The organism is Streptomyces sp. NPDC017979, assembly GCF_044328175.1.
GTDB lineage: Bacteria > Actinomycetota > Actinomycetes > Streptomycetales > Streptomycetaceae > Streptomyces.
Map to the genome: position 1 here is coordinate 56,803 of NZ_JBIRGU010000007.1, position 230,686 is coordinate 287,488.

Consider the following 230,686-nt stretch of genomic DNA (forward strand, 5'->3'; position numbering starts at 1 on the left):
GGTCCCGTGCTCACGTCGCCTAGCATGTGCCGCATGCCCATTGACCGTTGCCGTCGTGTCATGACCCTCGCGGCGGTCGCCGTGATACCCACCCTGCTGTTGGCACCGCCCGCCCGTGCCGACGGCAGCGGGCCCGAGAGCCTGCCCCCGCTGCGCCTGCGGATGGCGGCCGAGGACTCCTGCGCGACCGCCTCGACCAAGACCGCGGGGCGGAGCCCCTGGACCCATCGGGCGCTCCAACTCTCCCGGTCCTGGCAGCTCACCCGGGGTGCCGGGGTCACCGTAGCCGTCGTGGACACCGGGGTCGGGACCAAGGTGCCCGCGCTGGCCGACCGGGTGACCTCGGTGGGCGGGGCGGGTGAGGACTGCGTGGGGCACGGCAGCTTCGCCGCCGGGCTGATCGCTGCCGCGCCCACCGGGCCGGGCACGGTCACCGGCGTTGCTCCCGGGGCCCGCATCCTCGCGGTGCGGGGCACCGACCGTCAGGGCGTCCCGGAAGCCGGGCTGATCGCGCGTGGCATCCGCACCGCCGTGGACGAGGGCGCCCAGGTCGTGTACGTGGGGCAGGTACTCGACGCGGCGGACCGGGAGTTGGCCGCGGCGGTGGCGCACGCGACCGAGAAGGACGTACTCGTCGTGGCGCCCGCCGCTCCGGACGTCGCGCCCAAGGGGGCCGACGGCCGGCCCGACACCCGGGCCCGCGCCTATTGGCCGGCCCGGCTGCCCGAGGTGCTGTCGGTGGTCGACCACGGGCCGGACGGCGGCCGGCCCAAGGACGCGCCCGCCGCGCTCTCGCCCGACCTGTCCGCTCCCGGGGGCGCCGTGGTCGGCATCGGTGCGCGCGGCTCGGGCCACTTCATCGGTTCCGGGTCCTCGCTGGCCGCGGCGCACGTCGCCGGGGCCGCGGCGCTGCTGCGCGCGTACCACCCGGACCTCAGCGCCGCCGCGACGGCGCGCCGGCTGACCGAGGCCGCCTACCCCGACCACACGCCCCGGTTGGACGTGTACGCCGGACTGACCGCGCTGCTCGCGAAGGACCGGGCGCCGGCCGAGAAGAGTCCCGAGCCGGCGGTGCTGCCCGCGTCCGCCGCCGAGGGTCCCAAGAGCCGGGCCCTGTGGATCGGCGGCGGCGCCCTGGCGCTGGTGCTGGTGGTGGGTGCGGCCATGGTCATCGTGCCGCTCGGCAAGGCGCGCGGCTGGCGCCCGGCGCGCTAGCGCGCGCACCGCCACGGTCCTGCCGGGCCGTGGCGCTGGCGTCGCCACGGCCACGTCGCGGGGGACGGAGACCGTCACGAGGTCCCCTCGTCGACGAGCGCCGTCTGGATGTCGACGCTCTTGCGGCGGGTGATCCGCGTACCGCGGCCGGGGATCAGGTTGCGCCCCTTGACGTTGCCGAACACATAGCCTTCCGTGGGCGGGCAGGACAGCAGGATGCCGGGGGTGTTGACCTCCAGCATCCGGCGCAGCAGCGGATCGTTCAATCCGCGTCCCGCGCCCGCCGCCGAGCGGGCCACCACCAGGTGCATCCCCACCTCGTACCCCAGTGCCAGATGCTCCATCAGCGGGCCGAAGGGCTGGTTCAGGGGTCCACCGCCGCCGACCATGTCGTAGTCGTCGACCAGCACGAACAGCCGCGGCCCCGTCCACCAGTCGCACGTGCGCATCCGGGACGGTGCGATGTCCGCGCCCGGCACCCGGGTCTTCACCGCACGTGCCGCGCCGTCCACCAACTCCTTGAGGGCGTCCAGCGACACCGCGTGTCCCAGACGGTGGGAGTCGGGTACGGCCTCGACCAGTTCGCGCCGGTAGTCGACCACCATGATCCGCGCTTCGGCGGGGCTGTAGCGGTCGGTGATCGCCTTCGCGGCCAGTCGCAGCAGATTCGTCTTGCCGCTCTCGGCGTCGCCGACGACGATCAGGTGCGGGGTCGCCGAGAAGTCGTGCCACAGCGTGCCCATGCCCTCTTCCTCGACGCCGAGCGCGATCCGTAGCCCGTCGGCCTCGGCCGGGGGCAACTCGGCGGCGGGCAGCACCGTGGGCAGCATCCGCACCTGCGGCGCCGGCGGGCCCGACCAGCCCTCGTTCACCCGGGCCACCAGGTCGGCCACGCCCTCGGAGAGGTCCGAGGACTCCGTGCGGCCGTCCATGCGGGGCAGCGCCGCCAGGTAGTGCAGTTTGGAATCGCGGGTCAGGCCCCGGCCCGGCACCCGCGGCACCGAGGCCGACTTGCGGACGTCGATCGTGGAGTCCATCGGATCGCCCATCCGCAGCTCCAGCCGGGTCCCGGTCTGGTCGCGCACCGCGGCGGTCAGCTCCACCCAGCGGGAGGTGGTGACCAGCAGGTGGATGCCGTAGTTCAGGCCGCGCGCCGCCAGTGCGTTGAAGGTGCTGATGTGCTGGTCGTAGTCCTGGCGGACGGTGGACCAGCCGTCGACCGCGAGGAACACGTCACCGTGCGCCTCCTCGGGGAACTCCCCCGCCGCCCGGCGCCGCCGGTAGGACGCCATGGAGTCGATGCCCTGCTCCAGGAAGAACCGCTCGCGGTATGCCAGCACCGCGGTGACCTCGGAGATCACCCGGCCCACCCGCTCCTTGTCCATCCGCGCCGCAACTCCACCCACGTGCGGCAACCCCGCCAGACCGGCCAAACTGCCGCCGCCGAAGTCCAGGCAGTAGAACTGGACCTCGCGCGGCGTGTGGGTGAGGGCCAGCGCGGTGATCAGGGTGCGCAGCAGCGTCGACTTGCCGCTCTGCGGGCCGCCCGCGATGCCCGCATGGCCGCCGGCGGCCGACAGGTCCACGATCAGGGGGTCACGGCGCTGGTCGAAGGGCCGGTCCACGATGCCCACCGGTGCGCTGAGCTTGCCGCGCAGCGAGGTGTTGGTCAGTCCGTACTCCGGGTGCGGGACGAGCGGGGCGAGCAGTTCGTCCAGGGAGGAAGGCTCGTTCAGCGGCGGCAGCCACACCTGGTGGGCGGGCGGCCCGGCGTCCCGCATCCGTTCCACGGCCACCGCCAGCAGCGACTGGCTCTCCTCCTCCGGCCGTTCGGTCCTGCTCTCCTCGGGCGGTGCTTCGGGCAGTTGCCGGGGCACCACCCAGCCGGCGGTCCACGGCACCACCTGACTCGCCACCCGCGCCTGGTGCGCCGATCCGCTGCGCCGCCGGTAGGGCCCGGAGACGTACGCGGCACGGAACCGGGTCAGCGCCTCCACGCCCGTCTTGATGAATCCGCTGCCCGGCGTGGGCGGCAGCTCGTAGGCGTCCGGGACGCCCAACACGCCCCGGCTCTCCATCGCCGAGAAGGTCCGCAGCCCGATCCGGTACGACAGGTGCGACTCCAACTGGTGCATCCGGCCCTCGTCCAGCCGTTGCGAGGCGAGCAGCAGATGCACCCCGAGGCTGCGCCCGAGCCGTCCGATCATCACGAACAGCTCCATGAACTCGCGGTGCGCGGCCAGCAGCTCGCTGAACTCGTCGACGACGACGAACAGGCTGGGCAGCGGGTTCAGCGGCGCTCCGTCCGCCCGTGCCTTCTCGTACTCCAGCGCCGAGGTGTAGTTGCCCGCGGACCTCAGCAGTTCCTGTCGGCGGATCAGCTCGCCGTGCAGGGCGTCCTGCATGCGGGCGACCAGTTCCACCTCGTCCGCGAGGTTGGTGATCACCGCGGAGGTGTGGGGGAGTTCGTCGAGGCCGAGGAAGGTCGCGCCGCCCTTGAAGTCGACCAGGACGAAGTTCAACGTCTCCGACGAGTTGGTGAGCGCCAGGGCCAGCACCAGGGTGCGCAGCAGTTCGCTCTTGCCGGAGCCGGTGGCGCCGATGAGCATGCCGTGCGGCCCGGTGCCGCCCTGCGCCGACTCCTTGATGTCGAGCTCGACCGGGGTGCCCCCGGGGCCGACCGCGATCGGCACCCGAAGCCGCTCGGAGCGGGTGCGCCGCTGCCACAGGGCCCCCGGTTCGTGGCGGTGCAGGTCGGCGATGCCCAGCAGGGCGGTCAGTTCGGTGTCGGCGGCCATCGGCTCGCTGGCTTCCCGGCCGACGCCCATCCGGTACGGGGCCAGTCGCTTGGCGAGGGACACCGCGGTCGCCGTGCCCATCGCGTCCGGCCGCCCCAGTGGTACCAGTTGTTCCTTGCGCTCCCGGTCGGTGCGCACCAACTGCAGCGCCCGGTCGGCCAGGTCGAAGCGGAGCGTCACCCGGCCGGGCCGCCAGGTCAGTGCGGAGTCCAGGTCCAGGAGGACCGCGTTGCGGAAGCCGGGGCCGTCCATCCGGTGCCCGTTGGGGACCGTGACCCCGTCGAGCACGACCACCACGTACGGCTCCTCCCGGCCGACCCGGGCCTCCGGGTCGAACGGGGGCCGCTCGGCGAACTCCGGGCCGAGCAGTTCGTCCAGCTCGTTCACCGACGTGACCACCATGCGCACCGCGCCCGCGCCGTCCGACTCGGTCCAGTGCAGGTTGTGCGGGAGCCACTTCACCCACTCCCAGTCGGCGCGCCGGTCGTCGGCGGCGCAGACCGCGATCCACACGTCCTCGGGCGAGTGCACCACGGCGAGTTGCGACACCACGGCGCGCGCCAGTGCGCGGATCTCCGCCCGGTCGCCGCGGAACAGCACGCGGGCCCAGGTCCGCAGGTACACCGCGATCGGCTGCTGGGGCACCGTGGAGTAGGCGCGGGTGAAGCTGCGCAGCGCGTGGGCGCTCAGCGGCTCCAGGTCCTCCACCGGCTTGGTGGAGAGGGGGTTCAGCTTCAAGCCCAGCTTCTGGTCGCCGACCGCGACCCGCACTTCGCCGAAGTCCTCGTCCGTCGGGCGCCGTTCCCACAGCCGGCTGGTGCCCACCAGGGACCACAGGGTTTCCGGTGCCGGGTGTCGCCAGGCGAGCGCCTTCTGCTGCTCGGCGACCGCGGTGCGCGCCTTGCGCCGCACCTGGCGCAGATAGCGCAGGTAGTCCCGCCGTTCGCCGTTCAGCCGCTGTTTGCGTTCGCTGCTGCGGCGCACGTACTGACCCAGCACCATCGCGGCGGCGGAGACCACCATCATGCCCAGCGCCAAGTAGATGAACACTCCGCTGCGGGAGCCGCCCGGGCGCATGTACATCAGCACCATGGAGACCGACATCAGCGCCATCGGGAGGTAGTTCCACACCGCGGAGCTGTCCGGGGTGACCTCCGGCAGCTCGGGGGGCTCCTGGAGGCTCAACTCCCCGTCCGGCATGTCGGGTCCGCGTCTGCGAGCTGGCCGACGGAAAAGGACGGTACTCAACGAGCGCTCTCCTTCCCGGCGCCGCGGGGCGGCACGGCGGGACTCGGGGGGCGGGGCGACGCCGACTGGGCCCCGCGAAACGGTGGACAGGCGGACGGAACAGGCGAGTTGGACAGACCACCACGATGTGTGTGGATGGCCGCGGCCGACCCCGTGGGCGCAAACCCACCGGCCACGGGCAGTCTACGATCCACCTGACGGTTCACTCGTGCGGACGTTCGCGAGGACTGAGGAACCGGTTCCACCAGTAGTGTGCAGCCCGACCACGCACACGTCCAACGATCGACCGACCCTCTGGAGACCTGACGGGGTCTCCCGACGAAGCGTGAGTTCTCCCCATGACCGACAGCACCACGTCCGAATTGTGCCGCGTCACCGTACGCGCTCCGGCCAAAGCCATCGATCTGGCGGTCCCCGCTGACGTCCCGGTCGCCGACCTGCTGCCGACCCTGGTCCGGTACGCCGGCGACGACCTGGCCGAGCGAGGTCTGGAGCACGGCGGTTGGGTGCTCCAGCGGCTGGGCGAAGCCCCGCTCGACGAGGACGCCAGTTTGGAGTCGCTCGGCGTGCTCAACGGCGAGACGCTCCACCTCAGGCCGCACACCGATGCCCTGCCCGAGGTCCTGCTGGACGACCTCGTCGAAGGCGTCGCCCAAACCATGGAGACGCAGCCGTTCGCCTGGACCGCCCCGGCCTCGCGTCGCACCCTGCTGAGCCTGCTGGTGCTCGCCCTGGCCGCCGGGCTCGCCGTCCTCGCCTGGCCGGGGCCCTCCGGCGGGCTGCGCGCGGTGGCCGCGGCGGCCACCGGGCTGTTGCTGCTGGGCGGTGCGGCGTCCGCCAGCCGTGCGGTCGGTGACGCGGAGGCGGGCGCGGCGCTCGGTCTGGCCGCCGTCCCGTACTTCACGCTGGCCGGCTGGCTGCTGCCGGGCGGCGCCCTCGGCGGGCCCGACCAGTGGGAGGTGCTCGGGGCCCGGCTGTTGGCGGCGGGGGCCGCGGCGGCCGGCGGGGCGATGCTCGCCGTGGCCGCCGTCGCCGCGTTCGCCGCGCTGTTCCTGGCCCTGGTGGTGGTGGCCGCCGCAGGCGTCTTCGCGGGGGCCCTGATGATGACCACGGACCTCGGGCCCGGCCATGCGGCCGGGCTGGTCGCCCTGGCCGCGGTGGTGTTCGGGGCGTTCGTGCCGTCGATGTCGTTCCGGCTGTCGGGGCTGCGGATGCCGCCGCTGCCTTCCAATGCCGAGCAGCTCCAGGAGGGCATCGAGCCGCACTCCCCGTCCGCGGTGGCCGCCCGCACGGTGGTCGCCGACGGTTGGATGACCGGCCTGTACACCGCCACCGCCGCCGTCTGCGCGGCCTGCCTCTACGGTCTGGCGCACCGGTTCACCCTGCCCACCGTGTTGCTGTCGCTCGCGCTGTCGCTGCTGCTGTTCCTGCACAGCCGGGCCCTCGGCAACGTCCTGCAGCGGCTGTCGCTGATCGCGGCCGGTGTCTGGGGCGGGGCGCTGCTGGTCCACGGCACGGCCGTGCACGCCGACGCCACGGGGCGGCTGCTGCTGGTCGCCGGGCTCGCCGCGGTCGCCGCCGCCCTCGCCATCGCCTCCTGGACCGTTCCGGGCCGGCGCCTGGTGCCGTACTGGGGGCGGGCGGCCGAGATCCTGCATTCCGCGATGGCCATCAGCATGCTCCCGCTGGCCCTGTGGGTGCTCGGGGTCTACGGCTGGCTGCGGGCCATGAACGGCTGACCGAACGCCCGAGGCCGACCGAGGCCGACCGAACGCCCCTGGCCGACTGCCGGACCGCCGACTCGAAGGACCGACCCACCCATGCAGAACAAGCGCGACCAGGTCCAGGCCCACATGTTCCTGATGGGCCGCTTGACCTCGGGCATGCTCCGCTCCGACCCGGACGCCCCGGAGAGCCCGCAAGGGCGCACCAACCGCGGGATAGCCATCGGCATCATCGTCGCCGTCCTGGTGGCGGTCGGGGCGTTCGTCGTGGGCCTGGTCAGCCCCGGCAAGCAGAACTCCTGGAAGACCTCGGGCGACCTGATCGTCGACAAGGCCACCGGCGCCCGCTACCTCCACCTTGACGGCCGGCTGCGCCCGGTGCGCAACTACGCATCCGCCAAGCTGCTGGGGGGCGCCAAGCTCTCCACCACCACCGTGAGCACCGGCTCGCTCAAGGGCACCCCGCGCGGCACCCCCGTCGGCATCGAGGGCGCTCCCGACGAACTGCCGTCCGCGGGCGACCTGTCCCGGGCGCCCTGGCAGGTGTGCGTCACCGAGGCCCCGCGACAGGGCGCCACCAAGGCGGTGACCACGCTCGCCATCGGCTTGGACGGCGGGGGCGAGCGGCTGGGCCGCGCGCAGGGGCTGCTGGTCGCCGGGCCCGACGGCAGCGACTACCTGATCTGGCAGGGCAGCCGGCTGCGCATCGACCGCGACTCCACCGCCGGTGAGGCGCTGGGTTACGCCTCGGTGCGGCCCGTGCCGGTCTCCGCGGCCTTCCTGAACGCCCTGCCCGCCGGGCCCGACCTCGCGGCCCCCGCCATCGAGGGTGCCGGCAAGGCGGGACCGGAGCTGGGGGGCCGTCCCACCACGGTCGGGCAGCTCTTCACGCTCGCCGTGCCGGGTGCCGACGAGCGCCACTACGTGCTGCGCGCCGACGGACTCGCCCCGGTAACGGCCACCGAACTCGCCCTGCTGTTGGCCGATCCGCGCACCCGCGCCAAGGCGTACGACGGCGCGACGCCGACCCCCGCGGCCCTGACCTCGGACGCCTTGCAGGGCAACCTGGCGCCGGACGCCGGCCGGACCGCGCGGCCCGGCCAGGTGCCGGAGACCCCGCCGACGGCGGTGAGCGTCCCCCGGGACCGCACTCCCTGCGCGCTGGTCACCCCCGACGGCGAGGGCACCCGGTTCGGCGTGGCGCTGGCCCCCACCGCCGATCTCGGTCCGCTCGCCCAGCACTCCGCGGGGGTCGCGGCTGCGGCCTGTCTGCCCGTCGACCGGGTGGCCGTGCGACCGGGACGCGGCTCGCTGGTGCGGCTGGTGGGCGCGGGCGGCGGCGAACTCGGCGGCACGCTCTACCTGGTCACCGAGACCGGGGTGAAGTACCGGCTGGCCTCTTCGGCGGCGGTGCAGGCCCTCGGGTACCAGGACGTCACCCCCGGTGAGATGCCCGCGCTGATGCTGGCGATGCTGCCCTCCGGGCCCGATCTGTCCCCCGAGGCCGCCGAGGCGGGCCGGTCCTCGGTCACCGCCCCGCGGTGCACCGCGCAGCCCGCCGGCGCCGGTCCCGAAGTCGCGGGCCGCGACAGGTCGACGGCGGGCGACAACGGAAAAACAACGTGACGGCAAGAAAGCAAGGCCGCAGTGCAAGCCGGGGTTCCTAGCATCGGGTTCCCGGACCGAACGATGGAGAGGGCGAGGCATGGCCGCCAACGGAATGCAGCAGTCTGAGGAGTCGGCGACCCGGAACGGCGTCCAGGCGCTGGAGATGGCCTTCACCGGCATCACCAAGTGCCGCCAGGACGTGGAGAACACCAAGAACAACCTGATGTCCCACTACAAGGGCAGCGACGGCAAGGCGTTCATGGACCTGGTCACCGCCTGGGAGGAGAAGGCCGACGTCATCCTGGTCAACGTCCAGGACATGATCGAGACGCTGAACCAGACCCTCGTCGAGCACGGCAAGCAGCAGGGTTCCGCGGTCGACTCGATCAACCAGGAGTACGCGCAGTCCGACGCCGTCTTCGACGCGCTGCGCGGCTGACTGACGCCCCGCGGGGCCGCCCGTACTCCCCCATCCCCAGCACGCACGCGAGACGAGGACACGACATGACGGACTTCTCCGACGGCTACATCTACGTCGACTACTCGCACATGAGCAACGCCGCGGACGACATGATCAGCCAGACCAAGGCGATCGACAGCATCCTCACCAACTTGGACGCCGAGCTCAACGAGTTGAAGAACTCCTGGATCGGTGACGACAAGGACGTGTACAGCCAGAAGCAGCAGGTCTGGAACAGCGCGGTCCAGGCGATGGAGGAGCTGCTCACCAAGCACTCCATGCTGCTGACCAGCGTCTCGGAGAACTACCAGTACAGCGAGCGGTCCCTGACCCAGATGTGGGACTCGGTGAAGATCGGCCGCTGACCCGGCCCGCGGGCCGCGGCCCGGCGGCCCGCCGTGCACCACCCCGACCCTCAGGAGACGCGCCATGGCGAAGGAAGACCCGAACAAGGACCCGAACAAGGACACGGGCAAGCTCAGCATGGACAAGGCGGGCCTACATGCCTTCCAGCGCGACCGGGTCGAGCCGTTCGAGGAGGAGCTGCGCAAGATCGCCCTGGACGACCCGACGTTCGGCCCCTCCATGGGCAAGCTCATCGGTGACGCGGACTACTCCGGCAAGCGCGACTTCGCCACCTACGGCGCCTCCCGTCCACTGATGCTCGGGCCGATGCTCAAGGAGGAGTTCCTGCACGGCAAGGGCCTCGCCCTCAACCAGGCGATCGGCAAGTCGGCCGAACGGCTCACCAAGATCTACGACGAGCAGACCGGACTCTTCAAGGACCTCCGCGAGAACCTCGAATCGAGCATCGAGACGCTGTTCAGCGCCCAGTCGGGCAACCTGGTCGGCATCGACGGCCAGGACTTCCTGGACGTCTTCGAGGACGTGGAGTCCCGTCTGAACGGTGGCCAGAGCGGCGGGGGCGGGGGCAAGGACAAGGACGACGACAAGTGACGGGCGACCGCGCCACGCCCTAACCGCTCGTCACCCCGTCACCGCCCTCGACGCCGGCGCGGCTCGCCGCGTCGCACCCGCCCGCCCGCCCCGTTCCGCCCCAACGCCCGGAGAGTCCCCTCGTGGCCGAGAACGTCGTCTACCCCGCAGACTCCGTCGATGACTACTGGCACACCGCCGTGCAGGTGCTCACCGGGTACGTCATGCCCAAGCGAGAGCTCCTGTTCGGTTCCCTGGTGGGCAACGACAAGATCCCGCTGATGCGGGTGGAGTTCTCCGACCACGACGGGGAGCCCTCCAACGCGGTGCTCGACGCCGTGAACGACCTGAGCTGGCGCAGCGAGAACTCCGGCTGGCGGGTGGAGAACACCGACTTCGTGGTCCCGTTCTACTCGGGCAAGAGCGGGCCGATCGCGGAGGCCCCGACGGGCACCAAGGTCAAGATGAAGAAGGCCCGCATCACCCTCCTCGGCACCGCTGGCACCGACGACGCGCCCGCCGGCGGCGTGGTGCTCGGGGGCGAGTTCAAGAGCGGGCTCGGCAAGGACTTCCAGGGGCAGAGCAAGGACACGACCTGGAGCAACAAGGCGCTGGCCCAGTACAGCTACGGCGGCGGCAAGGCCCTGGAGCAGTTGCTGAACTACGGCAGCACCCTGCACTTCAGTTGGAACGACCTCCCGGTGAAGGACGCGGACGCGGTGGACCTGGAGTCCTTCGCCCGCAACGCCCAGGCGTTCGACCGGGTGGCGCAGTTCTTCGCCGCCCGCACCAGGGAGCTGAAGGACTGGGAGTTCGACCTCGGCAAGCAGGAGGCGGCCTGGAAGGGGCAGGCAGCCGGGGTCTTCAAGGACCTCATCCACGCCCTGGTGCGCACCTACGAGTCCTACAGCGAGCAGTTCCCCGTCTCCGGGACCGTCAACTCCACCTACGGCAACGACCTGCGCCGCTTCCAGCGGGACGTCAAGAACGCCGCCGACAAGCTCCACGGCAAGTGGGACACCTGGCAGCTCCTGACCGGCAACCCGCTGCGCTGGCTCCATGACGTGCTGTTGGACGTCACCGACCACATCTGGCACAACAACATCAAGAAGGTCCGCTTCAAGGCGACCTACGGCGCCCGCGGCATGAGCACCGGCGGTTACCACTACGTCAAGTACGACGGCTTCTCCGGTGCGGTCAGCCCGTACGGGATGTTGGAGGAGAAGGAGACCTGGAAGAAGATCGGCGAGGAGGCGATCCGGCGCTGGCAGAAGTCCGTGCAGGACGTCCTGTCCGCCGCCGGCAAGCAGGCCCTGATCGACGTCGAGAACTCCCTCAACGACCAGAAGTTCCCCGAGAAGATCACCACCGAGACGATCAGCCTGAGCAACCAGCTCGCCAAGGACCAGGCCGCCCGGGACCGGGCCGATGCGGCGAAGGCGAAGGCCGATGCGGCGGCGGCCGCCGCGGCGGCGAAGGCCGAGGCCGAGCGCAAGCAGCGCGAGTTGGAAGAGAAGATGCGGCTGGCTCAGGAGGAGGCCGAACGCAAGCAGCGGGAGGCGGAGGAGAGGGCGCGCCGGGCTCAGGAGGAGGCCGAGCGCAGGCAGCGGGAGGCCGAGGCCCGTGCCGAGCAGAGGCAGCGGGAGGCCGAGGAGCGCGCTGCCAAGAGGCAGGCGGAGCTGGACGCCAAGCAGGAGGAGAAGGAGCGGGAAGCCGAGGCGAAGCAAGCCGAAGTCGAACGCAAGCAGGAAGAGAAGGAGCGCGAGGCCGAGGCAAAGCAAGCCGAGGCGGAGCGCAAGCAGGCCGAGAAGGAAGCCGAACAAGAAGCCAAGCAGGAAGAGGCCGAGCAACGCGCCGAGCAGAAGCAGGCCGAGCAGGAGGCGAAGCAGGAGCAGAAGGAGAAGGAGGCCGAGGCCAAACAGGCGGAGCAGGAGGCCAAGCAGGAGAGGTTGCAGCAGGAGGCCCAGGACCGGCAGGTCCTGTTGATGAATCAGACCCGTGCGGAGCAGGAGCGGCAGCGCAAGGAGCAGGAGGCGAAGCAGGAGGAGGCCGAAGCCCGGCAGGAGCAGAAGGAGGCCGAGCAGGAGGCCAAGCAGGAAGAGAAGGAGCGCGAGGCCGAAGCCAAACAAGCCGAGGCGGAGCGCAAGCAGGCCGAGAAGGAAGCCGAACAAGAAGCCAAGCAGGAAGAGAAGGAGCGGGAAGCCGAAGCCAAACAAGCCGAAGCCGAACGCAAGCAGGCCGAGAAGGAAGCCGAACAAGAAGCCAAGCAGGAAGAGGCCGAGCAACGGCGGATCCAGACGGAGTCCGAGTACCAGGCCAAGCAGGAGGAGAAGGAGCGCGAGGCCGAAGCCAAGCAGGCCGAAGCCGAGCAGCGGGCCGAGGAACGGCAGGCAGAGGCCGAGGCGAAGCAGGAGGAGCAGGAGCGCAAGGCCGAGGAGCGGCGGGCCGAGCAGGAGGCGAAGCAGGAGCAGAAGGAGAAGGAGGCCGAGGAGCGGGCCGAGCGGCAGATGCGGGACCTCGGGCTCGACGGGCTGGACTCCGGTTCCGGCTCCCCCGGTTCGCAGGACGCTCCGATCCCCGACGGTCTGCGCCACCCCGACGGCTCCCGGATCGGCGGCGAGTCCGGCACCACCACGCTCAACCCGGACGGCACGGTCACCTTGGACCACCCCGACGGGTCGTCCCGCACCATCGACCCGTCCGGCGGCGAAGTGGTCACCACCCTGCCCGACGGCTCCACCGTCTCCGACCACCTGCGTCCGGGCGACTCGATCACCAACGCCGACGGCAGCGTCACCCGGCTCGGCGAGGACGGCAGCCTCACCACCACCCTGCCCGACGGCTCGCGCAGCGTCCTCGACCCCGACCGGGGGACGCTCACCACCAGCCAGCCCGACGGGACCACGATCAGCTCCCCCATCGATCCGGGCGAGACCCTTCCCACCGGACTCGGCGGCGGGACGTCCGGCGGCGCGGGCGCATCGGGCGGCGGTTCCCTGTACTCGCCCGACTACTCCGGCGCCGGTTACGAGGAGGAGTTGTACGACCGGTCCCTGGACTCCCCCGGCGGCGGGTCGGACCGCGGTCTGGGCGCCGGCAACGGCGCCGGTGCGGGGATGCCGATGCTCCCCATGGGCACGCGCATCAACGGCTCGTCCACCGGTGGCGCCGAGGGCGAGCGGGTGCGCGGCACGGTCGACGACGGCCAGGCCGTCACCACCCGCCGCTCCGCGGGCGGCCGGGGCCAGGACGAGGTCTCGGTCGCCAACCGGGGCTCCCTCGCCACGGCGTCCGGGGGCATGCCGTACATGCCGCCGATGGGCGGTGGCGGCGGTCAGCAGACCGAGAGCCAGGACCGCGAGCGGGCGTCCTGGGTGGAGGAGGACGAGGACGTGTGGGGCACGGACGAGGGTGGCGCCCCCGCGGTCATCGGACGCTGACCGCCTCGAAGACCAGTACCAGGGGAGACCAGGGATGAACGAACCGATCCAGGAGCGGCTGGCCAAGGCGGTGGCCCGGTTGGAGCAGACCCGACAGGCCGTCGCCGTCGCCGAGCAGCAACTGCGCAGCTCCAGCGTCACCGTGCGGTCCCGGGACCGCAGCGTGGAGGTCACCGTCAACTCCCAAGGCCATCTGACCGACCTGCGCTTCCTCGACGGCAAGTACCGCACCATGGGGTCCGCCCAGCTCGCCGCGGCGGTCATCGAGGCCGCCCGGCAGGGGCAGGCGGAGATGGCCCGTACGGTGCTGGACGTCTTCCAGCCGCTCTCCGAGACGGTCGGCGACCGGCCGCACATCGAGGGCTCCGGCGTCGACTGGGGCAACGTCTTCGGGCCGCTGCTGGAGACCGTGGAGCGGGGCGGAGCGGGCCGCGGCGCCAGCGACCGACTGCGTGACGAGATCACCGAGGACGGCGATGAGGGCGGGCCCGCGGCCCGTCCCGAGGACCGGAGGAAGGGGCAGCGATGAGCTACGGATACGGTTCGCACTTCGAGGGGGACCCCGCCAAGCTGTCGGCGTTCATCGCCGAAACCCGCGCGCTGGCCAGGCGGTTCAAGCAGGTCGCCAACGAGTTCCCGGGCGAGGTGGCGTCGACCTCGATGTGGCCCGGAATCGACGACGAGTACGCGCAGGAGATGCGTCCGCAGGCGGAGCGCGAGTTCGAGTACGTCCAAGACGGTCTGAACCTGGTCGCCGACGGCTTCGACGCCTCCACCGAGGGCCACTTCCTGGCGCTGCGGAAGATCAAGTCCACCCAGTCCGAGAACCTGGACGGCATCGGTGAGCTCAAGGGACAGCTGGGCTCGGTGGGCGAGGGCGGCGGCTCGGGCGGCGGAAAGCACTGACCGTTGATCCCCGACAGCATCGAGTTCCCGGAAGAGGCCCGCTGGATCCTCTTCGTCCTGCTCGGCGAGTTGCCGTTGCAGGCGTCGTCGGACATGGCGTTCTCCAGCGCCACCCCGTACGACGACAAGGCGGGGCAGGTCCTCGCGCTGCGCGGTGAGCTCATCGACCTGTTGGGCAAGGTGGACGGTGCGCTGCCGCCGCAGGTGGCGGCGAGCTTCAAGGAGGCGCTGGCTCCCCTGACGGGCATGGGCGGCTCGGACGTCCTCGGCGACCTGGCGGACCAGATCCGTCAGGTCTCCGGCAACCGGGTGAAGCAGTCCCAGAAGATCATGGAGTCCAAGTACGAGATCATCGCCGAGGCCCTGATCCTGCTGGCCGAACTGGCGATCATCGCGGCGCTCTCGGTCTTCACCGGCGGTCTGTCGTTCACCCAGACCGCCACCGCCAAGGCGCGCACCACGGTGGCCGTCCTCACCATCATGCAGCGCCTGCTCAACCAGTCCCATCTGCTGCCCGCGTTGAGCGAGGCGGTGCAGGAGGCGCTGACCACCCTCGCGGTGCGGCTGGCGATGATCGCCCTCAACGACGGCAAGCGCCGCCCGGACGGCATCGACGGCCGCGACATCCTCAAGGCGTTCGTGGTGGGCGGTCTCGCCGGGTTCTTCGGCGACGTCATCTCCAAGTACATCGGCGACATCTTCAAGAACCAGTTCAAGAACTTCGGCGACAACAAGTGGGCCGTTTTCGGCGGGAACGTCTTCCGCAACGCGGCCAGCGAGGGCCCGAGCGAAGGCTTCGCCGAGTTCCTGGTCAACGGCCTCTTCGACGGGCGCTGGAAGTTCGACCTGCTGTCGATGGCGGGCGGCAGCGTCAGCGCCGTCACGGAGATGATCCTCAGCGGCGCCCTGGACCACATCACGAAGGACCTGAACAAGAAGTTCTTCGACGGCCGGAACGTGTTCGCCACGTACAACCCGCCGCCCGGCCCGCACACCGTCCTCGGTGGCGGGGGCGGCGACGTCGTCGTCGACCCCCCGAGGACTTCGCCGCCCACGCCGAACACCGTCACCACCACGTCGTCCGACGGTCCCGCGTCGTCCCCCACGCCCGACCGCGTCCTGCCACCGCCTCCGCCGCCGTACGTCCCGGTGCACACCGCGCCGCCGGTGGTCGACCCGACGCTGGTCTCCAACCCTCCGGCGCCGGTCGACGTCCCGCCGTACAACCTGCCGACCGGCGGGGTCGACCCGCTGCCCGGCAGCACGTCCCCGCACGTCCCCACCGGCGGGAACGGCGTCCGTGACACGACGCTCGTCATCAACTCCCCCAGCCCACTCCCCCCGCCGCTCCTCGACACCTCCTCCCCCTCACCGTCACTGGCCACCCCCGTCCCCGGCACCACCACGACGCCCGTCACGGCCCCGGTCTCCCCTTCCGTGATCGATCGCACCGCCAACCCGCCGTCCTCCGTCACGCCTTCGCCGTCGTCGTCGTCGCGGACGCCAGAGGACTCCTCTCAGGAGAGCCCCGCGCAGGACGACGTCACGCCTGCGGTCACCGCGCCCCCCGGCGTCCCGTCGCAGACCCCCGATCCGATCCGGTCCGAGCAGTGGCGGCCCCGCCAGGACGCGGCGCCGGTCACCGTCGTACGTACCGAAGTGCCGGTCGCGCCGGAAGACGACGGGACGGACGCGACGGACAGGACAGGCGGAACGGAAGGGGCCGACGCGCCGGTACGGAGCGGCGAGTCCAGCACCGTCGACACCGAAGTGCGACGCGTCCAGGCCGACGACGGCCGTTGGGTGCGCTCCTTCACCCTGGACGTCCCCGTCCGCCCGGGCCCCGGGCTCGACGGAGTCGACCTCGACGACCTACGGGAGCGGGTGCGCGTCCTGCTCGACACCGAGGTCAACCAGGGCCTGCTGCTGCCGAACTCCGGTGACCAACTCCACGTCGACCTCTCCGTGGTGATCGATCCGGGCGCCGCCGAAGCGGTCGAGTTCTCCGCGACGGCGCAGCCCGCGCCCTCCGACGGGCAGCACATCCGGCTGTACGGCGACGACCCCGCGCTCGCACCCGCCGATCGCGAACGCCGTCGGGCCGACAACGCCGTCACCGTCCTGCGCCAACTGCTGACCAGGGCGGGCCTCACCCCCACCGCCGACCCGGCGACCGGTCCGCTGGTCACTCCGGAGGCGCTGCGGACCGCGGAGTCCGTCACCGACGTCGTGCGCACCGACACCACGCTGACCGATGATGCGCAGACCGACGTCACTCAGGCCGATACCGACTCCGCCACCGTGCCTGCCGTCGTCCGTCCGTCCTTGGAGTCCAAGGGCCCCGATCTCGGTCCGGTTCAGCCGCTCTCGACCGACTCCGAGCCGCCCGTCCGTCCAGTCACGACGGGCCTGGACGTTCCACGTCCGCTCGTCACCGCCCTGGGGCTGCCGTCCGAGGCCGATTCCGACAGCGAGGAGACGTCATCGGACGACGACAGCGACGTCGAGTCCGATGACGAGCACCCCTCCGTCGCCGCGACCGCCCCGCGCACTGGACAGCCGCAGCCGCAGGGACTGATCCACCGGCACCCTCCCGACTACATGCTTCAGGTCGGATCCGGCGTCGGCAGGCTGCTGTACGGGCTCGGACTACCGGTGGTGCTGGCCGGCGACGCGCGCAGCCGGGTGCAGTTCGCCAACCCCCGCCCGCTGCTGCACGTGGACTTCGAACTGCTCGGGGCCGAGTTGCCGACGGCCGAGGAGATCCACCGGAAGCTGGCACCGCTGTCCGGGCCGGCGGTCGTCACCGTGCCCGCGCAGGACCGTGCGGGGACCGTCGTCCTGACGGTGAACGACGTCGAGATCCGGATCACCGTCGGCACTCCGTCCGCCGGCTACACCACGGCCCCCGGCTTCACCCTGCCCGCACCCGACGACTCCCTCGCCGACATGGCCCTCGCTCTGGCCACCGCACCGGACCGGACCCGGCGCGAAGAAGCCCTCTTCGACCTGTTGTGGGCACTCAGCCGCTCCCCCGCCGACGGGCCCCGCGCCGCCGCGCTCGTCCGGGCCCGGCAGGACGCCTACCGTGCCGCCGCACCTCCCGGGGCCGCCCCCGTCCTCTCCGTACGGCTCAGCGAAGTCCTCGACACCGCCCTGAACCCCGACGCCCTGCACCAGCACGAGGGGCTCTGGGCCGACAACGAAGCGTCCGAGGACGACGAGCCGCGGCTGACGCACGAGTTGGTGACGCTCGCCGACGAGCTGCGCGCCCTGCCCGAGGTCGGCGCCGATCCGATCCGCTCCCTCGCCGCCCGGCTGCCCGGCATGTCGCACGACCGGATCACCCGCAAGCTCGCCGGGCTCACCCCGGACGAACGCGAACGGTTGGCCGGCGACCCGACCTTGGTGAACGCGCTGCGCGCTGCGCTGCCAGCGGCCGACTTCGCCTCGGTCGCGGCCGACCTGATCATCCAGGTGCCGGCGGGAGTCCACCAGCCGGTCTCCGCCCGCGAGAGTGCGCGCAAGCAGGTCAGTCGACTGTTCCAGGACCCCGACGTCACGGCCCGGCTGGTGAAGCTCGGCTCGCGCGCCGTGGTGGTGCCCCGGGACCAGGCCGTGACCTCCCTGGACGCCTTCCACGACCTGAAGGACCAGGTCAGTTCCGACGGCCGGTGCTTCCACACGATGCGCGGCGTGGCCACCCTCCACGCGGCCATCAGCGAGGAGAACCTGCTCGGCGAGCTCACGTCGATCGGCACCGTGCAGAGCCTGCCCGACGGCTACTCGGCCACGCTCCACGAGGTGTCCCACATCGTCCACCGGGTGGGCCTGGGCTACGGCGACCTCGAACGGATCAACCGGGTCTTCGACGCCACGAAGAAGTTGGGCGAGAAGGGCGCCTGGCCCGACGGCGTGCTGTACGCGTACGACAAGGAGACGGGCAAGCGGCTGGGTCCCAACTACAGCAGCTTGAACCAGTTCGAGTTCTTCGCGCAGCTCACCAACGTCTACTTCCGGGCCAACACGGGCAACGACCCGGTCACCAAGGCCCCCCGCAACAACGGCGGCCCGCAGTGGGTGAAGGAGCAGCACCCCACGCTGTACCCGCTGATGGAGCGGTTGTACGGCCCCGGTCCCGAGCGTTCCCTGAGGCTCAACCCGGTCGACACCACCCAGGCCCTCAACGATGGGCTGGCCCAAGCCCGCGCCCTGCTGGGCGACGGAAGCGTCAGCGACCCGGACCTCGACGCCGAAATCCCCGCCGCCCCGGCTCCCGACGGCGACCGCCGCACCCGTGCCTCGGCCGCGCGCACCGGAATGTACCCCCCTCTCGCCGCACCCACGCAGTCGTCGGGCCCGGACTTCGAGCCCCACCCCGACCCCGTGCTGGAGGTCGGGCAGCACGTCGCCCTCGCCCTGCACGGCCTCGGCCGTCCGGCGGTGCTGGCCGGTGCCGCGCGCGCCGTTGTCCAGTTCGACAGTCCCCGTCCGCTGAACGCCGTGGACTTCCAGCTCGACTCGACCGATCTGCCCACGGTCGACAGCATCCGCCGGGCACTGGAGCGGACCCTGCCCGATGCGCGGGTCATCGCCCTGCCGAGCCCTGACGGCAGCAAGGCCGTCTCCCTCGCGGTGGACGGCGTCACGGTCCGGATCGCCACCGGAAGTACGCCCGCCGAGACCGTCAGGATCGACGGGTTCACCCTGCCCGCACCGGCCGGATCCGTCGTCGACGCCGCCCTCGCCGTGGCCACCGGGTCCGACCGTGCCCTGCGCGGGCAGGAGCTCCTGGACCTGCTGTGGGCGCTCGGTGGCACCCACGCCGACGGGCCCCGGGCCGCCGCACTCGTCCGGGCCGGGGCGGACGCCTACCTCGCCACCGCGCTCCCCGGTGCCGCCCCCGCCTTCTCCGTACAGCTCAGCGAAGTGCTGGACGCGGCCCTGGACCCCGACGCCCTGGCCGGACACGAGCAGGTCTGGACGGAGCTCGGGGTCGACGAGGCCGATCTGCCCCGGCTGCGGGCCGAGTTGGTCGCGCTCGCCGACGAACTGCGCACCAGGCCGGACGTCGTCGCCGACCCGGTGCGCGCGCTCGCCACCCGGCTGCCGGGCATGTCCACGGCCGAAATCATCCACGCAGTCGACGACCTGACGCCGGACCTGCGTGAACGGCTGGCAGGCGGGCCCGCCCTGGTGAACGCGGTACGGGACGCGCTCACCCCCGCCGACTTCGCCTCGGTCGCGGCCCATCTGATGGTCCAGGTGCCGCCCGGCTCCCAACAGCCGGTCTCCGCCCGCGAGACCGCCCGGACCGAGGTCGCCCGACTGCTGCACGACCCCGAGGTGACGGCCCGGCTGGTCAAGGGCGGCTCACGGGTCGTGGTGGTGCCCCGGGACGAGTCCATGACGTCCCTGGACGCCTTCAAGCACCTGAAGGGCGAGCGGACCGAGGACGGCCGGCTCTGGGACGACGTGCGGGGCGCGGGCCTGCACAGCGCCGCGGTCACCGAGGAGAACCTGCTCGGCGAGGACACCACGGTCGGCGACGAGGAGCCCTACGACGACGGCTACTCCACCACCCTCCACGAGGTCGCCCACACTGTCCACCAGCACGGCCTGGACGCCGCCGACCGTCAGCTGATCCTCGACGCCTTCGACGCCACCGACCGGTTGGGCGAGGACGGGGCCTGGCCGGACGGCGCGCTGTACTCGTACGACGAGGACGGCGAACGCAGCAGGCCCAACTACAGCAGTCTCAACGAGTTCGAGTTCTTCGCCCAGCTCACCAACGTGTACCTGCGGGCCAACGGCGGCACCGACGTGTACACCGGACTGCCCCGCAACAACGGCGGCCCTCAGTGGGTGAAGGAGAACCAGCCCGACCTCTACCCCCTGATGCGCCGGTTGTACGGCCCCGGCCCGGGGCGCCCCTCTCCGGTCAACCCGGTCCACGCCACGCGGACCGAGAAGGAGTCGCTGGCGCACGCCCGCACCCTGTGGGGCGAGCCCGCCGACAGCCACGCTCCGCAGGAGCGTCCGAGCGATTCGACGCCCGTCCCGGGCGACCGCAAGCACAAGAAGTACGACGGGGTGCGGGCCCTGTGGCACGCCGCCACCGGCAGCCACCGCCCGCAGCCCCACCCGGACGTGCCGGCGCCGGCGACGGGCGGCAAGAAGAGGTACGAGAAGGCGCGCGCCCTGTGGCGCACCGCCACCGGCACCCGCCCCCCGGCCGCTCCGCCCTCCCCCGTCCGGCGCGGCACGTCCGCCGCCCCGGCGCCGACCGAACTCCCCGAACTGTCCGCCTACGCCCGCTCCTACGGCGCCCGGCACGACGGCCACGTCGGGCTCGTGCTCTTCGAGCCCACGCAGCAGACCGTCCTCGACGGCCTGTACCGGCAGATCGCCGACGCCCTCGGCGTGCGCGACGGCACTGCGGACGCAGCGGCCGTGCGCGACCAACTCGCCGACCAACTGTCCGCCGAGGCCGTCGAAAGGCACCGTCCCGAGCTGCGCGGGACCCTGGGCCACCGGATCACCGTGCGGTACGGGGGCCGGACGCGCACGGTCGACGTCCGGCTCGCCCACCGCGACGTCCGCCACTCGCCGCGCTACTACGGCTCGGGGGCGCAGATCCCGCCGGACACCCAGGTGGAGCGGCGCGGCGAAGGCGCCCAGGGGTTCACCGCCGTCGAGAGCTCCGGTACCTACCGGACGATCGCGCTGCCCTGGTCGATGACCCGGTCGATCGCCGCCGGTCCCGTGCGCTCGGGCGATGTCACCGTCACCCCCAGCCTCACCCACAATCAGCTCACGCAGAGCGTCACCGTCGGCGAGACCTTCCACGTCACCACCAAGCACAACGCGAAGGAACCGGCGCGCCCGCTCGACCTCGACGGGCTGTGGCAGGTGCGGGTGGACGCACCGAACGACGGCTCCGGCCGCTGGCAGCGCCCCCGGTCGCACGGGACGCTCACCGGCTGGTTCCCCGAGCACCGGGCCGTCGGCGACGACACCGACCCGGCCGACCTGCCCGCGCCGGGCCCGCTGGACGACCTGCCGCTGTGGGGCGCGGAGAGCGTGGGCGAACCGCGCCGCCTGCACGTCGAAGCCCTCGCCCACCGGGACCTCCCCTCGCTGCGCACCCTGGGCCCGTACTCCCTCCAAGCCCTGACGGACTTCCTCTCGGAACGGAACCTGCGCGGCAGCGCGCTCCAGCAGACCGAGGGCGACGTCTACTCCCCGGTCCTCGGCGACGCCGACGACAACGCCGTCGGCGTGCTCCAACTCATCGCGCACATCGATCCGCAACAGCCCCTGCTGCGCAGCCCCGACAACAAGCTGGCCCTGGAGAACTACCTGGCCCGCGGCACCAGCGTGGAGCAGTCGGCCCACGTCAGCAGCGGCCTCGGGCTGGACGTCGTGGGGGGTCCCACCTTCACCGGTGACGACTCCAGCGAGCGCACCGCCGGCACCGGCGTCGGCATCGGCCCTCAGTTCCGCGGCGGCGGCGCCTGGAAGGTCGACGAGAGCTTCATCGGCACCGCGACGTCGACCCAGCAACACGGTGGCTTCACCACCGGCGGCCAACTGCTCACCCCCGCGACCGTCACCTACGAACTCGTCCTGCACCTGGCGGACGGCGGACGGGAACGCGCCGTCTTCGGCCCCTGGACCGACGGCCTGCGCCTGCTGGTGCCTCCCCGCGACGCCCTGACGGGGCACCGCCCGCAGGGGGCCGAGGTGCGGACCCTGATCGACCGCCTGGAGCACCTGGCGAGCATCGGCTACGCGGACCTGCCGTTCCGCGTCGCCAGCCCCGGCCTCGACGCCATGCTGGACGACGCCGAGAGGTGGCTGCGCTCCGAGGGCTTCCTGCCGCCCGCGCAGCGGCCCACCGGCGGCCGTCTGCCGGTGCCCCGGAACGAGCGGCTGCGCCGCGCCCAATTGGCCAACCTGCGAAGGCTCGGGGACCTGCGGACCCGACTCGGCCGCGCCATGGCGATGCAGAACGCGGTCGACGGCGGGCACCCGCTCTTCTTCGAGCAGCCGGCCGCCGTCGGGCCCACCCGCCGGGTGCAACTGCGGCTCTCCGCGCGACGGGACACCCGCCGCCCCACCGAGCACACCCGCCGACTGCCCGACGCCCACCCGCTCGGCTTCAGCGGCTTCGAGGCCGGTGGCAAGCGGCAGCGCGGCACCGCGCTGACCGGCTCCCTCGGATTCGGCTTCAACGTCAGCGTCCCCGTCGCCGGCGGCAAGGGCACGGTGACCTTCGGGCCGGAGTGGACCGGCAGCGTGCAGGACTCCAACGCGGTCTCCGTCGGCGACGTCACGGGCGAGGAGCACCTCCTGTTGGAGACCCAGGAGGGCGGCGACGCCTTCGATGTGCCCGCCCTCTTCGAACTCGACCTGTACGAGGGCTCCGGTGACACCCCCCTGATCCGGTTCGCCGACGGCCTCGCCGACGACGGCACCGGGACCACGGACGACGACAGGGCCGACTCGCCCCCGCCCCCGCCCGCGCCCGACGGGGCCGGCGAAGCGATCGCCATGGTGTCGCTCGGGCCGCCCGCCCCGCGCGGTGCCCCCGGCACCGTCTCGCTCTTCGTACGGCACTTCCTCACCCGGCCCGCCACCGAGACGCCGGCGGCCAGCGCCGGGCACGTCGTGCGCCGACCGGTCACCGACGGTTCGGACGACGACGACTTCAGGCGGCTCGGCATCGTCGACGCGACCGGGCGCCCGCTGCCCGACGTGGTCCCGCTGGCCGACGGCATGGTGGTGGACAGCGTCCGCGCCACCGCCGCCATCATGGACGCCCTCACCCAGGTCTTCGCCAAGACCCATCCCGGCCACGCCCTGCCCGGGCCCCTGACCCGCGCCGTACGGTCCGCCGGCACCGCCCTGTCCAGCACCGGCGAGACGCTCGGCCAGGGCGCGCGCCGCACCCGCGAACTGGCCCGCCAGGCCGTCCCCACCGGGGTGTTGGGCCCCGTCAACCGGGCCACCGCCCTGGCCACCGAAGTGCTGGGCCCCCCGCTGTCCCGGGTCACCGAGACCTCCCACCACTGGGGCAGCGCCGCCTACAAACGGCTCTCCGTCGCCGCGCTCGGCGCCGACCGCCAGGACGCCGGCACCCTCGCCACCGAGACCCAGCACATCGGCATCCGGCCCGGCCAACTGACCACCCGGGCCCACCAGATCTTCGCCGGACACTACGTCCTGGACGCGCTCACCCTGCCCGGGATGGCGGCCGACGACGTCCTCCAGGTGAGGATCGAGGGCTATCTCCACCACCCCCGGCACCTGGGGAGCCCCGTCTTCTACAGCGAGCAGTCCGAGCTCTCCACCGTCTTGGCCGTCGACCAGCACGGCGTGGCGAAGACCCACCAGTTCACGGGCGCCGTCACCGGCCTGCAGAACGCGCCGGCCAAACCGGCGAAGCCGGCCGCCCAGTTCAACCCGAGCCTGCGCCACGCCTACAGCCACCGCAACGACTCGATCGACGCCCACACCGCGAGCACCAAGGTCTCCCGGGTCCACATCCACACCGGCGTCCACCACCTGATCGCCACCGACATCACCCTGCTGCTCACCGTTCGCCGCGGCGTGCGCAACGTCTTCGGCAACACCGTGGGCCTCGGCGCGTCGGCGCCGGTCGTGGTCGCCGTCGACGTGCCCCGCGCGATGGCCATCCTCGCGCCGGAGCCGGTCCTCCTGCGGTACACCCGGTTCTACGCCTTCCCCGGGGTGACGCTCCCGGCGCTGCCCGCGCCGAGCCTCCCGCCGCCGGACGCCTTCGCCCGCACCCGCACCCTCACCTTCGGCAGCGTGCTGTCGCTCACCCAACTCGACGACGTACGGCACCGCAGGGAGCAGCGCGACCGGCTGGGCGCCGAGTTGTCGCGGCTGGTGGAGCACGAGGCGTACGGCATCACCGGCCCGGGGCACTCCTCGTACCGGGACGGCGTCGCCGCCGAGATCGCCCGCTTGACCGAGCCGTCGGCGCTGCGGACCCTGCCCGGCCGCGGACGGGCCGGGCAGGACGCCCAGTTCTTGCACTTCGGGTACGGCGGTGCCCGCCTGGTCGAGATCGTGCTGGTCGCGGAGCCCGTGCAGCAGACGCCGGGGTTGCGCGAACTGCGCGGCCGGCCCGTCGGGACCGCCGGGCTGGAACAGGTGCAGAGCCACGCGCCGCTCAATCAGTCGGCCACCCACACCGTCACCCGTACCCACCAGACCACGGTGGCCCCCGTCGCCCGCTACCCACGGCCCTCGGCCAACGGGCAGACCGACCGCGAAGGGGCCGTCGTCGCCCTCACCCGCCAACGGGTGGGCACCGTGCGCAACGACCGCACCGGCGAGGACCGGCTGTGGACCCGCACCGACACCGTCGGCGACTTCGACGTGGACTACGTCATCACCGCCACGGTGCGGTCCCAGTTGATCGTCGAGTGGCCCGCCAACGTGCCGGGCGGGGTGTTCCAGGCCGGGCTGCTGTCGTTGCGCGGCCTGGAGGGCGGGGTGGCCGAAAGGGTCACCACGTGGATGCGGCGACTGCTGGCGGGCCGCCCCGGCACCAGCGTCTCGGTGCCCGCAGCCGCCGTCGTCCGGTTCGCCGGGGCGCAGTCGGTGCCGCCGCGACCGGGGCGCGCCCCGCTGCCGCCCGCACTGCACACCGCCGATCCCCTGGTGCCGCGTCCGAACGCCGGCCCCGTCCCGCCGGCGTCGGCGTTCGACTCGCCCCCGCTGGCGCCCACGGGCCCCACCCCGGTCTTCCACTTCGACGGCTCCGATGAGTTGGTGCGAGCGCTCCTCGCGGTCGCGCCGCAATCCGCTGCCTCCTGGGGGCTGTCCGCCGCGGCCTCCGCCGAGGCCAACGCCGCCCGGATCGGCGAGCTGGTGCAGACCGGGCAGCTCGGCATCGACGCGCCCCGTACCGCCGCCGGTCTCACCCCGCGCGTTCCGGGCCGGGCGCCACTGGCCTCCCCGACGCAACCACCCACCCTCTCCGTCGCGTTGTACGATCCGCGCCCGGTCACCGGCAGCGCCGACATCGCCATGGACCGGGTCCGTCGCGAGGGCGCGGGGAGCACGACCACCGGGTCCGCGGCCGAATCCGCCGCTCTGACCTACCAGAGCACCCACGCCCTGGACTCCGGCAACCGGTACTTCCTCGCGTTCGTGGTGCCGCTCGTCGCCCAGCAGGCGCACGCCTCCGGGTCCGGCGGCAGCGCCACCGGCACCCGGCTGAACCGGCATCGCACCGCCCGCTCCACGGCCCCCGTCGACCGGATCGGCACGCGCACCCACACGACGTCGGTGGACGCCGTCTTCACCGTCCACGGGCCGAAGGGGACCCGCTGGGTCACCGGCACCGCCGACGTCCACCTGTGGGAGTACGACCTGATCGGCTTCGGCGTGCTGCCCGCCCGCCCCGTCGACCGGGCCTACGACGTGCCCGCGCTGCTCGCCGGGCAGGCCGCGGACGACCTGCGCGACTGGGCCCGACACCCGCTCACCGACCTACCGGCCGCGCTGGCCGCCGGGCTCGACCCCGAGGACCCGTCCGCCCGGCTGTGGCTCAACCTCGGCGACGACGTCGACGGCGGGCGGCTGGCGCACGCCGTGTACGCCGCCTCCCGCACCGCCGTGCTCGCGGGCCGCCCGGTGGAGTTCGCGGTGCGTACGGCCGACGGCCCCCGGCTCTGGCCGTTCGCCGCGGACGGCGCCCCGGTCGACGCCACGCCGGGCACCCGTGCCGCCTGGCGCGCCTGGCAGGAGGCCGCCACGGCCTTTGACGCCGCGGTGGACGCCCAGGAGCAGTCCGCAGCCCTGGCGCAGGAGTACGCCGCGGAGTCGGCGGTCGCCACGGATGCGCTGCGCGACGCGGAGGCCGAACTCGCCGCCGCCCGCACCGCGCACGAGGGCGCGCAAGGATCCCACCGCGACGCGGTCCTGGCCGCCGACACCGCACGGCGGACCACCGCCCGGGCCGTACGCGAGGCGGCAGCGGCGCACGCCCGGGCCGAGGCCGCCGTGCGCACCGCGGAGGCGATGCCGACGCAGGAGCAGATCGACCGGGCCCGGGCGGTGTGGCAGCAGGCGGAGGCCGAGGCGCGCAGCGCCGGACCTGAGGGCCCCGACGTCGGCCCGACCGCCGAACTGCACGCACGAGTCGGCAGCACCCACCGTGCCTGGCAGGAGTTGGCCGCCCGAGGCCGGGGCCGCGAGACCGCCGTGTCCGCCGCGCACACCGCCCGTGCGGAGGCCGTACGCGCCCTCGGCGTGGCCCGTGCGGAGCAGGAGCGCCAGCGGCACGAGGGCGAAGCCACGGTGGCCGAGGCCGCCCGAGTGCAGAAGGCCGCCGCAGAAGCCGTCGCCGAACGCACCCGCGCCCGCGACGCCCACCGCGTCCGGCTGAACGACGTGGACCTGACCCTGCGCGCCCTGCGCGCCGACCAGCCCGCCCGGGCAGCGCAGCAGACCGACGCCCTGCACGCCCTGGCCCGGCGCACCGGTGCCCTGGACGGGCTGCGCCGCGCGGAAGGCACCGGCGCCTCGGGGTCGTTGCTCGGCTCGCTGTCCGCCGCGCCGCCTGCCGTGCCGGGCGCCCGCAGCGCTCCCGCCCGCCCGCAGCGCCCCGGCCCGGTGCCGCTCGCCGACGTCACCGTCGATCCAGAGCCGCAGCCGGCCGCACCGCGCCTCCGTCCCCACGACCGCGCCGCGCTGCTGCGCATCGCCCGACGGACCACCGCCCGGTACACCGCGGGGGACCTGTCCCTGGAGGACTGCCTGCGGCTCCTCGACGCACTGGGCGCCGACCTGCGCCCGGGCGGGGCCCACCCGGCGATCACCCTGGACGACGACCCCGACGGGAGCATCGCGCCGGGCCCGGGCTGGCGCCGCGTGCCCTCCTGGCGGTCGTTGGCCGAAGCGGTCACCACCGCCGGGCCCGGTACCGTCGCGTTCGTCGTCACCCGCAGCCCGGACGGTGCGACGGGGCGCATCTGGGCGGCCTACCACCTCGGCGACGAGGGCGTGGGGTGGCTCGACCTGTCGGCGCCCGCGCGCCGGATGCTGTCCTCGCAGCCGCCTTCGGTCGCAGCCGCCGCGGCGCGGGCGGTGGTGGTCGACCCGTCGGGCCAGGTGCTCGAAGGCCCGCCGTCGCCGGCCCTGTCGCCCTCCCCCGGCCCGAGCACTGCGCCCACCACCGCGGCCGCGGTCACCGAAGTCCACTCCGCTGCCGTGCCCGCCCCGGTGATCGTCGCAGCCGACGGCACCGAGGTCCCCTTCGAGACCTTCGCCCTGCTCCGGCACCAGGGCTCCCAGGGCGGTCTGATCGGCCTCTCGTCCCGGCCGCAGACCGAGCGGCAGGAGTCCCACCGCCAGACGTACGGGCTGCTGCCGGGCACCGACAGCTTCACCCGGGTGCGCCCCGGCCCGACTCCGGTCGAAAGCACCCCGGAGCCGCTGCCGTTCACCGAGCCCTTCCTGGTGGGGCTGCGCGGCGACGCCTCCGGCTTCGCGCCCGCCGTCGACCGCGAGGCACCCGTGCTGCTCGACCCGTACGGCCTCGTCGACCTGCTGCTCGCCGCCGCCCCCGAACTCGCCGACCTTCCGCCCGGGCGCCCGGTGCTCTTCCCCTCCACCGACCTCGCCGGCCCAGCGCCGTACGACCCGTTGCTCCAACCGTTGCCCGGCCAGGCGGTCGCCAACGGCCTGGGCCGTTGGGCGTGGGCGACGGCGGGCGGCTACGAGCCCGTGCTCGTCGGTCCCGACGCGGACGCGCCGGCGCGCTTCCAACTCGCCGAGGACGACGACTGGGCCGGCTTCCGGCCCGAGCCGACCGCATCCGCGCTGGCCCGGCTCGCGGCCGAGGTGGCGGGCGATGCCGCCCGTGCCCCGCAGGTGCTGGGCCATCTGCGGGCGGTGCGGCTGATCTACGGACCGCACGTGGAGGACGACCGAAGCGTCCTGTTCACGCTGCTGCGCGGCTTCCAGGCGCTGGAGCAGGACCGTGCGAACCGGGGCGTCACCGGTCTGCTGACGTGGCGGGAGCTACGGCAGTCGATCGCGGCCGAGTCCACCGGCGGCGGGCCGGTCGAGCCGGCGCCACCGGTGGGTCTGCCGGTGCTGCTGGCCGCGGCGGCCGGTCGGACCGGAATCGAGTTGCCGGAGCTCTCCGGGTCGTCGCCGACTCCCCGTCATCACGCCCCGAGCACCTGGCTGTCGACGCCGCCCGACGCTCGGGTCCAGCACACCGAGCCGGGCGGGGACACCGAGCGGGCCGTGGACCTCTTCGCGCCACCCGCGTCCGCTCCGACGGCGGCACCCCCGGCAATACCCCTCGCCCTGGCCGCCCGGCCGCTGACAGGCGGCTTCACCGGTGCCAAGGACCCGTTGCTCGCGCCCGAGACGGTGATCCGCAACGCCGCGGGCGAGGCGCGGGGCCGCAACCTCACGGGCAGGCCCGTCAAGGACCCGGACCTCACCTCGATCCGCACCGTACGGATCCATCCGGGCGAGCCGTCCGAGGTCTCCACCCGACCCGCGCCCTGGCCCGAGAACGCCTACGTCGTCGCCGCGCCCGGCGGCGCCGGACAGGCGTGGCTGCCCGACGGCCGCGTCTTCGGCCCCGACGCCCTCGCCGACCTGCTCGCCGCCGACCCCGAACTGGCCGGACTCCCGGCCGATGTGCCCGTGCTGCTGGTACTGCCCTACGGCGGCGACGGCGACCAGAGGCTGCTGCGGACCCTCGCGCACCGGCTGGGCCGGGTGGTGTGGGGCACCAGCGGCGACACCAGGATGGTGCCCGACGGCGACCGCCACGTGCCGGCCCTGGCCGACCGCGTCCCGGGCGCGGCCGTCGGCTCCTGGCTACCCGCCGACCCCGCGCTGCCGGCGCCGTCCGACGAGGACCGGGAGTTCACCTCCGTCGACGGCGCTCTGCTGCGGGAGAGCGAGATCGACGCCCGGCCGTTCACGGACGACCGGGACCGACAGCTCGGCCGCACCTCCGTGCCCCGCACCCCGCAGGCCCGCCGCAACGAGGAACGCTTCCGCCGCTTCCGCCATCTGCGCAAGCTGGTCCATCTCACGCCCGCCGCCGGTCGCGTCCAAGACGGCAGCGAGGAGCCGATCAGCCCGCCGCCGTCGGCCGTCTTCGTCTACGCGGGCCACGGCGAACCCGGCCGCCTTCATGTGGCGCTGAAGGACGGCCGCACGTACTGGCTCGGCAAGTTGGAGGCCGTCCGCTACCTCAGCGGACTGCACGAGGTGCGCAACCTGTCCCGCGGTGGCCGCATCCACCTGGAGGTCTGCTGGAGCGCCACGGACGGCGACTCGGACCAGTCCTATCCGTTCCTGCACGCGGAGGCGCCGCACCTGGACGACCCGCTGGACGACGTGCCGCTGGGCCAGCTCCTGGCCAACGTCACCCGCCGGGAGGTGGACGCCGCCACCCGCCCGACCGGCCTCAACGGCCAAGAACGCCTCCTGCTCGCCTCGGCCGGCGGCGTCCTCGGTGCTCGGGTGCTGTTCCTCCCCGAGCCGAACTTCCTCGAACTCGACGCGCTGGCCCGCTCGGGCGGGCTGCACACCGGCCCGGAGCCGGTGTCGGAGGAGACCCGGCGCACCACCCTGCGCCTGGTGCGGGCGCTGCGCCGGGAGTACGGCGGCGGCACGGAGGACCCCGTCCACGACTCCGAGTTGTGGCAGGGCATCACCGCGCTGGAACGGTTGCGCGCCAACGACGAGAGGCTCAAGGCGACCACCCCGTTCCGCCTGGACCTGTGGGACTTCTACGCCGAGCAGCGCTCCGGGCGCCCCGCCGACCGGGCGGGGCGGACCGCGCTGCTCGACCACGCCCGTGCCGTCCTCGCCGCCGACCCGAAGGCCGAACTCGGCACCGCGGTGCCCTCCCGCGTCCTCGACGCCACCTTCGAGATGTTGGCCGAACAGGGCGACGCCATGCTGCGTTACGTCCAGAACGTGCGGCCCGGCGCGACGCCCACCCCGCAACAGTGGGCGTCGACCCTGTGGGCCTGTGCCCGCGCCGCCGACCGGCTGTTCGTCGCCCCGCCCAAGGACCACCGAGAGGCCCTGGGCCGTCGGATCCTGCGCCTTGCGCCTCACGTCCCGTGGGACCGCGACCGTCGCCAGGAGCTCTGGGCGCTGACCGCTCGCGCCGCGGCACGGGGGCTGGACATCGCCGACCCGGAGGTGCTGACGGCCTACCGCCTGCTGGACGGCGGAGCGTTCGGCGCCGCGGCCCAGTGGGCCACCGGGCCGCAGTCCCCCGCGGGCGGCATCAACTGGAGTGGCGCCCGGGCCCCGCACGGCGTCCTCTGGCACGCGCCGCGGCAGATCGTGCCGGGTCCGGCCGGCACCTCCCTCCAACCGTCGCAGGCCCCTTGGTCCGGCCCCGGGCTGCCCTACCCCCGCGTCTACCTGGTCCACGTCGACCAGCCCGGACAGATCGACCTCCAGCTACCGGACGGGACGCAGGCGTCCCTCACCGAGGGCGAGTTCCTGGCCCTGCTCGTCCTCGACCCGATGCTGCGCGACCTGCCGCTGCGCGTCCCCGCGGTGTTCTTCACCACCGGCCCGGGCGCGCTGCCCGCCGGGTTCGCGCAGCGGTTCGCCGAGCGCACCGGTCGCACCGCGCACGCCGCCGCCGGGCCGATGATGCTGGCCGGCGCGGAGGACGCACCGCGTACGGTCCTGCTGATGCTGGACCCGACGACCAAGGGTCCAGGCCGCTGGACCACCGGCGAACGCGGCCGGTCCGGCGCGACACAACGCGAAGTCGCCCTGTTCGCGTCCGACCTCCCGGCGTCCGACCTCCCGGCGTCCGACCTCCCGGCGTCCGACCTCCCGGTCCACGACGACACCGACGCCTTCGTTGCACGGATGCCGTACGGCCCCGTCTTCGCTGCCCCAGACCTCACCGCGTCCAAGGAGCAGGCACCTGACGGCGGACCCGTCGCACCTGACACCGCTCCAGGGACGTTGCAGCGCACCGGCGACGGCGGCGCCGTCCTGGACGGCGTCCCGCACGCCCTGCTCCCGGTGTCTTCGGGCCCCGGCGGCGCCAACGAAGCCATCGTGCTCGCCGCCTTCGGCGACCACCCGTCGCTGGCCGATCTGCTGCCGACGGCGGAGCCCGAGCGGAGCGCCGCCTTCCGCAGCTGGCTCGCAGGCGCACTCGACGACGACCGACTCACCGATCTCACCGATGCCCAAGTCCCGTCGCTGGACCGGTCGGCGACGGTGTCCCTGTCGCTTTTGGAGGACGCGGGTCACGTCCTCACCGACGTCCAGCGCACCCAGGGCACCCTGCTCGGCAACCTGCTCCCGGCCACCGACGTCACCGTAGCTCCCGCCGTACGGCTGCGGCTGCTGCTGGCCGACCCCGCCCTCGGCGGACCCGGCGCCGAGTTGCCGCTGCTGCCGTTGCTGGCCGCCGCCGCGCGCACCCTCGACGTGACGGCCGCGGTGGCGGAGGCCGGAGCCGTCGACACCGTCGTCTTCGTCGGGGTGCCCGGAGGGGGTGGGACCCCTGTCTCCGCACCGCCGTCCGTGCTCCTGCTCCACGACGGTGACCGCTGGCTCCTCGGGCGGCCCGAACTGCCCGGCGCGGAGCGGACACTGGACCATCGACCCCGCACCCTCCCGAGGAACCCATGAACGACACCCCCTCAGCCGCCGGGGCCGGGCCCGTCGATGGCCCAGCGTCCCCGGCCCCCCTGGATCCCGCCCGGACGGCGAACGGCACGGCGGGGCCGACCGGGCCCGTTCCGCGCGGTCACCCGGCCTTCCACGAGCCCCCGGAGGAGTACGTTTCCGCCGCCCGGCTCGCCCCCGGGCACTGGCTGTCGCTGATCGACCGGCACTGGGAGGGCGACGTCGGCGAGCCGCCGCCGCGGTGGGCCGTACCGGGCCGTTGGCGCAGCGACGCCCGCGGCGAGATCGTCGAGTGGGAGGAGAACCCCGGCTACCGTCCCTCGCCCGACGCCTACGGTTGGGCCCCGCCGGTCGACCCGGCCGACGCCGCGGTGCGCCTGGTGGCCACCGGCTACGCGTCCGAGGACCTGCTCGCCCTGGCGATCGCCGACGGCGAGGTCGCGGTCTGCGTGGACGCCGCGGGCGCCCCGGCGGTGACCGAGGCACCCGGTGGCACACCCGCCGTGCCGGTCTTCTCGCCCGTGCCCGGGCCGGACGCGGACCGGCTGCCGCCGCACCGGGTGATGCCGGTGCCGGCCCTGCTCGACCGACTGCCCGAGGAGCGAGGGGTGTTGTTCCTCAGTTCCTCCGCCCCGGTGGCCCGACTGCTCTCCGCGGACGAACTGCGCGCCGCCCTGGTCGAGTTGCTCGACACGGGGGGCGAGATCGAGCGGGACCTCTGACGCTGCAGCGGGCCCGGTCCTTCGGCGTGCTGCGCCGACCCGGGCCCGCCCCGCACCGCGGTCCGCTCAGGAACGGGTGAAGATCCACTCGTGGTTGTTCTGGCCCTCGGGCGCGCAGGGCCAGACGATGAGTTGGCGCTCCTTGTCGCTGCGGCTGTAGGAGTCCAGGCACATGTTGTTGCTGGCGGCGTTGCGGATCCAGAACTTTCCGTCCGCCTGCTTGTCCAGCCACCAGAGCTGGTTGTCCTTGGTGGTGCCGTTGCAGGGGTACTCGGTGACCTTGGTGGCCGGCCCGACGCCCCCGTTGCCGGGGAGGTCCAGGCACATGCTGTCCATCACGTTGCGGATCTGGAACAGCGGCGTCCCGCCGGGCCCGGCCGATGCGTAGCGCTGCTCCACGTTCCAGAGCTGGTTGTCACCGGTGCTGCTGTTGTTGCAGGTGAAGTGGTGGACCTCGGTGTCCGGGCGCCCGCTGGAGTAGCCGGGGATGTCCACGCAGGTGCCGTTGGTGTTGTTCTTGATGAGCACCCGGGTCAGCACCGCCGGCAGATTGCTCGGCGGCACCTTCTTCTTCGGCTCCGCCGCCTTCTGCTCCACCGCACGGGTCGACGGGCTGGGCGGGGCGGCCGCGCCGACGGGCGGGTCCGCCTTCTTCTGGTCGGCCTTCGCCCCGCTCGCGTCCTTGCCCTTGTCCTTCGCCGGTGCGGACTTCGTCGGCGAGGGCGGGGGCGACTCGGCCACGAAGTCACCGGCCGGGTCGTCCTCGTCCTTCAGGACGTTCTCGGCCGCCCCGGCTTTGACGGTCTGCTTCTCCTCGTCCTTGCCCGTCGCCATGATGAGCAGCGGAACGGCGACCAGGATGGCGCCGACCATGGCTGCGCCGGCCAGCACCGGCTTGCCGGGGCGGCCGGGCGCGCCGGCGTCGGGGGCGGCCGCGTCGCCGCCGGACCCGGCAGCGGCGGCGAGGCCCCGGCGTCCCTCGCGGGTCCGGGACGCACCGGCCGCCTGCCGCGCCCCGCCGGCGCTGGCGGTGGCGGTGGTGCTGTTCGCCGCTCCGGCCGCGGCGCCCTGGGGGGCGCCCTCGACCTCGGCCCGTACGGCGGCGTCGGGCTCCGCCGTGTTCTCGGGCTCATCGGGCTTCGCAGCCGCTTCGGAGGTCTCGGCGGTCGCGGTCTGCTGAGCGGCCCCGGCCTTGCCGGCGTCGTCGCCTTCCGCCCGATCGGCCCCCGGGGCACCGGACTCGGTGCTCCGGGACTCCGGTCCGCGCGGGCTCCCGGCGGAGCGGGCCGGCTCCCCGGCACCGGGTTCCGGGGCGTTCGCGGCTCGCCTCTCCTCTGCGGCTTCGGGGGCGGCGGATTCCGCCGACTGGTTGGAGGGCTCGCCCGATGCCTTCTGCTGGTCGGACATGTACTTCTCCTCTGGTCCCGGAGGCGCTGCCCCGGGGTGATGCGGATACGAGGGTGGGAGGGTTCGGATCGGTGCTCGGGTCAGGGTCCGTCCCGGCCCGTGCTCCGAGGAGAACCCCGCTGAGCGGCCGGGGCGGTCGACGGCACCGGCGCCAGGGGGCCCGCCGCCCGGAGGTGCCCTGCGAGCCGGGTCGGGTCGGTGTCGTCGCGTTCGGTCAGGGCGCGGGCCAGCGCGGCGTGCAGGAGTTGCCGCCCGGAGGGCGTGAGGGCGTCGAGCAGCACCTCCCGGACGAGTTCGGGGAGGCGGTAGTGCCCGGCGAACGGATCTCCGTCGTCCGGGTGCCAGACGAGCAGTCCGGCGGTGACGGCGTCGTCGACCAGGGCCGGCAGCCGATCGGGGGTCATGCCCGGGACCCCGGCGAGGAGCCCGAGGTCCAGCCGTCCGCCGTCGACGGCGGTGTGGGTGAGGACGGAACGGGCTGGTGCGGTCAGTCCGGCCAGCCGGGCGTGGACGATGGCGCCCACCGCGGTCGGCACCCGGGCACCGGGCCCGGTGCGCCGACCGGGCGCCAGCCGTAGCAACTCCGTCAGGACGAACGGATTGCCCGCGGAGCGCCGGTGCAGGGCGGTGGCCTCCGCCGGGTCCTCCCCGCGCGCGGTGAGCAACTCGGCCACGTCGTCGCCGGTCAGCGGCTCCAGGTGCAGCCAGGCCGTGCCGTGCCGGGCCAAGTCCGCGAGCAAGCCGCTGACCTGCGGCGTCCCGGTGTCCCGCAGGGTGCACATCACGGCCGTCGGAGTGTCCCGCAGCAGCGCGGCGAGCCGTCGCAGCCGTACGTAGCTCTCCGGGGCGGCCCCGTCCAGGTCGTCCAGTTGGCACAGCACGGGCGCCCGGCCCAACTCGCGGGCGAGCGCCTCCACGGGATCCGGATGCGTTGCCGCCGCCTCGCCGTGACCGCTCTCCTTGGGTGCCCGCCGCACCAGTGCGTCCAGGAGCCGCACCACCGGGCACGACGGCGCGGCTCCTTGGCCGGCGTCGCCCGTACGGCCGCCCCGAACGCGGACCACGGGCAGCCCCATGTCGGCGGCGCGGTCCGCCGCTTCGTCCAGCAGCCGGGTCTTGCCGGAGCCCGCCTCGCCGGAGATCACCGCCCACTGGGTGCCGCCTGCGGCCACGGCTTGCAGCAGCCCGTCGAGTTGGGCCAGTTCCTCGGCCCGCCCCACCAAGCGCGGCCTGGGGGACGACAGGGCCGACGGGACGGTGGTCAGCCGCTGCGGCCCGGGGACGCCGAGCGCCGGGCCCAGGACGTCGGTGTCGTGCCTCAGCACGGCCATGTGCAGGTCGCGCAGTCCCGGGCTGGGGTCCAGTCCCAACTCGCACGCGAGCAGGGAGCGGAACCGCTCGTACTGGCGCAGCGCTTCCACCGGGCGCCCGGCTGCGTACAGCGCGCGCATCAGCAGCGCCCAGGACGTCTCGCGCAGAGGGGCGTCGGCGGTGAGTCGCACGGCAGCGGGCACCGCTCGGTCCACGTCGGCCTGTTTGATCAAGATGGTGACCTGGAGCTCCAGGGCGTCCTGGCGGGCAGCGTTGAGCCGGGCCTTCTCCCGTAGCGCGAAGGAGTGGTCGGCCGCCTCGCCGAGGGCCGGGCCGCGCCACAGCCCGAGCGCCCGGTCGAGCCGCTGTCCGGCCTGGTCCAGGTGCCCTGCGTGCACCGCGGTGCGGGCGGCTAAGACGGACTCTTCGAAGACGGTGGTGTCCCGCGCCTCACGGGGAATCCGCAGGGCGTAGCCGTCCCGGCTGCTGACGAGGACGTCGGAGCGGCCACGACGCCCCGGGTCGAGCGCCGAACGCAGTCGGCTGACGTGCGCGCGCACCGAGGACGCGGCGGCCGTCGGCTGCTCCCCCTCCCACAAGTCGCGACAGATCCGGGTGAGCGAGACCGGGTGCCCGTCCTCGATCAGCAGACGGGTCAGCAGCACCCGGCGCTGCCGGGGCCCCAAATCGAGTGCGGTGGCACCGCGCTGCACCTCCACGGGGCCGAGCAGGCTGTACCGCAGGGGGGAACCGTCACGGATGTCCACGAGAACCGGCCACCTCCTGATGCGCCGTTCAGTGCGAGACGCACGGCATGTACGGGGGCTCGCGCACCGGAACTCCTCTTCCGCCGGCCGCGCTTCGGCAGCTTACGCCATCCGGGTGACGCCCACGGATCGGGAAACGTGCTGGTGCAGCCCAGTTGAGACGGCGCCAGGACAGTTCCGTGACAAGGCCGTTCTCGTCGTGCCCGAACGGTCATCCCTCGCGTACTCGGTGCTCGTACTCCCGGGTAGCAGTCGCGCTTGGAAGCTCGCCTTTCGCGAAATGCCACGGAGCCATGGCCGCCTGTCGCGGTGTCGGGACCGGCGTGGCAGCGCGGGTTCGCGACGCACGGCGCGACCGGCCGGACGGATTGCGCCGGCCGGCCGGACCGCGAGGGCGTGCGGTCACCGCAACTCCGGAGACCGGACACGTACGAGGAAGAAGCGCTGGTGCGGGAGGTGACCCGGCGTCGACGTCGAGGCCGTGGCCGTCGCGGTCCGGGCGGCGACCGGGTCACCCCGCCATTTCACGGGCCGACGGCCCGGTGGCGCACTCAGAATCCCGGCGGACGGCGGAACCCGCCGATGACCTCCGCCAGGCACCGCACGAACTGGACCGCGGTGCGGTCGTGCAGGTAGGGCGCGATCACCTGGATGCCGACCGGAAGCCCGTCCCGGGTCGTCCCGACGGGGGCCACCGCCGCGGGCAGGTGGTTGAGCGCCGACGTCGCCATCCACGTGAACATCTCGCTGTACGGCCGGTCGGCGCCGTTGACCCGCAGTGTTCGAACCGACGAGTCGGGATCGGGTCGCTGATCGTGGGCGAAGGCAGCCGTGGGACTCACCGGGCAGAGGAGCACGTCGACGTCGCGGAAGAACTCGGCCCAGCGTCGGCGGGAGTGTTGCCGACGTTCGTCGAGCGCGTGCCAGTCGCGGAAGCTGACCGTCTGCTCCGACGCGGACCCGCCCGCGGCCCCTTCCGCCGCGGCGAGCTCCACCAGCCCGGCATACGACTCGTCCGACTCGACCAGCCCGCTCTGCGCCATCAGCAACGGCTGGTAGAGCGCCGTGGTCTCTTCGAGCCCGACCGGTCCCCCGGCCTCCACCACGGCGGCGCCCTCGGCCCGTACCGCCTCCAACGCCGCCTGCATGATCGCGACCAACTCGCCGTCGACGGGGCAGAACGGGTCGTCGAGCCACGCCGCGACCCGGAACTCCCGCAGAGTGCCCGCCCTGGCGGCGGGCAGCTCCAGCCGCCACGCGGGAGCGCGGTCGTGGTCTGCTCCTGCGAGGACGTCGAGACCCAGGTCGAGGTCGTCGGCGTGCCTGCCGAGCGGGCCGAGGACCGCCATGTCGAAGTCGGCCAGCGTCCCGGGGGCGTGTCCCGAGACGCTGCCGTACCTCGGCACGATTCCGAACGACGGGCGCAGCCCGTACACGCCGCAGAAGTGGGCAGGCACCCGAATCGAGCCCGCCGTGTCGCCGCCGAGCTCCAGGCCGGTCAGCCCCGCGGCGACTGCCGCGGCGGACCCGCCGGACGACCCGCCGGGTCCGCGGGTCGGGTCCCACGGATTGTTCGTGGTTCCGTAGATTTCGTTGTAGGTCTGCCAGTCGCGGGCGTCGGCCGGCAGGTTGGACTTGCCGAACACGATCGCTCCGGCGTTCTTCAGCCGTGCGACCGACTCGGCGTCGCTCGTCGAGACGTGCGCCCCCCAGCGGGCCGAACCTCCGGTGGTCCGCATGCCCGCAACCTCAAGACTGTCTTTGATCGTCACGGGGACGCCGTGCAGGCGGCCGAGTGACTCGCCGCGGGAGACCGCGCGGTCGGCCGCCAGTGCCGCGGCTCTCGCACCCTCCTCGTCCCGGGCGACGATGGCGTTCACCTTCGGATCGAGCCGCTCCATTCGGGCGAGGTAGTGGTCGAGCAACTCGACGCTCGACACCTCCTTCGCCGCGACGGCGGCAGCGAGCCGACCGGCAGAGCGAAAAGCTAGATCGGTCATGCAATCTCCAGGAAAGGCCAGACCCGCGGCGATCACATCGCTGCGACCGACGCAAAATCCCAGTTCAGGGCGGATCTAAGTCGACCCTAGCGGACGTGGGTGACCACGTCGGGGGGTGATTTCGCTCACTCTTGCGTGGCCTCAAGGACGTCGGCTGAGCCGTCCGGAGTCCGGGGGAAGCGCAGGGTGACGGCGAGTCCGCCCTCGGGGCCCGGTCGTGCCGTCAGTGCGGCGTGGTGGGCCCCGGCGATGGAGGCGGCGATGGACAGTCCCAGGCCGTGGCCGGTGGCGGCGGTGCGATCCGCGTGGAGGCGGCGGAAGGGCTCGAACAGGTCGGGGATCCGTTCAGCGGGCACGCGCGCACCGGAGTTGGTCACCGTCACGGTGGCGGCGTCGAAGCGCAGGTGTACGTGGCCGCCGGGGCGGTTGTACTGGACGGCGTTGCGGACCACGTTCGTCAAGAGGTGGCGCAGCAGAACGGCGTCGCCGCGGACGACCAGCGGGGTGTCGGCGCGCAGGTCGATGCGTACGCCGTGGGCGGATGCCTGCGGGGCGAGTTCGGTCGTCACCAGTCGGGCGGTGGTGGTGAGGTCCACGCTTTCGGTCTCGTCGAGTCCGCGGTCGCTGCGCGCGAGGAGCAGGAGCGCGTTGATGAGTTGCTCGGCTTCGTGGTTGGTGGTGAGGAGGTCCTCGCGGACGTCGACGAGGCCGGCCGGGAGGGGGTCGGCGAGGCCGACCTGAAGGGTGGTGCGCTGGGCGGCGAGGGGGGTCTTGAGCTCGTGGGAAGCGTTGGCGACGAATCGACGTTGGCTCTCGAAGGCGCGCTCCAGCCGGTCGAGCATGGTGTCGAAGGTGTCGGCGAGCCGGTGGAGTTCGTCGTCGGAGCCGGTCAGTGACAGGCGCTGGTGGAGGTTCTGTTCGCTGATGCGTCGGGCGGCTTCGGTCATGGAGGCGACGGGGCGAAGTGCCCGTCCTGCGAGCCACCAGCCGATCAACCCTGCCACCTGGGCCATCACCACGAGCCCCACCGCGGACCACAGCACCATCTGCCGCAGTGCGGTGTCCTGGACGGCCTGCACGCTCTGTTCGAGCTTCTCGATCATCGCGACGTCGTGGGCCGCCGGGGTGGAGCGATCCGGCCGGACGGGGTGTACGGGTTCGAAGGGCGTCGCAGGGCTGGACGACGTGTCGCCGTACGTCACCGATATCCCCTCGGCCTGCTGGGCCGTCCCGTAACGCGCGAGGAGGACCACGAAGGTGAGCAGCGCGATGCCGGCGAGGAGGAAGAGTCCGGCGATGGCAGCGGCCAGGCGGGCTCGGAAGGGCAGCCGGCTCAGGAACGCCCGCGGCGTCACTCGCACAGCCGGTACCCCTCTCCCCTGTCGGCGGCGATCAGACAGGAGTCGCCGAGTTTGCCGCGCAGCCTGCTGACGGTGGCGCGGACCGCGCTGGTGCGTACGTCGAGGTGCTCGTCCCAGATGGTGCGGACGAGTTCGCGGTGCGGCACCGGTGCACCGTCGGCCGCGAGCAGGAGGTGCAGTACGGCGAACTCCTTCGGGGTCAGCTCCAGCGGTCGGCCGCCGGCGCAAGCTTCGTGCCGTGTCTCGTCCAGGGTGATGTTGCCGAAGCTCAGCTCGGCGGGCGGCGGCTTGGGCGCGCGGCGGCTCAGAGCCCTCACCCGGGCGACGAGTTCGGTGAAGTCGAAGGGCTTGGTCAGGTAGTCGTCCGCGCCGAGCGAGGTGAGTCCGTAGACCTTGTCCGTGAGCTCGCCGGCCGCGGTAAGCATCAGGATCCGCGGCGGGTCGGTGAGTTCGCCCAGCCGCCGGCACACCTCGTCGCCGCTCATGACCGGCAGGTCACGGTCGAGGATCAACACGTCGTAGGCGGTGAGCAGGCACATCCGCTCGGCATCAGCACCGTTGACGGCGATGTCGACGGCCATCGCCTGGCGGCGCAGGCCGGTGGCGACGGTGCGGGCGAGAACGGGGTGGTCCTCGGCTACCAAGACTCTCATGCACCCATGGAACCAAGGCGGCGATTGCAACCGGATAAGAGGGAGCGGCAGGGTCCCACGAGCCTGCTGCCGAGAAGGTGGGCCGGTTCGTGCAGCACGTGCAAGCGGCCCGGGTGAAGTCGACGCACACCGGCATCAGGGCGGGTCCTTACGCTGCTGTAACGCGCTTATCCCGCTGCAAACAGCGGGCTGCTTTCGTCTTCGCCATGAACTTCGTCAAGCGCGCCGGGATGAGTCTGGGTGCCAGGAAGTCCAAGACCGCCGCCCTGCTGGCGATCTTCGTCGTCATCTGCACCCTGCTGCTCGGCGGCTTCCTGCTCCAGACCGCCGCCGCTCGCCAGGAAGCCGATGCGCAACGGACCATCGGCGTCGACGTCACCGTCAAACAAAAGGGACTCACTCCGGCGCTCGCCGATCGACTCGGAGCCTTCCGCCTGGTGAACCGCTACAACCCGGAGCTCGCGGTGCGTGCCGGGGCGCATGGCTTCGCGCCGCTGACGTCCGACGTGCCGAAGCCGGGCGGCACCGAAGCCGGGAAGAGGGGGCACGAGGCGGCGTCGGACCCGTTGGCCGTGAACGGCGTACGCGACTCGGGCATGCTGCTGCCCTTCTCGTACGGCTCGACGAAGGTCACGGCGGGTCGCGGCATCACCCCGGAGGACGCGGAACGCCACGTCGCGCTGATCGAGCAGCGCCTCGCCGACGAGAACCGCATCTCGGTCGGCGGCCGCATCCGGGTGCGGTCGACGGACGGCAAGCACACTGCGGTCCTGACCGTCGTCGGCGTCTTCAGGGACCCGACGCGGGATCCGTCGGTGTGGGCACCGCCGCACGAACTGCCCGGCAACGCGCTGTACGTACCGGTGGGCGCGGCGCAGCGGCTCGCTGCCACCGGTGGCCCGACGGTCCGCGAGGTGGTGTACCGGATCGGCGCTCCGGACCAGGCCGAGCACCTGCACGCGGAGGCCGAGCGGCTGCTCGGCGCGGGCGGCTTCGACTTCCGCGTCAACGACAAGGCGTACAAGGACCAGGTGCGCCCGATCCAGCAGGTGGGCGTCTTCGCCGGACTGATCGTCTGGGTGATCGCACTGGCCGGTGCGTTGATCCTCGGCCTCATCGTGACGCTGCAGATCCGTGAGCGGCGTGCGGAACTCGGGGTGTTGCTGGCGATGGGCGAGAAGAAGTGGAAGCTGATCGGCCAGCACACGGTGGAAGTGGCGGCCGTGGCCCTGCCCGCCGTCGCGCTCGCCGCGCTCGGCGGGCAGCTCGCCGCGCAGCCCGTGGGCGCCGCCGTCCTCGGCGGCCACGACGGCCGGTCCGCGACGGCTGGCGGTGCGCAGAGCACAACGATCGCCGCGGCGGCCGTCGCGGTCGAGCCGGCCGCCGTCGGCAAGGTCGCCGGCGTCGGACTCGGGATCTCCTTGGTCTCCACCGTCTTCCCCGGCATCGGGATCCTCCGCCTGCACCCGAGGTCCATCCTCACCGACACCGAGTAGCCGGCCCCGACACCGCACGCCCTGCGCCACCGGCACCGCACGTCCACCAACCGGCACGGACCGAGAAGGTCGTACTCCATGAACTTCGTCAAACGCGCCGGGCTCAGCCTCTGGGCCCGCAAAGGCCGCACCCTGATCACCTTCGCCACCTTCCTCGTCATCTCCGTGATGGTGCTGGCCGGCATCCTCATCGACGACGCGACGGCCCGGGCCGAACTGGACGCCAAGCGCGCCGTCGGCGCCGAGGTCAACCTCTCGATGGACATGAACGTGGAGGGTGGTGGAGGGCAGCTCCAAGCACCGCGCGTCGACGCAGCGACCGTCGACGAGCTCGGCGCCCTGCCCCAGGTGCAGAAGTACACGTACTCGGTGTGGGACCGCGCCATCCTCAAGGGCGCGTTCCGCCTCGTCGACGGCGGGCAGCCCGATCCCATGGGCCCCGGCGGCACCGTGGGCATGGGCGTCCTCGACACCTCCTTGTTGCCCGACTTCCGCAACGGCACCTTCACCCTGCTGTCCGGTAGGCACCTCACCGCGGCCGACAAGGACACGAAGCAGCTCCTGGTCGAGGAGCGGCTGGCCCGGAAGAACGGCCTCGCGATCGGCGCCAAGATCACCCTGACCGGCAACGACGAGAAGACGACGGCCGACTTCACCGTGGCCGGCGTCTACCGCGACCCGCGCCCCAGCACCGAGTCCGACCCCGAGTACGGGATCAACCCGGCCAACATGCTGTACGGAGCGGTGGGCGGCCTGGCCGCGCTCGGCACCGGCGGGAACGGGCCGCTCCAGGTCGGCGAGGCGACCTTCCTGCTCCAGGACGCCGATGTGCAGGACGCGTTCAAGTCCGCGGCGCAGCGGGTCGCGGGCGCGGCGCTCGACGGCTTCACACTCGACGCCAACGACAAGGCGATCCAGCAGATGACCGGCCCGCTCAGGAGCATCCGGTCCACGGCCACCGTCGCCATGTGGCTCATGGGCCTGGCTGGTGCGGCGGTCCTCGCCCTGCTGACGAACCTCGCCGTCAAGCAACGCCGGAAGGAGTACGGCGTCCTGCTGGCGATGGGCGAGAAGAAGAGCAAGCTGATCGCTCAACAGGCCCTGGAAATCGTCCTCGTGGCAGCCGTGGCCATCGGCGTCAGCTCACTGTTCGCGCCGGCCTTGACGCAGCGGGCCGGCCAGTCGCTCCTCGGCAGGGAGGCGACCGCCGCCGAACAGAAGATCAGCTCCTGGCAGCCCCCGGCACCCGGCAGCACCGGCCTGGACCAAGGCATCGACTGGAACGACGAGCCCATCGACAACGCCGACCCCGTCGACGAGATCACGGTCGCGCTCTCCCCCACCGACCTCGCCGCCGTCGGCGGTGTGGGCCTCGCCATCGGCCTCCTCGCCACGGCCGTCCCGGCCGGCGCCGTGCTACGCCTCACGCCCCGCTCCATCCTCACGAAAGGCGCATGACCACCGTGAACACCGTCCTTGGTGCCGTCCCGCCCGTCCTGCGTCTCACCGACGTCAGCCACACCTACGTGGGCCAACGCCGCAGGACCGCCGTCCTCAAGAACGTCAACTACGCCTTCGAGCGCGCGACATTCTACACCATCCTCGGCCCGTCAGGCAGTGGCAAGACCACCCTGCTCAGCCTCGCCAGCGGTCTCGACACCCCCACCAAAGGCACCATCAGCTTCCGTGGACGAGACCTCACCGCCCTGGGCCTCAACCGCTACCGCAACAAGCACGCCGCCACGATCTTCCAGCAGTACAACCTCCTCACGTACATGACCGCCCTCCAGAACGTCATCTGCGCCATGGAGATCACCGGCGCCACACCGGCGACCGGAAGCCGCAAGGACCGCGCCCTGCACCTGCTGGCACAGATCGGCCTCGACAAGTCGATGGCCACCCGCAACGTGCTTCAGCTCTCCGGCGGCCAACAGCAACGCGTCGCCATCGCCCGCGCCATCGCCTGCGACGTCGACATCCTCTTCGCCGACGAACCCACCGGCAACCTCGACGAGAACACCGCGCAAGGCATCACGGACACCTTCCGCGAACTCGCCCACGACCAGGGCAAATGCGTGGTCGTCGTCACTCACTCCCAGCACCTGGCCGCCCAGTCCGACCGCGTCCTCGACCTGCGCAAGGGCGCACTCACGGAGCGGGCGAAAACCCGATAGGGGCAGTGGGACGGTGGCTGCTCTGTGCCTCGGCTCACCGGTGTCCGGATCAGCACCATCGCCGTGCCGCCTGCCCCATGCTGTTGAGCCAGGCGTACCAACCCCCATCCCCTGGCCCGGGAGCCCCGCTCCCCCCTTCTCTCGGAGGATTCGTGACGGGCAACAACCCGCGGCGACGCATTGACACATCCGTCGCCCACTCCGCTCGCGTCTGGAACTACTGGCTCGGCGGGAAGGACAACTACCCCGCCGACCAGATAGCCGGAGAAGCCTACGAGCGGACGTTCCCGCCCTCCCGCGTCTTCGCGCAGGAATCCCGGCACTTCCTCCGGCGCATGATCACTTACCTCGCGGGAGAGGCGGGAATTCGTCAATTCCTCGACTTGGGGGCCGGGCTACCGACGGTCGACAACACTCACGAGGTGGCCCAGCGCATCGCGCCCGACGCCCGCATCGTCTACGTCGACCACGACCCCATCGTCATCCGCCATGTCGACGCCCTCCTCACCAGCACGCCCCAAGGGGCCACCCACTACGTCGAATCCGACATGCAGGACACGGCGAAGGTCCTCGCGGGGGCGGCCGCGACGCTGGATCTGAACCGGCCCGTCGCCCTGGTGTGTTGCGACGTCCTCGGGCACATCGTGGACTTCGACGAGGCCCTCGGGCTCATCGACCGGCTCATGCGGCAGTTGCCGTCCGGAAGCCACCTGGCCCTGAGTCACTGCACGGGGGACGGGCCCGAGCACGTCGCGGCCCAGGACGCCTACAACGCGACCGGTGCGATTCCCTACATCCTCCGCCCGCCCGAGCAGATCGCCCGCTTCTTCGAGGGCCTGGACCTGATCGAGCCGGGGCTCGTGTCGTGGCCGAACTGGCGGCCGGACGCGACCACCGGGACCGCCACCGTACGAGCCGGTTGGGGAGCCGTCGGCCGCAAGCCGTAGGTGGCCGGACCGGAGCCGTGAAGGCATCCGACCGCACTGTCAGTGGCGGGTTCTACGATCCGCCCATGAGCATGATCGGAGAACACGCCCGCCTCGCCCCCGCCGAACTCAGCCGGGCGATCCAGGACCCGGACTGGGGCTGGGACTTCGTCGAGGAGCACCTCGCCGCGGACCCGGGCGACGGCACGCCCGTCCCCGGAGGGCGTCTGCACAGCACCGGGAAGATGTGGCACGCGTTGGAGTACCTGCTGAAGCGTCGTGGGGTCGAGGTGAACGTGGTGCACGGCGAGGAGGAAATGCCCGGCGCCGATGACTGGGGTTACGGACCTCCTCGGACCATCACCCCGGAGCGGGTGCAGCTCGCCGCCGAGGCCATGGCAGCGATCACCCCGGAAGGTCTCGTCGAGGGAGTCACCCCCGCGGAGCTCGCGAGCGCGGGAATCTACCCCTACGCCGACTCCGCCCCTGAGGGCCGGCTCGATGACGCAGCGGTCGCGTACCAGGACCTCAACGCCTTCATCCAGACGACGGCCCGCCTCCGCCACGGACTCATCGCCTGGATCGCCTGACCACCACGGCAACGCCGGCCGACAAGCGGGGCACCACCCGGTGCGCGGTGCCTCATGGGCGCCTCGGCGGTGGGTCGTGACGCGCATCTGGTGGGCCGGAGCCGGGCAACCGTGTCCGTTACCTGGGGAGGAACCTGCATGAGCGACGGAATCGCCTGGATCGGCGAACACAGCACCACGGGCACTTCCACGCCTATGCCTGGCATGCTCGGGCGGATATCGCTGACCTGTGCCCGCGGCGTCGACGCGGACGAGTTCCTCATCGCGCTCGGCGCCGACCTCGACGAACTCGCCGCACGCACGCCCTGCAAGGACCTCGTCCTGCCTTCGGGGCGTCCCGGCGACCCGTCGCTCGATGTGAACCGCGCGATGTACGGGACGTGCCGCGAGTGGGTGTACGTGCTGGAGGACTGGGGAATGTCCACGTGGTCCACCGGCTTCCAATCGGTGCCGTCGATGTGGCCCGCACCCGGCGAAGAGATCGTCTGCCTGACCATGAACCCGTGGAGTCCGCCGCGACGGATCATCCATGTGCCGGGCGACGAGCGCCCCCGGCAGGCCGAGTTCGGGACGGACACCGAGGAGGGCTCGGCCCTCGACGCAGCCCTCCACGCCGCTGGCGCGGTGTTTCCTTCCGTCGGCGAGGCGGAGGAAGCCGCCGTGGTGGCGTACTACGAGGAGCACGGGCCCAGGCTGCCCGTGGCGGTGTTCACAGCCGTCGGCCATTACTGCGGCCTGTCCATCGACCAGGAAGCCGTTCGGGCCGGGGAGTTGCCCGCAGTCCTCATTCCCATGGTCTGATCACCGGGAGTGGTGCTGGCCCCACTCAGCACGGAGCCGAATCCGCCGGCTCGCAGGTGCCGACGCCCCGCATCGGAACACCGTCTCAGCGCTGGGAGCGCCGGTCACGACGGAGGTCGAAGGCACGGAAGAGCAGGCTCTTCGGATTCCAGGCGGGGCCCCGGTTCCGGGTGAGGGGGTAGCAGGCCAGGCCGATGAGGAGCGAGGTGAAGTGGCCGAGGTCCGTGAAGGTGCGGCCGGCCACGAGGGGGATGCCGTAGACGGTGAGGACCACCACCAGGTATCCGTATCGCCAGGGTGCCGCGATGCGGTAGGTGAGTACGGCGACGACACCGGCGAGGGCATAACTCACCCCCACGTCGAGGGTGTTGACGGCCGATTGCGGTGCGAGGTCGTGGCGGATCGCCCACAGCAGGGCGCCCTCGCTGACGAAGGTGGCCAGCACATGGGCGGCGGCGGCGACCAGCAGCCAGCGGAGGGAGCCGAGCCAGCGCTCGGCCTGGGCGTGGAAGACGGAGTACAGGACGGCGTAGGACAGCCAACCCCCGCCGGCGATCCAGAAGGCGCTGGAGATCAGGACCCGTACCGGATGCGTCGACAACTCGTGGATGCTGGTCGAGCGCTGCCGGAGGAACTCGTCTTCGAACCCCGGCGACATCTGGCGCATGACCACGGTGGTGACGAGCAGGGCGACCAACCAGATGTACGTGCCCGGTGCGCTGCGCACATAGGCCCAGGCCCGGACGGCAGCTCGACGGACGGCCGGGGCCAGCCACCTCCCCCGGGCCGGCCGGGTCGGGCGGGAAGGAACGTGCATGGAACAATTTCCGCATGCATCGGTGACGGACGCCGTGATTGGGACGGCATGTCATCGACCTGGGCGGGCATCTCGGTTCGACCGCTGCCGGCGCCCCGACGGCTGCGGCCGGTGGGGCTCGGTCGGCGCCGCTCCGAACCGCGTCAGGGCCAGTGCTCCCGCCACCGCCGCCACGAAGCCCACGCCCGCCAGCCACTGGAGACCTTCCCGGGGCCGGTCGCCGAGCCAGGCGATGCCGGCCAGTGCCGGGACGATCGATTCGCCCAACACCATGCCCGCCGTCGCCACCGTGACGGAGCCGCGCTGGAACGCGGAGGTCAGCAGGAGGAACCCGGCCACCCCACCGAGCGCCAGACCGTACAGCGCCGGATTGCCGAGGACCCGGGGGCTCGCCAGGGAGTCGATCAGACGGACCGCGACTTCGACCACGGCGAAGCCGACACCCGCACCGAGGCCCAGCACCAGGGCGCGCGGTCCCTGCGGCAGCCGGCCGGCGAGTGCGCCGACGAGGAGTACGCCCGCGGCCACGACGACCAGGGACCAGCGCAGGGCCGGAGGTCCGGGGCGGTTGCCCTCGGGTCCGGATGCCAGGGCGATCATCGCCAAACCGGCGCAGACCGTGGCGACCGCGGACCACTCGGCAGCGGACAGCCGGACCCCGAGGTACCGGACCGCGACGATGGCGGTGACCGCCAGACTGGCGGCGAGCGACGCGCAGGTACCAGAGCACGAACGCGTACGAGCGCCGTGACCACTGGCCGCGGCCCGGGTCCGACCGCGGTCCCACTCGGACGCACCCCATGCGGCTCACCCTAAAATGCGCCGCCCCAAGGGACGCGCCCAGCGGGTGCGGTGAACGAGTGAAGGGGACTGCCAGGTCGTCAGGGAGCGTCGGGCGTCCGATGGACCTGAGCTGGGGTGGGCCGAGCGCCGCCTTGGAGAGTGCGCAGTGGTGCGACGCGCCCCTGTGGTGCGACGTGCGCCCCGCCGGCGGGCGGTTCCCAGGGGCGGCGCGAGGACCTACGCTGCGGGCCGTGCGCGTTCGTACGACACGCCGCTGGTGAAGGCGTCGAACGAGCGAGGTAACGCGAGGAGGGAGAGGGCGTGAAGCGTGGCGTCAGGGGGTTCGTCGTCCGGGGTGACGATCGGCAGTCGGGGGACGGTCAGGTGGGAGGTCCGTACTCCAGTCCAGGGGATCCGGGGAACCCTCTGCCTGAGCCCGACGACAGCAGCGACAGCGACGAGTAGGCAACTGACGATGCCCGTGTCCGCGGCGGCGCTCCGTGGGCTGTGTGCCGACGAGATGGCGCGGAATCCGCGCGGGTTCGGCTCGGCGGCGTGGCTGCACGAGGCGTATCTCGCCGTGCCGCGGGAGCACTTCGTCCCGGACCGGGTGTGGTGGCCGGCTCCCGGCGAGGACGGCCGGTACAACCTGATCGATCGAACCGTCCGGCCCCGGGCGTGGCTGAAGGCCGTCTACAAACCGGGGGCGCCCCTGATCACGCAGCTCGACGACGGACGCGTACCACCGGCCGGGCCTGCGACGGGCGCCTTCACCTCCAGCATCTCCTCCAGTGGCGTGGTCGTGGAACTCTTGCGCCACCTCGCTCCCCGCCCTGGTGACCGGGTGCTGGAGATCGGGACCGGCACGGGGTACACCACGGCGCTCCTCGCCGCCCGAGTGGGGGCCGAGAACGTGGTGACGGTCGAGATCGACCCGACGCTCGCCGCCCGCGCCACGGAACGCCTGGCCGAGCTCGGTGTCCACCCTCTCGTCATCACCGGCGACGGAGAGGTCGGCCATGCCGAAGGCGGCCCGTACGACCGGATCGTGGCCACGGCCTCGGTCCGACGCATCCCCCCTGCGTGGCTGGACCAACTCGCCGCCGGCGGTGTCCTGGTCGTCCCCGTGGACAGCCCCTTCGCGTACGACCTCCTGGCGCGGCTGGAAGGCGACGGCGCGGGGTCGGCCGCTGGGAGCTTCGTCGCCCAGGTGACGTTCATGCGCGTCCGGGGCCAGCGGGAGCCGGTCCCCCACACGGACCTCGGTTGGCCTGCGGCTCTGGACCCCACGGCGTGGGCCGAGTTGACGGTCGTTGCCGGCCCGATGGGACAACGCGTCCACCCGCCGACGCCCGTCGTGCCGTAGCACCGCCTCCCGAGAACGGACTTCAAGGGGTGAGGTCTCGCCTGCCCACTCGCGTCTGGCAGGCTGTGGCGAGCGGCGCCCACCGCCGCGGGGACGGAGGCCGGGGTGGCAGGGGACGAGCGTGAGCCGATGGAGGTGCGGATACCGCGCGCGGCCTTGGACGCCATGGCCGCGGCGTTGAGCGTGCGAACGGTGGCGATGCGCACCTGGCCCGACGGCATCGAGTGGATGTATCCGCTGGGGACGTGGGACGAGCCGCACTTGGAGGTGGCGCTCATGCCCGGCGGTGAGGAAGTGTGGCTGCGGATGTCAACCGACCGCTCCAGGGTCGTCGTGTGGACGATCGAACAGTGGTGGGACTTCACCAGACACCTGCCCGGGGCCACGTCGCCCGAGTGAGCCCCGCCCCTCGCGGCGCGAGCGGACGACCCCCTACGCCGCGGAGGGGCCGCTGATGTTCGGTCTCCGCGGGAGGAACGGTGCCTCGGTTGCACCTGCCGTTTGCTGGCCCCCGGCGCTCCGAACGGACCTCACCGTCCGTGAATCCGAGTGACGGCAGGTGCGTTGCTGACTTAGCGTCTCGCAATGACCTCCCCGGACGACGCCGCCGACGACCCGCCCGGTGTGACCATCCGCTGCCAGGACCACGTGTCCGTCAGCGTGATGCTGTACGACCGGTTCGAAGACGATGCGGGCTTCGTGCACTACGACGTCGAGCTACGAGCCCCGGGGCTGACTGCTCGCGCCGACGCGGTCGTCGCCTGGATCCGGGGGCCACGGCATGCTGAGCGCATGAGCACTAGCAACGAATCCATCCGCCATCAGCTCGGTCTGACGTGGGTGCGATCCACGGGCGGGCCGCTGATCGTCGTTCCGGCATCCGTGTTGCACGAGTGGGGCGGCTGCACCGAGGACGGCGTGATCCTCGGCGGCTCCGAGCGGCCGGACGACTACGACCGGGCCTGCGCGGTCGAGGAGTTCGCCGGCGTGATCGGTCTGAGGGGCCCCCGTGCGGTAAACGCGCTGGTGCTGGCCGACGATCCGGCCACCACCTGCTATCTACCCGAGCGAGGCGTCTTCCTTCGTTGGCTCGCCGGCAATTCCGACGTCGAGTTGGTCGCCGCCGCCGAGGCCGTACTGAGCGATCCGGAGACACCGTGGGAATCGTGCGGGATCTGGGAGACCGATGGTCCCGCCGTTCTCATGGACTCGGCCGAGGCCGGTGAAGATCTAGGCGTGCCCTACCCAGGTGGGTACGGACAACCGGATGAAGCCCCGGTCGCCGTGCCAGCAGGACGATGGGCGGTCCGCGCTTACCACAAGATCGGCGAACTCCCCTGGGTTGGCATAGTTCAGCTCCACCGGTGCTGAAGGCTCATGGCATTGGACTCGTTCGTCACCCGGGCGAACGGCTCGGAGTGCGAGGATCGGTCCCGCGTCAGGGGCCGGGGCAGAGCGGATCACGGTGGCGTACTCAGCCGACTCCGGGGCAAGCCCAATTCCCATCCACGACTCCGATCCGTCGCGCGCCGTGACCGACGTCGTGCAGAGCTCGCACGGTGGTGTCAGAGGCAGCCAGTAGCCTCAAGCGCCATGGGCATTGAGATCAATGTAAAAGTCGGTCACCCGATCAACGATGAGGTGGAGAGAGTCCTCGGGTTAGCCGAGGCCATCGGTGAACCCATCACGGTCACGTTCATGTGGGAGTGGCGGGCAGAGGCGGAACGTGCGGTGCTGGTGCCCGCGGCCACGCTGGCGCTTTGGGAACATTGGTCCTCTACCGCGTACCCGGCGGTGCAGGGCGGTCGAGATACGAGCCGAGACGAGGCGGAGGATCCGGAACTGGCCAACCCGATGGAATTCGGCGCGTTCACCCTTTTTCGTCGTCGAGTTGGAGGGCGCACGGCGGTTGCCCGCGGCAACGTGGTGGTCGCCGAGCTCTTGGATCCCGCCGAGGCGCACTGGCTTCAGGAGAGGGCTCGGTTAGTCCGCGAGGGTTTCATGGATCCGAAGCAGAGGGCAGCGTTCGAGGAGTTCCTTGCGCGGCAGGCCCCCTTCGATGATCAATGAGCCACTTGACCGCTCGTTCTGATCCCCGGCGACGGCGTGCCCCTGCACGACGGACCGACCATCCTGTTCGAGCCGTGCTCACACCTCACCTTGCGGCGGGCAAGGAGGCCCGCTTTCACGGTTGCGCGGAGACATGAATGAGCCGAGGGTGCCGTCGGTCTTCTAGGATCATGGCCGATCCTGGGTCCAGGGGGATATGGATGGCTTTCGAGATAGATCTGCAGCTCGCTGAAGACGCAGAGGCCACACGCCTCGCCTCCGAGGTCACCGAACTCGGCAATGAGCGCTTCCTGCGGGCCGTACTCCGCGACCAGGCGCGCTTCCACCACTGCAGCACCGATGGTCTCGTTGGCTGGTCCGGCGACGGGCCGGAGGTCGCCGAGCCCGCCTCCAGCCTCCTGTTGCGGGCACTTCACCTTTGCTTTACGGCGCACCTGCCCCTGAGCCTCTCGCCCGACCTGCTCTGGTACGCCGTGGTGCATGAGGTGGCCGTCCACGTGCGGCTGAACTCCGATACGTACGCAGGTCTGTTCACCGAAACACCGGGGTACCAGCAGACCATCGCCGTCCGCGACGACCAGGCACCGTTGGACTGGGAGCGCTCGATCAACCTGGTCCAACAGCCCCTGCGGAACCGTGTGGGCGACGAGGCGGCCGATCTGTTCCAGCCCGCGTTCTCGACCACGACCCGCGCCGATGCCACGGCTGCGCTGGTCGCGCTCATGGACGTGGTCAGCCCCTACTACCGTTTCCGATGGATCTCGCTCTGCGGCATTCCCCGGATCCGGCTGGAGGGCACCGACCGGGACTGGCGGCTACTGGCAGCCCGGGTACGGGAGTTGGAAGAGTGGTTCGAGGGGCTGCGACCGTGGTTCGCCGCCTTACGCCCGGTGCTGGACTCGATCAGTGCGACGGCCTCGGGGTGGGGCGTCGACCGGGAGTTCTGGCGTTCGCTCTACAAGTGGGAGTCGGGGTCCGGCGGCGACAAGGTGACCGGTTGGATCACCGCCTTCTTCGCCCATCGGTACACCGACGACGGCCCCGCTCCGAAGCAGTCGTTCGGCCTGGGAACCACCGACGAGGAAGACTTCCCGTCGCACGTCTCGCGTGTCCCGTTCCGCTGGGACACCATCGCCGGCACGTTCGACATGGCGTTCCTCGGCGGTGTGCTCGGCATCGAGCGCGATGGCGAGTGGATCCGGCCGCGCCTCGGCTTCGCCGTGGCGGAACTGCTGCCCGCCGCCGAGCCCTGCGACGGGCATCTGCCCGAACCGTGGACCGTTGCTGACATCCAGCGCGTCACCGGCTGCCCCGAGGCCCGACTCCTCCCCGTCATCGGCACGGTCACCCTGGACGGCGAACCCCTCCGGGCCGACATCGCCATCGATCTCAATGGACTGTGCGTGGTGCGGTCCGACGACGGAAACTGGTACCTGGGCGACCTTCAGTCGCAGGCCGGTGACATCCGATGCTGGGACAACTACGGCCCGGACCTGGGCCACGCCCTTCGATCGTGCTAAGGGTGGTGTTCCGTGATCCCTGGTGGATCAGCGTGCGGCGTCAGATGCGGTGCACCGTAAGGCGCCGGGGTGTTCGCCTATGGGATGCATGTGGACACTTCGACAACGCGGCGAGGTGCCGTAGCTTTCGTCGCACGCCCGCCAGGGATTACGGGACACCCCTCAGGAGGTCATCGTCGGCAGTGGTGACAGCACTTGAGGGCGAGTGAACCGGGCCCTTCGGGGCAACGCGCGTCACCCCTCGTCGTGGCACTGAAGTCGCCCGCCGAGCAGTACCGCGCAGGCCACGGCTGACAGCAGCCCGCCGGCAAGAGCGCCGTGAGCACGTGCCTTCGGGGCACGGCCCGCACCAAGTGGGCGAGTGACACGGACGCGACAGCCAGCGTCATGCCGCAACCGGTGACGAGGAGGCCGACGTCCGGCAGGGGGACGCGAAGGCCCTCGTAGATCAGTTCCAAGAGGCCGACGGGTGGGTTCTCCGCGTGTTGACGGTGAGGACCGCCAGCATCAGGGCCGCGAGCACCACCGGGGCGTGCCATGGGGAGGGTCGTTTCCCAGCTGCGGCGTCTCCTTCGGGCTGCGCCCGTTCCGTCTGATGAGTGGCACCGTCCATGGGGGTGCCTCATCGGGGTCGCCGGTCCCGCCGCAATCGAATTCGTGTGCACGAGGTGGCCGCCGGACCCGGTGGCGAGTGCGCTGCTACTCCAGTAGTTCTTGGCCGGTGGAGTAGCTTGCCGAAGTCCCCCCAACCGTCGTCGCGCTTGAGCGAGACAGGAGGAAGCCGATGCCACGGCAGGCGCCGTACCTCGTCCTGGCCGATGCGCTCAGTGCTCGGGTGCTGGGCGGGGAGTGGGAGGTCGGGGAGCGGCTGCCGGCGCGGGTGCGGTTCGCCGAGGAGTACGGGGTGGGGCGCAACGTCGTGCAGAGGGCCATGGACCGTTTGATCGTCGACGGGCTTCTTGAAGGGCGCGCCGGCTCGGGAACGTACGTCCGCGAGCCGCGGGAGCGCCATCGGCTGATCCGGTCCCGCAACCACGGGCGCGAGGACGGGTCTCCCCTCGGCGTCGGGCGCAACGAGCGCGGGCGGGCCAGCGCGTGGGATGCGCACAGCCGGCTGCGGACGCCCGCACCGGACGCGATCGCTGAACGGCTCGCCATCGGGTGCGGGGACCTGTGCGTCACCACGCACTACGAGTTCCTCGCCGAAAGGCAGCCGGTGCAGCTCTCCGAGTCCTGGGAGCCGATGGGCATCACGGGTGGGACGCCCGTGGTGCTGCCCGAGGAGGGGCCGCTGGCCGGCAGGGGGGTGGTCGTGCGGATGCGCTCCATCGGCATCGTCGTCGACACGGTGGTCGAGGTGCCGCGCCCGGCCCGGGCCACTCGGGAGCAGGCGCACCTGCTCGGGATCGGGGTCGGGGATCTCGTGCTACGGATCGAGCGGACCCTTTACGACACCGGCGGCAGACCCGTGGAGACGGCGGACATCGTGATCCCGGACCGGCGCCGGGAAGTGGTCTACGAGTTCGGCGTCGACAGGCCGTAGCCGCTGAGGGCACACGAGTGCACCTTTCCGCATCGATGGCAGGAGACGTTCGATGTCCGCATCGGCACGTCCCGGGCTCCTACGGGACCCGGACTTCGGTCGGCTCTTCGCCGCGACCGCACTCGGGCAGTTCGGGGATCGCGTCGTCTTTCTGGTGCTGCCCCTCGTCGCCATCGCGGCGCTGGACGCGGACGAGTTGCAGGTCGGGCTGCTGGCTGCGCTGACTTCGGCGGGCTCGTTCCTGGTCGGGCTGCCGGCGGGGGCGTGGGTGGACCGGGTGCGCAAGCGACGGGTGCTGATCGTCACTGACCTCGCTCGCGCGCTGGTCCTCGCGACCGTCCCCGTGGCGTGGTGGGCGGGGTGCCTCACCTTCTGGTGGCTGGGCGCGGTCGCCTTCCTGCACGGGTCGTTGACCGTGTTCTTCGACGTCGCGTATCTGAGCTATCTTCCGCACCTGGTCGGACGCGACGGAGTCGTGGCGGGCAACGCGCGGCTGTCGGCGGTGCGCTCGGTGACGAGCATCGGCGGGCCGGCGGCCGCGGGGCCGCTGGTCGGTCTGGTGGGGGCGCCCGTCACGCTCTTGGCGAGTTCCGTCGGCATGGCCCTGTCGGGGCTCCTTGCGACCACGATCCGCAAGCCGGAGCCGAAACCGTCACCGGCCCGAAAGCCCGCTCTGCGGCGGGAGGTCAGGGAGGGACTGACGTTCGTAATCCGACGCCCCGCCTTGCGCGCCATCGCGCTCGGGGACACGGTGTTCAACCTCTTCCTGGCCGTGTACCTGGCCATGCTGCTCGTCTTCCTTGAGCGGGAGATCGATCTCGACCCCTTCGGGATCGGTCTGGTGCTGTCGGGCATGGGCTGCGGCGCCCTGCTCGGTGCGCTGTCGGCCGGGGCGGTCGTGCAGCGGTTCGGTCAGGGACCGGTCATCTGGCTCGCGCCGCTGGTCACCTGCCCGCTCACTGCGTTGATGCCGTTGGCGCGGCCGGGGTGGAGCGTATGGGTGGCTGCGACGGGGCTCGTGGTCCTCTCGCTGGGCGGTGTCATTCGCGTCGTGGCCCAGTCCGGCTACCAGCAGGCCAGCACACCGGACGGGCTCCTGGGCCGGATGAATGCCACGACCCGGTTCGTCTCCTGGACGGGCACCCTTCTCGGGGGACTCCTCGGTGGCGCGCTCGGCTCCGGGCTGGGGGCGGGAGCGGCGCTGTGGGTGGGCGCGGCCGGAATGACGTCGAGCACCCTCGTCACCCTCTTCTCGACGCTCCGGACGGCGCGCACGGCAGCCGGATCCCACCGAGCCGCGCTGAATCCGCCGGATGTCGAAGGTCGGCTGCCGGACGTAAGGGCGTGAGGCCCGCGGGAACCCGCGGATGGAGGCCCGGGGAGGAAGGTGTCCCTCGGGACGCGGGCATCTCCTTCGAGTGAATGTGGGGGTGCCGGTACCGGCTCGTTCCTGCGGGGCGTACGGGCCCGGAGGCAGGTTTAGGCGCAGGCCGTGGAGCGTTGGGAGCCGGGTCGTCGAGGTGGGCAACGGACGAATGGCCGGCGGGTGGCGGCGAACGCGCCGTTACGATCGGCGCCGCCGAGGCCATGGAGCCGTAGTACGCCCGTGATGCACTGACCTGACCTGCTGTTATGCCCGCTGTGCAGGCGGTGCGAAGGCCCGGCAGTTCCACTGGACAACGGGGAAGGGCATGCACATGGGCCAGGAACGAGGCAACGGAAACCGGGAACAAGCAGTGGGGGTGCAGTTGGCGCTGCAACTGCGCCGTTGGTGGATGGAGGCAGGAAACCCGCCCAGAGGTTCCCGGCCGACGCAGCAGGCGTTGGCCTGCAAGCTCCAGGTCGATCAGACGACGCTCTCGCGCTATCTGAACCCGAACCACCCGTCGACCGCTCCCCTGCGCGTGGTGGAGGCCCTCCACGTCCAGTTGGGTGCGCCGGCACAGGAGTTGGAACGGGCGCGGGAACTGTGCCGCGCCGCGCTGCGGGACAGCGCCCGCCGCCAGACGGCCGCGGTCGGCCCGGAGCAGGCCCCGCCGTCGGGGGACGCGGATGAACACGAGGTGCTCCCCGCGCCTCGCGCTGGCGGTGGAGCGCGCTGGCGGTGGTCCCGCCTGGCCCTGATCGCGGCTGCCCTGGTGGTGACGTTCGCCGCCGGCATGGTCGTCCAGGAGCAGTTCGTCGCGCGGGAGGGTGCGGACGTCTCCGACGGCGTGGTGGGCACCGTTGCGTCCGCGGACGGGACCGCGGAGGCGTGGCCGCTGATCCGCATGGGCAAGGAGGACCAGTACACCCGCGGCCGTGCCGTGCAGTACCTGCTGAACTCTCACGGCCATGAGGTGCGGGTCGACGGCTACATCGGTGCGAAGACGCGGGACGCCGTCATGGCCTTCCAGCGCGGGAAGGATCTACCGGCGGACGGGAAGGTGGGCCCCAAGACGTGGCCGGAGTTGGTGAAGGTGGTCGGGCTCGCTTCCGAGCCCTTCGAGGTGCGGGCCGCACAGGAGCTCTTGAACAACGTGGGCCACGGCGGCACGGCCGTGTCGGGGAAGTTCACCGCGGAGACCGCTGAGGACGTGAAGTACTTCCAGCGGATGCAGCACCTGCCCGTGACCGGTCGGGTGGACATCGATACCTGGCTCGCGCTGCTGGTGCGGCAGCTCCCTCCCGTCAAGGCGCCGGACTACCAGCGGGCCACCGGTCCTCTCCCCGCGGCATCCACCTGACCCGCCCAGCACGGCCGCGCGCCACCGGACGTTGCGCCGAGCCCATGCGGGTTGCCTACATCAGGCCATAACTCCTGGTCAGAGACCTGCCATGCAGCGTGCATCGATGTGCGTCAGCGCCCGGCCCGGATCGCCTTTCCCCACTCCCCCGCCGTGGCAATGCTGATGTTGCGACCGGCGCTTCCGGAGCGTCCGTCCCGACGACGGGCCGTCAGCTCACGTACCGGACCGGTTCGCTCCCCGTCAGCAAGCCATCCGAAAGGGGCACCCATGTCCACTCTCCGCAAGGCCCTCACCACCGTGGTGTCGACCGTCGTTCTCGCCGGTGGCATCGCCGTCGGTGCCGCCGGCCCGGCGAACGCGGCGACCTGCCCGCACTCCGCGTCCCCCGTCATCGACGGCGGCGCAGCCCACTGGACCCTGCGCTGCTCCGGGAAGAACGTGGTCATGACCGGCTGGGTCGACGACACCAGGATGGACGGCATGTGCGCCAAGGTCCGCATCAACGCGGGCAACGGCGCGTACAAGGGGCCGTCCGCGTGCGGTTCCGGCGTCCGTAAGGAGTTCAAGTACACCTTCAAGGGGACGAAGTCTGCGCAGGGGCGCTTGGCCCTCGTCTGACCGCGCGCGGGGCGGGCGTTCCCTCGCCCGCCCCGCCGCCGCGCACCACGTCCCCGTCCGCTTCGCCCTGCGCGCCGACAACCACAACGTGCGCCCCCAGCACGCCCTGGCGCGAATGCGGTTGGTCTTCGAAGGAGCCTTGCGCTCTCGCATGGCCAGTCGGGACGGCACGCGCTGTGATTCGCTGCCCGGTCAGGTCAGGACGATCGGGTTGGAGAGGGCGGCGGCGTATCCATTGGGATGGCGGACCTCGGTGCGGACGAACATCGAGTCCGCCGAGTCGGTTTGCCACAGCGCCGTGCCCGGACCGGTGGCGGGGAGACAGACGCGGTGGACCTCGCCTCGGTCCGTATGGAAGCTGACGGTCCCCAGCGGCACACCGTGCACTACCGCCTGCACTTCTATCTGCCCGCCCCGGGCTGTGAGCCGCTCCCCCACTCCGGCTGCCCGGCCCTCGGCCGTGGCGGTGAAGGTCAGGTGCACGTCGGTGGACTCGGCGATCCAGCTGCGGCCCGAACCGATCGCGGCGAGGACCGCTTCCTTGCTCAGTTCCTCGGCGAGGACCACGGTGTGAGGGGTGCCGATCTGCCCGGGCGAGTGCGTGTCGCTGTTGCCCATCGCCGGTCGCCATGACCCGGTCCGGATGTCCGCTGCGAGGCTTCGCCCCCACTGTGCCAAGGCGGCCTCGTTGTCGGCGTTCCAGGGGCGGTCCGACGTCCACAGCCCGTTCCACACCTCCACTGCGTCGAAGCCGCGCAGGGGGAACATGAACTCGCCCGTCCCATACGGCGCATGCGGGTGGGCGACCACGCACAGGCCCCCGGCCTGATGGACCTGCTCCAGGCACCGGTCGATCCGTCCGTCGCCGACGCGGTGGTTCCAGTCGACGACCTGGCCGGGTTCGGTGCCGAGCGCGAGCCAGTGCCCGGTGGTCGTCGTGACTTCCTCACCGAGCAGGATCAGGAAGTCGTCAGCGGCCAGATGGCCCCAGACGCCGGGAAGCGCTGCCGAGTTGTGCTCCGTGGTCGCGATGAAGTCCAGCCCGGCAGCGCGGGCCCGGACGGCCAACTCCGCGGGGCTGAGTTCTCCGTCCGAGTGAACGGAGTGCACATGGCAGTCTCCGCGGTACCAGGCCGCCCCTCGTCCGACCGCAGACGCCGGCGGGAAGCGTAATCTCGACAAGATTCCCCCTCCACAGTTCCCGTTGAAACGAACGTCCGTGCAGAGCCGCTGGTTCCCACATCGAGTCTCCGAACCGCGGCTGAGCAGCACGGCCCGGGCATCGGTCGGCTGGGCCAGATGAACGCACCTCGGCGCGCGTCGCGCGGGCGGGCGGCGCGTCATGCCGTGAAAAGGGCACGCAGCTTATAGCTATGTGTCCCATGCTCGCTGTCCCTCGCCGTGATCGGACCGCCGTGCGCGGTCCGTCCGTTCCTGGGGCCGCATGGCGGCGCTGATTCTCGCTCACTTCCTGCTCGCCGCGTGTGCCGTCCCCCTGGTGCGACGGTTGGGGACGCGGGCCTTCGTCCTGTTGGCGGTGCCGCCCGCCGTCACCCTCGGGTGGGGCCTCGCGCAGTGGGACACCGCCGCCGGGGGCGGGGCGGTGAGTTGGTCGTTCGCGTGGCTGCCGGCGTACGACGTGTGGATCGCGTTCCGGTTGGACGCGTTGGCGCTGCTCATGCTGGTGCTGGCGGCCGGGGTCGGTGCGTTGGTGCTGTTGTACTGCGTGCGGTACTTCGACGACGGGTCGCCCCGGCTCGGCGGGTTCGCGGGCAATTTGCTGGCGTTCGCGGGGGCCATGCTCGGTCTGGTGCTCGCCGACGACCTGGTGGTGCTGTACGTCTTCTGGGAGCTGACCACCGTCTTCTCCTATCTGCTGATCGGGTACGACAGCGAACGCAAGCAGAACCGTCGTTCCGCGCTCCAGGCGCTGACGGTGACCACGCTGGGCGGGCTGGCGATGCTCGTCGGCTTCCTGATGCTCGGGCAGGAAGCCGGGACCTACCGGATCTCGGAGCTCCTCGCCGATCCTCCCGCGGCTTCCGGCACGGTGTCCGCGGCCATCGCGCTGGTGCTCCTGGGGGCGCTGTCGAAGTCGGCGATCTGGCCGTTCAGCGTGTGGCTGCCGAACGCGATGGCCGCGCCGACTCCCGTCAGCGCCTATCTGCACGCCGCGGCGATGGTGAAGGCGGGGGTGTATTTGGTGGCCCGGTTGGCGCCGGGTTTCGCGGACGTACCGTTGTGGCGGCCGGTGTTGCTGGTGCTCGGGTCGGCGACGATGCTGCTGGGGGGCTGGCGGGCGCTGCGGCTGGGCGACCTGAAGCTGGTCCTGGCGTACGGCACGGTCAGTCAGCTCGGTTTCCTCACCGTGCTCGCCGGGGTGGGCAACCGGGACGCGGCGCTGGCCGCCGCGGTGCTGATCCTCGCGCACGCGCTGTTCAAGGCCCCGTTGTTCCTCGTCACCGGCATCGTCGACCACGCCACCGGCACCCGCAACCTGCGGCAGTTGTCAGGGGTGGGGCGGGTGCTGCCGTGGGTGGCCGCGACCGCGCTGATCGCCGGGGCGTCGATGGCGGCGCTCCCGCCGCTGCTCGGGTTCGCCGCGAAGGAAGCGGCCTTCGAGGCGCTGCTCCACGGGAACGCCGTCGACCGCTGGGTGCTGGCCGTCACCACCATCGGATCGGCCCTCACCTGCGCTTACACCCTTCGCTTCCTGTGGGGTGCGTTCGCCCGCAAACCCGGGCTCCACGACACGCCGGCCCACCGGGTGAGCCCGGCGTTCCTGGGGCCGCCGGCACTGCTCGCCGTGGCGTGCGTGGTCTTCGGCCCGGGGGTGTCGTGGTGGAACGGGTTGCTCGGGGCGTACGCCGCGGAGTTCCCCGCGCCGGCGCATCCCTACTCGCTGTCGTTGTGGCACGGGCTGGGCACGGCGCTGCTGCTGTCCGCCGCGGCGTGGGCGGGGGGCGTCGTGCTGTTCCTGCTGCGCGATCCCGTGGTGCGGCTGTCCCGTCGGGTGGCCTGGCCGACCGCGGACCGGGTGTTCGGGCTGGGGCTGCTGGGGTTGGAGCGGATCTCGCTCCAGGTGACCGGCTTCTTCCAACGGGGTTCCGTGTCGGTGTACTTGGCGACCGTGCTGAGCGTGCTCCTCGGCGGGCAGTTGGCCGTGCTGTTGGTGGACGAACCCTGGGCCGGGGCGGTGGCACCACGGCTGTGGGACTCCGGCGCGCAGGGCGCGATCGCCCTGCTGACCTGCGCCGCGGCGCTGCTGTGCCTGCCGGTGCGACGGCGGATGAAGGTCGTGGTGCTGGGCGGGCTCACCGGGTACGGCACCGCTCTGCTGTTCGTCGTGCACGGCGCGCCGGACCTGGCCCTCACCCAGTTCTGCGTAGAGACGGTGGCCCTGTTGGTGTTCGTGCTCGTCCTGCGCAGGATGCCGGTCCACTTCCAGGAGACGATCAGTCGCCGTCGGCTGTTCATGCGCGTTCCGCTCGCTCTGGTGGCTTCGGCCGTGGTGGCGACCACCCTGTGGGTCGTCGCCGCTGCCCGGGTCGCCAAGCCCACGGGCGGCGCACTGGTGACGGCCACCGCCGAGCACGGGGTGAAGGAGGTCGTGGCGACCACCCTGGTCGAGTTCCGGGCCTGGGACACCCTCGGGGAGTCGGCGGTCCTCGCCGTCGCGGCAGTCGGCGTCACCAGCTTGATCTATGTGCACCGGCGCACCGGGGCGGCAGAGCGGGCCGAACCGGTGGAGCCGGTCGAGCCCGCGTCGGCAGGCGGTCCCACGGCGTGGTCGTACGGCTCGCACTTCGCGGTCGGCGAGGCGGCCGCCGAGGACACGGCACCCGAGCGGACCTGGCTCGCCGCCGGGCGGACCCTCGCCCCCGAATACCGTTCCGTGGTCTTCGAAGTGGTGGCCCGACTGGTGTTCCACCCGATCCTGGTGCTCTCCGTCTACCTGCTGCTGTGCGCGGAGAACCTCCCCGGCGGGGGATTCGTCGCGGGGCTGGTCGCGGGGCTGGCGATGATGGCCCGCTACCTGGCCGGCGGACGCCACGAACTGGCCGACGCCGCACCGGGCCACCCGGGGCTCCTGACCGGGCTCGGGCTGCTGTTGTCGGCGTCCACCGCGGCCCTCGGGCTCCTCGACGGCGCCGTGCTCCACCCGCTGACCTACGAGACGCACCTGCCCCTCTTCGGCGCCGTCCACATCGGCACGCCCGTCCTGTTCGACACCGGGGTCTACCTCCTCGTCCTCGGGGTGGTCCTGGACATCGTGCGCGCCCTCGGCGGGCGCATCGACCGGCAGATCGAGCGGGAGGCCCACGAGAAGGCGAAGGAGTCCGGCCGGTGAGCGTCAGCCTCACCCTGTTGGTGACGGGAGCCCTGCTGTGCGCGGTCGGTGGCGTCCTGCTGCTGATGCGGGCCCTCACCCGCATCCTCGTCGGTGCGGTGATCTTGAGCAACGGCATCAACGTGCTCCTCCTCGCCGCCAGCGGGCCCGCCGGGTCGGCACCGCTGCTCTATCCGCGGATCGATCCGGAGCGGGTCAGCGACCCGCTGCCGCAGGCGATCGCGCTGACCGCCATCGTCATCACGCTGGCCACCACGGCGTTCCTGCTGGCGATCGCCTACCGCAGCCAGCGGGTGAACGGAACCGACGAGGTCATGGACGACATCGAGGACCGCCGGATCGCGCTCCGCGCCGAGGTGCAGGAGCAGCGCGCGGCGTTGCGGGAGCAGCACGGCCCGCGGGGGCGCGGGCCCGAGGGCGACCGGGACGCCTACCGTACGGAGCGACGACGGCTGCGCGGCGTGCTCCGCGAGGACCGGGCGCTGCAAGCACGGGCCCGGGACGCGTCGGGCGACCTGTGGAACGACATCCTCGGCGAGGACCCCGCCGACCGCGAGAGGTCCGAGGGGGCCGCCCGGTGAACGCACTCGTACCCCTGCCCGTGCTCCTCCCCCTGCTGGCCGCCGGTTTCGAACTGGCCCTCGGCACCCGGTTCCCCCGCGCCCAACGCGCGGTCGGCGTCCTCGTGCTGAGCACCGTCCTCGCGCTCTCCCTGGTCATGCTCGTCGAAGCGGACCGCAACGGGCCGCTCGCCCTGCACCTGGGGGACTTCGCTCCGCCGGTGGGAATCACGCTGGTCGCGGACCGGCTCTCGGCCCTCATGCTGACGGTGTCGGCGGCGGTCACCCTGTGCGTCCTGGTGTACTCGATCGGCCAGGGCATGGCCGACCGTGAAGAGCAGTCCCCGCTGGCGATCTACCACCCCGCCTACATGGTCCTGGTGGCCGGGGTGTCCTGCACCTTCCTCGCCGGTGACCTGGTCAACCTCTACGTCGGCTTCGAGATCATGCTCGTCGCCAGTTTCGTGCTGCTCACGCTGGGCGGCACGGCCGCACGCCTGCGGGCGGGTGCGACCTACGTCCTGGTGTCGCTGGTCTCCTCGATGGTGTTCTTCACCGCGGTGGCCCTCACCTACGCCGCGGCCGGCACCGTCAGCCTCGGTCAACTCGCCGAACGCCTCGCCGTACTGCCCATCGGGGTGCGAACTCTGCTGGAAGCGACCCTCCTGACCGTGTTCGCGGTGAAGGCCGCCGTCTTCCCGCTCGCGGCGTGGCTGCCGGACTCGTATCCGACGACGCCGGCGCCGGTCACCGCGGTGTTCGCGGGGCTCCTCACCAAGGTGGGGGTTTACTGCGTGCTGCGCGTGGAGACCCTGCTCTTTCCCGGGAACCAACTCGCGAACCTGCTGATGTGGGCGGCTTTCGCCTCCCTGATCATCGGGGTCCTGGGCGCGGTGGCGCAGACCGACCTCAAGCGGGTCCTGTCCTTCGTCCTGATCAGCCACATCGGCTACATGATCTTCGGCATCGGGGTGGGCACCCGCGCCGGGCTCGGCGGGGCGATCGTGTACGTCGTCCACCACATCACCGTGCAGACGGCGCTGTTCCTGGTGGCGGGGTTGATCGAACGCCGCACGGGCACGACGGAGCTGACCCGGGTCGGCGGGCTGACCCGGGCGGCGCCCGCGTTGGCGGTGCTGTTCCTGGTGCCGGCGTTGAACCTGGCGGGCATCCCGCCGATGTCCGGGTTCATCGGGAAGCTGCAACTGCTGCGCGCGGGCGTCGCGGACGGCGGGTTCCTGCCCTACCTCCTGGTCGCGGCGGCGTCGCTGACGAGTTTGTTGACGCTGTACGTGATGGCGAAGGTGTGGAACCTCGCGTTCTGGCGCGCGGCGCCGCCGGGCCGGCCCGCCCGGGGCACGGTGCTGGAGGAGGCCGACCCGGACGAGGACCACGGCGACACCGACGCGGACGCCGACGCCGCCCCGGACAGCGGCCCGGGTGACGGCACGTCGGGGGGTTCCGCCCGGCGGCGGGCGCCCGCGGGCCAGGCGGTCACCGCGACGTTGTCCGGGCGGGCCATCACGACGACCACCGACCGGCTGCCCCGCAGCATGACGTGGGCGACGTTCGCCTTGGTCCTGCTGTCGCTGGCGTACACGGTGCTGGGCGATCCCTTCACGGCCCTCACCGAGCGGGCGGCGGCCGAACTCCTGCAACGCACCCCCTACATCGAGGCGGTCCTTGGCCCATGACGTTCCCGTGATCTCGCTACGCTTCCGCGACCCGAACCTGCCGCCCTTCAGCTGTGCGGTGGTCGGACGCCGGCGCCGGGTGCTCGACCTCCCCCTGATCGCCTGGCTGACCGTGGTCTGGATGTTGTTGTGGGGCACCCTCAGCCTCCCCAATGCGATCACCGGGGTGCTGGTGGCGGTGGTCGTGTGCCTGGTGTTTCCGCTGCCCCAGGTGAACATCGGTCTGAGGTTGCACCCCTTGGGCATCGCCCGCTTGACCGTCCGGCTGCTGTGGGAGATGTACACGGCCGGGGTCAAGGTGTCCCACCAGATGGTGGACCGGCGCCCGTTTCGGGCGGGGGTCCTCGCCGTTCCGCTGCGCTGCCGCAGCGATCTGATGCTCACCGCGACGGCCATCGCCGTCTCCAACGTGCCCGACAGCTCCGTCGTCGAGGTGCACCGCTCCCAGGCCACGCTGTTCGTGCACGTCTTGGAGGCCGACGACCCGGCGACCCCGGAGCGGGCCCGGCAGGGCGTGTGGCGGATGGAGGAGTTGGTCGTACGGGCCTTCGGTGACCGGGCGGAGATCGCCCGGGTGCGCCAGCCTCCACCGCAGCCCCGGAGTCCGCGATGACCACCGCTCAGGCCGTGGACCGGGGTCTGCTGGTGGCCGCCGCCGCGATGCTGCTGATCGCCGGGGCGCTGGTGCTCTACCGGGTGTGGCGGGGGCCGTCCATGCTCGACCGGGCCATGGCACTCGACGTCTGCGCCGCCTTGATGATCGCGGGGATCGGCGTACGTTCGGCCCTGAGCCGGGACTCCTTCTACTTCCCCGTGATGCTGGTGCTGGCCTTCCTCGGCTTCACCGGATCGGTGGGGATCGCCCGCTTCATCGCCGTCCGAGACCGTGCCCCGGACCAGCCACGCCGTAGGAGGAGGAAGCGATGAACGGTTGGGCCCAGGTCGCGGACACCGCAGGAGCGGTACTGCTGTTCGTGGGGGCCGCGGTCAGCCTGTTCGGCGCGCTCGGCATGGTGCTCATGCCGGACGTGCTCTCCCGCAGCCATGCGGCGACCAACCCTCAGGCCCTCGGCATGCTGCTGGTGTTGATGGGGGTGGCGCTCCGGCTGCGCAGCGGCATCGACCTGGGCACCCTGGGGCTGGTGGGCTTCTTCCAACTGCTGACCGGTCCGGTGGCGGCGCACCTGGTGGCACGGGTGGCGTACCGCACCGGGTATGCGGGCCGTGAGGGGTTGGTCTTCGACGAGTTGGACGAACAGCTCAGCACGGCACCGCAGCCGAAGGACGACGGGGCCGGCTGACTCCGCGCGACGCGGCGGCCGCGGCCCGCTGGTCGACTCCCGCGTGAACTCCTATTCCTGCGGCGGCAACTCCTGGAGGGGCGCGACCCTGCGCCCACCGCGGATGACGGGCAGCCCCTGCACCATGCGGTCGATCATGTGGTCGTAGCGCAGACCCGCGTCGGCGAGGTGGGGATCTTCGCCGGGGGCCTCACCGCCGGTGCGGAGGACTTCCGGAAGCAGGAGTTCGGACAGGTCTGCGCGGGGCGTCGGATCCTCGACGGTCAGGCCGCAGTCGCCGAGGTCGACGTAGTCGGGGACGAGGGCGCGACCGTACAGACGTCCGGCGACCTCGGGGAGGAACTCGTCCCACATGACCGCGAGCGCGGTACGCACGTCGCCGAGGACCTCGACGTGTTGTTCGCATGAGTCGCCGAGGAAGGTCTCCGCTTCGATGTTGCCCTGCACCAGAAGGCGTGAGGTGCCGGTGAGGACGAGGTTGGCGACTTTCAGGTCACCGAGCACGATCAGCGACGGGCTGCCGTACTCCAGGTTCAGGATGTTCCCGTCGACGTGGAGGTCGCCGTCGATGACGTAACCGGTGACCGCGCCGTCGATCCCTTCGTACTCGGGTCGGCCACCCGCCTTGATCCAGGGGTTTTGATGCCGGTACTGGTGGTCGTCCAGCCAGAGGGAGCCGGGCAGTGCCGCGGGCCCGGGGTGCAGTATGTACTCCTCCTCGTCCAGGGTGGCGTATGTCTCCTGCGGAAAGCCGCGCCGCTCGAACAAGTCGACCGTCTCGGCCCATGATTGGTAGATCGTCTCCATGGGCCCGCACAGTAAACGCCTGCACTGACACCCCACTCACCGCCGTGGCGCTTCTGGGGGGCTTGGGCGCCTCAACGGTGCCCGGCGTTGGCGAGGGGCGCTGCTTGCTTCAGCGGACCGTCACGATGCGGTGTTGGCCGTGCATGCTGAGCGGACGGGCGTCGTGGATGCTGGAGACCCAGGTGATCGCCGCGTAACGGCCGGGGAGCAGCGGCATCGTGAGCAGCACCTCGCGTCCGGGCGACAGCGGTGGTGTGCCCAGCCATCGGCTCAGGTCGAACGGGGGTGGGCCGCCCGTGCCGTCGAAGAAGGCTTGGATGTCCTTCTCCGTCACCGAGTCGTCGGGTATCGGGCAGAGCATCGCCTCGTCGACCTGGTTCCGCATGCGGTTGACGTAGCGCAGCGGCCCGCCCGCGGTGACGTGGCCGTCCATGAGGAAGCGCGGGCCCTGGCCTGGGATCTCGACGGCGGTGAGGGTGGCGCAGGAAGTCCGTGGCGCAATGGCCTTCGTGGGGTGCACCGTGAGCGGGCGCAGGTGTTCCTGCCCGGGCTGTGGGTCACGGCCGCGCGGACCTTCGAAGTCGAGGTACTCGAAGACGAGATACCGGCCCGGTGGCAGCTGCGCAGTGAAGCGGGTGTCCGTGCCGGGGTGGGTGATGCCGCCGCCGTACAGCTCAGCCGTGGCCATCAGGGCGTGGGCGGCTGTGATGTTGTCCTGCCCCTCGGTGGCGAAGACTCGGCGCAGCCGGGTCCGGAACTGGGCTTCGGTCGCTCCGGTCCGTAGGCGGGCGATGCCGACGGTGCCGGTGCGCGGGCTGGTGGTCCGCAGCCGGAAGGGCACTGGTCCGGCGAACGCGCGCACCGGTGCGGTGAATCCGTCCTCGCCGGTGACGATGTCCAGCGCCTGCGCCGTGTGCGGCCGATCCCGTGTGCGTGCCTGTGCGGCGGGTGCGCCCCACAGCAGTGCACCTCCCACAGCCGCGACTCCGGTGAGAAGACTCCGCCTGCTGGACATGCTCTCCCAACTCCCCTCAGTACGCTCCCCCGACGGACCCGTGCGATGCCGGCGCCGGCGGGGGAATCCGATGTCCTTCACCCTGCCGCAGTCGCAGAACGTGGACATCGGCCGGCAGTTGCGAGTGCGCCGCAACCCGGGTGGTACGCCGCGCTCACCCCCGTACAACCCAGGTTGCGACCACGAGCGCGGCAGGGTGGGCGTGGAGGTCCGCTCAGTAGCGCAGGACGGCGGCGATCCGGCCTTCGTCGGCGAGGGTGTCGTCGGGGACGAAGTCGACCCGGGCACCGGTGTCGAGGGCGCGTTCGATCACTTCGTCGACGATGTCCTCGCGCGCCCCGGGGGCGCCCGGCTCCGCGGGCACGAGGTGTTCTCCGGCGTCGCGGACGGTGGCGCGGAAGTTCTCCTCGACCACGAGATGGGCGACCGTGCCCCTCTCCGCGGCCTGCCGGACGTCGTCCAGGCCGGAGGTGAACGCCCGGCGGCCACGGGCCGCGTCGAGTCGGCCCAGTGCGTCGCTGACCTCTTCGTCGGCGTGGGCCCGTACGGCGGGCTCGACCACGCGGTGGACGGTCACGGGGTCGGCACCGGCGAGGCCGGCGTGCGGGATCTGCGCGGTGGCTGCGCGGGCGATCGGCCCCGCGGCGTCCAGCAGGGTGAGTGCGGCGGCTTCGCCGACCACGTACAGGGGCCGGGGGTCGGCGCTGAGCACCTTGCCGGCCTCGGCGTCGGCCTCGCGCAGGAACGCCTTGGTCTCTTCGTCGCGGAAGGTGCTCGGCACGTCGCCGATCTGCTCCCGCCGTTCGGGGTCGGGCTCGTCGTAACTGCGCACCAGCGGGAAGCCGTGGCCCTGTTCTTCGGTGACGCGTGCCTGGTCGCCGCCCCACAGCACCACCCGATCGGCGGCGACCGCCAGCACCCAGTAGGGGCGTTCGGCAGCGTGTGCGGCGACGAGGTTGCGGGTGAGGAAGGTGTCGGACAGGACGACCCGGGGCGGGGCGGGGCGTCCGAAGGACCAGATGTGGTGTTCGCCGGGTGCGGCGAGGATCGCCAGGCCGTCCTCGGCGTGCACCAGGTCGACCTCGGTCAGGGCACGGTCGAGTTGCCCCAGTACGTCGATCCGGTCGCTGCGGGAGACCGCGGGGTCGGCCTGGACCTTCTCCTTCGCTTCGTTCAGCAGGCCGCGCAGCCGGATCGGGTCCTGTTCGCTGCCCGGCTCGCGACGGTGGGTGGACATGACGATCGACACCGCCGGATAGGGCCGGGGGCGGCGCAGCTCGGCGAGGGTGGCGGGGCTGAGGGTGGGGCGCATGGGGACCCTTTCCGCGGGGCTGTTCGGCCTGGGTGGCGTGAGTGCACCAAGCCCGACGCTACTCCCGAATGCCGCAAATTTATCCGTTTGTCGACCCGGATGACGGGGGCCGCACCCGGCCCGCCCGATGGCGGTCGCCCTTGACGCTCACGGTCCGACGGGGAGCGAATGGTCACACGTTCACCGTCGACCATCGGCCCCGACGTGGACCATTAGGGTGGAGGAATGCCCCCAGCCCGCGCCCGCGCTGCTTCCCGAACGATCCAGTCGGGTTCGCGCGAGGCTGCCGACGGGGGCGACGGACGGGTTCGACCCGTGGTGCGCGAGCGGCGCGAGTTGCCGGTGGTTGCGGCCGGCGCCGAGGTGATGCCGTTTGCGGTGCTGCCGTACGACGAGGTCGTCGCGCACGACACCGTCTGGGGCGAGCACTCGCACCCCTTCCACGAGCTCCTGTGGAACGAGCGCGGCGCGTCGACGGCCGTCGTCGGCGCACGGGTGTGGACGGTCACGCCCGCACTGGGGCTGTGGATGCCCGCCGGCACGCTGCATTCGGGGTCGGCGGTCGCCGGGACGTGGTTCCGGGCGACGTTCTTCGCGTACCACGCCGCCCCTTCCATGTCCGACACCCCCGTGGCCGTCGAGGTCACCCCGCTGCTGCGGCTGTTGTTGGAGCGGCTCGGGGACGCCCGCCTCTCCCCCGCCTCACGGGCGACCACCGAGGCGATGGTGCTCGACGTGCTGGAGCCGTCGCCGCGGGGGCTGCTGGTGCACGCGCCGACGTCGGCCCTGCTGCGCCCCATCGCGCGGGCGCTCGACGAGGACCCGGGCGATCAGCGCACACTGACCGATTGGGCGACGGAGTTGGGGGTGAGCGCTCGGACGATCAGCCGGGCGTTCACCGCGGAGACCGGCACCAGCTTCGCGCGCTGGGTCGCCGCGGTGCGGGCGCACCACGCGGTGGCCCTCCTCAGCCGCGGCTGGGAGGTGGAGACCGTCGCGGAAGAAGTGGGGTACCGGTCGGCGAGCGCCTTCGGCGCGGCCTTCCGACGGACCACCGGTCTCACCCCGGGCACGTTCCGGACCGCCTGAACCACCCTCCCCACCCGCGACGGATGGCGCATCAGCACCGGAAGTCTGTCCGGATCGCTACATCGGCTGTCGCAAAAGGTCGATTGCGACACTGATCCCTCCCCTCTTAGAGTACAAAGGTAAGCCTTACCTAAGCGCTTGCGTCCAGTGCGGTGCACACGCTCCACGACGAATCCCGGGCCCCGGGCGTGCGAGGACCAGCACCCTGCGGCATCCGGATCAGTGGGGGTTCGACCATCATGCGTTCACTTCGTCTGCGGCTGCTCACCGCGGCCGCCGCTCTCATGGCAGTCGCGGCCTGCGGCGGCCCGTCCTCGTCGGAGGGCGACGGCGACAACGGCGGCGACAAGGGGTCGTCGGCTTCGGGCACGTTCCCGATGACCATCAAGCACGCGCTCGGGACGACGACCATCGACGAGAAGCCCGAGCGCGTCGCCGCGGTCAACTGGGCCAACCACGAGGTGCCGCTGGCACTCGGCGTCGTCCCGGTCGGAATGGCCGCCGCGACCTTCGGCGACGACGACGGCGACAAGGTGCTGCCCTGGGTGGAGGAGAAGCTCGGCGAACTCGGCGCGAAGACCCCGGTGCTGTTCGACGAGACCGACGGCATCGACCTCGAGGCCGTCGCCGACACCAAGCCGGACGTCATCCTCGCCTCGTACTCCGGCCTCACCAAGCAGGACTACGCCACCCTCAGCGAGATCGCCCCGGTCGTGGCGTACCCGGACGCCCCGTGGGCGACGCCCTGGCGGGAGATCATCCGCACCAACAGCAAGGCCATCGGGCTGGCCGACAAGGGCGAGAAGCTGATCGGGGACCTGGAGGGGCAGATCCGGCAGACCGTCGCCAAGTACCCGCAACTGAAGGGGAAGTCGGCGATGTTCATGACCCACGTGGACCCCGGTGACGTCAGCCAGATCGGCTTCTACACCGCGCACGACACCCGGACGCTCTTCTTCGAGGACCTGGGCCTGAAGACCCCCACCAGCATCGCCGACGCGTCCAAGGGCACGGACAAGTTCGCCCTCACCCGCAGCGCCGAGCAGATCGACCTCTTCGACGACGTCGACATCGTCACCGGCTACGGCGACGCGGAGGGCAAGCTCGCCAAGGCGCTGCGCGAGGACCCGTTGGTCTCCAAGCTCCCCGCCATCGAGCGCGGCTCCACCTACCTGCTGCCCGGCAGCGCGCCCCTGGCAACGGCGGCCAACCCGACGCCGCTGTCGATCTCATGGGTGCTGGAGGACTACGTCGCCGCCCTCGCCAAGGCCGCGGACAAGGTCGCATGACGACGTCCGTCCAACGGCGCCCCGACGCCGCCGCGGCGTGTGCACCGCGGCGGCGTCCGGTGCGCGTACGCGTCCTCTGGCTCGTCACGGCGCTCCTGGTCCTCACAGCGCTCGCACTCGCCTCCCTCGCCTTCGGCTCCCGAGCCGTCGCCTGGTCCGACGTGTGGGCCGCGCTCCAGGGCGCGGACGGCACCTTGGAACAGGCCGCCGCCAGCAAGCGGATTCCCCGGACGCTGCTCGCAGCACTCGTCGGCGGGGCGCTCGGGCTCGCCGGCGCCGTGATGCAGGGCGTGACGCGCAACCCGCTCGCCGACCCCGGCATCCTCGGCGTCACCATGGGCGCCTCCCTCGCCCTGGTCACCGCCGTCGCGTTCTTCGGCCTCGTGTCGCCCATCGGCTACATCTGGGTGGCCATGGCGGGAGCGGGGCTGTCGGCCGCCTTCGTGTACGGCGTCGCCAGCCTGGGGCGGGGCGGTGCGACGCCGCTCAAGCTCGCGCTCTCCGGGTCGGCGACATCGGCCGCCTTCGTCTCGCTGGTCACCGCCATCACCCTGCCCCGCGGCGACATCGCCGGGAGCCTGCGGCTGTGGCACGTCGGCGGAGTCGGCGGCGCCTCCTTCGAACGCATCGGCCACGTGCTGCCGTTCCTCGCCGTGGGCTTCGCCATCTGCCTGCTGTCCGGCAAGGCGCTGAACTCGCTGGCGCTCGGGGACGAACTCGCGGCGGGGCTCGGCGAACGCGTCGCCGTGATCCGGGGCGTGGCGGCCCTCGGCTCGATCGTGCTGTGCGGCGCCGCCACCGCGGTCACCGGGCCGATCGGCTTCGTCGGACTGGTCGTCCCCCACGCCTGCCGCCTCCTCGTCGGCGTGGACCACCGCTGGCTACTGCCGTTCTCCGCCGTCGTGGGCGCGGCGCTGCTCACCGCCGCGGACGTGGTGGGCCGGCTCGTGGCCCGACCGGCGGAGATCGACGTGGGCATCGTGACGGCCCTCATCGGCGCCCCCTTCTTCGTCTGGATCGTCCGCCGGCAGAAGGTGCGCGCCCTGTGAAGACCAGCACTCCCCCCGCCTCCGTGGTCGTCGTCGCCCGGGGCCGGGCCCGTCGAGCGCTGCGGCGCCGCGCCCTGACGGGGCTGCTCGCCCTGCTCGTGGCGGTCGCGTTCACCGCGTCCCTGATGGTCGGGCACACGTACTACCCGCTGGACGACGTCCTACGGGTCGTCTTCGGCGAGCAGGTCCCCGGCGCGTCGTTCACCGTGGGCCGGCTGCGGCTGCCGCGGGCCGTGCTCGCCGTGGTGGCCGGCTTCAGCTTCGGGCTCGCCGGCGTCACCTTCCAGACCATGCTGCGCAACCCGCTCGCCAGTCCCGACGTCATCGGCATCTCCGCCGGCGCGAGCGCGGCCGCGGCGATCGCGATCGTCACGCTCTCCCTGGGCGCGACCGAGGTGTCCGTCGTCGCGATCGTCGCCGCACTCGCCGTGGCGCTGCTCATCTACGCCCTGGCGTTCAAGGACGGCGTCGTCGGCACCCGGCTCATCCTGATCGGCATCGGCATCGCCGCGATGCTCGACGGCGTCGTCGCCTACGTGCTCTCGCAGGCAGCGCAATGGGACCTCCAGGAGGCCATGCGCTGGCTGACCGGCAGCCTCAACGGCGCCGGTTGGGAGCAGACGGCGCCCGCCGCCGCGGCGCTCGCGCTCCTCGGACCCGTACTGCTGTCGCAGTCCCGGAACCTGACGACGCTGCAACTGGGGGACGACGCCGCGGCCGCCCTCGGCACCCGGGTGGAGCGCACCCGCATCACCGCAGTCGTCGCGGCGGTCGGGCTCATCGCCTTCGCCACGGCCGCCGCCGGGCCCGTCGCGTTCGTCGCCTTCCTCGCCGGGCCCATCGCGGCGCGGCTCACCGGCGCGGGCGGTCCGCTGCTGGTGCCCGCCGGACTCGTCGGCGCCCTGCTCGTCCTGGTCGCCGATCTGACCGGCCAGTACGCCTTCGACACCCGGCTGCCGGTCGGCGTCGTCACCGGCGTGCTCGGCGCGCCCTACCTCGTGTACCTCATCATCCGCACCAACCGGGCGGGAAGCTCCCTGTGACCACATCCCACTCCCTCGCCGCCGAAGGTCTGACCCTCGGCTACGGCGACCGCACCGTCATCGACTCCCTGGACCTCTGCGTGCCGCCCGGTCTCATGACCGCGATCGTCGGCGCCAACGCCTGCGGCAAGTCGACACTGCTGCGCGCCATGTCCCGGCTCCTCGCTCCGCGCGGGGGACGCGTCGTCCTGGACGGCAGGGAGGTGCACCGCACCCCCGCGAAGGAACTCGCCCGCACGCTGGGGCTGCTGCCCCAGACCCCGATCGCGCCGGACGGCATCACCGTGACGGATCTCGTCAGCCGCGGACGCCATCCGCACCAGCGGATATTCTCCCGCTGGAACTCCGAAGACGACGCGGCCGTCGCAGCGGCCCTGACCGCCACCGACACCCTCGACCTCGCCGACCGCGACGTCGACGAGCTCTCCGGCGGCCAGCGCCAACGCGTGTGGATCGCGATGGCACTGGCCCAACAGACCGACGTCCTCCTCCTCGACGAGCCCACGACCTTCCTCGACGCCAACCACCAGATCGAAGTACTGGACCTGCTCACCGACCTCAATCAGACCAGGGGCACCACGATCGTCATGGTCCTGCACGACCTCAACCTCGCCGCGCGGTACGCCGACCACCTCATCGCGCTCACGCCCGGGCGCCCGCACGCGAGCGGCACGCCGCAGGAGGTCCTCACCCGGGAGCGCGTGCGTGCGGTGTTCGGCCTGGACTGCCGGGTCATCGAGGACCCCGTCTCGGGCCGGCCCCTCATACTCCCCATCGGACGCCACCGCATCAAACCGGCCGCCACCACACCGTCGACGCCCGACCGGGCGTAGGCGCGGCGCACGAACCACAGAGGTACGCATGGACGAACAGTCAAAGGACGCGGCAGCCGCCGGCGCCTACTTCGACCTCGGCACCCACACCCGCCCGGTGACCACCTCGTCCCCCGAGGCCCAGCTCTGGTTCGACCGCGGCCTGGTGTGGACGTACGCCTTCCACCACGAGGAGGCCGCCCGCTGCTTCGAGCGGGCCGCGGCGGCGGACCCCGACTGCGCCATGGCGCACTGGGGCCTGGCCTACGCGCTCGGCCCCAACTACAACAAGCCCTGGGAGTCCTTCGACGCGCACGACCTCACCCGTACCGTCGAGCGCACCCACGCCGCGGTCGAGCGGGCGCACGAGAAGGCCGCCGGGGCCACGGACGTCGAGCGGGCGCTGATCGGTGCGCTGCGCGCCCGCTATCCGCAGGCGGCCCCCGTCGAGGACTGTTCGGTGTGGAACGAGCCGTACGCCGAGAGCATGCGGGCCGCCCACGAGTGCGACCCCGACGACCTCGACGTGGCGACCCTGTACGCGGACGCGCTGATGAACCTCACGCCCTGGCAGTTGTGGGACCTGCGCACCGGCGAGCCCGCCGAAGGAGCGCGTACGGTGGCGGCCAAGGCGGTGCTCGACCGGGCGCTCGCCACGGCCGACGGGCGCAGGCACCCCGGCGTGCTGCACCTGTACGTCCACCTGATGGAGATGTCCCCGCAGCCGGAGAGCGCGCTGCCCGTCGCGGACCGACTGCGCGGGCTGGTGCCCGACGCCGGGCACCTCGCGCACATGCCCTCGCACCTGGAAGTGCTGTGCGGGGACTACCGGCGGGTGGTGTCCGACAACGACTCCGCGATCGCCGTCGACGCGAAGGCAGTCGCCCACGGCGGTGCGATGAACTTCTACACCCTGTACCGCTGCCACAACATCCACTTCAAGATCTACGGTGCGATGTTCCTCGGGCAGCGCGAAGTGGCGCTGGAGGCGGCGGAGCAGTTGGAGGCGTCGATCCCGGAGGAGCTGCTGCGGGTCCAGAGCCCGCCCATGGCCGACTGGCTGGAGTCGTTCCTCGCCATGCGCGTGCACGTGCTGATCCGGTTCGGGCGCTGGGCCGACATCCTTGAGCTGCCGCTGCCCAAGGACGGGGAGCTGTACAGCACGACCACGGCGATGCGGCACTACGCGCGGGGCGTCGCCCTCTCCGCGACCGGCCGGGTCGCCGAGGCCGAGGCGGAGCGCGAGCTGTTCCGCGAGGCGGTGGGCCGGGTGCAGGAGACCCGCATGCTCTTCAACAACACCTGCCGCAGCATCCTCGCCATCGCCGCGGCCATGCTCGACGGCGAACTGGAGTACCGCAAGGGCGCCTTCGACGCCGCGTTCGCCGCGCTGGAGCGGTCGATCGCACTGGACGACACCTTGCCCTACGACGAGCCCTGGGGCTGGATGCAGCCGACGCGGCACGCTTACGGCGCGCTACTGCTGGAACAGGGGCGGGTCGCGGAGGCGGCGGCGGTCTACCGCGCCGACCTCGGGCTCGACGACACCCTGCCGCGGGCCCGTCAGCATCCGGGCAACGTGTGGTCCCTGCACGGCTTCCACGAGTGCCTGGTGCGGCTCGGGCGCACCGCGGAGGCCGGCATCGTCGCGCAGCAGTTGAAGCTGGCGACGGCCGTGGCGGACGTGCCGATCGAGGCGTCCTGCTTCTGCCGGACCACGACGGCCGCCGGTGCGGGCGGCGCCACCTGCTGCTGAGTGCGGGCGGGGGCGGCGCGGCCCGGCTGACGGGCCGCAGCTCGGGTGCGGTCAGCCGCGCCGCTTCGCCGGCGGCGGGTCGAAGAGGCTGAGCTCGACCTCGTCGGGCGCTTGGAAGAGCTGCGCGTACTCCTTCAGCAACGCACGGCCGACGGGGGCGGTTCCCGGCCCGCCCTTCTTGCCGCGGGCTTCGAGGCGGCGGCACAGTTCGTCGAACGGCACGGCGAGGTAGTGCAGTTCGACGGGGACGCCGAGTGCACGGGCCGCCGCGCGCTTCTCGTCCCGCTCGGCACGTCCCCAGAAGCCGTACTCCAGGATCGCGCTCCGGCCGCGCTCCAGCAGTTCCTGCGCGTGCTCCCACAGCCGCTGCTCCAGCCGGTCGCGCGCGGGCTCGTCGAACAGGTCGACGCCGAGGTCGGCCAGCCATTCGTCCGGGCACAGGCGCACCGCCGGGACCTCGTTCGCCAGGCGCTTGGCCAGCGTCGTCTTCCCCGAGCCGGGCAGGCCGCACAGCAAGATCAACCTGGGGCCGTCCGCTTCGCCGGCTCCGCCTGCCGGGCCGGGGCGGTCGAGGAGGAAGTCCGCCGCCCGCGCGAGGACCTGGGGGCGGGTGAGCTCGCCGTGGTCGGCGGCCAGGAAGTGGGCGCCGATCGCCGCGCAGAAGGCGAGCAGCCCGCGGGCCTCGACCTCTTCGGCGTCGGCGCAGAAGGTGCCGATCATCGTGCGCAGCAGTCCCATGCGGCGGTTGTCGACGCGGCGCAGGCGGACCGCGACGGCCTCGTCGTGCCGGGCCCATGCGCGGATCGCGAGGTCGACGGGGAGCAGCCGGTCTTCGGTGAAGGTGAGCGCGCCCGCGCGGTGGATCTTGGTCTTGGGGTCTCCGCCCTCCGCTTCCACGCGGTCGATCACTTCGTGGGTGCTCTCCTGCTCCCAGGTGTCGAGCATCGCTTCCAACAGGGCATTGCGGTCGGCGAAGTACCCGTAGAAGCCGCCCTTCGTGACGCCGAGCCGCTTGGCGAGCGCTTCGACGCGGACGGCGTCGGGGCCTGCGGCGGCCAGCGCCCGCAGGCCCTCCTCGATCCAGCTCTCGCGCGGTGTCTGTGGCGCACGCACTCGGTTCCCACCTCACTCACACCGACTATACGGCGGCGTATACATAGGCTAGCGCCCTTCTATACGCCACCGTACAGAAAATCGGAGGGCACCATGCCTCTTCTCCGTCGTAAGCCTGGCCGCAGCGAGCTGGCGCCGGGCGCGCTGCGCGACGTCGAAGCGCGCGTCCTGGCGCCCCCGCGCACCGAACGCGACGGGACGGCGGGGGCGATTGACCCCACGTGAGCACGGCTCTGAGCCGCCCCGACGACCTTCCTGCCCTGCCCTCGGGTGATCCCGTAATCCCAACGACGCACCCGCCCTGCGCCCGGAGTGCCGGATCCGGTGACGTCCGCTTATCGTGAGCGCGATCGTGTGCAGCGTCGGAAGGAACCGGCATGCCGGTAAACGTCACCTACCCGGGCGTCTATGTCGACGAGGTCAAGAGCTCCGTCAGGACGATCACGGGTGTTCCCACTTCAGTGGCAGCGTTCGTCGGTTACGCACCGCGTGGCCCGGTCGACCGGCCGGTGCACATCACGGGCTGGGGCGACTACGCAGCGGTGTTCGGCGGACTGCGGACGAACTGCCCGCTGAGCTACGCCGTTTACCAGTTCTATCTGAACGGCGGCAGCGAGGCCGAGATCGTCAGGGTGGTCAATGACGGCGAGGTCGTCGTCCGACTGCCCCTCAGCACGAGAACGGATCCGGCAGCCAGGGCAGCCCCCCAGCCGCCTCCCGCGCCCGCGGCGGGCGAGGAGGGCGGGGACGCGGCCGGCGACGCCGGGGCCCAGGACGCCGGCGGCGAGCCGAAGAAGAAGGTGGCCGCCGCACACGAGTCCGGCGGTGCCGCCAAGAAGTCCGCGGCCTCCGCTTCGGCGGCAACCACCGTCTCGGGCCCGGCCTTGCTGGCCGCCGCACCCGGGCGGTGGGCGCTCAACCTGCGGGCCCGCGTCGACTACGACACCTCCGAGGGGGACGTTCCGGACGCGCAGCGCAAGCTGTTCAACCTCACCGTCCGCGACGTGGAGACCGGCGCGGAGGAGCGCTACCTCAACGTCAGCGTGGAGGGCGGCAGCCCGCGCAGCCTCGACCACCTGTTGGCCGTCTCGCAACTCGTGCGCGCCGTGCCGAACGCTCCGCTCCGCTCGGTGCCGCAGGCGAACACGGACCCCAAGGAGGGCGCGGACCCCTTCACGTACCAGCCCGAGGGCAAGGACGTGCCGCAGCCGTCCTACTGCTACGCGCCGGACGACGTCAAGGGCGGTCAGGCCGGCGGGGACGAGCGTCCGCAGGAGCTGGCTCCGTACCTGGGCGACGCGGCGACGAAGTCCGGCCTGTACCAGCTGCTGAAGACGGACATCTTCAACATCCTGTGCCTGCCCGACAGCGACTGGCTCGACGCGCAGTTGCAGGCCGGCGGCAAGGACGTGAAGCCCCTGCGGGACGCGGCGCTGGACCTCTGCGTGCAGCGGCGGGCCGTCCTGCTCGTCGACCCGCCCGCGTCCTGGTCCGCCGTGCCGTCGGGCAGTGACGACAACACCGGCGCCCTGGACAACGTCCTGGCCCGACTGCCGGACCTGGCGATGGGCGACCCCGGCAAGAACGCCGCGGTGTACTACCCCCGGCTGCTCGCTCCGGACCCCCTGCTCGACGGCGCCCTGAGGCCCTTCCCGCCGTGCGGGGTGATGGCCGGTGTGCTCGCCCGCACCGACGTCCAGCGCGGGGTGTGGAAGGCGCCGGCCGGCACGGACGCCTCGCTCAGCGGCGTCAGCGAGCTGGAGGTGCCGCTGACCGATCCGGAGATCGGCCGGCTCAACCCGGTCGGCGTCAACTGTCTGCGCCGGCTGCCCGCCGCGGGCCCGGTGGCCTGGGGGGCGCGCACGATGAACGGAGCCGACCGGCTCGCCAGCGAGTGGAAGTACCTACCGGTGCGGCGGCTGGCACTGTTCATCGAGGAGAGCCTGTTCCGGGGCACCCAGTGGGTGGTGTTCGAGCCGAACGACGAGCCCCTGTGGGCCTCGATCCGGCTGAACATCGGGGCCTTCATGAACTCCCTCTTCCGAGCGGGCGCCTTCCAGGGGCGGACCCCCCAGGACGCGTACCTCGTGAAGTGCGACAAGGACACCAACCCGCAGAACGACATCGACCGCGGCATCGTCAACATCCAGGTGGGCTTCGCCCCGCTCAAGCCCGCCGAGTTCGTGGTCGTGCACATCCAACAGCTCGCCGGCCAGATCCAGGTCTAAGGGCTGTCCCGTAGTCCCCGGCGGGCGCGCGACGACAGCCACAGCACCTCGCCGCGTTGTCGGATCGCCCGGATACGCACGGTACGAGGACGACCCTCCGCCTTGCGATGCACCGCATCTGACGCCGCGGGCCCGCCGGGGATCACGCGACAGCCCTTAGATCGACACCTAGACCGAGGTCCAAGTCCAAGTCCAGATCCAGGAGGACGACCGATGCCCGAAGTCAAGCGTCGGGACCCGTTCAAGAACTTCCGCTTCCGAGTGAAGTTCAGCGGACAGACCGACTACATCGCGGGGATCAGCAGGGTCACCGGGCTCAAGCGCACCACCGAGGTCATCCGGCACCGCGACGGCGGCGACCCGGGCACCAGCCGCAAGCTCCCCGGCCGCACCGAGTACGAGGCGATCACCCTAGAACGCGGCTGCACCGTCGACACCACCTTCGAGGAGTGGGCCAACCGGGTCTGGAGCCTCAAGAACTCGTCGGGCGGGCTGGAGACCTCCCTGAAGGACTTCCGGCGCGACCTCATCATCGACGTCTTCGACGAGGGCGGACAGCAGGTGCTGTCGTACTCGGTGCACGAGTGCTGGGTGTCGGAGTACCAGGGCCTGCCCGAACTCGACGCCGGGTCCAACGCCGTGGCGTTCGAGCACATCAAGGTGGAGCACCACGGTTGGGTGCGGGAGCACACCAACGCGCCGCAGGAGCCGCAGTTCACCGACACCGCGGGGTGAGCGGAGTGCCGTGGCAGCTGACGGAGTCGAACGTCCTCCACCTGTGGGAGAGCGGGCTCGCCGGGCCTTCGGCGGCGCGTTCGCTCCGCCTCGCCTCGATGGCGGCGCCGAGCCCGCGCAGCGTTGCGGACCTCCCCCTGAGCGCCCTCAACTCCCTGCTGCTGGAGCTGCGTCGGGACGCCTTCGGCGCCGCTCTGCCGTGCACGGCGGACTGCCCCGGGTGCGGCGAGAGCCTCGACGTCACCGTGGCGTCGGACGAGTTGCTGCCCGCCGGGGGCGGGACCGCCGTGGTCGCCACGGCCACCGTGGTGTCGTACGGCAGGACGGTCACGTACCGCGCGCTGACCGGCCGCGACGTCCGCGCCGTCGACCCCGCCTCGCCCCGTGCCCGCCAGGCGCTGCTGCGGCGCAGCGTCCTGAGCGTGGATCCGCCCACCGACGAACTGCCCGACGAGGTCCTTGAGGACGTCGCCCGGCACCTCGCCGACCTCGACCCCGGGGCGGATTCCGTCCTCACCTTGGTCTGCCCGCAGTGCGAGCACCGTTGGGACGCCGCGCTGGACCTCGCCGAACACCTGTGGACCGACGTCTGCGGCTATGCGCACCGCCTCCTGCACGACGTGCACGCCCTCGCCCGGGCCTTCGGCTGGACGGAGGCCGACGTGCTCGCGATCAGCCCGGCGCGGCGGCGGTTCTACCTGGAGGCGAGCACCGGATGAACGACTTCGTGGACCGTCTCCTCAAGGCGCCGGGGCCGAGGTTGAGGCCGCTCGCGCCGAACGTGTTCGACCCGGGGGCCCCGCGTCTACCGAGAGGCGATCGGGAGCCGTTCGCGTACGAACCCGAGGCTGAGGAGGCCGAGGAGGCCGAGGAGGCGGTGCGGGCGCCGGCGCTGCGGTCCGGAGCGCGCACCGCGCGGCCGGTGGAGGAGGGCGTCGTCGCGGCCGGGCGGGTGGCGTACGACGTCGCTCCGGTCGACGGGGCGGGCTCGGTCGGGAACGGGGACAAGAACGGGGACGGGGTGGTCCTCGCGGAAACGGTCCGCGTGGCAGCCCGGTGGATCACCGAGGCCGGCGATCGGGTACGTCCCAACGGTGGGGACACCGGGGGAAGCCCACGTCCGTACCAAGGCGCCTCCGCCGACGCCATCGAGGCCATCGAGTCGGTCGAGGCCGTCGAGGCCACGTCCGCCGTCGCCGCCGAGGCTTCGCACGTCGTCGGTCGCGGAACGACATCGACCGTCGGCGCTGACACCGCTCCCACCGATGCCGAGAGCGCGCCGACGGTCGGCGGCCCCGAGAAGAGCCGTCAGAGGGGGCGCGGGAAGGGCCGGCGGAAGGACGGACGACCGGCCGGGGCGAGCCCTCGGCCCGACGCGTCGCCGCAGCCGACCGCCCATGCCGCGTCACCGGCAGCGACCGGCCGCGTCGATCGCCGTGAAGAGCGCGCCGGAGCACCGTCCGCAGCGGACGCGCAGGAAATGGCCAGTGCGCGGGAACCGCAGCCCTCCGCGGACGGTCCCGCCGTCGACAGCCGCATCCCGTTGCCGCCGGCCGAGCCGGTCTCGGGGCAGCGGCTCACGGCCGCCGTGCGCTCCGCCGACGTCGGGGAGCACGAAGTGCCGGGCGCAGCCCGCGGGGCGCAGGCCCGAAACGGCGTCCGGGCCCCCAGCCGGAACCCTTCGGCCGATGCGCCACCCGTACGTCCTCACGACGGCCCACGGCGTCCCGCTGACGTCGGGCTGGGCGCCGTGGCCCCGACGGCGCAGGAACGACAGGGAACCTTCCCGGCAGGTCTCCCGCGCGTCCCGGCGAAGGCCGACGGAGTGTCCGAGGACCCCAGGGGCGGCCCCGGCGCCCCGGTCAGGCGGCAGCCCGGAAGCCACCGCGAAGACCACGGCGGTCCTGTCCGGCGGTCCGCCGCGGCTCCTCCCCCGGCACCACCTGATGCCGCACACGCCCGCCCGGTCCACATCGACGGTACGCACGTCGACTTGGTGTACGCCGAGGCTGAGGGCGTCACCGCCCCGCCGCCACTCTCACCAGCGCATGGTGCACAGCGCCTCCCGTCGCCTCCTGCCGTCGACCCGTCACAGCCCCCGCCGCCCGCGGCCGACGCCGCTCCGACGCCCTACGCCCGCGCCTCGCAGCCTGCGACGCGCCGTGCGGCGGAGCCCCCGCCGCCGGCGGCGCCCGTCGTCCGCGTCACCATCGACCACCTGGTCGTCCGCACCGCTCCGCCCCGGGACGTCGACCAGGAGCCCGCCGCGCACCACGTACCCCTGTTGGACCTGGAGGAGTACCTCCGGACCAGGAGGCGGGCGTGAGTGACGCCCTGGCGCTGGCCGCCGTGACCGAGACCCTGCGGGTCGTGCTGGACACCGCCGTGCAGAAGGTCGCGCCCGGCGCCAAGGTGATGGCGCGTCATCCCGAGTACGTCACTCCCACTGCCGCGCAGGCCAAGAAGGGCGTGCTCAACCTCTTCCTCCACCGGACGGCTGTCGACCCCGCCTGGCGGAACTCCGATCCCGACGGTGCGCGCCCGGGCGAGAGCCGGCACCCCGCGCTGCCGCTCGTCCTGCACTACCTGTTCACCGCGCACGCTCCGCCCGGAGAGGACTCCACCGTCGCCGAACGACTGCTCGGTGCCGCGATGGCGGCGCTGCACGAGCGGCCGGAGCTGCACGCCGACGACATCAAGGGCGCCGCCGGCTTCAGCGATCTGCACCTCCAGCAGGAGCCGGTGAAGGTCACCCCGTCGATGACGACGGCCGACGAGTGGTGCCGGCTGTGGTCGGCCCTCGGCGGGTACCGGCTGTCCGTCGGGTACGAGGCGCGCGTGGTGCTGATCGACGCGATCGCGCCCGGGCGGGCGCCCCTGCCGGTGCTGCGGCGCGGACCGGCCGACACCGGGCCCTCGGCGCTGCCCACCCCGGCGGGCTGGCCGGTGCTGCGGGCCGTGTTGCCGTCGGTCGCCGTGCCCGGTTCCGACATCGTGGTCAGCGGCAGCGGTTTCGACGGGGGCACGCCGAGCCTGCGGCTGACGCACCCCTTGCTCGGCGGTCCCGTCGTGCTGCCGGTGACCACGATGTCGGAACCGGGCACGGCGACCTCGTTGCGGGCCACCCTCGACGAGGCACTCGGAGCGGGGCAGTGGTCGGCCGTCGTCGTCCTCGCCACGCCCGACGGCGGTGAACGGACGACCGCGCCGGGCCGCTTCCTCATCGCCCCGCGCATCACCAGCGCCCTGCCGATGACCGCCGCGCGGAACAAGAGCGGGGTGGCGGTGCTGGACGTGGAGTGCGTGCCCGCCGTGCACCCGGGGCAGCGGGTCGAGTTGCTCGTGGCGGACCGGCCCGTGCCCGCGGAGCCGTTCGCGCAGGTGACCGGCAGGCTGCGGTTCCGGTTGCCCGCGGGTTCGCCGGGGCGCTACCTCCTGCGGTTGCGCGTCGACGGGGTGGACAGCCCGTCGATCGCCGCGGACGCGGGTCGGTTCGACCCCGACGCGGCGGTGGTGATCACATGACGACGGGACCACGGGTTGAGCTGCGCATCCGCCGGCTGGTGTGGGAGGCGGCCAACCCACCTGCGCGCGCCGGGCTGCGCGCCGCCGTCGAGGCCGAACTCGCCGTGCTGCTCGGCGGCTGCCCCACCGTCGACCGGGCCGTACCGGCGGACCCCGCCGTCGCCGCGCACGCGCGCCGCATCGCGCGCGCCGTCCACGAGGCGCTACGGGCCGGGCCGCCGCCGTCCCCCGGGGCGGCCCCGGCGCAGGCAGGGGCGCCGGCGCCATGACCAGTCCCGTCCCGCGCCGCGGCGGCTTCGTCTTCCTCGACCCCGAGCAGGGTCGGGTCCTGCGCGTGATGCCGTTCCAGTACAACCCCGACGGCATCGTCCGCACCGTCCAGCCGCGCGGCAGCAGTGGCGGTGACCGGCTGGAGGCCCTCAGGTTGCAGGGGCCGGCGCGCGAGACGTTCCGGATCGAGGTGGAGTTCGACGCCGTGGACCAGTTGGCCTCGAAGTCCGTGCCCGCGCCGCCCGCGGGGTCGGGCCTCTTCGCGACGCTCGCCGCGCTGGAGAGCGCCGTCACCCCCACGAGTGCGCAGCTGACCCGGCAGAACGACCTGGCCGGTCAGGGGATCTTGGAGATCGCCCCGGTTCAGTCGCCGCTGTCCGTCCTGGTGCTCGGGCAGCACCGGGTCCTGCCGGTGCGGATACAGGACATGGACGTCACTGAGGAGGCGTACGACGGGGAGCTGAACCCCGTCCGGGCCCGGGTGACGCTGACGGTGCGGATCCTCACCGTCGACGACGTCGGGTTCAGCCACAAGGCTGGCGGCCTGTACTTGCAGTACCAGCAGGACCGGGAGCGTCTCGCGGCAACGGTCACGTACGGCCCGGGAACCATCGGCTACTCCGGCGGCTGAGCCGCCCGCGTGCCGTGCACCCACCACCAGGCGCAGGAGGTCGACTTGTTCGAGCCCAGCAGCAGGTACCACGCGGTCCCCACGGCGACACGCACCCTCGCGGACGGCCGGACCGTCACGTATCTGCGCCGTCGTTTCCTGCCTCAGCCCGACGAGCTGACGGCCGTCGGCGAGCACGTGGTCACGGCCGGCGAACGGCTCGACCACATCGCGGCCCGGCGGTACGGCGACCCGGAGCAATCGTGGCGGATCGCGGACGCCAACCGCGCGGTGCGGCCGGACGACTTGACGGCGGTGCCCGGCCGGCGGCTGCGGATCGCGCTGCCCGCGGAGGCGTCCGCGGCCGGCGGGGAGCGGACCCGCTGATGGCGGACGGCCCGCAGTTGATGCTGCTCCTCGGTGACACCGTGCCGGCGCCGGCCCCGGCGGCGTTCCTCGACGCCCTGCACGGGGTGCGGATCACGTCCACCAGCGGGGCCACGAGTGGCTTCCAGCTGACGTTCTCGCTGGCCGCGGGAGCGCCGCTGGCCCGGGCGGTCGGACCGGGCGGAGCGCTGTACGCGAAGAAACGGGTCGTGGTCGCCGTCGTCTTCGTGGGCCGGTGCCATGTGCTGGTGGACGGGGTGATCACGCACCAGGAGGTGCACGCTGCGCGCGCCCCGGGTGCGTCGTTCCTCGTCGTCACCGGTGAGGACCTGTCGCTGCTGATGGATCTGCGGCACGTGCGGCGCGCGTTCCCGGGGCTCGCGCCGCACCTGCGGGCGACGGTGATCTGTGCCGCGTACGCGCAGTACGGCATCGTGCCGCAGGCCGTGGCACCGGTGCTGACGGACCAGCCGAATCCACTGGTCGACGTTCCGGTGCAGGCGGCGACCGACCTCGCCTATCTGCGGGCAACGGCCGCGGACGTCGGGCACGTCTTCCATCTCGTGCCGGGGCCCAGTCCGGGGGTGAGCACCGCGTACTGGGGCCCGCAGCGTCGCGAGGGGGCCCTCCAGCCCGCTTTGACGACCGGGTGCGGCGCCGCGGACAACGTGACGGAGTTGACGTTCTCCTTCGACGGCCTGGCCACCGCCCGCTACGGCACGTACCGGTTCGAGCCTCCGTCGTCGACCGCGTCCGAGGTGGTCGCGCCCGAGCCCACGGTGCTGCGCGGCCCCTTGGCCGCGAGCCCGGCCCAGGCGCTGTGCGAGCGTGCGCTCACCGGGCAGACGGGCCGCTCACCGAACCGGACCCTGTTGGCCGGGCTCGGCCGGGAGGTCGCCGCGGACGCCGTCACCGGGCGCGGGAGCGTCGACGTGCTGCGCTACGGGCACGTCCTCGCCCCTCACTCCCTGGTGGGCGTGCGCGGGGCGGGAGCGGCGTACGACGGGCGCTATCTGGTGGCCGCGGTCACCCACGACCTGACCCCGGACTCGTTCAAGCAGCACTTCACGCTGGTCCGCGAGGGACTCGGCGCCGACACCCAGGTGGTGACCGCATGACAGCAACGCACGTGCACGGATGGCACGGCCTGTACGAGGGCGTCGTGGTCTCCGCGGCCGACCCGACCGGGGTCGGCCGGCTCCAGGTGCGCGTTCCGGAGGTTCTCGGCAACGATGCGCAGGTGTGGGCGGCCCCGCTCACGCCGCTAGCGGGGACGGACTGCGGCATGTACGTGGTGCCGCCGCAGGACTCCGGCGTGTGGGTCCGGTTCCTCGACGGGGACCCCGAGCGGGCCGTGTGCGTCGGGTTCCGGCGGCGCGGGTCGGGCGACGTGCCGCCGGTGGCACGCCCTGCGGATCCGGACGTGCCGCAGATCGTGCTGGCCACACCGTCCGGCCACGCCCTGATCATCAATGACACGCCCGGTGCGCAGGGCGGCATCAAGCTGCAACTGAGCAACGGAAGGGGGCCGTTCATCGAGATCACGCAGAAGTCGATCGAGATCTCCTGCGGCCCCGGGCTCGCCACGATCAGACTGGAGGATCGCATGGCCACCGTCAACGAAGACGCCCTGAGGGTGCAGTGAGGACGCGATGCCCGGACTCCTCCTCCACTTCGGCGCCTCCATGATGTGCGCCCATCCCCCCGGCCTGGTGACCGTTCCCACGCCGGTGCAGCAGCGTGTCCTGGTCGGCGCCAACCCGGTGCTCACCAGCGCCGACACCTTCCTGGTGGCGGGGTGCAGCTTCCCGGCCGCCTCGGCCGGGGCGCCGCCGTGCACCGGCGTCGACTGGTTGCAGACCTCCACGCGGGTGTTCGTCGGCGGTCTGCCGGTGCTGCTCCAGCCGGCCCCCACCGGCACGGCGCCGGCGATGGGCATGGGCACTCCGTCGCCCAACCCGCCGTTGGTGCTGGCCGTCCAGCCACGCGTGCAGGGGATGTGAGCGCGATGGACGTCGCCTTCCCGTACCGCGTCGACGCCCGTGGCCGCACGGCGACGACCCCGCACGCCGATCACGTGCGGGACATGGTCGAACTGGTCCTCTTCACCAGCCCGGGAGAGCGGGTGAACCGGCCCGACTTCGGCTGCGGCCTGCTGGACCTGGTGTTCGCCGGGAACAGCCCCGAACTCGCCGCGACCTTGGAGATGACGGCCCGGGCCGCCCTCCAGCGGTGGCTGGGCGACCTGCTCACCGTGGAGTCGCTCACCGTGTCCGCCGACGAGGCGACGCTGCACGTGCGGGTGGCGTACGCCCTCAACGCCACCGGGGAGAGCCACACCCTCACCGTGAGCGGAGTCAGCGGCTCATGACGGTGACGGAGCAGCGTCGAAGGGGTCCCGCCCGCATCGAAGGGGTGCGGGCGCACCCGGACCGGCGCACCCTGACCGTCACCTTCGTCGGTGAGCTGCCGCAGGTCGTGGACCGTACGCGGTTCGTGATCGAAGGCGGACAGCAGGTCGTCGGGGTCCGGGTCCTGCGGGTCGTGCGCGAGCGCGGAGAGCACGCCGCGGACGGCGCGCCGACACAGCGGTTCGTCTTGTTCCTGGACCGTCCGGGAGACGACTCCACCTATCGGCTGTGCGTCCTGGGCGCCGGATTCCACGGTGCGTACGACAAGGCCGACTTCACCTTCGCCCCCGCCGCCGGCCGTCCGGAGGTCGCGTCCGCGGCGCCCCGGCCGCCGGCTCCCGCGACTGCGGTCGTCGACTACCTGGCCAAGGACTACGCCAGTTTCCGCCGGCTGATCCTGGAGCGGCTGTCCCTCACCCTTCCGCGTTGGAACGAGCACCACGCCCCCGACCTCTGGATCACCCTGGTGGAGTTGTTCGCCCACGTCGGTGACCGGCTCAGCTATCAACAGGACGCCGTCGCCACGGAGGCGTACCTGGACACCGCCCGGCTGCGCACCTCGGTGCGGCGGCACGCGCGGCTGGTCGGCTATCCGATGCACGACGGCTGCGCGGCGCGCACCGTGGTGTGCGTGGAGACGTCCGTGCTCTGCGAGGTGCAGACGGACGACGTGGCGTTCGTCGCGCTGCCGCACGACCCGCTCGGGCCGGACGGCGGCCCGGTGCTGCCCGTGGGCGCGCTGGCCCCGGGGGCGCAGACGGCCTACCGGCCCTTGGAGCGGCGGACGGTGCGGCTGCGGCCGGAACACAACGGCATCCCGCTGTGGGGGTGGGGTCAAGACCCCTTTCCGCTGCCCGTCGGCACCACCCGCGCCGCGCTCCTCGACGAGGACCGCAGCCTGCTCCTCGCACCCGGTGACCTCCTCGTCCTGGAGGAGCAGCACGGTGCCGGCGGCGCGCCCGACCCCGGCCACCGGCAGGCGGTGCGACTGACCCGCGTCGTGCGCGACCACGACGCCGAAACCCGCACCCCGGTGGTGAAGGTCGCCTGGGCCGAGGAGGACGCACTCGCCTTCCCGCTGTGGGTGCGCAATCCGCCCGGTCCCGACGGTCGGCCGGGCTCCACCGTGGTGGCCCGCGGCAACGCCCTCCTGGTAGAGCACGGCTTGGAGGGCTCCTGGCTGCCGGACGGCGACAGGAGCGAGAGCATCACGGTGCCCCGGACGGCCCGCGCCTTCACCACGACGCTGCGCGGCTCCCCCGTCACCTGGTCACCGCCCCACCCCCGCCCGACCGACCTGGCAGCCGCGCAGGCACAGCACCTCATCGGTTTCGCCACCCGCGCCCGCGACCTGCTACGCGACCTCTACCAGGGGCCGGATACGCTCACCGAGGAGGACCGCGAGCTGCTGTTGTCGCTCTTCGGCACAGTGGGCCTCGACCAACTCGACGAACTCGGCGGACCCACCCGCCTCTACGCCCGCTTCGACGACGTCTTCGCCCCCCAGCTCCGCCGACTGAACGTCCTGGCCCGCCGCGCCGCCGGCGGGAGCGTGCTCACGCCCGCCGACGTCGGCTGGGAGATCCAGCGCACCTGGGGTGCGGGCGCGGCGGCGGAACTCCACCCCGACAACCCCGCCTTGCACGGTCCGGTGAGCACGGCCCTGCGCCCCGACGCCCGCGAAGCGCTCCCCGTCCTGGATCTGGTGGAGACGGACGACGAGACGGCCCGGTGGGCTCCGCGCCGGACGTTGTTGGAGAGCGGTCCGCGCGATCGGCACGTGGTGTGCGAGAGCGACGACGGAGGCGTGCTCACCCTGCGCTTCGGCGACGACCGCTACGGGCGGGCGCCGTGCCCGGACTCGTCGCTGCGCGCCGACTACCGGGTGGGCAACGGGCGCGCCGGAAACGCGGGCAGCGAGGCGGTCAACCGCGTCGTGCACCGCGACGGGGCCCTGGACGGCGCGGTCATCCGGGTGCGCAACCCGGTGCCGGCGACCGGCGGCACCGATCCGGAGCCGGTGGCCGAGGTGCGGCTGGCCGCGCCCCGGGCCCCCTTCCGCACGCTGTTGCGCGCGGTCACCGCCGACGACTACGCCGTACTCGCGCAGGCGCTGCCCGGGGTGCAGCGGGCCGCTGCCGCGCTTCGCTGGAACGGCAGTTGGTACGAGGTGGACGTGGCTGTCGACCCGGAGGGCAGTGCGGTGCCGTCGCCGGAGCTGCTGAGGGACGTACGCGCCGCGCTGCGCCCGTACCGTCGCATCGGCCACGAGGTCGTCACCCATCCCGCGCAGTCGGTGCCGCTGGACGTGGCCGTGTACGTCCTGGTCGATCCGCACCACGTCACCGAGCACGTCCGCGATGCGCTCCAGCAGCGCTTCTTGCCGGGGGACGGCGGGTTCTTCGACCCGGCGGCGCTCACCTTCGGCACTCCTGTGCGCACCAGTGCGCTGGTCGCCGCCTGCATGGCGGTGCCCGGCGTGCGGCACGCCGAGGTGACGCGGCTGCGCAGGCTCCACGCGGGCGGGCCGGGCGCCGACGACAGCGACGTGCCGCCCTCCGGTGAGCTGCGCATGCGCCCGCTGGAGGTCCCGCGGCTCGACGGCGACGTCACCCGCCCGGAGAACGGTCAGCTTGTGCTGCGGTTGAGGGGTGGTCGATGAGCGAACCGGAGTCGTACGCGACACCCGTGTGGAACCGTCCCGGGCTGCCCGCACTGGCCTATCGCGCCGGTACGCACCAGCAGTTCCTGGACATGATGCTGGCCCGGCTGTCCCAGCTGGACGCCGGGCGGCTGGCCGCGCTGACGACGCGGGAGCCCGACGACCCCGCGATCGCGCTGTTCGACGCCTGGGCCGTGGTCGGCGACGTGTTGACCTTCTATCAGGAGCGGATCGCCAACGAGGGGTTCCTGCGTACCGCGACCGAGCACGAGTCCCTGCTCCGGCTGGGACGCCTGGTGGGTCATCGACCGCGTCCGGCGCTGGCGGCCTCCGTCCATCTGGCGTACGCCCTGGACCCCGGTGCCTCGTGTGTCGTTCCGGCCGGCTCGCAGGTGCGCAGCGAGCCGGAGCCCGGTGGGCTGCCGTTGGTCTTCGAGACCGTCAAGGACCTCACCGCGCGTGCCGAGTGGAACCGGCTGCCGGTGCGCACCACCGGTCCGGCCGGGCTCCCGGCCGACCTCGCCGTGCACACCCCGTCCGTCACCGTCGACGGGGTCGCCCCGACCCTGCGCCCGGGCGACCGGCTGCTGTTCAGCTATCCCGACGCCCGGCTGAACCTGACGCGGGTGGTGGGCGGCACGGAACCGGACCCGGCGGGGGCGCGCACGCTCGTACGGCTGCGGGTGCCGGATGCGACGCGGCAGTTGGACGGTGCGGTGGAGGCGTTGCAGGAGGACATGGAGGAGGCGGCCCGGCGGGCCCACTCGCGCGGCCCCTTCGAGGAACTGCTGAGTTTGGTGCGCGGCCTGCGGGGCCGTGTCGAGGACCTGCGCGACCCGGACACGCTCACGCCGCTGCTCGACCGCGGTCTGCACCGGCTACGGGAGCGCCTGGCCGAACTCGGCGGCGGGGCGGCCACGGACGCGCTGGCCGATCGGGCCGCGGTCCGACTCGCGACCGTCCAGCACGCCGTGCGCCGGCTGGTCGAGAGCCCCGCCGGCGAGGAGGCACCGGCCGTCGCCCCCGTCCCCGAGACCGTGACCCGTCCGGAGGTCCAGCGCTTTCGGGTCACCGCGGCCCCGCTGGGCGCCTCCGTCCCGGACGACGAGCGGGTGCGGCGGCTGTTGCGCGCTGCCGTGCGGCCGCGGTCGGACGGGACCGCTCCGCTGGCTGCGGACGTCCTGCTACTCGACGCGGTGCACGAGCAGATCGAGCCGGGCAGTTGGCTCGCGGTGCGGGTGGTGGGCCGCCCGCGCGTCCGGGTCGTCCGGGTCGTCGACGTGGACCAGTTGTCGGTGGCGAACGACGTCGACGGGGTACGGGTGACGCGGCTGCGGCTGGCGGGGCCGTGGACCGAGGACTGCGACGACGTGGCCACCCGACGCGCCACCACCGTGTGGGCCGCGGGCGAGCCGATCGCCCTCGCCGCACCGCCCGACCTCACCGATGTGACGGGCGAGGCGCTCCTGTTGGACGGCGTGTTCGACGGCCTCGCCCCCGGACGGCTGCTGATCGTCGCCGGGGAGCGTACGGATGTCGCCGAGGGAGCCGTTTCGGGCGGCGCGGCGGGCTGTGAACTCGCGGTCCTCGGGGGCCTGCGTCAAGGCGGCGGGGGCACGACGCTGTCGCTGGCCGCGCCGCTCGCGCACCGCTACCGCCGGTCCACGGTCGTCGTGTACGGCAACGTCGTCGCGGCGACCGCTGGCGAGACCGTGGACGAGGTCCTCGGCAGCGGCGACTCGGGCCGGGCGGGACAGGTCCTGCCGCTGCGACAGGGCCCATTGGTGTGGTTGCCGTCGGCCACGGTCGACGGCGGTGAGGAGGCGCTGACCGTACGGGTCGACGGCGTGGCGTGGCAGCGCACCCCCGACCTGGGCGACGCCGGCCCGGCCGCCCAGGCGTTCCAGTTGCGCCCGGGTCCGGACGGCAGGGCGTCCGTGGAGTTCGGCGACGGCGTGCGCGGCGCCCGACTGCCGTCGGGGATCGAGAACGTCACCGCGCGCTACCGCGTCGGCGGCGGCGGGCGCGCCGGGAACGTGGCGGCCGGGCGGATCAGCCAGGTGGTGAGCCGGCCGCCGGGCGTCAGCCGGGTCAGCAATCCGCTGCCCGCGACGGGCGGGGCCGATGCGGACGGCCCCGATCAGCTGCGGCGGTCCATCTCCCTGCGGCTGGCCGCGTTCGACCGCCTGGTGTCGGTGCGCGACTACGAATCCTTCACGCTGGCCTTCGCCGGCGTCGACAAGGCGGCGGCCCTCCGCTGTCTGGACGGCGGGCACCAGGTCCTGCACGTCACCCTCGCCGCGGCCGACGACGCCCCGCTGAACGCCACCTCCGCACTGCTCGGCGGGTTGCGTGCGGCGCTGCGGCGCTACGGCGACCCCGCGCTGCCGGTGCGGGTGGAGCCCTGCGAACGGGTCCGGTTGGTGGTGGTGCTCGGCGTCCGCACAACCCCCGGCCACCTGCCGGAGCAGGTCGAACGCCGGGTCCGTGCGGCGCTGCTCGCCCGGCTGGGGTTCGCCGGGGCGCAGTTGGCGCAGCCCGTGTACCTCAGTGCCGTCATCGCCGCCGCGCACACGGTGACCGGTGTCGACTTCGTACGGGTGGACGCCTTCGACGGCGTTCGGGAGGACGCCGACCCGGACGAGGTTGCACGCATCGTGGCACGTACCTCCGTCGTCTCCTGCGTACCTGCCCTGCCGGCCGGGCCGCGGGCGGGGCGACAGCCCGCACCGCCGGCGCCGGCTCCCGGAGGCAGCGCGGATCACGCCCCGACCGTCGTCCTCGCCGGCCGCCGCGGCGCGCCGGATCGGCCCCGGCGACAGCCCCCGCGACTCGTGCTGCGCCCCGCCCAACTCGTGCTACTCGACCCGGCCGTACCCGGGACGCTGATCCTGCGGAGGATTCCATGACCCCGGACGAGTTGTACGCGCTGCTGCCCGCCGTGCACCGCAGGCGCGACGCGGAGCAGGGCGGTCCACTGCGCGCGCTGCTGGCGATCGTCGCCGAGCAGGTGACGGCGGTTCAGGAGGACATCGAGCGGCTGTACGACAACTGGTTCATCGAGACCTGCGACGACTCGGTCGTGCCCTATCTGGGGGACCTCGTCAGGTACGAGACGCTCCCCCACATCGCCGCGGCCCTGTCCGACGACACGTCGCGCGCCACCGGGCTGCCGGCCGCCGCAGTGCCGCGCCGGGACGTCGCCGACACGGTCGTGCACCGGCGCCGCAAAGGATCCCTGGCGCTGTTGGAGGACCTGGCGTCCGGTGTGACCGGGTGGCCGGCGCGGGTCGTCGAGTACCACCGGCTGCTCTGCCTCACCCAGCCGGTGCGGCGCTACTCCACCGACGGCGGGGACGCCCGTCGCAGGGCGGCCCGCGGCGGACTCGTGGACGTGCGCCGCGCCGGACCCCTGGCCGAGTTCGGCGGACCCTTCGACGACTTCGCCCGCACCGTGGAGGTGCCGCGCGCCGGCTCGATCCACCGCGCCGGCAGGTACGGCGTCCACTCCGTCGGGCTGCACCTGTGGCGGCTGCGAGCCCAGTCCGTGACCCGGGCCCCCGCCCACTGCCTGGACCGCGACCGGGCCTGCTACACCTTCGACGCCCTCGCCGTCGACACCCACCTGTACACCTCCCCCGTGCCCGAGCCCTCCAGCGGTCACGTCGCGGACGCGACGAACGTGCCGCAGCCCATCGGCCGCAGGGCACTGGCCGAGCGGTTGTACGACTTCTACGGGCCGGGCCGGAGCCTGTGCGTGTGGACCGGTCCGGACGTCGAGGCCGACGTGGTGCCGCCGGACCGGATCGTCGCCGCCGACCTGTCCGACTGGAACGCCGGCCGCGCGCCGGGGCGGGTCCTGATCGATCCGGTGCTCGGCCGGCTCGTGCTGCCGGCGGGCACGGCGTCCACCGGCGGCGTCCGGGTGACGTACCACCACGCGTTCTCCGGTGACCTCGGCGGCGGCGAGTACCCGCGCCCCGAGCCCCCGCCGCCCGCCGGCGCGGAGCGCTACCGGGTGGGGCCAGACGAGCCCCACCAGAGCATCGCAGACGCGCTCGACCGTTGGCGCGCGGGCAAGCGCGCGCACCCCGAGAAGGCGGCGGCGATCGTGGAGATCACCGCCAACGAGGTGTACGACGACCTCACCGAGGTCCTCCTCGACCCCGGCGACCACCTCGTCCTGCGCGCCGCGGACGGGGTGCGGCCCGTCGTGCGGCTGTCCGGGCGGCGCGGCGAGGACCGTCAGCGCGCCCTGACCATCACGGGCAGCGGCGCCCCGACCGCGCAGATCGTCCTTGACGGACTGTTGGTGTCCGGCGGCGCCGTGCGGGTGCGGGGCGGAGTGGCCCGTCTCGTCGTCCGGCACTGCACGTTCGTACCGGGCTGGTTGCTGGTGGCCGGCGACACGCCGCTGGCGCCGGACGCGCCCGGGCTGGACATCGCCGACAGCCCGGTGCACACGGAGATCCAGCACAGCATCGTCGGCGCGCTCCGCGTCGACGGGGGCCCGGACAACCGGGTCGAGATCTGCGACAGCGTCGTGGACGCCACCCGGCGCGACGCGACGGCGATCGGCGGTCCGGGCGAGGGGCCCGCCGGCGTCGTCCTCACCGCGCGTCGCACCACCGTACTCGGTGCGGTGCACGCCCGCGCGGTGGACCTGGTGGAGGACTGTCTGCTGGACGGCGAGGTGTACGTCCGACGGCGGGACGAGGGGTCCCTCCGGTTCTGTTGGCTGCCCCCGCACTCGCGCACCCCGTCCCGGTTCCACTGCGAGCCCGAGCACAGCGGCGACGCCGAGCGGGTGGTGGTGCGCTTCGCCGCCACCCGGTACGGCTCGCCGGACTACGCACGGCTCGCCGACGGCTGCGCCAGGCAGATCCGGCGCGGCGCCGCCCACGGCTGCGAGCCGGGCGCCTTCCACGACCTCTTCGAGCCGCAGCGCGAGGACAACCTCCGCACCCGGCTCCAGGAGTACACCCCCGCCGGCTGTGACGCGGGGCTCTTCTTCGTCACGTGAACCCGACCGCACCGCGCCAGACGGCACCCCCTTCGGCCCAGGCAGGAAGCATCCATGCACGGCGACTTCTCCCGCGTACTGTTCGACCCCGCCCGACGTTTCTCCGCGGTCCTCTCCCAACAGGGGCGCGTCCAACTCGACGCCGAGATCAACGAGCAGACGGCGATCCTGCTGCACTACGTGCGCACGCTCGCGACCGACCTGTTGGGACCGGCCGCGTACATTCCCGACCCGGACGGGGACGCCCTCGGCGGGTTCGGGGTCGACGGCTTCGACGGGGACACCTTCAGCGTGGCGCCGGGCCGCATGTACGTCGACGGCATCCTGTGCGAGTGCGACCGCACGGACTACTGGGACCAGCCGGACGCTCACCTCGACCCCGAGGAGGAGGACGACCAGTTGCCGTCCGGGCCGTTCCTCGTGTACCTGCGGGTGTGGGAGCGGCTGATCACTGCGGTGGAGGCGCCCTGGATCCGCGAGGTGGCGCTCGGGCCGGGCGGTCCGGACACGACCGCGCGCACCCGCGTGGTCTGGCAGGTGTGCCGACTCCCCCTGGAGCGCGACTCCTTCCCGCCGGACATGCACAGCGCCGCGGGCTTCCTGCGGGAGCGCATCCGGGCGGACTTCGAGCCGCGCGCGCTGCTGGCCGCCCGGACGCAGCGGCCTGACGAGGCCCCGGAGGCCGACGGTGCGTCCTCGTCCGTCGGCTACCGGGGCCCGGAGAACCAGCTGTACCGGGTCGAGGTGCACCGGGGCGGCACGGCGGACAGGGCGACGTTCAAGTGGTCGCGGGAGAACGGCTCGGTGGTGCTGCCCGTCCGGGGGATCTCCGGCGTCGAGGTCGAGTTGGAGACGCTGGGCCGGGACGACAAGCTCGGGGTGGACGTCGGCGACGTGGTGGAACTCGTCGACGACGCGAAGGCGTGCCGCGGGGCGTCGGACCGGCCCGACACGGACTGCGGGCGGCTGTACCGGGTCTGCTCGGTCGACTACGCCGGCTACCGGGTCGAACTCGATGCCGACCCCGCGGACGATCCGTGCCAGTCGAGGACGGGTCGGCGTCGGGGGCTGCATCCCTTCCTGCGCCGTTGGGACCAGGGCTCGGGCGACGGGAACGACGCGTACGAGGGAGGTCAGTCGGGCGTTCCCGTGGAGGAGGGCCGGTGGTTGACGCTGGAGGACGGCGTGCAGATCCGTTTCTCTCCCGGCCGGGACTGGCCCCGTGTCTACCGCCGGGGCGACTACTGGCTCGTTCCGGCGCGAGTGCTCACCGGTGACGTCGAGTGGCCTCGCGACCGCGAGGGCGAGCCGCTGCGGCGTCGTCCGCACGGGGTGGCCTACCACTACGCCCCGCTCGCCTACGTCGATCCCCACGACGGCGACTTCCGGCTGGTGGACCTGCGGGTGCCGTTGCGGCAACGGCGGTAGGCCGGTGGCGTCGGCCCCGGGCTCACAGGACGAAGATCAGGATCAGCACCCAGACGACGAAGAGGAGCACGACGAGGGCGATCAGCGCCCAGTGCGGGCTCCCGGTGGTGACCTCGGCGCCGGTGGTGAGGTTGTACAGCCGATCGACCCGCAGCGTCCCCCGTTTGACCTTGCCTTCGGCGCGCACCCGGTCTCCTTCGGTGACGGCTCCCCTGAACGAGCTGCCGCTCATCTCGACGGGGACCAGTCGCACGGCGCGACCCTCGCGGTCGTACACCTCCACCCGGAAGTTGCAGACGACGGTGGTGCTGGTGTTGCCGCTGCTCCCCCTGGTCTCGGTCCGCACCTGTACGTTGCGCGCCACCCCTTCGACGTGGCCGGGGCCCGACGGCCGGGGTTCGATCGGCGGCGGATACGGAGGGGGCGGGGGCTGCTCGCGCTCGCGGGGTCGCTCGGGCGGTCGCCGGGGCGGTTGTGGAGGCACCGGCTCATCGGGCCGGGTCTCCGGCGGCGGTGTCTCCTGCCGCACGTACCCCTTGTGCGGCCGGCGATGCACCCTCGTCGCTCCGTCCTCGGACTCGTCGTACGCCGCCAGCCACTTGCCGCACTCCCGGCAGCGCTGTGCGTCCTGCGGAGCGTCCGCTCCGCAGTGGTCGCACGTCCAGGCACCGTCCATCGTCGTGATCCAGTCGATCCGGGTGTGTGCAGCCGCCGTCGCAGACGCGTCAGGGAACGGGCTGCTGCGTCATGCCGCCCAGCGGCGGATACCACGGTTCGTATTCCGGCAGATCCACATGAGGCATGTGCTGGTGGAACAACCCTTCGAGGATTTCCCGATTCTCCTTGACGTAGTCGTCCAAAGGCACGCTTCCACCGGGAACGGGTCCGATCGTCGGATAGGAGACCGGAGGCGGATTGTCCTCCTCGGCGGCCTTCTGGTCCTCGAAGTCAAGGCGGGCGACGCCGCCGTCCTGAACTCCTTGAAGGTAGGAATTCAGGGTCTGGTCATCGAGTGGAGCAGGCGCCTGGGCGGTGCACTGGGGTGCTTCCCACCCGAAGATGACGCCGGCCAGATACCAGTCCTGAGCCGTTGTCGGGGTGTCGCTCATCGTTCCTCCTCATCGTCGGGCCTGGCGAGCCAGGAGCCATGACAGAGGATGCCTCTTCATGGAGCGCACCTTTCCCACGGTACTCCCCGTGTGCGGCACTTTCCTGTGCAGGAACGTGCCCGGCACGTGATCGGGATTCTCGACACGTGCCGCGCACCGGGCCTGCCCAAGCGATCGCTTGACTCGCGAATTCGGCCGGGCCGTGGCAGAGGCTTAGAACCAACAGCGCCCCGTTGTCACCCGGTCACCTCGCCGCGGGGACGTTCGCTGCGAACTGACCGCGGTAGTTGCCGGGTGGGTCGTAGTTGACGACCACGTACGTCCCCCCGTTCGCCGCCCTGGCCGTGCCCACGCCCATGGTGGTGGTCTTCTTCCACACCACCTGCGTGAACTGGCCCCACCGGGAGAAGGTGTTCATGTCGGGTTCACGGCCGAAGTAGACGTACGCGTCGATCTGGCCGTACCAGCCGTCGACGACGTCCGCCCCGCTCGGCGTCGCGCCGGTGGAGTTCCAGGCGTAGTACGCGTTCTCGCCGTACTTGTTGTCCTTCCGCTGGGCCAAGGCGTCGATCGAGGCCAGGTGGTCGGCCCGGTCCTGGGCCCACCGGCTGACGGCGGCATCGAGGGCGAGCGGCGGGGCGCCGTGCCGGGCCCGCAGGGCGTTGGTCCGCTCCAGCACCTGCTGGTCGAAGGCCGGGGCGGCGTACGGCGCGGCGGGTGCGGCCAGTGTGAAGACGGCCAGCACGGCCGCCGCCGTCGTCAGTCCGGACCGGAGGCCGGCGCATCGCTTCATCGTTCTCATGTCGTGACAACGAGCGACGCGGCACCCGCGTCACCTTCCCCACGGGCGGCGCGCACCGTCTGTCACCCCGCGTCCAGCGCCCCCTTCAACTCGGCCCGCCGACGGATCCCCAACTTCTTGTACGTGCTGGTGAGGTGGGTCTCCACGGTGCGTCGGGCCAAGTACAGCCTGCCGGCGATCTCCGTGTTCGTGAGGCCGTCGAGGGCCAGTCGGGCGATGCGGCGTTCGCTGGGGGTCAGGGAAAGGGAACCGGTGCGGGCGACGGCGGGGCGGCGGGCGCCGCTGTCGCGCAGCGCCGCCTCCGCGAGCGCCCGCAGCCGCGGCGCCCCCGCCCGTTCGGCGCGGTCGGCCGCCTCCCGCAGGCTGTCGCGGGCCCGGGAGCGTCCCTGCGAACCGTCCACGACCGCGGCCAGCATCCGCCCCTGGGCGATCAGCGCGGCCACCAACTCCCGCTCCGCCGCGGCGGGCGCGCCCCGCAGCAGGAGCACGGCCTCCTCGGTCAGCTCCCACCCCGGCCGACCGCCGGTGACGGTGCCGAGGACCCGTAGCGCACGGCCGACGGTGCGGGGCGTGCCCCACACGCGGGCCAGGCGCAGTTCCTCTTCCGCCAGTTCCCGGGCCTCGCCGGGGCCGCCGAGGACGAGTCGGCACTCCGCGGCGGCCGAACGCCACGGGGTGACCACCGGGCTCACCACGTCGCGGGCCGACTGGCGGCGGCCGCACTCCAGGAAGTCGTGCAGGGCGCCCGCCGCGTCGCCGGCCGCGGCGCGCTGCACGCCCCGTGCGTACAGGAAGCGGTTCAGCTCCCAGGAGTCGGGGGCCGTTCCCAGGTCGAAGCCGTCGGCGAGCCGGGCGGCTTCGGCGGGGCGGTCGGTCTCCACCAGGGCGATCAGGGTGTGGGCGTGCACGTTGGTGGGCCCTGCCGGCACCTTGACGGGGGGCTCGTCGGGCAGTCGTGCGTACTCGCCCCGCGCCGCCGCGATGTCGGCCCGTACGTTGAGCAGTGCGTCGTGCATGGGGTTCAGCAGGTCGCGCCGTTGGCCGGCGAGGCCGCGCTCCACGAGCCGTTCGGCCTCGTCCAGGCGGTCGGCCCACTGGGCGACCGCGGCGGCCGTCCCCAGGAGGAAGGGCTCGGTGGCCGGGTCGGCCGGTTCGGCGAGGAGGGCGTGCAGCCGTCGCATCGCCTCGTCGGCCGAGGTCAGGGCCGCGGTGGCTTCGTACCGTACGCACAGCGCGCGGCCCGCCGGGCCGGCCCGGTCCGGCGAGCGCTCGTCGGAGCCCGACAACCACCGCTGCACCTCTTCGCGGACCGTCTGGTCCTGGTCGGACAGCACGATGGACGCGGTCCGCAGGGGGCCGATCACCTCCGGGCGGCCGCCGAGTTCGCCGTCCACCGTACGCAGCACCTCCACGGCCGCGCGGGTGCTGCCGCGCCAGCTGAGCGCGGTGCCCAGGGCGACGGCCGTGCGCACCTTGTCCCGCGGAGTGCCGGGCAGCCGCAGCGCCTCGCGGAGCCGGGGGATGCCCGCGGCGGACTCCTGGCCCGCGCATTCTAAGGAGCCCAGTTCGGTCAGCAGCCGCTGCCGCTGGTCGCCGGGCAGCGGCTCGTCCAGCGCCCTGCGCAAGAAGGCCACGGCGTCGTCGGCACGCCCGGCGCGCACGGCGTTCGAGGCGGCTTCGCGGAGCACGGTCGGCGTCCACGTGGCACCCACCGGGGCGGCCAGCAGCAGTTGCCGGGCCACCGTGCCGGTGGACGCGCCGCAGTGCACCATCGCTTCGGCGGCGGCCCGGTGCGCCGCCCGGCGGCGCGCCGTCGGCACGCCACTGAGCACCGCGTCCCGCAACAGGGGGTGCGCGTAGTGGAGTCGGCGGACGCCGCCCGGGTGCGGCTCCGCGCCGTGAGTGCGCTGTCTGGGCAGGTGGTGGCCGAGTGCGGGCGCCGCGGCGGGCGCGCTGTCGGCGTTCAGCACGCCGAGGTGGGCCGCCGCGGTCAGCCAGCCCGTCACCCGGGCCGGGTCGGCGCCCGCCCGTTCGGCGAGCAGGGGGCCGAGCCCCTTGACCGGGCAGTCCGGTCCGCCGCCCGCCGCCGTGACGCGGTCCCACCCCTCGTCGAGTGCGGCGAGGGACCGTGCCACCTCCTTCGTACCGGGGCCGGCGCTGTCCAGCCACCACTGGACGGCGGCGGCGTAGGCCCCCGGGTACAGCGCCGCGGCCGTTTCGGGGAGGCTCGACCGTCCGCCGGGCGACCCGAGCGCACCGAGGTCGTCGAGGAGGGCGCGCAGCAGCAGCGGGCTTCCCGCGGCGGCTCGTACGCAGTCGTCGACCCATGCGTCAGTGGCCGTCGGGAAGGCGCTGCGCACGTGTCCTGCCGCCGCCGCGGGGGTCAGCGGCGGCAGGGTGCGGGCGCGGACCCGGGCCGGCGGCAGGGTGTGGGCGAAGCCGGGCGCGGGCGGATCGACGTCGTACTGGCTTCGTTCGGTGACGGCCAGCAGCAGTTTCAACCGGTCCGCGTGCCGGGCGGCCTCCACCAGCCAGCGGCGCGAGGAGTCGTCGGCGAGGTGGACGTCGTCGACGGCGAGCATCAGCGGCGACGTCACGGCGTACGAGCCCAGCACACGCCACAGGTGTGCGGCCCGTTCCCGTTCGCCGCTGGGCGCGTCCTGTACCGCGAACCCCGGTAGCGGGCCGAGGAGTTGGAGGGCGGCGGCGAAGGGGGCGGTGGTGTCGCCGGGCGCGCAGCGCACCCGCAGCACCCGCATGCCGTGCGCGGCGGCGTCCTGGGCCGCGGCGTCGAGGACGGTGGTGCGGCCGGTGCCGGTGGCCCCGCGCACCAGCACGAGGCCCCCCTCCCCCGCTCTCGCCCGGGCCGCCCCGTCCGCCAACAGTGCGGCGGCCTCCCGGTGTTCACGCGGCCGGTCACGCCGCGGTTCGCGCATTGCTGCCTCCTTCTACCGGGCGCGGCGCCGTGCGGGGCGTCGGGCGCGGTCGGGTGCGTCGGTGGGCGAGCCGGGGCGGCGTCGAGGCGGCCGGAGCGGTGGGGTCCGCCGGCTTCGGACCGGTCGTCGTGGTCGCCGCCGCCCCGATCTCGTGGTGCTGCTCGTGGTGGGTGACTGTTGCCTCCGCACCGTGCCCCCGAGGAACGTGGAGGGTGCGCTCCGTCCGCCCGTTCTGCCGGCACGGTGCGCCTCTGTACGGGAGTACGACTCTGGGGGGACGTTTGTTCAACTCATCAAGCACGTCGACCGTCGAACGCTTCGGCACGGCGGACGCCACGGATCCGATCCCCGTGGCGGTGCACTCCCGGGACCCGCTCTCGCGGGCCGGGGCGCTCAGCCAACTGCGGATGTCCCCGGAGGTGGTCATCCGGGAGGGGGCCGCTTCGGGGCCGGGCACGGTGGCGCTGCTCGTGGAGGACGCGTTGGACGAGGGCGCCCTGACCCGGCTGCGCCAACTGGTGCGCAGCGAGGGCACGAGGGCGGTGCTCGTGGTGGGGGCGCTGCGGGAGACGGAGTTGCTCGACGTGATCGAGTGCGGGGTCGGTGCCATCGTGTGGCGCCACGAGGCCACCGCCACCCGGCTGGTGCAGGCCGTGCTCGCGGCCGCCCGCGGGGACGGGGACCTGCCCGCCGACCTCTTGGGCAGACTGATCAACCGGGTGGGCACCTTGCACCGGGGTACCGCCGGTCGCCCCGGTGCCCCTCTGTCGGGGCTGACCCCGCGTGAGGTGGACGTCCTGCGGTTGGTCGCCGAGGGGCTGGACACCAAAGAGATCGCTGGCAAGTTGTCGTACTCCGAACGCACCGTCAAGAACGTGATCCACGGGTTGACCACTCGGATGCACCTGCGCAACCGAGCGCACGCAGTGGCACATGCCCTGCGTGAAGGCTACATCTGACCAGACGGGCAATCAGGGGGGCGTAAGGGCACCACAGGTGTGCACCGGCGCCTTCCCCGGCGTGCCTGCGGGTGCGGGCGGCGCGGAGGGCAGGATCGACTGCGGTGGAAGACGGTGCGTGGGGCGAGGCCCCGGTTCGGCAAATGCGGGGAGCTCGACGGTGATCCACGAGGTGGACGATGTCCTCAAGGGGCTGCTGAGCGGTGGCGCGCTGGCGGGCTCGGGGATCGACGTCGCCTTTGACGCCCCCACCCGGGACTGGGCGGCCCGCCGCAACTCGCCCACGATCAACGCGTATCTGTACGACATCCGGGAGGACGTGAGCCGCCGCCAGCGGGGGCACCTCCCGGTCCGCGACGAGGGCGACATGACGGTGCGCCACCGGCAGGCGCCGCGCTGGTTCCGGCTCTCGTACCTGCTGACGGCGTGGACGCGGCAGCCGCAGGACGAGCACCGGCTGCTGTCGGCCGTCCTGGCCACGCTGCTGCCCCGCGAGATGCTGGCCCCCCGCGACCTGCCCGGCTCCCTCGGGGCGCTGGGGCTGAGGGTCCCGTTGACGGTGGCCGGCGGTCAGGTCGAGTCGCGGTCGCTCGCCGACATCTGGTCGGCGCTCGGCGGCGAACTCAAGCCGTCGCTCGACCTCGTGATCACGGCGCCCTTCGTGGCCGGCCCCGACTTCGACGCGGGCCCGCCGGTCACCGAGGGCGCGGCGGTCCGACTGCGGGCCCTGAACGGCGACCCGCCGCCGCAGGAGGAGCGCGCGCACCGACCGCGGCAGGTGAAAGCGGTCCGCGAAGCCCGTGCCGCGGCCCTTCGCAACCGGCGTCCGGGTCGGGCGACATGACGCTTGCGACACCGTTGGAGGAGCGCGACGAGGGCGACGGGGGCACGGAGTCCGAGCCGGCCGCCCTCCTGCTCGACCGACTCGCGGTGTTGCGGGACCGCGTCGCGCTGCTCGTCGACCACCGCGCCGCCGACGACCCGACGGCGGGCGATCCGCTGCGCGGGCTGTACCTGTCGCGGGAGTCCGTGCAGCGGCTGTTGCGGCCGGCCGGGCCGCAGCACCCGCCGCGGCCCGAGAACCCGGGTCAGCAGCGGGACCGGCTGGCCTCCTTGGCCGTGCGCCTGGGGCTGACCGCATTCGACACCGAGGTGCTGCTGATCGCCCTCGCCCCCGACCTGGAGCGCGGCTTCGAGCCGCTGTACGGCTACCTCAACGACGACGTCAGCCGGCGGCGGGCGACCGTCGCCCTCGCACTCGACCTGTGCGGGGTGCCCGGCCATCAGGCCGGCGCACGTGCCCGGCTGCACCCCACCGCCCCGCTGCGCGCGTTCGGGCTGCTCGACCTGGAGGATCCCGAACGCCCCTTCCTCAGCCGGTCGTTGCGCGTACCGGATCGGCTGGTGGCCCATCTCCTCGGTGACGACACCCCCGAGGCTGCGCTCGCCGGGCATCTGCGCCCGTTGCCGGCGCACCGAGATGCCGACGAAGGGCCGGTCCGGGAGGGCGAGTTCGCCCGGTTCGTGGACCGGTTGGCCGTACGGCTCGCCGCGGGAACCCCGCTCACCGCGTACGTGCGCGAGGGCCGAGCGGGCGATGCGTTCGCCGCCGTCGCCGCCGCGCTGCACTCCGCGGACGTCGCTGCCCTGTGCTTCTCGGGTCCCGTGGAGCGGATGCCCGATCTCCTGTTGGAGGCCCGGTTGCTCGGTCGGGCGGTCGTCGTCAGCGAACTGGGCGACCAACCTGCCAGAGGGGTGGCCGAGTTGGTGGCGGCCGACGACGTGCCCGTGTTGATCGTGAGCCCGCTGCCGTACGACCCGCACTGGTGCGACCGCGACCCCCTCGTCCTGGAGGCTCCCGCGGGGCGGACGCGGGGCGCGGTGCGCGCCTGGTCGGCCGCGCTCGGCGAGGAGCCGGACTTCGACCTGGCCGCGACGGTCGCCCCGTACCACCTCGGCGGCGACGCCATCGCCCGCGCGGCCCGCGCGGCGCGGGACCTCGCGCGCTTCGACGGCGCCCCGCTCGCCCCCGTCCACCTGCGGCTGGCGGCCCGCCAGCAGTCGACGTCGGGGCTGGAGCAGCACGCCCGACGGATCCGTCCCGCCGTGGACTGGCGGGACCTGGTCCTGCCCGACTCCCCCCTGGACAACCTGCGGGAACTCGCCCTGCGGGCCCGCCACCGGGACCGGGTCCTCGGCGACTGGCGGCTCAGCGCGGGCGGCGGGCGGGGCCGGGGCGTCCTCGGTCTGTTCGCCGGGGACTCCGGCACCGGCAAGACGCTCGCGGCCGAGGTCATCGCGGCCGAGCTGGGCCTGGACCTCTACGTGGTCCAACTTTCCTCGGTGGTCGACAAGTACGTGGGCCAGACGGAGAAGAACCTCGAACGCGTCTTCACCGAGGCCGACCGCACCGACGCCGTGCTCCTCTTCGACGAGGCGGACGCCGTCTTCGGGAAGCGGTCGGAGGTGAAGGACTCGCACGACCGCTACGCCAACATGGAGAGCGCCTATCTGCTCCAGCGGCTGGAGTCCTTCGACGGCGTCGCGCTGCTCACCACCAATTTGCGCGCCAACGTGGACGAGGCGTTCACCCGCCGCCTGGACATGATCGTCGACTTCCCGTTCCCCGACGTCGAGCAGCGCCGTGCGCTGTGGCGGCACAGTCTGTCCCGGGTGCCGTGCGCCGAGGAGATCGACCTCGGGCCGATGGCGACCGGGTTCGAGTTGGCGGGGGGTTCCATCCGCAGCGCGGTGGTGACGGCGGCGTACCTCGCCGCGGGGCGCGACGGATTCGTCACGGCTGCGGACCTGCTCCAGGGGGCCCGCCGGGAGTACCGCAAGGCGGGGCGGCTGGTCCCGGGCGAGGGATCCTGGTAGCGACTGCGCATGGACATGGCCGTGGGCCGGACGCACTGCATCCGGCCCACGGCTTCACGGCTTCACGGCTTCACGGCTTCACGGCTTCACGGTCAGCTTGACCGCTTCGAGCCAAGCGCCGTTGTCCAGGGTGCCCGCGAAGACGAGCCTCTTGTCCTTGTCGGGGTCGGAGCGGGAGTTGCCGCACCTGTCCCCCCAACTCCGGCCGCGGACGTGGCTGGACTGGCAGATCTGACCGTCACCGACGTTGATCGCGAAGCCCGACAGATTGGCCGCGTCGTCCTTCGAGCTGCCGATGTAGATGTCCTTGCTGTCAGTGATGACGGGCGTCCAGTTCTGAAAGTTGCCCTTGTCCGACTCCGGGTTGTTGACAAAGGCGCTGGCGGCCGAGCCGCCGACACCGAACACCGCGAAGTTCATGGCCTTGATCGGCAGCTTCTGCCCCACCGTGCCGGCCACCGCGCCGTCGCACACGGGCTCCTGCCAACCCTGGCCGCCGACGAAGGCGCGGTAGCAGATGTGCCGAACGGACGGTTGATCCTTGGCGAGTTGCCGTACGGCGGTGGCTGCGGTGACCTTCGGCGGCGGCTTCTTGTCGGCCTTGTCGCCTCCGCCGCCTCCCCCTCCGTCGCCGCCGCCGTCCGGCTCCTCCTTCTCGCTCGGCTTGGGTTCTTCCTTGCTGGGCGCGGGGTCCGGCGGGGGCGCCGACGCCGCCGGACTGGGTGCGATCGCATTGCCGGCGTCGGCGAGTTGCTCGGTGGCCTTCGAACTGACCGTCGGCTTGTACGCGATCCACAGCATCACGAAGACGATGGCGAGGGTGAGGGCCAGACCGAGCGCGGTGGCGAGCCACCGGGGCAGGAAGCCGCGCTGTTCGTACGTCCCCTCCACCGGGAGCGGATCGGTGCCGGAGCGGTGCAGGGACAGCGTGTACGGCCGCTGCTCGGCGGACCCGAACCAGATGATGTCCCGCGGCTTGAGGGTGGCCGCGACGAACACGGCCCGGCCGGGCTCGATCTGGACGTTGCTGGGGCGGATGTCGTACGACAGTTGGTCGCCGTTGTCGCTACCGCTGACGGAGGCGGTCAGTTTGGTGTTGCCGAGGTTGTCGATGGCGAGCCGGGGCCGACCGCGCAGCCGGCCCTTGACGATCGGCGGCACCAGGTCGGCCCGCACCTCCGTGAAGGGGGTGACGGTCAGGTTGCCCTCGGGGACGGTGGTCGCCTCGGGGTGCTCGGTCGGCGTGATCCGCACGCCGTAGGGATGCGGCCCGGCGGCGGCGTCGGGGCTGCGCGGTGGCGCGATGGTCAGCTCGACGGTTCCCGTCGTGCCCGGATACAGGCGCAGCGTCGACGGCTCGACGGTCGTCCAGGGCGCGACGGTGCCCACCGGTTCGAACCGGTATTCGTCGACGACGTCGCCGGTGTTGCGCAGCCTTAGCCGCACGCGTGTACTGCCACCCGGGTCGACGGTGGCGGAGGCGGGTTCCAGGGATGTCCACAAGCTCACGCGTCGACGTTACGGAGGGGGCGGCACGCTGTCGAAGGACTGCGGGCAGACTCCTCGTGCCCGAAGAGGCAGCCTCGGCGGAGGGTCGGTCGGGCCGGTCGAGCCCGGTGCCCGAACAGGCGACGTCGAGGGCAGCGGCACTGCCCCCGGCGAGGCACCCATGGGCGTTTCGCCACGGGGCCCGCGCGCGTGAGGCTGTTGGACGGTCCAGATCGTGCACCCCGAGGAGAGCTGAGCATGCCGTCCTATCTGTCGCCCGGCGTCTACGTCGAGGAGGTCGCCAGCGGCTCCCGCCCCATCGAGGGCGTGGGCACCTCGGTCGCGGCCTTCGTGGGGCTCGCGCCGTCCGGCCCGCTCAACGAGCCGACCCTGGTGACCAACTGGACCCAGTACGTGGCGTCCTTCGGTGAGTTCACCGACGGGTACTACCTCGCGCACTCCGTCTACGGCTTCTTCAACAACGGCGGTTCGGCCGCCTATGTGATCCGGGTCGGCGGCTCCGCCGGCGGCGCCGGTGCGCAGGGCGCGGCGCCCGCCGCGGTGGCCGGCGGCGACGCCAGGGCCGCACTGCCGGCGGGCGAACCCCAGCAGCTCGGCACGTTCACGGTGACGGCGATCGCGCCGGGCTCTTCCGGCCCGCTGAGCGTCGAGGTCGCGGACGCGGACGGCGACGGCCCGGCCGACCGGTTCAAGCTGATCGTCAAGGACGGCGACAAGGCCGCCGAGCAGTTCGACGTCACGGCGAAGAAGAGCAGCCGCGCCTACGTCGTCACCCAGGTCAAGGAGCGCTCCCGGCTCATCGCGGTGACCGAGGCCGCGCCGGCCGGGCAGTTGGCCAGGCCGGACAACCAGACGGTGGCGCTGGCGTCCCCCGCGCAGGCCCCCGCCGGCTCGGGCGGCCCGGCCGCCGGGCCCGGCGAGTCGCACCCCGGCCCCGCCCAGTACCTCGGCGACTCGGCGGACCGCACCGGCTTCGGCGGGCTGGAGGCCGTCGACGAGATCTCCATGGTCGCGGTGCCGGACCTGATGGCCGCCTACCAGCGCGGTGCCATCGACCTCGAAGCCGTGAAGGCCGTGCAACTGGGACTGATCGCGCACTGCGAGCTGATGGGCGACCGGGTCGCGATCATCGACCCGCCGCCCGGTCTCAACGCCCGTCAGATCAGGGTGTGGCGCCAGGAGACGGCCGGCTACGACTCCCGGTACGCGGCGCTGTACTACCCGTGGATCAAGACGTTCGACCCGGCGAGCGGGCAGGGCCTGATGATTCCGCCGAGCGGTCACGTCGCCGGCATCTGGGCCCGCAACGACTTCGAGCGCGGGGTCCACAAGGCGCCCGCGAACGAGGTGGTGCGCGGTGCGGTGGACCTGGAGCTCCAGATCACCCGCGGCGAACAGGACCTGCTGAACCCGATCGGCGTCAACTGCATCCGTGCCTTCCCCGGCCGCGGCATCCGCGTGTGGGGAGCCCGCACCCTGTCCTCCGACCCGGCCTGGCGCTACCTGAACATCCGCCGGTACTTCAACTACCTGGAGGAGTCGATCCTGATCGGCACCCAGTGGGTGGTGTTCGAGCCGAACGACCACGCCCTGTGGGCCCGGATCCGGCGCAACATCTCGGCGTTCCTGGTCAACGAGTGGCGTAGCGGCGCGCTCTTCGGCCAGCGTCCCGAGGAGGCGTACTACGTCAAGTGCGACGAGGAGACCAACCCGCCGGAGTCGGTCGACGTCGGCCGGGTCGTCTGCGAGATCGGCATCGCACCGGTGAAGCCGGCCGAGTTCGTGATCTTCCGACTGGCCCAGTTCTCCAGCGGCGGCGGCGAGTTGGAGGAGTAGGCCGGGTGCCGACTCCGCATCCGCGCCCCGATCGCGCCACCGTCCCACCCACCTCCCAGATCGTCACGAGGACAGCGAGTAGATGAGCCTTCAGCCGGGCGACGCCCTCACTTCACACAACTTCGGCCTCCAGATCGACGGCGTCATGGTCGAGTACCTGGCCGAGGTCAGCGGCCTCAGCATCGAGCAGGACGTCATCACGTACCAGCAGAACTCTCCGAACGGCAAGAACGTGGTGAAGAACCTGCCGGGCGTGAAGAAGAACGGGACCTGCACGGTCGTGCGCGGCATGACGCAGTCGGCCGCCTTCACGCAGTGGATCAACCAGTCGATCTCCGGCCAGATGACCACGGCCCGCAAGAACGCCTCCATCATCATGATGGACTTCGAGAACAACCCGGTGAAGCGCTACAACCTGCGCAACGCCTGGTGCCACAAGATCGACGCCAGCACGGTGAAGGCGGGCGAGGCCGCCGCGCTCACCGAGACCGTGACGATCGCGTTCGAAGAACTGGTCATCGAGTAATGCGGCGTACGGCTGCCAGGGCCGGGAGCGCGGTCACGTACGGCGGTGCGGACGCGCCGGGCGCGGCTGCGGAGGCGGGTGCGGGGCCGCAGGACGGCTCCGCCCTCGGCCCCGCGCGGTCGGCGGCCGAACCGGTGCAGCAGGAGGCGCTGCGGACCGAGTTCCCCTTCCAACTGCCGCGCGGGTACGTCGACGAGTCGGGCACCGTCCACCGGGACGGCGTGATGCGGCTGTCGACGGCGCGGGACGAACTCGTGCCGCTGCGGGACGTGCGCGTCCAGGAGAACCCGGCGTTCCTGTCGGTGGTGCTGCTGGGCCGGGTGATCACCCGGCTCGGCACGCTGCCGCTGGTGCACGACGGGGTCGTGGAGCAGATGTTCGCCTCGGACCTGGCCTTCCTCCAGGACTTCTACCGCCAGATCAACGCCGAGGGCCACACCCGTGCGGCCGTGGAGTGCCCCCACTGCGCGGAGCCCTTCGAGGTGGAACTCGGCGGGAGCCGCCTGGGGGAATCGTGACGTACGCGACCGACCGGCTGCACGAGGAGATCGCGTACGTGGCCTACCACTTCCACTGGAGCATGGAGGAGATCCTGGACCTCGAACACGGCGACCGCCGGCGCTACGCGGGCGAGATCGCGGCGCTGGTGATGCGGGCCGGGGCGGAGGACTGATCGGTGGGCTTCCGGGACATCTTGCGAAGGCGACGCGGCGAACCGGTGGCGGGCGGCGGTGAGGCGGCCGGCTCCGAGACGGGTGCCGTCGGCGCGCCGGCCGGCGGGGCCACTTCCCACGACGGGGCGGCGGCGCCGGCCCGTCGTGCGGTGACGGCGTCGTGGCTCGGGCTGGCGCCGATCCAGCGGGTCACGGGGCCGGGGCGGGCCGCGGTCGCCGACGCCGGGTTCGGCGGGCGGCTACCGACCTGGCAGAACCCGTCGTTCCTGGCGACCGCCTCGCACGCGGTGCTCGACGGCACGTCGAGCGCGGTGCTCGGTGAGGGGCTGCGTTCGTCCACCGCGACGCCCGTCTCCGGGCTCGAAGGCCGCACGGGCGCGCTGCCGTTGGCCGGTCGGGCGCCGGCGCCGGCCGTGCAGCGCGCCCCCGCGGTGCGGATGCGGGCGCTCCCGCCGCAAGAGCCGCGCTCCGAGGCGCAGGGCCCCGGGCCGGCGTCGGTCCAACGCACGGCGCGGGCGAAGGGCTGGCCGGTGGTGACGGCCGTGCCGTCACCGTCTTCGCAGAGCAGTGTGCGTCCCTCGGGCGCGGCGAGGAGCACGGCCGTGCAAAGGCGCGTGCAGGCGGCGGTTCCCGTGGGGCGTACGGCTGCGGCAAGCGCTGCGAGCACCGGGCGCGTTGCTGGACGTACGGCTCCAGCGGCGGTGCGGCCCGTCGTACGGGCCGCGGGGAACACCCATGACGCGGGTGCCTCGCCGTCGGGTGGCCCGCCCGCCAACGGGCCGGCGGCTGCGCCTCATTCGGCGCCTGCCCCGGCGGTCACGGGCGGTCCGCCCGGGCGTGCCCCTTCGGTCCAGCGCGCGGCGTCGAACGGGCCGGTGCCTTCGACGTCCGTCGAGGTGCCGTCCGGTGACGGGGCGACTCACCCGGCAGCATCACCGACGCCAGTTCCGTCGTCGTCCGCTTTCGCGTCGGAGGCGGACGCGGTGCCGACACCGCCTTCTGCGACGCAGCCGCCCTCGGCGGCGACGCAATCGTCGTCCGCTGTGCCTGCTGTTTCGGCGTCCCCGCCGCTGGTGCGGCCCTTGCCCGGGCCGCGGTCTTTGACCACGGCCAAGCCGGTGCAGCGACGGACGCTGCCGGTGGCCCGTAGGGCTGCCGCTCCCCCGCCCAGTGGAAGGGGCGCGGCGCCGACGCCACCCGCGGAGAGGACCGCGCCGGATGCTCCCTCCGTCACCAGCGGTCACGGGGCCGGCGCGCAGGACGTGACGCCCGATGTGACACCGGACGTGCGGAACGTCGCGAGCAGCAGCCAGGAGGCCGGTGCCGATTCTGCCGGTTCCGGTGGTGGCGGCGGTTCCGTACAGCGGCTGGCGAGCACGCCCGACGCCGTTGGCACGGTTCGCGATGCCCTGACGGCCGACCCTGCGGCCAGCACCTCCCCGACGCGTACGGCCGGTGGTTCCGGCGACGGCGACGGCGGCGGTTCGGTGCAGCGCTCGGCGAATGCGCCCGCCGCCGTTGGTCCCGTCGGCCACGCGCGTACGAGTAGCACTGCGGGCAAGACCTCCCCGGCACCTGCCGCCGGCGCGGTCGGCGCATCCAGCGCCCCGGCCGCCGACTCGGGTGTTGGTGACGGCGTCCGCGTGCAGCGGGCGGTCGCCGGGCCGGGCAAGGGTTCTGGCGCCGGTTCCGGCGTCCAGCGCGGCATCGGTGCGCCTCGCGTCGACGCGGGTCCCACCGGTCCGGTACGTACGAAGAAGGCGGCGGAGCAGAGCACGTCCGCCCCCGGGAAGGCGCCGAGCGCCACTGCGCCTGCGCCCACTCCCACCCCTGGCCCGCGTGCGACGGAGCCACCGCACCGAGGTGTCGACGGCGGGGCGGGCGCTCACGCAGCGCCTTCGCCCTCCGTGGAGGCCGCCCGCCCGAAGACCGCCGCACCGGAACTCCCCGTCCAGCGACACACGGCGGACCTTCTTCCCGCAGCCGCTGCAACACCGCCCTCCACACCGGACCCGCAGCCGTCGCGCACCACGAAGGCAGTTGCGCCTTCGGATCAGGTCGTCCAGCGGCGTGCGGGCCGGAGCCCCGGCGCCCAGCAGTCTCCCGTCACCTCGACGGATCCCCTGCCCCCGGCCTCCGCGCCGCCCGCCCCGGCACCGGATGTGCAAGTGTCACGGACCACGGCGAAGCCCGTGCCTTCCGGCGGATCCCCCCGTCCGACGGCCGCCGCACCGCAGCACCCCGTCCAGCGGCGCTCGGCGGCCACGGGCCGGCCTCCCGTGGCCCCCGCGCCGCCCGACTCCGCACCGGACGCGCCGAGCTCGCGCACCACCAAGGCACCCGGCGCCGATGCTCCGGCAACCGGGCGCGCACGGACCGACGAAGCGCCCAACACCGCGTCCCCTGTACCTCCTTCCGCCGCACCTGCTTCCGCCGCACAGCCTCCCCCGCCAACACCCCCGGTCCAGCGCAAGACGCCCGACGCTTCGGCCCCGACGACGTCCGGGCCCAACCCCGTACGCCAGGCTCCGATCGGCGCCACACCCGCGCCTGCCCCTGCGCGGCCGTCGCGTTCGCCGCAGCCACCGGCCACCGCGGGCCGGGGGAACGACGCGCCCGTGCGTCGTCCGGGACTCGGTGCCCCGATCTCGTCCCGGCCTGCCGGCCCGGTGCTCCCGCCGTCCCGGCCGGGCCCATCGGTCGATGCGCCCAGTACGTCATCGCTCCCCGCTCCCCAGGCCACCGCGTCCGTGCAGCCCGCGCCCGCCGTTCAGCGCCGCGCAGCTCTCGGCGCGCCCCTGACGGGCAGCCCCGCGGCCCCCACCGCGCCCTCCGCCCCGGCAGCCCCCGGCGCCCGGGCCGTTCCGCCTCTCCCGTCCCCGCCCGCTCCCGTGCCTTCCGCGCCCCCGCAGCAGGAAGCGCCCGTGCTGCCCACGCCGAAGGCGCCGACCGGTCGACCCACGACGCCGACCCCACCCGTACTGCTGCGTCGTACGGCGTCGTCGACCGGCGCGCCATCGGCTCCGTCCCGACTGCCGGTGGCTCCGCTCGTGCCGCCGCGACTCCCCCAGTCCGCGCCGGCCGCCGCCCCCGGCGGGGCCGGTGCCGGGCCCGTCGTCCAGCGGTACCGGAAGCACCACCCGGACCCCGACCGGGCACCGGCGCCCAGCCCGCCGACCCGCACCGCGACACCGCCCGCAGCACCAACACCAACACCAACACCAACACCAACACCACTATCCGCGTCCGCCGGCCAGCCGCCACCGCCCGCCCGAACGGCCTCCGCGGCATCGGCCGGGTCGGCGCCGCCCGAGTACACCGCGGTCCCGGACCACGCCTGCGATCCACGGCAGCTCACCGACTTCCAACTCGACGAGTTGGTGCACCGGATCATCGGTCGGGTCACCCGGCTGGTCCGCACCGAATTGCGGATGGACCGGGAACGCGTCGGCAGGCTCCGCGACTTCCGCGACTGACCGGCCCCGCCCGCCACCGCACCGCCGTTCACCCGGCCCCGCCCCACCCGTTCGACCCGCCACCAGGCACGACAGAAAGGCCCGCACGATGTCCCGCCAGGACCCGGGCTCCACCATCTGGTTCTCCCTCAGCATCGACGGCGAGAGCCTCGGCGCCTTCAACGGCTGCGAGGGCCTGTCGTCGCAGGTGGAGATCGAGCACCGCCAAGAGGGCGGCAACAACGGCTTCGTGTGGGCCCTGCCCACCCGCGTCACCTTCTCCACCATCCGGCTGACCCGCCCGCTCACCCCGGACACCGCCAAGGTCGCCCGCTGGATCTCGTCCCTCCAGACCGGCATCAAGCGGCCCACGGCGCAGATCGCGGCGCTGCGCGCGGACGGCTCCGAGGTGGCCCGCTGGGGACTCATCGACGTGCTGCCCGTCAGCTGGACCGGCCCCACGCTGGACCCGGCGAGCCCGGCCGTGGCGACCGAGGTCCTGGAGATCGCCCACCACGGATTCACGGACTGAAAGGCTTTCGGCAGACATGGCGAAAGGCCCCAAGGGCGCGGGCAAGAGCCTGGTGCGCGCCTCGCTCGCGATCCACGAGCCCCCCACCGGCGAGAGCACCTCGCCGGGCGGGGTGATCAAGACGTTCAACTTCGACTTCAACCCGGCGCAGCTCACGCTGTCGCGGCGCGCCGAGTGGAAGACCACGCCCACGCAGATCGAGCGGACGGGTCCGCTGCCGGAGTTCATGGGCGCCCTGCCGCGCGAGATGAACGTGGAGATCTTCCTGGACTCCTCCCAGAAGCCGACCGGCAACACGGTGCTGAAGAAGGTGGAGTCGCTGCTCAGCTGCTGCGAGGTGACCCCCAGGAGCATCGCCGCCAAGCAGCCGTCGCCGCCCTGGGTGGTCTTTCAGTGGGGGTCGTTCTCGACGGCCCGGTTCGTCGCGTACGTCGGTTCCGTGGACGTCGACTACTCGCTGTTCGGGACGACGGGCGTCCCGATCCGCGCCACCTGCCGGCTCCAACTGCACGAGATCCCGAGCGCGACCGCCGGGCAGAACCCGACGTCGGGCGCGCTCACCGCGCAGCGGGTGCACCGGGTGGTGGCGGGTGACTCGCTGCTGTCGCTGGCGTGGCGGGAGTACGGCGACCCCGGCGCATGGCGCTCGATCGCCGAGGCCAACGGCATCGACGACCCCGCGCGGCTGCCGGCCGGCGCGGAGTTGGTGCTGCCCGCCACCGAGGAGGTGCGCGGCTGATGGTGCGCTCCGCGTTCTCCACCGTCGTCGACGTGAAGATCGGCGGCGCCAAGCTGCCTCCTGCGTACTCACGGGCCCTCGTGGACAGTTGGGTGGACCAGGGCGCCGGGGTGCCGGCCGCGTTCCGGCTCACCTTCCGCGACCCCCATCGGCTGCTGCTCGGCAAGTTGGGCGTCACCTTCGGCACGAAGGTGGTGATCGCGCCCGTCGCCGACGGTCGGGGCGCCACCGATCCGCTGCTGACGGGCGAGGTCACCGGGCTGGAGGCCGACTACGACGGCACCGGCACGTTCACCGTGATCCGCGGGTACGACGCCGGGCACCGGCTGCTGCGCCAGCGCAGGGTGACGGCCTACCGCAACCAAAGTGCGTCGGACATCGCCCGCAAGCTGGCCGGGCAGGCCGGGGTGCCGGTCGGGAAGGTGGAGTCGACGAAGACCGTCTACGACTTCATCAGCCAGTCCAACGTGTCCGACTGGGACTTCCTGGGCCGGCTCGCCGACGAGAACGAGATGGTGATGTCGGTCGACTCCAAGGGCCGGTTCCAGTTCGTCCGGCCGAAGCCGTCGTCCGGTGCACCGTCGCCGCAGACCGACGGCGACAAGAGCCCCTTCGTGCTCCAGGGCGGGCACGACATCCTGCGGCTGCGGGCCGCCGTCACCGCCGCCGACCAGGTCGGCACGGTCGAGTCGCGCGGCTGGGACGTCACGGCCAAGCGCAAGCTGACGGCCACCGCGCCCGCCACCTCCCATCCGGGCATCGCCATCGGTGCCACTCCGGGCGAGGCCGCCGGCAAGTTCAAGAAGGCGAAGCTGGTCGGCACCGGCACCCCCTACGACCGGCAGGCCGAGGTGCGGTTCGCCGCCAGTTCCCTCGCCGACGACGTCACGTCCTCCTTCGCCGAGTTGGAGGTCGTGGCCCGTGGCAACCCGAAGCTGCGGCCGGGCGTTCCGGTCGCGCTCGCCGACGTCGGCAAGCCGTTCGAGGGCAAGTACACGGTGACGTCCGTACGGCACGTCTTCGGCGACGGCAAGCACTACGAGGCGTGGGTGACGGTCAGCGGCCGGCAGTGGCGTTCGCTGTACGGGCTGGCGTCCGGCGGCGGGGAGACGGTGCCGCGGCTGCCGGGCGTCGCCAACGCGCTCGTCACCGACGTCCAGGACCCGCTGCGGCAGGGCCGGGTGAAGCTCCAGTTCCCCTGGCTGGACGACACCTACGTCAGCGACTGGACGCGGACCGTGCAGTTGGGCGGCAAGGCCGGCGGCGGGATCTTCCCGATGGACGTCGGCGACGAGGTGCTGGTCGGCTTCGACCGGGGCGCGCTGGACCATCCGTTCGTCATCGGCGGGCTGTACAACGGCAAGGACGTGCCGACCCCGGTGCGCGACGTGCCGCTGCACGACGGGGTGCGCAAGCAGGCGTCCCGGCACACGGTCTCCGACCGACAGGGCAACCGCGTGGACCTGCTCAGCCAGCGGACCGGGGCCCGCAAGCAGGGGGTGCGGATCGCGAGCGGCAACGACCGGCTGGTCGTGAACTTGGACCGCACCAAGACCGAGATCACCGTGGACAGCAAGGGCAAGGTCACCATCAAGGGCGGCACTTCCGTCTCGGTGGAGGCGGGGCGTGACCTCACGCTCAGCGCGGGGCGCCGGCTGACCATCAAGAGCGGTGGTGTCCTCGACATCCAGGGGCGGGGCCTGGTGAACGTCTCCTCGCTCGCCGGCCCGGTGGTGTTGGACGCCAAGGGCGCCCTGAGCATGAAGGCGATCGGCGCCGCGACGCTGAGCGCCGGCGGCAGCGTGCAGGTCAACGCCATCGCCAATGTGACCATCACCGCCGTCACCGTGCCCATCACGGGCGTGGTGACCGTCAATCGTCGGCCCATCGTGTGAACGGGCGGCACCACCCATCGGGAAGGCAGGTACGCGGCTGATGGCCGAGCAGTTCGTCGGGTCCGGCTGGTCGTTCCCGCTGCGCATCGGACCGACCGGCGGGATCGCGCTGGTCAGCGGGGAGCGGGAGATCGAGGAGGCGATCCGGCTGGTCCTGTCGACCGCGCCGGGCGAGCGGCCCATGCGGCCCGACTTCGGCTGCGCGATCCACGACCTGGTGTTCGCGCCGGTCAACGAGCAGACCGCGGGCCGCATCCAGCACGAGGTGCACCGCAGCCTCGACCGCTGGGAGCCGCGCATCGAGGTCGACGACGTCTCGGTGACCGCGGGCTCCGAGCAGAGCGTCCTCTACATCGACGTGCGGTACATGATTCGCGGCACCAACAACCCGCGCAGCCTCGTCTTCCCCTTCTACGTCATTCCGTCCCACGACGAGCCGGACGGCCCCGGTGCGGCTGGTGCGCCCGGCCCCGGCCCCGCTCACGAAAGCGACCGCTGATGGCCCTGCCCTCCCCCAACCTCGACGACCGTCGTTTCCAGCAGTTCGTCGACGACGCCAAGCGCTACATCCAACAGCGGGCCCCGGAGTGGACCGACCACAACGTGTCCGACCCGGGGGTGACGCTCGTCGAGACGGTCGCCCACATGGCCGATCAGATCGTGTACCGGCTCAACCGGGTGCCGGAGAAGAACCACCTGGCGTTCTTGGACCTGGTCGGGATCACCCTGTTCCCGGCGTCCGCCGCCCGTACGGATGTCACCTTCTGGCTGTCGGCGCCCCAGGAGGACCCGGTGGCGGTGCCGCTGGGCACCGAGGTCGCGACCGTTCGCACCGAGACCGAGGAGGCGGTCGTCTTCGCCACCGAACGCGAACTGACCGTCGTGCCCAGCGAGTTGCGCCATCTGATGGTGCAGCGGCAGGGCGAGCCGGTGGCGGACCACACGGCCGACCTCACCGAGGCGGGCAAGGACGTGCTCTGCTTCGCCGAACCGCCCGGCGTGGGCGACTGCCTGCTGTTCGGGCTGTCGGCGGCCGTGCCGCACTGCGCCGTCGCCCTGGAGTTGGACAGCACGGTGGACGGCGTGGGCGTGGACCCGCGCCAGCCGCCGCTGGTGTGGGAGGCGTGGACCGCGGACGGCTGGCGCGCCTGCGAGGTGGACCGGGACGGCACCGGCGGGCTGAACCGGCCCGGCGAGGTGGTGCTGCACGTGCCCGGCGGACACGTGCTGTCCCGCAACGCCGGCCAGGAGGCCGGCTGGCTGCGGTGCCGCGTCACCGAGCCGCTGCCCGGTCAGCCCTTCTACACCACCTCGCCCACGGTCCGAGCCGTCGAGGCGTTCACGATCGGCGGTACCACCCTCGTGGTGCACGCCGAGACGGTCCGCGACGAGGCGCTCGGCGAGTCCACCGGGCTGCCGGGGCAGCGGCTGCGGCTGGCGCACGCGCCCGTGGTCGGCGACCACCCGCCCGTGCTGCTCCAGAGTGCCGACCACGACGGCTGGCAGGACTGGCAGGTCGTGCCGCACTTCGCGGCCTCGGGGCCGAACGACCGGCACGTCACCCTCGACGCAACGACCGGCGAGATCGCCTTCGGCCCCGCGGTGCGCGAGCCGGACGGGTCCCTGCGCCAGTACGGCGCGGTCGCTCCGAAGGGCGCACCGGTGCGGGCCCGCCGCTACCGCACTGGCGGCGGCCGGGCGGGCAACGTGGCCCGCGGCGCGGTGCGGATCCTGCGCACCTCCCTCCCGTACGTCTCCGAGGTCGCGAACCGGGAGGCCGCGCGCGGCGGCGTCGACGGGGAGACCGTCGAGGAGGCGAAGGTCCGGGCGCCGATCACGCTGCGCGCCCAGGAGCGGGCGGTGACGTTGCGCGACTACGAGGAGTTGGCGCGGCGCGCGGCGCCCGAGACGGCGCGCATCACCTGCCTCCCGGGCGAGGAGGGCGAGCACGGGGCGCACGCGGTGCGGGTGTTGGTGGTGCCGCAGGCGGTGCCGGACCCCGGTGGGCGGCTGCGCTTCGAGCAGTTGGTCCCCGGTGACGCGCTGTTGGACCGGGTGACCCGCTTCCTGGACGAGCGCCGGCTGATCGGTACGAGGTTGGCCGTGGGGCCGCCGTACTACCAGGGCGTCACCGTGGTGGCGACCGTGCACGCGTTCAAGGGCGTCGACGTCGACCGGGTGCGCCGGCAGGCCCACGACGCGCTCTACCGGCACCTGGACCCGCTGGTCGGCGGTGCCGGCGGCGAGGGGTGGCCGTTCGGGCGGCCGGTGCAGGCCGGTGAGGTGTTCGCGGTGCTCCAGCGGGTGCCGGGGGTGGAGTTGGTCGACCAGGTGGTCCTGCACCCGGCCGATCCGCTGACCGGCAAGCGCGGCGAGGCGACGGACCGGATCGATCTGTCGCCGCCGTCGCTGGTGTTCTCCTTCGACCACCGCGTGCGCGTGATCGGGGACGCCTGATGGGGTGCGCGCACCTGACGGAGGGCCCGGCATGAGGGGTTCCATCGACGGCCTCGGCTCGCCGTCGCCGATCGGTACGATGCTTCCCGCGGTCTTCGCCGACGACCACCTCGCCCAACGCTTCGTCGGGGGGCTCGACGAGGTGATCGCGCCGATCCACTGCGTCCTCGACTGCCTCGACGCGTACTTCCGCCCGTCGCTCGCACCGCCCGACTTCGCCCGGTGGCTGAGCGACTGGGTCGGTGCGGAGACCGACGGCACCGAACCCGAGCCGATGCTGCGCGCCGCGGTCGCCGCCGCCGCGCATCTGCACCGGATCCGCGGCACCCGACGCGGGCTGGCCGAGGCGATACGGCTCGCGTTCGGGACCGAACCCGAGATCACCGAGAGCGGGGCGGCGAGTTGGAGCGCCCGTCCGCTCGGGCCCGTCCCCGGTGAGCCGGTGCCGCGGCTCCACGTGCACCTGCGGTTGCGCAACCCCACGACGGCGGACCACCACCGCTTGGAGGCCCTGGTGGCCGCCGCCCGTCCCGCCCACATGCCGTACACGGTCCAGGTGACCGCCGGCGAAGTCGTCGAAAGGACTGCCACGACATGACGACCCCGAGGAACTGCCCTGCGTGCGAGACCCGCGTGGAGGTGGGCCAGTCGTTCTGCGACGCCTGTGGGGCCGTGCTGAGTTGGACGGACCGCAGCACGCCGACGACGCCCGAGGCCCGATCCGGCTCGGGCTCGGGCTCGGCCTCCGGTTCCGGTTCCGGTTCCGGTTCCGGTTCCGGTTCCGGCGACGATCAGCGGGAGGCCGCCGGCCGGGAGCGGTGGGACCGGCAGACCGCCGGTGCGGCAGCGCACGGCGGTCACGCCGACGACTCGGCACCGACGCCGCACGCTGCGCCGGCACCGTCTCCACCGCCGCCTTCGGCTGCGCATTCGCCGTCGAACCGGGGGCAGTCCGCGTCCGAGCAGGCCACCTTCCCCGACGCGGGGCTGGCCCGGGCGGGCGACCAAAGCGCACAGGCCGCCGAGACCCTTCGGGACGCCACCCCGCAGGTCGCGCCCGTGGACGGGACCGCGCCGACGGTGCCGGGCCAGGCCGCCGCGCCGCCCTGTGCCGAGTCGCCGGACGCCGATCGCGCCCGCCAACTCCTCGTTCCGCTCGCCGAGCCCGGGCCCGGCCCCGCGCCGGATCCCGTCGCCGCCCCGGTCCTGCCGGCCCGGCCGCCCGCCCACCGCCCGCAGGACGTGCGCGCCCCGGGCGAGCAGCGGGGCCAGGAGGGCGGCACGCCGTGCCCCTGGTGCGCCACGCCCAACCGGCCCGACCGGCACTACTGCACCCGGTGCGCGATGCCTATGGTGGGCTCCGAGCAGGCCCCGGGGCCCCTTCCGTGGTGGCGCCGGCTGACGCGTCCCGGTGAGCGCGAGGCGCCGTGGGCGGGCGACCGGCCCCGGCCCCGGCGCGCTTTCGACCGGGTGCTGACGTGGCTGGGTGCGGTGGTCGTGCTGGCGCTGCTGGTCGTGTTGGTCGTCAAGCTCCCCGACGGGATCCAGGCGACCCGCGACCACTTCGCGAAGCGCGCTCCGCTGACCCCGGACCGGATGAAGGCGTCGCTTTCGTTCAAGGACCACGGGCCGGAGTTGCTCATCGACAAGGTCAACAACACCTGGTGGGCGCCGGGGAAGGACGGATCCAACAAGGGGCAGTGGATCGAGGCGCAGTTCGACCGGCCCACCCGGCTGTTGGACGTGATCATCACGCCGGGCACGTCCGTGAAGCAGAACGAGATCTCCAAGGCGGCGCTCCCCCACCGCGTGCAGGCTCTCATCACCACGTCCGACGGGAAGACGACGACCCGTTCCCTCGTCCTGGACCAGGGCGCGGGCCCGCAGTCCCGGAAGTTCAAGGTCGGCGAGGTCACCGCGGTGCGGTTCGTCATCGAGTCCGCCCACCACCCCGGGCCGGGCAAGCAGCTGGCCATCGCCGAGGTCGAGTTCTTCGGCCCGTCGCAGTCGGGTTCGCGCTAGGAAACGCTCCTGACCTCAGGCCCCGACACCGTTCCTCGTGGTGTCGGGGCACCGGTCGTGAAGTCCGCGATCAGTGCGGCCGGGGTGGCGTCCGCGGTCAGCGTGAACATCGCGTGTCCGATTCCCTCCCCGCTCAGGTCGCAGAGTTTGAGCGCGGCTCCCGGCTACGCGGGAGCCGCCCCGCTCTGCGCGGCCTTGCGGTGGCGCGCGGTCAGTCGGGAGCCGGACTCGCGGCGGGCGGCGCGGCGCAGCAGGGGGATCGCGAGGAGGAACCCGATGACGGCCGAGGCGGTGAGCACCAGGGCGACCATGGGCAGTTCCCAGGAGCCGGCCGGTTCGGCGGCGCGTGCGGAGTCCGGCAGCAGCGCCGAACGCAGTCCCTGTGCCATCCACTTGAGCGGGAAGAGGGAGACGACCTGTTGCACCGGCGCCGGCAGCGAGGAGATGGGGGACACCGCCCCGGAGGTGAACAGCAGAGCCATCACCGGCAGCATGATGAGCGCCAACGCCTCGCGCGGGTTGGGCAGCACGGCGCCGATGGCGGCGCCCAGCGGTACGACGGCGAGCAGCCCGAGCGTGGCGACCCACAGCAGCGTCAGCCAGCCGGCCGGGTCCTTCGGCAGCGGTCCGTCCGCGAGCAGGGCCGTGGCCGCCAGGAGCAGGGCGAGGGTGCCGATGGCCATGGCGACCACGAGCAGGCACTTGGCGACCAGGTAGGCGGGGATCCCGCCGGGCGTGGCGCGCATCCGCAGCAGGACGCCCTCCTCCCGTTCGGTCACGAGGATCTGCGGGAGGTTGACGAGCCCGATCTGGAACAGCAGGTACGCGGCGAAGCCGGCGAGCACCAGGTGGGACATCGGGGTGCTGGTGCCGGACACGTCGCCGCCGACGACGGCGGCGACCACCACCGCGACGACCACGTTGGACAGGTGGCCGAACATCTCCTTCGGATTGCGCAGCAGGTGCCGCAGTTCGATGCCGCCGCGGTCAAGGCCGACGCGCCAGGAACTGCGTCGTGGCACCTTGGCACCGTCGGCCTGCCGCATGTCTTCCGTGCCGCCGTTCACGTGCGTTCCCCTCATACGGCTCGTGCCTCCTGGATCCCGGCCGCGTCCGGGCCGTCGTCCTCGCGGTGCACCATGTGCAGATAGGTGTCCTCCAAGGTCGGACGACGGACCTCAAGGTCGGCGATCGGCCCGTTGGTCTCCCGGTGGAGTTCCCAGACCAGGTGCGAGGGGTCCTCGGTGCGTTCGCGGCGGGGCGTGCCGTCGTCGGCCGTCCAGCGGACCTCGGCGCGGGCGGCGGCCCGCCGGGCCAGCTCCGCCGGCGTGCCGCTGGCCCGGATCCGTCCGTTGACCAGCATCGCGATGGTGTCGGCGAGGCGTTCGGCCTCCACCAGGTCGTGCGTGGTGAGCAGGACGGTGACGCCTTCGAACCGGGCCAGCCGGTCGATGAGGCGGTGGAACTCGTGCCGGGCCTGCGGGTCGAAGCCGGTGGTCGGTTCGTCCAGGAAGAGGAGCTCGGGGCGGCCGACTATGCCGAGGGCGACGTCCAGCCGTCGGCGTTGGCCGCCCGAGAGCAACTCGACCCGCTGGTCGGCCCGGTCGGTGAGGCCGACCAGGGCCAGCAGTTCGGCCGGGTCGCGCGGATCGGGGTAGTAGGTGGCGAAGTGCTCCAGCAGTTCGGCGACCCGCCAGCGGCGGTGGTCGCGCCAGGACTGGAGGACCAGTCCGAGGCGGGCGCGCCAGGCGTCGTCGCCGTGCTCCGGGTCGGTTCCGAGGACGTGGACCTCCCCGGCGGAGCGGCGCCTGAAGCCCTCCAGGATCTCGACGGTGGTGGTCTTGCCCGCGCCGTTGGGGCCGAGCAGGGCGAAGACCTCGCCGCGATGGATGTCCAGGTCGATGCCGTGGAGGACGTCGCGATCGCCGTACGTCATGGTCAGTCCGCGCACCTGGACGGCGGGGCCGGCGGCACCGGTGGGCGCGGCCGGTGCCGAGGGGTGCTGAGGTGCCGGGGCCGTCATCGGCCCGCCTCCGCGTGCCGCTGCCGAGGGGGCGCTCCGGCGCCCTCGACGATGGTCTGCAGCGCTGCGACGTGGCCTTGGAATGCGGTGCGACCGCGGTCCGTCAGCCGTACCTTGGTGCGCCGCTGACGGCCGCCGCCCTCTTTGTGGATCTCCAGGTAGGCGGCTTCCTCCAACGTGTGCAACTGCTTGGAGAGCGCGGAGTCGCTGAGCGAGAGGCTGTCCCGGATGAAGGAGAAGTCCGCCCATTCGGTGGCGGCGAGCAGGGCGACGACCGACAGCCTGGTGGCGGGGTGGATCAGTTCGTCGAAACCGCTGGGGGTGCTCATCGGCCGGCCCCTTCGGCGTTGCGGCGCACCGAGCCGATGGCCCAACGGCTCGCCGGCCGGACGAACAGCACGAACACGACCGCCGAGACGGTGGCCTGGATCAGGCTGGCGACGATCGGCTCCAGCGAATCGACGAGCCGGCCGACGCCCACGATCGTCCCGCCGGTCACCACGGCCGCTGCGACGAAGGTGACGCCCAGGCGCCAGTTGGAGTGGGAGTGGTGCAGTTGCATCCGGCTGCGGCGGAAGTTCAGCACGGCCAGTCCGCCGAGCAGTGCGACGTATGCGGCGAGGACCAGTCCGACGCCCCACGGGGGCAGGTCCAGGCCGAGGCTGGCCAGGAAGGCCCACATGATCGCGGCCGTGGTGTACGTCGCGCGGGGCCCGCCGGACGAGGTCCGCTCGAACTCGTCGTACACCCGTTCCTGCGGCACCCTGATGCGCTGTAGCGCGTGCCACGCCTGCTCGGCGTCCACCGATGTGCTCACGTCCGTCGCCTCTCCCGAGCCTTCGACTTTCCCACCCGGAAAGTTACCCCTGGCTTTCCGAGTAGGCAAGTCGACGAGTGTGACGGTCGGCGGCGCTCAGGGAGCCGCCCGGCGCGGGGTGACGTGGAGGGAGCCGAGCAGATCGAGCGCCAGTGCGCTGGGGCTGTGGGGCTCGGCCTGGTACACGACGAGTTGCTGGCCGGGAGCGTCGCGCACGTCGAAGGTCTGGTACGTGAGGGCCAGCGGGCCGACGTCCGGGTGGTGGAGGTGCTTGGCGTCCTGCGTCTTGCCCCGCACCTCGTGGCTGTGCCACAGGCGGGCGAAGTCGGGGCTGCGCTCGGTGAGGTCGTCGACGAGTTCCCGCAGCCGCGGGTCGTCCGCCGAGGCGCTGCCGGCCGCCTGGCGCAGATGGCCCACGACGCCGTGCGCCGCGCTGCTCCACGGCGTGTAGAACCGTCGGCCCGCCGGGTCGAGGAAGACCATCCGGGCCAGGTTGTCCGCCGTCTCGAAGGGCGAGTGCAGGGCATCCGCCAGGGCGTTGGCCGCCAGCAGGTCCAGGGCCGGGCTGATGACGAACACCGCTGTGCGCGGGGTGCTGCTGTCCACCAACTGCCGCAGCCCGGCGCTGACTTCGTCGGTGCTGGCGGTCGAGCACCTCCTCGGCGCCACCCCGGCCAGTCGGTGCAGGTGCGCTTGGGCGTCGGCGTCCAGCCGCAGGGCACGGCCGAGCGCATCGAGGACCTGGGCCGAGGGGCGACGTTCGCGCCCCTGCTCGAGGCGGGCGTAGTAGTCCCCGTTCACCCCGGCCAGGACGGCGACCTCCTCGCGGCGGAGCCCGGCGACCCGGCGCACGCCGTGGCTCGCGATGCCGACGTCCTCGGGGCCCACGGCCGCCCTGCGGGCCCGGAGGAACTCGCCCAATCGGTTGTCCGTCATGCCGTGAAGGCTAGGTCTCGCGGGCCGGCGCTGCCCGGGTGCAGCACACCCAGGCAGCACACGTCCTGGTTGGTCCGTCCGCTTCGTTCGAGACTCGGTGCGCCGGCGCTCTCCGCGCTCTCGGCACTTCCCTGCACACGTGCAGTGGCACGCCATCACGTGCCGCCACAGGCTTCCGCCTGCATCGGCGTGCACTTTCGAGAGGAACACCTGAGATGACGATGACGTCGACAGCCAAGGTCGTCGCGGTCACCGGAGCGAGCAGCGGGATCGGGGCGGCGACCGCCCGGCGGCTCGCCGCCGACGGCCACCGCCTGCTCCTCGGCGCACGGCGCACCGATCGGCTCGACGCGCTCGCCGCGGAGATCACCGCCGCGGGCGGCACCGCGGCCGCCCGGCGGCTCGACGTCACGGACGTCGCCGACGTCCGGGCCTTCGTGACCGCGGCGCGCGAGCGCTTCGGCCGGGTGGACGTGGTGGTCAACAACGCGGGGGTGATGCCGCTTTCACCGTTGGCGGCGCTGCGGGTCGACGAGTGGGACCGGATGATCGACGTGAACGTGCGGGGCGTGTTGTACGGCATCGCCGCCGCCCTGCCGGTGATGCGTGCCCAGGGCGGCGGGCACGTCGTGAACGTCGCCTCCGTCGGCGCGTACGAAGTCTCGCCCACCGCCGCGGTGTACTGCGCCACCAAGTTCGCCGTCCGGGCGATCTCCGAGGGGCTGCGCCAGGAGTCCAAAGGGGACGTCCGGGTCACCCTGGTGTCCCCGGGCGTGACCGAGTCCGAACTCGCCGACGGCATCGCCGACCCCGTCGCCAAGGAGGCCATGGCGGCCTATCGGGCCGTGGCGATCCCCGCCTCGGCCATCGCGGACGCCGTCGCGTACGCCGTGTCCCAGCCGCCCGAGGTCGACGTCAACGAGATCGTCGTCCGCCCGTCGGCCAGCGTCGCCTAACGGTCCGGCCCTGCCGTTCCCGTGCTCATGCGGACCCGTCGGCGCAGGGGCGGCGCACGTCGCGCCGGAAGCGGGCCGGTGGCGTGCCCCTGTTGCGGCTGAACGCCCGGTTGAAGGCGTACACCGAGGTGTATCCGACGGAGCGGGCGACGGTCTCCACCGTGTCTTCGGTGTCCCGCAGCCGGCGCGCGGCGAGGTCCATCCGCCACTGCTTCAGATATGCGCCCGGCGATTGCCCGGCCGCGTCCTGGAAGCGTCGGGTGAGGGTGGAGCGCGACACCGTCAGCGCCCGGGCGAGCGTCTCCGTGCTCCAGGGCCGTTCGGGCTCCCGGTGCATGCGGCTCATCGCCTCGGTGACGAGCGGATCGGCGAGGGCCCCCAGCCAGGTGCCCCGGGTCAACTCGGGGTGCCGGCCCAGCCAGCAGCGCAGCAGGTGCACGAGGACGACGTCCACCAGTCGGTCGAGGACGACCGCGGTGGCGAGTTGGGGGTCGGCGGTCTCCTGGGTGAGCAGCCGTACGGTGCCGTCGAGCGCGGTGCTCGCCCGGTTGCCGCGGATGTGCACGATCGACGGCAACAGGCTGAAGACGTGCAGGGACACCACGCGGTCGTGCCGGTAGGAGGCGCCCAGCAGGTGCGTCCTCGGCTCGCCCGCACCCAGGCTCATGGCCCCGCCGGTGCGCCGCAGTTCGTCGGTGAGCGCGGTGTCGCAGGGCTTCGGGGTGCGGTCGGGGTCGCTGGCGATGCTGTGCGCGACGCCCGTGGGCAGCAGGACGACGTCGCCGGCCAGCAGTTCCACGGGCGCGGCGGCGCTGCCGTCGGCGCCGGCGGCGGTGAGCCAGGCGCTGCCGGCGGTGACGGCGTACAGCACCGCATCGGCGTTCTGCGCCCAGGAGACCGCCCAGTCCTGACGGCCGTCGATCCGGACCGCGACGGTGCCGCGGACCCCGGCCACGGCGAGGGCATCAGCCAGTACGTCCACCCGACGGAGCATACGGCCCCGGTGACCGCCCCACCCCGATGGATGACACAAACGGACAAGGAGATGGGGCAGATGGGCATCGATTCGAGCACCACGGGCTCCATACGGTGGGAAGACCGGGAGGCAGCCAGCACTTGGCCCCGGGCCTCGCCTGCGACGAGTGCCACGCGCTCAACGCACTGGGCGACCTTGCCGAACGCGATGAACTCCACGAAAGGGAACACCATGCCGCTCGCTGAAACCGGCTTCACGGCGCTGCGCGTCGCCCGCCACGGCGCCGTTGCCACCGTGACGCTGGACCGTCCCCCGGTCAACGTCATCGACGCGGCGTTGGTGCGGGACCTGTTCCGGGTGACCCGCACGGCCGCGGACGACCGGGATCTGCGCGTGCTGGTCCTGGAGTCGGCCGATCCGGAGTTCTTCTCCGCCCACGCGGACCTGCGTTGGATGTTCGACCCCGAGGAGCTGACGGCACTCGCCGACGACGAGGGCGACCCCGACCTCAACCCGTTGCAGCAGTTGCACGAACGCTTCCGTACGCTGCCGCAGATCACCGTCGCGAAGCTGCGCGGGCGGCTGCGCGCCGGCGGCGTCGAACTGGCCATGGCCGCCGACATGCGCTTCGCGGCCCGCGGCGAGACCTGGCTCGCGCAGCCGGAGACCCGCATGGGCATCTTCCCCGGTGGCGGCGGCACCCAGTACCTGACCCGACTCGTGGGGCGCGCCCGGGCCCTGGAGATCGTCCTCGGCGCCGAGCTGTTCGACGCGGACCTGGCCGAGCGGTACGGCTGGATCAACCGGGCCGTCGACCCGGGCGACCTGGACCGGTTCGTCGACGCCCTCGCGCACCGGATCGCCGCGCTGCCGCCGGGCGTCGCGGAGGCGGCCAGGGACGCCGTGGACGCAGCCGAGGCCAGCGGCCCCGTACCGGACCTCGTCGAAGAGGCCCGTGCGCACGCGAAGGTCTATCCCGCGCCGCGCGCCGTCGTCGAGCGCATGCAGCGGGCCCTGGCTGCGGGCGCCCAGACCCGTGAGGGGGAACTCGCCCTGGAGGAGCTGCTCGACCAGGTCCCCTACCGCGGGATGTGATCCGCTGTCGTCCCCCGATCGACGGGTGGCCCTCGCGCGCCCCCTCCTCGGCCGCCCGGAACCGGTTGCGTGCAGTCCGGTCACCGACCGCGCATCGACGAACACGCCCCCGGTCCGGCTTGCGGCCGGCCGGGGGCCGCGGGAGATTGGGCTCAGGGCGCGGCAGGAGGCGATCCACGTGCTCGAAGCAGACGTCGACACGGAGGTGCTGGTCGTCGGCGGCGGGCCCGTCGGGTTGACCGCCCGGGCGCTGCTGGAGCGCTGGGGCGTACGGGTGTGGCCGGTTGAGCAGCACGGCGGGCTGTCTCCGTTTCCGCGCTCCCGGCTGGTCAACGTGCGTTCGATGGAGATCTACCGCCAGCTCGGGCTGGCCGCCGAGATCACCGCGGGCGCCTTCGCCCCCGAGTTCGGCCGGATCCGCTTCCGCGACACGCTCAGCGAGCCCGACTTCGCCACGGCGGCGATGGTCGGCGTCAACGCGCCGGTGCCCGAGAGCCCGTCGGTCGGCGTCGTCACCTCGCAGGACCGGCTGGAACCCGTGCTGCTCGCCGGGGCCGGGACGCCCGTGCGGTTCGGAGTCGAACTGCTCGACCTCGCGGAGGACGCCGACGGCGTCGTGGCGCTGCTGGTCGACCACGGCGGCGGTGCGCGGATCCGCGTACGGGCGCGCTACGTGCTCGCCGCCGACGGCGCGGGCTCCACCGTCCGGCACCTGCTGGGCATCGGCACCAGCGGCCCGGGCTCGATGGGGTCCTTCACCACGGTGGTGTTCCGCGCCGACCTCGACCGGTGGTGCGCCCGCAGGCCGGCCGGCGTCTACTTCACCGCGCGGGGCCTGTTCGCGCCGCTCTATCCGGAGGGAGGGTGGGCCTGGTTCGTGCCGACCCCCGACGACGCCGGGAACGCCGACTGGTCCGACGTCGTCGCGCACGCCCTCGGGCCGGGCGCCGGCGTACCGGCCGAGGTCGTCCGCGTCCAGCACTGGGTGATGAACGCGTTCGTCGCCGACCGCTTCCGGCGGGGCCGGGTCATGCTGGCCGGTGACGCGGCGCACGCGGTGCCGATCGTCGGCGGGCTGGGCATGAACGCGGGGATCGCCGACGTGCACGACCTGTGCTGGAAGCTCGCCGGCGTCCTGCGCGGCTGGGCCGGACCGCACCTGCTGGACTCCTACGAGATCGAGCGGCGTCCCGTCGCCGAGCGGACCCTCGGCCAAGCGGTCGCCAACACCCGCCTCCTGCTCGACGTACAAGAGCGGCGCCGCGAACAGCTCGCGGACCGGGCCACGGCACCCGACACCCTTGAACTGCCCTGGTCGGAGCAGTACTTCGCCCAGCTCGGGCTGGTGCTCGGCGTGGTCTACCGCTCCGACGCCGTCCTCCCCGACGACGACGGCGACGACGACGCACCGCGCCGCACCCCGGGCACCGATTACGTGCCTTCGGCCGCCCCCGGCCACCGCATGCCGCACTTCTGGCTCGCCCGCGACCGCTCAACGGTGGATGCCGTCGGCGCGTGGTTCACCGTCTTCACTCCGGATCCGACGCTTTGGGCGCAGTTCGCCAGCGAGCCCTGGCCGCTGCGCATCGAGCCGCTGCCGGCGGAGCTCGTCGAACCCTGCGGCACGGGTCCTCGGGGAGCGCTACTCGTACGCCCCGACGGCCACGTGGGCGCCCGCTGGCGCGATCGCCCGCTCGACGGTGCGGAGCTGCGCAGCGCCCTGGCGGCGCTCACCGGGACGACGGACCACGGCGGGCGCCCGCTGTGACCGGCCGTCGGTGGGCGCGCCGATATCACGGCCGCGGGCAGGGCAACCATGCGGCGGCGGGAGATGTCCAAGCAACCATGAGCACTCCGGACCCACACGTCACTGCCTTCGCCGAGATCTTCGGCGCGCCGCCGGCCGGCTTCGCCGTACCCGTCGACTGGGACGCGGTCGAAAGCTGGCTCGGCACCCGGCTCCCCGCCGACTACAAGGCCGTGGCGAGCGCGTACGGTCCGCTCGACATCGGCGAGCGCCTGTGGCTGCACATGCCGTGCGCCCACGCGGGGTGGTTCGACTACGGGACCTGGGTGGAGCAGAACCGCCGCGCTGCCCCGGGCGTGCTGCCCTTCGGTGCGACCCGCACCGCCGACACCCTGTTCTGGGACACCACCGCGTCGAGCGACCCCGACCGGTGGCCCGTCGTGATGCACTGCCAGGACGACGCGAACGCGGGCCGTGACCCGTGGCGGCGCTTCGACGCTCCGCTCGTCGAGACGTTGGCCCGGTTCGTGGCCGACGGGCTGCGGCCGGTCCTGGCGCGCAGCGCGATGCTCGCCGAACTCGAAGCGACCGCGTGGGCGCCGCCGCCCCGGCGACCGGAGCCGACGCCGCAGCAGCGGGCCGCGCTGGCGGCCGGCAGCGGCCTCCAGACGCTCACCGCCCTCGTCCCGCCGCCGGCCGCGCCACAGCTCGGGGAGCACGGTTGGCAGTGGCTGCACGAGCGGCTGGGCACCCGGCTGCCCGGCGAGTACGTGCGGTTGATGGAGACGTACGGGGCCGGCTGCTGGGCCGGCTGGCTGCGCTTCGCCGACCCCTTCGCCGAGGACCAGTACGCGCTCGCGCCGTGGGCCGAGTGGTACGCGAAGACGTACGCGGAGCTGCGCGCCGATCATCCCGAGTACCACCCGTTGGCGGTCTGGCCGGAGCCGGGTGGGTTCCTGCCGTTCGCGGACTCCATCGACGGCGACCAACTCTGCTGGCTCACCGAGGGCAGCGACCCGGACGCCTGGCCGCTGATCGTCGTGCCCCGCCACGCCGACCAGGGGCCGGCGCTGCGGGACGGCGGCCTCGTCGACACCCTGTTGGAGTGGCTGCGGGGCCGGCTCGTGACCCACGGCCTGCCGCCGCTCAGCCATCCGCACGAGGACCCGCTCGACCGCATCGGCTTCGAGCCGTTCGAGGAGGATCCGGACGGCGACGGCGACTGATCAGCCCCTGGGGGTCAGATGTCGAGCTGCCGCTCCCAGCGGACCTCGCCGTCGTGCCACCGGTCGGTGGGCGCGAGTCCGACGGCACGGGCCACTGCCGCGGAGGCGTGGTGCTCGGGGTGGATGTGCGCGATCAGCGTCGTCACGGGCCCTTCGGCGAGGCGGTCGACGAGGGCCCGGGCGGCCTCCCGGGCGATGCCTCGACCCTGCCACGGGACGCCGATGAGCCAGGCGACCTCGGCGGTCCCGTCGACCACCGTGGCCTGCACCGTCCCGACGAGGCACCCCTCTTCCTCCAACCGGACCACCCAGTTCAGCCACACTTCGGCCGGCCGGGGCGAGCCGGCCGTCATCCGCTCGTAGCGGGCGCGGAGTTGGTCCGTGCCGTCGGGTTCGCCGCCGATGAACCCGTACAGGCGTCGATCGCCCAGCACCTCGGCCATCTCGTCGGCGTGCGACACCCGCAGCGGCCAGAACGTCAGCCGGGCCGTCGGCGAGATGGCCGGTCCGGTGCTGCGCCAGTCGACGGTGTCCACGTTGGTTGCCTCCCCGGGTCACGGTGAATCCGCGTCATCAGCGTGCCTCAGTCCCCGGGGTCCGAGCCGCCCTTGTGTCGAGGCTCACCGCCCGACGGCACGCGGTCATCGAAGGCGTCGCACTGCATGCCACCGGGGCGGATCGCCCCGTGCTCCCCGGGTGCCTCCCCGTCACCGTGGGACTTCGAATCGGTCGAGAGCGTCACGATCTTCGACACCACGGAGATCGACGTCCGCACCTACCGCAAACAGGAGACCACCGGGGTCCCGGACGCCGTGGCCGTGGACGGTTAGAGGGTCTCACGCGGGTGGCGGGAAGCGGGTCGCGAGGACGGCCGCCTGGATGCGGCGCTCGACGCCGAGCGTGGCCAGGAGTCGGGAGACGCGGTTCTTGACCGTCTTCTCCGACAGGTGCAGCTGACGCCCGATCTGACGGTTGGTCAATCCGTCGCCGATCAGGGCCAGCAGCTCCCAGTCGCGCTCCGTCAGGCCCTGCGGCCGACCGTCGTCGACCGGAACGGCGGGCGCGCGCAGGCTGTCCATCAGCCGGGCGGTGGTCGCCGGGTCCAGCATCGACTGGCCCGAAGCCACCGTCCGTACGGCCGCCAGCAGGTCCGACCCCTTGATCTGCTTCAGGACGTACCCGGAGGCGCCCGCCATGATGGCGTCCAACAGTGCGTCGTCGTCGTCGAACGAGGTCAGCATCAGACAGGCGATGCCCGGGATCTGCGACCGCAACTCCCGGCAGACGGTGACCCCGTCGCCGTCGGGGAGCCGGATGTCGAGGACGGCGACGTCGGGGCGCAGCGCCCGGCCGCGCGCCAGGGCCTGCTCGCTCGTGGCGGCTTCCCCGACGACCTCGATGTCGGGCTCGGCGTCGAGGAGGTCGGTCACCCCGCGCCGGACGACCTCGTGGTCGTCGAGGAGCAGGACCCGGACGGGGCGCTCGGCGGAGAAGGCTCTGACAGCGGTCACGGCGGTGGCTCCTGGGGGAAGAACGGTGTCACCCCACGAGCCTGCCGTGCGCGGGCCCGTGGCGACAGGGGCCGAACGGCCCCCGTGGCGACTGGTGGTGGACTCAGTGGGCGCGGCTTGAGCCGTAGAGGTCCAGCAGTCGGCCGCGCGCCGCCTGGAGGCGGTGGGCCAGCACCGCGCCGACCCACATCGAGACCTCGTGGCCGAACCAGGGGTCGGCCTCGCACATCCGACGCACCCGTAAGGCGTCGAACTCCAGCGCCCGCACCGGGGTCATCGCCTCCGCGCCCAGGTGCCACACGCCGGGCGGGAACATCCACGACCAGCCGACGAGTTCGCCGTGCGACAGCGACTCCAGGACGGGCGAGCGGCGACGGCCGGGCACCTGGATGTCGAGGGTGACCAGCCCGGTGCGCACCACCCAGAAGCGGTCCGCGCGGTCCCCTTCGTCGAAGAGGCGCTCGCCCTGGGCGAACTGCACCTCGTACGCGGCGTCCGTCAGTTGGGAGCGGTGCTCCGTCGACAGGGCGCTCATCGTGGTCGTCGGCGTGCTCATCGGGGGTCCTCCTCGGTGGCGGTGCCAAAGCGGCCCCTTCAGGATCTCCGCGGGGCGCCGGTCGCCGCAGGGGCCGAGCGGGCAGCGACCGGGGCCGAACGGCCCCACCACGCACGCTCGTTCGGATGGACGATACGGTGCACGTGCCCCGCGACCGGGGCGGCTGCGGGTGGCGGGAGAGGCGAGGGGCGGCATGGGCGACCACGACGGCGAGGGGCCCAGGCGTCCCCGGCTGCGCCTCGACGAGCTGCTGGACGAACTCCAGTCGCGCATCGACGAGGTGCGCGGCTCGCGGGACCGCCTCGACGGGCTGCTCGACGCAGTCATGTCGGTGGGGCGCGGACTGGACTTGACGCAGGTCCTGCACGGCATCGTGGAGGCGGCGGTCACCCTCGTCGACGCCGAGTACGGCGCGCTCGGCGTGATCGGGCCGGGCTCGGGCGGTCAGCGGCTGTCGCAGTTCCTCACCGTGGGCATCGACGAGGAGACCGTCGCGACGATCGGCGCTCCGCCGCAGGGGCACGGTCTGCTCGGGGAGCTGATCCGCCGTCCGGCGCCGCTGCGGCTGGAGGACCTGTCGACCCATCCGGCGTCCGCCGGCTTCCCGCCGGGGCATCCGCCGATGCGGTCCTTCCTCGGCGTCCCGGTCCGGGTGCGCGACGAGGTCTTCGGCAATCTGTACCTGACGGGCAAGCGCGGGGGCGCCGCCTTCGACGCGGAGGACGAGGCCGTGCTGTCGACGCTCGCGGTCGCCGCCGGGTTCGCTGTGGAGAACGCGCGCCTGTACGAGGAGGTGCGGCTGCGGGAGCGGTGGCTTGCCGCCGGGTCAGAGGTGACCAGCGCGCTGTTGTCGGGGGCGCCGGAGGCGCAGGTCCTGGAGGCGATGACCGGGCACGCCCGGGAGATCACCGACAGCGATCTGGCGGTGCTCCAACTGACCGGGGACGAGGGGGTGCCGAGGACGGCGGTCGTGCTCGGCGAGGGGGCCCGCGCCCACCGCGACCGGGTGCCGCCCCGGACGGGCACCCTGGCCGCCGCGGCGCTCGCCGACCGGGCCGCCCTCACCACGCCCGATCTCGCCGACGATCCGCGGGAGAGCGCCGGGGCGCAGCGGTGGCGGGGCTTCGGGCCGGCCGTCGCGGTGCCCGTCGGCACCGACGGCGGCGAGTTGGGCGTGCTGTTGCTGCTCCGTCGGGCCGGTCGGCCGCCGTTCACCGACGCCGAGACCGCCCCGCTCTCCGGATACGCCGGGCAGGCCGCGTTGGCCCTGGAGCTCGCGGCGCGGCGGCGCGACGCCGAACGGATGGCGCTGCTCGCCGACCGCGACCGCATCGCGCGCGATCTGCACGACCTCGCGATTCAGCGGCTGTTCGCCACCGGGATGACCCTCCAGAGCACCCGGCGCTTCGTGGACCGCCCGGAGGGGGTCCAGCGGCTCACCCGGGCCGTGGACGACCTCGACGACACCATACGGATCATCCGTTCCACGATCTTCGGGTTGCGGGAGCGCGAGTCGCCGCAGGGCGCGCAGGGCCTGCGGCGGCGGGCCGTGCACACCCTCGAACAGGCCGCGCGCACCCTCGGGTTCGCGCCCGCGCTGCGGATGGAGGGCCTGATCGACACCGACGTGCCGGGCCCCGTCGCCGACGAGGTGCCCGCCGTCCTCACGGAGGCCCTGGCCAATGTCGCCCGCCACGCAGGGGCTTCGCGCGCGGAGGCCGCGCTGATCGTCCGCGACCGGGCCCTGACGGTCGAGGTCACCGACGACGGCGTGGGCATCGCTCCTCCGGAGGGCCGTCGGCGCAGCGGACTGGGCAACCTCACCGAGCGCGCGGAACGCCTCGGCGGCACGCTGACGGTGGCCCGGCGCACCTCGGGCGGCACCCGCCTGGTCTGGCGCGTACCACTGCCGGCCCACCGCTGACGGCCCGTTCAGGGTCCTTGGGCGTCCGACAGCGGCGGCATTCGCCCGTAGAACGATTGCGAGACCCTCTTTCTTCGCGTTCTCATCCCCGTTGGGGTCGCGGCCGACCGGGACCATCACCGATGGTGGTTGCCTGGTTCGCCGGTCCGCGTCATCCGTCGGTGAGGAGCCCCATGCGTGCAGACGACTCGATCCCCCTCGGCCGGACCGGTCTGACGGTCAGCAGGCTCGGACTCGGACTGGCTTCCATCGGGGGGCTGTTCCGGGCGGTGCCGCACGAGCGGGCCGTGGAGACCGTCCGCCGCGCCCGGGAGCTCGGCATCCGACTCTTCGACACCGCCCCTGTGTACGGGTACGGGCTCTCCGAGACCCGTACCGGTGCGGCGCTCGGCAGTGAGCGGCGCGACGCCTACGTGCTGTGCACCAAGGTGGGGCGGCTGGTGGAGCCGGACGGCCCGGACACCCAGCCGATCTGGGCCGGGGCGCCCGCGGGCCTCGGGGCGCGCTTGGACTACTCGTACGGCGGGGTCGTCCGGTCGCTGCACCAGAGCCTGGAGCGGCTGGGGCTGGACCGGGTCGACGTGCTCCACGTCCACGACCCCGAACAGGACTTCCCGCGCGCCGTCGGCGACGCCTACCGAGCCCTGGACGACCTGCGGCGCGCCGGGGTCATCGGGGCGGTCTCGCTCGGGGTGAACCACGCCGACGTGGCCGTGCGCTTCCTGCGCGAGGCGCCGGCGCCCGGGCCGGACTGCGTGATGCTGGCCGGCCGGTGGAGCCTGCTCGACCAGTCCGGGCTCGACGCGCTGCTGCCGCTGTGCCAGGAGCGCGGCGTGGCGGTGCTGGCCGCCGGCGTCCTCCAGTCCGGGCTGCTGCTCGACCCCCGGCCGGGTGCGCCGCACGGACACGAGCACGTGCCGCCCCCGTTGGCCGCCCGGGTGCGGGCCGTGCACGAGGTGTGTGCGCGCCACGGGATCCCGCCGACGGCCGCTGCGCTCCAGTTCCCCTTCACGCACCCCGCCGTGGCGGCCGTGGTCGTCGGCGCGCGGTCGCCGGAGGAGATCGAGGATTCGGCTGCCTCGCTCGCCCGCCCCGTTCCCGTCCGGTTGTGGTCGGAGTTGCGGGACGCCGGGGTCATTCCGCGCGTTCCGGGGTGACGGGCCGGGCGTCAGGTGCGGCGGTGCGCCAGCAGGTCGTCCACTTCGGCCGCGTAGAGCAGGGCCGGATCGAAGCGCATCCCGGCGAAGTGGCCGGCGAGTTCCAGGGACAGCAGGCCGTGCAGTCGGGTCCAGAAGGTCAGGGCCCGGTGGAGGGTCGCGGCGGGGGCGGGGTGGTCGTCGGCCCACCCGCGGTGCCTTTCGAGGTGGACGGCGAACGGCGACCCGTCGCCGTCCCATTCGTGCGCCGCGCACGCGTCGAGCAGCGTCGCCATGGTCTCGGACGCGACGCCGGTCAGCTCTTCGGGGGCGCGGTAGCCGGGGACGGGGGTGCCGTAGATGAGGAGGTAGCGCTGGGGGTCGGCCAGGGCCCATTCCCGTAGCTCGTAAGCCAGTCGGGCCAGGTCGGCGCCGGCGGACCGGGCGGTTCGCAGGGTGCCGGCGAGGCTTTGGTACGCCTCCCGGATGAGTTCGGTGATCAGCTCGTCCCGGCTGGCGTAGTAGCGGTAGAGCGCGGGCCCGCTCATGCCCATCTGCTTGGCGATGGCGTTGAGGGAGAGCGCGGACGCCCCCGCCGTGGCGATCTGCTGCCAGGCGCGTTCCTTGATCTCCGCGCGCACCTGGGCTCGGTAGCGCTCCCGCGGAGTCCGCGGGTCCGGATTCGTCATGGACTCCACCTCAGCTAGAGCGAAGAATTTTCGTTAGAGGCTATCACTGAACTACTTGCCCTCCCGCCCGGAGCAGAGTTATAACTTCTAACGCACCAAAGATGCTCTAACGAAACGAGCTGGCGCACCACCACCGTGCGCTGCCCACACGCCACTTCACCGGGAGACCGCCATGTCCGTCGTCCGTAGCAGCCGCGCCCGCGCCGCCCTGTGCACCGTCCCGCTCATCGCCGCCGGCCTCCTCGGCACCGCCGCCGCACCCGCCGGGGCCACCCCCTCCCCGTCCGCCACCTCCCTGACCTGCCGCGGGGAGGGCGTCGATCCGAAGGCCCCCGTCCGCTACCGCACCGAAACCGTCATCGACGCCCCGCTGCACGCGATCTGGAAGCTCCAGACCGACGTGGAGCGCTGGCCGTCCTGGCAGCAGCACGTCACGTCCATGGACCGGCTGGACAACGGGCCCTTCCGGAAGGGAACGGCGTTCCGGTGGACGACCCCGGTGCCGCCCAACCCGGTGACGCCCGCCCCCAGCCTGGACATCACCTCGACCGTGGAGCAGGTCAAGCGGAACTCCTGCATCCGCTGGACCGGCCCCGCAATCGGCGACGGACTGCGCATCGACGGCGTGCACGTGTGGACCTTCACCAAGGTCAAGGGCGGCGTTCGGGTCAGCACCGAGGAGACCCACGCCGGCCCCCTGGTCGAACAGAACGTCTCGTTCGCGACGGAGGTCCTGCGACAGGGCCTCGAAGGGTGGTTGAGCGATCTGAAGACCGCCGCCGAGGCACGTGGCGACTGCCCCCGCCGCTGACCTGCTGAACTCGGCCCCGCTGCCCGGAATCCGCCGTCCCGCGGGGAACGCCCGCGGGATCCGGGCATGATGGGGAGATCCGGATTCGAGGAGGCAAGAGTGGCCGACGGTGTCCAGGGGACGAGCCCGACGATGCGCCCCGCGGTGCGCGAGACGTACGGACCGGCGGATCTCAGTCGCGAACCGATCTTCGGCGGCGGATTCATCAACTTCGGGTACTGGCGGGCCGTGGACCTGAGCCGGCCGCTGGGCGAGCAGGAACGGGTGCACAGCCAGCAGGACTTGTACCGGCACGTATTGGACGCCGTCGCGCTCACCGAGGGGAGCAGCCTGCTGGAGGTGGGCTGCGGCCTCGGGATGGGCTCGGCGCTGGCCCTGGAGGAGTACCGCCCCGCCGCCGTGACCGGCATGGACATCCACCCCCAACAGCTCCAGCGCGCCCGCGAGACGCACGCCGACCTGCTGCGGCGGGAGCCGGGACGGCTCCGCTTCGTCCAGGGGGCCGCGGAGGGGATCCCGTTGGAGGACGGCGCGTTCGACGCGGTCGTCAGCGTCGAGGCCGCCCAGCACTTCCCGGACCTGGGCGCCTTCGCGCGGGAGACGGCACGGGTGCTGCGGCCCGGCGGGCGGGCGGCCGTGACCAGCTTCTTCACCGTGGACGATGCGCCCGCCCGCCCGCAGGAGTTGGCGGACCTCCTCGACACGTTCGCCAACGGCCTGGACATCGCCCGCCCGGTGTCCGTCCTGGCCGACGCGTTCTCGGCGGCCGGGCTCACCGAGGTGCGCGTGGAGTCGATCGGGGCGCAGGTGTGGCCGGGTTGGGACCTGTGGCTCAGCCGCTGGTGGGCCCCGGACACCTGGCCGCGCAACTTCCGCCGCGCCTACGAGCGGGGGATCCTCGACTATCACGTGGTGACGGCCGCCCGGTGAGCCCCCGGGGCGTTCGTCAGCCGGGGAGGGACCCGACCAGTCCGCCGTCGACCACCAGTTCCTGGCCGTTGACGTAGGACGCGTCGGACGAAGCGAGGAACGCCACGGCCGCCGCGACCTCTTCCGGGCGGCCGAACCTGCCCGTGACGACCCGGCCCGTGACGACCTCGGCCTCGGCCGGGCTCAGCGCGTCGGCCGGGTACATGGGCGTGTCGATGTACCCGGGGCTGACGGAGTTCACCCGGATCCCGCGCGGCGCGAGGGAGGCGGCCAAGGTCCGGGCCAGGTTGTGCACGGCCGCCTTGGTCGCCGAGTACACCGTGAGGGCGCTGTTGCCGCGGTGCAAGGTCCAGGAGGCGTTGATGACGACGGACCCGCCGTCCACCAGCAGCGGCAGCGCCTTTTGGACCGTGAAGAAGACCCCCTTGAGGTTGACGTCGACGGTCTGGTCGAAGTCCTCCTCCGTGATGTCCTCGAACGCACGGATCGTGCCGGTGCCGGCGTTGGCGAAGAGGCTGTCGAGCCGGCCGTGCCGGTCGCGGACGAACTCCATCAGCGCCGCGATCGCGCCGAGGTCACCGGTGTCGGCGACCGCGCCGGTGGCCATGGGGCCGAGCTCCGCGACTGCGGCGTCCACACGGCCTTGGGCACGGCCCGTTATCACCACGCGGGCGCCCTCCGCGATCAGCCGGTGCCCGGTCGCCAGGCCCATCCCGCTGGTGCCGCCGGTGATGAGGACGATCTTCCCGTTGAAACGGTCCATGCCCATGCCGATGCCCCTGTCGCCGTCTTCTGCCCGGTGTCGCGGATGACGTGGCGCGCCCGGCGCCAGTCGGTCGGCATGCTACTGATCTCTTGATCATCACGCGGTGAAACGAACACGGATCCGGCCGGGGCCCACATGAACGGCAGGCCCGGCGGGCAGGGTTAACCGGTGCTCCTGACACCCGTGACGAAGCAGACCGCCGAGCACGTCTGGACCCGGGACTTCACCCTCTTCTTCGTGGCGCGGACGGTGTCCGTCCTCGGCGACCACATGCTCATCCCGACGACGATGACGGTCGCCATGCTCCAGGCGGGACACGGCGTCAACGGCGTCGGGTACGCCCTCGCCGCCCACACGGCGCCGTTGGCCCTCTTCGTCGTCTACGGCGGCGTCCTCGTGGACCGGTTCGCCCCGGTGCGGGTCATGATGGTCGCGGACGTGGTCCGACTGGCCCTGCACGGCGCCCTGGCGCTCGCGTTCGCCGCCGGCGACCCGCCGCTGTGGCTGGTCCTCGGCCTGCTGGCGCTGAGCGGGGTGAGCACCGCGGCCTTCCAGCCCGGCTACGCGAGCGTCATCCCCCAGATCGCCAACGACGTCCAAAAGGCCAACGGGGCGATCCGCGTCGCGGAGTCGCTGATGACCGTGGCGGGCCCCGCGACCGCCGGACTGCTGCTCGCCTTCGCCTCCGTCCCGGTCGTCCTGGCGATCGACGCCGCGACCTTCGCCGTCAGCGCGCTCTGCCTCCTCGCCCTGCGGCTGAAGATCCCCCGCGCGCCCCGAAGGACCACCATCCACCGCGACCTCGCCGAGGGCTGGCGGGAGTTCCGGGCCCGCAACTGGCTCTGGGGCGTCATCGTGATCTGGATATTCTACCAAGTGACGGTGAACGGCCCCTTCCTCACCCTGGGGCCCAGCCTGATCACCACCTGGTACGGCGAGGGCACCCTCGGTCTCGTCCTCGCGATGCTCGGCCTGGGCAGCGTCGTCGGCGGACTCGTCGCGATGCGGTTCAAACCCGTCCGCCCGCTGCGGGCGGGGGCCGTCGCGCTGCTCGGTACGGTCTTCAGCCTGCTTTCGGTCGCCCTCCACCTGCCGCCCGCGCTCATCGCGGCCGGCTACGTCGTCCAGGGGGCGGGGGGCGCGTTCTGGATCGTCATGTTCCACACCAGCGTCCAGACGAAGATCCCGCCCGACGTGCTCGGCCGGGTGCACGCCTACGACGTCGCCGGCTCGCTGGTGATGCGACCGGTGGGACAGATCGCGGTCGGGCCGGTGTCCACCGGGGTGGGTACCGCGCCGGTGCTGTTCTTCTCCTCGGCGATGCTCGTGGTCACCGTCGGGCTGCTGCTCGCCGTCCCCGCCATCCGCAACCTGCGAAGAGCCGACTGAGCCGGACGACGGCGTCGTGCGACCGACGGGCAGCGGGGGCGCGGGCGACGGCGCACGCGGCTGCGGGGCGGACCGTCGGCTCTGCCATTCTTGCTGCGTGCAGACTCCCGCGCCCATCACCCCCGACGCCCCGGCCCCGGTGTCCACCCCGCTCCTCACCCAGCAGTGGCTCGACCTGTGCTTCGTCCACTGGGCCCTGCCGCCGGACGCGGTGGCGCCGCTGCTCCCCCGCGGCACCGTCCCCGACACGTACGACGGGGTCACCTACGTCGGCCTCGTCGCCTTCCGGATGCACAAGGTGGGGTGGCTCAGGCTGCCCGGCGTGCCGTACCTCGGGTCCTTCCCGGAGACCAACGTCCGGCTGTACTCAGTGGACGCGCACGGCCGGCGCGGTGTCGTGTTCCGGTCCATGGACGCCTCCCGGCTGATACCCGTGGTGATGGGACGCTTCGGGTTCCGGTTGCCGTACGTGTGGTCCCGGATGGCGGTCCGCGCCGTCGGCGACACCGTCACGTACACCAGTTCCCGCCGCTGGCCCGGGCCTCGCACGGCGGTCAGCCGCCTTCGGGTCCGGTGCGGCGAACGCATAGAGGAGCCGACGGAGTTGGAGCACTTCCTCACCGCGCGGTGGGGCATGCACAACGGCTTCTTCGGCGGGGCCTCCTACCTGGCCAACCACCATCCGCGCTGGCCCCTGCACCGCGCCGACCTGCTCGACTGCGAGGAGAGCCTCGTCACGGCGGCGGGGCTGCCCGCGCCCCGCGAGGCGCCCGTCAGCGTGCTGTACTCCCCCGGCGTGCCGGTCCGGCTCGGTGCTCCCGGTCGCCGGCGGGCCACGCCTGCGGCTTGAGGGGGCGTTCCGTCAGCCGAGGACGAGCGGGATCCGTACGCCCGCCTCGGCCAGTGCGGCGCTCTCCCCGGCGGTCGCGGTGCGCCGGCCGGTGCCGACGAGCAGTGCGTCCTCGTCGGTCCAGGACGCGGGGAAGGCCGCCCCGGCGATCTCCTCCAGCAGCGCGCGGGCGCCGGCCAGCGCATCGGCGGGCGGCCGGGGCGCCTTCGGCAGGTGCGCGACCAGGTCCAGGTGGTGCAGCGTCCACTCCATGACGTACGCGTGGAGGTAGTCGCCCGCGGTGAGGACCACGTCACGGGTGCTGACCCGCAGCGCGGGGTCGGCGAGTTCGGCGGCGCGGCCGGCTGCGGAGCCGACGTCGTCGAGGTGGAACTTCAACAGCCGGGACTCGCCGTACGCGGCGGCCAGCCGCACGGTGAGCGCGTCGAGCGGGTCGTCACCGCTCGGCGGCGCCCCGGCGACTTCCCAGTAGGTCGCCGCGTTCCGCGTCACCGCGGCCCCGGTCGGGGTCACCAGCGTGATCAGGACGTCCTGGGCGTCGATCACCAGATGGCACACCAGGTCGCGGACGAGCCAGCCGGCGCAGCCGGACGGGCGGGCGAGGTCCTCGTCGGAGAGGTGGGCGACGGCCGTCCGCAGCGCCGCCCACGAGGTTAAGAAGAGATCCACGCCCGCACGCTAGCAGCCGCGCACGGCCGTCGACCGGTGCAGTGACGCCCTACGCGCCGCCGCCCGTGCGGACGCGGGACAGCACCTGGTCGACCAGTTCGCCGGTGGGCAGTTCGCCGTCGAGGTACACGGTGTCGCGGGGCAGGGCGTCGATCGCAGCGACGCACGCCGCGATCTGCTCCTTGCACCAACTGCGGACCTCCGCCTCCCGCTCCGGGTCGTCCGGGGCGTGCACCCGGTTGTCGATCCGCGCCTCGAGGACCTGCGGGGCGACCTTGAGGAAGAAGTGGTGGACGTCGATGCCGCGTTCCCGCAGCCCGTCGAAGATCTCGGCGTGATAGCCGGGGTCGACCAGGGTCATCGGGACCAGCAGGGGGCGGCGGTACTCCGCGACCAGTGCCGCGGCCAGGTCGACGACCTGCCGCCGCCACAGCGGCAGGTCCTGGAAGTTGCCGGTCGGCACCGGCACGATCTCCCGCAGCAGATACCCGACCTGTTCCGGGTCGTACACGAGGGCTTCGGGCCAGCGCGGTCGCAGGGCGTCCGCCAGGGTGGTCTTCCCGCTGCCGAATGCGCCGTTCACCCAGACGATCAAGTCCCTGTCTGCCATGTGCCCGCCTTCCACGTCCTGTCTCTGCCGTGCCCACCCAGCATGCCGGACCGGTGTGCCTGGGCGGGCATCACCCCGTCCGTCGTTGGATCCGCCAGAGGCCGAAGACGGTGAGGAGCGCGCTGAGCACCAGGTAGATCGCGGTTTCCAACCCTTGGAACGCCCAGTAGCGGCTGCCGGGGTGGTACCGCACCTCGACGTGGAGGTCGTGCCCTGCCAGGCACACGGCGGTGTCGCCGAAGGTGCCGTCCGCACCGGTCTTGGGCGGGCCGTCGAGGCAGTCTCCGAAGGTGGCTTCGTCGAGCGCCGCGCCGTTCGCGGTGCGCAGCGGGCTGGTGTCGGCGATCCACGCGCCGGGGGCGTTCGGTATCCGCACCCCGTCGATGACGGCCCCGCCGGCGATGCTGCCCAGGTTCTTCGCCCCGTTGATGGCCTGGGCGGTCATGGGCAGTTGAGCGGTCCGCGGCGGCATCAGGTCGCCTCGTACGACGTTGGGGAAGAAGAACTGGAAGGCGATGAAGCCGACGAGGGTCACGGCCATCGCGGGCAGGGTGCGCCGCAGCAGGAGTCCGCTGATCGTGCCGAAGGTGAAGGCCAGCGCGGCGTATCCGATGGGGACGAGGTTGCGCGCACCGAACTCCACGGTGCCGAAGCGGTTCTCGGCGACCTCGTCGAACGGGTGGGCGGCCCAGGTGAGCAGGGCCGCGGCGGCGCCCGTGAACAGCACGGCCGCAAGGCCCACGACGAGGACCTTGGTGAGCAGCCAGCGCCGTCGGGTGACGCTCTGGTTCCAGACGAGTCGATGGGTGCCCGCCTCCAATTCCCGTGCGATCAGCGGGGCGCCCCAGAAGGTGCCGATGACGGCGGGTACGAGGCCGAGTCCGGCCGCGACGAACAGCAGGGGGTTCTTGTGGGCGCTCTCGAACTGGCTCCTGGCACGGGCGCAGTCGCCCCCGGCGTCGCAGGTGGCACGGTAGGCGTCGTAGCCGTCGCGGACGTCGGCACCGAGGTAGGTGAGGAACGCGGCGATCACGAGCAGCGCACCGAGCCCGAAGAACGCCTGGGCGCGGAACTGTCGCCAGGTCAGCCAGATCATCGCGGTCCCTCCCCGGCGTCGGCGGCCGTGACGGGCCGGGCGGCGGGCCCGTCGGTCGCGCCGGTCAGGTATCCGAGGACGAGTTCTTCGAGGGGGACGGGTTCGACCGGGTGGGCCGCCCACTGGGGCGGGCCCACGGCGCGGACCAGGGCGGTGGTGTGGGTGGTGCCGTGCTCCGCGGCGATCACCTCGATCCCGGCGGGCAGCCGGTCGAACCGGTGGCGCGGCACCACTAGTCGGGCGTGCCGGGCCAGCAGTTCCCCGGTGTCGCCGGCGAGTTGGACCCTCGCGTCGCAGAGCACGACGAGGTGGTCACATGCCTGGGCGATGTCGCCGAGGAGGTGCGAGGAGAGGATGGCGCTGGCGCCCAGTTCCCGGACGAACTCCATGAGGTGGTTCAGGAACCCCTTGCGGGCCAACGGGTCCAGGGCCGCCGCCGGTTCGTCGAAGATGAGCAGTTCGGGGCGTTTGGCCGCGGCGACGGTCAGCGCCAGTTGTGCCCGCTGGCCACCGGAGAGCTGTCCGGCCCGCTTCCTCGGGTCCAGGCCCACCTGGCGGATGCGGCGCTCGGCCAGGGAGGCGTCCCACGCCGGGTTCGTCCTGGCGCCCAGTTCAAGGTGTTCGCCGACGGTGAAGGAGCCGTACGCGGGGGTGTTCTGGGCGACGAAGCCGACTCGGGCGAGGTGGGTGGCGTTCGCGCCGGGGCGTGCGCCGAGGACGGTCAGCGATCCCGCCGTCGGTTCGATCAGTCCGCAGGCCAGGTGCAGCAGGGTCGACTTGCCGGCGCCGTTCGGGCCGACCAGCCCGATGACGCGGCCGGCGGGGACGGTGAGGTGCACGTCGTTCAAGGCCGGTGCGCCGCGGCGGCCGTACGTCTTCGTCAAGCCCTCGGCGTGCAGCGTGGGCGGGTTCTCTGGGTGTGACATGCCCTGAATCCTGGTGTTTCGCTCCGGTGGTCGACACCGGTCCAGGGAACGGTTCCCCCGCTCAGGGACCCTCCTTTCGGCCGGTTCACGGCCGACGGGGCTACGTCATCCAGGGGAGGAGCCAGGCGGAACCAGTGCGTCGACGAAGCGGTTCTCCCACGCCCAGGCCGCCACTTCGACCCGGTTGCGCAGACCGAGCTTGGCTTGGATCCCCGACACGTGTCCCTTGACCGTGCTGAGGGAGATGAACAGTTCGGAGCCGATCTCCTGATTGGTGCGCCCGCGTGCGACGGCGCGGACGACCTCCATCTCCCGACCGGTCAGCGGCGGCTGCCCGGTGTCCGTGCGGAGCTGGGGAGTGCCGTCGTTGAGGTGGCGCAGCAGTCTGAGGGTGATCGACGGCGAGACCAGCGCCTCCCCGTTGTGGGCCGCGCGGACGGCTTCGACCAGCAGGGCGGGCCCGGCGTCCTTGAGGACGAAGCCCACTGCGCCACCGCGCAGCGCCCCGTACACGTACTCGTCGAGGTCGAAGGTGGTGACGACGACGACCCGCAGCGGGTCGACCACGTCCGGACCGGCGAGCGCCCGGGTGACCTCGATGCCGTCGAGCGCGGGCATCCTGATGTCGACGAGGCAGACGTCCGGGCGCAGCCTTCTGGCCGCCTCGATCGCGTCGGCCCCGTCCGCCGCCTCCCCGATGACGGTGATGTCGGGCTGGTCCTCCAGGATGAGGCGCAGTCCGCGGCGGATCATCGCCTGGTCGTCGGCGATCAGGACCGTGATGGTCATGTGGGCTCCCTGGTGGGGACGGGCAGGGTGGCCACCACGGACCAGCCGGGGCCGGGCCGCGGGCCGGCCCGCAGCGAGCCGCCGAGCGTCTCGACGCGTTCGCGCATGCCGATCAGACCGTAGCCGCCGCGGGGTCGGGCGGCGGACGGTGGAGCGTCGTCGACGACCTCGACGGTGACGGTTTGCGGAGAGCGGGCGACGTCCACCTCGACCGTACGGGCGCCCGGTGCGTGGCGCAGCACGTTGGTCAGGGCTTCCTGGACGATGCGGTACACGGTGCTGGTCACCTCCGGCGGCCAGTCGGCGGCGGCGTCGGGCATGCGCAGACGCACCTGCGGGCCCTGTCGTGCGAACCGCTCCACCAGCGCGCTCAGTTCCTCCGGGCCGGGCGAGGCGGGCGCGGCGTCGTCGGCGTCGCGCAGCAGCCCCACGACGCGGCGCATCGCGGCCAGGGCTTCGGCGCCGGCGGCTTCGATCTCGGCCAGCGAGTCCGGGACCTTCCCCGGGTCCCGCTTGGCCACGACCTGCGCGGCCTGGGCCTCGATCAGCATCCCGGTGATGTGGTGGGCCACGACGTCGTGGAGTTCACGGGCGAGATCCAGCCGCTCCGCCCGGCGTACGGCGTCGGCGGTGGCCCGTGCCCGGTCGTCGTGGGCACGGGCCCGCAGTCCCACGGCGACGGCGCTCAACCAGCCCACGGCGGTGATGGCCACCACCGAGGAGGAGGGCCGGGCGGCGAGTTGCCCGGCGATCAGCGGCAGTCCGGTGGCGGCGAGGACGGCGGCGCGTGCCGGGGGGAGCGTCCTGACGGCGGATCCGACGAGCACCGCGAGGCCCATGGTCATCGCGGGGCCGGGTTCGGCGGGCAGTCGGACGTCGGGCAGCAGGCCGACGAGCACGGTGACGCCCGCCGTGCCGACGCCCGCGACCGCCGTGTGCAGGAGGGCGCGGTGGCGCGCGAGCGCGAGCGCGCACACCACCGCGGAGGCGACGGTGCCGGGGAGCCAGTACGCGGCGCCCCAGCTCTCCGCCACGGCGAGCGCCTGGAGTGCGATCGCCGTCAGGAAGAGGACGCCGAGCCCGACGGTGGTGGCCTGCACGCTCGTCATGATGATCAGGTTAAGGAGCGGAGCCGGCCTGCGGACCGGCCGAAAGTACGGAATCGGCCGACGGCGACCGGTCGGGGTTCACCAGCGGATGGCCGTGAAGTCGATCGGGCGGGGGTGGAGCAGTTGCGTGCGGTGTGCCAGTGCCAGCAACCGGCGGGACATCTCGTCGGCCGCGAGGTGGCGGCGGTCGCCGTGGCCCGGCAGCACCCACTCGAACCGCAGCATCGGCGCCACCCTCGCCAGGGATGCGGCCAGTTCTTCGATGGAGTACCAGGTCACGCTCTCCGCAACGGCCAGGTCGTCGATCGTGCGCGACCAGTAGAAGCTGTCGCCGCTGAAGCAGTACCGGTCGTCGGCGAGGTAGAGGACGCTGCCCTCGGTGTGGCCGGGGAGCGGATGGACGGTGACGCCTTCGGCGATCTCCTGGGGTTCGGTGCCGTGGAGGACCCGGTCAGCGTCCGGCGCGGCATCGAGGTCGCCCCGGTGGATCCACAGTCGGGCGCCGTAGTGGTCGGCGTAGCTGCGGCCGTGGGCAGCGTGGTCGCGATGGGTCAGCAGCACGTCGGTGACCGGTCCGGTGGCCGCGTACCGGTCGGCGAGCGCTCGGCTCCACCGCGGGGTGTCGATCATCATCTGCGTGCCGCCCGGGCGCCGGAGCAGATACGCGTTGGCGCCCGCGGTCCGCGGCGAGTTGTGCCCGCACAGCAGCACGACGTCGTCCAGGGCCAGCGGGAAGGGGTCGTCGGCCGGGTCCAGCCGGCCGGCGGCGGGGCGGATGGAGCGGGTGTGGCAGGCGAAGGCCGCGGCGTGCAGGAGCCGGGTCTCCGCCTCGTCCACCGGTAAGCGCCGCACCTGCGACTTCCCGTCCACCTCGGCGAACACCTCGGGTGCGAACTGCCGGGCGACGTCACAGTTCGTGCAGCGGTCGTCCACGTACCAGCCGTCCACGGGGCCTCCTCACGAGCGGTTGGGCGCCCCGGGCGGGGCGCCCAACCACCCATATCCCACGTGCGGCCGACCGCGGTAGTGCGCGGCGCCCCGTCGGCCTCAGCCCTGGAGCAGTTTCAGCGTCTGCGCCCAGCTGTCGGCGCGCGCCTGCTCGTTCGCGACCCGAGTGCCGCCCGTCTTGATGGGCGCGCCGTTCACCGGGTGTTTGAAGCGGAGACCCCTCGGGAGGTTGGGCGGCATGCCGAGGGAGTGTCCGGCGTCGTCGTAGGTCAGGGACCGGTGCTGCTGGCCCGACGCGCCGCGCTGCTCGGCGATCCTCTTCACGGAGTCCTCCGTCGGCCACAGTCCGTCCTCACCGCCGGCGACGGCGAGCACCGTGCCGCGCACCCGGTCGAGGGGGATCGTGATGTGCTCGATCGCCTTGCCGTCCTTCGTCCAGGCCGGCTCGCGTCCGATGGGGAAGCCGGGGTTGGTGTTCTCGCTCGGTGAGAAGAGGACGACGTCGTGGACCAGGTCCGGATGGTACTGCGCGAGGAGTTGCGCGGCCTCGCTGCCGCGCGAGGTGCCGATGACGGTCGGCCGCTTTGCCGGGGCGCCGGCTTCCTTGTGCAGCAGCCGGGCCGCGGAGGCGAAGTAGTCCAGCTCGATCCGCGCCAGGTTCTCCGGGCGCTCGGGGCAGCCGAAGTAGCACAGGGCGAGCACGGGGTGCCCTCGGGAGGCCCACACGGCGGCGGAGTACGGGTCGCTGGGTCCACCTTCCGAGCCGCCGAGGTTCAGCACGGGCGTCCGGCGCTCCGTTCCGGCCGCCGGCAGGTACAGCGTGCCGACCACCCCGTCCTTCGCCGCGGTCAGCGAACGGTGGGTTGCGCCCTCGCGCAGCCAGGTGCGGGTCAACCGCTCGGCCGCGACCTGCTCCCCGTCGGTCTCGACGGCCAGGTTCACCTCGTACGAGGACTGTTCCTGCGGCCACTTGGGGGCGAAGAACGACTCGTCGGGGTCGCCCTTCGCGGGCTCCATCGACCAGAACAGGCCCATGCCGTCGGCCTTCTCGTACGTGCCCGAGCGCGGCCGGGCACGGTTCAGGTCCACCGTGCCCTTCTCGTCGGCGGCGAACTCGGCCCGTCCGGTCCACTTCATCCCTTCGTAGTCCATGGCCTGCGAGGTCACCTTCACCTTCTGGCCCGCCTCCAGACCGGTGACCTGGATCCGCACGGGCTCGTCGGCGAGGGCCGTTGGCTTGTCGACCCGCAGTTGCACGTCGCTGTTGTCACGGTCGCTGTTCCGCTCGCCTCCGCTGCTGCACCCGACGGTGAGCAGTAACGCGAGCCCGACGGCCGCGGCGGCGGCCGTTCGTGTCCTTGGTTTAGTCATCCGTGTCCCCCGGTGATCGTCGCGCGGTCGCGGCCCTTCGTTCCTGTCGAGCCTCGTCCGCGCTTGTCCCTTACCCCAGCGTGCTCGACGGCGACGGCGGGTGCATGGGCCGGTTCCGGCAACGTCCGCCCCGGGGAAACTGCCGCACACCGGTGATTTCCGGGGGCCGCGGCGGTCATCACTGTGTAGGGCCTAGTTCCGGCCTCCGAGGCCGGTGGGCTCGTGACCGCGCGCTGGGCGCGCCCGAACGCCAGGAGAGTGCGATGCCCCGGATCATTCCGAACCTGTGGTTCGACACGCAGGGCAAGGATGCCGCCGAGTTCTACTGTTCGATCTTCCCTCGCTCCCGGATCACCCGGATCCTGCACTACGGCGAGGCGGGCCCGCGGCCCGCGGGCACCGTGCTCACCGTGGACTTCGAACTCGACGGCCAGCGGTACACCGCGATCAACGGTGGTCCCGACTTCACCTTCACCGAGGCGGTGTCGCTACTGGTCGAGTGTGCGGACCAAGAGGAGGTGGACCGCTACTGGCAGGCGCTGACCGCGGACGGCGGCGAGCCGGGCCAGTGCGGCTGGCTCAAGGACAAGTACGGGCTGTCCTGGCAGGTCGTGCCGCACGGCCTGGACGACGTGCTCAACGACCCCGACCCGGCTCGCGCGGACCGCGCGATGCGAGCGATGTTCACGATGAGCAAGCTCGACCTCGCGGCGATCAAGGCGGCGGCGGACGGTTAGAGGGTGTCCGCAGGCGGGTTAACCCCAGGTCAGCGGGTCGAGGTGGAGATAGAAGCGCTGCCGATCGCGGTCGAGTTCGATGCCGTACTGCTCGGCGAAGACCTCGTCCGCGGCGCGCGCCCGGTCTTCGTCCGGCCAGGTCTCCCGGGAGTTGGCGAGCAGGAGGGCGATGTCGGCGTAGCGGTCGCCCCGGCCGAGGCGACCGAGGTCGATGAAGCCGGAGACGCGCAGGGTGTCGGGGTCGAGGACGATGTTGGGCAGGCACAGGTCGCCGTGGCACACGACCGGGTCGGCCGCTTCCTGGGCGAGGCGCTCGTCCAGTTGGGGGGTCAGGAGGGCGAGCAGGTCGGTGCCGGGGACCTCCCGCTGTTCCGGCGGGAGGAAGTCGGGGTTGACGGCGCCGCGGGCGACGACGGAGCGGGCGGCGGCGAACATCGCGGTGAGGTCGCGGTCGAAGGGGCAACGCGCCACGGGCAGCTCGTGCAGTTGGCGTACGGCATCGATGATCGGCCGCCAGGCCGTCCACAGGTCCGCGGCCGGTACCTGGTCGGCGGGCACGCCGGGGACCGCGCTGGTCACCAGCGCCGCCGCGGTTTCGGTCTCGCGCCAGTCGAGCACCCGCGGCCCGGAGACGCCCTGCTCGGCGAGCCAGGCGACGCGGTCCCGCTCGGCCGCCAGCTCACGCACGTCTGGTTCGGTGGCGGGGACGCACTTGGCGTACTGCGTGCCGTCCGCGGAACGGAGGACGACCGCTCCGGACTCACCGCCCGTCACGGGCTCCCAGCCCCCGTTCGGCTCCGGCAACTCCCCGACCAGCGACGCGAAATCGATCATGCGGGAAGCCTAACCGGGTGAGGTCACCGGGGTCGCCTTCTTTACGGGACGTCGCCGGACCAGTCCCATCTTCCAGGGCTACCGGGGCGCGGCCGGTACAGAGCCCGGCCGCCCGCTCCGTACCGGCCTATCTCGGTGGTGAGTGCGGCGCCGGTCGCGCGCTGGGCCGGCGTCCAGCCCGTGACGTCCAGGAGCAGCCCGTCGAGCGGTCCGGCGACCAACTGGGCGTAGTCCCGGCCGGGTCGGGGGCCGGGACTGTCGTGGTCAGCGCCGTACACCCGACCCTGCATGAAGCTCTCCGCATCCATGTCACCAGCCTGGCACCCACCACTGACAATGCTCGTTGGCGCGGTGGGCCCGTGGTGTCGCGGTTCGCAGTTCGTCACGTCCGTTCGCAGAGCAGGAAGAGGTGGGGTTCGGCCGGCCAGTTCGGGTCCGCCGGCTCCAAGGTGGCCTGGTGCGACCAGCGGACCGTGAAGCCGGCCCCGGTCACCGCGGCGGTGAAGGCTTCGGCGTCGAAGCTGGTGACCCGCACCGGGTGCCCCATGAACTCGACCGTCAATCCGTTGACGTCGAGCGGAACGGTGGCGATGGCCAACCGCCCGCCGGGGACCAGTGCGCGGGCGACGCGGTTCAGCAACCGGGTCTGCTCGTCGCGGGACATCTGGAGGAGGGAGAAGTACACGCACACGGCGTCGTAGGAGCCGTCCGCGAGGTCGAACGTGCGCACGTCGGCGCAGACGAAGGAGCCGCCGGGCACCTGGCGGGCGGCGATGTCCACCATGACGGGCGAGATGTCGACGCCCAGGACGTGGTGGCCGGCGTCGACGAGGGTCCGTGCGGTCGGTCGCCCCGTACCGCACCCCAGGTCGAGGACGTTACTGCCGGGAGCCAGTTCGGCCAGGAGGCGGCGCAGGGACTCGTGGTGCCCCGGGGAGTGGGCGAAGGAGCGCTCGTAGTCGGCGCCGAGTGCGTCGAACACCTCGGCGGGACCGGCGATGTGCTCGCTGCGGCCGTGCTCGTCGGTGGGGCGTTCGGCGGCGGGGTGTTCGGCGGTCGCTTCCGTCGGTGGCTGTACGGGACGGGCTCGGGAGAGTTCGAAGAAGCCCTTGACCCCGCTCATCAGCTGGAAGCCGTCCCAGAGGCGTCCGGCCGCCTCCCCGGTGGGCACGGGGGCGACGACCGGGCCGAAGAAGCCGACGCGCTCGCCGTCCGGGGCGATGACCGCCAGGACCGGGGTGCCGACGTCGTTCCCCACGAGGGCGATGGCCGCCGCGTGCGAGGAGCGGATCGCGGCGTCGTACGCGGTGGACTCGGCTTCTCCCGCGAGTTCCGGCGGCAGCCCCGCGTCGGTGAGTACCCCGGTGAGGTTCCCCCAGTCCCCGTCGCGGTGGAAGCGGTTCCCCATCGCCGTCAGCAGGTCACCGAGCGCCTGCTGTCCGAACCGGGCCTCCACCGCGGCGCACAGCCGCACGGGGGCCCACATGTACTCCCCCCAGTCGCCTTCGGGGTCCTCGTCCCGGTGTTCGTTGAGCACGGACAGGCTCATCAGCCGCCAGCGGACGGCCAACGGGCGCACCGCGGCCGCCTCCACCAACCACCGGGACGTGAGCCAGGTGTACGGGCACACCGGGTCGAACCAGAAGTCCACCGTCTGCGGCTCGGTCATCGGGCCCACCTCCTGGGCCCAGGTATACCCTTCGGCCGGGCCGGATGGGGGCGGCCCCCGGGTTCTCACTCGGCGATTTTGGTCGCCCGTTCCCAGACGAAGACCTTCAGGGATGTCCCGTCGCGCTGTTCGTGCTCGGTGGTGGGCGCGAAGTGCTGGTAGCCGTTGCGCCAGGGCAGTTTGAGGTTCTCGTCGGTCCTCGGCACGTACCGCACGCGCTGCTGCTCGGGGAGGTGGGAGGGGCCGCCCCGCAGCACGGCGTTCGGCTCCACGACGGTGGTCGCGCCACGGTCGGACTCGACTGCGTTCCGATCGACGATGCCCATCAGGAATGCTTCCCCTCTCAGAGAGTTGTCCGCAACAGGAAGTCGGCCGCCCGGGAACACTATGGTCGTCCCTGAGCGAGCGATACCCCTACGAACCCCCCTAAGTACGCGCACCCTTCCCTGCACCGACGGTCAGGGGTGGCGCATGCGCCACTTGCGAACGGGGCTCTTCGGCCACGACGCGTCCGGGCACGTCACCGGCTTCGTACGCGCGACGGTGCGGCTCATTCGGCAGGGCTCCTGGGGCGCGCCCGACGGGTGTGCCGGCCGGTCTGGGACCATGGACTCATGACCGAACGCAAACCGCCGGGGGTCAGTCACGAGTCCTGGGTGGACCACCAGATCCGCGATGCCGAGGCACGAGGCGAGTTCGCCTCCCTGCCGGGAGCCGGAAAGCCCCTGCCCGCCGACGTCGAGGCCCCGTACGACGAGCTGTGGTGGATCAAACGGAAGATGGCCCGGGAGGGGATGAGCGTCCTGCCGCCCGCCCTCGCCCTGCGCAAGGAGGCCGAGGACGCCTTGGCGGCGGCGTGGGCCGCGCCTTCCGCGGAGGCGGCGCGGCGCATCGTGGCGGAGGTGAACCCGCGGATCCTGGAGATGATGCTGCGGCCCCCGCCCGGTCCGCCGCTGGGCTTGAAGCCGTACGACCTCGACGAGATCGTCCGCGAGTGGCATGCCCGACGGGCCGCCGGCGGAGCCACCGGGATCGCGGACTCAACGGGGGGCCGCTGAGTGAGCCGCCCTGCGCGATGACGTCAACGCGGCGCCGCCCCTAAGGTCGGCGCCGCGCCGTCACGTGCTCGATCACGCGCTCAGTGACGCGGGCCACCGCTCGTAGCGGTGCGCCGGTGTCAGTACGTGGTCATGCGCACCGGATCGGTATCGACCGCGCTGTGGCGCTCCGCCCAGGTCTCCAGAGCGGTACGGCAGGCGTGGTCCAGGTGGTGCAGTCCCGTGAGGTCCAGCTCCACCGGGCGGTCGTTCGGCAGCGCCTCCAGGCTGTCCAGTATCTTCGGCAGCCGCAGGAAGGTCGCATTGCCCGACAGGTACGCCTGGACCGGACCGGCACCCTTGTCTATGACCTCAAGCCGGACGTGGGACGCCTCCCAAGCCGTCTTGGCGATGGCGAGCGCAAGGCCGATCAGGACGCCCTCGAACATGCTGATCACGACGATGGACACCGCGGTGACCACCAGGACCACGGCCTCGCCCCGGTGCTGACGCCACAAGCTGATCAACCCCCGCACGGGGACGAGCTTGCAGCCCGCGTGCACCAAGATGCCCGCCAGCGCCGGGATCGGAATGTACGCCAGGACGGACGGCAGCAGCGCCGCGAAGAGCAGCAGCCACACGCCGTGCAGCACGCGGGACGCCTTGGTCCGGGCGCCCGCCTGGACGTTCGCCGCGCTGCGCACGATCACCGCGGTCATGGGCAGGGCGCCGAGCGCTCCGCACACCGCGTTGCCCGTGCCCTGGGCGATGAGTTCCTTGTCGTAGTCCGTGCGCGGGCCGTCGTGCAGTCGGTCGACCGCCGCTGCTCCGAACAGGGACTCGGCGGAGGCGATCAGGGTGAACGCCACGACCGTGCCGATCGCGCCCACGGTGGCCAGGGTGCCGAAGGCGTCGGCCGACGGGGGCTGGATCGAGTCGATCAGCCCGTTCACTTCGACCGTGGCGACGGGCAGCCCGCCGACGGCGGTCGCCAGTGTGGCCAGGCCCACCGCGGCCAGCGGCGCGGGGACCGTACGCATCCGGCGCGGCGCGTGCCGCCACAGCAGGAGGACGGCGATGGTGCCCGCGCCGATCGCGATGGAGGCGAGTGCATCCGTGGACTCCAGGGCCCTGACCAGCGCCCCGGGCAGTTCGGCGATCTTGTTCAGGCCAGAAGCGGGGGCTTCGAAGCCGGCGAGCGAGTAGAGCTGTCCGGCGATCAGCACCAGGCCGATGCCGGCGAGCATGCCTTCCACCACCGAGACCGACACGGCCCGGAAGTAGCGCCCCGTGCGCAGGAAGCCCATGAGGACCTGCAGGAGGCCGGCGACGAGCACGATCGCGCCGAGCACCGGCAGTCCGAACTCCCGGACGGCCTCGAAGACCAGCACGGTCAAACCGGCCGCCGGGCCGGACACCTGAAGGCTGCTTCCGCGCATCAGGCCGGTGACGATGCCGCCCACGATGCCGGTGATCAGGCCGAGTTCGGCCGGGACGCCGGAGGCGACGGCGACGCCCACGCACAGGGGTAGGGCGACGAGGAAGACGACGAGGGATGCGGCGAAGTCCTGCCGCAAGTGGGGGAACCTGGTCATCTGGCTACTCACAGAGCCACGAAGGCGTCGGTGTCGGCCCGGTGGGTCTGCACGGAGCCGGTGTGCACTTCGTAGTACCAGCCGTGCAAGCGGAGCTGGCCGCTGGCGAGCCGTTGTTCGATGCACGGGTAGGACCGCAGGCGCAGCAGTTGCGCGAGGACGTGGCTCTGCACCCCGTCCGCAACGGCCGGGTCGTCCGCGCCACCGGAGGTGGCGGTGGGCGCGGCGTGCGCGAGCCAGTCACGGACGGCGGGTACGCCGGTCAGGTCGTCGCCGCGGACCAGGGCGCCGACCGCGCCGCAGTGGGAGTGGCCGCAGACCACGACGTCTTGGACGCCGAGGATCTCCACGGCGTACTCGATGGTGGCCGCCTCGCTGGTGGGGTGTACCGAGGCGTAGGGCGGGACGATGTTGCCCGCGGTGCGCAGTTCGAAGAGCTGTCCGGGGCGCGCGCCGGTGATGAGCGCGGGGACGACCCGGGAGTCGGAACAAGTGATGAACAGAACCTGGGGGGACTGGCCGGCGGCCAGCCGCGCGAACTCCTCAGGCTGCCGTCCGAACGCACGGGCGTTGTCGATGAGGGGCTGCATGGTGTGGTGAATCCTCCTGGCGCGCCCCTGGGGCGCGTCGGGCTGTCAAGGCACAGGTGGGGGGAAGGACTCTGGTCTCAGCAGCGGAAGACCTGGAGTGCGGCCGGGGTGTGAGCGGTGAGGGATCTCGCCGTGCGCTGGTGGTGCTCGGCGGGGAGGTCCGGCTCGTAGGCCGCAGCCGGATCCTTCGTCGCCCTTGGTGGGCGGGGTGTCGCCGGCGCGACGTCAACGCTTCGGTGCCGGTCGCGGGCGCGTAACGGACTGGCCGTTTCGCCCGGCTGCTCGCAGGTCCTGCCCCGGGGCTCCTTCCCGGGCTCGGTCTTGGTGGGGCCGTAGCTGAGGACGGGTGCGGACGCGGCGGTCACGGCGGGAGCGAGGAAGGGCAGGGCGAACAAGACGATCACTAGAAGCGGTAACAAGCTTCGGGCTGCGGTGTTGCGCACTGCCTTCCTCCCTCCGGGCATGTGGTGGCGCTGTCGTTCGCACGTCAAGGATTGACCAACTAGGTCAACAGAAGGTCAAGGAACACGTTAACGCCTGGTGATCCTTTCTGGGATGTCCTAAGTGGTCCGCGTGGCTGACGGCGTAGCCGGGACGGCCGATCGGCCGTCCGCCCCGCCGCGCGCCGCACCGCGCCCGCCCGCGCCCGGGACGGGGTCGGCCACGAAGGTCACCACTAGGCCGGTGGAGCTTCCCGCGGAGGTCTGCGCACCCGATCGCCCACGCGTCCTTCGCTCGGATTCGGCCGCACCGAAACGCGTTGATGACACGGTTCACCCAGCAGCGTCCGGCAGGGGCGCGGGGCACGATCCGCCGGGCTCGGTCAGCAGCTCGAAATGCCACATCTCATTGGCGTACTTCTGGCAGAGACCGAATGCCGAGCCTTTCCGTATGAGCCAGCCGTCGGCATCGGTCGGGCCTATGTCGACGGCATTTCCCGTCACGTGTGCGGACTTCTCTGGCGCGCTGATGAACTCGCGTGTCTTTTCCAAACTTCCGTGGCGCGCGATCGCCCGCTGGAGGAGATCGCCCTGGTACTCCTTGCTGCGCCAACCGGAGGTGATGAAGAGGTCTATGCCGTCTTCCGTCGCCGCCGTGCCGGCGGTCCGGAGAGCCGTGAGCAGAGCGGGGTCCAATCGGGTCACGGCCGGGTGGTAGGTATCGAAGGGGGTGACTTGACGACCCGATCCGATGGCGCCGCCCTCCCCGTCCACCTGCTTCCCCTTCGATGCTCCACGGTCCGCAGCCAAGACTCCGAAGCCGCCCACACCAAGCTGACCGCCATCCGTTGAAACCACTGCCCAACAGGCCATACCTATCGCCACAAGGGCTGCGACGATCCCGAAGACGAGCGCGTGCCGCCCGCGGCGGCGGGCGGGCGCGCGACCCCGCCGACCATCCCGACCGGCGGTCTCCACCGTCTCCGCCCCCTGCGGCTCCGTCATCTGCTTCGGGTACTTTCCACCCATCGCGATCGCCCTCCGACGTCGTTCCTCGGTCGTTGTGCCACCAGTGAACGAGAAGGCCCATACCGTCGGCGTCTCAGCTTTTCGATACGTTCGCGATATGGCCCGCGTGATGTCATGGGTGTCAGTGGATCGAGAAGTGAACCGGGGACGGGAAAGGGATCGCATGCGAGTGCTCATTGTCGAGGACGAGCCGTATCTCGCCGAAGCGGTTCAGTCGGGACTGCGGCTCGCGGCCATCGCCGCGGATATCGCCGCGGACGGCGACCAGGCATTGGAAATGCTCGACGTCCATGCCTATGACGTCGTCGTCCTGGACCGCGACATTCCCGGGACGCACGGGGACGACGTGTGCCGGTCCGTCGTCGAGCGCCAACTCGGCTGCCGCGTGCTGATGCTCACGGCCGCGAGCCGCCTCCAGGAGAAGGTCGCCGGGTTCGAGATCGGCGCGGACGACTACCTCACCAAACCCTTCGACTTGGAGGAGTTGGTGGTCCGGCTGCGCTCGCTTGCGCGCCGCCCCCGGGAGAGCACCCCACCCGTCTTGGAACACGCCGGGATTCGGCTTGATCTGTTCCGTCGGGAGGTGTTTCGAGACGGACGCTACGTCAACCTGACTCGGAAGCAGTTCGCCGTGCTGGAGCTGCTGATGACGGCGCGGGGCGGTGTCGTCAGTGCGGAGACCTTGCTGGAGCGTGCCTGGGACGAGCACGCGGACCCCTTCACCAACGCGGTGCGGATCACCATCTCCACCCTGCGCAAGCGCCTGGGGGTTCCACCCGCCATCCACACCGTGCCCGGAGTCGGCTACCGCATGGAGGAACCCGGCCAGGAGGCGCACCGATGACCAGCGCGCGGCAACCGACCACGAGCGATGCCCTGTTCAAGTGCCGCCCCCGGCGACTGACCGCACGTCTGCGCCTGACCCTCAGCTACGCCCTCTTCGTCGTCGTCACGGCCGCGACCACGCTCTTCGTGGTCTACGTCGTCATGCGGTTCGTGCCCGACTATCCGCTGACCGCGGTCGATCCCCGCGACAACGCCCGGGTGCCGACCCGCGAGGAGATCCTCGATGCGCTCCTACGGATCTCCGGGTTCGCGCTGTTCTCGCTCGCCGTCGTCGGGATCGTGGGCGGTTGGTTCATCGCCGGGCGGGTGCTCCAGCCGCTCCAGGACATCACGGACGCCGCACTCCAGGCAGCGGAGGGCTCGTTGGACCACCGCATCGGACTCGCCGGCCCTCGGGACGAGTTCACTCATCTCTCCGATGCGTTCGACCACATGCTCGGCCGCCTCCAGGAGTCCTTCGAGGCGCAACAGCGCTTTGCCGCCAACGCCTCCCACGAGCTTCGCACTCCACTCGCGGTCAATCGTGCCCTGCTCGACGTCGCCCGCACGGACCCCGACGGCCAGGACTATCCCCAGTTGGTCTCCCGACTGCATGAGACCAATCAGCGCGGCATCGAGATCGTGAACGCCCTGTTGCAGCTCTCCGCGATCGGACACACCCCGCCCGAGTTGGCCCCTCTCGATTTATCCGAGACGGTCACCGAAGCGCTCGGCGTCGTCCGCGCCGAGGCAGCAGCCCGCTCCGTCGCGGTGCACGCCACCATCCGACCGGTCTCCGTGTCCGCCAATGACGTCCTGTTGCAGCAGGCCACGGTGAACTTGCTGCACAACGCCATTCGTCACAACCGCCCGGTCGATGGCCGGCTGCAGCTCACGGCCGGCCCCTCATCCACCGCGCCAGGGCACGTCGACATCACCGTCAGCAACACGGGCCCGGCGTTGAGCCCCGAGGCCGTCGCCACCTTCACCGAGCCCTTCCTCCGTGGCGAGGGCCGCACATCGGGCCCGGGGCACGGATCCGGCCGGCGGGTGCACGGCCTCGGACTCGCCATCGTGGCCGCCATCACCACCGCGCACCACGGTGAACTCATCCTCAAGCCCAACCCCGACGGGGGCCTGACGGCGATAGTCCGGCTACCCGCGACGGCCGACTGATCACGCCAGTACGTTGGCGGCGGCCATCGCCTCAACTCCTCATCGCCGGCGTCGTCGGCGTCGTCGCAGCAGCCCACTCTCCGCGCGTGCACGATTCCACCGAAAGGATCATATGCTCAGGCCATGCAACGCGATGTGATCGACGGAGTGCCCGTCCTGTGGTCAGAGGCGCCCGGTCCGCTTGAAGCCGCTCTCGTCTTCGGCCAGGGTGCTCGCGACGAGTCATTCCGCACCATCGGGGTCACGCACCTCGTCGAGCACCTCGCGATGAGCACCCTGCCGAGGCTGCACCACGAACACAACGCCTCCGTCTCCCTCAATCTGACCGACTTCAGCGTCAGCGGCACCGACGAGCAGGTCGTCGACTTCCTGGCCGCGGTCTGCAAGGCCCTCACCGCGCTGCCCGTCGATCGGATCGAGCGCGAGGCGGGAGTGCTGGCCGCCGAGGCCAGCGGGGTGGTCGACCCGGTCACTGCGGAGTTGCTGTCCGCGCGTTACGGTACCGTGGGCGCGGGGCTCGCCTCGTGGGACGGTCCCGGACCGGACCGCATCCCCGTCGAGGCCGTACACGAGACCGTAGCCCGGTCCTTCCACGCCGACAACGCCGTCCTGTTGCTCACCGGCCCGCCACCGCCCACCCTGCGGCTGCCCCTGCCGACCGGTGAACGGCCCGAGCGCGGCGGCGCCCAACCGGTGATGCTGACCGGCTCCCGTTGGCTCGCCGCGAACGTACCCGGCCCCGGTCTGGCGCTGACCGCGGACCTGGAAGACGCTGCGCTGACCGCGGCGCACGCCGTGCTCCAGGAGCGGCTTCGGCAGGTGCTGCGTCATCAGGAGGGGTTGTCGTACGACGTCGACGGCGCGCGGGTGCACACCGGGGGCGGTCGGGGCGAGTTCACCGTGGTCGTCGACGCCCGCGCCGGGCAGCAGCGACGCGTGGCGGAGATCCTGTGGCGCGAGACCCTGCGGCTGGCCGATCAGGGGGTCACCGCGGCCGAGCTCTCGGAGGAGGTCGCCGGTTTCCGCGAGGCGTGGCTCGACCCGCGGGCGACCCCGGCGGAGTTGGGGCAGGCAGGCGCGTGCCTGCTGTCCGGCCTCCCGTACGAGGACGCTGCGGCTCGTCTCGCCGCGCTCGCCGAGGTGACCCCGGACAGCGCGCGGCGGGCCTTCGCGACGGCCCTGTCCACCGCGCTGCTGGTCGTTCCCGAGGACGTCGAGGTGGAGTTGGCACAGCTGGACGGCGCCCCGCTCGCCGAGGGCAGTTGCGCCCACCCCCGTGGCGGGGAGCTTCCTGCCGGGGGCAAGCACTTCAAGCCGCCGATGTTCGCCCGGCTGCGCTTTCCGGAGGCCCGTACAGCCCGTCTGGTGGTCACCGACGACGGGTTGTGGAGCCGTGACGGCCGCGGGGACGTCCACCACCTGCCGTTCGCCGACGTGGTGGGCGTGGAGGTGAACGGGCCCGGGCGGGTGTTGTTCGGGCGCGGCAATTGCCTGATCCCGGTGGTGCCGGAGATGTTCGCCGGCATCGGCGAGGCGGTCGCCGCGATCGACGCAGGCGTGCCGAAGACGCTGCGCTACGAAACCTCCGCCTTCGCCGAGCGCGACGACGACGCTTGCGCACCGCCACCGCCGGCTCAGACGTCTCGGCGCTAGGGCAGGTCCGGGGGTGAGCGTCGTTCGCCCATGGACCGGAGGGAGGCTCCGCGAACCGAACGCGACGGGGAGGCCACGCCCGAGGGCCTGTTCAGGAACGAGGTGCGGCCACCGGGTCGATGGGGGTGAGCACCCCCAGGCGGTCCTCTATCGCTTGGGCCGCGGCCAGGCACAGGTCCTCCCGGAAGGCCCGTCCCACGATCTGCACACCGGTGGGGAGCCCGTCGGTCACCCCCGTCGGCACGGCCACGGCCGGTACGCCCACGAAGCTGGTGGCCGTGGACAGACGCATTCCCGAGGTGACCCGGTCGCAACCCGCTTGGTCGCGCGATTCCAAGCCCGGCTCGAACGGCGGCTCGGTGAAGACCGGGCCGAGCAATAGCGGATGGCTGTCGAGGAACTCGGCCCAGGAGCGTCGGATGCCGAGCCAGGTGCCCATGAGCGCCATGAGTTCGTCGGCACCGGCGGGCGGTGTCCGCTCCATCGCGAAGGAGAGGTAGCGGTCGCCGCCCGCGCCGAGCAGGGTGCGCACGGCGGGCCACGCAGGGGCGAACTCGGTGAGGGTGATGCGGCCGTAGGCGTCGAGCGCTTCGTCCAGCCGCGGCACGTCGGGCACGTCGCACACGGCGTACCCCGCGTCCCGTAGGGCTTCGGCGGCCCGCTCGACCGCCGCCCGTACGGAGGGGTGGACGCCGTGACCGCCGGGGTCCGCTACGACCGCGACGCGGACGGGCGCGGGCAGCGGTTCGCCGTAGCGCGGCACGGGCACCGCCCGCGGGTCGCGTGGATCGGTGCCGGCCAGGACGTCGTAGGCGAGCTTCAGGTCTCCCACGCGGCGCGCCAGCGGGCCGTCGGTGACGAGCATCTGCGACGCGGGGCCCGTGTCGTCGGAGCTCAGCACGCGCTGGTCGGCCGGGAAGCGGCCGGTGGAAGGCTTGAGCGCGGCCACCCCGCAGAACTGGGCGGGGAGGCGGACCGAGCCCCCGGCATCGCTGCCGAGCCCGAGCGCGGCCATACCGGTGGCCACGGCGACCCCGTCGCCCCCGCTGCTGCCGCCCGGGGTGCGCCGGTCGTCCCAGGGGTTGACGGTGTCGCCGAACAGTTCGCTGCGGGAGTGCACACCCGCCAGGATCAGGGTGGGCATGTTGCTGTGCCCGATCGGGACGGCGCCGGCCGCGCGCAGCCGCGCCACGGGCAGGGCGTCCGCCGCTGCCACCAGGTCGCGAAAGCGCGGGACCCCGAAGGTGGTCGCGACGCCCTCGACGGGCGTCGATTCCTTCACCGTGAACGGCACGCCCGCCAGCGGACCCAGTTCCTCGCCCGCGGCCCGTCGTCGATCGATGGCCGCCGCGGCTTCGCGGGCGCGTTCGGCGAGGAGTTGGGTGACCGCGTTCATCCGCGGGTTGACTTCCGCGATCCGCCCCAGATGGCTGTCGACGAGGTCCACGGCGCTCACCTCCCCTCGACGTACCGCCTCCGCCTGGGCTCCGGCGGACAGCTTCCACAGGGCGTCCGGCATGTTCTCGGCCATGGGCTCGACCCACTCCCTCACGTTCCGATGCGGTTGCATCGGAACTGTAGACCACGTACCGATGCACCCGCATCGAATAAAGTGCACACAGCCGCGGCGGAAGCCGCGGGAAACGTGTACGAGCAGCGAGGAAGGTGGCGACATGCCGCGGCAGGTGGACCACGAGGGCCGTCGCCGGCTGATTGCGGAGGCAGTCTGCCGACTCGCCGACGAACGCGGCCTGGAGGGCGTGACGCTGCGGGACGTCGCGGCCCGCGCGCAAGTGTCGATGGGAGCCGTGCAGCGCTGCTTCAGCACCAAGGACGAAATGTTGGCCTTCACGCTCGACCACGTCGGCGAGCGGATCGGGGAACGCGTGCGCGCGCGGGTGGTGCGCGCCCCAGCGCAGTCGGCGGCGAGCGCGCTCGGTCATGCGGCCACGGAGGTGTCGCTCCTAGACCCGGCGCACCGGGCCGAGGCTCGGGTGTGGCTCGCCTTCGTCGCCCAGGCTGCCGTCAGCCCGGAGCTGGCACGCAGGTTGCGGACGAATTACGCAGCGCTGGAAGAGGTGTTCGCCGAGCTCGTCGCGGAGGGCGGCGCGGACGCCGGCGGGAGCGGAGGCGTTGAACCCCGACGGGAGGCCCGCGCCCTGTTGGCCCTCGCCGACGGCCTCACCACCCACGTACTCATCGACCGCCTCACCCACGAGGAAGCACTCGGGGTGCTCGACGCACATCTCGCCGCGCTGTGGCAGCGGATGGCCGGTTCGTAGCCCTGAGGGGCGTCCCGTTGGCCGGGCCTTAGGTGGAGCCCGCTCCACCACAAATGGGGGAGGTAGCCGGCGCGCCCCGAGGCGCCGGCGCTCCTAGCCTTTCGGCCATGCCCTCCGTACTGCTCCTCGCCTTCGCCGCCCTCATCGCCTCCACGGCCCCCGCCTCCGCGACTCCGGCCTCCGCCCCGTCGACGGGCGCGGAGAGCAGCCGCACGGCGCTCCAGCGCAGTGTGGAGGAGTTGACCGGGCCTCACGACCTCGCGGGAGCCGCAGCCCTGGTGACAGATCCGCGCGGCAAGCGGTGGTCGGCGGCCAGCGGACGGGCCGACCTGGGCACGGGCCGGGCGATGAACGCCACCGACCGGTTCCGCATCGGCAGCATCACCAAGACGTTCACCGCAGTGACCGCCCTCCAGTTGGCCGACGAGGGGCTGTTGTCGCTCGACGCGTCCGTGGAGCGGTATCTGCCGGGCCTGGTGCGCGGCCACGGGTACGACGGCCGCACCATCACCGTACGGCAGTTGCTCCAGCACACCAGCGGACTGCCGGACCACAGTGACGCCCTCGCCGACGCCGACGTCTCCTGGCTGCGCCGCCACCACTTCGCCCCGCGGGAGTTGGTGGAGTTGGCGCTGCGCGAACCGCGCCCGACGTCGCCGTGGCACTACTCGACCACCAACTACGTCCTGGTCGGCCTGGTCATCGAGGCAGTCACCGGCCGACCCGCGGAGACGGAGGTCACCCGTAGGGTCATCGAGCCGCTGGGGCTGCGCGACACCTATTGGCCGGGCTCCTCCCCCACCATCCGGGGCCCGCACTCGCGCAGTTACTTCACGGTCCGCGAGGGCGGCGCCGACGGCGCGTGGGTCCAGGTGGACGGCACGACGTGGAACACCTCGGCGGGCGGCGTCGGCGGTGCGCTCGTCTCCACGACGGCCGATGTGAACGCCTTCTTCGCCGCCCTGCTCGGCGGGCGGCTGCTGAGCCCCGAACGGCTGGCCGAGATGCGGACGACCGTCGCCGGAGACCCGAATCGACTCGGCCCCGAAGGCCGGTACGGACTCGGTCTGATCACCGGCCCGCTGCCGTGCGGCGGCCGTTTCACCGGGCACACCGGCGGCACCCGCGCCGGCCATCACACCATCAGCGCCGCGGCGCCGGACGGACGGCAGGTGACAGTGGTCGTCAACGAGACCCCGCGCACCGAAGAGGCAGCCCACGCCCTGCTCGCCGCGGTGAACACGGCCCTCTGTCCCTGACGGACACTCCGGACACTCCCTAGGGGGCGTGCCCCTCGGCGTACTGCTCGGCGTACGCGTCCGTCGCCGGGACGACGGTGATGACGTCGACCATCACCCCGTCCGGGCCGGCGACGATGAAGTGGCGCTGCCCGAACTCCTCGGTCCGCAGCGGCAGCAGTTCCGGCAACTGCGCGGTGCCGACGAGGCGGCGGTACTCCGCGTCCACGTCCTCGACCTCGAAGTTCAGCAGGAGCCCGCCCTCGATCGGATTGCGGTGCCCCTCCGGGACGCTGGCGTGGGTGGGGTCGAGCAGGGCGAGTTCGTACTGCGGGGCGTCGGGGCGGCGCAGGCTCACGTACCAGTCGGCTTCGAAGGTGACCTCGAAGCCGAAGTGACGGGTGTAGAAGTCGCGGGACGCGGCGACGTCGCGGGTGCAGATCACCGGGTAGAAGCCGCTGAGCGCGCTGGTCATGAGGGGTCCTCTCGTCGTGCTGGAGCGGGGCGGCCGCGGGCCGCACCCTTTTCACATACCCAAGGTATGCGAAGTGTGGAGTTAGCATACCCGGGGTACGCGAAAAGGGAAGGACGGTACGGACATGGCCACCAGTCGGGCCGAGCAGCGGGCGGCGACGCGACGGGCGTTGCTCGCGGAGGGGCGGCGCCGCTTCGCCGCCGACGGGTACCACGACGTCGTGCTCGCGGAGGTGGCCGCCGCCGTCGGCGTCACCAAGGGCGCCGCGTACCACCACTTCGCGAGCAAGGCGGGCCTCTTCCGCGCCGTGGTCGCCGAGGTCCAGACCGAGTTGGGCGAGCGGGTCGCCGCGGCGGCCGACGCCCACGCCGACCCTTGGGAACAGCTTCGGGCCGGCTGCCGGGCCTTCCTCGCGGCCGGAGCCGATCCGGCCGTCCGTCGCATCGTGCTGGTGGACGCGCCCACGGTGTTGGGCTGGGACGAATGGCGCGCCATGGACGACGACGCATCGGCCCGGCACCTGGCGGAGGCACTGGAGTCCCTGGTGGCGGCGGGCGTCATCGCGGACCAGCCGGTGGCGCCGCTGGCCAGGCTGCTGTCCGGGGCGATGAACGAGACGGCGATCTGGCTGGCGCGCTCGACCGCCCCGTCCGCGCTCACCGACGCCGAGCAGGCCCTGGACCGCCTACTGTCCGGATTGCGGACGCAGGAATCCGCAGAATAGGACGCACCCCCTGCCGCCGGCGGGCGTAACGCGGCACACTGCCGGGCATGCCCACTACGACCGAGCGTTGGACCCCCACTCACGGCGAGCCCTACCGCCCCGTCCCGTATCGACCCGAGCGCATGCCCCAGGACGAGTCCCTGGCGCGGGCGGCCGAGTTGCGGGCCCGGATGGACGAGCGGCGCACGGTGCGCCAGTTCGCCCCGGACCCCGTACCGCTCCAGGTGGTCAGGGACGCCATCGCCTGCGCCGCGACGGCGCCGTCCGGCGCCCACCAGCAGCCCTGGACGTTCGTCCTGGTCCGGGACCCCGACATCCGTCGGCGCATCCGTCAGGCGGCCGAGGAGGAAGAGCAGATCTCCTACGACGGGCGGCTCGGCGACGAGTGGTTGGCGGCGCTGCGCCCGCTCGGCACCGACGAGGTCAAGCCGCACCTGACGGACGCGCCGGCGCTCGTCGTCGTCTTCCAGCAGCGCTACTGGCTCGGCACGGACGGCAGCAAGCGCAAGCACTACTACGTGGACGAATCGGTGGGGATCGCGGTCGGCATGCTCCTGAGCGCCCTCCACCTCTCCGGGCTCGCCGCCCTCATCCACACGCCGAGTCCGATGCGCTTCCTCTCCGAAGTCCTCGGCCGGCCGGCGAACGAGAAGGCGTTCGCGGTGATTCCGGTCGGATATCCAGCGCCGGACTGCCAGGTGCCCGACCTGGTGCGCAAGTCACTGGACCAGGTGATGGTCGAGATCTGAACCACGGGCGGGCCGTACCCAGCGGCCCCGGCACTCTCGATCAAGTCATGGCCATGACAGTACAGTCGGCGCATCCGCATCCACTCAGTCGGTGCGCAGCCACCGCGGCGGTACGCGCACCCCGTGCCAAGGAGCGCCCATGCCCAGCAACCGCACCCCGGCCTGGATCCTGCCCGCACTGCTCGCGGTCACGGTGACCGCCGCGCTCGTCGCCGTACCGGGAGTGGACGGGGCGGCGCCGTCGTCCTCCGCGGTGCCGGTCGCCGCCGAGCAGGACCAAGCCGGGCCCGGCGCCGCTGCGCAGTCCGAAGCGGCGCAGGGCAAGCCCGGTGCCAAGCCCCGGCCGGACGCCCGTGACGTCGTGCTCGCCGTGCACGGCGGCGCGGGCGCCGCCCTGGACCGGGAGACGACCACGCCCGCGCGCGAGAAGGCGTACCGCGACGGGCTGGCCCGCGCGTTGCGCGCCGGACAGGAGGTCCTCGACCGCCGCGGCACGAGCCTTGACGCCGTGGCGGCCGCGGTGAAGGTGCTGGAGGACGATCCGCTGTTCAACGCGGGCAAGGGTGCGGTGTTCACCGCCGACGCCGCCCACGAGTTGGACGCCTCCGTCATGCGCGGCTCCGACCTCGCGGCGGGCGCCGTCGCCGGGGTGCGCAGCCTGCGCAATCCGGTCGAGGGCGCCCGGCTGGTGATGGAGAAGTCCCGACACGTCCTCCTTGCCGGGGAGGGCGCGGACGACTTCGGCCAGCAGCACGGCCTGGCGACCGTCACCCAGGACTACTACTGGACCCAGGCCCGCTGGGACGCCCTGCTGCGTGCGAAGGAGACGGCCCGCGGCTCCAAGACGGCCGCCAAGACGCCCGAAGCCCTGGCCGACGAGCAGTCCAAGGGCACCGTGGGCGCCGTGGCCCTCGACGGCCGGGGCGACCTCGCGGCGGCCACCTCGACCGGCGGACTCACCAACAAGCTGCCCGGCAGGATCGGCGACTCCCCCGTCATCGGCGCCGGTACGTACGCGAAGAACGGCACGCTCGCCGCCAGTGCCACCGGCGCCGGCGAGGTGTTCATCCGGGGCGCGGCGACCTCGACGATCTCCAACCTCGTGGAGTTCGCCCGGCTGCCGCTGGCGTCCGCCGCCTACGAAGTGATCGTCAAGCGGCTGCCCGCGCTCGGCGGGGACGGCGGGGTGATCGCCCTGGGCCCGAACGGCGACTTCGACGCCCCGCACAGCAGCCCGGGCATGCTGCACGGATATCTGACCGAGGACGGCACGGTCGTCACCAAGGTCTTCCCCGACGAGTCGCCCGCGAACACCTGACCCCGACGCACCCCCGCTGCCCCGGCGCATCCCCGCCGGCGGGCCACCCAGCGCGCCTCCCCGGTCACCGACGGCCATCAGGGCAGTTCGGCCCGCCGGCCATGGCCGTTCGACCCATGGCGGGCCCCGGTCGGCGGGCTGAGACTGGAGGCAGGCAGTACTGCGCGAGCACGAAGATGGGAGTGCTGTGATGAACGGTCCGGTCGTGGTCGGAGTCGACGGCTCGGAGTCGAGCCTCAGCGCCGTGGAGGTGGCGGCGCGCGAGGCGCGGCTGCGCGGTGTGGGGCTTCGGGTGGTGCATGCGTTCATCTGGCCGAAGATGCACGTGAACCTGGAGCCGTCACCGGTGGGGCCCCGCGAGGGCGGGCTGCGCAACTTGGCCGAGCGCTATCTGCGGGACGCCGTGGAGCGGGCGCGGGAGAGCGAGCCGGGCGTGGAGGTCACCCAGGACCTGGTGACCGGCGAAGCGCTGACCGTGTTGGAGGCGCTGTCGCGCGAGGCGTCGCTCGTGGTCGTGGGCAGCCGCGGCATGGGCGGGTTCGTGGGCCTGCTGGTCGGCTCCACGGCGGTGCACCTGGCCGCCCACGGGCGCTGCCCGGTGCTGGTGGTGCGGGGCGCACCGGACCGCACCGGTCCGGTGCTGATCGCGGTGGACGGCTCGCCGGAGGCGGACGAGGCGGTCGGGTTCGCCTTCGCGGAAGCCTCCCTGCGCGGCGCGGAACTCGTCGCGCTGCACGCCTGGAACACCTGGACCGAGCGCGGCGGCGACGACCCGGGGCATCCGAGCAATCTGGTCGACGGCATCGACCGGCTCCGGGACACGGAGGAACGGTTGCTGGCCGAGGCGCTGTCGGGCTGGCAGGACAAGTACCCCGACGTCACGGTGCACCGACGGCTGGTGCACGACCGGGTCCGGCAGGCGCTGATCGAGGCCAGCGAGGACGCCCAGTTGGTGGTCGTGGGCGCACGGGGCCGCGGCGGCTTCGCCGGCCTGCTGCTGGGCTCGGTCAGCCAGGCGCTGCTGCACCACGCGCACTGCCCGGTCGCGGTGGTGCGCGGAGGCCGCCCCTGAGGCGACGGGCCGACACGGGCCAAGGAGCGCAAGGGCCGTGACCTGAGGATCGTCGAGCAAGACGAGTGAGACGTGGGGCGTGCACCGCATGGCGGTGTGCGCCCCACCGTCGTAGGGGGCATGGCAGAAAAACCGTCGGGGGCACGCGGCGTACCCCGCCGGACCCGGACACTCCGGACGAACCCATCGCGCCCCGAGCGACACAGTCCCTACGATGCTTGCGGAACCACGGCACCAACGGCCCATCGGGGGGTACACCTTGCCGCAGCACATTCGACCGGACCGACCAGAGCGACCGCACCGGCCGACCGACCGCGCAGGGGCCGTGTGGTCCGACTTCTGCGCCGTCTCCGCCAGCCCCGCGCTGCGCCGACGGCTGATCGCCGAACAGGAGGGCCCCGGCGACCGGGTGCAGACGCTGGCGGCCCAACCCTCGCTCGCACCGGGCGCCCGACCTCCCGGCTACGACGACGGCACGATCATCCCGGCCGACGACTTCCCGCCCGGCACCCCGCAGTTCACCGTGATGACGGCGGCCGGCGACCGCAAGCCGCTGCGCGGCGAGGTGCGGGTGGCCGTGGTCCTGGCGGACTTCTCCGACAAGCCGATGGCCGCCACCGAGCAGCACTTCGAGGAGTTGTTCTTCTCCCTCGGCGTGCTGCCGAACGGCAGCGTCCGCGAGTACTTCCGCGAGGTGACGCACGGCCTGGTCGACATCGTCGGCGAGGTCGTCGGCCCGCTGCGGCTGCCGCAGCCGCACGCCTGGTACGCCAACGACAACTGCGGCGTGGGCACGCCGAGCGGCACCGCGCGCGCCCCGATCATGGCGCGGGACGCCGCGCTCGCCGCGGACGGCGCCATCGACTTCGGCCCGTACGACAACGACGGCAACGGCTTCGCCGACGCCTTCATCGTGGTGCACGCCGGCACCGGCGGCGAGACCAGCGGCAGCCGGGGCGACCTGTGGTCGCACAAGTGGGTGCTGCCGAAGGCCCACGTCACCGACGGCACGAAGGTGTACGCGTACCTCACGATCCCGGAGGACGCGAAGATCGGCGTGTGCGCGCACGAGTTGGGCCACCTCCTCTTCGGCTTCCCCGACCTGTACGACACCGACGGCTCGTCGGAGGGCGTGGGCGACTGGTGCCTGATGTCCGGCGGTTCGTGGGGCGGCAACGGGGACGTGCCCGTCCACCCCTCCGCGTGGTGCAAGGTGCAGCAGGGGTGGGCGCAGGCCGCCGTGGTGGCCGGAAACGGCAGCGTCACCTTCGACGACGTCAAGTCCAGCCGCACCGTCCACCGGCTCTGGAAGTCCGGAGTCGACGGAGGCGAGTACTTCCTCGTGGAGAACCGGCAGCGCAGCGGGTACGACGTGTCCCTGCCGGCGGGCGGGCTGCTGGTGTGGCACATCGACGAGGGCCGCGAGGACAACGTCGACGAGAAGAGCGGCTACAAGGTCGCGCTCCTCCAGGCGGACGCCCTGCGCGACTTGGAGCTGGACCGCAACGGCGGCGACGGCGGCGACCCCTTCCCGGGCAGCGCCGGCAACACGGCGCTCACCGAGAGCACCTCGCCCAGCTCGCTCTCGCGCGCCGGCACGGACAGCGGGGTGCGGCTGATCGACATCTCCGCGACGGATGGGAGCGTGACCGCGACGGTCACCGTCATCTGAAGCGGACGCCGTCGGCCTCGACCGGGATCCACAGCTCCGCCGCCGCCCGCCGTCCGTCCTGCGACAGCTCGACGCGCAGCATTTCGGGCCCCGGCCTGGTGCGGTACGGATTGGCGGGGAACCACTGGGTGAAGACGTCCCGCCACAGGTACTGAAGCGCTTCGGGAAACTCCCCGCGGTAGGCGAACACCGCCCAGGTTCCGGCGGGGACCGGGAGCCGATCCAGGTCGTCGGGCGGCCGGACCGAGGTCACCACCCCGTGGTAGTAGGTGAATTCGGTGCCCTCGGCCCGGCCGGGGTCGAGGTCGTCCGTCACCCCGAGCAACCCCGTCGGCTCCTGGTCACCCAGCTCGGCGATGCGGTCGAGCACGTCCCGGTCGATGCCCCGCACGAACGCGGCCAGGGCCGGATTGGCGCCCACGTGGACCAAGGGGGCCCGGGTCTTCCTTCCGACGACCGCGAAGGCGTCCTTCTCGACGACGCGGTAGCGCATGGTGCTGCTCCCTTCCACGGTGAGGCGGAAGGAGAGCCGTGACTGGGAGCGCAGGACCGCTCCGGTGCGCCGGGCCTGCCCCGGGCCCACCCCGTGGAAGGCCCGGAACGCGCGGGCGAAGGACTCGCCCGAGCCGTATCCGTGGGCCGTCGCGACGTCCAGCAGCGTCCGGTGCCCGGCGACCACCTCGGCGCCGGCGACGGTGAGCCGACGGTGTCGTACGTACTCCGACAGCGGCATTCCGGCCAAGGCGGAGAACAGCCGACGGAAGTGGTACTCCGAGGTCATCGCGACGGCCGCCAGTTCGGCGACGTCGACGGTGCCGTCCAGGCGCTCCTCGATGAGCTCCATGGCTTCGTTCAGCCGGTCCAGCACTCCCGGCCCCCTTCCTCGTCGATCGCCACCGTAGGAAGGGCCCACTCTGCCGCACCCGACGTTCGGTGCCCGATCCGGTGCGGTCGGCCGCGACTCAGCCGCCCGGGGGCGCTGCGGGGGCGGGCATCCGGTCGCCGTCGAAGACGCCCGGGGAGTCGGCGGGCGCGGAGTTGAGCACCCACAGGCCGGCGAGGGTCGCGAGGGTGAAGACGACCGCGATCAGGGTGCCCAGGACGAGCCGCCTGCGCCGTTCGCGGCGGTGCCACTGTCCGCGCGCGGTGCGGTACGCATCGGGTGCCGCATGGACGTGGCCGGCGAGGGCGGCCATCGCCTCCCGCAGTCGCTCTTCGGTCTGCACCGGTGCGGACACCGGGCCGGTGCCCCCTGCGGCGCCTATCGCCCCCGCTTCGCCCGCGTCACCCGCGTGGTCGGCGTTCATCGGCGGCCCTCCATCATCTGCGTCAGGGCGGCGAGACCGCGCGCGGTGTGGGTCTTGACGCTGCCGGCCGAGATCCCCATCGATGTGGCTATCTCACCCTCCTTCAGGCCCATCCAGTGTCGCAGGACGAGCGCTTCGCGTTGCCGGGCGGGCAGTTGTTGGAGGGCTTGGATCAGGGCCTGCTGGTCGTCGTGGAGCAGCGCCGTGTACTCGGCGGACGCGGCCGGCTCCGTGGAGGGCGCCTCGGCGTGCTTGCGGACGATCTGGAGGTGGCGTATCCGCATCCGGGTGAGGTTGCAGACCACCGAGCGCAAGTACGCCTCCGCCCGGGCCACGTCGCGCAGTTTGCGCCACTTGCGGTAGATCTCGTAGTACGCCTCGGCGACGATGTTCTCCGGGTCGTCCGCGCCGAGGAGCGCGGCGAGGCGGAGCATCGAGGTGTAGTGGGCCTCGAAGAGGCGGGCGAGCGCGGCCTCCCGCTCGCCGTCCGCGCCGTCGACGGCGGTCGCGATGGTGTCGTCGACGGCGTTCGCCGCCGCTGGCTGTTCCTCGTCGGCGGCGGCTGCGGCGCGGTGGTGGCGGACCGTCACGACCGGGGAGCGCAGGGCGCGCGGGCTGCGTCTCATGGCGTACTCGTTCCGGTCTCGGGGCGGCGGCTGGCTCCGGGGCGGTGGTGCGGCGCGCCCGCGCCGCGGCGACGCGGCGCGCCCCTGCGGCGCAGCAGGGTTGTGCCCGCTCCGACGACCGCGAGGTTGAGCAGCAGCGCCACGAGTCCCGCGTACACCTCCGGGCCCTGGCCGCCCGCTCCGACGGGCACGAAGGACACCACGGGTGAGAAGCCCTCCCTGACGACCACGACCGTACCGAACGCCATGCCCGCCGCCCATCCCCCGAGCAGTGCGCGCGGGTGCAACAGCCGGGTGTAGAGGCCGACGGCGACGGCGGGCAGGATCTGGAGGATCCAGACGCCGCCCAGGAGTTGGAGGTTCACCGCCGCCTGGTCGCGCAGTCCGAAGACGAAGGCGATCGCGCCCAGCTTCGCCGTGAGCGAGACGACCTTGGCGATGCGGACCTGGTGTTTGGGGGTCGCGGTGGGGTGCACGTACTCGACGTAAACGTTGCGGACGAACGAGGTGGCCGCCGCCACGGACATCACCGCGGCCGGCACCAGGGCGCCCACCGTGATCGCCCCGAAGACGAGTCCCGCCAGCGGGGCACTCATCAGTTGGTCGACCAGCATCGGCACGGCGGACTCGGCGCCCAGGGGCGCGGTGCGGATGCCGACCGCGATCGCGGCGATGCCCAGCAGCCCGAAGAGCGCGAGCACGGCCGTCCAGGCGGGCAGGGCCACGGAGACCTTGCGCAAGGTGGCGGGCCCGGACGCGGCGAAGGCGACCGTGAGCACGTGCGGGTACATCAGCAGGGCGAGCGCCGAGCCGACGGCCAGCGAGGCGAAGGCCGGTTGCTGGCCGGCTTCGAGGACCAGGGGATGGGTCTCCGGACGTTCGTGGGTGGCCAGTTTGGCCGCCGCCGCGTCGAAGACGCCGCCGGGGCCGCCGAAGACGTCCAGCACCAGCCAGACGAGGGCGAACACGGAGGCGAACACGGCGGCGCCCTTGAAGGCGGAGATCACGGCCGGGGCACGCAGTCCGTGCCGGTAGGTGGCGATCGCGAGACCGGCGAAGAGGGCGACCATCGCGAGGTCGGCGACGACCGGCGATGCGTCGGTGACGCCGACCGCCACCAGGACCGCGCGGATCCCGAGGAGTTGCAGCGCCAGGTACGGCATCGTGGCGAGGATGCCGGTGAGGGCGACGGCGAGCGCCAGGCCCGGGGAGTCGTACCGCTGCCGGACATAGTCGGCGACGGTGACGTGGCCGCCGGCACTGACCGCCGACCACAGCCGGGGCAGCAGCACGAAGGCCATCGGGCAGACGATCACCGTGTACGGCACCGCGAAGAAGGCGAGGGCGCCGTTGCCGTAGGCGAGGCCGGGGACGGCGGTGAAGGTGTACGCGGTGAAGACCGTGCCGCCGAGCAGCAGCCAGATCCAGCCGGCGCCCAGACTCCGGTCGGCGAGCGCCCAGCCCTCCAGCGACGGCAGCCGGTCGGTGCTGCGGAAGCGTCGCGCGGACGCCGCCAGCAGGGACGCGGCGCCGATGACGGCGAGGAACGCCGTGGCTACGGCCCCATCGGGCATCGGTCACCATCCGCGGTGCGGTTCTTCGGCGGTGCCGGTCGGCACGCGCGGTCCGTCATCGGTCGGGCCGTCCGCACCGAAGGCGCCGACGGTCCGCCCGCGCCCTGACGACCTGAGGAAATCCACCGGACGTCCCTGTCAACCAAACCGCGGCGACCGGCAACTCTTCCACAGACCGGCGTCAACACCGAGTGTTCGCCGGGAGGTCGGGGGCGATCGTCCGGCCGGCAACGGACATCTGCGGAGGTTCTGTGACAGCGAGCGTGCGGGGTGCGGGGCGGGACGGTCCGGTGGCCGTGTCGCGCGCCCGTCGGGTGGCGGCCGGGGTCCTCCTGATCGCGCCGCTCGTCGCGCTGGTGTGGGTGCCCTGGTACGCGACGGAGCGTCCGCGCCTTGCGGGGGTGCCGTTCTTCTACTGGTACCAGTTGGCCTGGGTGCCCGGTTGCAGTCTGGCCCTGTTCGTCGCCTACCGGCTGACCCGTCCGCGCCGCCCCGAGTCCTGACGCCGCCGTGCCGTTCGCCGCCGTGCCGTCCCCGTTCGCGGGGCGCGGCCGTGAAAAGTCCCCGTCCGCGCCACGACCACCGTCCATCCGTCGAGACCGTCAGGTCGAAACCGTCCGACCGCTCAAGGAGCCTGTGTGTCCCGGTCCCCCGTATCCGCATTGCGGGCCAATCCCAAGTCGATCCTCCTGTGGTCCGCCGTCGCGCTCGTCGGCGCGATCTGTTGGGGGGTGTTGGCGCTCGCCCGCGGCGAGGAGATCTCCGCGGTCTGGCTGGTCGCCGCCGCCCTCGGTTCGTACGCCATCGCCTACCGCTTCTACGCGCGCTTCATCGTGACCCGGGTGCTCAAGCCCGACGACACCCGGGCCACCCCGGCGGAGCGGCTGGAGGACGGCGTCGACTACCAGCCGACGGACCGTCGGGTGCTGCTCGGCCACCACTTCGCCGCGATCGCCGGCGCCGGCCCGCTGGTGGGGCCGGTGTTGGCGATGCAGATGGGCTATCTGCCGGGCACGCTCTGGATCGTGTTCGGCGTGATCTTCGCCGGTGCCGTGCAGGACATGGTGGTGCTGTTCCTGTCCATGCGGCGCAACGGCAAGAGCCTCGGCCAGATGGCCCGTGAGGAGATCGGCAAGGTCGGCGGGACCGCGGCGCTGATCGCCGTCTTCGCCATCATGATCATCTTGCTGGCGGTGCTGGCGCTGGTCGTGGTGAACGCCCTCGCCGAGTCGCCCTGGGGCACCTTCTCCGTGGCGATGACCATCCCGATCGCCCTCTTCATGGGCTTCTACCTGCACATCCTGCGGCCCGGCCGGGTGTTGGAAACCAGCCTCATCGGGGTCGCGCTGCTGCTGCTCGCGATCGTCGGCGGCGGCTGGATCCAGGAGTCCTCGCTGGCCGACGCCTTCACGCTGAGCCCGAAGACCCTGGTGTTCTGCCTGGTCGCGTACGGCTTCGTCGCTTCGGTGCTGCCGGTGTGGATGCTGCTCGCGCCCCGCGACTACCTCTCCACCTTCATGAAGATCGGCACGATCGCGCTGCTCGCGCTCGGCGTGGTCTTCGCCACGCCCGTGCTCAAGGCCGACGCGGTCACGTCGTTCGCCTCCAGCGGCGCGGGCCCGGTGTTCGCCGGGTCGCTCTTCCCGTTCCTCTTCATCACCATCGCCTGCGGCGCCCTCTCCGGCTTCCACTCCCTCGTCTCCTCCGGGACCACCCCGAAGCTGATCGAGAAGGAGTCGCAGGTCCGGATGATCGGCTACGGGGCGATGCTCATGGAGTCGTTCGTCGCCGTGATGGCCCTGATCGCCGCCGCGGTGCTCGACCCCGGCCTGTACTACGCGATGAACGCCCCGGCCGGCGTCCTCGGCAACACGGTCGAATCGGCGTCGGCGGCAGTGGCCAACCTCGGGTTCACCATCTCCCCCGAGGATCTGGCCGCCGCGGCGAAGGACGTCGAGGAGAGCACGCTCGTCGCCCGCACCGGAGGGGCGCCGACCCTCGCCGTCGGCATGTCGCAGATCTTCTCCGACGTCATCGGCGGCCAGGGCATGAAGGCGTTCTGGTACCACTTCGCCATCATGTTCGAGGCGCTGTTCATCCTCACGACCGTGGACGCCGGCACCCGAGTGGGACGATTCATGTTGCAGGACATGCTGGGCAACGTGTGGAAGCCGATGGGTCGGGTGCAGTGGAAGCCGGGCATCTGGCTGGCGAGCGCCCTGGTCGTCGCCGGCTGGGGGTACTTCCTGTACGCGGGGGCGACGGACCCGCTCGGCGGGATCAACCAGCTCTTCCCGCTCTTCGGCATCGCCAACCAGTTGCTCGCCGCCGTGGCGCTGACCGTGGCCACCACCTTGCTGATCAAGTCCGGGCGGCTGCGTTGGGCGTGGGTGACCGGGGTGCCGCTGGCGTTCACGGTCGCGGTCACCTTCACCGCGAGTTGGCAGAAGGTCTTCTCCGACGACCCCCGGGTGGGCTTCTTCGCCCAGCGGGAGCGGTTCGCCGACGCGATCGACGCGGGGAAGGTGCTGGCGCCCGCGAAGAACATGGACGACATGGACACCATCGTCCTCAACTCCACCGTGGACGGGGTGCTGATCGTGCTGTTCGTGCTCCTCGTCGCCACGGTGCTCGTCAACGCGGCCGTGGTGTGCGTGCGGGCGGTCCGCGCGCCCGCCCTGCCGCCGACGACCGAGACCCCGTACGTGGCCTCGCGGATCAGCACCACGAAGGAGAAGGAGCTGGCAGAGGTGCGCGAGTGACGGTCTCCACCGTGACGCGGGCCCTGCGGCGCGGCGCGCGCACGGTGCTCTGGTACCTGCGCGAGGTCAGCGGCGAGACGGCGTACGACCGGCACTGCGTGCACCACCGCCGCGACCATCCGCACCTGCCGCCGCCGACCCGGCGCGAGTTCCAGCGCCAGCGGGCCCGGAAGTTGGAGCAGGAGCCGCAGTCCCGCTGCTGCTGACCCCACTGCCCGAGGGGCGCCGCTACGCGCGCCCCTCGGGCACCGTACGTTCGACCATCATGTTCCAGCCGGGCAAGGACGGGTGCGCGATGGCTGGATCCAAGCCCCCTTTGAAGGGCCTCGCAAACCTGTGCGAGCATGTACGACGCATCCGGTCCGCCACGCCGAGAACCACGGCGCCGGCCCGGACGCACAGCGAGGTCGACGGTGCTCGTGAACGTCCGGACCGCCCAGGTCAGGGTCCGGCGCCGAGCCCGACAGGGAGGGAGGCGGACATGGACGGCAGTAGTCCGGGCCACGATCGGCCCCTTTCCGGTTCGCGCACGGCCTCCTTCCCGGTCCGCCGCTGAGCGTCGGCCCTCGTGCCGGCGGCCGTTGAGCCGCCGCCCCGCGACGGCGCGCCGTGCGCCCTTCTCCGCGTTCTCCACCTGTGCACCGCCCCGGTCCGACCGACCCGGCGGCGTCACCACGTACGTCCCGCGGCGTGCCCGGCCGGGCAGCGCGGGTCCGCCCGTCCACCACCGTGGGGGTCTGTGATGGTCACGCTCAACTCGTCCGCGCCGAACCGCTCCAAGCGCCCCAACCTCGAACGTCAGGCGCTCGCCTTCACCATCGGGCTGTACCTCTTCATCTGCGCTGCCCTGTTGGTCGTCCACTACGGCGCACCCGAACCGCCGAGGAGCCAGTCCGGCTCCTCCTCCACGTCGCCCTACAACCCGTGACGGGAGCAACCGAGATGCCCAACAACGGACGCATGACGGGGACCTACGAAGTGGCCAGCCTGCGCAAGCACTGGGTGCAGGTGCCGGCCCGGGACGCCGCGGCACTGGCGAAGGCCGAGCGGACGACCGGCGCCGACTTCGCGACCGCCGGCGAACGGGTGTGGGAGGGCGACACCTTCGTCTACCTCCCGATCACGATCAACGTGCGCAGCGGTGCGAAGGTGCGCCGGGAACGACTCGTCTTCGCCCTCGGTGACGACGTCCTGGTCACCCTGCAACCCGAGGTGCCCTTCGCCCCCTTCGACAAGGCGCTGGCCCGGCTGCGCCGACTGCCCCACCTCGCACAGAGCGCGCACGGCGTGATGTACGCGCTGCTGTACGCCCTCAACGAGGCCCAGGAGCGGGTGATCGACTACGCCAGCGACGCCCTGGAGGCGATGAGCGACGAGATCACGCTGGCAACGGACGGCTACGACGACCGGGGCAGGGAGATCGGCGTCGGCAACATGCAGGACACGATCGCCCGGATGAACTCCGCCGAGGAGATCGTCTCCCGGTCACAGGAGTCCCAACTCCTGCTCGCCCGCGCCGCCCGGCACCTTCGGGCGGAGGCCGAGGGCCGCACCCCGGCGCTCGCACCGCTGATCGACGTGCTGATCGACGACATCAACGGAGTGAAGGAACACGCGAGCTACGAGCACGACAAGGTCCGCTACCTCCAACAGTCGATCATGACCTCGCTCGACGTGAAGCAGAACCAGATCGTCAAGGTGTTCACGATCATCACGGCGGTCTTCCTGCCGCCGACCCTGATCGCCACCTTCTACGGGATGAACTTCACGAACATGCCGGAACTGGCCTGGGAGCACGGCTTCCTGGCCACGACCCTCCTCACGTTCGTCGCCGCGCTGATCCCCCTGTGGTACATCCGGCGGCGCGGCTGGCTGCGGTAGGGCGCGGGGAAAGCAGCTCCGTCCGCCCCGGGGCCGACCGGGAGCGGCGGTCGGGGCGGTGGTGCGGCCCCGCCCCGGCCGTCACTCCTGGGGACAGCTCAGCCACCGCGCCACCGCGTCGGCGACGGGCTGCTCCGTCTCCAACTCGACGAAGCCGAACTGACCGCCCTGGTTGCATTCGAGGAACCACCAGGTCCCCTCGTCGTCCTCGGCGAAGTCGAAGGCGCCGTAGGCGAGCTGGGCCGTCTCCTTGTACTTCAGCACGGCGCGCCGCACGCTCTCCGGCGTCTGCACCGCGTGCCACTGGTGTCCCGTCTCCCCGTAGCGACCGTCGACCTGGCCCGGCTCGGCGAGCTTGCGCGCGGCGAAGAGTTCGTCGCCCACGCCGGTGAGCCGGATGTCCGCCCGCTTCGCGATGTACCGCTGGAGCAGGGTGGGTCCCGCGGCCACGTTGGTGAAGTCCGCGTCCGCGGGGACGAGCGTGGTGGGCAGCGCCATCGGGGGATCGCTCGGCGGCTTGCCCGACACCGCCTTCACCACGACGTTCCGGTACTGGTCGGCGAATTGCCGGGCGACCTGGGGATAGGTCGTGATCACGGTCGCGGGCACCGGAAACCCGCTGTCGTGCGCGATGCGCAGCTGCCACGGTTTCAACCGCGCCCGGGCAGCCGCACCCGGTTCGTTCATCCAGCGGGCCCGCGTGCTGTGCAGCATGCCGTACAGCGCCTGGCCGCTCTCCGCGGTCAGCCACGCGGACGGTTCTGCCGCGTGCGCCGCCGGTTCGCCGGGCCTGCGCACCCAGACGGCGCGCAAGCTGTCCATGCTGACCACACGCCCGCCGGTGGACAGATAGCCGCGGAATTCGCCCCGTACGTACTCGGCGGAGAGCGCGCCCTCCTGCGGAAGGTCCGCCGGGTCGAACCGGACGAGCGGGACGCCCCTCCTGTGGAGTTGCGCCACCACCATGTCCGCGGTCACGTCCTGCTCGCTGGTGAGGATCAGCACCGTCATCTGTGGGGGATCAGTCGTCGAAGTGGGTCGCGGAACCTGCTGTCGAGGTGGTGGTGCCGACCGCCGCCAGCAGCGCCCGGTCCGTGATGGCGGGACGGCCGTCCGGGAGGACGTTCAGCTGAAGGGCGGAGTCGTACGAGTACTGGTCGACGACTGGTGACAGCTCGGCCGGACGTGCGTAGTTCCACGCGAACGGTTTCATGCTTTTCTCCCTGCCCCGCACGGGACTGTTCTCGGGCCACTACGTGACCGCGTAAGGAGCAATACGTGGCGGTGATGTAGCCAGTTCATCACATAACGTCATATTGCTGAAAACGCTTGCCGCTGGACGCCCTTCCGACTCCACGATCACCCACTGGACGACGAACGTGACCGCACGAACGAGCCGTTGACGTTTTCCCGGCACCTATGAAGACGCTTGAAGCCGCAATTCCGTGCACCGGAAAGGAGAGTGACCTCCGTCACCATCCGCACCTCTGGCACCACTGGCCACGATCACCCCGGTAATCACTTGTGCACCTCCCTCGATGGTGAACACAGTGTGATGGAGCGTTTCTCTTCGGTGAGTTCCACCGTTCCGCGACTTCATGTCCCCGCAATGACGGGGCAATGATGGAGCACAGCCGTCACCCGGCTGACGGCTGGATCGTGAGGGAAAGGCCGTGAACGCCGTGCCGAACGGCCATCCCGCAGTCGCGGGCGTGCGTGTTACCAGACACCAGGCTCGCACAGGAAGCGGTGGAACTCGTACGGGGGACGGCCGGTTCCCCCTCCCGCGGCCCATTCTCACCGCGGCCACTTCTTCGGCGCACTCGGGTGCGGGCGGCGGGGGCCCTCGCGTTCACCCCGGAACAGCTCCACATCGGCGCGGCGTTCCCCCATCGGGAGCCCAGTGAGCGCTTCCACCGCAACGGGCGTCGAGGGCAACGCACTCGGCATCGGATTCTCCGCCGTCTCGGCAACTGTTCGTGCCGAGATCGTCACTCTCCATCCGCGTCCGGTCTTCAAACGGTGCGTCCGCAAGGCGTCACGGACTGCATCCGACCGAATCGCGGGACGGGTTTCGAAAATGTGAAGCCGGATGTGCCGGAGCGCTTGGCGCGCGGGATTCGAGCGAGGGTATTTCATCCACGGACGACCGCGGACCTCGTGGCGGAGCGAACCGGCCACGGGGTCCGCCCCCGGGGCGCGCTCAGGCCGCGAGCCGTCGCACGGTGTCGAGGAACCCGTTCCACGCCTGCTCCAGATCGGGCGTGGCGGCGTGCGGGGAGCGGAACCAGCCGAGGAACGCATCGACGTCCTCCAGGTCCCACCGCAGCCGGTAGAGCGCCAGCGCCGACGGGTCGGGCTTGCGTCCCGCCAGCTCCTCGTAGCGGGCCAGGTCGTCCGGCCCTTCGGCGACCAGCCACAGGTCGCGCTCGGGCACCGCGAGCCCCACCGTGTCCCAGTCCAGGAGCAGTTGGCGGCCCTCGTGCCACAGGAGGTTCCCCGGGTGCGGCTCCCCGTGGGTCACCACCAGCGCGGCTCCCCGGCCGGCGACGTCGACCCTGAGCGCGTCGAACGCGTCGAGCCGTCCGCGCAGCCCCGCCGCGTGGCGCACCACCGTCTCGCGGGCCGGCTCGGACCAGGGGCCGCCGCTCCACGGCCGGTCCACCGCGGCCAAGTTCGCCTCCAGCCGCTCCCGCGCCGACAGCTCGGGCGGGATGACGCGGGTGACGACGGGGGGCCGTACGGCGTGCAGGGCGGCCAGCGTCCGAAGGGTGCGGGCGCGCTCCTCGGGGGTGAGGTGCTGCCCGAAGTCGCCGCTGCGACCGGCCACGTACGGGAAGACGCTCAGCGCGTACCGCTCGCCCAGCCGGCGCACGCTCTCGCCGTCGGCGGTGGCCGCGGGCGCGAGGACGAAGCCGCCGTCCTCGAAGCCGAGGCCGTCGCGGTCCCTGAGCTGCGCCGCGGTGTCCATGGCGCGTCGCAGCCCCTGCCAGGCCGCGTCCGCTCCCATCCCGCAGTGATTCTTGTCCGCCAGGTCGGAGAGCGTGACGAACCACCGTCTGCCTGCGGCGTCGTCGGCCGTCCAGTGGTAGTCGCCGAAGCCGACGGGCGCGTACCCGAGGTCCACCGCGTCGATCCCCCACGCCAGCAGCGCCTGCCGCACACCGGATGCGTCGATTCCTTCCGGCTGATCTTTCATGTCGTGACGCTAACCCGGGCGGCCCCGCCGGGGCACGTCGATATCGGACGGCGGCCGGTGCTCCGGTGACGCCGGCTCACGGCGCGCCGAGGTAGTGGAACCGGGGTTCGGGGTGCATCAGGAAGTCGTGGTGGGAGATGTTCCAGGCGTAGGCACCGGCGAGGGCGAAGAGGACCCGGTCGCCCGCCCGCAGCCCGGGCGCCGGCACACGTCGAGCCAGGACGTCCTTGGGGGTGCACAGTTGCCCCACGAAGGTGACGGGTTCGCCGTCCGGGGCGGCGGGCCGCGGCCAGGGGTGGGGCCAGTCGTCGACGGCGAGCACCGTGCACGGCTGGTCGTGGCCCTTGGTGGCGGGGGTGCGCAGATGGTGCGTACCCCCGCGCAGTACGGCAAAGGTCTCGCCGTGGCTGCGCTTGACGTCCAGGACGTCGGTGGCGTACCAGCCTCCGTACACGGTCACGGCCCGGCCGGGCTCGACCTTGAGCACGCTCTCGGGGTGGTCGTCGGCGAGGTCCGCGAGTCCGGTTCCGAACGCGGCCCAGTCGAAGCGCTCGCTCGGGCGCGCGTAGTCGACGGCCATTCCGCCGCCGATGTTGACCTCCGCCAGCGGGGCGCGGTGGCGGGCGGCGAGCGCGGCCGACCAGGTGACGATCTGCCGTGCCAGGTCGAGCTGTTGGGGGGCCGTCAGCCCGCTGGCGAGGTGGGCGTGGACGCCGTACCACCGCAGGCCGGGGTGGCTGCCGTCGGTGAGCTGCCGCACCAGGTCGTCCACCTCGCCGGGGTCGATCCCGAACGGCGAGGGACGTCCGCCCATCGCGAGGGCGGTGGTGGCGGGCAGTCCGCCGGCGACCGGCAGGTTGACCCGTAGCAGCACCCCGACGGGGGACGCGTCCGATGCCGCGTGGTCATGCGCGAGGGACGCCAGTACGCGCAGTTCGTGCGCGCTTTCGACGTGGAAGCGGGCCACCTTGCGGCGCAGCGCCGTCGCGATCTCCGCGGGCGTTTTGCCGGGCCCGCCGAAGGCCAGCGGCAGGTCGGGCACGGTCTCGCTGACGTGGTCGACCTCGCCGCCCGACGAGACCTCGTAGCCGTCGACGTACGGTGCGAGGGCGGTGAGGACGCGGGCGTCGGGGTTGGCCTTGACCGCGTACTGGAACTCGGCCCGGCCGCCGAGGCAGCTGCGGATGTGCGCGGCGTGCCCGCGCAGTGCGTCGAGGTCGTGGACGTACGCGGGCAGTTCATCGGCCGGCAGGGTGCGGACGAAGTCGGGCACGGCGGTCATCGCGGACTCCCGTCGGCGGGGGCGGTGGACAGGATGTCCTCGGCCAGCGGAGACGGCAGTCGTACGTATCCGGCGTCCCGGTCGGCCGAGCGCTCCCAGCGGGTCAGCAGGTTGGCCTTGGCCGGCAGCGGTACGCCGGCGAGCAGGGCGCGCAGCCGGGGCGGGCAGCCGTGTTCGTCGGCGTAGCGGCGGATCGTGTGCCGCACCTGGGACCAGAGCGCCGCCTCGGTGTGCGGGTGCAGGTCGGCGAGGGCCGCCAGCACTTCGGCGACGTGGTTGACCAGCAGGCAGTACACCACCCGGTCCCAGCCGTGCCCGGCGTCGTACGTCATGGGCCGGGCGACTTCGGGCGGCAGGGCGGCGAGCGCTGCGGCGTGGTGCTCCGGCAGCAGCTTGGTGCCCTCCAGGTCGCGGAAGACGATCTGCGCGGGTTTGCCGTCGGCCGCGACGCCGACGACGACGTTCTGGAGGTGGGGTTCGAGTACCACTCCGTGGTCGAAGTACGCGGCGAGCACGGGCGGGATCAGCAGGGCGAGGTAGGCGCGCCACCACGTCAGGGCCGCGGCGGGGTCGGCGGCGGGTCCGAGCCGGGAGACGTGGCCGGGTCCGGTCGGGTACTCGTCGGCGACGGAGGCGGCGAGCAGGGGCGTGACGCCGGGCCGGAGCCGGGTGGCGAGCCCTTCGCGCACGATCACGCCGAGCCCTTCGAACAGGGCGGTGTCCGCACGTCCGTCGGGGCCCGGGACGCGCAGGGTGCGGTAGGCGGGCTCGCGCAGCACCGCCGCGCCCGGGAAGCGGGCGGCCAGGTCGGCGAGGGCGGGGGCGAGGATGCGGGTGAGGGCGACGGCGCCGGAGAGTTCGTAGAAGGCGTTCTTCCGCAGGCAGTTGGTGATGCGGACGTTGAGGCTGAACTTGAGGAAGGTGTCGCCGTCGTAGAGGGTGCGGACGGACGCGGTGGGGGCGAAGTGCCGGTGGCCGGTGCCCAGGTCGATCGCGTCGCCGCGCTCCAGCAGGGGCCGCAGGGCGGTGCGCAGGTGGTCGTACTGCCACGGGTGGACCGGCAGGATCCGGTGTCCCGGCGGTGCGGCGGCGAGGCGGTCGAGGGCGTCGGTGGCGCCGGACTCGGCCGCTTCTTCGGCAACGAGGTGGGTGCGGACGGCGAGCAGGCGCAGCGGGAAGGAGACCCCGGCGGCGGGCGCGTACGCGGACCAGGCAGCGGGGTCACCGGTGTGCGCCTTGGGCGTGGGGTGGAAGCGGTGGCCCAGGGCGAGGGACTGTTCCGAGGCCAGGTAGCGGGCGAGCCAGTCGCCGGGGGCGGCCTGGTCCGCGCCGCGTGCGGCGGCATCGAGTGCGGCGCTCACCCCGCGGTGGCTGGCGGTGATCTGGGCGAGGAACTCTTCGTTGCGGGTGCCGGTGCGCAGGGTCAACTCGGCGTGGGTGTGCTCGGCGAGGCGTCGCCACCCCACCTCCGACCAGCCGTCGTCGCGCTGCTCGGTGACGGGGCCGGTGAAGCGGTGGGCGCCCAGCAGGGAGGTGCGGCGCAGCGCGACCCGCAGCAGCACGCCCAGGCGCGGCAGCCGCAGCAGCAGTCGCCCGTCGATCACGGCGGTCTGGCGCTCGGGTCCGCACACCTCGCGCAGCAGGCAGTTGAGCAGGGTGTGGGTGACGGCGTCCGCGGCCGTGGGCGGCCTGGTCGGCGGGCCGGCGAACGGGGTGGCTCGGTCGGTGGTGGCGCTGGTCATCGCTGCTCGCTCCCCCGCAGGTAGTTGGGGCCGGTGGTGTAGTGCTTGTTGATGTCCAAAGCGCCTGATCTTTCCTTGGCGAGCAGGGTGCCCGCGCTGACCATCGCCTTGACGGGCAGGTGGGCGGCGTCCAGGACGTGGGTGCGCAGCGCCGCGCGGGGTCCGGCTTCGAGGCGTGCCACGGCTTCGGCGAGCCGGTCCCGGACGAGGGCGAGCAGGGTGGGCAGGGGCGCGTGGCCGCTGCGGGCGAGGCCGAAGGCGTAGGCACCCGCGCACAGGTGCACGGTGACGGTGGTGAACAGGTCGATCAGGGCGCGGTCGTCGTCGACGGCGATGCGCCGGTCGGCGAAGTCCGGCAGGGGCGCGCCGAGGGCGGCGCGCGCCCTGCCGGCGTGGATGCGGGGGCCGTCGTCGTCCTTGAAGACCAGGCGCGGTCCGGGGCCGCCGAGGAGCAGGGTGACGTTCTGTTGGTGGGATTCCAGGGCGATGCCGTAGCCGTAGAGGGTCGTCTGCCAGTCGAAGAGCAGGGTGAGGACGGCATCGAGGAGGGCGAGGGCGTCGCCCTGGTGGTGGCGGTCGGCGAGCCGGTCGATGACGAGTCCCCCGCCGGGGGCGCGGCCGAGGAGGGCGGCGAGCGGGACCGCGGTCGTCGTGGCGTCGAGTTCGGCGGGTTGGTGGCGGACGAGGGCGGCGAGGAGTTCGTGGTCGGCGTGGGCGTACTGGGTTTCGTCGGCGTGCAGAACGGTGCCGTGGAAGCGGGGTTCGCGGGTCACGACGGCGTCAAGGAGTCGTTGGACTGCGGCGCCGTCGGCGAGGGTGCCGGGTTTGATGGTGCGTCGGTTGAGCCGACCGAGGGTGGCGGTGGCCAGCGGCAGCTTGAGGTGGACGGTGGGGTGGTCGGCCAGCGCGACGGTCCGCAGCGACAGGGTGGGGACGACGTCCAGGTGGGGGCGGTCGGCGAGGACGGCGCGGTCGGCGAGGCCGGTGGTGCGCAGCGCCCCGGCGAGGGGGCCGGCCGCGGTGAGCGGATGGACGGGCAGGGCGAGGTGACCGGCGTCGAGGCGGACGGGCAGGGCGACCTCGGACGGCTTCGGCCACCAGGGGTTCGCCCGCTGGTCGTCGAAGGTCTCGCTGAGGGTCACGGCGTCCCGGGGCAGGGCGAGCCAGCGCAGGCGGAATCGCGGGGGGAACTCCGGTGCGTACGCCCGTAGGTCACCGTCCGTGAGGCCGGCGCGGCCGCGGGCCGTCGGATAGACCGGGTGGTCCAGTCGGGCGGCGAGTGCGTCGAAGGCGAGGCTTGCGGCGGGACCGCTCCAGCGCGCCGGGTCGGCGCCGTACCGGGCGGTCAGGTCCCGGTGCACGGCGCCGGTGGTCGCCTGGTGCAGTCGGGCGGCGGCGATCGCCTCGTGGCACTCCCGGGCGAAGGCGTCGAAGCCGGGGCGGTCGCGGGGGTCGGCGAGCGCCCGCAGGGCGGACAGCACCTCGTCGGGGCCGGTCAGTTCCGTGCCGTCGGACTCGCGGCGCAGCAGCGGAAGCCGGGCTTCGGCACGGTGCTGGAAGCCGGGGTCGGTGCGGCGCACCGGGAGCAGCAGGGCGTCGCCGTCGGTGGGCAGCCGCAGCCAGGTCCCGTCGGGCCGGTCCACCGGGGTGGTGCGGCTGCGCAGTCCGACGGCGTCCTCGCGCAGCAGGGCGCTGAGCACGTTCAGCATGACGGTCTCGTCACTCACGGGGTGATCTCCCAGCTCTGCCGGGCGAGGAAGTCCGTCACCGCGCGGTCCACGGATCCCTGGTCCCGGCCGGTGGCCCGGAGGATGCCGAGGAAGTCGCGGTTGGTGCGGTACAGGTCGTGGCGCTCGCCGACGGCGCGCGTCGGACGGTACGTCAGGGTCACGTCGCCCACGGTCAGGTCGGTCGGGCCGGGGGCTGCGGTGAGGGTCCCCGCGCGGTCGGCCAGCGGGTAGTCCAGCCGGGCCGCGCCGTCGGTGCGTGCGCCGAGGTCGGCGGGGAGCGGCTCGCCGAGGTGGGTGGCGAGGACGAGGTCGAAGAGGGGTACGTCGAGCAGGTCGGCCAGCAGCAGGTCGCACTGGTCGCCGATGGCCCGGTAGTTGACCTCGATGATCCGGACCTCGTCCCGGTGCACCACGAACTCGGTGTGGCAGGCGCCGAAGCCGACGCCGAGGGCGCGCAGGGCGGCGAGGACCTGGGCCACCACCGGCGCGGGGTGCTTCGGCACGTAGGTGAGCCGTTCCTCGATGAAGTGCGGCAGCGGGGACAGGTCGGTGCGGAAGCCGCCGAGCACGTGCAGGCGGCGGCCGTCGCCGAGGGTCTCCAGCGTGTGCAGTTCGCCGGGCAGGTACTCCTCGACGACGAGGGCGGCGCCGGGGCGGCGGGCCCGGATCTCGGCGGTGCGGCGCACCAGTTCCGCGTGGTCGCGGACGTGCACGACGTCTTCGCTGGCGACGCCCTCGCGCGGCTTGAGCACGGCGGGCTGCGGGACCTGGGCGAGGGTCGCGGGATCCCGGTCGGGCGGGATTTCGAGGCTGCGTACGGCCGGGCTCCCGGCGGCGGCGAGCCGACGGCGCATCTGGGCCTTGTCCTTGGTGCGCAGTGCGGCGCGCCAGTCCTTGGCGGGCAGGTCGAAGTACGCGGCGGCCAGCGCGGTCGGCGTCTGGAGGTGGTCGCTGTTGCTGAAGACGGCGGCGGGGGCCAGATGGGTGGAGATGCGGCTGATGACGGCGTGCGGGTCGCGGACGTCGCACTCCAGGACCTCCAGGTCCGGGTGGCGTCCGCGGTGCGCGCCCGGCTGGGAGGTGAGGAGCGTCGTTCGCAGGCCCAGCCGTTCGGCGGCGGGGAGGAAGCCCTCGGACACCGAGTCGGTGGGGTTGAGGGCGAGGACGTACAACTGCCGGGCGGGGGCCGACTGCGTACTCTGCATCGTCTGCATGGGTGAATTACTTCCGCGCGCACATTCGCTGGGCAGGGGGGCGGCCGGTGTCGGCCCGGTGGCCGGGAGGTCCGGCGCCGCGCCGCTCGGGGCGGTCCGGCGGCCGTGGGTGGGGCGGCCTTCCACGAAGACACGCCGGGGATCGATCCGGTCGCGGTGGATCATCAGGCTGGAGCTTAGGTTAGGCAAACCTAAACACGCCAATTGGGCACGTCGGGCTCCGAGTTCGCGCACGATAGGACGATGTGGTTAAGGTGAGCCTTACCTTCTCCCTCGCGTTCCGTCCGCCGTTCGGATGGGTTCGCGACGTCGCGTCACCACCCCGCCGCTTCGTCACCGCGTGGCCATGTCACTGCGTCGCCACGTCGAACCCACCCGCCCCGGCGGCTCGCCCCCGGCACCACCCCGAGGAGTACCCGTGCTTCTGGCCCCGGCGCCCGCACCTGCCGGAGCTGCCCTCAGCTGCTCCACCCTGCTCGCCGCGTCGTACCGACGACTCGCCGTGCACCTGACGACCCGCCGCATCGAGGTCGCACCACCGCGCTCGCCCGTCGGCCGCGGCTGGACGAGCGGCGCCGAACTGGCGTACCACCCGGCCCTGCTGGACGCCTTCTTGGCGGCGGAGGCCGCGCGCATCGAGGAGCACTACGACCACGCGGCCCGGCCCGACGTGGTCGCCTCCCGGGCGCTGCACACCTGCCTGTGGGCGACGTGCCTGCTGATCAGCGGACCGTGGTACCTGGACGGCCGGGTTCCGCTGCTGCGCCCCGAAGACGTGCGCTTCGGCCGTCGGCCCGGCGATCTCGCCGTGGTGCCGGGCGGCTTCACCTGCCTGCCGGACGATCCCGCGGCGGGCCTGCCGGGCGTGCGGGTGGTCCCCGACCAGCAGGCGCTCGACCGCGAACTGCGGGAGGCGGTCGCTGCGCACGTGCGCCCCCTGCTTGCGGCCATGGGTCCGCATCTGCGCCGCGGGCCGCGCGCCCTGTGGGGCATGGTCGGGGACGACCTCGTCTCCGCCGTCTGGTACGCGGGCAAGGCGCTGGGCGAGGAGGAACGCGCGGTGGCCGCGGCGGGTCGACTGCTGCCGGGGCCGATCGCACCCTTCCCGGGCGGTGCGGACGTACGCCGACTCACGGGCCGTGACGGGCGCTCACATCCGACGCGCACCCGCGTGAGCTGCTGCCTCTTCTACACGATCCGCCAGGAGGACACGTGCAGCACCTGCCCGCGGACCAGTGATGCGGAGCGGCTGCGACGGCTGGAGTGCAACGCCTCTTGAGCCCTCGGCGCGAACTGCCCCTTCGACTCAAACCCGGCGACATATGATCTGATTGCACCTTTTGGATGCTTACCATCGTGGCCATGCACCCGGGAACGCTCATCCTCATCATGGCCGCCGCCGTGCTCGCACCCGTGCTGGCCCAGGCGGCGGGCCGTTGGATCCGTGTTCCGCTAGTGATCTTCGAGATCCTGTTGGGCATCCTCATCGGGCCCGCCGTCCTCGGCTGGGCCCACCCGGACACCGTCGTCGACACGCTCTCGAACCTCGGCCTCGCGATGCTCATCTTCCTGGCCGGATACGAGATCGAGTGGGGCGCCGTACGCGGTGACACCCTGCGGCGCTCCCTGTGGGCCTGGTTGATCGGCCTGGCGCTCGGGCTCGGAGCGGCCCTGGCGCTGACGGCCGGCGACACCGGACGCAGCGTCGTCATCGGGACCGCGCTCACCAGCACCGCCCTCGGCACTGTCCTGCCGGTGCTGCGCGACAGCGGCGATCTGAAGGGGCGCTTCGGGACGGTGATGCTGGCCTTCGGCGCGGTCGGCGAGTTCGGGCCGATCATCGCCATGGCGCTGCTGCTCAGCGGCCGGCGCCCGGCCGAGTCCGTCGCACTGCTGGTGGGATTCGCGGCGATCACGGCGGGAGCGGTCTTGTGGGCGCTGCGGCCCCGGTCGCCGTGGTTCTCCCGCGTCGTCGCGAACACCCTGCACAGCAGCGGGCAGTTCGCGGTGCGATTCGTGATGCTGCTGTTGGTGTCGATGCTCGCGCTGGCGGCGGCGTTCGGGCTGGACACGCTCCTCGGGGCGTTCGCGGCGGGCGTGCTCACCCGGATCGTCCTGGACGGGGCGGCGCCGGAGGGCGGCAAGGAGGTCCTCGGCCGGATCGAGGCGCTGGGCTTCGGCTTCCTGGTGCCGCTGTTCTTCGTGGTCACCGGGATCGAGTTCGACCTGGACGCGCTGCTCGCCGGCGGTCGGCCGCTGGCGCTGCTCCCCCTCTTCCTGCTGCTGTTCCTCGTCGTACGGGGACTCCCCGTGTACGCCCTCGCGCCGCGCGACCTCGGGCGCACCGACCGCTGGGCCCTCACCCTCTACTCGGCGACCTGCCTGCCGCTCGTCGTCGCCATCACCACCATCGGACTGGACCGGCAGGTCATCTCGTCCGGCGAGGCGGCGGCGCTGGTGGGGGCCGCGATGGTGTCGGTCCTGGCCTTCCCGCTGCTGGCGTTGAAGCTACGGGCCGGGGAGGGCCTGGCGTCCGCGGCGGCGGCGAAAGGCGCAGGCCCGGAAGCCTGGTGACGTCGAGTCGAGGCGGGCGGCCCGGCCGGGCGTCGGCCGCCGCGCTGTTCATCGCATGATCGCCGATCCCTTTTGTCAGTCCCACCCGTCATGATGTCGATCGAACGACTTGAGGAGATGCCAGTGAGCGACATCCAGCAGCAGGTCCAGCAGACCGTCGACCGCCTCGTGGCCTCGGACGCGGAACGCGGCGTGCAGGTCGCCGTGTACCACCGCGGCGATCTGGTGGTCGACGTGACCTCCGGTGTCGCCGACCCCGCGACGGGCCGGGAGGTCACGCCGGCGACCGTCTTCTACAACTACTCGATCGGCAAGGCCGCCACGGCCACGATCGTGCACGTGCTGGTGGAGCGCGGACTGTTCGGCTACGACACCCCGGTGGCCGAGTTGTGGCCCGAGTTCGCCGCGCACGGCAAGGAGGGCGTGACCGTGCGGCACGTCCTGAACCACACCGCGGGGGTGCCCGGACTGCCCGGCGACACGACCGTGGCGGACGTCTGCGACTGGGACCGCGTCTGCGCCGTCGTCGCCGATGAGAAGCCCTGGTGGGAGCCGGGCACCGCGACGGGGTACCACGCGTACACCTTCGGTTACGTCCTCGGCGAGGTGGCGCGCAGGGCCACCGGCAAGCCGGTGTCCCAGCTTCTGGCGGAGGAGGTCGCCGTCCCGCTCGGCGTCGGCGGGGAGCTGTACTTCGGCGTGCCCACCGCCGAGCAGGGGCGGCTCGCCGTCCTGGAGGACGCGCCCGGCTCCGCGGACATGCTGGCCCAGTTGCCGGACGACCTGCCCATGTTCAAGGCCGGCCCGAAGTCGCTGTTCCCGACCGCCGAGCTGGGCAACCGCCCCGACATGCTCGCCGCGGACGTCCCCGCCGGCGCCAAGACCTCGGCCCGGGCGATCGCCCGGATGTACGCGGCGCTGCTCGGCGAGCTGCCGGACGTGCAGTTGCTGACGCCCGAGCAGTTGGGCGAGGCCACGGCCGTCTCCTTCGCCGGGCCCGACCAGGTCTTCGGCAACGAAGCCACGTGGGGACTCGGCTACGCCCTGGGGCTGCCCGAGCGCCCCGGCACCGTCGACAGCGTCTTCGGCATGGCCGGCGCCGGCGGCAGCTACGCCTTCGGCGACAAGGCCAACGGGATCGCCTTCGCCCTGACGAAGAACCGGCTGACGATGGACTTCGCCGCCTTCGACGAGATCACCTCGATCGTGTACGGCGCGCTCGCACCAGGTCAGCGCGCGGCGTGACGCCGCGCCCGGCCGGGCCCGCGGCCGGGGCGTGATGCACCGCGCCCCCAGCTGCGCGACCATGGAAGCGGGCGACCCCGCACCGAGGAGGCGCCATGGAGTCCGCAGAGGTCGCAGAGGTCTACGAACTCGTGTTCCGCGGGTCCGCAGTCGAGGACGACGTCGTGGTCGTCCGTCGCACCGAACGTGCCGGCGCGGGCGGCTACCCCGTGTACGAGGACGACACCGGCATCGTGCGCGCCGAGATCAGCGCCCAGGGCGAGGTCCGCATGCTGGCGAGCGGCGGCCACCAGGCGCCCGGGATGCCCGTGACCGTCCGGCCCCTGGTGGCCTGAGAAGCGCGGCGGGGTTGGCGACACGCCACACGACAGATTAGGTTAGGCAAACCTAACCTCTCGATGGTGTGGAGTTCCGCATGCGTCTGTTCACCCCTCCCGTCGCCGCGCCGACGAGCGCCGAGCGGATCAGGACGATCCTGACGGCCGCCGATTCGATGACCGTCGTCACCGACGAGGGGCGCGTGGACGTCTCACGGCTCCAGGGCGCGGGCGGCCCGGAACGGATCCACCTGCACCCGACCGACGAGTGGGACGCGGACCCCGAGCGCAGCGGCGACGAGCCGTGCCCCGCGGGCGCCGAAGCCGTACGGGCCACGCTGGAGTTCACCGACGTCGCACCCACGCCGGTACGGGACCGGGTGCGGGCCCGAGTGGTGCTCGCCGGCTGGCTGCTGCCCGAGTCGACCCACCAAGGTCCGGCGGGCAGCCGCTGCATGGAGTTCGGCCACGCCATGCTCGACCAGGGCGGCGAGCGCACCTCGGTCGGTCTGCCAGAGCTGATGGCGGCTCAGGCGGACCCACTGGCGACCTGCGAGGCGGGGATGCTCACGCACATGGCCGATGACCACGGCGACCTCGTGGATGTGTTGCTGCGCCTGGTCAAGCCGCGTCGACTGCTCGGCGTACGAAGGGCGCTGCCGCTGGCCGTCGACCGCTACGGGATCACCCTCCGGCTCGAACACGCCCGCTCCCACGACGACGTACGACTGCCGTTTCCCGCACCGCTGTGGGAGCCCGACGAGGCGGGGGCGCGCATCCACGCACTACTCGATTCGGCGCGCCGCCGCGCGCCCCGGAGCAAGCTCCGCGACTAGAAGCCGGCCTTACGGACCAGCCTGGAGCAGGCATGCGCTCCGGACGTCGTCGCGCGGGCCGGTCCGCCTTGATCGGCGGGCCGGCCCGCTCCCTTCGCGGGTCCTTCACGGGCGCGAAAAGCCCGGCAGGAGTGCGCGATCGGGCGTCACTCGACGTCAGGTGCGCTCCCTCCTGCCGCTCTTCATGGCCGCCGCCGTGCAGGCCAGCCCCAGCAAGAAGGTCAGGGCGCCCAGTACGGCGTTGGTCCAGATGACTCCCTTGTCGGGGTTCGTACCCACGACCCACGGCGCGATGATCATCCATGCGCCCATGACGCACATGGCCCAGCTGAGGCCGTACATCCGCTGTGGCATGACCGTGAACCCGAGCGCGAGCACCACGATCGCGACGCCCATGATCAGGTTGTGCGTCGCCAGCGCGGGCTGGCTACCGGAGAAGTGGACTATCCACGGGGATATCGCGCATGCCAGGCCGACCAGGAACACCGGGCCGTCCACGAGCGCGACGTCGCGCCCTCCGAGCACGCGGGCGTAGCGGTCCCGCATCTCTCCGACGTCGGGATGCCCCGCCAGATCTCCCCTGTGTGAGACGTCGGCCATACGACTCGCCTCCTTACTGTGCGCTGTACGTCTGACCGAACTGCGCGCCTTTGATCCGCGCATTTCCATTTTGCCCTTATCTGTTCCTTATGGGTAGGGATCGCATGGAGAAAGGTTCCGCGACTTTCGGCCGCGGACGCGCCGGACCTCACCCGTCTGCCGTACGTCGAACCGCCCTCGGCAGCCTGCCGGCTCGCGCGGGGAAGTCGCTGGTCAGCGCGCGGGGCTCAACACCTGGTCACCCATGTGGCGCAACGACCAGCGGTTGCGTTGCGTATACGACCTTCACACGGTGAGCGAGAGAACGTCCCCCTTCGGAAGGAAGCCCTCATGCGCCTCGTACCGGTGACCCGCGTGCTCGTGCCGTCAGCACTGTGCGCCGCCCTCGCCCTCACGACGGCCGGCACCGCCGCCGCGCTGGAAGCCCCGACGTCCGGGTCCCCCGCCGTGACGTCCGCGGCGTCGACGGCCGCCCAGGACGCCACCCAGGACATCGTCCGCGCGAACACGGTGGGCGACTTCCTCGCCTCGCTCCAGAGCGCCGTCAACGACCTGACCGCTGCTTCACAGGCCGACGCAGACGCCGCCGTCGCGGATGTGAACGCCGCCGTCGCGGATCTGCTCAGTAAGATCAACACTTCCTTGGCGGACGTCAACCTCCCGTCGCCGACCACCACCCCGAGCGTCGGCGACGCGCCGGCGGAGACCTCGGCGCCCGCGCTGCCGGCAGTACCCTCGGTGACCGTGCCGAGCGTTCCGCCGCTGCCGCAAGTGCCGTGATTCCGTCACGGCGTCACACCGCCGGACCTCGCTGATCGTGCGGAGGCCGGGCCCGCCAGACCGGGCCCGGCCTCCGCACGATCAGCGATGAACAGCAGTGACGTGCCAGCGGCCGGAACCGTGCGCACCCGGTCGACAGGCAGTCGATTTCCCGCCGCATTCGGCAATTCGACGGGTCCGTGGATGGGCCAAGGGGGTACGAAGTGCGCAACAATGACCCCGTGTTGGGCAACCTTCCCGAGGAATCGACAAGTTTCGTCGGACGGAACTGGGAACTCTTCCAGCTGAACCTGGCGTTGCGGAAGCACCGTCTCGTCGCCCTCGTCGGCCCCGGCGGCGTGGGCAAGTCCCGGCTCGCGCTGCGCGCCGCGCACATGGCGGTCGACGGCTTTCCCGACGGGGTGGCCTGGGCGGAGCTCTCGCCGCTGTACGGCGACCGGCTGCTGCTGGCCACCGTCTCCGACGCCTGTGACCTCTCCGACCACACCCCCCGGATGCCGGTGGACGCGCTGTGCGAGTGGCTCGCCCCCAAACACCTGCTCCTGGTGCTCGACTCCTGCGAGCACCTGGTCGACCCCTGTCGCGTACTGGTCGGCGACCTGCTCACGGCGGCCCCCGGGCTGACCGTGCTCGCCACCTCCCGACAGCCCCTCGGCCTGGACGACGAGCGGGTGTTCCCCGTCCACCCGCTGCCCATGAACGGCCCCGACGCCCTGGAGCTGTTCGCCCAGCGCGTGGCGGCCGCCGGCGGTGTCGTGCCACCGGCGCCGGGCCCGATCGCGGAGTTGGCCGAACTCCCCGCGGACGGCTTCGCGACGGGCGACGCGTACCAGGCCGCGCGGTGGATCTGCCAACGGCTCGACGGGATTCCGCTCGCGCTGGAGTTGGCCGCGGCCCAGGCCGGCAAGTCCGGCATCGAGGAGGTCGCGACCCGCCTCACCTCCCGCTTCGACGTCCTCGAAGCGACGGAGGACGCCACCGTGACGCCCGAACGGCATCGGACCATGCGTACCGCGATCGGGTGGAGCCACGAGCTGTGCGCACCACTCGAAAGGCTGTTGTGGGCCCGGCTCACGGTCTTCAGGGGCGACTTCGACGAGGCGTCCGCGCTGGCGGTGTGCTCGGGCGGGCCGTTGGAGTCCGCCGCGGTCGGCCCCCTGCTCGAACGGCTGGTGGAGATGTGCGTCCTGAGGGTGATCAAGTCGCCGGAGGGCGACGGCATCCGCTACCGGATGCTCGACACGATCCGGGAGTACGGCGCCATGTGGCTGCGCGCCCTGGAGGAGGACGCGGTCACGGCGCAGCGCCACGCCGAGCACTTCTTACGCTTCGCCGAGCGCGCCGACCGCGAGTGGCTCGGTCCTGAGCAGGCCCACTGGTATCGCAGGATCAGCGCCGTGCACACGGAACTGTGCGCGGCGCTCGATCATTTCCTCCGGACCGCCCCCGCGCGGGCGCTGCGGCTGGCCGGGGTGGTCGGGTTCTTCTGGAGTTGCTGCGGTCATCTGCACGAGGCCAAGGAGTATCTGGACCAGACGCTGAAGGCGCATCCGGAGCCGGGGCCCGATCGCACCCGGGGGCTGTGGGCGCTCGGGGTCACCATCACGCTCCAGGGCGACTACGGCGCCGCGCAGGCCGTGAGCGACAAGTGCACGCTCTCCGCCCGTGACGACGGGGCCCTGGAGGGCATCTTGGAGGCGGCCTACCTCTCCGGGCTGATCGCCCTGTTGACGGGGCGCCCGCAGACGGCGAGCGAAATGGCGGCGCACGCCGTGGGCAGGGCGATCGGCCGGCCCTTCGACTCCCCCGGTCGGCTGCGCTGCCACCTCGTCCAGGTCTTCGCCCTGACCGGGTTGCAACGCCTGGAGGAGGCACGGGAGCTGGCGCTGTCACTGCGCGAGGGCTGCGTGGACCGCGGGGAGTCGTGGACGCGTGCCTATCTGGACTACCAACTCAGCCTGATCGCCCTGTTCTGCGGCAATCCGCGCGACGCGGCGACCCATGCGCGCGCCATGCTCGAAGGCAAGCAGGGGATAGGGGACAACTTCGGCATCGCGCTGGGGCTCGACGCCCTCGCCGCGGCGATCGCCGCGGCGGGCGACGCCGAGCGCGTGGGCCAGGTGTACGGCACGGGGCAGGCGTTCTGGAGCACGGTCGGCCACCCCCAGCGGGGCACCCCCGAACTCCGTGCCGTCCGGGAGCAGTGCGAGCGCGCCGCCCGCGAGGGCGTCGGCGACGCGGCCTACGAGCGCGCCTTCCAGCAGGGCGCCAACTCCGATCTGGCCGAAGGGCTCGCGGCGGCCCTGGTCCCGCCGTCGGGCTGAGGCTTGCGCACGGGCGGTCGGACTCGGCAGGTCGGCCCGTCAGCCCACGACGAGGTCGGCCGCCGCCTTGGCGAGGGCGTCCAGGACGGGGCTGAGCAAGGGGTGCCGCTCGGCACCCCGCCGAACCGCGGCGAACACCCGACGGGTCGCGGCCGGCCCCGACACCGGGCGCACGACGGCGGAGCGCAGCTCCATGCCGCGCAGGGCCGAGCGCGGGACGAGCGCCACCCCCGCCGCCGCGGAGGCGAGGGCCACGATGGCGCGGAAGTCATCGGACGTGTGCACCACGCGGGGCTGGAAGCCCACCCGCTCGCAGGCCCGTACGACCATGTCGTGGCAGGGATTGCCGGGGTAGGGGCTGATCCAGTCGCTGTCGGCGAGGGCGGCCAGTTCCACGTGGTCCCGGTCGGCGAGCGGGTGGCCGGCGGGCAGGACGGCGTCGAAGGGCTCGGCGTGCAGCGCCACCCGGGAGAGCCGGGGGTCGTCCACGCCGGGCGCACCCCGGTACTCGACGGCCACGGCGAGGTCGGCCGCGCCGTCGAGCACCAACGGCAGGCTCTCGTCGCCCTCCGCGTCCCGGACGCGGACCCGCAGCCCGGGGTGGTCGGTGGCGAGGAACCCGATCGCGGGGGCCACCACTTCGGCGATCCCGGTGGCGAAGGCCACCACGGACACCTCCCCGGACGCCCCTCCCGCGTACGCCGCCAGCTCGGCTTCCGCCCGCTCCAGCTGGGCCAGCACCGCGTGGGTGTGGGTGAGCAGGATCTCCCCGGCCGGGGTGAGCCGCACGCCCTTGCCGCCGCGGATCAGCAGGGCGTGCCCGGTCTCCTGCTCCAGTGCGCTGAGCTGTTGCGAGACGGCGGACGGGGTGAGGTAGAGGGCGGCAGCCGCGGCGGTCACCGTCCGGTGGTCCGCCACGGCCCGCAGGATGCGCAGCCGTCGAGGGTCGATCACACCGCCATCCTGCCAGCTCAGGACTCCAGTGCGCGCCGTGCGTCGACGAAGGCGGTGACGGCCCGCCGGACGTCCTCGGTGGAGTGCGCGGCGGACAGCTGGACCCGGATCCGGGCCTGCCCCATGGGGACGACCGGGTAGGAGAAGCCGATCACGTACACCCCGCGCTCCAGCAGCAGCTCGGCCATCCGGCCGGCCGCCGCGGCGTCGCCGATCATCACGGGGACGATGGGGTGGTCGCCCGACAGGATCTCGAATCCGGCCTCGGTCATCGAGGAGCGGAACAGCGCGGTGTTCTCGCGCAGGCGCCCGCGCAGGTCGCCGGCCGACTCCAGGAGGTCGAGCACGGTCAGGGAGGCGGCCGCGATCACGGGCGCCAGGGAATTCGAGAAGAGGTACGGGCGGGAGCGCTGGCGCAGCAGGGCCACGATCTCGGCGCGGGCGGCCACGTAGCCGCCGGAGGCGCCCCCGAGGGCCTTGCCGAGGGTGCCGGTGATGATGTCCACCCGGTCCATGACGCCGGCGAGTTCCGGGGTGCCGCGGCCCTCGGGGCCCACGAAGCCCACCGCGTGCGAGTCGTCCACCATGACCAGGGCGTCGTAGCGGTCCGCGAGGTCGCAGATCTCGGCGAGGGGCGCGACGTAGCCGTCCATGGAGAACACGCCGTCGGTGACGATCAGCCGCCGTCGGGCGTCCTGGGTCTCCTTGAGCCGCTGCTCCAGCTCGGCGAGGTCGCGGTTGGCGTAGCGGTGGCGGGCGGCCTTGCTCAGCCGGATGCCGTCGATGATGGAGGCGTGGTTGAGGGCGTCGGAGATCACCGCGTCCTCGGGGCCGAGCAGGGTCTCGAAGACGCCCCCGTTGGCGTCGAAGCAGGAGGAGTAGAGGATGGTGTCCTCCTGGCCGAGGAAGGCCGAGAGCCGGGCCTCCAGTTCCTTGTGCACGTCCTGGGTTCCGCAGATGAAGCGCACGGACGCCATGCCGTAGCCCCAGCGGTCCAGGGCCTCCTTGGCGGCGGCGACCACCTGGGGGTGGTCGGCGAGGCCGAGGTAGTTGTTGGCGCAGAAGTTCAGCACCTCGCCGGAGGCGACGGACACCCGGGCGCTCTGCGGGGTGCCGATGACGCGCTCGGGCTTGTGCAGACCGGCTGCGCGGATCTCGTCGAGGGTGGTGCGGAGTTCGTCGCGCACGGACGCGTACATGCGGGGTGCTCCCTTGGGGTGCGATGCGGTGGTGGACGGTGCGGTCGGCCGGTGAATGTCCCGGTGCCGGGGCGGGGCGCGGCGGACCGGAGTGGGGGCGCGGTGCGGGTCAGGCGGTCCAGTCGAGGATGATCTTGCCGCTGCGGGCCGTGGCCGCCTCGTCGAACGCCTTGTCGAAGTCCTGGTAGCCGTAGCTTCCCGTGATCACGGGGCTGAGGTCGAGTCCGCCTTCCAGCAGGACCGTCATCGCGTACCAGGTCTCGAACATCTCGCGCCCGTAGATCCCCTTGACCGTGATCATGGACGTGACGATCTTCGCCCAGTCGACGGCGAACTCCTCGGCCGGCAGGCCGAGCATGGCGATCCGGCCGCCGTGGGTCATGTTGTCGACCATGTCGCGCATGGCTTCGGCCCGCCCCGACATCTCCAGGCCGATGTCGAAGCCCTCCTTCAGGCCGAGCTGCCGCTGGGCCTCGGCTATGGGGTGGTCGGCGACGTTGAGCGCGAGCGTGGCCCCGGCCTTGCGGGCGATCTCCAACCGGGCCTCGCTGACATCCGTGATCACGACGTTGCGGGCGCCTGCGTGCCGGGCGACCGCGGCGGCCATGATCCCGATCGGCCCGGCGCCGGTGATCAGCACGTCCTCGCCCACCAGGGGGAAGGAGAGGGCGGTGTGCACGGCGTTGCCGAAGGGGTCGAAGATCGCGGCGACGTCCAGGTCCACCGTGGTGCGGTGCACCCAGACGTTGGACGCGGGCAGCACCACGTACTGCGCGAAGGCGCCGTCCCGCCCCACGCCGAGGCCCACCGTGTTCCGGCACAGGTGGCGGCGGCCCGCGAGGCAGTTCCGACACTTGCCGCAGACCAGATGGCCCTCCCCGCTGACCACGTCACCCACGGCGATGTCCTCGACGTCCGGCCCCAGGGCCGCGACCTCGCCCACGAACTCATGACCGAGCACGCGCGGCGTGCTGATGGTCTGCTGCGCCCAGGCGTCCCAGTTGCGGATGTGCAGATCGGTGCCGCAGATGCCGGTGCGCAGCACCTTGATCAGCACGTCGCCGTGGCCGGGCTGTGGCTCCGGCACGTCCATGAGCCAGAGACCGGGCTCGGCGTGTTGTTTGACGAGTGCCTTCATCGGGACGGCTCCAGGGTGAACGAACGATCAGGGACAGCGGGGATGACGGGGTGCCGCCCGCGACGGACGACGAACGGTGAGCGGTGAGCGACGAACGTGAAGGAATGGGACGAAGAGGGCTGGCTAGGGTCAGGCTGCGGCAGCCGACGGGATCACCGCAAACGGTGATGGATCCAGTCGGTGGCAGCTACCGAGGGGGCGAGGACCAATCTGCCCAGCGTCGGGGCGGGAGTCCATCGAGGATTTCTTAAGCGTGCCCACAGAAGATCTTCACGGAGGGTGCGGAATCCGCCGCGCCGAGCGCCCTGCACCGGCGAACGGGCGGGCGAAGCCTACGCCCGCACCGGCAGGAGCGCGCCCCGGCGGAGGCTTCAGTCGCGCAGATGGACCAGTGGTGCGAACCTGGGAAGATGAGCTGGGCATCGTGGACGACGACCGGAGTGTATTCCGGCCGCGGAGGAGTGCTCACCGACGAAGTCGGCATATTGACCGGGGATCTCACTGTGCACACCACCTGGGCCGGTGGTGAAGCGCGCGTCGCGGTGCAGTACAGCGGCGCATCCGACTGGTTCACCATGTCGGGCAGCCCCACGCCCTGCCAGTCCGAGGACGACAGCCGGGCCCTGCACCAGGCGGTGGTGCAGGCCGTGCAGGAAGGCGGTGGCGCCACGGTGCCATCGGTGGCCTGTGAGCCGCACAGCACCACTCAATACTGACGCCAGCGACCTGACCCAGAAGGCCGACGCCGGCCACCCGATGCAGAGCCTCAAGAGCTCCGGAAGAGCGACTTTCGAGGACCATGAAACGTGTGCCATCGCCGTCACACCAAGGGCCTCACGCGGCGCATGCGGAGCCGGCTCCACAGGCTTCGCCGGCGTGACGAAGTCCGTGGCGTCATGGGGCGATCACGGTGCACCGCCGTCATGTCAGCGGGCACCGCGCCCGTGGCGACTTCGTCGAGGCCAAGCGCGCCGGCGGCGTCGGGCAGATACGCATGTGCGTGTGCGTATGCCACTGCCGCTACGACCGTCGGCGCATCACCCGTGAGGCGGGGCGCGGGGCTCGCTTGTCGGGCCTCGGCCAGCTCGCGGGCGAGGCTGACCCGGTACCAATCGATCTCATCGGGGTGATCCGCACTCAGGATGCGCTGCACCAGCTCATGCGCTGCTGCGGAGGCAGGGCGCACCGGCGCGAGGTCGGGGCGCAGGGCACCCAGATAGGAACGCTCGTACGGATCGGGCACCACGTCGGCGACGCTCAGCGGGTCGAGCAGCGAGGCGATGGCGGCTGCCCGCGGCCAGGCGTCCTGCGTCGCCCGCAGATGCAGCCCCAGTCGCTTGCTGCGCCAAGTGCGCGGGCGCAGGTCCGCTCCCCCGTCGGCCAGGGGACGCAGCCCCGGCGGCATCCGACCGGTCAGCATCTCCGGGTGAGCCAGGGCGAAGTCCTCGACCTCTTCGGCGAGGTAGAGCCACACGACCGCCCGATACTGGTTCAGATAGAAGCGGACCGGTGCGAGATGACCCGTGCGCGCGAGGCGGGTGAACCGCTCCGAGCTGATCGACAGCAGTTCGGCACCGCTTTGGGTGCCCACGGTGCGCAGCCGGCAACGCAGGGCCTCGGGAAACTCCTCATGCTGCCGCCACCGGTCGATTTCCCCCGGGGGGACCCTCACCGGGCCGCCGGCATCCCCGCTCACCGTACGGACGTGGCCCAACTCGACCGCGAGCTGGAACTCGCCCCGCTGGAGCTCCAGGGCCTTGGCCGCCCGCCCGGGTGGCACTCCGCCCTCCACACGCTCCCGGCCCGCCGGCGCCTTCAACGCTCCTGACGGCACCTCCCCCGTCGCACCCGACGAACTCGCGACGGTCGAACTTTCCACGTCCAGCGCAGCCCGCGCACCCGACGCGCCCTGCCTCCTCAGCACATTCCGTCCTGCCATGACAACGGCCTCCCCCGTGAGATAACGAACACTCTGGGTAATGACCGTAGCCCGATGCGCCCACATCGCGCTGAGCCTGTGGATAACCTGGCGACCTCATGCCAACCGTCCCCCAGGGGCAGGGAATCAGCGCAGGTCAGACGGCTCCCCGTCGCGCTGCCTGGCAGCCACTCCCAGATGCTCGCCCACCCGGTTGACCATCAGCGTCATCTCGTAGGCGATCTGACCGACGTCCGCATCCGCCTCACTGAGCACGCACAGACAGCTACCGTCACCGGCGGCCGTGACGAACAGCAACGCCTCGTCGAACTCCACCATGGTCTGACGCACCCGGCCTGCCCGGAAGTGTCGACCGGATCCCCTGGCCAGAGAATGCAGCCCCGAGGAGACCGCGGCGAGGTGCTCCGCGTCCTCCCGCGCCAAGCCGGCGCTCGCTCCTGTCACCAACCCGTCATTGGAAAGCACCAAGGCGTGCCTCATGTGCTCGATCCGCTGTGTGAGGTCGTCGAGCAGCCAGTCAAGCCCCTTGTCCAGCGGCATGGTTGTTCCCCTCCCGCGCACGTGTTCCCCGTGTCACACGACAGCCTTTCGCACACCAGAGCACAGGGCAAGGCGTTCCGGGTCCGTCGAATCCCGGTGTCGGGCAGCGTGTATACGCCCGGCATATTCCATCCGGCACAGCCATCCCGCGTAGCCGAAAAACCTCGCACGAGGACAGGACATGAGACCACAAAACCCCCTTCCGGCACCGCTGGTTGACAACGGCAACGCTCACTAATCCATTGCCTCATCGCGGTTGTCAGGGCAGTGAATTCGCCCTCACGGACAAGAGGAATTCCCCTCTTACCGGCCGTCGAAAACACTCACCGGCACCCGGCCTCCGCCCGCCTCCACGAAGCCCCCGGCGATTCGACGTGGGTTTCCACGCACCGGTGGCGCATTCCACTCAGCCGCTCCGCGTGCAGCGGCATCGAACTCCCCAGGACACCCACCACAGCGACGAACCGAGGGCGCCCTCGACCGGTTCGCCCCCCTCCTCGACTCTTGACCGCACCGGCACTCGACGCCCGGGTTGCTCACTGGACAAGGTGCGCCGACGAGCGAGGCAACGAGGGCGATCGAGCGGGGAGAGCGCCATGACCGGACCTGGGCACCGACGACGCGCTGTACGCACTACCGCCGCCCTACTGACACCCGCCCAGTTCCCGAGCGCGCTCGGTGACGACTTCCCCGCGGCCTGTGCAGGCTGGAGCTCGCGGCATGCCCCGACGGCTACGGGCAGCGCTCGGGCAGGTCAGGCCACGAACGGGGCGCCGCGCCACGGGACGGGCCGGCGCCAGACCTCGAACGGGGCCAGGACGGCCCCCACACCGGGCGGATCAGCGGCCTATCTCCTTGCGCGTAACCCGGCGCAGCCTGCGGCGCTGGCTGGGGTCGAGCATCAGATACGCCACCGCCGGCACGCCCAAGACCACCAGCAGTGACAACCAGAAACCGATCAGCGGCATCAGAAGCAGGCCGACGGCCACCCCGCCTATGACGATCTTGGTACGTGTCGACATCTCGATGCCTCCTCACGCGGCCCGTCGCCGCTCTTGTCGGTGGAACGTACCGACCCGTCCCACAGTTCCACTATGCGCCCGGACGCAGCGGCTCACCGACCTCGCGCATGTGTGCCAGCGCCTGTCGGTAGGACTCGACCAGCCCCGTCTCGGCGTACGGCAGCGACAGCCGCCTGCAGTGGGCCCGCACCAGCGGCTGCGCCAGCCTCAGGTTCGGTCGGGGCATGCTCGGGAAGAGGTGGTGCTCGACCTGGTAGTTCAACCCGCCCAGCAGCCAGTCCGTGACCCGGCCGCCGCGGATGTTGCGGGAGGTGAGCACCTGTCGCCGCAGATGGCCCCAGCCCTTGCCGCTCTCCGCGTCGACCATCTCCATCCCCTTGTGGTTCGGGGCGAAGGCCATGCCCAGGTGGAGGCCGAAGAGCATCTGGTGGATCAGCCCGAACACCAGCGCCTGACCCACCGGCATCGCGGTCAGCAGCAGGGCGACGTAGCCGACCACGTGGACGGCGAGCAGCAGGCCCTCGACGACGCGGGCGCGCACGCTCTTGCCCGGCCCGTTCGGATCGAACACCGACTGGAATCCGTAGACCTTGAGCGCGATGCCCTCCAGCGTGGTCAGCGGGAAGAACAGCAGCGCCTGGTGGCGGGTGAGCCAGCGGCGGAACCCGGTGCGGCCGACGGCCTGCTGCTGCGTGAAGACCAGGACGTCCGCGACGACGTCGGGGTCCTTGTCGATGTGGTTCGGGTTGGCGTGGTGGCGGTTGTGCTTGTCGTTCCACCACTCCTGGCTCATGCCGAGCAGGACGTTGCCGTGGACGAGTTGGATGAGCCGGCTGATCCGCCGGTCACCGGTGATCTGCGCATGTCCGGCGTCGTGGCCGATGAAGGCGGTGCGCGCGGAGAACACCGCCAACACCGGCGCCAGCAGCAGCACCCACCAGGAGCCGCCGAGGGCGAACGTGCCGGCGACCACACCGGCCAGGCAGAGCAGGTTGACCGCGATCCCGCGGGCGTACCAACCCTCGCGGTGGGCCAGGAGGCCCTGCTCCTTCACGGTGCGCAGCAGGGGCGCGAACTCGCTCCCGGCTGCGCGCTCGGAGCCCACCGCGGGCCGCTGCGCGCCCCTTGACCGTCCCGCATGGACCTCGGCGACGGCGGTCGCACCCGAGGCCGGCGACGGCGGTCGCTGATGCGGGGTGGCGCTGACATGGGGCATGACTGTCTCCGGTCTCTGAGCCGTACGAGGTGCTGCGCGACTGCGCTGACCAGAGAAAACGTAGATTCGGCGCGGCTGTTGGGCCATGGAGCCACCACCCCGACCGGGCGGGGCCAACCCTCCGGTCGGGGTGGCGCTGGGTACACCCTCCGCCGACCCGGAAGCCCCACGTGAGGGGGATCACAAGCGAGAACGATGCACACCGCAGGCACGTCGGGTACCCTCGGCGATTCCTTGAGCACCCCAGTAGTCAAATTTGAGGAATCTGGTCATCACCGTGCTAAGACCTTCCGCGGCAACACCCTCGCCGGCCGACGGACCCCGCCTCGCCCCTTCTTCCGGAGTTGCCCTGCTGACTGCTCTCGCCGCCTGCCACGTCACCTTCCTGCCGGGCGATCCGGCCCGCACCGGCCGCCTCGCCTTCTGGCGGCCGGACGGCGGCGCCCCGCCGACCTGCCCGGCCGGCTCCGTCGCGCCGTTGACCGTGGTCGGGGACGACGTCCGGCCGTGGACGGTGCCCGCGCTGTCGCTCCCCGTGCGGGACGCCCTGCCGTGGCTCACCCGGATCCGCAGCAGCGCCGAAGCCTCGGCGTCGGCCGCCTTCTGGGGCGGCGCCGCGCTCCTCGCCCTCCACCTCGTCGCCCGCGGGCTCGTGCTGCCCGGGCTCAGCCGGGGCGATCACGACGCCTGGCGGATCGGCCCGCTGACCCCTGCGGACCTGGAGCACCTGCGTACGCTCACCGCGTCGATACCTCCGACCGCCCACGCGGTCCCCGACACCGCGCCGGAGCCGACGGACCCGGACGACCTGCTGCTGCCCGAGCCGGAGGCGCTGGTGCGGGCCTTCCTCGACGCGGTCGCCGACGTCCTGCCCCGTACGCCCGCGGCCACCACCGTCACCGACGCGCCGGCGTACGCCGGGGACGCCCCCCAGCACCTGCCGCAGGCGCGCGCCTGGGCCGCGGACATCGCCGCAGGTCACGATGGAGGCGTACGTCTGTCTCTGCGCATTGAACTCACCGGTGCGGCCACGGAGGCGGACGCGCCCGAGCCCGGGTTCCGGGCCGTCCTCCAGATGCACAGCGTGAGCGACCCCGGGGTGGTCAAGGACGCGGCGGACGTGTGGTCCGGCGGCTTGCCGCAGACCCACGGCGCGCACGGCTCCGCCGCCCCCTTCGGCCCGCGCGCCCGGATGGACGCGCTGCTCGCGCTGCGCCGGGCGGCCCGCGCCTGGAGCCCGCTCACCCCGCTGCTGCACGCGGCCGTCCCCGACACGATCGACCTCGCGGACGAGGACGTCGCCGAACTGCTCGGTGACGCCGCCCGCGCGCTGTCGGCCTGCGGGGTGCAGGTGCACTGGCCGCGGGAGATGGCGCACCGGCTGACCGCGCGCGCCGTCATCGGGCCCCCGGAGTCCGTCGACGGACCGCGGGGTGACTTCGGCGACTCCGGTCTGCCGTCGTTCCTCTCCGCCGATGCGCTGCTCACCTTCAACTGGCGCTTCACGCTGGGCGGGAACCAGTTGACGCGCGAGGAGTTGGAGCGGCTGGCCGAGGCCAACCGGCCCCTGGTGCGGCTGCGCGACCAGTGGGTGCTGGTCGACCCGGAGGAGTTGCGGCGCGCCCGGTCGAGCCAGGACCGGAAGGTGACTCCGGTGGACGCGCTGGGCGCCGTGCTGACCGGCTCCGCCGAGGTCGACGGCCGGCGGGTGGACGTCGACGCGTCGGGGTGGGTGGCCCGGCTGCGGGACCGGCTCGCCGACCCGGAGGGCGGGGTCCAGGAGGTCGAAGCGCCCGCAGCGCTCGCGGCGACCCTGCGCGACTACCAGCTGCGCGGTTTGAACTGGCTGCACCGGATGACCTCGCTCGGCCTCGGCGGCTGCCTCGCCGACGACATGGGCCTCGGCAAGACCATCACGCTCATCTCGCTCCACCTCCACCGGCAGGGCGACCCGGCCGCCGCCGGCCCCACGCTGGTGGTCTGCCCCGCCTCCCTGATGGGCAACTGGCAGCGGGAGATCGCCAAGTTCGCGCCGGGCACCCCGGTGCGCCGCTTCCACGGCGCCCTGCGCGACCTGGACGGCGTCGGCGCTGCCGGCGGGTTCGTGCTCACCACGTACGGCACGATGCGGCTCGACGCCGACCGGCTGGGCGAGGTGCCCTGGGGCATGGTCGTCGCGGACGAGGCGCAGCACGTCAAGAACCCGTACTCGGCGACGGCGCGCCGGCTGCGGACGATCGGGGCGAGGGCCCGGGTCGCCCTGACCGGCACGCCGGTGGAGAACAACCTGACCGAGCTGTGGGCGATCCTCGACTGGACCACCCCGGGCCTCCTCGGCCGGCTCGGCACCTTCCGCACCCGTTACGCGCAGGCCGTGGAGGGCGGCTCCGACCCGGCAGCGGCCCAGCGCCTCGGGGCGCTGGTGCGCCCGTTCCTGCTGCGCCGGCGCAAGTCCGACCCCGGCATCGCGCCGGAGCTGCCGCCGAAGACGGAGACCGACCGGGCCGTGGCGCTCACCCCGGAGCAGACCGGGCTGTACGAGGCGGTGGTGCGCGAGACGCTGGCCGCGATCTCGGAGGTCGGCGGCATGGAGCGGCGCGGCCTGGTGGTCAAGCTGCTCACCGCCCTCAAGCAGATCTGCAACCACCCGGCGCAGTACCTGAAGGAGGAGCAGCCGACGATCCCGGGGCGCTCCGGCAAGCTGGAGCTGCTGGACGAACTGCTCGACACGATCCTCGCCGAGGGCGCGAGCGTGCTGGTGTTCACCCAGTACGTGCAGATGGCGCGGCTGTTGGAGCGGCACCTCGCGGTCCGCGGGGTGCGCACCCAACTGCTGCACGGCGGCACCCCGGTGGCGCAGCGCGAGGTGATGGTGGACCGGTTCCAGCGGGGCGAGGCGCCGGTGTTCCTGCTCTCCCTGAAGGCGGCGGGCACCGGGCTCAACCTGACCCGGGCCGAGCACGTGGTGCACTACGACCGCTGGTGGAACCCGGCGGTGGAGTCGCAGGCCACCGACCGTGCGTACCGCATCGGCCAGACGCAGCCGGTGCAGGTCCACCGGCTCATCGCGGAGGGCACGATCGAGGACCGGATCGCCGACATGCTGGCCCGCAAGCGGGAGTTGGCGGATGCGGTGCTCGGCTCGGGCGAGTCGGCGCTGACGGAACTGACGGACGCCGAGTTGGCGGACCTGGTGGAGTTGCGAGGGGGGACGGCGCGATGAGCGGGCACGACGCGTACGACGGCGCTGCGGACGGCGAGGAGAAGACCTTCGACGCGCTGCCGCCGGTCAGGGGCCGCGGCTTCGCGAGCAGTTGGTGGGGCAGGTCCTGGCTCAAGGCGCTGGAGGACACCGCACTCGACTCGGTGCAGTTGAAGAAGGGGCGCAAGCAGGCCCGTGAGGGCGGGGTCGGCGCCGTGTCGGTGCGACCGGGGCGGATCACCGCGGTGGTCCGCGACCGGGACGGCACCAGGCAGCGCAGCGACGTGCTGTTGCAGGAGTTGACGGACGACGCCTGGGACCGCTTCTTGGACATGGCGGTCGACCGGGCGGGGCACATCGCGGCCCTGCTCGACCGGGAGATGCCGCCGCACCTGGTCGAGGACGCGGCGACGGCCGGGGTGGACCTGCTGCCCGGCATCGGGGACCTGGAACCCGAGTGCGACTGCGGCGCCTGGGACCTGTGTCCGCACGCTGCGGCCCTCGCCTACGAGGTGGCCCGGCTGCTGGACCAGGACCCCTTCGTCCTGCTGCTGATGCGGGGACGGGGCGAGCGGCGGCTGTTGGACGAGCTCCAGGCGCGCAGCGTGGCGCGGGCGTCCGCGGAGGCGGGCGGTGGTGCGGACGACTCCGGGGCCGAGACGGACGCGGGAGCGGGCCCGTCGGGGGTGTCGGCCACCGAGGCGTTCGCGGCGCGCGACATCCTGCCGCCGCTGCCGTCTCCGCCGCCGGTGCCCGACGAGCCGGGGCTGCCGCCGTCGCTGGACACCGAGTCCGAGCCGGTGTCCGGGGTCGATCCGGACGCGTTGGAGTTCCTCGCCGCCGACGCGGCCGTACGGGCGCACCGGATGCTGGCGGAGGCGCTGTCCGTGGGGCACGGGGCGCACCCGGTCGAGCCCGAGCTGACGCGCGACCAGGACGCGGTGCGGCTGGCCGCGGCCGTGCCCGGCCCGGTGATCGCGGCCCGGCTCGCCACCGGCACCGGCCGCTCCCGGGCCGAGTTGGACCTGGCCGTACGGGCGTGGCGGGCCGGCGGTCCGACGGCGCTCGCGGTCCTCGGTGACGACTGGACGCCTGGACCCGAGGACCTCCAGCGGGCGTCCGCGGCGTTGGCCGCAGCGTGGGAGGCGGCGGAGCGGCCCGCGCTGCGTGCGGCGGGTCCGGGGCGCTGGACCGTGGTCGGCGCCGAGGCGCAGGTGCGGTACGGGCCGGACGGGCGCTGGTGGCCGTACCGCAAGGAGCGGTCGCGCTGGTGCCCGGCCGGTCCCGGGGACCTCGACCCGGCAGCGGCGGTGGCCGGCGTCCTCAGCACCACGAGCGGCTGATCGGCTGAAGGGGACCCGGCTGACGGACGGCCCGGGCGGCGCGGCACCTGGTGTGCCCGCTGCCCGGGCCGTCTTCCGCAGACCGCGCAGTCCGCGCTACCCCATGACCTCGCGGGCCGCGTCGAGGAAGGCGGACCGGCGCTCCTCCAGGTGGTCCCGGACGCTCTCGCCGTCCGGCAGCCCGTGCCACACGGTCAGGTTGAGGTCGAGGAAGTGCGCGTGCGCCGCTTCGTGCACGAACGGCGGGAACTGCACGCGCACCAGCCGGTCCGCGACCCAGAACCGGTACATCACGTCCCGTGTCGTGAGGTACCAGTCGTCGGTGTCCTCCCAGGTGGACGGCCGGGTGTAGGCACAGCGCTCGGCCTCGGCCGACACCTCGATGAACCGTTCCAGCAGTGTGAGCCGTTCGCCCCGCCGGGTTTCCGAGAGGGCGCTCCTGTGCCGCAGTTCCTCTGCCCGTTCGGCGGAGAGTTGCGTGCGGTGCTGGACGAGGTAGGAGAGCACGCCGCCGAGGACGACGCCCGCGACCGATATGAGGGACACCCACACCTGACCTGACATGGCGCACATCGTGCCACGCCGATGATCTTCGACGGGGCAATGCGACGTCTCCCGAAGCTCCTCGGGCGCCCGCTGCACCAACCAGAAGGTGAGTAACCCACTTTGTTGTGCGTACTTGTCCGGTGTTCACCCCGAGGTGAGGGTGGTGGGTGACAACGAAGGAACGTGTGCGACAGGAGTGTGTAGTGGTGAGCGAAGGACGCGTGAGTGTGATCGGCCTCGGGGACATGGGTCGGGCCCTCGCGTCAGCCCTGCTGGACCGGGGGTGGGAGGTGACGGTCTGGAACCGTACGCAGGCACGGGCCGACGCCCTGGTGGAACGCGGCGCCGTCCGAGCCGCGTCGGCCGAGGAAGCGGTGCGCGCCGGCTCCCTCGTCCTGGTCTGTCTGCTGGACTACGACGCCGTTCGGAACGTGCTGGAACCCGCGGCCGGTGCGCTGCGGGCCCGGACGCTGGTCAATCTGACGAACGGATCCCCGGAGCAGGCGGTCGACTGCGCCCGGTGGGCGGGCGAGCACGGCGCCGGGTATCTGGACGGCGGGATCATGGCGATCCCCGCGACGATCGCCACCGCGGAGGCGTTCGTCCTCTACAGCGGCGAGGAGGGCGTCTTCACCGAGCACCGGGCGGCCCTGGAGGTCCTGGGCGTCCCGCACTACCTCGGTGCGGACGTGGGGCTGGCCGCGCTGTACGACCTCGCGCTGCTGACCGCGACGGACATGATGTACGACGGCTTCCACCACGCGGTCGCCCTCGCGGTCTCCCGCCGGGGCGGCAGTGCCGCCGGGGTCACGGAGCACCTGGTGCCCTGGCTGAACAGCATGTGCCGGATCATGCCCGCCTTCGCGGCCGAGATCGACGCGCACCGCGGCAGCGGTACGGCTCCGCAGATCACCCAGGGGCTCGACATCCACCGCGCGGCCCTCGACAACAAGCTCGCCGCGGCGAAGGAGGCGGGGGTCTCCACGGAGTTGTTGGACCGCGCCAGTGCGGAACTCGACGAACTCACCGCCGCCGGGCTTGAGCGGTGGAACTCTCCGCTCGTGGTGCGGCGGGTGCGGTCGGAGCCGTTGACTTGATCTGTTCGTCCGGCGCGGGCTCGGGTGCGGTCGTCGATGTCGGCCGGCTGCGGTCGCTCACACCCGGCTCCGGCTCGCCCGTCCGCTCACCACGGACTTCCGCCACTCGTGGGAGAAACCCACCACCTCGGACCGACTCGCGCCGGCCCGGTCCGTCGGAGGTTCAGGAACACCCGCGCTCACCTCGCCCGTCCGGTCCGTCGGGTCTTCGGGATGCCCAGGTCCGCTGCCGGACGTCGAGCACGTCATTGGGCTTCGTCACGCTGGGAGCGGCGGACGGCGGGGCGGATCCTGCGAGCGCCAAGCTGAAAGCGGACGGCCCGGACGTGGTGGGCCTGGACGTCCGCACGGAAGCGACCTCGTTCTGTCCGATGGACCGGTTCCAGTGAGGTCGCGGCCGGCCCTACGATCGCGTCGACCGAACCGGCCCGGGCCTGATCGTGAAGGTCCGGCCGTACCGCCGCGGCAGTCGACGACAGGAGTGGCCATGTGGGCGTGGATGTCCACGGACGGGATGCCTACGGGTGACCGCGCGGAGTGGTTCCACCACGTCGTCTCCCAAACCGTCGCACCGCACCGGCTCGCGATCACCGACCGCACCACCTTCACCGCCCGGGCCGGCACGCTGAGCCTGGGCTGCCTGGAGATGTCCTTCCACTCCAACTCGGGGCACTACGCCTGGCGCACACCGAAACTGATCCGCCGGGGAGATCCCGAGCACTATCTCTTGGGGCTGGTCACCCAGGGAGCGAAAACCGTCTCGCAACGTCGAACGGACAGCCGGATGGAGGCCGGGGACGTGGTCCTGTGGGACACCTCCCACCCCTACGTCGCCCGGTCCTCCGCCTCCGGCCAGACACGGATGACGGTCCTCCACATCCCCCGCGACCGGATGCTCCTGCCCGCGAACCGACTCGACGCAGCGCTGGGAAGCCGGCTCACCACCACAACCGGTGTCGCCGCGGTGCTCCGCGAGTTCCTCGGGTCGCTCCGCAATCACGCGGACGAGGGCTCCCCGACGGGACGGGAACTGCTCGCGCGTACGACGCTCGACCTCGTCACCGGAGCACTCGCCCAACAACTCGACCTGGTGGACCACGTACCGCCCGACACGTCCAAAGAAGTCGCCCTCCGGCGGATCGACGCCTTCATCGACCTCCGCCTCGGCGACCAGGACCTGACCCCCGGGGTGATCGCCGCCCGACACCACATCTCCGTCCGAACTCTGCACGCCCTCTTCCAGCCACGCGGCGAGGCCGTTGCCGCCTCCATCACCCGACGACGCCTCGAACGCTGCCGCGCCGATCTCGCCGACCCCGGCCAAGCACACCGCCCGGTCCACGAGATCGCCGCACGCTGGGGCTTTCGCCGACCGGACGGCTTCAGTCGGGCGTTCCGGGCCGCCTACCGCATCTCACCCCGGGAGTACCGGCGGCTGGCCCGGACCGGGAGGGTGGCCGGGGACGAACCGGGAACCTGAGAGGAGGCGGCCTCCGCCGTCGGACCGGTCGGCCGATCCGACGGCGGAGGAGCGGCCGACCAGTCCGGGACACGCCGCCTCGGCGAGCTGCGGTTCAGACGCTCGGCGAGTTGCCGAGGAGTTTGGTGTTGAGTGACCCCGTCGCGTCCACCGAATTGCTGTTCGTCAAGGTCCGGCCGAAGCACACTGACCAGGAGTCCGCCGCGACCCCCGACAGGGAACAGTTCCAGGTGCCGAGCCGAACGGTGGCGACGCTCCTCCACAAGGTTGCGGTCGCCTCCGCACGGTAGAGGCCGGATCGATCGTTGCGCACGATCACTGCCGCCTGCACACTGCTCCCCGTCCCATGTGCCGACCTGATCGCGCAGACCTGTGCGGCCACTCCGGTCGTGACCTGCACGGTACGAGCGCACGCCCACTTGCTGGAGCTGGAAGTGATCGGATTGGTGTTGCCGTAGGCCCTCCAGGTGCCGGTCTCCGCAGCCGCGACGGGGCCGGCGGTCGCCACCGTCGCGCCCACCGCCATGGCGAACGCTGACAGGGTCACAGCCGTCTTCTTGAACTTCATGTCCTCGCTTCCCTTCTCGCTCTGTCGCCGTGCGCTTCGTACGACGGCGAACCTACAAGGGCGCGGGAAGGGTGATGCCGCGATGCGTGCACGGATAGTTGGCGTTCCGCGCGCCTGCCCTCGATGTCCCTCCGCTCCGCGTGGGGCACCTCCACCCGTGCCCGCAGGGCGGGAGGGCTGACGACTGACGACAACGCTGGATGTCCCTCCCTTGCCCGAAGGGCTACGGAGGGGAGGTACGGCACCGGGGCACGCGAGCCCAGCCAGGTCCGTCAGGCACGCCCGAGGTGCCCGCGGCGGCGAACCGTCGATCACCGCGGGCACCTGCTGCGCCGTGTGCGCTACCAGGCGTGCGCGACGTCCACGATCACCTGGTCGCCCGACTGCTGGACCCGGAACGGCAGTTTGGCGCGCAGACCGAGGCCCACCTGTGTCTGGCCCTCGAAGCTCGCGCCGAACTTGGTGTCCTTGAAGGTCCGGTAGCCGGTGATGTTCACCCCCGGCAGGTTCTGTCCCGGCGTGCCGGGGTAGACGGCCTGGCCGGTCGTCGGGTTGTAGCTCGGGGCGTTGACGTAGAGCTGGAGGATCGCACCGCCGGCGACGGGGATCAGGTCGCCCGTGCCGTCCTGGTGGAAGGCGTCCACGTAGCCGACGTGATAGCCGACCTTGCCGGGCGCGCCGGTGACGTCGAAGACGATCCGGTCGTAGCACGCGTGCTGGCCGGTTCTGATGTTCTTCAGCGGCTCGGCGACCGATTCGGTGGCCGACTTGGTGCCGCTGCCCCAACCTGTGGCACACGCCGATACCGACGCGGCCTTTGCGTCCACCTGACCGCAGGAGGCCCAGGCGGCCCCCGCCGAGCCCACCAGTGTGGCGCCGGCCAGCGCCAGGGCCGTCGCGCTCTTTCCTAACCATCGCATGAGACATGCCTCCAGAAGGTCGAGTTGGTTCCGCGCACGCACGGGCGGTGCCCCTGCGCGTCCCCACCTTGTCGTCACGGGGGCCCGACGGCATCCGTGCTCGTACTCAAGTACCCGGCTGGGCACGGCGGGCACTATCACCGCGTGACTCGTCGTGCTGAGTCGCAGCGACGCGGGTTGACGTGCGGTCAGCCCCGCTGTTCCTCGGCCACTGGGGCCTCGTGGGCGAGGAGCGTGTCGACGAACGTCCGGCGCTGCTCGGGTGTCAGCGGGGCGAGCACCTTGCGCCACGCCGCGGCGCCCGGAGCGAGCCGGGCGGACGGGCGGACGGGCGGACGGGCGGACGGGCGGACGGCACGGTTCAGCGCTTGGCGCCGCGCGCCTTCATCCAGAGGGTGTTGAAGTCGCGGGCCGTCAGCGCGTCGACCCTGCCGTGGGGCACTTCGGCGGGGTCGGCCTCCCGCCAGTGTCCCGGCACGGCGCGCACGCTTCCGTCCGCCCCACGGAGCACCGACCGCAGCGCGCGGCCGGCGAAGGACTCCGTCCACTCGGTGGTGCCGTCGGGGCGGGGCGATTCGACGACGGTGACGCGGGCGACGTCGTAGTCGTCGGGCACGGTCTGCAACAGCAGCAGTTCCAGGGCCCACACCACCACGCGCACCCGGTCACCGTCGGCGTCCTCGCACTGACCGTGGAGGTCGAAGTCGTCGATGAACTCCAGGTCGTACCCGATCTCATCGGGGTGGTCGAGGGTGTGGACGATCCCCTCGTCGTCGGTGAACCGCAGCGGGTACACCGGGCCCTTGTTCACGACCGTCTTCCTTCAGCGCTCGGGGCGTCGCGGAGCCCGGTCGACGGGCGATCCGCGCGCCGGACGGTCACCGCTCGCCCAGCGAGTGCCGGGCGGCGAACTCGTCGGCGAGGATGCCCATCATGATCACGTCACAGTAGCGGCCGGCCAAGAACTCGTAGTCCCGCAGCCGCCCTTCCTCCACAAACCCCAACCTGCGGTGGAGCGCCAACGACGCCTCGTTGTACGCATAGACCTGCGCTTCGCACTTGTGGTAGCGCCGCTCGGCGAACATGAAGCGCATCAGCAGCACCGCGGCCTCGCTCGCGTAGCCCTTGCGGTGGTGCGCAGCGCCGATCGCGATGCCGTAGGCGAAGCGGCCGGCGCGCGCGTCGGTCTCGTGAGTGTTGAGGGTGCCGACCAACTCCCCCGTCGAGACGGCTTCGATGGCCAGCCGGAACGCGTCCCCGTCCGGGCCCGCCGTCGCCGCCTCCTTCGCCCAGGCGCGGTAGCCCTCGGCGGAGCGCGGCGGATGCAGGGCGTCCCCGGTCCGCTGATGGCCGGAGTGCTCGTCGAAGCGCATGAAGTCGGCCCAGTCCTCCGGCTCGACGCCGCGCAGCCGGACCAGCTCGCCGGTCCAAAAGGATGTCATGACGCCATCCGATCAAGAGGCGGCCGGGGCCGTCCAGGCGATTTCGGCCCGCCGGTCGGCCGTCGCGCGGGGAAAACGGGACGGGTCGGCGGGCCGCTGCGCGCAGCGGCCCGCCGACAGCGCCTCGGCCGCTACTTGTTGCCGAAGAGCCCACCCTCGAACTTGGCCCAGTCGTACATCTGGTGCACGGCCTGCCCGAAGATCGGGATGCTGATGTGCTCGAAGACGTCTTCCAGCAGGTCGATGTCCCCGGTGTTGTAGATCAGCGGACCGTTGATGTTGATCAGGCCCCCGGAGGTGGGGGCGGGCTGCTGCTGCTCCTGGGCGTGGGCGGTGCCGCTCGACAGGGTCAGCGCAACACCAGCCGCCAAAGTCGCCACAAAAGCCGCACAGCGGGCACGACGGTTCATTCGCACTCCGATTCAGGTTTGACGATTCCGATGAAATCAGCCCAGGAGCCAACTCCCCGTTGAACAACGGGTGTTGAGAAGGTTTCTCCTGTGGGGGGCCGAGGTGAGCGACAGCTTGCCACCGGGTCAAGGGCAAGTAAAGTGCCTGGAGGGAACCGAATGATCATGGCTGATTACCGACGGTGTCCGATTTTCGGAGCACCGCGGGCGGGCGGTCGGCTCTGCTCCTTTAGAGTGCTTCCGTCCCCTGCACACCCCGTGGCGGCCCTCCGACGGCACGCGCCGTCGCCGCCCACGCGTACGACCGAGGAGCAACCGTGACCGAGCTGGCGCCCACGTCCCTACAGCGGGACATCGCACGGGACCTCCAGGTGAGCCCGTCCTTCGACGCGCGGCAGGAGATCGAGCGCCGGGTGGCCTTCCTCGCCGACCGGCTGACCGCGGCGGGGCTGCGCTCCCTCGTGCTCGGCATCAGCGGCGGCGTGGACTCCACCACCGCGGGCCGGCTGTGCCAGCTCGCGGTCGACCGGGTCCGGGCGACCGGCGGGGAAGCGACGTTCTTCGCCATGCGACTGCCCTACGGCGTGCAGGCGGACGAGAAGGACGCACAGCTCGCGCTGGAGTTCATCCGTGCCGACCGGGTGCTGACCGTCGACGTCCGACCGGCGAGCGACGCCGCGCTGGAGGCTGCGCTGGCCGGCGGCACCGCCTTCCGCGACGCGCACCACCAGGACTTCGTGCACGGCAACATCAAGGCGCGCCAGCGCATGATCGCCCAGTACGCGGTCGCCGGCGCGCACGACGGCCTGGTGGTGGGCACCGACCACGCGGCCGAGGCCGTCTCCGGCTTCTTCACCAAGTTCGGCGACGGCGCGGCCGACGTCGTACCGCTCACCGGGCTCACCAAGCGGCGGGTGCGCGCCGTGGCGCAGGCCCTGGGCGCGCCGGACGAACTGGTGGGCAAGGTCCCGACCGCGGACCTGGAGACGCTGAGCCCGGGCAAGCCGGACGAGGAGGCGCTCGGCGTCACCTACGACCACATCGACGACTTCCTCGAAGGCCGGCCGGTCGACGAGGCCGCCCACGCCGCGATCGTCCGGCGCTACCGGCTCACCGAGCACAAGCGGCAGCTCCCGATCGCGCCCTGACCGGGCACGCGCCCGCCCGGCCGGCGCGTCCGCCGGTCAGCCTTCGCCGTCCTCGACGGGGCTGATCCTGATGCGGTTCCCGTCGGGGTCGGTCAGCTCCAACTCCCGCCCCCAGGGCTGGTCCTGCGGCTGGACCCCGAACTCGGCGGCGACGACGTCGAGGTCGGCCACCTTGAGGTGGATCAGGGTGTCCGGGCGGGCGTCGCCCTCGTGCTCCGAGAGGAAGAGCCGCACTGGGCCCCGGGCCACCGCGAGGAACAGCGGGAACCCCGGCTCGAAGCGGTGTTCCCACTCGCGGGCGAACCGCAGGCGCGCGTACCACTCGGCGGCGGCGCCGGCGTCCGCCACCCGCAGGATCGGAATCACTTCTTCGCTCATGGGCCCATCCTGCACCGCCCCTGTGACGGTCCCGGTCAGCGGCGGCGCAGGGCCCAGCGCTGCACGGACTCCAGCGGGCCGGCGGTGAAGCGCCGCAGCCACCACGTCGAGCCGACCATCAGCACGGCGCACACCGTCGCCCACAGGCCGATCACCCACCAGGGGTGCCAGTCGTCCCCGAGCCGTTCGGCCAGCCCGAGCCCGATGCCGTACGCCACCAGCATGCACAGCACGTTCTGGAGGACGTAGCCGGACAGCGCGGTGCGGCCGACGGCGCTCAGTCCGTTCGTCAGCGGACCGAACCGCTTGAGGCGGTCGACCAGCACCCCGATCAGACCGACGTAGCCGAGTGCGGTCAGCGGGCCGCCGACGTAGCGGTCCAACAGGACCAAATCGGACCCGACGAGCGAGGCGCCGACGCTCAGCGGCAGCCCGATGCCGAGCCCCCACACCAGCAGCCGCGCCCGGATGCGCCGTCCGGTCGCGTCGTCGCCGAAGGCGCCGGCCCGGAAGAGCCGTACGCCCAGCAGGAAGAGGCAGACGAGCAGGGGGAAGGTCATCAGCGGCTCCAGCCGCAGGGCCAGGGCGTTCTCCCATCGGAAGGCGATCTGCTCTCCGTAGCTGCCGTGTGCGTACAGGTCCCGCACCTCCTCGGAGAGGGTCGCTTCCGCCTCCCCCGCCGCAGCCAGGGCGGCGGTCAGCACCGCCATGAAGGCCAGGTGCACACCGGCCGCCCACCACAGGACCCGGTTCCGGGCGCGTTCGGAGCGGGTCAGCAGCCAGGCGACGAGCAGCGCGGTGACGGCGTACCCCATCAGGACGTCCCAGGCGAAGACCAGCAGGAAGTGCACGGTGCCCTCGGCGAAGAGGAACAGCGCCCGCCATCGGTAGCGGCCGGGCCAGGGCTCGCCGCGGCGGGCCGCGGACGCGTACTGGATGGCCAGCCCCACCCCGAAGAGCACCGTCAGCAGGGCCAGGAACTTGCCGTTGGCCAGCAGCCGCAGCACGGTGGCGACGGCGTCGGGGAAGGTGGCGAAGGACGGCGTCCCCGAGGTGCCCGCGAGGACGCTCCACTCCGCACCAGGGCTCGCGAAGATCCAGACGTTGGTCATCAACGTGCCGAGGATCGCGGCGCCGCGCAACACGTCGAGCAGCGGCAGCCGGCCGGGCGAGCGGCCCGGGTGCGGGCGGGGCGTCTGGGGCAGGGTCTGAGTCACCCCTTCATCGTCCAAGCGCTCCTCGCGCCGTTCGTCATGACGGGGGACGACGTTCGAGTACACAGAAAGATGCATCGAAGGGTGCGCCCCTCGCCCTCCGCGAGGACGAGGGGCGAGCTGCTACGAGTCCGTGCGCGCGCCGTCGTTGCCCGTGCGCACCGCGGTGAGCAGCCCCAGTGCGGTGATGGCGGCTATGCCCAGCGTCATGTAGCGGGCGGAGTCGAGCATGGAGTCACCGCCGAGGCTGACGAGCGTGCCGGCGAGCGCGGAGCACACGGCGTAGGCGATCAGCTGGGTGGTGTTGAGGGCTGCTGCCGCCTTGCTGCCCTCGCTCTCGTCGGTGCTGCTGCGCATCGCCGCCACGCTCAGATGGGGGAAGGCGAGTCCGATGCCGGTACCGGCCACGAACAGCAGCACGGCCCAGACCGCCACCAGTGCGGCCGACGCGGACGGAGTCTGGAGCAGCCCGTGGGCGACGAGTCCCGCTGTGAGCAGGACGGGGCCGGTGCGGACGGCCCGGCTGCGCGCCGCCGGCGTCGCGAGTCCGACGCTGAAGAGCTGGGCGACCACCCAGCCGACGGACAGCGCGGCCCCGAGCAGTCCGGCAGCGAGCGGGGTGAGGCCGCCGAGCTCCTGTCCGAAGAGCGGGATGAAGGTCTCGGCCATCACGCCGGCGCACAGCACGGCAACGGTGAGATAGACCCACTTCAGCGGGTTGCCGCGCCGGTAGGCCAGGGTCGGCAGGACGGTCGTGGCGCCGCGCCGCTCCACCTGGACGAAGCCCGCCAGCAGCAGGGCGCCGACCGCGATGCTCGCGCCGGTCGCCCAGCCCCGCGGGACCGCGGAGCTGACGCCGAAGGCCGCGGCGGCGAGGGTGAGCAGGGCGAGCGAGGCCAGCGGGACCGGGGTCCCGCCCTGGCCCGTACCGCTGTGGCGGGGCAGCGCGCCGTGTGCGAGGAGGGCGAGGAGCAGTGCGGCCACCAGCAGCAGCGCGTACGCCCAGCGCCACGCCCCGAGTTGGGCGAAGAGGCCGCCGAGCGCCGGCCCGACGAGGGTGCCCACGCCCCACATCGCGGAGATCAGGCCGGCGGCCCGGGCCCACAACCGGTCGGGCAGCGCGCCGCGGATCACCGCGTACCCGAGGCCCGCGAGCAGTCCGCCGCCGAGGCCCTGGACGACCCGCCCGAGGATCAGGAACTCCATCGAGGGGCTCAGGGAGTTGAGCACCGCGCCAGCACCGAAGACGAGGAAGCCGACGACGTACGCCCGTGCGGCACCCAGGCTCGCCAGACACCTGCTGACCAGCATCGAGGCGATGACCGCCGCCATCAGGAAGCCGGTGGCGACCCAGGCGTAGTACCGGGCACCGCCGATGTCGGAAACGATCGAGGGCATGAGCGCGGCCGTGAAGTACAGGTTCATGGCGTAGAGCGCGACGCCTCCGGCGAGTACCAGCACGGTCGCCAGGTACTGCCGCGAGAGCAGTTCGGACCAGCCGCCCGAGGGGGCCGCGGACGTCGGCGGTGGGCTGGTGGATGCGCCCTGATCAGGTACGGAAGTGGTTCCCGGCATGGATGATGCAGTCACGGCACGCTACGCTAAAACTTCAACCTCACTTGAAGTCAAGGGGACCGTTGTGGGCCGTGCGCCGAGTGATCTGATGACCGTGGGCGAGGTCGCGCGCCGGGCCGGGGTCGCGACCTCCGCGGTGCGCTTCTACGAGGCCCAGGGGTTGATCTCGGCGGAGCGCACCGCGGGCAACCAGCGCCGCTACCGGCGCCATGTGCTGCGCCGGCTCTCGCTGGTACTGACCGCCAAGCGGCTGGGCATCCCGCTGGCGGAGCTCGCGGAGGTCTTCGCGACGCTGCCGGAGCACCGGATGCCGAGCAAGCGCGACTGGGAGCGGATCTCCCGGCAGTGGGCTGCGCACTTGGCGGCGCGCCGCCGGGAGATCGAGCGCCTGGAGCGGGAGCTGACCGGCTGCATCGGCTGCGGCTGTCTGTCGTTGCAGCGGTGCCGGGTGCTCAATCCGGGGGACGAGTTGGCGGCCCAGGGAGCGGGTCCGCGCCGGCTGATCCCGGACGAGTGAGCCCCCGCAGCGGCTCCGTTATCACCGGGGCGTAGGGGAACCCGCCGAGCCCGCCGAGCGCTCCTTCAAAGAGACCGACTTCCTCATCTCCACTCTCCTTTGGAGGCGTGTTGCAGCACGGAAGAAACGGAACAAGAGCACTCGTCGCGTTAGCAATGGCCGCGGCGACCACGGCGGCCGGGTTCACCGCCCCGGGCGTCGCGGCCACGGCCGAGGACCGCACCGGCGCCACGGCGCGGCAATCCGCCCGGCCGACGACCGAAGGACGCACCACCGAGGTCGCCTTGATCACCGGTGACACCGTGGTCGCGGACGGCTCCGGCCAGGTGGTCCGGATCGAGCGGGGGCCCGGCCGCAAGGGCATCCCCATCCACGTCACCCGGCGCGGCGACCGGACCCTGGCCATCCCGTTGGACGCCCAACGACTCATCTCCGAAGGCCGGTTGGACGATCAGCTCTTCGACGTCACGGAGCTGTCCCGGCCCGAGTACCGGACACCCGGCGGGCTCGGCCTGATCGTGCGGTACAAGGGAGCGGCAAGCGCCCCGCGGAAGGCTGTGGCGAAGGCCGCCGGAGCCGCCGGGGTCAAGCGCGACCTGCCCGTGCTCAACGCGCAGGCGGTACGGGTGAAGGACGCCGCCGGTGCGGCGAGGATGTGGGACGCGCTCACGGACGCGGGCTCGGGCGCAAAGACGGACCGCACGTCCACGCCGGACGTGGAAAAGGTCTGGCTGGACGCCAAGTACCGCGCGTCGCTGGAGCGCAGCGCCGCGCAGATCGGTGCGCCCGCCGCGTGGCAGGCGGGGTACGACGGCCGGGGCGTGAAGATCGCCGTCCTGGACACCGGGGTGGACGAAACCCACCCCGATCTGGTGGGCAGGCAGATCGCGGAGCGCAACTTCTCGTCATCGCCGGACGCGGTCGACCGCAACGGTCACGGCACCCACGTCGCCTCCATCGCCGCCGGCACGGGCGCGGCGTCCCAGGGGCGCAACAAGGGCATCGCGCACGGGGCCGGGGTCATCGACGCCAAGGTGCTCGACGACGGCGGCAGCGGCACTGCCTCGCAGATCCTCGCCGGCATGGAGTGGGCCGTGGCCCAGGGCGCCGACGTCGTGAACATGAGCATCGGTTCGATGGACAGGCCGGGACTCGACCCGATGGAGGAGGCAGTCAACCGGCTCACAGCGACGACGGGCGTCCTCTTCGCCGTCGCCGCGGGCAACTCCGGCAAGGAGGGCGTGACCTCGCCCGGCAGTGCAGATGCGGCTCTGACCGTTGGCGCGGTCGACGAGTTCGACGACATCGCGCGGTTCTCCGGGGTCGGCCCGACCGTCTCGGACTCGGGGATGAAGCCGGACGTCACCGCACCGGGAGTGGGCATCGTGGCCGCCGCGCCCGGAGGCGGCCACGTGCCCAAGTCCGGTACGTCGATGGCGACGCCGCACGCGGCCGGTGCGGCGGCGGCCCTCAAGCAGAAGCACCCCACGTGGCGGGCCGAGGCGTTGAAGGGCGCCCTCGCCGGCTCGGCGAAGCCCGGGCGGTGGTCGGTCTTCCAGCAGGGCCACGGGCGGATCGACGTCTCCGCCGCGCTAGCCCGGACCGTACTCGCGGAGAGCCCGACCCTCTCCTTCGGCCGGCAGGAATGGCCCCGGCACGACGACGTGCCGGTGACGAAGAAGATGACCTACCGCAACACCGGCACCACACCGATCACGCTCGCGTTGCAGGTCACCGGCGCCGGGCCGGACGGGAAGCCCGCACCGAACGGGTTCTTCCGGCTCTCCGGCGACCGGGTCACCGTTCCGGCCGGGGGCACGGCATCGGTCGACGTCACCGCCGACACCCGCGCGGGCACCGTCGACGGGCTGTACACCGCCGCGCTGACGGCGACGGGCGGCGGCCAGACGATCCGCTCGATCGGGTCGGTGGACCGGGAGATCGAGTCGTACGCCCTGACCGTCAAGCACATCGGACGGGACGGGCAGCCCGCGCCGGAGTTCGTCACGCTGCTGGCGGGACTGACCGGCCTGGGGCGCGACAAGACCTACGATCTCGACCCGTACCGCTTCCCCCACACCTACACGATGCGCGTGCCCGCGGGGAGCTACTTCCTCACCTCCTTCATGTGGAACCAGGCCGAGCAGCGGACGGACGTGGTCAACCAGCCGTACCTGAACGTCGACCGGGACACCACGGTGACCGTGGACGCCCGGATCACCGAACCGATCCGGATCACCGTCCCCGACCCCACGGCCAAGAGCGACGTGGCGTCGCTGCTGACGTACGCGGACGTCGACGGCAAGGAATTCCGGGACAACTGGGTCAGCGAAACCTTCAACGCCTACCGCATCGGGCACATGGGCCCGCCGCTCCCCCGGGGCGTCACCGGCCAGGGCTTCAACAGCGTCTGGACCAAAGGGCTCAAGGAGAGCTACCAATTGGCCCACCTCGTGAAGGGCCGCACGCTTCCCACTGGCTTCGAGAAGGACTTCAAGAAGAGCGAACTGGCGACGATCACGACGGAGCTGGGCAGCCCCGTCGCGGGCGGCACCGGCGCCTTGGAGGTCACGGCCCGGTTCGACAACGGGTGGAGTACCTTCGGGAGGACCGCGGCGACCGTTCCGCTACCGGGCAAGGCGACCATGCACGTCAACACCGCCGGGGTGCGCTGGCACCTGGCGATGTACGAACGGCGCCCGGCGGGCTCCAGTCCGTACTTCACCACCGGCTACCAGCGCTACGCCGCCGGACGGGCCACGACGGTCCGGCTGGGGGTGGGGGTCTTCGGACCGGCCGTCGCAGGTTGGGAGCTCGCGGACCCGCCGGACGGCTCCGGAAAGATCACCCGGAACGGCGACGCGATCTACGGCTGTCTGCCGATGTACGCGGACGGCCGTGCCCGTTGGGGGGAGTTGGACGCCGACACCCATGCGATCGCTGTGCACCGCAACGGGGTCAAGATCCACCAGGCCACGACTTCCATGTGCTGGAACAATTTCACGGTTCCGGCGGACAAGGCGGAGTACCGGCTCAGCGTGACGGAGACCCACAACCAGAACACCGCGGTCTCGACCAGGGTCAGCGCCGAGTGGACCTTCACCTCGCAGCGCACCACCGCTCCGGTCGACCTGCCGGTGTCGGCGGTGCGCTTCGAGCCCGAACTCGCCCTGGACTCGACCGCGCCGGCCGGTGCCGTCATGAAGGTCCCGGTGGTGGTGGAGGGCTCCGCAGCGGGCAAGCGCCTCAAGTCGCTCACGGTGCGCACCAGCCTGGATGACGGCCGGACGTGGACCGACGTGCCCGTGGTCAAGGGCGCGGTCACCGTCACCAACCCGGCGGCCGGGCAGGGCATCGCCTTCCAGGCCGTCGCCGAGGACGTGGACGGGAACAAGCTGAACCAGACGATCCACAACGCCTACCGGGGCCGCTGAACCGCGGGCCGCAAACACCGAGGGCCCCGCGCGATCGCGCGGGGCCCTCCTCGTTCCGTCCTGGCGACGCACCGGGCCGCGGCTCACTCCACGGACGGCTCCTCGGCCCCCGATGCGGTCACGGCCGCAGGGCTGCGCCCCGCGTGGTCCACCGGGCACCCCTTGAGGCCCGGCACCGGGAAGGTGCCCAGGTCGGCCAGGCGGTAGCCCTTCGCGTACCCCTTGATCTCCCGGTTCTGGCGGCCGAAGTGCGGGGTGCGCCGGGGCGGCATCAGACGGACGAGCCGGCCGCGCAGCCGCAGTGCGCCGTCGACCGTGGTGCGCAGGGCGGCAGCGGGCTCCGGGTAGCGGAAGGTCCGGCGCAGCGGCTCGTCGAGCAGTGCCGTGCTGGCGGCGCGGGCGGCCGGCCGCAGAGCGCGCGGATACCAGGACGCCATCAGCGCCAGGGTGGCATCGGCGACCGCTCGCCCGCCCTCGTCCCAGCCGAAGTGCTCATCCTCGTAGGAGTCGAGACGGTCCTCGAACTCGGCGAAGGTGGTGGGGATCTGTCGGATGCCCATGTGGCGGCCGAGGTGGCGGTAGTACTCGACGCAGGCCCGCAGTTCCGCGGCGGTGAGCCGGCGCCAGCCGTACCGGTCGATCCACCGCTTCGGCATCACCACGAACGTGCACAGGACGTAGCGCATGTCGTCGTTGCTGATGTCGTAGCTGCGGTGCATCTGGTTGATGCGGCGGATCGCGGTGCGGCCCCGGTCGTCGTCGAAGCCGTGCTCGACGATCGCGTCCAGCAGCAGGGCGGTGTCGTCGTACCGCTTCTGTGCCCGGGTGCCGAATTCGGCGGTGCGGGCCAGCAGGGCGCCGATGCTGGGGACGGCGTACGTGCGGAAGAGGGCGAGTTCGAGCGCCCGGCTGAAGTCCCAGGGGAACTCGTGGGTGGCGAGGAGCTGGTACATGCGGTGGAAGTCCCGCTCGGGGTCCATGCGTTGGATCTGCTTGAGCCGGTCGTAGCGCTGCACCGCGCGGCCCCCTCGCTCGTCGTCAACGGGTCTTCCCACCCTAAGGGCTACCCATCACCAGGCAATACGGCCCGTGCCGCGCCGGGCCATCGGCGCGCGAGTTGAAGTCCGCCACCGGCACCCACCAAGATCGCTTGGATTGGTGCACCCGCCATCGACCCGCGTTAATCAAGTTTGACTAGTGAGTGCCGCGGGGATACTCTCGCAGTAGTCAATTTTGATCAACCTTCGCGAGGAGAGCGCGCGTGCCCCAGCTTCCCGACGCCGGATACACCCCGACCGCCGACGAACTCGCCAGCATCGATGCCTGGTTCGCGGCGTACGACGCGGCCGCCGCGCGGCGCGACATCGAAAAGATGGCCGACGTCGCGGTCTTCCCGCTCAACCTCGTCAGCGACAACACCGCCGGCGAGGGCGCCTCGGCCCAGTGGGACCGCAAGCAGTTCGTCGAGACCATGACCCATGTGATGAGCGAGGGCTCCGAGGACATCACCTTCGATTCGGTCCGCACCCCCGTCTTCCTGAGCTCCGCGATGGTCGTCGTCTTCACCGACTCGACGATGACGGCGGGCGAGGTCACCCAGCAGCTCCGGTACGCCGACATCCTGATCAAGCAGAACGGGAAGTGGGCGTTCCAGACCATGGCGCAGGGCGGCTGGGGGGACAACCTCTGATCACCCCCGCCAACGGACCTCCGCCGACGGTCCGCCAGCACGAAGGAACCGGGCCCCGGACGCTTGTCGTCCGGGGCCCTGCCCTTTGCCCGGCCGGCGGCGGATCACCGCGTCGTCACGGCGTCCGCCACCTGCTGCGCGGTGGTGTCGCGCAGGGTCCCGTCCATCAGCAGCCAGCGCGTGATGCCGATGGACCGCAGGAACGGCAGGTCGTGGCTGGCCACCACGAGCGCCCCCTCGTACGACTCCAGCGCCGAGGTCAGCTGCTGCACGCTGGCCATGTCGAGGTTGTTGGTCGGCTCGTCCAGCAACAGCAGCTGCGGGGCGGGCTCGGCCAGCATCAGCGCGGCCAGGGTCGCCCGGAAGCGTTCGCCGCCGGACAGCGTCCCGGCCCGCTGATCCGCCCGCGCCCCCTTGAACAGGAAGCGGGCCAACCGTGCGCGGACGTGGTTGTTCGTCGCCCGCGGGGCGAACCGCGCCACGTTCTCGGCCACCGTCAGCCCGTCGTCGAGGATGTCGAGCCTCTGCGGCAGGAAGCGGTGCGGCACGTGGGCGACGGCCTCGCCGGCCACCGGCGCCAGCTCGCCGACGAGGGTGCGCAGGAGCGTGGTCTTGCCCGCTCCGTTGCGTCCCACCAGCGCGATCCGCTCCGGTCCGCGCAGGGTGAACTCCCCCGTCACGCGCGCTCCGTGCGCGAGGTGCAGCTCGCGGAGGGTGAACACGGTGCGCCCCGCGGGGACGGCCGTCCCCGGCAGGTCGACGCGGATCTCGTCGTCGTCGCGCACCGCCTCCACCGCGGAGTCGAGACGGCCCTTCGCATCCGCGAGCCGCTCCTCGTGCATGATGCGGTGCTTGGCGGCGGAGACCTGGGCCTGACGCTTGCGCTCCCCCATCACGACCTTGGGCTCGCGCTTGGTGTCCCACATCTTCTGGCCGTAACGCTTGCGCCGGGCCAACTTGACTTGGGCGTCCACCAGTTCGCGCTTCTGCTTGCGCAGATCGGACTCCGCCACCCGGACCATCCGCTCGGCCGCCTCCTGTTCGGCGGCGAGCGCCCCCTCGTACGCGGAGAACGTGCCCCCGTACCAGGCGATGCCGCCGCCGCGCAGGTCGGCGATCTGATCGACGCGCTCCAGCAGCTCCCGGTCGTGACTGACCACCACCAACACCGACGACCATCCCGCCACCGCGGAGTACAGGCGCTGCCGAGCGTACAGGTCGAGGTTGTTCGTGGGCTCGTCCAGCAGCAGTACGTCGGGCCGGCGCAGGAGCAGCGCGGCCAGCCGCAGCAGCACGGACTCGCCGCCGGAGACCTCGCCGACGGTGAGATCCAGGCCGATGTCGGCGAGCCCGAGGCCGCCGAGGGTGGCGAGCGCCCGCTCCTCGACGTCCCAGTCGTCGCCGACGGCCGTGAAGTGCTCGTCCCGGACGTCGCCCGCCTCGATGGCGTGCAACGCGGCCCGGGTGTCGGCGATCCCGAGGACCTCGTCGACCCGCAGTGCGGTGTCGAGGATGACGTCCTGCGGGAGGTAACCGACCTCGCCCGTGACCTTGACGGCGCCGGAGGTCGGCCGCAGCCGGCCCGCGATCAGCTTCAACAGGGTCGACTTTCCCGATCCGTTGAGGCCGACGAGGCCGGTGCGGCCGGCTCCGAAGACGGTCTGGAGCCCGTCGAAGACGGCGGTGCCGTCCGGCCAGGCGTACGTCAGGTCGGTGACGGCGATGGAGGCGGTGGAGGGGGAGACGGAAGGGAGGGAGGTGCGGGCAGTGGGCTGAATGGACATGGGCGGCCTCGCGGTTGCTCGGGAGTGGGCGGGGGCAACGCATGGGCGATACCGCTCGGCGTGACGACCTGGGCTCCCGAAGCACCGGGCGAAGAGGCCCGCGAGGGACCTGCTGCGGCGGGGAGGACGGCTGTGGCGTCGAGGTCGCGTACGACGAGGAGCCGTGCACGGATGCGCACGGGCACACGAAGTGCGGTATCGCGAGACCTCAGACGAGCAACGTCCAACTCCGATCGACGGCAACAAGTTCGCTATACACCGTAGAAGGATGGCGGGAGGGCGTCAACGCCTTTCTGAAGAAGTTTCGACCGGGTCGCCAACCGAGTGGACGCGGCCGGCGCTCCGTCCCTAAGGTGACCTGCGTGAGCAGCCCCGAGGCATCAAGACGCTAGCCACCGGTCTTCCGGTGGCCTCTTGCCGTACCGCGTGACGCGCCCGATCGCACCATCCGTGCGGGGGCCGCGTTGACGCGTCGTACCCGCCGCCGAAGCACCGTCTCGTCAGGGCCGTTCTCCGCCAGGACGCCACGCGCCGTGTGATGGCGCGTGCCGCCGTCCGGCCCGCGGCCTGCCTCCCCCTCATCTCTTGTGCGGCCGTGCCGCGCCTGCCGTACGTCGACGCGCTGCGCTGCGCCGGCACGCGGTTGCCGCCGCCCCGTCACCACCGTGGAGTGCTTCGTGCCACCCGCCGTCTATCTGCTCGCCCTGGCCGTCTTCGCCCAGGGCACCTCCGAATTCATGCTCGCCGGCATCGCACCGGACATCGCCCGTGACCTCGGGGTGTCCATGGCCAGTACCGGCGCCCTCACCAGCGCCTTCGCCATCGGAATGGTGATCGGTGCACCGCTGATGGCGACGGTCAGCCTGCGCTGGCCCCGCCGCCGGGCGCTGCTCGCCTTCCTGCTGGTCTTCATGGCCGTGCACGTCGTCGGTGCGGTCACCGACAGCTTCACCGTCCTGCTCGCCACCCGGATCGTCGGGGCCCTCGCCAACGCCGGGTTCCTCGCCGTGGGCATGGCGACCGCCACTGCGCTGGTGCGGCCCGACGCCAAGGGGCGGGCGATCTCCGTACTGATCTCCGGCGTCACGCTCGCCTGCATCGCGGGCGTCCCGGCCGGCGCGGTCCTGGGACAGCTCTGGTCCTGGCGCGCGGCGTTCTGGGCCGTGGCGCTGGTCTGCGTACCGGTCGTGATCGCGATCCTCCGCTCGGTACCGGAGTCCGCGCCCGTGCCGGAACGCACCGCAGCGGACGCAGCCGTCGCCACCCGGGCCGAAGTTCCCAGCGCCCGCAGGGAGTTGCGGGAACTGCGCAAGGTCCGGCTGTTGGTGACCCTGGCCCTGGCGGCCCTGGTCAATGCGGCGACCTTCGGCACCTTCGCCTTCTTGGCCCCCGTGATGACGGACGTCGCCGGGCTCGGGGAGGGCGGGGTGCCCGTCGTGTTGGCGCTGTTCGGCATCGGGTCGTTCGTCGGCGTCACCCTCAGCGGCCGGATGGCGGACAGTCGACCGCTGCGTCTGCTGGTGCCCGGGAGCGCCGCGCTGCTCGTCGGTTGGGTGCTGTTCGCGCTGACGGCGGGAAGTCTCCCCCTCGCGCTGTTCCTGGTGCTCGTGCAGGGTGCGCTGTCGTTCGCGGTCGGTGCCACCTTGATCACCCTGTCGGTGTACGAGGCGCCGGGGGCGCCCGCGCTGGGCGGTGCGTTCGCGACGGCGGCGATGAACGTCGGCGCCGCGTTGGGTCCCGGCGTGGCGGGGGCCGCGATCGGTGCCGGTCTCGGCTACCGGGCGCCGCTGTGGTCGAGCGCGGCGCTCGTGGCGACGGCCGCCGTACTGGCGGGTGCCGCCCGGGCCGTCGGGCGGGCGCGCGCCGTGGCCCGGGCGGCTGAGACGGCGCCACCGATGCCGTAGCCGCAACAGGTCCACGGTCCCCACCGGCGTCGCTGCGGAGCGCTGCGGCCGGGGCTGCGCGGGCCGGGTGATCCGGCGGGGCCGTTGGGACGAGCCGGCGACGGCGTCGCGCGGGGCGCCCGGCGCGGCGACCTAGCGTTCGCCGCATGAAGATCCGGACTCCCCGCCCGCCCCGTCCTTCGCGCGCCGTCGGTCGGACGGCCGCGGTCGCTGCCTCGTTGCTCTGCCTCGTGCCCGCCCCGCCCTCGGCCGCCGTCGACGACGGCTGGCTGCCGGCGGGGCACGGCATCACCTCCGGGATCAGCGGCCTCGCGGTCGCGGGCACCGTCGGCACCGGTGACCTGTTGGCCGTCCACGACAACAAGCACGCCGGCCAGCGCCGGCTGTCCCGAATCCAGGTGGCGGGGAACGAGGCGCTGGTGTGGGAGGTGCGGTGGGACGGAGAGCGGCTGCCCGTGGATCTGGAGGCGCTCTCCGACGTGCCGGGTCGCCCCGGAGAGTTCGTCGCCCTGGAGAGTTCCGGACGCGCGTACCACTTCCGGTGGGCGTCCGGTGCGGCCCGCGTCCTCAGGGAGTTCACGGTCCCCGACGTCGCGGCGGGCGACAACTACGAGGGCTTCTCGCTCGTCAGCGGCGGCGGGCAGTTGGTCGCGGTGTGGGCGCACCGGGGGCAGGACGAGGACCCCGGCGTGCTGCGCGTGGCCCGGCTCGACTGGGCGACGCTGGCCTTCGGGCCGCGGACCTCCGCGTCGGTCACCGTCCCCCATCCGGTTGCGGACGTACGACACGTCAGCGACGTGGACGTCACCTCCTCGGGCCGGGTGGTGGCCACGGCCGCCGCCGACCCGGGTGACGACGGCCCGTTCGAGAGCGCGGTGTACGACCTCGGTCGGGTCACGGTCCCCGCGGGCGGCGAGCCGGTGTGGGAGCAGCACGCACGGCCGCTGCGACTGGCGACGATCGCGGGCCACAAGGTCGAGGGAGTGGTCTGCGTCCCCGAATCGCCGTCCAGCGCCCTGGGATCGGACGACGAGAACCTGGGCGCCGCCGTCCGCCGCGACGACCTGTGCCGTGCCACCGGATCGCCCTGACCCCGGCTCGATGGCGGTCCGGGCACCGCTCTTGCAAGGATGCGTGCATGAACGTGACCATGGACGCGGCCGACGCGGACGACTTCCACCGGGTGCTCGCCGATCACCACCGCTACTGGGGCGAGCGCGACATGCGCTCGCTGCACCTGCTCGCGATGGTGCAGGAGTTCGGGCCGACGTGCCTGGTGGCACGGGCGGACGGGGCTGTCGTCGGGTACGTCTTCGGCTTCACCACCCCCGCCGCCACGGGGTACGTGCACCTCGTCGCCACCCGCGACGACGCGCGGGGAGTCGGCCTCGGACGCCGGTTGTACGAGGCGTTCGCCCGGGCCGCGCAGGCGCAGGGGGCCACCGCGCTGAAGGCGATCACCTCCCCCGCCAACACCGGGTCGATCGCCTTCCACCACTCCCTCGGGTTCGCCTCGTCGACGGTGCCCGACTATGACGGGCGGGGCCGGACGATGGTGGTCTTCACCCGGCCCCTGCCGCTCGTCGACTGACCCGTCGGGGCGGGCCGTCGGCCGTCTACGCTCAGCCCGCCTCGTCGAGCCGGGTGCGCTGCTCCTGCGTCAGCTCCAGGTCGACGGCGGCCAGGCTCTCGTCGAGTTGGGCCACCGAGGAGGCGCCCACCAGCGGGATCATCGGGATCTCGGCGCCGATCAGCCAGGACAGCACGACCTGGTTGACGGTGGCGCCGGTCTCCTTCGCCACCGCCGTGAGCGCTTCGAGGCGCGGTGCGGTGCCCGAGTGCTCGAAGTCCGGCCCGAGCGGGCGGTCTTCGCGGGTGTACCCGCCGCTGAGCAGCGGGGTGTAGGCGACCATCGCGAGTTCCGGGTCCTGGCGCAGATAGCTGAGGAGGTCGCCGGAGGCCACGCCGAACGGGCCGTCGGGGGCGTGGGGGTCGGGCCGGTCGACGCGGCGGCGGAGATAGCTGTGGTGGTACTGCAGGACCTGGAAGCCGGGCAGTCCGTCGGCCGCGGCGATCGCGCGGGCGCGCTCCACCTCCCACGTCCAGTGGTTGCTGACCCCGAGCAGCCCCACGGTGCCCTCGGCGACGAGCGCGGCGAAGCCCTCGACGGTCTCGCGGAGCGGGGTCTTCGGGTCGCGGATGTGGGCGTACAGCAGCGGCAGCCGGTCCATGCCCAGGCGCTCGCGGCTGGCCTCCGCGGACGTGCGGATCGTGTCGGCGGACAGCCCTTCGGGGTTGTCCAGGTAACCGGTGCCGGGGGCGAGCGGGCGGGCGCCGAGCTTGGTCGCGATGGTGACTTCGTCGTCGATGCCCCGGCTGGCGCGCCAGCGCCCGAGCACCCGCTCGCTCTCGCCGCCCTGGGTGTCGTGGAACCAGTACGCGTAGGTGTTGGAGGTGTCGATGAACGTGCCGCCCGCCTCGACGTAGCGGTCCAGCAGCGCGAAGGCGGTGGCCTCGTCGGTGCGGGTGCCGAACAGCATCGCGCCGAGGCTGAGCACGCTGACCTCGCGGCGGGTGGCCG

196 protein-coding genes and 3 pseudogenes (1 of these 199 cut by a window edge) are annotated in these 230,686 nt (G+C 72.4%); 118 read left to right on the plus strand and 81 right to left on the minus strand.

All coding sequences use genetic code 11. From position 1 onward, the window contains the following. The first annotated feature begins 60 nt into the window (after positions 1-60). A complete protein-coding gene (locus tag ACH4E8_RS19785; RefSeq protein WP_398450297.1) occupies positions 61-1,215 on the plus strand; it encodes a S8 family serine peptidase in 1,155 nt (384 codons plus the stop codon). 74 nt (positions 1,216-1,289) lie between these two features. On the opposite strand, the gene eccCa is transcribed toward ACH4E8_RS19785, so the two are convergent. Beyond that, positions 1,290-5,213: a type VII secretion protein EccCa gene (gene eccCa / locus ACH4E8_RS19790; protein WP_398449869.1), complete on the minus strand. Its 3,924-nt coding sequence runs from the start codon at positions 5,211-5,213 to the stop codon at positions 1,290-1,292. 386 nt (positions 5,214-5,599) lie between these two features. On the opposite strand from eccCa, the gene eccD reads away from it, so the two are divergent. From eccD to ACH4E8_RS19840, 10 genes are all read left to right on the plus strand, one after another. Beyond that, positions 5,600-7,000: a type VII secretion integral membrane protein EccD gene (gene eccD / locus ACH4E8_RS19795; RefSeq protein ID WP_398449871.1), complete on the plus strand. Its 1,401-nt coding sequence runs from the start codon at positions 5,600-5,602 to the stop codon at positions 6,998-7,000. Between the two features lie 81 nt (positions 7,001-7,081). Further along, positions 7,082-8,611, plus strand: coding sequence for a type VII secretion protein EccB (eccB, locus tag ACH4E8_RS19800; RefSeq protein WP_398449873.1), 1,530 nt, complete (start codon positions 7,082-7,084; stop codon positions 8,609-8,611). A gap of 79 nt (positions 8,612-8,690) precedes the next feature. Then, positions 8,691-9,032 carry a hypothetical protein gene (locus tag ACH4E8_RS19805; RefSeq protein ID WP_398449875.1) on the plus strand — a complete coding sequence of 114 codons (342 nt, stop codon included), beginning with the start codon at positions 8,691-8,693 and terminating at the stop codon, positions 9,030-9,032. Positions 9,033-9,097: 65 nt separating this feature from the next. Continuing rightward, positions 9,098-9,418, plus strand: coding sequence for a WXG100 family type VII secretion target (locus tag ACH4E8_RS19810; RefSeq protein WP_361539622.1), 321 nt, complete (start codon positions 9,098-9,100; stop codon positions 9,416-9,418). Positions 9,419-9,482: 64 nt separating this feature from the next. Next, positions 9,483-10,010 carry a type VII secretion system-associated protein gene (locus tag ACH4E8_RS19815; RefSeq protein WP_398449877.1) on the plus strand — a complete coding sequence of 176 codons (528 nt, stop codon included), beginning with the start codon at positions 9,483-9,485 and terminating at the stop codon, positions 10,008-10,010. Positions 10,011-10,132: 122 nt separating this feature from the next. Then, complete coding sequence (locus tag ACH4E8_RS19820) at positions 10,133-13,429, plus strand: AAWKG family protein (protein ID WP_398449879.1); 3,297 nt, start codon at positions 10,133-10,135, stop codon at positions 13,427-13,429. A 34-nt stretch (positions 13,430-13,463) separates the two neighbouring features. Further along, positions 13,464-13,958 (plus strand): YbaB/EbfC family nucleoid-associated protein, encoded by a 495-nt coding sequence (locus ACH4E8_RS19825; protein ID WP_398449881.1) that lies wholly within the window; start codon positions 13,464-13,466, stop codon positions 13,956-13,958. After that, a complete protein-coding gene (locus ACH4E8_RS19830) occupies positions 13,955-14,335 on the plus strand; it encodes a hypothetical protein (protein WP_398449883.1) in 381 nt (126 codons plus the stop codon). Before ACH4E8_RS19825 ends, ACH4E8_RS19830 begins: the two co-directional genes overlap by 4 nt. Before the next feature lie 3 nt (positions 14,336-14,338). Further along, positions 14,339-32,032: a lonely Cys domain-containing protein gene (locus ACH4E8_RS19835; protein WP_398449885.1), complete on the plus strand. Its 17,694-nt coding sequence runs from the start codon at positions 14,339-14,341 to the stop codon at positions 32,030-32,032. After that, positions 32,029-32,751: a type VII secretion system-associated protein gene (locus tag ACH4E8_RS19840; protein ID WP_398449887.1), complete on the plus strand. Its 723-nt coding sequence runs from the start codon at positions 32,029-32,031 to the stop codon at positions 32,749-32,751. Before ACH4E8_RS19835 ends, ACH4E8_RS19840 begins: the two co-directional genes overlap by 4 nt. Positions 32,752-32,817: 66 nt before the next feature. Here ACH4E8_RS19840 and ACH4E8_RS19845 read toward each other — a convergent pair whose 3' ends face one another. The 5 genes from ACH4E8_RS19845 to ACH4E8_RS19865 form a co-directional block, all read right to left on the minus strand. Beyond that, positions 32,818-34,158 carry an RICIN domain-containing protein gene (locus ACH4E8_RS19845; RefSeq protein ID WP_398449889.1) on the minus strand — a complete coding sequence of 447 codons (1,341 nt, stop codon included), beginning with the start codon at positions 34,156-34,158 and terminating at the stop codon, positions 32,818-32,820. A gap of 80 nt (positions 34,159-34,238) precedes the next feature. Further along, positions 34,239-36,236, minus strand: a complete 1,998-nt coding sequence (locus tag ACH4E8_RS19850; RefSeq protein ID WP_398449891.1) for a BTAD domain-containing putative transcriptional regulator — start codon at positions 36,234-36,236, stop codon at positions 34,239-34,241. A 551-nt stretch (positions 36,237-36,787) separates the two neighbouring features. Further along, positions 36,788-38,236 (minus strand): amidase, encoded by a 1,449-nt coding sequence (locus ACH4E8_RS19855; protein WP_398449893.1) that lies wholly within the window; start codon positions 38,234-38,236, stop codon positions 36,788-36,790. A gap of 125 nt (positions 38,237-38,361) precedes the next feature. Continuing rightward, entirely contained in the window at positions 38,362-39,597 is a 1,236-nt protein-coding gene (locus tag ACH4E8_RS19860) for a sensor histidine kinase (RefSeq protein WP_398449894.1), read from the minus strand. After that, complete coding sequence (locus ACH4E8_RS19865; RefSeq protein ID WP_398449896.1) at positions 39,588-40,250, minus strand: response regulator transcription factor; 663 nt, start codon at positions 40,248-40,250, stop codon at positions 39,588-39,590. The genes ACH4E8_RS19860 and ACH4E8_RS19865 overlap by 10 nt, the downstream gene beginning before the upstream one ends. A 206-nt stretch (positions 40,251-40,456) precedes the next feature. Between ACH4E8_RS19865 and ACH4E8_RS19870 the strand changes: the two genes are divergently transcribed. The 6 genes from ACH4E8_RS19870 to ACH4E8_RS19895 all read left to right on the plus strand — a co-directional run bounded on the left by ACH4E8_RS19870 (position 40,457) and on the right by ACH4E8_RS19895 (position 46,237). Next, a complete protein-coding gene (locus tag ACH4E8_RS19870) occupies positions 40,457-41,746 on the plus strand; it encodes an ABC transporter permease (RefSeq protein ID WP_398449898.1) in 1,290 nt (429 codons plus the stop codon). Between the two features lie 78 nt (positions 41,747-41,824). After that, entirely contained in the window at positions 41,825-43,204 is a 1,380-nt protein-coding gene (locus ACH4E8_RS19875) for an ABC transporter permease (RefSeq protein ID WP_398449900.1), read from the plus strand. Beyond that, positions 43,201-43,920, plus strand: a complete 720-nt coding sequence (locus ACH4E8_RS19880; protein WP_398449902.1) for an ABC transporter ATP-binding protein — start codon at positions 43,201-43,203, stop codon at positions 43,918-43,920. Before ACH4E8_RS19875 ends, ACH4E8_RS19880 begins: the two co-directional genes overlap by 4 nt. Positions 43,921-44,072: 152 nt before the next feature. Then, the gene (locus ACH4E8_RS19885; protein ID WP_398449904.1) at positions 44,073-44,867 is read left to right on the plus strand and encodes an SAM-dependent methyltransferase; all 795 of its coding nucleotides are present in this window, start codon (positions 44,073-44,075) and stop codon (positions 44,865-44,867) included. Positions 44,868-44,932: 65 nt separating this feature from the next. Continuing rightward, a complete protein-coding gene (locus tag ACH4E8_RS19890) occupies positions 44,933-45,436 on the plus strand; it encodes a YfbM family protein (RefSeq protein ID WP_398449906.1) in 504 nt (167 codons plus the stop codon). A 138-nt stretch (positions 45,437-45,574) separates the two neighbouring features. Further along, positions 45,575-46,237 (plus strand): hypothetical protein, encoded by a 663-nt coding sequence (locus tag ACH4E8_RS19895; RefSeq protein ID WP_398449908.1) that lies wholly within the window; start codon positions 45,575-45,577, stop codon positions 46,235-46,237. A gap of 85 nt (positions 46,238-46,322) precedes the next feature. Here the strand turns inward: ACH4E8_RS19895 and ACH4E8_RS19900 are convergent, their stop codons facing one another. Next, positions 46,323-47,054: a rhomboid-like protein gene (locus ACH4E8_RS19900; RefSeq protein WP_398449910.1), complete on the minus strand. Its 732-nt coding sequence runs from the start codon at positions 47,052-47,054 to the stop codon at positions 46,323-46,325. Between the two features lie 51 nt (positions 47,055-47,105). Beyond that, a pseudogene (locus tag ACH4E8_RS19905) lies at positions 47,106-47,768 on the minus strand (hypothetical protein); the annotation flags it as partial. 544 nt (positions 47,769-48,312) lie between these two features. Here ACH4E8_RS19905 and ACH4E8_RS19910 point away from each other — a divergent pair. The 9 genes from ACH4E8_RS19910 (at position 48,313) to ACH4E8_RS19950 (ending at position 57,683) form a co-directional block, all read left to right on the plus strand. Further along, positions 48,313-49,203, plus strand: a complete 891-nt coding sequence (locus ACH4E8_RS19910; protein ID WP_398449912.1) for a methyltransferase domain-containing protein — start codon at positions 48,313-48,315, stop codon at positions 49,201-49,203. A 105-nt stretch (positions 49,204-49,308) separates the two neighbouring features. Then, complete coding sequence (locus ACH4E8_RS19915) at positions 49,309-49,602, plus strand: hypothetical protein (protein WP_398449914.1); 294 nt, start codon at positions 49,309-49,311, stop codon at positions 49,600-49,602. A gap of 186 nt (positions 49,603-49,788) precedes the next feature. Beyond that, positions 49,789-50,574, plus strand: coding sequence for an Imm21 family immunity protein (locus ACH4E8_RS19920; RefSeq protein WP_398449916.1), 786 nt, complete (start codon positions 49,789-49,791; stop codon positions 50,572-50,574). Positions 50,575-50,796: 222 nt separating this feature from the next. Next, positions 50,797-51,273, plus strand: a complete 477-nt coding sequence (locus tag ACH4E8_RS19925) for a hypothetical protein (protein WP_398449918.1) — start codon at positions 50,797-50,799, stop codon at positions 51,271-51,273. 200 nt (positions 51,274-51,473) lie between these two features. Next, complete coding sequence (locus tag ACH4E8_RS19930) at positions 51,474-52,793, plus strand: DUF4419 domain-containing protein (protein WP_398449920.1); 1,320 nt, start codon at positions 51,474-51,476, stop codon at positions 52,791-52,793. A gap of 784 nt (positions 52,794-53,577) precedes the next feature. Further along, positions 53,578-54,336: a GntR family transcriptional regulator gene (locus tag ACH4E8_RS19935; protein WP_398449922.1), complete on the plus strand. Its 759-nt coding sequence runs from the start codon at positions 53,578-53,580 to the stop codon at positions 54,334-54,336. Between the two features lie 52 nt (positions 54,337-54,388). Further along, positions 54,389-55,684 carry an MFS transporter gene (locus ACH4E8_RS19940; protein WP_398449924.1) on the plus strand — a complete coding sequence of 432 codons (1,296 nt, stop codon included), beginning with the start codon at positions 54,389-54,391 and terminating at the stop codon, positions 55,682-55,684. Between the two features lie 349 nt (positions 55,685-56,033). Further along, positions 56,034-57,062, plus strand: a complete 1,029-nt coding sequence (locus ACH4E8_RS19945) for a peptidoglycan-binding protein (protein ID WP_398449926.1) — start codon at positions 56,034-56,036, stop codon at positions 57,060-57,062. Between the two features lie 270 nt (positions 57,063-57,332). Next, on the plus strand, positions 57,333-57,683 hold the full coding sequence (locus tag ACH4E8_RS19950) for a hypothetical protein (RefSeq protein ID WP_398449927.1): 351 nt from the start codon (positions 57,333-57,335) through the stop codon (positions 57,681-57,683). A 192-nt stretch (positions 57,684-57,875) separates the two neighbouring features. On the opposite strand, the gene ACH4E8_RS19955 is transcribed toward ACH4E8_RS19950, so the two are convergent. Further along, positions 57,876-58,865: a CehA/McbA family metallohydrolase gene (locus tag ACH4E8_RS19955; protein ID WP_398449929.1), complete on the minus strand. Its 990-nt coding sequence runs from the start codon at positions 58,863-58,865 to the stop codon at positions 57,876-57,878. A 262-nt stretch (positions 58,866-59,127) separates the two neighbouring features. On the opposite strand from ACH4E8_RS19955, the gene ACH4E8_RS19960 reads away from it, so the two are divergent. Genes ACH4E8_RS19960 through mnhG form a run of 6 tightly spaced genes read left to right on the plus strand, consistent with a single transcriptional unit; the run spans position 59,128 to position 65,589 of the window. Further along, positions 59,128-62,034, plus strand: coding sequence for a Na+/H+ antiporter subunit A (locus ACH4E8_RS19960; RefSeq protein ID WP_398449931.1), 2,907 nt, complete (start codon positions 59,128-59,130; stop codon positions 62,032-62,034). Next, positions 62,031-62,615, plus strand: a complete 585-nt coding sequence (locus ACH4E8_RS19965) for a Na(+)/H(+) antiporter subunit C (protein WP_398449933.1) — start codon at positions 62,031-62,033, stop codon at positions 62,613-62,615. Before ACH4E8_RS19960 ends, ACH4E8_RS19965 begins: the two co-directional genes overlap by 4 nt. Next, on the plus strand, positions 62,612-64,288 hold the full coding sequence (locus ACH4E8_RS19970; RefSeq protein ID WP_398449935.1) for a Na+/H+ antiporter subunit D: 1,677 nt from the start codon (positions 62,612-62,614) through the stop codon (positions 64,286-64,288). The genes ACH4E8_RS19965 and ACH4E8_RS19970 overlap by 4 nt, the downstream gene beginning before the upstream one ends. Positions 64,289-64,295: 7 nt before the next feature. Further along, positions 64,296-64,901 carry a Na+/H+ antiporter subunit E gene (locus tag ACH4E8_RS19975; RefSeq protein WP_398449937.1) on the plus strand — a complete coding sequence of 202 codons (606 nt, stop codon included), beginning with the start codon at positions 64,296-64,298 and terminating at the stop codon, positions 64,899-64,901. Then, on the plus strand, positions 64,898-65,215 hold the full coding sequence (locus tag ACH4E8_RS19980; RefSeq protein WP_398449939.1) for a monovalent cation/H+ antiporter complex subunit F: 318 nt from the start codon (positions 64,898-64,900) through the stop codon (positions 65,213-65,215). Before ACH4E8_RS19975 ends, ACH4E8_RS19980 begins: the two co-directional genes overlap by 4 nt. Further along, entirely contained in the window at positions 65,212-65,589 is a 378-nt protein-coding gene (gene mnhG / locus ACH4E8_RS19985; protein ID WP_398449941.1) for a monovalent cation/H(+) antiporter subunit G, read from the plus strand. Before ACH4E8_RS19980 ends, mnhG begins: the two co-directional genes overlap by 4 nt. 51 nt (positions 65,590-65,640) lie before the next feature. Here the strand turns inward: mnhG and ACH4E8_RS19990 are convergent, their stop codons facing one another. The 3 genes from ACH4E8_RS19990 to ACH4E8_RS20000 form a co-directional block, all read right to left on the minus strand. Next, complete coding sequence (locus ACH4E8_RS19990; RefSeq protein ID WP_398449943.1) at positions 65,641-66,396, minus strand: hypothetical protein; 756 nt, start codon at positions 66,394-66,396, stop codon at positions 65,641-65,643. A gap of 109 nt (positions 66,397-66,505) precedes the next feature. Continuing rightward, entirely contained in the window at positions 66,506-67,372 is an 867-nt protein-coding gene (locus ACH4E8_RS19995) for a hypothetical protein (RefSeq protein ID WP_398449945.1), read from the minus strand. Between the two features lie 253 nt (positions 67,373-67,625). Beyond that, positions 67,626-68,723, minus strand: a complete 1,098-nt coding sequence (locus ACH4E8_RS20000) for a chemotaxis protein (protein WP_398449947.1) — start codon at positions 68,721-68,723, stop codon at positions 67,626-67,628. A gap of 315 nt (positions 68,724-69,038) precedes the next feature. Here ACH4E8_RS20000 and ACH4E8_RS20005 point away from each other — a divergent pair, with 315 nt between their 5' ends. From ACH4E8_RS20005 to ACH4E8_RS20030, 6 genes are all read left to right on the plus strand, one after another. Continuing rightward, on the plus strand, positions 69,039-69,812 hold the full coding sequence (locus ACH4E8_RS20005; RefSeq protein ID WP_398449949.1) for an AraC family transcriptional regulator: 774 nt from the start codon (positions 69,039-69,041) through the stop codon (positions 69,810-69,812). Between the two features lie 239 nt (positions 69,813-70,051). Then, a complete protein-coding gene (locus ACH4E8_RS20010) occupies positions 70,052-71,101 on the plus strand; it encodes an iron-siderophore ABC transporter substrate-binding protein (protein WP_398449951.1) in 1,050 nt (349 codons plus the stop codon). Next, positions 71,098-72,150 (plus strand): FecCD family ABC transporter permease, encoded by a 1,053-nt coding sequence (locus ACH4E8_RS20015; protein WP_398449953.1) that lies wholly within the window; start codon positions 71,098-71,100, stop codon positions 72,148-72,150. Before ACH4E8_RS20010 ends, ACH4E8_RS20015 begins: the two co-directional genes overlap by 4 nt. Beyond that, a complete protein-coding gene (locus tag ACH4E8_RS20020) occupies positions 72,147-73,193 on the plus strand; it encodes a FecCD family ABC transporter permease (protein ID WP_398449955.1) in 1,047 nt (348 codons plus the stop codon). The genes ACH4E8_RS20015 and ACH4E8_RS20020 overlap by 4 nt, the downstream gene beginning before the upstream one ends. Beyond that, positions 73,190-74,026: an ABC transporter ATP-binding protein gene (locus ACH4E8_RS20025; RefSeq protein WP_398449957.1), complete on the plus strand. Its 837-nt coding sequence runs from the start codon at positions 73,190-73,192 to the stop codon at positions 74,024-74,026. Before ACH4E8_RS20020 ends, ACH4E8_RS20025 begins: the two co-directional genes overlap by 4 nt. 28 nt (positions 74,027-74,054) lie before the next feature. Further along, complete coding sequence (locus ACH4E8_RS20030) at positions 74,055-75,761, plus strand: hypothetical protein (protein WP_398449959.1); 1,707 nt, start codon at positions 74,055-74,057, stop codon at positions 75,759-75,761. A gap of 51 nt (positions 75,762-75,812) precedes the next feature. On the opposite strand, the gene ACH4E8_RS20035 is transcribed toward ACH4E8_RS20030, so the two are convergent. Further along, entirely contained in the window at positions 75,813-76,283 is a 471-nt protein-coding gene (locus ACH4E8_RS20035) for an AAA family ATPase (protein ID WP_398450299.1), read from the minus strand. 39 nt (positions 76,284-76,322) lie between these two features. Continuing rightward, a pseudogene (locus ACH4E8_RS20040) lies at positions 76,323-76,874 on the minus strand (TetR/AcrR family transcriptional regulator); the annotation flags it as partial. Between the two features lie 93 nt (positions 76,875-76,967). Here ACH4E8_RS20040 and ACH4E8_RS20045 point away from each other — a divergent pair. The 17 genes from ACH4E8_RS20045 (at position 76,968) to ACH4E8_RS20125 (ending at position 96,153) form a co-directional block, all read left to right on the plus strand. Further along, a complete protein-coding gene (locus tag ACH4E8_RS20045; RefSeq protein WP_398449960.1) occupies positions 76,968-77,099 on the plus strand; it encodes a hypothetical protein in 132 nt (43 codons plus the stop codon). 152 nt (positions 77,100-77,251) lie between these two features. Further along, entirely contained in the window at positions 77,252-79,102 is a 1,851-nt protein-coding gene (locus tag ACH4E8_RS20050) for a phage tail sheath family protein (RefSeq protein WP_398449962.1), read from the plus strand. A gap of 213 nt (positions 79,103-79,315) precedes the next feature. Then, positions 79,316-79,837 carry a phage tail protein gene (locus ACH4E8_RS20055; protein ID WP_361539540.1) on the plus strand — a complete coding sequence of 174 codons (522 nt, stop codon included), beginning with the start codon at positions 79,316-79,318 and terminating at the stop codon, positions 79,835-79,837. A gap of 5 nt (positions 79,838-79,842) precedes the next feature. Next, a complete protein-coding gene (locus ACH4E8_RS20060; RefSeq protein WP_398449964.1) occupies positions 79,843-80,556 on the plus strand; it encodes a hypothetical protein in 714 nt (237 codons plus the stop codon). Beyond that, positions 80,553-82,163: a hypothetical protein gene (locus ACH4E8_RS20065; protein WP_398449966.1), complete on the plus strand. Its 1,611-nt coding sequence runs from the start codon at positions 80,553-80,555 to the stop codon at positions 82,161-82,163. Before ACH4E8_RS20060 ends, ACH4E8_RS20065 begins: the two co-directional genes overlap by 4 nt. Continuing rightward, complete coding sequence (locus tag ACH4E8_RS20070; RefSeq protein ID WP_398449968.1) at positions 82,160-83,362, plus strand: DUF4255 domain-containing protein; 1,203 nt, start codon at positions 82,160-82,162, stop codon at positions 83,360-83,362. Before ACH4E8_RS20065 ends, ACH4E8_RS20070 begins: the two co-directional genes overlap by 4 nt. Further along, positions 83,359-83,631, plus strand: coding sequence for a hypothetical protein (locus tag ACH4E8_RS20075; RefSeq protein ID WP_398449970.1), 273 nt, complete (start codon positions 83,359-83,361; stop codon positions 83,629-83,631). Before ACH4E8_RS20070 ends, ACH4E8_RS20075 begins: the two co-directional genes overlap by 4 nt. Further along, positions 83,628-84,263, plus strand: a complete 636-nt coding sequence (locus tag ACH4E8_RS20080) for a hypothetical protein (RefSeq protein ID WP_398449972.1) — start codon at positions 83,628-83,630, stop codon at positions 84,261-84,263. The genes ACH4E8_RS20075 and ACH4E8_RS20080 overlap by 4 nt, the downstream gene beginning before the upstream one ends. Positions 84,264-84,308: 45 nt before the next feature. Then, on the plus strand, positions 84,309-84,629 hold the full coding sequence (locus tag ACH4E8_RS20085; RefSeq protein ID WP_398449974.1) for a LysM domain-containing protein: 321 nt from the start codon (positions 84,309-84,311) through the stop codon (positions 84,627-84,629). After that, positions 84,629-85,747 (plus strand): hypothetical protein, encoded by a 1,119-nt coding sequence (locus ACH4E8_RS20090; protein ID WP_398449976.1) that lies wholly within the window; start codon positions 84,629-84,631, stop codon positions 85,745-85,747. The genes ACH4E8_RS20085 and ACH4E8_RS20090 overlap by 1 nt, the downstream gene beginning before the upstream one ends. Next, positions 85,744-86,274, plus strand: coding sequence for a phage baseplate assembly protein V (locus ACH4E8_RS20095; protein WP_398449978.1), 531 nt, complete (start codon positions 85,744-85,746; stop codon positions 86,272-86,274). Before ACH4E8_RS20090 ends, ACH4E8_RS20095 begins: the two co-directional genes overlap by 4 nt. A 7-nt stretch (positions 86,275-86,281) precedes the next feature. Beyond that, positions 86,282-86,632, plus strand: coding sequence for a hypothetical protein (locus ACH4E8_RS20100; protein ID WP_398449980.1), 351 nt, complete (start codon positions 86,282-86,284; stop codon positions 86,630-86,632). Between the two features lie 5 nt (positions 86,633-86,637). Continuing rightward, positions 86,638-87,000, plus strand: a complete 363-nt coding sequence (locus tag ACH4E8_RS20105) for a GPW/gp25 family protein (RefSeq protein WP_398449982.1) — start codon at positions 86,638-86,640, stop codon at positions 86,998-87,000. After that, complete coding sequence (locus ACH4E8_RS20110) at positions 86,997-89,702, plus strand: putative baseplate assembly protein (protein ID WP_398449984.1); 2,706 nt, start codon at positions 86,997-86,999, stop codon at positions 89,700-89,702. The genes ACH4E8_RS20105 and ACH4E8_RS20110 overlap by 4 nt, the downstream gene beginning before the upstream one ends. Further along, positions 89,699-92,611 (plus strand): putative baseplate assembly protein, encoded by a 2,913-nt coding sequence (locus ACH4E8_RS20115; protein WP_398449986.1) that lies wholly within the window; start codon positions 89,699-89,701, stop codon positions 92,609-92,611. The genes ACH4E8_RS20110 and ACH4E8_RS20115 overlap by 4 nt, the downstream gene beginning before the upstream one ends. Then, positions 92,608-94,725: a hypothetical protein gene (locus ACH4E8_RS20120; RefSeq protein ID WP_398449988.1), complete on the plus strand. Its 2,118-nt coding sequence runs from the start codon at positions 92,608-92,610 to the stop codon at positions 94,723-94,725. The genes ACH4E8_RS20115 and ACH4E8_RS20120 overlap by 4 nt, the downstream gene beginning before the upstream one ends. 54 nt (positions 94,726-94,779) lie before the next feature. Beyond that, positions 94,780-96,153, plus strand: a complete 1,374-nt coding sequence (locus ACH4E8_RS20125; RefSeq protein WP_398449990.1) for a DUF6519 domain-containing protein — start codon at positions 94,780-94,782, stop codon at positions 96,151-96,153. A 22-nt stretch (positions 96,154-96,175) separates the two neighbouring features. Here ACH4E8_RS20125 and ACH4E8_RS20130 read toward each other — a convergent pair whose 3' ends face one another. The 4 genes from ACH4E8_RS20130 to ACH4E8_RS20145 all read right to left on the minus strand — a co-directional run bounded on the left by ACH4E8_RS20130 (position 96,176) and on the right by ACH4E8_RS20145 (position 101,000). Further along, on the minus strand, positions 96,176-96,829 hold the full coding sequence (locus tag ACH4E8_RS20130) for a hypothetical protein (protein ID WP_398449992.1): 654 nt from the start codon (positions 96,827-96,829) through the stop codon (positions 96,176-96,178). Between the two features lie 49 nt (positions 96,830-96,878). Beyond that, positions 96,879-97,262 carry a hypothetical protein gene (locus ACH4E8_RS20135; RefSeq protein WP_398449994.1) on the minus strand — a complete coding sequence of 128 codons (384 nt, stop codon included), beginning with the start codon at positions 97,260-97,262 and terminating at the stop codon, positions 96,879-96,881. 244 nt (positions 97,263-97,506) lie between these two features. Beyond that, positions 97,507-98,055, minus strand: a complete 549-nt coding sequence (locus ACH4E8_RS20140; protein ID WP_398449996.1) for a CAP family protein — start codon at positions 98,053-98,055, stop codon at positions 97,507-97,509. A gap of 71 nt (positions 98,056-98,126) precedes the next feature. Then, positions 98,127-101,000, minus strand: coding sequence for a LuxR C-terminal-related transcriptional regulator (locus ACH4E8_RS20145; protein ID WP_398449997.1), 2,874 nt, complete (start codon positions 100,998-101,000; stop codon positions 98,127-98,129). A 281-nt stretch (positions 101,001-101,281) separates the two neighbouring features. Between ACH4E8_RS20145 and ACH4E8_RS20150 the strand changes: the two genes are divergently transcribed. The 3 genes from ACH4E8_RS20150 (at position 101,282) to ACH4E8_RS20160 (ending at position 104,836) form a co-directional block, all read left to right on the plus strand. After that, positions 101,282-101,959: a LuxR C-terminal-related transcriptional regulator gene (locus ACH4E8_RS20150; protein WP_398450000.1), complete on the plus strand. Its 678-nt coding sequence runs from the start codon at positions 101,282-101,284 to the stop codon at positions 101,957-101,959. A gap of 160 nt (positions 101,960-102,119) precedes the next feature. Next, positions 102,120-102,803 (plus strand): DUF4255 domain-containing protein, encoded by a 684-nt coding sequence (locus ACH4E8_RS20155; protein WP_398450002.1) that lies wholly within the window; start codon positions 102,120-102,122, stop codon positions 102,801-102,803. Beyond that, positions 102,800-104,836 carry an ATP-binding protein gene (locus ACH4E8_RS20160; protein WP_398450004.1) on the plus strand — a complete coding sequence of 679 codons (2,037 nt, stop codon included), beginning with the start codon at positions 102,800-102,802 and terminating at the stop codon, positions 104,834-104,836. The genes ACH4E8_RS20155 and ACH4E8_RS20160 overlap by 4 nt, the downstream gene beginning before the upstream one ends. Before the next feature lie 78 nt (positions 104,837-104,914). Here the strand turns inward: ACH4E8_RS20160 and ACH4E8_RS20165 are convergent, their stop codons facing one another. Continuing rightward, on the minus strand, positions 104,915-106,345 hold the full coding sequence (locus ACH4E8_RS20165; RefSeq protein WP_398450006.1) for a hydrolase: 1,431 nt from the start codon (positions 106,343-106,345) through the stop codon (positions 104,915-104,917). Between the two features lie 237 nt (positions 106,346-106,582). Here ACH4E8_RS20165 and ACH4E8_RS20170 point away from each other — a divergent pair, with 237 nt between their 5' ends. The 4 genes from ACH4E8_RS20170 (at position 106,583) to ACH4E8_RS20185 (ending at position 109,380) form a co-directional block, all read left to right on the plus strand. Next, positions 106,583-108,181 carry a phage tail sheath family protein gene (locus tag ACH4E8_RS20170; RefSeq protein WP_398450008.1) on the plus strand — a complete coding sequence of 533 codons (1,599 nt, stop codon included), beginning with the start codon at positions 106,583-106,585 and terminating at the stop codon, positions 108,179-108,181. 82 nt (positions 108,182-108,263) lie between these two features. Beyond that, on the plus strand, positions 108,264-108,707 hold the full coding sequence (locus ACH4E8_RS20175; RefSeq protein WP_398450010.1) for a phage tail protein: 444 nt from the start codon (positions 108,264-108,266) through the stop codon (positions 108,705-108,707). Beyond that, on the plus strand, positions 108,707-109,225 hold the full coding sequence (locus ACH4E8_RS20180) for a hypothetical protein (protein ID WP_398450012.1): 519 nt from the start codon (positions 108,707-108,709) through the stop codon (positions 109,223-109,225). Before ACH4E8_RS20175 ends, ACH4E8_RS20180 begins: the two co-directional genes overlap by 1 nt. Next, complete coding sequence (locus ACH4E8_RS20185; protein ID WP_398450014.1) at positions 109,222-109,380, plus strand: DUF6760 family protein; 159 nt, start codon at positions 109,222-109,224, stop codon at positions 109,378-109,380. The genes ACH4E8_RS20180 and ACH4E8_RS20185 overlap by 4 nt, the downstream gene beginning before the upstream one ends. On the opposite strand, the gene ACH4E8_RS20190 is transcribed toward ACH4E8_RS20185, so the two are convergent. Continuing rightward, positions 109,329-110,048 (minus strand): hypothetical protein, encoded by a 720-nt coding sequence (locus tag ACH4E8_RS20190; protein WP_398450016.1) that lies wholly within the window; start codon positions 110,046-110,048, stop codon positions 109,329-109,331. The two genes, ACH4E8_RS20185 and ACH4E8_RS20190, sit on opposite strands and share 52 nt — an antisense overlap. Before the next feature lie 2,257 nt (positions 110,049-112,305). On the opposite strand from ACH4E8_RS20190, the gene ACH4E8_RS20195 reads away from it, so the two are divergent. The 8 genes from ACH4E8_RS20195 (at position 112,306) to ACH4E8_RS20230 (ending at position 120,481) form a co-directional block, all read left to right on the plus strand. After that, positions 112,306-112,857: an extensin gene (locus ACH4E8_RS20195; RefSeq protein WP_398450018.1), complete on the plus strand. Its 552-nt coding sequence runs from the start codon at positions 112,306-112,308 to the stop codon at positions 112,855-112,857. An 88-nt stretch (positions 112,858-112,945) separates the two neighbouring features. After that, entirely contained in the window at positions 112,946-113,368 is a 423-nt protein-coding gene (locus ACH4E8_RS20200; RefSeq protein WP_398450020.1) for a phage tail protein, read from the plus strand. A 16-nt stretch (positions 113,369-113,384) separates the two neighbouring features. After that, positions 113,385-114,107 (plus strand): peptidase M23, encoded by a 723-nt coding sequence (locus ACH4E8_RS20205; RefSeq protein WP_398450022.1) that lies wholly within the window; start codon positions 113,385-113,387, stop codon positions 114,105-114,107. Beyond that, complete coding sequence (locus ACH4E8_RS20210) at positions 114,107-116,002, plus strand: VgrG-related protein (protein WP_398450024.1); 1,896 nt, start codon at positions 114,107-114,109, stop codon at positions 116,000-116,002. Before ACH4E8_RS20205 ends, ACH4E8_RS20210 begins: the two co-directional genes overlap by 1 nt. A 40-nt stretch (positions 116,003-116,042) precedes the next feature. Further along, complete coding sequence (locus tag ACH4E8_RS20215; RefSeq protein ID WP_398450026.1) at positions 116,043-116,501, plus strand: GPW/gp25 family protein; 459 nt, start codon at positions 116,043-116,045, stop codon at positions 116,499-116,501. Next, positions 116,501-118,459, plus strand: a complete 1,959-nt coding sequence (locus ACH4E8_RS20220) for a putative baseplate assembly protein (protein WP_398450028.1) — start codon at positions 116,501-116,503, stop codon at positions 118,457-118,459. The genes ACH4E8_RS20215 and ACH4E8_RS20220 overlap by 1 nt, the downstream gene beginning before the upstream one ends. A gap of 31 nt (positions 118,460-118,490) precedes the next feature. Continuing rightward, positions 118,491-119,057, plus strand: coding sequence for a phage tail protein (locus ACH4E8_RS20225; RefSeq protein WP_398450030.1), 567 nt, complete (start codon positions 118,491-118,493; stop codon positions 119,055-119,057). Beyond that, positions 119,054-120,481 carry an NADase-type glycan-binding domain-containing protein gene (locus tag ACH4E8_RS20230; RefSeq protein WP_398450032.1) on the plus strand — a complete coding sequence of 476 codons (1,428 nt, stop codon included), beginning with the start codon at positions 119,054-119,056 and terminating at the stop codon, positions 120,479-120,481. The genes ACH4E8_RS20225 and ACH4E8_RS20230 overlap by 4 nt, the downstream gene beginning before the upstream one ends. Before the next feature lie 164 nt (positions 120,482-120,645). Here ACH4E8_RS20230 and ACH4E8_RS20235 read toward each other — a convergent pair whose 3' ends face one another. The 5 genes from ACH4E8_RS20235 to ACH4E8_RS20255 all read right to left on the minus strand — a co-directional run bounded on the left by ACH4E8_RS20235 (position 120,646) and on the right by ACH4E8_RS20255 (position 124,257). Continuing rightward, the gene (locus ACH4E8_RS20235) at positions 120,646-121,527 is read right to left on the minus strand and encodes an ABC transporter permease (protein WP_398450301.1); all 882 of its coding nucleotides are present in this window, start codon (positions 121,525-121,527) and stop codon (positions 120,646-120,648) included. 32 nt (positions 121,528-121,559) lie between these two features. Next, the gene (locus ACH4E8_RS20240) at positions 121,560-122,417 is read right to left on the minus strand and encodes an ABC transporter ATP-binding protein (RefSeq protein WP_398450303.1); all 858 of its coding nucleotides are present in this window, start codon (positions 122,415-122,417) and stop codon (positions 121,560-121,562) included. Positions 122,418-122,500: 83 nt separating this feature from the next. Then, complete coding sequence (locus ACH4E8_RS20245) at positions 122,501-122,833, minus strand: transcriptional regulator (RefSeq protein WP_398450034.1); 333 nt, start codon at positions 122,831-122,833, stop codon at positions 122,501-122,503. Continuing rightward, positions 122,830-123,321: a hypothetical protein gene (locus tag ACH4E8_RS20250; protein WP_398450036.1), complete on the minus strand. Its 492-nt coding sequence runs from the start codon at positions 123,319-123,321 to the stop codon at positions 122,830-122,832. The genes ACH4E8_RS20245 and ACH4E8_RS20250 overlap by 4 nt, the downstream gene beginning before the upstream one ends. Positions 123,322-123,417: 96 nt before the next feature. Then, complete coding sequence (locus tag ACH4E8_RS20255) at positions 123,418-124,257, minus strand: helix-turn-helix transcriptional regulator (RefSeq protein WP_398450038.1); 840 nt, start codon at positions 124,255-124,257, stop codon at positions 123,418-123,420. Between the two features lie 221 nt (positions 124,258-124,478). On the opposite strand from ACH4E8_RS20255, the gene ACH4E8_RS20260 reads away from it, so the two are divergent. Continuing rightward, a complete protein-coding gene (locus ACH4E8_RS20260) occupies positions 124,479-125,213 on the plus strand; it encodes an SDR family oxidoreductase (protein ID WP_398450305.1) in 735 nt (244 codons plus the stop codon). A gap of 25 nt (positions 125,214-125,238) precedes the next feature. On the opposite strand, the gene ACH4E8_RS20265 is transcribed toward ACH4E8_RS20260, so the two are convergent. After that, on the minus strand, positions 125,239-126,195 hold the full coding sequence (locus tag ACH4E8_RS20265; RefSeq protein WP_398450040.1) for an AraC family transcriptional regulator: 957 nt from the start codon (positions 126,193-126,195) through the stop codon (positions 125,239-125,241). Between the two features lie 225 nt (positions 126,196-126,420). Between ACH4E8_RS20265 and ACH4E8_RS20270 the strand changes: the two genes are divergently transcribed. From ACH4E8_RS20270 to ACH4E8_RS20280, 3 genes are all read left to right on the plus strand, one after another. After that, the gene (locus ACH4E8_RS20270; RefSeq protein WP_398450042.1) at positions 126,421-127,284 is read left to right on the plus strand and encodes an enoyl-CoA hydratase/isomerase family protein; all 864 of its coding nucleotides are present in this window, start codon (positions 126,421-126,423) and stop codon (positions 127,282-127,284) included. Between the two features lie 178 nt (positions 127,285-127,462). Beyond that, a complete protein-coding gene (locus ACH4E8_RS20275; RefSeq protein ID WP_398450044.1) occupies positions 127,463-129,052 on the plus strand; it encodes an FAD-dependent monooxygenase in 1,590 nt (529 codons plus the stop codon). Between the two features lie 77 nt (positions 129,053-129,129). Further along, the gene (locus tag ACH4E8_RS20280; RefSeq protein ID WP_398450045.1) at positions 129,130-130,257 is read left to right on the plus strand and encodes an SMI1/KNR4 family protein; all 1,128 of its coding nucleotides are present in this window, start codon (positions 129,130-129,132) and stop codon (positions 130,255-130,257) included. 14 nt (positions 130,258-130,271) lie between these two features. Here ACH4E8_RS20280 and ACH4E8_RS20285 read toward each other — a convergent pair whose 3' ends face one another. Further along, positions 130,272-130,793 (minus strand): GNAT family N-acetyltransferase, encoded by a 522-nt coding sequence (locus tag ACH4E8_RS20285; RefSeq protein ID WP_398450047.1) that lies wholly within the window; start codon positions 130,791-130,793, stop codon positions 130,272-130,274. Positions 130,794-130,919: 126 nt separating this feature from the next. Between ACH4E8_RS20285 and ACH4E8_RS20290 the strand changes: the two genes are divergently transcribed. Continuing rightward, complete coding sequence (locus tag ACH4E8_RS20290) at positions 130,920-131,087, plus strand: hypothetical protein (RefSeq protein ID WP_398450049.1); 168 nt, start codon at positions 130,920-130,922, stop codon at positions 131,085-131,087. Positions 131,088-131,093: 6 nt separating this feature from the next. On the opposite strand, the gene ACH4E8_RS20295 is transcribed toward ACH4E8_RS20290, so the two are convergent. Further along, positions 131,094-131,768 carry a response regulator gene (locus ACH4E8_RS20295; protein WP_398450051.1) on the minus strand — a complete coding sequence of 225 codons (675 nt, stop codon included), beginning with the start codon at positions 131,766-131,768 and terminating at the stop codon, positions 131,094-131,096. A 103-nt stretch (positions 131,769-131,871) separates the two neighbouring features. Further along, positions 131,872-132,324: a cyclic nucleotide-binding domain-containing protein gene (locus ACH4E8_RS20300; protein WP_398450053.1), complete on the minus strand. Its 453-nt coding sequence runs from the start codon at positions 132,322-132,324 to the stop codon at positions 131,872-131,874. Between the two features lie 193 nt (positions 132,325-132,517). On the opposite strand from ACH4E8_RS20300, the gene ACH4E8_RS20305 reads away from it, so the two are divergent. Then, a complete protein-coding gene (locus ACH4E8_RS20305; RefSeq protein ID WP_398450055.1) occupies positions 132,518-134,248 on the plus strand; it encodes a GAF domain-containing protein in 1,731 nt (576 codons plus the stop codon). A 173-nt stretch (positions 134,249-134,421) separates the two neighbouring features. After that, on the plus strand, positions 134,422-135,405 hold the full coding sequence (locus tag ACH4E8_RS20310; protein WP_398450057.1) for an aldo/keto reductase: 984 nt from the start codon (positions 134,422-134,424) through the stop codon (positions 135,403-135,405). A gap of 11 nt (positions 135,406-135,416) precedes the next feature. Here the strand turns inward: ACH4E8_RS20310 and ACH4E8_RS20315 are convergent, their stop codons facing one another. Beyond that, positions 135,417-136,073: a TetR/AcrR family transcriptional regulator gene (locus ACH4E8_RS20315; RefSeq protein ID WP_398450059.1), complete on the minus strand. Its 657-nt coding sequence runs from the start codon at positions 136,071-136,073 to the stop codon at positions 135,417-135,419. A gap of 172 nt (positions 136,074-136,245) precedes the next feature. Here ACH4E8_RS20315 and ACH4E8_RS20320 point away from each other — a divergent pair, with 172 nt between their 5' ends. Then, entirely contained in the window at positions 136,246-136,884 is a 639-nt protein-coding gene (locus tag ACH4E8_RS20320; protein WP_398450061.1) for an SRPBCC family protein, read from the plus strand. 99 nt (positions 136,885-136,983) lie between these two features. After that, positions 136,984-137,814: a class I SAM-dependent methyltransferase gene (locus ACH4E8_RS20325; protein WP_398450063.1), complete on the plus strand. Its 831-nt coding sequence runs from the start codon at positions 136,984-136,986 to the stop codon at positions 137,812-137,814. Between the two features lie 16 nt (positions 137,815-137,830). On the opposite strand, the gene ACH4E8_RS20330 is transcribed toward ACH4E8_RS20325, so the two are convergent. After that, positions 137,831-138,577 (minus strand): SDR family NAD(P)-dependent oxidoreductase, encoded by a 747-nt coding sequence (locus ACH4E8_RS20330; protein ID WP_398450307.1) that lies wholly within the window; start codon positions 138,575-138,577, stop codon positions 137,831-137,833. A 186-nt stretch (positions 138,578-138,763) separates the two neighbouring features. Here ACH4E8_RS20330 and ACH4E8_RS20335 point away from each other — a divergent pair, with 186 nt between their 5' ends. Continuing rightward, on the plus strand, positions 138,764-139,969 hold the full coding sequence (locus ACH4E8_RS20335; RefSeq protein WP_398450065.1) for an MFS transporter: 1,206 nt from the start codon (positions 138,764-138,766) through the stop codon (positions 139,967-139,969). A 97-nt stretch (positions 139,970-140,066) separates the two neighbouring features. Beyond that, positions 140,067-140,819 (plus strand): YqjF family protein, encoded by a 753-nt coding sequence (locus ACH4E8_RS20340; RefSeq protein ID WP_398450067.1) that lies wholly within the window; start codon positions 140,067-140,069, stop codon positions 140,817-140,819. A gap of 12 nt (positions 140,820-140,831) precedes the next feature. On the opposite strand, the gene ACH4E8_RS20345 is transcribed toward ACH4E8_RS20340, so the two are convergent. The 8 genes from ACH4E8_RS20345 to ACH4E8_RS20380 form a co-directional block, all read right to left on the minus strand. Further along, positions 140,832-141,488: a maleylpyruvate isomerase N-terminal domain-containing protein gene (locus ACH4E8_RS20345; RefSeq protein WP_398450069.1), complete on the minus strand. Its 657-nt coding sequence runs from the start codon at positions 141,486-141,488 to the stop codon at positions 140,832-140,834. Positions 141,489-141,537: 49 nt separating this feature from the next. After that, the gene (locus ACH4E8_RS20350; RefSeq protein WP_398450309.1) at positions 141,538-142,083 is read right to left on the minus strand and encodes an AAA family ATPase; all 546 of its coding nucleotides are present in this window, start codon (positions 142,081-142,083) and stop codon (positions 141,538-141,540) included. An 85-nt stretch (positions 142,084-142,168) separates the two neighbouring features. Next, positions 142,169-143,194: an ABC transporter permease subunit gene (locus ACH4E8_RS20355; RefSeq protein WP_398450071.1), complete on the minus strand. Its 1,026-nt coding sequence runs from the start codon at positions 143,192-143,194 to the stop codon at positions 142,169-142,171. Further along, complete coding sequence (locus tag ACH4E8_RS20360; RefSeq protein WP_398450073.1) at positions 143,191-144,120, minus strand: ABC transporter ATP-binding protein; 930 nt, start codon at positions 144,118-144,120, stop codon at positions 143,191-143,193. The genes ACH4E8_RS20355 and ACH4E8_RS20360 overlap by 4 nt, the downstream gene beginning before the upstream one ends. A gap of 105 nt (positions 144,121-144,225) precedes the next feature. Next, positions 144,226-144,909, minus strand: coding sequence for a response regulator (locus ACH4E8_RS20365; protein ID WP_398450075.1), 684 nt, complete (start codon positions 144,907-144,909; stop codon positions 144,226-144,228). Beyond that, complete coding sequence (locus tag ACH4E8_RS20370) at positions 144,906-146,018, minus strand: sensor histidine kinase (RefSeq protein WP_398450077.1); 1,113 nt, start codon at positions 146,016-146,018, stop codon at positions 144,906-144,908. Before ACH4E8_RS20370 ends, ACH4E8_RS20365 begins: the two co-directional genes overlap by 4 nt. Before the next feature lie 78 nt (positions 146,019-146,096). Continuing rightward, positions 146,097-146,966, minus strand: a complete 870-nt coding sequence (locus ACH4E8_RS20375) for an MBL fold metallo-hydrolase (RefSeq protein WP_398450079.1) — start codon at positions 146,964-146,966, stop codon at positions 146,097-146,099. Positions 146,967-147,065: 99 nt separating this feature from the next. After that, positions 147,066-148,337 carry an acyl-CoA thioesterase/bile acid-CoA:amino acid N-acyltransferase family protein gene (locus tag ACH4E8_RS20380; RefSeq protein WP_398450081.1) on the minus strand — a complete coding sequence of 424 codons (1,272 nt, stop codon included), beginning with the start codon at positions 148,335-148,337 and terminating at the stop codon, positions 147,066-147,068. A gap of 263 nt (positions 148,338-148,600) precedes the next feature. On the opposite strand from ACH4E8_RS20380, the gene ACH4E8_RS20385 reads away from it, so the two are divergent. After that, positions 148,601-149,074, plus strand: a complete 474-nt coding sequence (locus ACH4E8_RS20385; RefSeq protein WP_398450083.1) for a VOC family protein — start codon at positions 148,601-148,603, stop codon at positions 149,072-149,074. An 18-nt stretch (positions 149,075-149,092) separates the two neighbouring features. On the opposite strand, the gene ACH4E8_RS20390 is transcribed toward ACH4E8_RS20385, so the two are convergent. The 5 genes and pseudogenes from ACH4E8_RS20390 to ACH4E8_RS20410 all read right to left on the minus strand — a co-directional run bounded on the left by ACH4E8_RS20390 (position 149,093) and on the right by ACH4E8_RS20410 (position 151,903). Beyond that, positions 149,093-149,908: an APH(3'') family aminoglycoside O-phosphotransferase gene (locus ACH4E8_RS20390; RefSeq protein ID WP_398450085.1), complete on the minus strand. Its 816-nt coding sequence runs from the start codon at positions 149,906-149,908 to the stop codon at positions 149,093-149,095. A 41-nt stretch (positions 149,909-149,949) separates the two neighbouring features. Further along, the gene (locus ACH4E8_RS20395) at positions 149,950-150,216 is read right to left on the minus strand and encodes a hypothetical protein (protein WP_398450087.1); all 267 of its coding nucleotides are present in this window, start codon (positions 150,214-150,216) and stop codon (positions 149,950-149,952) included. Positions 150,217-150,290: 74 nt separating this feature from the next. Next, positions 150,291-151,031, minus strand: coding sequence for a class I SAM-dependent methyltransferase (locus tag ACH4E8_RS20400; RefSeq protein WP_398450311.1), 741 nt, complete (start codon positions 151,029-151,031; stop codon positions 150,291-150,293). Continuing rightward, positions 151,008-151,577: pseudogene (locus ACH4E8_RS20405) on the minus strand (disulfide bond formation protein DsbA); the annotation flags it as partial. The gene ACH4E8_RS20400 and the pseudogene ACH4E8_RS20405, both read right to left, overlap by 24 nt. Positions 151,578-151,642: 65 nt before the next feature. Beyond that, complete coding sequence (locus ACH4E8_RS20410) at positions 151,643-151,903, minus strand: DUF5988 family protein (protein WP_398450089.1); 261 nt, start codon at positions 151,901-151,903, stop codon at positions 151,643-151,645. A 288-nt stretch (positions 151,904-152,191) separates the two neighbouring features. Between ACH4E8_RS20410 and ACH4E8_RS20415 the strand changes: the two genes are divergently transcribed. Continuing rightward, positions 152,192-152,635, plus strand: a complete 444-nt coding sequence (locus ACH4E8_RS20415) for a DUF1992 domain-containing protein (RefSeq protein WP_398450091.1) — start codon at positions 152,192-152,194, stop codon at positions 152,633-152,635. A 119-nt stretch (positions 152,636-152,754) separates the two neighbouring features. Here ACH4E8_RS20415 and ACH4E8_RS20420 read toward each other — a convergent pair whose 3' ends face one another. From ACH4E8_RS20420 to ACH4E8_RS20435, 4 genes are all read right to left on the minus strand, one after another. Continuing rightward, a complete protein-coding gene (locus ACH4E8_RS20420; protein ID WP_398450093.1) occupies positions 152,755-154,209 on the minus strand; it encodes a SulP family inorganic anion transporter in 1,455 nt (484 codons plus the stop codon). 8 nt (positions 154,210-154,217) lie between these two features. After that, on the minus strand, positions 154,218-154,799 hold the full coding sequence (locus tag ACH4E8_RS20425) for a carbonic anhydrase (RefSeq protein WP_398450095.1): 582 nt from the start codon (positions 154,797-154,799) through the stop codon (positions 154,218-154,220). A 77-nt stretch (positions 154,800-154,876) separates the two neighbouring features. Then, entirely contained in the window at positions 154,877-155,194 is a 318-nt protein-coding gene (locus tag ACH4E8_RS20430; protein ID WP_398450097.1) for a hypothetical protein, read from the minus strand. A 378-nt stretch (positions 155,195-155,572) separates the two neighbouring features. Continuing rightward, positions 155,573-156,433: a M15 family metallopeptidase gene (locus ACH4E8_RS20435; protein ID WP_398450099.1), complete on the minus strand. Its 861-nt coding sequence runs from the start codon at positions 156,431-156,433 to the stop codon at positions 155,573-155,575. Between ACH4E8_RS20435 and ACH4E8_RS20440 the strand changes: the two genes are divergently transcribed. The 3 genes from ACH4E8_RS20440 (at position 156,432) to ACH4E8_RS20450 (ending at position 159,922) form a co-directional block, all read left to right on the plus strand. Further along, a complete protein-coding gene (locus tag ACH4E8_RS20440) occupies positions 156,432-157,112 on the plus strand; it encodes a response regulator transcription factor (RefSeq protein ID WP_398450101.1) in 681 nt (226 codons plus the stop codon). The genes ACH4E8_RS20435 and ACH4E8_RS20440 overlap by 2 nt on opposite strands. Further along, on the plus strand, positions 157,109-158,269 hold the full coding sequence (locus ACH4E8_RS20445) for a sensor histidine kinase (protein ID WP_398450103.1): 1,161 nt from the start codon (positions 157,109-157,111) through the stop codon (positions 158,267-158,269). Before ACH4E8_RS20440 ends, ACH4E8_RS20445 begins: the two co-directional genes overlap by 4 nt. A 123-nt stretch (positions 158,270-158,392) precedes the next feature. Further along, positions 158,393-159,922 (plus strand): insulinase family protein, encoded by a 1,530-nt coding sequence (locus ACH4E8_RS20450; protein ID WP_398450105.1) that lies wholly within the window; start codon positions 158,393-158,395, stop codon positions 159,920-159,922. A 91-nt stretch (positions 159,923-160,013) separates the two neighbouring features. Here the strand turns inward: ACH4E8_RS20450 and ACH4E8_RS20455 are convergent, their stop codons facing one another. After that, positions 160,014-161,441: an amidase gene (locus tag ACH4E8_RS20455; protein WP_398450313.1), complete on the minus strand. Its 1,428-nt coding sequence runs from the start codon at positions 161,439-161,441 to the stop codon at positions 160,014-160,016. Between the two features lie 154 nt (positions 161,442-161,595). Between ACH4E8_RS20455 and ACH4E8_RS20460 the strand changes: the two genes are divergently transcribed. Together ACH4E8_RS20460 and ACH4E8_RS20465 are read left to right on the plus strand one after the other, a co-directional pair. Beyond that, positions 161,596-162,204 (plus strand): TetR/AcrR family transcriptional regulator, encoded by a 609-nt coding sequence (locus ACH4E8_RS20460; RefSeq protein WP_398450107.1) that lies wholly within the window; start codon positions 161,596-161,598, stop codon positions 162,202-162,204. A gap of 107 nt (positions 162,205-162,311) precedes the next feature. Next, entirely contained in the window at positions 162,312-163,463 is a 1,152-nt protein-coding gene (locus ACH4E8_RS20465) for a serine hydrolase domain-containing protein (protein WP_398450109.1), read from the plus strand. Between the two features lie 19 nt (positions 163,464-163,482). Here ACH4E8_RS20465 and ACH4E8_RS20470 read toward each other — a convergent pair whose 3' ends face one another. Further along, positions 163,483-163,917, minus strand: coding sequence for a VOC family protein (locus ACH4E8_RS20470; RefSeq protein WP_398450111.1), 435 nt, complete (start codon positions 163,915-163,917; stop codon positions 163,483-163,485). Between the two features lie 124 nt (positions 163,918-164,041). Here ACH4E8_RS20470 and ACH4E8_RS20475 point away from each other — a divergent pair, with 124 nt between their 5' ends. The 5 genes from ACH4E8_RS20475 to ACH4E8_RS20495 all read left to right on the plus strand — a co-directional run bounded on the left by ACH4E8_RS20475 (position 164,042) and on the right by ACH4E8_RS20495 (position 169,452). Further along, the gene (locus ACH4E8_RS20475; protein ID WP_398450113.1) at positions 164,042-164,641 is read left to right on the plus strand and encodes a TetR/AcrR family transcriptional regulator; all 600 of its coding nucleotides are present in this window, start codon (positions 164,042-164,044) and stop codon (positions 164,639-164,641) included. A 47-nt stretch (positions 164,642-164,688) separates the two neighbouring features. Beyond that, the gene (locus ACH4E8_RS20480; RefSeq protein WP_398450115.1) at positions 164,689-165,390 is read left to right on the plus strand and encodes a nitroreductase family protein; all 702 of its coding nucleotides are present in this window, start codon (positions 164,689-164,691) and stop codon (positions 165,388-165,390) included. 139 nt (positions 165,391-165,529) lie between these two features. After that, the gene (locus tag ACH4E8_RS20485) at positions 165,530-166,708 is read left to right on the plus strand and encodes an isoaspartyl peptidase/L-asparaginase family protein (protein WP_398450117.1); all 1,179 of its coding nucleotides are present in this window, start codon (positions 165,530-165,532) and stop codon (positions 166,706-166,708) included. A 190-nt stretch (positions 166,709-166,898) separates the two neighbouring features. Next, on the plus strand, positions 166,899-167,780 hold the full coding sequence (locus tag ACH4E8_RS20490; protein WP_398450119.1) for a universal stress protein: 882 nt from the start codon (positions 166,899-166,901) through the stop codon (positions 167,778-167,780). 325 nt (positions 167,781-168,105) lie between these two features. Continuing rightward, positions 168,106-169,452, plus strand: a complete 1,347-nt coding sequence (locus tag ACH4E8_RS20495) for a M6 family metalloprotease domain-containing protein (RefSeq protein WP_398450121.1) — start codon at positions 168,106-168,108, stop codon at positions 169,450-169,452. On the opposite strand, the gene ACH4E8_RS20500 is transcribed toward ACH4E8_RS20495, so the two are convergent. The 4 genes from ACH4E8_RS20500 to ACH4E8_RS20515 form a co-directional block, all read right to left on the minus strand. Continuing rightward, complete coding sequence (locus ACH4E8_RS20500) at positions 169,445-170,320, minus strand: effector binding domain-containing protein (RefSeq protein ID WP_398450123.1); 876 nt, start codon at positions 170,318-170,320, stop codon at positions 169,445-169,447. The genes ACH4E8_RS20495 and ACH4E8_RS20500 overlap by 8 nt on opposite strands. A 94-nt stretch (positions 170,321-170,414) precedes the next feature. Then, complete coding sequence (locus ACH4E8_RS20505) at positions 170,415-170,759, minus strand: hypothetical protein (protein ID WP_398450125.1); 345 nt, start codon at positions 170,757-170,759, stop codon at positions 170,415-170,417. Then, positions 170,756-171,385, minus strand: a complete 630-nt coding sequence (locus ACH4E8_RS20510) for a sigma-70 family RNA polymerase sigma factor (RefSeq protein ID WP_398450127.1) — start codon at positions 171,383-171,385, stop codon at positions 170,756-170,758. The genes ACH4E8_RS20505 and ACH4E8_RS20510 overlap by 4 nt, the downstream gene beginning before the upstream one ends. Continuing rightward, positions 171,382-172,959 (minus strand): sodium:solute symporter, encoded by a 1,578-nt coding sequence (locus ACH4E8_RS20515; protein WP_398450129.1) that lies wholly within the window; start codon positions 172,957-172,959, stop codon positions 171,382-171,384. Before ACH4E8_RS20515 ends, ACH4E8_RS20510 begins: the two co-directional genes overlap by 4 nt. Positions 172,960-173,210: 251 nt before the next feature. Between ACH4E8_RS20515 and ACH4E8_RS20520 the strand changes: the two genes are divergently transcribed. The 5 genes from ACH4E8_RS20520 (at position 173,211) to ACH4E8_RS20540 (ending at position 177,602) form a co-directional block, all read left to right on the plus strand. Next, complete coding sequence (locus tag ACH4E8_RS20520) at positions 173,211-173,462, plus strand: DUF3311 domain-containing protein (protein ID WP_398450131.1); 252 nt, start codon at positions 173,211-173,213, stop codon at positions 173,460-173,462. Positions 173,463-173,597: 135 nt separating this feature from the next. Further along, complete coding sequence (locus ACH4E8_RS20525) at positions 173,598-175,721, plus strand: carbon starvation CstA family protein (RefSeq protein WP_398450133.1); 2,124 nt, start codon at positions 173,598-173,600, stop codon at positions 175,719-175,721. Then, positions 175,718-175,927, plus strand: a complete 210-nt coding sequence (locus ACH4E8_RS20530) for a YbdD/YjiX family protein (protein ID WP_398450135.1) — start codon at positions 175,718-175,720, stop codon at positions 175,925-175,927. The genes ACH4E8_RS20525 and ACH4E8_RS20530 overlap by 4 nt, the downstream gene beginning before the upstream one ends. A 536-nt stretch (positions 175,928-176,463) precedes the next feature. After that, complete coding sequence (locus ACH4E8_RS20535; protein WP_398450137.1) at positions 176,464-176,649, plus strand: hypothetical protein; 186 nt, start codon at positions 176,464-176,466, stop codon at positions 176,647-176,649. A 32-nt stretch (positions 176,650-176,681) separates the two neighbouring features. Then, positions 176,682-177,602, plus strand: coding sequence for a CorA family divalent cation transporter (locus tag ACH4E8_RS20540; RefSeq protein WP_398450139.1), 921 nt, complete (start codon positions 176,682-176,684; stop codon positions 177,600-177,602). 81 nt (positions 177,603-177,683) lie between these two features. On the opposite strand, the gene tgmB is transcribed toward ACH4E8_RS20540, so the two are convergent. The 7 genes from tgmB to ACH4E8_RS20575 all read right to left on the minus strand — a co-directional run bounded on the left by tgmB (position 177,684) and on the right by ACH4E8_RS20575 (position 186,760). Then, positions 177,684-178,613 (minus strand): ATP-grasp ribosomal peptide maturase, encoded by a 930-nt coding sequence (gene tgmB / locus ACH4E8_RS20545; protein ID WP_398450141.1) that lies wholly within the window; start codon positions 178,611-178,613, stop codon positions 177,684-177,686. 10 nt (positions 178,614-178,623) lie between these two features. After that, a complete protein-coding gene (tgmA, locus tag ACH4E8_RS20550; protein WP_398450143.1) occupies positions 178,624-178,815 on the minus strand; it encodes a putative ATP-grasp-modified RiPP in 192 nt (63 codons plus the stop codon). Between the two features lie 990 nt (positions 178,816-179,805). Further along, a complete protein-coding gene (locus ACH4E8_RS20555; RefSeq protein WP_398450145.1) occupies positions 179,806-180,801 on the minus strand; it encodes a phosphotransferase in 996 nt (331 codons plus the stop codon). Between the two features lie 76 nt (positions 180,802-180,877). After that, on the minus strand, positions 180,878-182,083 hold the full coding sequence (locus ACH4E8_RS20560; protein WP_398450147.1) for a type III PLP-dependent enzyme: 1,206 nt from the start codon (positions 182,081-182,083) through the stop codon (positions 180,878-180,880). Further along, complete coding sequence (locus ACH4E8_RS20565; RefSeq protein WP_398450149.1) at positions 182,080-183,825, minus strand: IucA/IucC family protein; 1,746 nt, start codon at positions 183,823-183,825, stop codon at positions 182,080-182,082. Before ACH4E8_RS20565 ends, ACH4E8_RS20560 begins: the two co-directional genes overlap by 4 nt. Beyond that, positions 183,822-185,534, minus strand: a complete 1,713-nt coding sequence (locus ACH4E8_RS20570; RefSeq protein ID WP_398450315.1) for an IucA/IucC family protein — start codon at positions 185,532-185,534, stop codon at positions 183,822-183,824. Before ACH4E8_RS20570 ends, ACH4E8_RS20565 begins: the two co-directional genes overlap by 4 nt. A gap of 14 nt (positions 185,535-185,548) precedes the next feature. Further along, positions 185,549-186,760, minus strand: coding sequence for an acetyl-CoA carboxylase biotin carboxylase subunit family protein (locus ACH4E8_RS20575; RefSeq protein ID WP_398450151.1), 1,212 nt, complete (start codon positions 186,758-186,760; stop codon positions 185,549-185,551). A 427-nt stretch (positions 186,761-187,187) separates the two neighbouring features. On the opposite strand from ACH4E8_RS20575, the gene ACH4E8_RS20580 reads away from it, so the two are divergent. From ACH4E8_RS20580 to ACH4E8_RS20600, 5 genes are all read left to right on the plus strand, one after another. After that, positions 187,188-188,048 (plus strand): (2Fe-2S)-binding protein, encoded by an 861-nt coding sequence (locus ACH4E8_RS20580; protein WP_398450153.1) that lies wholly within the window; start codon positions 187,188-187,190, stop codon positions 188,046-188,048. 83 nt (positions 188,049-188,131) lie between these two features. Beyond that, positions 188,132-189,343 carry a cation:proton antiporter gene (locus ACH4E8_RS20585; RefSeq protein WP_398450155.1) on the plus strand — a complete coding sequence of 404 codons (1,212 nt, stop codon included), beginning with the start codon at positions 188,132-188,134 and terminating at the stop codon, positions 189,341-189,343. Between the two features lie 117 nt (positions 189,344-189,460). Beyond that, entirely contained in the window at positions 189,461-190,588 is a 1,128-nt protein-coding gene (locus ACH4E8_RS20590; protein WP_398450157.1) for a serine hydrolase domain-containing protein, read from the plus strand. 95 nt (positions 190,589-190,683) lie between these two features. Next, the gene (locus ACH4E8_RS20595) at positions 190,684-190,923 is read left to right on the plus strand and encodes a DUF6296 family protein (protein WP_398450159.1); all 240 of its coding nucleotides are present in this window, start codon (positions 190,684-190,686) and stop codon (positions 190,921-190,923) included. A gap of 80 nt (positions 190,924-191,003) precedes the next feature. Then, positions 191,004-191,741 carry a DUF2470 domain-containing protein gene (locus ACH4E8_RS20600; protein ID WP_398450161.1) on the plus strand — a complete coding sequence of 246 codons (738 nt, stop codon included), beginning with the start codon at positions 191,004-191,006 and terminating at the stop codon, positions 191,739-191,741. Positions 191,742-191,897: 156 nt separating this feature from the next. On the opposite strand, the gene ACH4E8_RS20605 is transcribed toward ACH4E8_RS20600, so the two are convergent. Further along, on the minus strand, positions 191,898-192,341 hold the full coding sequence (locus ACH4E8_RS20605; protein ID WP_398450163.1) for an SPW repeat protein: 444 nt from the start codon (positions 192,339-192,341) through the stop codon (positions 191,898-191,900). A 330-nt stretch (positions 192,342-192,671) separates the two neighbouring features. Here ACH4E8_RS20605 and ACH4E8_RS20610 point away from each other — a divergent pair, with 330 nt between their 5' ends. Together ACH4E8_RS20610 and ACH4E8_RS20615 are read left to right on the plus strand one after the other, a co-directional pair. After that, positions 192,672-193,121, plus strand: coding sequence for a hypothetical protein (locus ACH4E8_RS20610; protein ID WP_398450165.1), 450 nt, complete (start codon positions 192,672-192,674; stop codon positions 193,119-193,121). Between the two features lie 221 nt (positions 193,122-193,342). After that, the gene (locus ACH4E8_RS20615; RefSeq protein ID WP_398450317.1) at positions 193,343-195,445 is read left to right on the plus strand and encodes an ATP-binding protein; all 2,103 of its coding nucleotides are present in this window, start codon (positions 193,343-193,345) and stop codon (positions 195,443-195,445) included. 39 nt (positions 195,446-195,484) lie between these two features. On the opposite strand, the gene ACH4E8_RS20620 is transcribed toward ACH4E8_RS20615, so the two are convergent. The 3 genes from ACH4E8_RS20620 to tdh all read right to left on the minus strand — a co-directional run bounded on the left by ACH4E8_RS20620 (position 195,485) and on the right by tdh (position 198,736). Then, positions 195,485-196,399: a LysR family transcriptional regulator gene (locus ACH4E8_RS20620; RefSeq protein ID WP_398450167.1), complete on the minus strand. Its 915-nt coding sequence runs from the start codon at positions 196,397-196,399 to the stop codon at positions 195,485-195,487. 17 nt (positions 196,400-196,416) lie between these two features. Beyond that, positions 196,417-197,598: a glycine C-acetyltransferase gene (locus ACH4E8_RS20625; RefSeq protein WP_398450169.1), complete on the minus strand. Its 1,182-nt coding sequence runs from the start codon at positions 197,596-197,598 to the stop codon at positions 196,417-196,419. Between the two features lie 109 nt (positions 197,599-197,707). Then, on the minus strand, positions 197,708-198,736 hold the full coding sequence (gene tdh / locus ACH4E8_RS20630) for an L-threonine 3-dehydrogenase (protein ID WP_398450171.1): 1,029 nt from the start codon (positions 198,734-198,736) through the stop codon (positions 197,708-197,710). 410 nt (positions 198,737-199,146) lie between these two features. Between tdh and ACH4E8_RS20635 the strand changes: the two genes are divergently transcribed. Then, positions 199,147-199,452 (plus strand): hypothetical protein, encoded by a 306-nt coding sequence (locus ACH4E8_RS20635; RefSeq protein WP_398450173.1) that lies wholly within the window; start codon positions 199,147-199,149, stop codon positions 199,450-199,452. 104 nt (positions 199,453-199,556) lie between these two features. Here ACH4E8_RS20635 and ACH4E8_RS20640 read toward each other — a convergent pair whose 3' ends face one another. Beyond that, positions 199,557-200,450, minus strand: a complete 894-nt coding sequence (locus ACH4E8_RS20640) for a DUF6397 family protein (RefSeq protein ID WP_398450319.1) — start codon at positions 200,448-200,450, stop codon at positions 199,557-199,559. Between ACH4E8_RS20640 and ACH4E8_RS20645 the strand changes: the two genes are divergently transcribed. After that, positions 200,442-200,564, plus strand: a complete 123-nt coding sequence (locus ACH4E8_RS20645; RefSeq protein WP_398450334.1) for a hypothetical protein — start codon at positions 200,442-200,444, stop codon at positions 200,562-200,564. The two genes, ACH4E8_RS20640 and ACH4E8_RS20645, sit on opposite strands and share 9 nt — an antisense overlap. A gap of 237 nt (positions 200,565-200,801) precedes the next feature. Here ACH4E8_RS20645 and ACH4E8_RS20650 read toward each other — a convergent pair whose 3' ends face one another. The 3 genes from ACH4E8_RS20650 to ACH4E8_RS20660 all read right to left on the minus strand — a co-directional run bounded on the left by ACH4E8_RS20650 (position 200,802) and on the right by ACH4E8_RS20660 (position 203,453). Then, positions 200,802-201,215, minus strand: coding sequence for a roadblock/LC7 domain-containing protein (locus tag ACH4E8_RS20650; RefSeq protein ID WP_398450175.1), 414 nt, complete (start codon positions 201,213-201,215; stop codon positions 200,802-200,804). 839 nt (positions 201,216-202,054) lie between these two features. Then, positions 202,055-202,237, minus strand: coding sequence for a hypothetical protein (locus ACH4E8_RS20655; protein WP_361541603.1), 183 nt, complete (start codon positions 202,235-202,237; stop codon positions 202,055-202,057). Positions 202,238-202,307: 70 nt separating this feature from the next. Then, the gene (locus tag ACH4E8_RS20660; protein WP_398450177.1) at positions 202,308-203,453 is read right to left on the minus strand and encodes a fatty acid desaturase family protein; all 1,146 of its coding nucleotides are present in this window, start codon (positions 203,451-203,453) and stop codon (positions 202,308-202,310) included. Between the two features lie 277 nt (positions 203,454-203,730). On the opposite strand from ACH4E8_RS20660, the gene ACH4E8_RS20665 reads away from it, so the two are divergent. Together ACH4E8_RS20665 and ACH4E8_RS20670 are read left to right on the plus strand one after the other, a co-directional pair. Then, on the plus strand, positions 203,731-206,676 hold the full coding sequence (locus tag ACH4E8_RS20665) for a DEAD/DEAH box helicase (protein ID WP_398450179.1): 2,946 nt from the start codon (positions 203,731-203,733) through the stop codon (positions 206,674-206,676). After that, entirely contained in the window at positions 206,673-207,998 is a 1,326-nt protein-coding gene (locus tag ACH4E8_RS20670) for an SWF or SNF family helicase (protein ID WP_398450181.1), read from the plus strand. Before ACH4E8_RS20665 ends, ACH4E8_RS20670 begins: the two co-directional genes overlap by 4 nt. Positions 207,999-208,094: 96 nt before the next feature. Here ACH4E8_RS20670 and ACH4E8_RS20675 read toward each other — a convergent pair whose 3' ends face one another. After that, positions 208,095-208,571 carry a hypothetical protein gene (locus tag ACH4E8_RS20675; protein WP_398450182.1) on the minus strand — a complete coding sequence of 159 codons (477 nt, stop codon included), beginning with the start codon at positions 208,569-208,571 and terminating at the stop codon, positions 208,095-208,097. A gap of 179 nt (positions 208,572-208,750) precedes the next feature. Between ACH4E8_RS20675 and ACH4E8_RS20680 the strand changes: the two genes are divergently transcribed. Continuing rightward, positions 208,751-209,641, plus strand: a complete 891-nt coding sequence (locus ACH4E8_RS20680) for an NAD(P)-dependent oxidoreductase (protein WP_398450184.1) — start codon at positions 208,751-208,753, stop codon at positions 209,639-209,641. Positions 209,642-210,128: 487 nt separating this feature from the next. Continuing rightward, positions 210,129-211,121 carry a helix-turn-helix domain-containing protein gene (locus ACH4E8_RS20685; protein ID WP_398450186.1) on the plus strand — a complete coding sequence of 331 codons (993 nt, stop codon included), beginning with the start codon at positions 210,129-210,131 and terminating at the stop codon, positions 211,119-211,121. 94 nt (positions 211,122-211,215) lie between these two features. On the opposite strand, the gene ACH4E8_RS20690 is transcribed toward ACH4E8_RS20685, so the two are convergent. From ACH4E8_RS20690 to ACH4E8_RS20710, 5 genes are all read right to left on the minus strand, one after another. Then, positions 211,216-211,689, minus strand: a complete 474-nt coding sequence (locus ACH4E8_RS20690) for a hypothetical protein (protein WP_398450188.1) — start codon at positions 211,687-211,689, stop codon at positions 211,216-211,218. 341 nt (positions 211,690-212,030) lie between these two features. Continuing rightward, the gene (locus tag ACH4E8_RS20695; RefSeq protein ID WP_398450190.1) at positions 212,031-212,609 is read right to left on the minus strand and encodes a hypothetical protein; all 579 of its coding nucleotides are present in this window, start codon (positions 212,607-212,609) and stop codon (positions 212,031-212,033) included. Between the two features lie 361 nt (positions 212,610-212,970). Beyond that, positions 212,971-213,420, minus strand: a complete 450-nt coding sequence (locus ACH4E8_RS20700; RefSeq protein ID WP_398450191.1) for a hypothetical protein — start codon at positions 213,418-213,420, stop codon at positions 212,971-212,973. 67 nt (positions 213,421-213,487) lie between these two features. Then, a complete protein-coding gene (locus ACH4E8_RS20705) occupies positions 213,488-214,051 on the minus strand; it encodes a GNAT family N-acetyltransferase (RefSeq protein ID WP_398450193.1) in 564 nt (187 codons plus the stop codon). Positions 214,052-214,182: 131 nt separating this feature from the next. Further along, positions 214,183-214,431, minus strand: coding sequence for a hypothetical protein (locus ACH4E8_RS20710; RefSeq protein ID WP_398450321.1), 249 nt, complete (start codon positions 214,429-214,431; stop codon positions 214,183-214,185). A 347-nt stretch (positions 214,432-214,778) separates the two neighbouring features. Here ACH4E8_RS20710 and nadE point away from each other — a divergent pair, with 347 nt between their 5' ends. Further along, positions 214,779-215,609, plus strand: a complete 831-nt coding sequence (nadE, locus tag ACH4E8_RS20715) for an ammonia-dependent NAD(+) synthetase (protein ID WP_398450195.1) — start codon at positions 214,779-214,781, stop codon at positions 215,607-215,609. Between the two features lie 36 nt (positions 215,610-215,645). Here nadE and ACH4E8_RS20720 read toward each other — a convergent pair whose 3' ends face one another. The 3 genes from ACH4E8_RS20720 to ACH4E8_RS20730 form a co-directional block, all read right to left on the minus strand. Continuing rightward, entirely contained in the window at positions 215,646-215,987 is a 342-nt protein-coding gene (locus ACH4E8_RS20720) for a glyoxalase superfamily protein (RefSeq protein WP_398450197.1), read from the minus strand. Between the two features lie 35 nt (positions 215,988-216,022). Continuing rightward, on the minus strand, positions 216,023-217,204 hold the full coding sequence (locus tag ACH4E8_RS20725; RefSeq protein WP_398450199.1) for a DUF418 domain-containing protein: 1,182 nt from the start codon (positions 217,202-217,204) through the stop codon (positions 216,023-216,025). Positions 217,205-217,324: 120 nt separating this feature from the next. Next, positions 217,325-218,791, minus strand: a complete 1,467-nt coding sequence (locus ACH4E8_RS20730) for an MFS transporter (RefSeq protein WP_398450201.1) — start codon at positions 218,789-218,791, stop codon at positions 217,325-217,327. A gap of 73 nt (positions 218,792-218,864) precedes the next feature. Here ACH4E8_RS20730 and soxR point away from each other — a divergent pair, with 73 nt between their 5' ends. Beyond that, positions 218,865-219,293, plus strand: a complete 429-nt coding sequence (soxR, locus tag ACH4E8_RS20735; RefSeq protein ID WP_398450203.1) for a redox-sensitive transcriptional activator SoxR — start codon at positions 218,865-218,867, stop codon at positions 219,291-219,293. Positions 219,294-219,448: 155 nt separating this feature from the next. After that, positions 219,449-222,727 carry a S8 family peptidase gene (locus ACH4E8_RS20740; protein WP_398450205.1) on the plus strand — a complete coding sequence of 1,093 codons (3,279 nt, stop codon included), beginning with the start codon at positions 219,449-219,451 and terminating at the stop codon, positions 222,725-222,727. Between the two features lie 83 nt (positions 222,728-222,810). Here the strand turns inward: ACH4E8_RS20740 and ACH4E8_RS20745 are convergent, their stop codons facing one another. Beyond that, positions 222,811-223,743, minus strand: coding sequence for an oxygenase MpaB family protein (locus tag ACH4E8_RS20745; protein ID WP_398450207.1), 933 nt, complete (start codon positions 223,741-223,743; stop codon positions 222,811-222,813). A 245-nt stretch (positions 223,744-223,988) separates the two neighbouring features. On the opposite strand from ACH4E8_RS20745, the gene ACH4E8_RS20750 reads away from it, so the two are divergent. Further along, positions 223,989-224,417, plus strand: a complete 429-nt coding sequence (locus tag ACH4E8_RS20750) for a nuclear transport factor 2 family protein (protein ID WP_398450209.1) — start codon at positions 223,989-223,991, stop codon at positions 224,415-224,417. Between the two features lie 104 nt (positions 224,418-224,521). Here the strand turns inward: ACH4E8_RS20750 and ACH4E8_RS20755 are convergent, their stop codons facing one another. Continuing rightward, positions 224,522-226,201 (minus strand): ABC-F family ATP-binding cassette domain-containing protein, encoded by a 1,680-nt coding sequence (locus tag ACH4E8_RS20755; protein ID WP_398450211.1) that lies wholly within the window; start codon positions 226,199-226,201, stop codon positions 224,522-224,524. 677 nt (positions 226,202-226,878) lie between these two features. Between ACH4E8_RS20755 and ACH4E8_RS20760 the strand changes: the two genes are divergently transcribed. The 3 genes from ACH4E8_RS20760 to ACH4E8_RS20770 all read left to right on the plus strand — a co-directional run bounded on the left by ACH4E8_RS20760 (position 226,879) and on the right by ACH4E8_RS20770 (position 229,696). Further along, a complete protein-coding gene (locus ACH4E8_RS20760) occupies positions 226,879-228,105 on the plus strand; it encodes a Cmx/CmrA family chloramphenicol efflux MFS transporter (RefSeq protein WP_398450213.1) in 1,227 nt (408 codons plus the stop codon). A 146-nt stretch (positions 228,106-228,251) separates the two neighbouring features. Next, entirely contained in the window at positions 228,252-229,196 is a 945-nt protein-coding gene (locus ACH4E8_RS20765; RefSeq protein ID WP_398450215.1) for a hypothetical protein, read from the plus strand. 47 nt (positions 229,197-229,243) lie between these two features. Next, positions 229,244-229,696 carry a GNAT family N-acetyltransferase gene (locus tag ACH4E8_RS20770; RefSeq protein ID WP_398450217.1) on the plus strand — a complete coding sequence of 151 codons (453 nt, stop codon included), beginning with the start codon at positions 229,244-229,246 and terminating at the stop codon, positions 229,694-229,696. 31 nt (positions 229,697-229,727) lie between these two features. On the opposite strand, the gene ACH4E8_RS20775 is transcribed toward ACH4E8_RS20770, so the two are convergent. Then, positions 229,728-230,686, minus strand: partial view of an aldo/keto reductase gene (locus tag ACH4E8_RS20775; RefSeq protein WP_398450219.1) — the 3' portion only. It continues 28 nt past the right edge of the window; 959 of the gene's 987 nt are visible here — the last part of the coding sequence; the start codon falls outside the window, past its right edge — the gene reads right to left on this strand; it ends in the stop codon at positions 229,728-229,730.

Bases quoted from the DNA above. Each gene is read 5' to 3' on its own strand.
- ACH4E8_RS20435 (WP_398450099.1), bottom strand. From the start codon at position 156,433: ATGCGATCCCTTTCCCGTCCCCGGTTCACTTCTCGATCCACTGACACC.
- ACH4E8_RS19920 (WP_398449916.1), top strand. From the start codon at position 49,789: ATGACCTCCCCGGACGACGCCGCCGACGACCCGCCCGGTGTGACCATC.
- ACH4E8_RS20000 (WP_398449947.1), bottom strand. From the start codon at position 68,723: ATGCGCCCCACCCTCAGCCCCGCCACCCTCGCCGAGCTGCGCCGCCCC.
- ACH4E8_RS20090 (WP_398449976.1), top strand. From the start codon at position 84,629: ATGGCGGACGGCCCGCAGTTGATGCTGCTCCTCGGTGACACCGTGCCG.
- ACH4E8_RS20115 (WP_398449986.1), top strand. From the start codon at position 89,699: ATGAGCGAACCGGAGTCGTACGCGACACCCGTGTGGAACCGTCCCGGG.
- ACH4E8_RS20080 (WP_398449972.1), top strand. From the start codon at position 83,628: ATGACCAGTCCCGTCCCGCGCCGCGGCGGCTTCGTCTTCCTCGACCCC.
- tgmA (WP_398450143.1), bottom strand. From the start codon at position 178,815: ATGAAACCGTTCGCGTGGAACTACGCACGTCCGGCCGAGCTGTCACCA.
- ACH4E8_RS19935 (WP_398449922.1), top strand. From the start codon at position 53,578: ATGCCACGGCAGGCGCCGTACCTCGTCCTGGCCGATGCGCTCAGTGCT.
- ACH4E8_RS20145 (WP_398449997.1), bottom strand. From the start codon at position 101,000: ATGCGCGAACCGCGGCGTGACCGGCCGCGTGAACACCGGGAGGCCGCC.
- tdh (WP_398450171.1), bottom strand. From the start codon at position 198,736: ATGAAGGCACTCGTCAAACAACACGCCGAGCCCGGTCTCTGGCTCATG.
- ACH4E8_RS20100 (WP_398449980.1), top strand. From the start codon at position 86,282: ATGCCCGGACTCCTCCTCCACTTCGGCGCCTCCATGATGTGCGCCCAT.
- ACH4E8_RS20390 (WP_398450085.1), bottom strand. From the start codon at position 149,908: ATGATCGATTTCGCGTCGCTGGTCGGGGAGTTGCCGGAGCCGAACGGG.
- ACH4E8_RS20565 (WP_398450149.1), bottom strand. From the start codon at position 183,825: ATGACCAGCGCCACCACCGACCGAGCCACCCCGTTCGCCGGCCCGCCG.
- ACH4E8_RS20610 (WP_398450165.1), top strand. From the start codon at position 192,672: ATGCGCCTCGTACCGGTGACCCGCGTGCTCGTGCCGTCAGCACTGTGC.
- ACH4E8_RS20385 (WP_398450083.1), top strand. From the start codon at position 148,601: ATGCCCCGGATCATTCCGAACCTGTGGTTCGACACGCAGGGCAAGGAT.
- ACH4E8_RS20485 (WP_398450117.1), top strand. From the start codon at position 165,530: ATGCCCAGCAACCGCACCCCGGCCTGGATCCTGCCCGCACTGCTCGCG.
- ACH4E8_RS20200 (WP_398450020.1), top strand. From the start codon at position 112,946: ATGTCCCGCCAGGACCCGGGCTCCACCATCTGGTTCTCCCTCAGCATC.
- ACH4E8_RS20205 (WP_398450022.1), top strand. From the start codon at position 113,385: ATGGCGAAAGGCCCCAAGGGCGCGGGCAAGAGCCTGGTGCGCGCCTCG.
- ACH4E8_RS20720 (WP_398450197.1), bottom strand. From the start codon at position 215,987: ATGAGCGAAGAAGTGATTCCGATCCTGCGGGTGGCGGACGCCGGCGCC.
- ACH4E8_RS20255 (WP_398450038.1), bottom strand. From the start codon at position 124,257: ATGACGGACAACCGATTGGGCGAGTTCCTCCGGGCCCGCAGGGCGGCC.
- ACH4E8_RS20740 (WP_398450205.1), top strand. From the start codon at position 219,449: ATGGCCGCGGCGACCACGGCGGCCGGGTTCACCGCCCCGGGCGTCGCG.
- ACH4E8_RS20440 (WP_398450101.1), top strand. From the start codon at position 156,432: ATGCGAGTGCTCATTGTCGAGGACGAGCCGTATCTCGCCGAAGCGGTT.
- tgmB (WP_398450141.1), bottom strand. From the start codon at position 178,613: ATGACGGTGCTGATCCTCACCAGCGAGCAGGACGTGACCGCGGACATG.
- ACH4E8_RS20505 (WP_398450125.1), bottom strand. From the start codon at position 170,759: ATGAACGCCGACCACGCGGGTGACGCGGGCGAAGCGGGGGCGATAGGC.
- ACH4E8_RS20140 (WP_398449996.1), bottom strand. From the start codon at position 98,055: ATGAAGCGATGCGCCGGCCTCCGGTCCGGACTGACGACGGCGGCGGCC.
- ACH4E8_RS20660 (WP_398450177.1), bottom strand. From the start codon at position 203,453: ATGCCCCATGTCAGCGCCACCCCGCATCAGCGACCGCCGTCGCCGGCC.
- ACH4E8_RS20585 (WP_398450155.1), top strand. From the start codon at position 188,132: ATGCACCCGGGAACGCTCATCCTCATCATGGCCGCCGCCGTGCTCGCA.
- ACH4E8_RS20260 (WP_398450305.1), top strand. From the start codon at position 124,479: ATGACGTCGACAGCCAAGGTCGTCGCGGTCACCGGAGCGAGCAGCGGG.
- ACH4E8_RS19890 (WP_398449906.1), top strand. From the start codon at position 44,933: ATGAGCATGATCGGAGAACACGCCCGCCTCGCCCCCGCCGAACTCAGC.
- ACH4E8_RS20450 (WP_398450105.1), top strand. From the start codon at position 158,393: ATGCAACGCGATGTGATCGACGGAGTGCCCGTCCTGTGGTCAGAGGCG.
- ACH4E8_RS20055 (WP_361539540.1), top strand. From the start codon at position 79,316: ATGCCCGAAGTCAAGCGTCGGGACCCGTTCAAGAACTTCCGCTTCCGA.
- ACH4E8_RS20575 (WP_398450151.1), bottom strand. From the start codon at position 186,760: ATGCAGAGTACGCAGTCGGCCCCCGCCCGGCAGTTGTACGTCCTCGCC.
- ACH4E8_RS20460 (WP_398450107.1), top strand. From the start codon at position 161,596: ATGCCGCGGCAGGTGGACCACGAGGGCCGTCGCCGGCTGATTGCGGAG.
- ACH4E8_RS19880 (WP_398449902.1), top strand. From the start codon at position 43,201: ATGACCACCGTGAACACCGTCCTTGGTGCCGTCCCGCCCGTCCTGCGT.
- ACH4E8_RS20210 (WP_398450024.1), top strand. From the start codon at position 114,107: ATGGTGCGCTCCGCGTTCTCCACCGTCGTCGACGTGAAGATCGGCGGC.
- ACH4E8_RS20475 (WP_398450113.1), top strand. From the start codon at position 164,042: ATGGCCACCAGTCGGGCCGAGCAGCGGGCGGCGACGCGACGGGCGTTG.
- ACH4E8_RS19810 (WP_361539622.1), top strand. From the start codon at position 9,098: ATGACGGACTTCTCCGACGGCTACATCTACGTCGACTACTCGCACATG.
- ACH4E8_RS20030 (WP_398449959.1), top strand. From the start codon at position 74,055: ATGGACGAACAGTCAAAGGACGCGGCAGCCGCCGGCGCCTACTTCGAC.
- ACH4E8_RS19830 (WP_398449883.1), top strand. From the start codon at position 13,955: ATGAGCTACGGATACGGTTCGCACTTCGAGGGGGACCCCGCCAAGCTG.
- soxR (WP_398450203.1), top strand. From the start codon at position 218,865: ATGACCGTGGGCGAGGTCGCGCGCCGGGCCGGGGTCGCGACCTCCGCG.
- ACH4E8_RS20670 (WP_398450181.1), top strand. From the start codon at position 206,673: ATGAGCGGGCACGACGCGTACGACGGCGCTGCGGACGGCGAGGAGAAG.
- ACH4E8_RS20465 (WP_398450109.1), top strand. From the start codon at position 162,312: ATGCCCTCCGTACTGCTCCTCGCCTTCGCCGCCCTCATCGCCTCCACG.
- ACH4E8_RS20605 (WP_398450163.1), bottom strand. From the start codon at position 192,341: ATGGCCGACGTCTCACACAGGGGAGATCTGGCGGGGCATCCCGACGTC.
- ACH4E8_RS20635 (WP_398450173.1), top strand. From the start codon at position 199,147: ATGAGCTGGGCATCGTGGACGACGACCGGAGTGTATTCCGGCCGCGGA.
- ACH4E8_RS19825 (WP_398449881.1), top strand. From the start codon at position 13,464: ATGAACGAACCGATCCAGGAGCGGCTGGCCAAGGCGGTGGCCCGGTTG.
- ACH4E8_RS20650 (WP_398450175.1), bottom strand. From the start codon at position 201,215: ATGCCGCTGGACAAGGGGCTTGACTGGCTGCTCGACGACCTCACACAG.
- ACH4E8_RS19870 (WP_398449898.1), top strand. From the start codon at position 40,457: ATGAACTTCGTCAAGCGCGCCGGGATGAGTCTGGGTGCCAGGAAGTCC.
- ACH4E8_RS20365 (WP_398450075.1), bottom strand. From the start codon at position 144,909: ATGACCATCACGGTCCTGATCGCCGACGACCAGGCGATGATCCGCCGC.
- ACH4E8_RS20245 (WP_398450034.1), bottom strand. From the start codon at position 122,833: ATGAGCACCCCCAGCGGTTTCGACGAACTGATCCACCCCGCCACCAGG.
- ACH4E8_RS20770 (WP_398450217.1), top strand. From the start codon at position 229,244: ATGAACGTGACCATGGACGCGGCCGACGCGGACGACTTCCACCGGGTG.
- ACH4E8_RS19875 (WP_398449900.1), top strand. From the start codon at position 41,825: ATGAACTTCGTCAAACGCGCCGGGCTCAGCCTCTGGGCCCGCAAAGGC.
- ACH4E8_RS20515 (WP_398450129.1), bottom strand. From the start codon at position 172,959: ATGCCCGATGGGGCCGTAGCCACGGCGTTCCTCGCCGTCATCGGCGCC.
- ACH4E8_RS20160 (WP_398450004.1), top strand. From the start codon at position 102,800: ATGACGCTTGCGACACCGTTGGAGGAGCGCGACGAGGGCGACGGGGGC.
- ACH4E8_RS19945 (WP_398449926.1), top strand. From the start codon at position 56,034: ATGGGCCAGGAACGAGGCAACGGAAACCGGGAACAAGCAGTGGGGGTG.
- ACH4E8_RS20225 (WP_398450030.1), top strand. From the start codon at position 118,491: ATGAGGGGTTCCATCGACGGCCTCGGCTCGCCGTCGCCGATCGGTACG.
- ACH4E8_RS20015 (WP_398449953.1), top strand. From the start codon at position 71,098: ATGACGACGTCCGTCCAACGGCGCCCCGACGCCGCCGCGGCGTGTGCA.
- ACH4E8_RS20125 (WP_398449990.1), top strand. From the start codon at position 94,780: ATGCACGGCGACTTCTCCCGCGTACTGTTCGACCCCGCCCGACGTTTC.
- ACH4E8_RS20555 (WP_398450145.1), bottom strand. From the start codon at position 180,801: ATGAAAGATCAGCCGGAAGGAATCGACGCATCCGGTGTGCGGCAGGCG.
- ACH4E8_RS20540 (WP_398450139.1), top strand. From the start codon at position 176,682: ATGACGGGGACCTACGAAGTGGCCAGCCTGCGCAAGCACTGGGTGCAG.
- ACH4E8_RS20420 (WP_398450093.1), bottom strand. From the start codon at position 154,209: ATGACCAGGTTCCCCCACTTGCGGCAGGACTTCGCCGCATCCCTCGTC.
- ACH4E8_RS20370 (WP_398450077.1), bottom strand. From the start codon at position 146,018: ATGACGAGCGTGCAGGCCACCACCGTCGGGCTCGGCGTCCTCTTCCTG.
- ACH4E8_RS20065 (WP_398449966.1), top strand. From the start codon at position 80,553: ATGAACGACTTCGTGGACCGTCTCCTCAAGGCGCCGGGGCCGAGGTTG.
- ACH4E8_RS19845 (WP_398449889.1), bottom strand. From the start codon at position 34,158: ATGTCCGACCAGCAGAAGGCATCGGGCGAGCCCTCCAACCAGTCGGCG.
- ACH4E8_RS19805 (WP_398449875.1), top strand. From the start codon at position 8,691: ATGGCCGCCAACGGAATGCAGCAGTCTGAGGAGTCGGCGACCCGGAAC.
- ACH4E8_RS20510 (WP_398450127.1), bottom strand. From the start codon at position 171,385: ATGAGACGCAGCCCGCGCGCCCTGCGCTCCCCGGTCGTGACGGTCCGC.
- ACH4E8_RS19895 (WP_398449908.1), top strand. From the start codon at position 45,575: ATGAGCGACGGAATCGCCTGGATCGGCGAACACAGCACCACGGGCACT.
- ACH4E8_RS20470 (WP_398450111.1), bottom strand. From the start codon at position 163,917: ATGACCAGCGCGCTCAGCGGCTTCTACCCGGTGATCTGCACCCGCGAC.
- ACH4E8_RS20570 (WP_398450315.1), bottom strand. From the start codon at position 185,534: ATGCTGAACGTGCTCAGCGCCCTGCTGCGCGAGGACGCCGTCGGACTG.
- ACH4E8_RS20220 (WP_398450028.1), top strand. From the start codon at position 116,501: ATGGCCCTGCCCTCCCCCAACCTCGACGACCGTCGTTTCCAGCAGTTC.
- ACH4E8_RS20695 (WP_398450190.1), bottom strand. From the start codon at position 212,609: ATGCGATGGTTAGGAAAGAGCGCGACGGCCCTGGCGCTGGCCGGCGCC.
- ACH4E8_RS19900 (WP_398449910.1), bottom strand. From the start codon at position 47,054: ATGCACGTTCCTTCCCGCCCGACCCGGCCGGCCCGGGGGAGGTGGCTG.
- ACH4E8_RS20290 (WP_398450049.1), top strand. From the start codon at position 130,920: ATGCCACCGGGGCGGATCGCCCCGTGCTCCCCGGGTGCCTCCCCGTCA.
- ACH4E8_RS20410 (WP_398450089.1), bottom strand. From the start codon at position 151,903: ATGGGCATCGTCGATCGGAACGCAGTCGAGTCCGACCGTGGCGCGACC.
- ACH4E8_RS20050 (WP_398449962.1), top strand. From the start codon at position 77,252: ATGCCGGTAAACGTCACCTACCCGGGCGTCTATGTCGACGAGGTCAAG.
- ACH4E8_RS20355 (WP_398450071.1), bottom strand. From the start codon at position 143,194: ATGATCTGGCTGACCTGGCGACAGTTCCGCGCCCAGGCGTTCTTCGGG.
- ACH4E8_RS20045 (WP_398449960.1), top strand. From the start codon at position 76,968: ATGCCTCTTCTCCGTCGTAAGCCTGGCCGCAGCGAGCTGGCGCCGGGC.
- eccD (WP_398449871.1), top strand. From the start codon at position 5,600: ATGACCGACAGCACCACGTCCGAATTGTGCCGCGTCACCGTACGCGCT.
- ACH4E8_RS20110 (WP_398449984.1), top strand. From the start codon at position 86,997: ATGACGGTGACGGAGCAGCGTCGAAGGGGTCCCGCCCGCATCGAAGGG.
- ACH4E8_RS20230 (WP_398450032.1), top strand. From the start codon at position 119,054: ATGACGACCCCGAGGAACTGCCCTGCGTGCGAGACCCGCGTGGAGGTG.
- ACH4E8_RS20105 (WP_398449982.1), top strand. From the start codon at position 86,638: ATGGACGTCGCCTTCCCGTACCGCGTCGACGCCCGTGGCCGCACGGCG.
- ACH4E8_RS20685 (WP_398450186.1), top strand. From the start codon at position 210,129: ATGTGGGCGTGGATGTCCACGGACGGGATGCCTACGGGTGACCGCGCG.
- ACH4E8_RS20310 (WP_398450057.1), top strand. From the start codon at position 134,422: ATGCGTGCAGACGACTCGATCCCCCTCGGCCGGACCGGTCTGACGGTC.
- ACH4E8_RS19930 (WP_398449920.1), top strand. From the start codon at position 51,474: ATGGCTTTCGAGATAGATCTGCAGCTCGCTGAAGACGCAGAGGCCACA.
- ACH4E8_RS20765 (WP_398450215.1), top strand. From the start codon at position 228,252: ATGAAGATCCGGACTCCCCGCCCGCCCCGTCCTTCGCGCGCCGTCGGT.
- ACH4E8_RS20490 (WP_398450119.1), top strand. From the start codon at position 166,899: ATGAACGGTCCGGTCGTGGTCGGAGTCGACGGCTCGGAGTCGAGCCTC.
- ACH4E8_RS20360 (WP_398450073.1), bottom strand. From the start codon at position 144,120: ATGTCACACCCAGAGAACCCGCCCACGCTGCACGCCGAGGGCTTGACG.
- ACH4E8_RS20400 (WP_398450311.1), bottom strand. From the start codon at position 151,031: ATGAGCGGGGTCAAGGGCTTCTTCGAACTCTCCCGAGCCCGTCCCGTA.
- ACH4E8_RS20095 (WP_398449978.1), top strand. From the start codon at position 85,744: ATGACAGCAACGCACGTGCACGGATGGCACGGCCTGTACGAGGGCGTC.
- ACH4E8_RS20135 (WP_398449994.1), bottom strand. From the start codon at position 97,262: ATGAGCGACACCCCGACAACGGCTCAGGACTGGTATCTGGCCGGCGTC.
- ACH4E8_RS20445 (WP_398450103.1), top strand. From the start codon at position 157,109: ATGACCAGCGCGCGGCAACCGACCACGAGCGATGCCCTGTTCAAGTGC.
- ACH4E8_RS19925 (WP_398449918.1), top strand. From the start codon at position 50,797: ATGGGCATTGAGATCAATGTAAAAGTCGGTCACCCGATCAACGATGAG.
- ACH4E8_RS20425 (WP_398450095.1), bottom strand. From the start codon at position 154,799: ATGCAGCCCCTCATCGACAACGCCCGTGCGTTCGGACGGCAGCCTGAG.
- ACH4E8_RS20010 (WP_398449951.1), top strand. From the start codon at position 70,052: ATGCGTTCACTTCGTCTGCGGCTGCTCACCGCGGCCGCCGCTCTCATG.
- ACH4E8_RS20315 (WP_398450059.1), bottom strand. From the start codon at position 136,073: ATGACGAATCCGGACCCGCGGACTCCGCGGGAGCGCTACCGAGCCCAG.
- ACH4E8_RS19960 (WP_398449931.1), top strand. From the start codon at position 59,128: ATGGCGGCGCTGATTCTCGCTCACTTCCTGCTCGCCGCGTGTGCCGTC.
- ACH4E8_RS19785 (WP_398450297.1), top strand. From the start codon at position 61: ATGACCCTCGCGGCGGTCGCCGTGATACCCACCCTGCTGTTGGCACCG.
- ACH4E8_RS20625 (WP_398450169.1), bottom strand. From the start codon at position 197,598: ATGTACGCGTCCGTGCGCGACGAACTCCGCACCACCCTCGACGAGATC.
- ACH4E8_RS20180 (WP_398450012.1), top strand. From the start codon at position 108,707: ATGCGGCGTACGGCTGCCAGGGCCGGGAGCGCGGTCACGTACGGCGGT.
- ACH4E8_RS20560 (WP_398450147.1), bottom strand. From the start codon at position 182,083: ATGACCGCCGTGCCCGACTTCGTCCGCACCCTGCCGGCCGATGAACTG.
- ACH4E8_RS20595 (WP_398450159.1), top strand. From the start codon at position 190,684: ATGGAGTCCGCAGAGGTCGCAGAGGTCTACGAACTCGTGTTCCGCGGG.
- eccB (WP_398449873.1), top strand. From the start codon at position 7,082: ATGCAGAACAAGCGCGACCAGGTCCAGGCCCACATGTTCCTGATGGGC.
- ACH4E8_RS20240 (WP_398450303.1), bottom strand. From the start codon at position 122,417: ATGACGTACGGCGATCGCGACGTCCTCCACGGCATCGACCTGGACATC.
- ACH4E8_RS20280 (WP_398450045.1), top strand. From the start codon at position 129,130: ATGAGCACTCCGGACCCACACGTCACTGCCTTCGCCGAGATCTTCGGC.
- ACH4E8_RS20535 (WP_398450137.1), top strand. From the start codon at position 176,464: ATGGTCACGCTCAACTCGTCCGCGCCGAACCGCTCCAAGCGCCCCAAC.
- ACH4E8_RS20705 (WP_398450193.1), bottom strand. From the start codon at position 214,051: ATGACATCCTTTTGGACCGGCGAGCTGGTCCGGCTGCGCGGCGTCGAG.
- ACH4E8_RS19855 (WP_398449893.1), bottom strand. From the start codon at position 38,236: ATGACCGATCTAGCTTTTCGCTCTGCCGGTCGGCTCGCTGCCGCCGTC.
- ACH4E8_RS20655 (WP_361541603.1), bottom strand. From the start codon at position 202,237: ATGTCGACACGTACCAAGATCGTCATAGGCGGGGTGGCCGTCGGCCTG.
- ACH4E8_RS19815 (WP_398449877.1), top strand. From the start codon at position 9,483: ATGGCGAAGGAAGACCCGAACAAGGACCCGAACAAGGACACGGGCAAG.
- eccCa (WP_398449869.1), bottom strand. From the start codon at position 5,213: ATGCCGGACGGGGAGTTGAGCCTCCAGGAGCCCCCCGAGCTGCCGGAG.
- ACH4E8_RS20600 (WP_398450161.1), top strand. From the start codon at position 191,004: ATGCGTCTGTTCACCCCTCCCGTCGCCGCGCCGACGAGCGCCGAGCGG.
- ACH4E8_RS20305 (WP_398450055.1), top strand. From the start codon at position 132,518: ATGGGCGACCACGACGGCGAGGGGCCCAGGCGTCCCCGGCTGCGCCTC.
- ACH4E8_RS20175 (WP_398450010.1), top strand. From the start codon at position 108,264: ATGAGCCTTCAGCCGGGCGACGCCCTCACTTCACACAACTTCGGCCTC.
- ACH4E8_RS20675 (WP_398450182.1), bottom strand. From the start codon at position 208,571: ATGTGCGCCATGTCAGGTCAGGTGTGGGTGTCCCTCATATCGGTCGCG.
- ACH4E8_RS20690 (WP_398450188.1), bottom strand. From the start codon at position 211,689: ATGAAGTTCAAGAAGACGGCTGTGACCCTGTCAGCGTTCGCCATGGCG.
- ACH4E8_RS20270 (WP_398450042.1), top strand. From the start codon at position 126,421: ATGCCGCTCGCTGAAACCGGCTTCACGGCGCTGCGCGTCGCCCGCCAC.
- ACH4E8_RS20130 (WP_398449992.1), bottom strand. From the start codon at position 96,829: ATGGACGGTGCCTGGACGTGCGACCACTGCGGAGCGGACGCTCCGCAG.
- mnhG (WP_398449941.1), top strand. From the start codon at position 65,212: ATGAACGGTTGGGCCCAGGTCGCGGACACCGCAGGAGCGGTACTGCTG.
- ACH4E8_RS20395 (WP_398450087.1), bottom strand. From the start codon at position 150,216: ATGGATGCGGAGAGCTTCATGCAGGGTCGGGTGTACGGCGCTGACCAC.
- ACH4E8_RS20380 (WP_398450081.1), bottom strand. From the start codon at position 148,337: ATGACTAAACCAAGGACACGAACGGCCGCCGCCGCGGCCGTCGGGCTC.
- ACH4E8_RS20300 (WP_398450053.1), bottom strand. From the start codon at position 132,324: ATGAGCACGCCGACGACCACGATGAGCGCCCTGTCGACGGAGCACCGC.
- ACH4E8_RS20755 (WP_398450211.1), bottom strand. From the start codon at position 226,201: ATGTCCATTCAGCCCACTGCCCGCACCTCCCTCCCTTCCGTCTCCCCC.
- ACH4E8_RS20415 (WP_398450091.1), top strand. From the start codon at position 152,192: ATGACCGAACGCAAACCGCCGGGGGTCAGTCACGAGTCCTGGGTGGAC.
- ACH4E8_RS20215 (WP_398450026.1), top strand. From the start codon at position 116,043: ATGGCCGAGCAGTTCGTCGGGTCCGGCTGGTCGTTCCCGCTGCGCATC.
- ACH4E8_RS19990 (WP_398449943.1), bottom strand. From the start codon at position 66,396: ATGGAGACGATCTACCAATCATGGGCCGAGACGGTCGACTTGTTCGAG.
- ACH4E8_RS19840 (WP_398449887.1), top strand. From the start codon at position 32,029: ATGAACGACACCCCCTCAGCCGCCGGGGCCGGGCCCGTCGATGGCCCA.
- ACH4E8_RS20330 (WP_398450307.1), bottom strand. From the start codon at position 138,577: ATGGACCGTTTCAACGGGAAGATCGTCCTCATCACCGGCGGCACCAGC.
- ACH4E8_RS20075 (WP_398449970.1), top strand. From the start codon at position 83,359: ATGACGACGGGACCACGGGTTGAGCTGCGCATCCGCCGGCTGGTGTGG.
- ACH4E8_RS20120 (WP_398449988.1), top strand. From the start codon at position 92,608: ATGACCCCGGACGAGTTGTACGCGCTGCTGCCCGCCGTGCACCGCAGG.
- ACH4E8_RS20480 (WP_398450115.1), top strand. From the start codon at position 164,689: ATGCCCACTACGACCGAGCGTTGGACCCCCACTCACGGCGAGCCCTAC.
- ACH4E8_RS19950 (WP_398449927.1), top strand. From the start codon at position 57,333: ATGTCCACTCTCCGCAAGGCCCTCACCACCGTGGTGTCGACCGTCGTT.
- ACH4E8_RS20455 (WP_398450313.1), bottom strand. From the start codon at position 161,441: ATGCCGGACGCCCTGTGGAAGCTGTCCGCCGGAGCCCAGGCGGAGGCG.
- ACH4E8_RS19910 (WP_398449912.1), top strand. From the start codon at position 48,313: ATGCCCGTGTCCGCGGCGGCGCTCCGTGGGCTGTGTGCCGACGAGATG.
- ACH4E8_RS20590 (WP_398450157.1), top strand. From the start codon at position 189,461: ATGCCAGTGAGCGACATCCAGCAGCAGGTCCAGCAGACCGTCGACCGC.
- ACH4E8_RS20235 (WP_398450301.1), bottom strand. From the start codon at position 121,527: ATGCGGCAGGCCGACGGTGCCAAGGTGCCACGACGCAGTTCCTGGCGC.
- ACH4E8_RS19980 (WP_398449939.1), top strand. From the start codon at position 64,898: ATGACCACCGCTCAGGCCGTGGACCGGGGTCTGCTGGTGGCCGCCGCC.
- ACH4E8_RS19865 (WP_398449896.1), bottom strand. From the start codon at position 40,250: ATGAGAGTCTTGGTAGCCGAGGACCACCCCGTTCTCGCCCGCACCGTC.
- ACH4E8_RS20170 (WP_398450008.1), top strand. From the start codon at position 106,583: ATGCCGTCCTATCTGTCGCCCGGCGTCTACGTCGAGGAGGTCGCCAGC.
- ACH4E8_RS20320 (WP_398450061.1), top strand. From the start codon at position 136,246: ATGTCCGTCGTCCGTAGCAGCCGCGCCCGCGCCGCCCTGTGCACCGTC.
- ACH4E8_RS19940 (WP_398449924.1), top strand. From the start codon at position 54,389: ATGTCCGCATCGGCACGTCCCGGGCTCCTACGGGACCCGGACTTCGGT.